Origin of the sequence: Sphingopyxis sp. Root1497, from assembly GCF_001427085.1 — a bacterium.
GTDB lineage: Bacteria > Pseudomonadota > Alphaproteobacteria > Sphingomonadales > Sphingomonadaceae > Sphingopyxis.
In genome coordinates, this window is record NZ_LMGF01000003.1 from 1,126,881 (window position 1) to 1,301,546 (window position 174,666).

At 66.3% G+C, this 174,666-nt stretch carries 181 protein-coding genes and 1 pseudogene; 101 read left to right on the forward strand and 81 right to left on the reverse strand.

The window, feature by feature from the left end:
* Nucleotides 1–2,248: 2,248 nt before the first annotated feature.
* Both ASD67_RS08825 and ASD67_RS08830 read right to left on the reverse strand, forming a co-directional pair.
* The gene (locus tag ASD67_RS08825) at nt 2,249–3,157 is read right to left on the reverse strand and encodes a hypothetical protein (protein ID WP_056346046.1); all 909 of its coding nucleotides are present in this window, start codon (nt 3,155–3,157) and stop codon (nt 2,249–2,251) included.
* A gap of 44 nt (nt 3,158–3,201) precedes the next feature.
* Nucleotides 3,202–3,867 carry a TetR/AcrR family transcriptional regulator gene (locus tag ASD67_RS08830; RefSeq protein ID WP_056346048.1) on the reverse strand — a complete coding sequence of 222 codons (666 nt, stop codon included), beginning with the start codon at nt 3,865–3,867 and terminating at the stop codon, nt 3,202–3,204.
* Between the two features lie 136 nt (nt 3,868–4,003).
* Here ASD67_RS08830 and ASD67_RS08835 point away from each other — a divergent pair, with 136 nt between their 5' ends.
* The 6 genes from ASD67_RS08835 (at nt 4,004) to ASD67_RS23855 (ending at nt 8,496) form a co-directional block, all read left to right on the forward strand.
* Complete coding sequence (locus tag ASD67_RS08835) at nt 4,004–4,726, forward strand: sterol desaturase family protein (protein WP_056346050.1); 723 nt, start codon at nt 4,004–4,006, stop codon at nt 4,724–4,726.
* Between the two features lie 23 nt (nt 4,727–4,749).
* Nucleotides 4,750–5,172 carry a hypothetical protein gene (locus tag ASD67_RS08840; RefSeq protein WP_056346052.1) on the forward strand — a complete coding sequence of 141 codons (423 nt, stop codon included), beginning with the start codon at nt 4,750–4,752 and terminating at the stop codon, nt 5,170–5,172.
* A gap of 34 nt (nt 5,173–5,206) precedes the next feature.
* On the forward strand, nt 5,207–5,542 hold the full coding sequence (locus ASD67_RS08845) for a hypothetical protein (RefSeq protein WP_056346054.1): 336 nt from the start codon (nt 5,207–5,209) through the stop codon (nt 5,540–5,542).
* Between the two features lie 509 nt (nt 5,543–6,051).
* Nucleotides 6,052–6,615, forward strand: a complete 564-nt coding sequence (gene ahpC, locus ASD67_RS08855) for an alkyl hydroperoxide reductase subunit C (protein WP_056346058.1) — start codon at nt 6,052–6,054, stop codon at nt 6,613–6,615.
* An 80-nt stretch (nt 6,616–6,695) separates the two neighbouring features.
* Nucleotides 6,696–8,279 carry an alkyl hydroperoxide reductase subunit F gene (gene ahpF, locus ASD67_RS08860; RefSeq protein ID WP_056346060.1) on the forward strand — a complete coding sequence of 528 codons (1,584 nt, stop codon included), beginning with the start codon at nt 6,696–6,698 and terminating at the stop codon, nt 8,277–8,279.
* Nucleotides 8,280–8,367: 88 nt separating this feature from the next.
* Complete coding sequence (locus tag ASD67_RS23855) at nt 8,368–8,496, forward strand: hypothetical protein (protein WP_268798364.1); 129 nt, start codon at nt 8,368–8,370, stop codon at nt 8,494–8,496.
* On the opposite strand, the gene ASD67_RS08865 is transcribed toward ASD67_RS23855, so the two are convergent.
* On the reverse strand, nt 8,493–9,392 hold the full coding sequence (locus ASD67_RS08865; protein ID WP_056346062.1) for an AraC family transcriptional regulator: 900 nt from the start codon (nt 9,390–9,392) through the stop codon (nt 8,493–8,495). The two genes, ASD67_RS23855 and ASD67_RS08865, sit on opposite strands and share 4 nt — an antisense overlap.
* Before the next feature lie 99 nt (nt 9,393–9,491).
* On the opposite strand from ASD67_RS08865, the gene ASD67_RS08870 reads away from it, so the two are divergent.
* Nucleotides 9,492–10,235: an SDR family oxidoreductase gene (locus tag ASD67_RS08870; RefSeq protein ID WP_056346064.1), complete on the forward strand. Its 744-nt coding sequence runs from the start codon at nt 9,492–9,494 to the stop codon at nt 10,233–10,235.
* On the opposite strand, the gene glpD is transcribed toward ASD67_RS08870, so the two are convergent.
* Nucleotides 10,232–11,734, reverse strand: coding sequence for a glycerol-3-phosphate dehydrogenase (gene glpD, locus ASD67_RS08875; protein WP_056346066.1), 1,503 nt, complete (start codon nt 11,732–11,734; stop codon nt 10,232–10,234). The two genes, ASD67_RS08870 and glpD, sit on opposite strands and share 4 nt — an antisense overlap.
* A 197-nt stretch (nt 11,735–11,931) precedes the next feature.
* Between glpD and zwf the strand changes: the two genes are divergently transcribed.
* The 11 genes from zwf (at nt 11,932) to ASD67_RS08930 (ending at nt 26,522) form a co-directional block, all read left to right on the forward strand.
* On the forward strand, nt 11,932–13,335 hold the full coding sequence (gene zwf, locus ASD67_RS08880) for a glucose-6-phosphate dehydrogenase (RefSeq protein WP_056347213.1): 1,404 nt from the start codon (nt 11,932–11,934) through the stop codon (nt 13,333–13,335).
* Between the two features lie 207 nt (nt 13,336–13,542).
* A complete protein-coding gene (edd, locus tag ASD67_RS08885) occupies nt 13,543–15,384 on the forward strand; it encodes a phosphogluconate dehydratase (protein ID WP_056346068.1) in 1,842 nt (613 codons plus the stop codon).
* A gap of 99 nt (nt 15,385–15,483) precedes the next feature.
* The gene (gene eda, locus ASD67_RS08890; RefSeq protein ID WP_056346069.1) at nt 15,484–16,107 is read left to right on the forward strand and encodes a bifunctional 4-hydroxy-2-oxoglutarate aldolase/2-dehydro-3-deoxy-phosphogluconate aldolase; all 624 of its coding nucleotides are present in this window, start codon (nt 15,484–15,486) and stop codon (nt 16,105–16,107) included.
* A gap of 67 nt (nt 16,108–16,174) precedes the next feature.
* Nucleotides 16,175–17,746: an HAD-IB family hydrolase gene (locus tag ASD67_RS08895; RefSeq protein WP_056346071.1), complete on the forward strand. Its 1,572-nt coding sequence runs from the start codon at nt 16,175–16,177 to the stop codon at nt 17,744–17,746.
* A 3-nt stretch (nt 17,747–17,749) separates the two neighbouring features.
* The gene (locus tag ASD67_RS08900; protein WP_056346073.1) at nt 17,750–20,098 is read left to right on the forward strand and encodes a glycerol-3-phosphate 1-O-acyltransferase; all 2,349 of its coding nucleotides are present in this window, start codon (nt 17,750–17,752) and stop codon (nt 20,096–20,098) included.
* Nucleotides 20,091–21,680, forward strand: coding sequence for a wax ester/triacylglycerol synthase family O-acyltransferase (locus ASD67_RS08905; protein ID WP_056346075.1), 1,590 nt, complete (start codon nt 20,091–20,093; stop codon nt 21,678–21,680). Before ASD67_RS08900 ends, ASD67_RS08905 begins: the two co-directional genes overlap by 8 nt.
* Before the next feature lie 23 nt (nt 21,681–21,703).
* The gene (locus ASD67_RS08910) at nt 21,704–23,152 is read left to right on the forward strand and encodes a DUF3336 domain-containing protein (protein ID WP_056346077.1); all 1,449 of its coding nucleotides are present in this window, start codon (nt 21,704–21,706) and stop codon (nt 23,150–23,152) included.
* A gap of 2 nt (nt 23,153–23,154) precedes the next feature.
* A complete protein-coding gene (locus ASD67_RS08915) occupies nt 23,155–24,006 on the forward strand; it encodes an alpha/beta hydrolase (RefSeq protein WP_056346078.1) in 852 nt (283 codons plus the stop codon).
* Nucleotides 24,007–24,100: 94 nt separating this feature from the next.
* Complete coding sequence (locus ASD67_RS08920) at nt 24,101–25,033, forward strand: alpha/beta fold hydrolase (RefSeq protein ID WP_056346080.1); 933 nt, start codon at nt 24,101–24,103, stop codon at nt 25,031–25,033.
* 37 nt (nt 25,034–25,070) lie between these two features.
* Entirely contained in the window at nt 25,071–26,072 is a 1,002-nt protein-coding gene (locus ASD67_RS08925; RefSeq protein WP_056346082.1) for an NAD(P)H-dependent glycerol-3-phosphate dehydrogenase, read from the forward strand.
* A 114-nt stretch (nt 26,073–26,186) separates the two neighbouring features.
* Complete coding sequence (locus tag ASD67_RS08930) at nt 26,187–26,522, forward strand: hypothetical protein (protein ID WP_056346084.1); 336 nt, start codon at nt 26,187–26,189, stop codon at nt 26,520–26,522.
* A gap of 90 nt (nt 26,523–26,612) precedes the next feature.
* Here ASD67_RS08930 and ASD67_RS08935 read toward each other — a convergent pair whose 3' ends face one another.
* From ASD67_RS08935 to ASD67_RS08965, 7 genes are all read right to left on the reverse strand, one after another.
* Complete coding sequence (locus ASD67_RS08935) at nt 26,613–27,764, reverse strand: acyl-CoA dehydrogenase family protein (protein ID WP_200937995.1); 1,152 nt, start codon at nt 27,762–27,764, stop codon at nt 26,613–26,615.
* On the reverse strand, nt 27,764–28,975 hold the full coding sequence (locus tag ASD67_RS08940) for an acetyl-CoA C-acetyltransferase (RefSeq protein ID WP_056346088.1): 1,212 nt from the start codon (nt 28,973–28,975) through the stop codon (nt 27,764–27,766). Before ASD67_RS08940 ends, ASD67_RS08935 begins: the two co-directional genes overlap by 1 nt.
* A 164-nt stretch (nt 28,976–29,139) precedes the next feature.
* Nucleotides 29,140–30,336: a CoA transferase gene (locus ASD67_RS08945; RefSeq protein ID WP_056346091.1), complete on the reverse strand. Its 1,197-nt coding sequence runs from the start codon at nt 30,334–30,336 to the stop codon at nt 29,140–29,142.
* Nucleotides 30,337–30,437: 101 nt separating this feature from the next.
* Nucleotides 30,438–31,643 carry an acetyl-CoA acetyltransferase gene (locus ASD67_RS08950; protein ID WP_056346092.1) on the reverse strand — a complete coding sequence of 402 codons (1,206 nt, stop codon included), beginning with the start codon at nt 31,641–31,643 and terminating at the stop codon, nt 30,438–30,440.
* A 171-nt stretch (nt 31,644–31,814) separates the two neighbouring features.
* Nucleotides 31,815–33,254, reverse strand: coding sequence for a 3-oxoacyl-[acyl-carrier-protein] synthase III C-terminal domain-containing protein (locus ASD67_RS08955; protein WP_056346095.1), 1,440 nt, complete (start codon nt 33,252–33,254; stop codon nt 31,815–31,817).
* Nucleotides 33,251–34,087, reverse strand: a complete 837-nt coding sequence (locus ASD67_RS08960) for a MaoC family dehydratase (RefSeq protein WP_056346097.1) — start codon at nt 34,085–34,087, stop codon at nt 33,251–33,253. The genes ASD67_RS08955 and ASD67_RS08960 overlap by 4 nt, the downstream gene beginning before the upstream one ends.
* The gene (locus tag ASD67_RS08965) at nt 34,087–35,001 is read right to left on the reverse strand and encodes an SDR family NAD(P)-dependent oxidoreductase (RefSeq protein ID WP_056346099.1); all 915 of its coding nucleotides are present in this window, start codon (nt 34,999–35,001) and stop codon (nt 34,087–34,089) included. The genes ASD67_RS08960 and ASD67_RS08965 overlap by 1 nt, the downstream gene beginning before the upstream one ends.
* Nucleotides 35,002–35,119: 118 nt before the next feature.
* Here ASD67_RS08965 and ASD67_RS08970 point away from each other — a divergent pair, with 118 nt between their 5' ends.
* Nucleotides 35,120–35,830 (forward strand): IclR family transcriptional regulator, encoded by a 711-nt coding sequence (locus ASD67_RS08970; protein ID WP_056346101.1) that lies wholly within the window; start codon nt 35,120–35,122, stop codon nt 35,828–35,830.
* Here ASD67_RS08970 and ASD67_RS08975 read toward each other — a convergent pair.
* The gene (locus ASD67_RS08975) at nt 35,827–36,258 is read right to left on the reverse strand and encodes a TlpA family protein disulfide reductase (protein WP_235535657.1); all 432 of its coding nucleotides are present in this window, start codon (nt 36,256–36,258) and stop codon (nt 35,827–35,829) included. The genes ASD67_RS08970 and ASD67_RS08975 overlap by 4 nt on opposite strands.
* 196 nt (nt 36,259–36,454) lie before the next feature.
* On the opposite strand from ASD67_RS08975, the gene argH reads away from it, so the two are divergent.
* From argH to ASD67_RS08995, 4 genes are read left to right on the forward strand one after another with little or no spacing between them, the layout of a single operon-like run.
* Nucleotides 36,455–37,825, forward strand: coding sequence for an argininosuccinate lyase (gene argH / locus ASD67_RS08980; protein ID WP_056346105.1), 1,371 nt, complete (start codon nt 36,455–36,457; stop codon nt 37,823–37,825).
* 3 nt (nt 37,826–37,828) lie between these two features.
* On the forward strand, nt 37,829–38,089 hold the full coding sequence (locus ASD67_RS08985) for a hypothetical protein (protein ID WP_187140638.1): 261 nt from the start codon (nt 37,829–37,831) through the stop codon (nt 38,087–38,089).
* 18 nt (nt 38,090–38,107) lie between these two features.
* Nucleotides 38,108–39,367: a diaminopimelate decarboxylase gene (gene lysA / locus ASD67_RS08990; RefSeq protein ID WP_056346107.1), complete on the forward strand. Its 1,260-nt coding sequence runs from the start codon at nt 38,108–38,110 to the stop codon at nt 39,365–39,367.
* A gap of 4 nt (nt 39,368–39,371) precedes the next feature.
* Entirely contained in the window at nt 39,372–40,178 is an 807-nt protein-coding gene (locus ASD67_RS08995; protein ID WP_056346109.1) for a precorrin-2 dehydrogenase/sirohydrochlorin ferrochelatase family protein, read from the forward strand.
* 184 nt (nt 40,179–40,362) lie between these two features.
* Here the strand turns inward: ASD67_RS08995 and ASD67_RS09000 are convergent, their stop codons facing one another.
* Nucleotides 40,363–41,313, reverse strand: a complete 951-nt coding sequence (locus ASD67_RS09000) for a YVTN family beta-propeller repeat protein (RefSeq protein ID WP_056346110.1) — start codon at nt 41,311–41,313, stop codon at nt 40,363–40,365.
* A gap of 175 nt (nt 41,314–41,488) precedes the next feature.
* Here ASD67_RS09000 and ASD67_RS22995 point away from each other — a divergent pair, with 175 nt between their 5' ends.
* The 4 genes from ASD67_RS22995 to lepA are packed head-to-tail and all read left to right on the forward strand — an operon-like array spanning nt 41,489 to nt 45,406.
* Nucleotides 41,489–41,635: a hypothetical protein gene (locus ASD67_RS22995; protein ID WP_156377623.1), complete on the forward strand. Its 147-nt coding sequence runs from the start codon at nt 41,489–41,491 to the stop codon at nt 41,633–41,635.
* A 50-nt stretch (nt 41,636–41,685) separates the two neighbouring features.
* Entirely contained in the window at nt 41,686–42,666 is a 981-nt protein-coding gene (locus ASD67_RS09005) for a HEAT repeat domain-containing protein (RefSeq protein WP_156377624.1), read from the forward strand.
* The gene (locus ASD67_RS09010; protein ID WP_200937996.1) at nt 42,654–43,538 is read left to right on the forward strand and encodes a transposase; all 885 of its coding nucleotides are present in this window, start codon (nt 42,654–42,656) and stop codon (nt 43,536–43,538) included. The genes ASD67_RS09005 and ASD67_RS09010 overlap by 13 nt, the downstream gene beginning before the upstream one ends.
* A gap of 44 nt (nt 43,539–43,582) precedes the next feature.
* Nucleotides 43,583–45,406, forward strand: coding sequence for a translation elongation factor 4 (gene lepA / locus ASD67_RS09015; protein WP_056346115.1), 1,824 nt, complete (start codon nt 43,583–43,585; stop codon nt 45,404–45,406).
* 216 nt (nt 45,407–45,622) lie between these two features.
* Here the strand turns inward: lepA and ASD67_RS23000 are convergent, their stop codons facing one another.
* The 5 genes from ASD67_RS23000 to ASD67_RS09030 form a co-directional block, all read right to left on the reverse strand.
* Nucleotides 45,623–45,943, reverse strand: coding sequence for a hypothetical protein (locus tag ASD67_RS23000; RefSeq protein ID WP_156377625.1), 321 nt, complete (start codon nt 45,941–45,943; stop codon nt 45,623–45,625).
* A 38-nt stretch (nt 45,944–45,981) separates the two neighbouring features.
* Entirely contained in the window at nt 45,982–46,659 is a 678-nt protein-coding gene (locus ASD67_RS23005) for a nucleotidyltransferase domain-containing protein (RefSeq protein WP_156377626.1), read from the reverse strand.
* Nucleotides 46,659–47,570 carry a pentapeptide repeat-containing protein gene (locus ASD67_RS22600; protein WP_082544927.1) on the reverse strand — a complete coding sequence of 304 codons (912 nt, stop codon included), beginning with the start codon at nt 47,568–47,570 and terminating at the stop codon, nt 46,659–46,661. Before ASD67_RS22600 ends, ASD67_RS23005 begins: the two co-directional genes overlap by 1 nt.
* 406 nt (nt 47,571–47,976) lie before the next feature.
* Entirely contained in the window at nt 47,977–48,291 is a 315-nt protein-coding gene (locus tag ASD67_RS09025) for a hypothetical protein (protein ID WP_056346118.1), read from the reverse strand.
* Complete coding sequence (locus tag ASD67_RS09030; RefSeq protein WP_056346120.1) at nt 48,288–49,541, reverse strand: hypothetical protein; 1,254 nt, start codon at nt 49,539–49,541, stop codon at nt 48,288–48,290. The genes ASD67_RS09025 and ASD67_RS09030 overlap by 4 nt, the downstream gene beginning before the upstream one ends.
* A 163-nt stretch (nt 49,542–49,704) precedes the next feature.
* On the opposite strand from ASD67_RS09030, the gene ASD67_RS09035 reads away from it, so the two are divergent.
* The 3 genes from ASD67_RS09035 to ASD67_RS09045 are packed head-to-tail and all read left to right on the forward strand — an operon-like array spanning nt 49,705 to nt 52,461.
* A complete protein-coding gene (locus ASD67_RS09035; protein ID WP_056346121.1) occupies nt 49,705–50,316 on the forward strand; it encodes a GNAT family N-acetyltransferase in 612 nt (203 codons plus the stop codon).
* 10 nt (nt 50,317–50,326) lie between these two features.
* On the forward strand, nt 50,327–51,235 hold the full coding sequence (locus tag ASD67_RS09040; protein WP_235535615.1) for an alpha/beta hydrolase family protein: 909 nt from the start codon (nt 50,327–50,329) through the stop codon (nt 51,233–51,235).
* Complete coding sequence (locus tag ASD67_RS09045; protein WP_056346122.1) at nt 51,232–52,461, forward strand: kynureninase; 1,230 nt, start codon at nt 51,232–51,234, stop codon at nt 52,459–52,461. The genes ASD67_RS09040 and ASD67_RS09045 overlap by 4 nt, the downstream gene beginning before the upstream one ends.
* Before the next feature lie 231 nt (nt 52,462–52,692).
* On the opposite strand, the gene ASD67_RS09050 is transcribed toward ASD67_RS09045, so the two are convergent.
* Both ASD67_RS09050 and ASD67_RS09055 read right to left on the reverse strand, forming a co-directional pair.
* The gene (locus ASD67_RS09050; RefSeq protein WP_056346123.1) at nt 52,693–52,968 is read right to left on the reverse strand and encodes a hypothetical protein; all 276 of its coding nucleotides are present in this window, start codon (nt 52,966–52,968) and stop codon (nt 52,693–52,695) included.
* Nucleotides 52,969–53,392: 424 nt separating this feature from the next.
* Nucleotides 53,393–53,860, reverse strand: a complete 468-nt coding sequence (locus tag ASD67_RS09055; RefSeq protein WP_056346124.1) for a MarR family winged helix-turn-helix transcriptional regulator — start codon at nt 53,858–53,860, stop codon at nt 53,393–53,395.
* Nucleotides 53,861–54,016: 156 nt separating this feature from the next.
* Here ASD67_RS09055 and ASD67_RS09060 point away from each other — a divergent pair, with 156 nt between their 5' ends.
* Nucleotides 54,017–54,412: an Ohr family peroxiredoxin gene (locus ASD67_RS09060; protein WP_056346125.1), complete on the forward strand. Its 396-nt coding sequence runs from the start codon at nt 54,017–54,019 to the stop codon at nt 54,410–54,412.
* Between the two features lie 76 nt (nt 54,413–54,488).
* Here ASD67_RS09060 and sciP read toward each other — a convergent pair whose 3' ends face one another.
* Together sciP and ASD67_RS09070 are read right to left on the reverse strand one after the other, a co-directional pair.
* The gene (gene sciP / locus ASD67_RS09065; RefSeq protein WP_056346126.1) at nt 54,489–54,788 is read right to left on the reverse strand and encodes a CtrA inhibitor SciP; all 300 of its coding nucleotides are present in this window, start codon (nt 54,786–54,788) and stop codon (nt 54,489–54,491) included.
* A gap of 2 nt (nt 54,789–54,790) precedes the next feature.
* Nucleotides 54,791–55,171 (reverse strand): hypothetical protein, encoded by a 381-nt coding sequence (locus ASD67_RS09070; RefSeq protein ID WP_056346127.1) that lies wholly within the window; start codon nt 55,169–55,171, stop codon nt 54,791–54,793.
* A 144-nt stretch (nt 55,172–55,315) separates the two neighbouring features.
* Between ASD67_RS09070 and mnmA the strand changes: the two genes are divergently transcribed.
* The 6 genes from mnmA (at nt 55,316) to ASD67_RS22605 (ending at nt 58,937) form a co-directional block, all read left to right on the forward strand.
* Complete coding sequence (gene mnmA / locus ASD67_RS09075; RefSeq protein ID WP_056347220.1) at nt 55,316–56,452, forward strand: tRNA 2-thiouridine(34) synthase MnmA; 1,137 nt, start codon at nt 55,316–55,318, stop codon at nt 56,450–56,452.
* 54 nt (nt 56,453–56,506) lie between these two features.
* The gene (locus ASD67_RS09080) at nt 56,507–56,917 is read left to right on the forward strand and encodes a hypothetical protein (protein ID WP_056346128.1); all 411 of its coding nucleotides are present in this window, start codon (nt 56,507–56,509) and stop codon (nt 56,915–56,917) included.
* 73 nt (nt 56,918–56,990) lie between these two features.
* The gene (locus ASD67_RS23435) at nt 56,991–57,134 is read left to right on the forward strand and encodes a hypothetical protein (protein WP_200937997.1); all 144 of its coding nucleotides are present in this window, start codon (nt 56,991–56,993) and stop codon (nt 57,132–57,134) included.
* A 67-nt stretch (nt 57,135–57,201) separates the two neighbouring features.
* Nucleotides 57,202–57,894 carry a DsbA family oxidoreductase gene (locus tag ASD67_RS09085; RefSeq protein ID WP_056346130.1) on the forward strand — a complete coding sequence of 231 codons (693 nt, stop codon included), beginning with the start codon at nt 57,202–57,204 and terminating at the stop codon, nt 57,892–57,894.
* A 55-nt stretch (nt 57,895–57,949) separates the two neighbouring features.
* On the forward strand, nt 57,950–58,255 hold the full coding sequence (locus tag ASD67_RS09090; protein ID WP_056346131.1) for a hypothetical protein: 306 nt from the start codon (nt 57,950–57,952) through the stop codon (nt 58,253–58,255).
* 217 nt (nt 58,256–58,472) lie between these two features.
* Nucleotides 58,473–58,937 carry a thermonuclease family protein gene (locus ASD67_RS22605; RefSeq protein WP_443028032.1) on the forward strand — a complete coding sequence of 155 codons (465 nt, stop codon included), beginning with the start codon at nt 58,473–58,475 and terminating at the stop codon, nt 58,935–58,937.
* A gap of 4 nt (nt 58,938–58,941) precedes the next feature.
* Here the strand turns inward: ASD67_RS22605 and ASD67_RS09100 are convergent, their stop codons facing one another.
* Complete coding sequence (locus tag ASD67_RS09100) at nt 58,942–59,604, reverse strand: hypothetical protein (protein WP_056346132.1); 663 nt, start codon at nt 59,602–59,604, stop codon at nt 58,942–58,944.
* Between the two features lie 149 nt (nt 59,605–59,753).
* Here ASD67_RS09100 and ASD67_RS09105 point away from each other — a divergent pair, with 149 nt between their 5' ends.
* Nucleotides 59,754–60,011 carry a DUF2171 domain-containing protein gene (locus ASD67_RS09105; protein WP_056346133.1) on the forward strand — a complete coding sequence of 86 codons (258 nt, stop codon included), beginning with the start codon at nt 59,754–59,756 and terminating at the stop codon, nt 60,009–60,011.
* Nucleotides 60,012–60,101: 90 nt separating this feature from the next.
* Here the strand turns inward: ASD67_RS09105 and ASD67_RS09110 are convergent, their stop codons facing one another.
* Nucleotides 60,102–60,455, reverse strand: a complete 354-nt coding sequence (locus ASD67_RS09110) for a hypothetical protein (protein WP_056346134.1) — start codon at nt 60,453–60,455, stop codon at nt 60,102–60,104.
* Nucleotides 60,455–60,787, reverse strand: coding sequence for a hypothetical protein (locus tag ASD67_RS09115; RefSeq protein WP_056346135.1), 333 nt, complete (start codon nt 60,785–60,787; stop codon nt 60,455–60,457). The genes ASD67_RS09110 and ASD67_RS09115 overlap by 1 nt, the downstream gene beginning before the upstream one ends.
* 237 nt (nt 60,788–61,024) lie before the next feature.
* Here ASD67_RS09115 and ASD67_RS09120 point away from each other — a divergent pair, with 237 nt between their 5' ends.
* Nucleotides 61,025–62,521 carry a sulfatase-like hydrolase/transferase gene (locus ASD67_RS09120; protein ID WP_156377627.1) on the forward strand — a complete coding sequence of 499 codons (1,497 nt, stop codon included), beginning with the start codon at nt 61,025–61,027 and terminating at the stop codon, nt 62,519–62,521.
* A gap of 224 nt (nt 62,522–62,745) precedes the next feature.
* On the forward strand, nt 62,746–63,195 hold the full coding sequence (locus tag ASD67_RS24010; protein WP_443028033.1) for a DUF2272 domain-containing protein: 450 nt from the start codon (nt 62,746–62,748) through the stop codon (nt 63,193–63,195).
* A gap of 114 nt (nt 63,196–63,309) precedes the next feature.
* On the opposite strand, the gene ASD67_RS09130 is transcribed toward ASD67_RS24010, so the two are convergent.
* Nucleotides 63,310–63,771, reverse strand: a complete 462-nt coding sequence (locus ASD67_RS09130; protein WP_056346139.1) for a hypothetical protein — start codon at nt 63,769–63,771, stop codon at nt 63,310–63,312.
* A gap of 293 nt (nt 63,772–64,064) precedes the next feature.
* Between ASD67_RS09130 and ASD67_RS09135 the strand changes: the two genes are divergently transcribed.
* Nucleotides 64,065–64,568: a translation initiation factor 2 gene (locus tag ASD67_RS09135; RefSeq protein WP_156377628.1), complete on the forward strand. Its 504-nt coding sequence runs from the start codon at nt 64,065–64,067 to the stop codon at nt 64,566–64,568.
* Nucleotides 64,569–64,668: 100 nt separating this feature from the next.
* Here ASD67_RS09135 and ASD67_RS23440 read toward each other — a convergent pair whose 3' ends face one another.
* Complete coding sequence (locus tag ASD67_RS23440) at nt 64,669–64,818, reverse strand: hypothetical protein (RefSeq protein WP_200937998.1); 150 nt, start codon at nt 64,816–64,818, stop codon at nt 64,669–64,671.
* 75 nt (nt 64,819–64,893) lie between these two features.
* Nucleotides 64,894–65,502, reverse strand: coding sequence for a hypothetical protein (locus tag ASD67_RS09140; RefSeq protein ID WP_056346141.1), 609 nt, complete (start codon nt 65,500–65,502; stop codon nt 64,894–64,896).
* 149 nt (nt 65,503–65,651) lie between these two features.
* Here ASD67_RS09140 and ASD67_RS09145 point away from each other — a divergent pair, with 149 nt between their 5' ends.
* Nucleotides 65,652–65,942 carry a TM2 domain-containing protein gene (locus ASD67_RS09145; RefSeq protein ID WP_056347223.1) on the forward strand — a complete coding sequence of 97 codons (291 nt, stop codon included), beginning with the start codon at nt 65,652–65,654 and terminating at the stop codon, nt 65,940–65,942.
* Between the two features lie 62 nt (nt 65,943–66,004).
* Complete coding sequence (locus ASD67_RS09150; RefSeq protein WP_056346142.1) at nt 66,005–66,391, forward strand: hypothetical protein; 387 nt, start codon at nt 66,005–66,007, stop codon at nt 66,389–66,391.
* Between the two features lie 61 nt (nt 66,392–66,452).
* Here ASD67_RS09150 and ASD67_RS09155 read toward each other — a convergent pair whose 3' ends face one another.
* Entirely contained in the window at nt 66,453–67,214 is a 762-nt protein-coding gene (locus ASD67_RS09155) for a hypothetical protein (RefSeq protein WP_056346144.1), read from the reverse strand.
* Between the two features lie 243 nt (nt 67,215–67,457).
* Between ASD67_RS09155 and ASD67_RS09160 the strand changes: the two genes are divergently transcribed.
* Nucleotides 67,458–67,955 carry a hypothetical protein gene (locus ASD67_RS09160; protein ID WP_235535616.1) on the forward strand — a complete coding sequence of 166 codons (498 nt, stop codon included), beginning with the start codon at nt 67,458–67,460 and terminating at the stop codon, nt 67,953–67,955.
* Nucleotides 67,956–68,382: 427 nt separating this feature from the next.
* Here ASD67_RS09160 and ASD67_RS24015 read toward each other — a convergent pair.
* From ASD67_RS24015 to ASD67_RS09185, 6 genes and pseudogenes are all read right to left on the reverse strand, one after another.
* A pseudogene (locus ASD67_RS24015) lies at nt 68,383–68,780 on the reverse strand (helix-turn-helix domain-containing protein); the annotation flags it as partial.
* Complete coding sequence (locus tag ASD67_RS09165; protein WP_056346146.1) at nt 68,752–69,159, reverse strand: hypothetical protein; 408 nt, start codon at nt 69,157–69,159, stop codon at nt 68,752–68,754. The pseudogene ASD67_RS24015 and the gene ASD67_RS09165, both read right to left, overlap by 29 nt.
* A 92-nt stretch (nt 69,160–69,251) precedes the next feature.
* Nucleotides 69,252–69,479 carry a hypothetical protein gene (locus ASD67_RS09170; protein WP_056346149.1) on the reverse strand — a complete coding sequence of 76 codons (228 nt, stop codon included), beginning with the start codon at nt 69,477–69,479 and terminating at the stop codon, nt 69,252–69,254.
* A 126-nt stretch (nt 69,480–69,605) separates the two neighbouring features.
* A complete protein-coding gene (locus ASD67_RS09175; protein WP_056347227.1) occupies nt 69,606–70,670 on the reverse strand; it encodes a ribonucleotide-diphosphate reductase subunit beta in 1,065 nt (354 codons plus the stop codon).
* Nucleotides 70,671–70,735: 65 nt separating this feature from the next.
* Nucleotides 70,736–71,131 carry an endonuclease domain-containing protein gene (locus ASD67_RS09180; protein WP_235535617.1) on the reverse strand — a complete coding sequence of 132 codons (396 nt, stop codon included), beginning with the start codon at nt 71,129–71,131 and terminating at the stop codon, nt 70,736–70,738.
* A 49-nt stretch (nt 71,132–71,180) separates the two neighbouring features.
* Complete coding sequence (locus ASD67_RS09185; protein WP_056346153.1) at nt 71,181–73,121, reverse strand: ribonucleoside-diphosphate reductase subunit alpha; 1,941 nt, start codon at nt 73,119–73,121, stop codon at nt 71,181–71,183.
* A gap of 485 nt (nt 73,122–73,606) precedes the next feature.
* Between ASD67_RS09185 and ASD67_RS09190 the strand changes: the two genes are divergently transcribed.
* Nucleotides 73,607–75,313: an Hsp70 family protein gene (locus ASD67_RS09190; protein WP_056346155.1), complete on the forward strand. Its 1,707-nt coding sequence runs from the start codon at nt 73,607–73,609 to the stop codon at nt 75,311–75,313.
* Nucleotides 75,310–77,010 (forward strand): hypothetical protein, encoded by a 1,701-nt coding sequence (locus ASD67_RS09195; RefSeq protein WP_056346157.1) that lies wholly within the window; start codon nt 75,310–75,312, stop codon nt 77,008–77,010. The genes ASD67_RS09190 and ASD67_RS09195 overlap by 4 nt, the downstream gene beginning before the upstream one ends.
* Before the next feature lie 579 nt (nt 77,011–77,589).
* On the opposite strand, the gene ASD67_RS09200 is transcribed toward ASD67_RS09195, so the two are convergent.
* Nucleotides 77,590–79,881 carry an EAL domain-containing protein gene (locus tag ASD67_RS09200; protein WP_056346159.1) on the reverse strand — a complete coding sequence of 764 codons (2,292 nt, stop codon included), beginning with the start codon at nt 79,879–79,881 and terminating at the stop codon, nt 77,590–77,592.
* Between the two features lie 91 nt (nt 79,882–79,972).
* Entirely contained in the window at nt 79,973–81,706 is a 1,734-nt protein-coding gene (locus ASD67_RS09205; protein ID WP_056346160.1) for an acyl-CoA dehydrogenase, read from the reverse strand.
* Nucleotides 81,707–81,759: 53 nt separating this feature from the next.
* On the opposite strand from ASD67_RS09205, the gene ASD67_RS09210 reads away from it, so the two are divergent.
* Entirely contained in the window at nt 81,760–82,719 is a 960-nt protein-coding gene (locus ASD67_RS09210) for an L-threonylcarbamoyladenylate synthase (RefSeq protein ID WP_056346162.1), read from the forward strand.
* Between the two features lie 26 nt (nt 82,720–82,745).
* On the opposite strand, the gene ASD67_RS09215 is transcribed toward ASD67_RS09210, so the two are convergent.
* From ASD67_RS09215 to ASD67_RS09225, 3 genes are all read right to left on the reverse strand, one after another.
* Entirely contained in the window at nt 82,746–83,648 is a 903-nt protein-coding gene (locus tag ASD67_RS09215) for a DMT family transporter (protein ID WP_056346164.1), read from the reverse strand.
* A gap of 174 nt (nt 83,649–83,822) precedes the next feature.
* Nucleotides 83,823–84,602, reverse strand: a complete 780-nt coding sequence (locus ASD67_RS09220; protein ID WP_056346165.1) for an SDR family NAD(P)-dependent oxidoreductase — start codon at nt 84,600–84,602, stop codon at nt 83,823–83,825.
* 12 nt (nt 84,603–84,614) lie between these two features.
* Complete coding sequence (locus tag ASD67_RS09225; protein ID WP_056346168.1) at nt 84,615–85,121, reverse strand: thioredoxin family protein; 507 nt, start codon at nt 85,119–85,121, stop codon at nt 84,615–84,617.
* 56 nt (nt 85,122–85,177) lie between these two features.
* On the opposite strand from ASD67_RS09225, the gene ASD67_RS09230 reads away from it, so the two are divergent.
* The 5 genes from ASD67_RS09230 (at nt 85,178) to ASD67_RS09250 (ending at nt 90,282) form a co-directional block, all read left to right on the forward strand.
* Nucleotides 85,178–86,695 (forward strand): acyl-CoA carboxylase subunit beta, encoded by a 1,518-nt coding sequence (locus ASD67_RS09230; protein ID WP_056346171.1) that lies wholly within the window; start codon nt 85,178–85,180, stop codon nt 86,693–86,695.
* A 93-nt stretch (nt 86,696–86,788) separates the two neighbouring features.
* Nucleotides 86,789–87,922 carry an acyltransferase family protein gene (locus tag ASD67_RS09235; RefSeq protein ID WP_056346173.1) on the forward strand — a complete coding sequence of 378 codons (1,134 nt, stop codon included), beginning with the start codon at nt 86,789–86,791 and terminating at the stop codon, nt 87,920–87,922.
* Between the two features lie 12 nt (nt 87,923–87,934).
* Nucleotides 87,935–88,135 carry a hypothetical protein gene (locus ASD67_RS09240; protein ID WP_056346175.1) on the forward strand — a complete coding sequence of 67 codons (201 nt, stop codon included), beginning with the start codon at nt 87,935–87,937 and terminating at the stop codon, nt 88,133–88,135.
* A 128-nt stretch (nt 88,136–88,263) separates the two neighbouring features.
* Complete coding sequence (locus ASD67_RS09245; protein WP_162248560.1) at nt 88,264–89,331, forward strand: S41 family peptidase; 1,068 nt, start codon at nt 88,264–88,266, stop codon at nt 89,329–89,331.
* Nucleotides 89,332–89,529: 198 nt separating this feature from the next.
* Entirely contained in the window at nt 89,530–90,282 is a 753-nt protein-coding gene (locus ASD67_RS09250) for a class I SAM-dependent methyltransferase (protein WP_056346180.1), read from the forward strand.
* A gap of 96 nt (nt 90,283–90,378) precedes the next feature.
* Here ASD67_RS09250 and ASD67_RS09255 read toward each other — a convergent pair whose 3' ends face one another.
* The 9 genes from ASD67_RS09255 to ispG are packed head-to-tail and all read right to left on the reverse strand — an operon-like array spanning nt 90,379 to nt 97,823.
* On the reverse strand, nt 90,379–90,858 hold the full coding sequence (locus ASD67_RS09255) for a GNAT family N-acetyltransferase (RefSeq protein ID WP_056346182.1): 480 nt from the start codon (nt 90,856–90,858) through the stop codon (nt 90,379–90,381).
* A 40-nt stretch (nt 90,859–90,898) separates the two neighbouring features.
* Complete coding sequence (locus ASD67_RS24020) at nt 90,899–90,985, reverse strand: H-X9-DG-CTERM domain-containing protein (protein ID WP_443028034.1); 87 nt, start codon at nt 90,983–90,985, stop codon at nt 90,899–90,901.
* Nucleotides 90,986–91,015: 30 nt separating this feature from the next.
* Nucleotides 91,016–92,842: a hypothetical protein gene (locus ASD67_RS09260; RefSeq protein WP_056346184.1), complete on the reverse strand. Its 1,827-nt coding sequence runs from the start codon at nt 92,840–92,842 to the stop codon at nt 91,016–91,018.
* A gap of 7 nt (nt 92,843–92,849) precedes the next feature.
* Nucleotides 92,850–93,281, reverse strand: a complete 432-nt coding sequence (locus ASD67_RS09265) for a hypothetical protein (RefSeq protein WP_200938000.1) — start codon at nt 93,279–93,281, stop codon at nt 92,850–92,852.
* Complete coding sequence (locus tag ASD67_RS09270) at nt 93,278–93,463, reverse strand: hypothetical protein (protein ID WP_056346186.1); 186 nt, start codon at nt 93,461–93,463, stop codon at nt 93,278–93,280. The genes ASD67_RS09265 and ASD67_RS09270 overlap by 4 nt, the downstream gene beginning before the upstream one ends.
* Complete coding sequence (locus tag ASD67_RS09275) at nt 93,463–94,221, reverse strand: hypothetical protein (RefSeq protein WP_056346188.1); 759 nt, start codon at nt 94,219–94,221, stop codon at nt 93,463–93,465. Before ASD67_RS09275 ends, ASD67_RS09270 begins: the two co-directional genes overlap by 1 nt.
* Nucleotides 94,218–94,934, reverse strand: a complete 717-nt coding sequence (locus tag ASD67_RS09280; RefSeq protein WP_235535618.1) for a polysaccharide deacetylase family protein — start codon at nt 94,932–94,934, stop codon at nt 94,218–94,220. The genes ASD67_RS09275 and ASD67_RS09280 overlap by 4 nt, the downstream gene beginning before the upstream one ends.
* A gap of 19 nt (nt 94,935–94,953) precedes the next feature.
* Nucleotides 94,954–96,630 carry a hypothetical protein gene (locus ASD67_RS09285; protein ID WP_156377631.1) on the reverse strand — a complete coding sequence of 559 codons (1,677 nt, stop codon included), beginning with the start codon at nt 96,628–96,630 and terminating at the stop codon, nt 94,954–94,956.
* Between the two features lie 41 nt (nt 96,631–96,671).
* Entirely contained in the window at nt 96,672–97,823 is a 1,152-nt protein-coding gene (ispG, locus tag ASD67_RS09290) for a flavodoxin-dependent (E)-4-hydroxy-3-methylbut-2-enyl-diphosphate synthase (protein WP_056346194.1), read from the reverse strand.
* Between the two features lie 215 nt (nt 97,824–98,038).
* On the opposite strand from ispG, the gene ASD67_RS09295 reads away from it, so the two are divergent.
* Together ASD67_RS09295 and ASD67_RS09300 are read left to right on the forward strand one after the other, a co-directional pair.
* Entirely contained in the window at nt 98,039–98,767 is a 729-nt protein-coding gene (locus ASD67_RS09295) for a TorF family putative porin (RefSeq protein WP_056346196.1), read from the forward strand.
* Nucleotides 98,768–98,997: 230 nt separating this feature from the next.
* The gene (locus tag ASD67_RS09300; RefSeq protein WP_056346198.1) at nt 98,998–99,732 is read left to right on the forward strand and encodes a TorF family putative porin; all 735 of its coding nucleotides are present in this window, start codon (nt 98,998–99,000) and stop codon (nt 99,730–99,732) included.
* 200 nt (nt 99,733–99,932) lie between these two features.
* Here the strand turns inward: ASD67_RS09300 and ASD67_RS09305 are convergent, their stop codons facing one another.
* Nucleotides 99,933–101,495 carry a toll/interleukin-1 receptor domain-containing protein gene (locus tag ASD67_RS09305; RefSeq protein WP_162248561.1) on the reverse strand — a complete coding sequence of 521 codons (1,563 nt, stop codon included), beginning with the start codon at nt 101,493–101,495 and terminating at the stop codon, nt 99,933–99,935.
* 138 nt (nt 101,496–101,633) lie between these two features.
* Here ASD67_RS09305 and creD point away from each other — a divergent pair, with 138 nt between their 5' ends.
* Entirely contained in the window at nt 101,634–103,121 is a 1,488-nt protein-coding gene (creD, locus tag ASD67_RS09310; protein ID WP_056346204.1) for a cell envelope integrity protein CreD, read from the forward strand.
* A 21-nt stretch (nt 103,122–103,142) separates the two neighbouring features.
* Complete coding sequence (locus tag ASD67_RS09315) at nt 103,143–103,481, forward strand: hypothetical protein (protein ID WP_056346206.1); 339 nt, start codon at nt 103,143–103,145, stop codon at nt 103,479–103,481.
* Nucleotide 103,482: 1 nt separating this feature from the next.
* Here ASD67_RS09315 and ASD67_RS09320 read toward each other — a convergent pair whose 3' ends face one another.
* The 5 genes from ASD67_RS09320 to ASD67_RS09340 form a co-directional block, all read right to left on the reverse strand.
* Entirely contained in the window at nt 103,483–104,631 is a 1,149-nt protein-coding gene (locus ASD67_RS09320; protein ID WP_056346208.1) for an alpha-hydroxy acid oxidase, read from the reverse strand.
* 106 nt (nt 104,632–104,737) lie between these two features.
* Nucleotides 104,738–105,994 carry an FAD-dependent oxidoreductase gene (locus tag ASD67_RS09325; RefSeq protein WP_056346209.1) on the reverse strand — a complete coding sequence of 419 codons (1,257 nt, stop codon included), beginning with the start codon at nt 105,992–105,994 and terminating at the stop codon, nt 104,738–104,740.
* The gene (locus ASD67_RS09330; protein ID WP_056346212.1) at nt 105,991–106,809 is read right to left on the reverse strand and encodes a class I mannose-6-phosphate isomerase; all 819 of its coding nucleotides are present in this window, start codon (nt 106,807–106,809) and stop codon (nt 105,991–105,993) included. The genes ASD67_RS09325 and ASD67_RS09330 overlap by 4 nt, the downstream gene beginning before the upstream one ends.
* A 4-nt stretch (nt 106,810–106,813) precedes the next feature.
* Nucleotides 106,814–108,460 (reverse strand): amidohydrolase, encoded by a 1,647-nt coding sequence (locus ASD67_RS09335; RefSeq protein WP_056346214.1) that lies wholly within the window; start codon nt 108,458–108,460, stop codon nt 106,814–106,816.
* A complete protein-coding gene (locus ASD67_RS09340; protein WP_056346216.1) occupies nt 108,457–109,335 on the reverse strand; it encodes an NAD(P)-dependent oxidoreductase in 879 nt (292 codons plus the stop codon). Before ASD67_RS09340 ends, ASD67_RS09335 begins: the two co-directional genes overlap by 4 nt.
* A gap of 60 nt (nt 109,336–109,395) precedes the next feature.
* Between ASD67_RS09340 and ASD67_RS09345 the strand changes: the two genes are divergently transcribed.
* From ASD67_RS09345 to ASD67_RS09355, 3 genes are all read left to right on the forward strand, one after another.
* Nucleotides 109,396–110,646 (forward strand): threonine ammonia-lyase, encoded by a 1,251-nt coding sequence (locus ASD67_RS09345; protein ID WP_056346218.1) that lies wholly within the window; start codon nt 109,396–109,398, stop codon nt 110,644–110,646.
* Between the two features lie 146 nt (nt 110,647–110,792).
* A complete protein-coding gene (locus ASD67_RS09350; RefSeq protein WP_056346220.1) occupies nt 110,793–111,194 on the forward strand; it encodes an acyl-CoA thioesterase in 402 nt (133 codons plus the stop codon).
* On the forward strand, nt 111,191–111,679 hold the full coding sequence (locus tag ASD67_RS09355; RefSeq protein WP_056346222.1) for a GNAT family N-acetyltransferase: 489 nt from the start codon (nt 111,191–111,193) through the stop codon (nt 111,677–111,679). Before ASD67_RS09350 ends, ASD67_RS09355 begins: the two co-directional genes overlap by 4 nt.
* On the opposite strand, the gene ASD67_RS09360 is transcribed toward ASD67_RS09355, so the two are convergent.
* Complete coding sequence (locus tag ASD67_RS09360) at nt 111,680–112,159, reverse strand: MarR family winged helix-turn-helix transcriptional regulator (RefSeq protein WP_056346224.1); 480 nt, start codon at nt 112,157–112,159, stop codon at nt 111,680–111,682. It lies immediately after the preceding gene.
* Nucleotides 112,143–113,462 (reverse strand): S41 family peptidase, encoded by a 1,320-nt coding sequence (locus tag ASD67_RS09365; protein WP_056346225.1) that lies wholly within the window; start codon nt 113,460–113,462, stop codon nt 112,143–112,145. Before ASD67_RS09365 ends, ASD67_RS09360 begins: the two co-directional genes overlap by 17 nt.
* 165 nt (nt 113,463–113,627) lie before the next feature.
* Between ASD67_RS09365 and ASD67_RS09370 the strand changes: the two genes are divergently transcribed.
* A complete protein-coding gene (locus tag ASD67_RS09370; protein ID WP_056346228.1) occupies nt 113,628–114,056 on the forward strand; it encodes a VOC family protein in 429 nt (142 codons plus the stop codon).
* 6 nt (nt 114,057–114,062) lie between these two features.
* Here the strand turns inward: ASD67_RS09370 and ASD67_RS09375 are convergent, their stop codons facing one another.
* Entirely contained in the window at nt 114,063–114,758 is a 696-nt protein-coding gene (locus ASD67_RS09375) for a class I SAM-dependent methyltransferase (RefSeq protein WP_056346230.1), read from the reverse strand.
* Nucleotides 114,751–115,209, reverse strand: coding sequence for an RrF2 family transcriptional regulator (locus tag ASD67_RS09380; RefSeq protein ID WP_056346232.1), 459 nt, complete (start codon nt 115,207–115,209; stop codon nt 114,751–114,753). The genes ASD67_RS09375 and ASD67_RS09380 overlap by 8 nt, the downstream gene beginning before the upstream one ends.
* 131 nt (nt 115,210–115,340) lie before the next feature.
* Here ASD67_RS09380 and ASD67_RS09385 point away from each other — a divergent pair, with 131 nt between their 5' ends.
* Both ASD67_RS09385 and ASD67_RS09390 read left to right on the forward strand, forming a co-directional pair.
* A complete protein-coding gene (locus ASD67_RS09385) occupies nt 115,341–116,690 on the forward strand; it encodes a hypothetical protein (RefSeq protein WP_156377632.1) in 1,350 nt (449 codons plus the stop codon).
* A 195-nt stretch (nt 116,691–116,885) separates the two neighbouring features.
* A complete protein-coding gene (locus ASD67_RS09390; protein ID WP_056346236.1) occupies nt 116,886–117,398 on the forward strand; it encodes a GNAT family N-acetyltransferase in 513 nt (170 codons plus the stop codon).
* On the opposite strand, the gene ASD67_RS09395 is transcribed toward ASD67_RS09390, so the two are convergent.
* The 4 genes from ASD67_RS09395 to ASD67_RS09410 all read right to left on the reverse strand — a co-directional run bounded on the left by ASD67_RS09395 (nt 117,399) and on the right by ASD67_RS09410 (nt 120,345).
* On the reverse strand, nt 117,399–118,148 hold the full coding sequence (locus ASD67_RS09395) for an esterase/lipase family protein (protein WP_056346238.1): 750 nt from the start codon (nt 118,146–118,148) through the stop codon (nt 117,399–117,401). It abuts the gene before it with no gap.
* 118 nt (nt 118,149–118,266) lie between these two features.
* Nucleotides 118,267–119,448 (reverse strand): PQQ-dependent sugar dehydrogenase, encoded by a 1,182-nt coding sequence (locus ASD67_RS09400; protein WP_056346239.1) that lies wholly within the window; start codon nt 119,446–119,448, stop codon nt 118,267–118,269.
* A gap of 67 nt (nt 119,449–119,515) precedes the next feature.
* Complete coding sequence (locus ASD67_RS09405) at nt 119,516–120,148, reverse strand: sigma-70 family RNA polymerase sigma factor (RefSeq protein WP_056346241.1); 633 nt, start codon at nt 120,146–120,148, stop codon at nt 119,516–119,518.
* Nucleotides 120,145–120,345: a NepR family anti-sigma factor gene (locus ASD67_RS09410; RefSeq protein WP_056346243.1), complete on the reverse strand. Its 201-nt coding sequence runs from the start codon at nt 120,343–120,345 to the stop codon at nt 120,145–120,147. Before ASD67_RS09410 ends, ASD67_RS09405 begins: the two co-directional genes overlap by 4 nt.
* 242 nt (nt 120,346–120,587) lie before the next feature.
* On the opposite strand from ASD67_RS09410, the gene ASD67_RS09415 reads away from it, so the two are divergent.
* The gene (locus tag ASD67_RS09415) at nt 120,588–120,983 is read left to right on the forward strand and encodes a BLUF domain-containing protein (protein WP_268798548.1); all 396 of its coding nucleotides are present in this window, start codon (nt 120,588–120,590) and stop codon (nt 120,981–120,983) included.
* A 136-nt stretch (nt 120,984–121,119) separates the two neighbouring features.
* Nucleotides 121,120–121,734, forward strand: coding sequence for a sigma-70 family RNA polymerase sigma factor (locus tag ASD67_RS09420; protein WP_056346247.1), 615 nt, complete (start codon nt 121,120–121,122; stop codon nt 121,732–121,734).
* A 40-nt stretch (nt 121,735–121,774) separates the two neighbouring features.
* Here ASD67_RS09420 and ASD67_RS09425 read toward each other — a convergent pair whose 3' ends face one another.
* Complete coding sequence (locus tag ASD67_RS09425; RefSeq protein WP_056346249.1) at nt 121,775–122,569, reverse strand: response regulator; 795 nt, start codon at nt 122,567–122,569, stop codon at nt 121,775–121,777.
* Nucleotides 122,570–122,823: 254 nt separating this feature from the next.
* Here ASD67_RS09425 and ASD67_RS09430 point away from each other — a divergent pair, with 254 nt between their 5' ends.
* Nucleotides 122,824–124,299, forward strand: coding sequence for a GAF domain-containing protein (locus ASD67_RS09430; RefSeq protein WP_056346251.1), 1,476 nt, complete (start codon nt 122,824–122,826; stop codon nt 124,297–124,299).
* A gap of 19 nt (nt 124,300–124,318) precedes the next feature.
* Complete coding sequence (locus ASD67_RS09435; RefSeq protein ID WP_056346253.1) at nt 124,319–125,056, forward strand: Crp/Fnr family transcriptional regulator; 738 nt, start codon at nt 124,319–124,321, stop codon at nt 125,054–125,056.
* A 7-nt stretch (nt 125,057–125,063) separates the two neighbouring features.
* On the opposite strand, the gene ASD67_RS09440 is transcribed toward ASD67_RS09435, so the two are convergent.
* Nucleotides 125,064–125,483 (reverse strand): hypothetical protein, encoded by a 420-nt coding sequence (locus tag ASD67_RS09440; RefSeq protein WP_056346255.1) that lies wholly within the window; start codon nt 125,481–125,483, stop codon nt 125,064–125,066.
* Between the two features lie 178 nt (nt 125,484–125,661).
* On the opposite strand from ASD67_RS09440, the gene ASD67_RS09445 reads away from it, so the two are divergent.
* From ASD67_RS09445 to ASD67_RS09500, 13 genes are all read left to right on the forward strand, one after another.
* Nucleotides 125,662–126,912, forward strand: coding sequence for a putative DNA modification/repair radical SAM protein (locus ASD67_RS09445; protein WP_056347231.1), 1,251 nt, complete (start codon nt 125,662–125,664; stop codon nt 126,910–126,912).
* A gap of 8 nt (nt 126,913–126,920) precedes the next feature.
* Nucleotides 126,921–128,336, forward strand: a complete 1,416-nt coding sequence (locus ASD67_RS09450) for a UdgX family uracil-DNA binding protein (RefSeq protein ID WP_235535620.1) — start codon at nt 126,921–126,923, stop codon at nt 128,334–128,336.
* Nucleotides 128,336–129,349, forward strand: coding sequence for a ligase-associated DNA damage response exonuclease (locus tag ASD67_RS09455; RefSeq protein WP_056346258.1), 1,014 nt, complete (start codon nt 128,336–128,338; stop codon nt 129,347–129,349). Before ASD67_RS09450 ends, ASD67_RS09455 begins: the two co-directional genes overlap by 1 nt.
* Nucleotides 129,346–130,914, forward strand: coding sequence for a cisplatin damage response ATP-dependent DNA ligase (locus tag ASD67_RS09460; protein ID WP_056346260.1), 1,569 nt, complete (start codon nt 129,346–129,348; stop codon nt 130,912–130,914). Before ASD67_RS09455 ends, ASD67_RS09460 begins: the two co-directional genes overlap by 4 nt.
* 201 nt (nt 130,915–131,115) lie before the next feature.
* On the forward strand, nt 131,116–131,727 hold the full coding sequence (locus tag ASD67_RS09465; RefSeq protein WP_056346262.1) for a superoxide dismutase: 612 nt from the start codon (nt 131,116–131,118) through the stop codon (nt 131,725–131,727).
* Nucleotides 131,728–131,843: 116 nt separating this feature from the next.
* Nucleotides 131,844–133,712, forward strand: coding sequence for an acyltransferase family protein (locus ASD67_RS09470; RefSeq protein ID WP_056346265.1), 1,869 nt, complete (start codon nt 131,844–131,846; stop codon nt 133,710–133,712).
* Nucleotides 133,709–135,088 (forward strand): L-serine ammonia-lyase, encoded by a 1,380-nt coding sequence (locus ASD67_RS09475; protein ID WP_056346267.1) that lies wholly within the window; start codon nt 133,709–133,711, stop codon nt 135,086–135,088. The genes ASD67_RS09470 and ASD67_RS09475 overlap by 4 nt, the downstream gene beginning before the upstream one ends.
* A gap of 47 nt (nt 135,089–135,135) precedes the next feature.
* Nucleotides 135,136–135,441: a toxin-antitoxin system YwqK family antitoxin gene (locus ASD67_RS22615; protein WP_082544934.1), complete on the forward strand. Its 306-nt coding sequence runs from the start codon at nt 135,136–135,138 to the stop codon at nt 135,439–135,441.
* Between the two features lie 381 nt (nt 135,442–135,822).
* Nucleotides 135,823–136,935 (forward strand): S-(hydroxymethyl)glutathione dehydrogenase/class III alcohol dehydrogenase, encoded by a 1,113-nt coding sequence (locus tag ASD67_RS09480; protein WP_056346269.1) that lies wholly within the window; start codon nt 135,823–135,825, stop codon nt 136,933–136,935.
* A 7-nt stretch (nt 136,936–136,942) separates the two neighbouring features.
* Nucleotides 136,943–137,803, forward strand: a complete 861-nt coding sequence (purU, locus tag ASD67_RS09485; protein ID WP_056346271.1) for a formyltetrahydrofolate deformylase — start codon at nt 136,943–136,945, stop codon at nt 137,801–137,803.
* Nucleotides 137,804–137,857: 54 nt separating this feature from the next.
* On the forward strand, nt 137,858–138,334 hold the full coding sequence (locus ASD67_RS09490) for a hypothetical protein (protein WP_056346273.1): 477 nt from the start codon (nt 137,858–137,860) through the stop codon (nt 138,332–138,334).
* Between the two features lie 32 nt (nt 138,335–138,366).
* Entirely contained in the window at nt 138,367–138,747 is a 381-nt protein-coding gene (locus tag ASD67_RS09495; RefSeq protein ID WP_056346275.1) for a VOC family protein, read from the forward strand.
* 9 nt (nt 138,748–138,756) lie between these two features.
* Nucleotides 138,757–139,260, forward strand: a complete 504-nt coding sequence (locus ASD67_RS09500; RefSeq protein WP_056346277.1) for a prolyl-tRNA synthetase associated domain-containing protein — start codon at nt 138,757–138,759, stop codon at nt 139,258–139,260.
* A gap of 61 nt (nt 139,261–139,321) precedes the next feature.
* Here ASD67_RS09500 and ASD67_RS09505 read toward each other — a convergent pair whose 3' ends face one another.
* Together ASD67_RS09505 and ASD67_RS09510 are read right to left on the reverse strand one after the other, a co-directional pair.
* Complete coding sequence (locus ASD67_RS09505) at nt 139,322–139,558, reverse strand: hypothetical protein (RefSeq protein WP_156377634.1); 237 nt, start codon at nt 139,556–139,558, stop codon at nt 139,322–139,324.
* 214 nt (nt 139,559–139,772) lie between these two features.
* Nucleotides 139,773–140,846, reverse strand: a complete 1,074-nt coding sequence (locus tag ASD67_RS09510) for a serine hydrolase domain-containing protein (protein WP_056346281.1) — start codon at nt 140,844–140,846, stop codon at nt 139,773–139,775.
* 131 nt (nt 140,847–140,977) lie between these two features.
* Between ASD67_RS09510 and fghA the strand changes: the two genes are divergently transcribed.
* The gene (gene fghA, locus ASD67_RS09515; RefSeq protein WP_056346283.1) at nt 140,978–141,841 is read left to right on the forward strand and encodes an S-formylglutathione hydrolase; all 864 of its coding nucleotides are present in this window, start codon (nt 140,978–140,980) and stop codon (nt 141,839–141,841) included.
* Between the two features lie 91 nt (nt 141,842–141,932).
* Here the strand turns inward: fghA and ASD67_RS09520 are convergent, their stop codons facing one another.
* The 5 genes from ASD67_RS09520 to ASD67_RS09540 all read right to left on the reverse strand — a co-directional run bounded on the left by ASD67_RS09520 (nt 141,933) and on the right by ASD67_RS09540 (nt 146,903).
* Nucleotides 141,933–142,910, reverse strand: a complete 978-nt coding sequence (locus ASD67_RS09520) for a quinone oxidoreductase family protein (RefSeq protein ID WP_056346284.1) — start codon at nt 142,908–142,910, stop codon at nt 141,933–141,935.
* 182 nt (nt 142,911–143,092) lie between these two features.
* Complete coding sequence (locus ASD67_RS09525; protein WP_056346286.1) at nt 143,093–144,937, reverse strand: DEAD/DEAH box helicase; 1,845 nt, start codon at nt 144,935–144,937, stop codon at nt 143,093–143,095.
* A gap of 128 nt (nt 144,938–145,065) precedes the next feature.
* Nucleotides 145,066–146,244: an NAD(P)/FAD-dependent oxidoreductase gene (locus ASD67_RS09530; RefSeq protein WP_056346289.1), complete on the reverse strand. Its 1,179-nt coding sequence runs from the start codon at nt 146,242–146,244 to the stop codon at nt 145,066–145,068.
* 6 nt (nt 146,245–146,250) lie between these two features.
* Nucleotides 146,251–146,430 (reverse strand): hypothetical protein, encoded by a 180-nt coding sequence (locus ASD67_RS09535; protein ID WP_082545001.1) that lies wholly within the window; start codon nt 146,428–146,430, stop codon nt 146,251–146,253.
* On the reverse strand, nt 146,427–146,903 hold the full coding sequence (locus ASD67_RS09540) for a GreA/GreB family elongation factor (protein WP_056346293.1): 477 nt from the start codon (nt 146,901–146,903) through the stop codon (nt 146,427–146,429). Before ASD67_RS09540 ends, ASD67_RS09535 begins: the two co-directional genes overlap by 4 nt.
* A 159-nt stretch (nt 146,904–147,062) precedes the next feature.
* Here ASD67_RS09540 and ASD67_RS09545 point away from each other — a divergent pair, with 159 nt between their 5' ends.
* The 8 genes from ASD67_RS09545 to ASD67_RS09580 are packed head-to-tail and all read left to right on the forward strand — an operon-like array spanning nt 147,063 to nt 152,154.
* Complete coding sequence (locus tag ASD67_RS09545; protein ID WP_056346295.1) at nt 147,063–147,359, forward strand: BufA1 family periplasmic bufferin-type metallophore; 297 nt, start codon at nt 147,063–147,065, stop codon at nt 147,357–147,359.
* A gap of 11 nt (nt 147,360–147,370) precedes the next feature.
* A complete protein-coding gene (gene bufB, locus ASD67_RS09550) occupies nt 147,371–148,240 on the forward strand; it encodes an MNIO family bufferin maturase (protein WP_056346297.1) in 870 nt (289 codons plus the stop codon).
* A complete protein-coding gene (locus ASD67_RS09555) occupies nt 148,233–148,946 on the forward strand; it encodes an HvfC/BufC family peptide modification chaperone (RefSeq protein ID WP_056346300.1) in 714 nt (237 codons plus the stop codon). The genes bufB and ASD67_RS09555 overlap by 8 nt, the downstream gene beginning before the upstream one ends.
* Nucleotides 148,943–149,401 carry a DoxX family protein gene (locus ASD67_RS09560; protein ID WP_056346302.1) on the forward strand — a complete coding sequence of 153 codons (459 nt, stop codon included), beginning with the start codon at nt 148,943–148,945 and terminating at the stop codon, nt 149,399–149,401. Before ASD67_RS09555 ends, ASD67_RS09560 begins: the two co-directional genes overlap by 4 nt.
* Nucleotides 149,398–149,919, forward strand: coding sequence for a sigma-70 family RNA polymerase sigma factor (locus ASD67_RS09565; RefSeq protein ID WP_082544935.1), 522 nt, complete (start codon nt 149,398–149,400; stop codon nt 149,917–149,919). The genes ASD67_RS09560 and ASD67_RS09565 overlap by 4 nt, the downstream gene beginning before the upstream one ends.
* Before the next feature lies 1 nt (nt 149,920).
* Entirely contained in the window at nt 149,921–150,571 is a 651-nt protein-coding gene (locus ASD67_RS09570; RefSeq protein WP_056346305.1) for an NrsF family protein, read from the forward strand.
* A 58-nt stretch (nt 150,572–150,629) separates the two neighbouring features.
* Nucleotides 150,630–151,400, forward strand: a complete 771-nt coding sequence (locus tag ASD67_RS09575) for a head GIN domain-containing protein (RefSeq protein ID WP_056346307.1) — start codon at nt 150,630–150,632, stop codon at nt 151,398–151,400.
* A gap of 43 nt (nt 151,401–151,443) precedes the next feature.
* The gene (locus ASD67_RS09580; protein WP_056346309.1) at nt 151,444–152,154 is read left to right on the forward strand and encodes a head GIN domain-containing protein; all 711 of its coding nucleotides are present in this window, start codon (nt 151,444–151,446) and stop codon (nt 152,152–152,154) included.
* Between the two features lie 33 nt (nt 152,155–152,187).
* On the opposite strand, the gene ASD67_RS09585 is transcribed toward ASD67_RS09580, so the two are convergent.
* Nucleotides 152,188–152,991 carry an SDR family oxidoreductase gene (locus ASD67_RS09585; RefSeq protein ID WP_056346311.1) on the reverse strand — a complete coding sequence of 268 codons (804 nt, stop codon included), beginning with the start codon at nt 152,989–152,991 and terminating at the stop codon, nt 152,188–152,190.
* Nucleotides 152,992–153,149: 158 nt separating this feature from the next.
* On the opposite strand from ASD67_RS09585, the gene ASD67_RS09590 reads away from it, so the two are divergent.
* The 4 genes from ASD67_RS09590 to ASD67_RS09605 all read left to right on the forward strand — a co-directional run bounded on the left by ASD67_RS09590 (nt 153,150) and on the right by ASD67_RS09605 (nt 157,748).
* A complete protein-coding gene (locus ASD67_RS09590) occupies nt 153,150–154,190 on the forward strand; it encodes a TonB family protein (protein WP_156377635.1) in 1,041 nt (346 codons plus the stop codon).
* Between the two features lie 117 nt (nt 154,191–154,307).
* Nucleotides 154,308–154,553: a hypothetical protein gene (locus ASD67_RS09595; protein ID WP_235535621.1), complete on the forward strand. Its 246-nt coding sequence runs from the start codon at nt 154,308–154,310 to the stop codon at nt 154,551–154,553.
* A gap of 115 nt (nt 154,554–154,668) precedes the next feature.
* Nucleotides 154,669–157,404, forward strand: a complete 2,736-nt coding sequence (secA, locus tag ASD67_RS09600; RefSeq protein ID WP_056346314.1) for a preprotein translocase subunit SecA — start codon at nt 154,669–154,671, stop codon at nt 157,402–157,404.
* Nucleotides 157,404–157,748, forward strand: coding sequence for a winged helix-turn-helix domain-containing protein (locus ASD67_RS09605; RefSeq protein WP_056346316.1), 345 nt, complete (start codon nt 157,404–157,406; stop codon nt 157,746–157,748). Before secA ends, ASD67_RS09605 begins: the two co-directional genes overlap by 1 nt.
* Nucleotides 157,749–157,931: 183 nt before the next feature.
* Here ASD67_RS09605 and ASD67_RS09610 read toward each other — a convergent pair whose 3' ends face one another.
* Nucleotides 157,932–158,360 (reverse strand): hypothetical protein, encoded by a 429-nt coding sequence (locus ASD67_RS09610; RefSeq protein WP_056346318.1) that lies wholly within the window; start codon nt 158,358–158,360, stop codon nt 157,932–157,934.
* Nucleotides 158,361–158,435: 75 nt separating this feature from the next.
* Between ASD67_RS09610 and ASD67_RS09615 the strand changes: the two genes are divergently transcribed.
* The 5 genes from ASD67_RS09615 to ASD67_RS09635 all read left to right on the forward strand — a co-directional run bounded on the left by ASD67_RS09615 (nt 158,436) and on the right by ASD67_RS09635 (nt 163,264).
* Nucleotides 158,436–159,170, forward strand: a complete 735-nt coding sequence (locus tag ASD67_RS09615) for a sulfite exporter TauE/SafE family protein (protein ID WP_056346320.1) — start codon at nt 158,436–158,438, stop codon at nt 159,168–159,170.
* A 174-nt stretch (nt 159,171–159,344) separates the two neighbouring features.
* On the forward strand, nt 159,345–160,742 hold the full coding sequence (locus ASD67_RS09620) for a circularly permuted type 2 ATP-grasp protein (protein WP_200938001.1): 1,398 nt from the start codon (nt 159,345–159,347) through the stop codon (nt 160,740–160,742).
* Nucleotides 160,742–161,683 (forward strand): alpha-E domain-containing protein, encoded by a 942-nt coding sequence (locus tag ASD67_RS09625; protein WP_056346321.1) that lies wholly within the window; start codon nt 160,742–160,744, stop codon nt 161,681–161,683. The genes ASD67_RS09620 and ASD67_RS09625 overlap by 1 nt, the downstream gene beginning before the upstream one ends.
* Before the next feature lie 8 nt (nt 161,684–161,691).
* Nucleotides 161,692–162,495 carry a transglutaminase family protein gene (locus ASD67_RS09630; RefSeq protein WP_056346324.1) on the forward strand — a complete coding sequence of 268 codons (804 nt, stop codon included), beginning with the start codon at nt 161,692–161,694 and terminating at the stop codon, nt 162,493–162,495.
* Between the two features lie 37 nt (nt 162,496–162,532).
* The gene (locus ASD67_RS09635) at nt 162,533–163,264 is read left to right on the forward strand and encodes a peptidase (protein WP_056346325.1); all 732 of its coding nucleotides are present in this window, start codon (nt 162,533–162,535) and stop codon (nt 163,262–163,264) included.
* A gap of 177 nt (nt 163,265–163,441) precedes the next feature.
* Here the strand turns inward: ASD67_RS09635 and ASD67_RS09640 are convergent, their stop codons facing one another.
* The 4 genes from ASD67_RS09640 to ASD67_RS09655 form a co-directional block, all read right to left on the reverse strand.
* On the reverse strand, nt 163,442–164,368 hold the full coding sequence (locus ASD67_RS09640; RefSeq protein ID WP_056346327.1) for a class II glutamine amidotransferase: 927 nt from the start codon (nt 164,366–164,368) through the stop codon (nt 163,442–163,444).
* A 68-nt stretch (nt 164,369–164,436) separates the two neighbouring features.
* Entirely contained in the window at nt 164,437–165,555 is a 1,119-nt protein-coding gene (locus ASD67_RS09645; RefSeq protein WP_056346328.1) for a DUF1501 domain-containing protein, read from the reverse strand.
* A gap of 3 nt (nt 165,556–165,558) precedes the next feature.
* Complete coding sequence (locus ASD67_RS09650) at nt 165,559–166,989, reverse strand: DUF1800 domain-containing protein (RefSeq protein ID WP_056346330.1); 1,431 nt, start codon at nt 166,987–166,989, stop codon at nt 165,559–165,561.
* Nucleotides 166,990–167,079: 90 nt separating this feature from the next.
* Nucleotides 167,080–168,249 (reverse strand): hypothetical protein, encoded by a 1,170-nt coding sequence (locus tag ASD67_RS09655; RefSeq protein ID WP_056346333.1) that lies wholly within the window; start codon nt 168,247–168,249, stop codon nt 167,080–167,082.
* A 118-nt stretch (nt 168,250–168,367) separates the two neighbouring features.
* Here ASD67_RS09655 and ASD67_RS09660 point away from each other — a divergent pair, with 118 nt between their 5' ends.
* Nucleotides 168,368–169,504 carry a fatty acid desaturase family protein gene (locus ASD67_RS09660; protein WP_056346334.1) on the forward strand — a complete coding sequence of 379 codons (1,137 nt, stop codon included), beginning with the start codon at nt 168,368–168,370 and terminating at the stop codon, nt 169,502–169,504.
* A 10-nt stretch (nt 169,505–169,514) separates the two neighbouring features.
* Here the strand turns inward: ASD67_RS09660 and ASD67_RS09665 are convergent, their stop codons facing one another.
* From ASD67_RS09665 to lptF, 3 genes are read right to left on the reverse strand one after another with little or no spacing between them, the layout of a single operon-like run.
* Nucleotides 169,515–169,817 (reverse strand): hypothetical protein, encoded by a 303-nt coding sequence (locus ASD67_RS09665; protein WP_056346336.1) that lies wholly within the window; start codon nt 169,815–169,817, stop codon nt 169,515–169,517.
* Between the two features lies 1 nt (nt 169,818).
* Nucleotides 169,819–170,916, reverse strand: a complete 1,098-nt coding sequence (lptG, locus tag ASD67_RS09670; RefSeq protein ID WP_056346338.1) for an LPS export ABC transporter permease LptG — start codon at nt 170,914–170,916, stop codon at nt 169,819–169,821.
* The gene (gene lptF, locus ASD67_RS09675; RefSeq protein WP_082544936.1) at nt 170,916–172,136 is read right to left on the reverse strand and encodes an LPS export ABC transporter permease LptF; all 1,221 of its coding nucleotides are present in this window, start codon (nt 172,134–172,136) and stop codon (nt 170,916–170,918) included. Before lptF ends, lptG begins: the two co-directional genes overlap by 1 nt.
* 121 nt (nt 172,137–172,257) lie before the next feature.
* On the opposite strand from lptF, the gene ASD67_RS09680 reads away from it, so the two are divergent.
* Genes ASD67_RS09680 through ASD67_RS09690 form a run of 3 tightly spaced genes read left to right on the forward strand, consistent with a single transcriptional unit; the run spans nt 172,258 to nt 174,584 of the window.
* Nucleotides 172,258–172,731: a DUF2141 domain-containing protein gene (locus tag ASD67_RS09680; protein WP_056346341.1), complete on the forward strand. Its 474-nt coding sequence runs from the start codon at nt 172,258–172,260 to the stop codon at nt 172,729–172,731.
* A gap of 6 nt (nt 172,732–172,737) precedes the next feature.
* Entirely contained in the window at nt 172,738–173,712 is a 975-nt protein-coding gene (locus ASD67_RS09685; RefSeq protein ID WP_056346343.1) for a diacylglycerol/lipid kinase family protein, read from the forward strand.
* 8 nt (nt 173,713–173,720) lie between these two features.
* Nucleotides 173,721–174,584, forward strand: a complete 864-nt coding sequence (locus ASD67_RS09690) for a hypothetical protein (protein ID WP_056346345.1) — start codon at nt 173,721–173,723, stop codon at nt 174,582–174,584.
* Nucleotides 174,585–174,666: the final 82 nt, after the last annotated feature.

The window sequence follows — 174,666 nt, forward strand, 5'->3', positions numbered from 1 at the left end:
GCCGCGTCCAAAGGACGTCGAAGGCGATATAGAGAAGCGCGAAGATAAAGAGGATCAGCGCATAGGCCATGACCGTCTCGGTCGCGTGCATGATCTGCGGTCCCGTCAGCTCGACGCCGGGCAGCCCCAGATAGTCGAGCGTGACGGGTTTCGAATCGGCGGTGGCGCTGGTGCCGCCGACGGCGGTGTCGCCGATCCAGTAGATCATCTGCCCGGCGCCGAAGATCCCGGTGCCGCCGAGCAGGATGTTGAACTGGGTCTCGCGCCGGGCCGCCGCGCGGTCGGCATCGGCCTGATGGCGCCGCTGCAGATCGCTGGCATGATCCTCGAGGCTCGCTACCGCGAGCGCCAGCGCGTCCTTCTTGCGCTTGGTGCCGCGCAGTTCCTCCAGCTTGGTGAAGACGTCGCGCTCGGTGTCGTAGCGAAAGGGGTTGGCATAACGGAAGCGCTCATACTCCCTGTACTCGGCGAGCTTGGCCTGGTTGATCGCGGTTTCGGCCTTGTCGAAATCGTCGTGACCGGTCAGCTGCTCCCGCAGGTTCAGCCGTTCGACCGCCGCGCTCGGCGGCGCGGGCGCTTGTTGCCGACGCTTGTCGGCCTGCCATTCGCCATTGGCGACATGCCATTCGATGCGCTCGATCCGCGCCATGCTCTTCGCTTCATGCTCGCGCGCGAGGAACTCGTTGTGCAGCGACATGGCGTGGATCAGGAACGCATAGGGGCAGGTGCCGATATAGTCGTTGCCGGTTTCGAGACTGCGGCTGCGCGGCACATAGCTGATCATCGCGCGGTGGTTGGCATAGCGGACGAAGAAGCGCTCGTCGGACTGTTCGCTGCTGTCGGGATAGATGGGGTCGATGCTGTCGAGGATCTCCGACGTGTCCTGGTTCATGAAATCGATGATATTCTGGTTGAATCCGGCGAGGAACAGATAGTCGAGGCAATCGGTCCGGCCGGCTTCGAAGGCCGGGATCCTGGGCATTGGGGTGACCGATGCGACCTGACCGCTCGCATCATATTCCGCCCATTCGGCGCCGTCGGCGCGGATCGCCTCAGCCAGCGCGCCGACGCTCGCGAAGCCGCCGCCGCCGACGGCCCGCAAATTCGGGCGGGCGCCGTCGATCCAGTCCGCATAGTCGGGCCGCGCCTTCACCCAATCCCAGAATGTCGTGTCGAGCTGGACGACGCCCTTGCCCTTCGACGCCTTGTCGACGCGCTCGGCGAGCTCGTCCTGATAGGGCTGGTAACAGGGTTCCTGCACCATCGCCTTGCGCGCCGCGCTCTCCCCCGACGCGGGATCGAGCGGCATCAGCCGTTTGAAGAAGCGCTCGTCGTGGATCAGGAACATGAAGCGCGATTTGGGGACCTTCAGCCCCGGCACCTCGATGAACGGCACCTTGTCGATCAGGACATCGCTCAGGTCGGCCATCGGCGTCGTGCCGGTGACCTTGGCAAGGCGTTGGAACAGCCGTTCGCCGTCGCGCAGCAATTGTTCGCGGACAAAGGGCCAGAACCGCTCGGCCTTGCCGCGCGCGCCGCGGACCGTGATATCGTCGAGCGGCGCGATCCCCAGCTTGTCGTCGAACACCGACGCCTCGCCGCCGTGGCGCGCGTCGAGTTCGAATTCCTTCGGCGCCGCAAGCTTTTGCAGCAGCGACAGGAAATAATAGGTTGCGGGATCATAGCCGCCTTCGTCGCCGGGCGCGGCGAGCGAGGCATAATGGTGGCTGAAGCTCAGATGATAGCTCAGCCCGCCATTGTTGTGCGCCAGCCAGAAGCGGCGAAAGCGCACCGCCCGATCGTCCTTCAGCCCCGGCGGCGCGGCGCGATAGGTCAGCCCTTCGGTCGACCATTCGATCGTGGGCGGCAGCTTGAAGATCAGCCGTTCGTGACGGCGGATCGCCCTGTCGGCCGCCTTGCGCCGCGCGCGCTCGCCCGCCGGGGTGGCGGGATAGTCGCCCGCGGGCGCATCGATCGCGGCGATCAGATGCTCCTGCACCTCGCCCTGCACCTCGCGGTCGGCGATGTCGTTGAACAGCGGGTCGATCGCATTGCGCAGCATCACCGAGGGCAGGTGGGCGCGCTGGACCGCGCCGAACTGGCCGTGCGCGACGGGCTTGCCCTTTTGCCCGACCGCCTCGGCGACGCGGTCGGGATCGATATAGAGCGACAGCGTCCAATAGAGCGTGCCCGACTTCGCGCTTTCAAAGCCCTGCGCATCGTCCCAGTCGCCCCGCAGCGCCATCGGCTAGTCCTCCCTCTCGTCCGCCGCCGCCGCGAGCGCGCGGAAGCCGTCATGGCCCGCGGTCCGCCGCCCGGCGCGCAGCCAGGCGATCGCCGGTTCCATCGGCAACAGCGCGACCGGGGCGGCCCGCGATGCCAGCGCCGCGAGCTGCGCCGCCGCCACTCCGCCCGGCGCCTCGTCTTCGCCCTTGCGCACCGAAATGCCGAAAAAGCTTTCGAGATGGTCGTGGAGCAGCCCCGCATCGACCGCATCGCCGGGATAGTCGACCGCCGCGTAAATCAGCCCGTCGTCGGCCTGCTGCTCCGTCGACAGCGCCGGCTGGATATAGGGAAAGTCGACGATGCGCGTGCCGACCCGCGCCCAGATCGCGAGGCGGTCGACCTGGTCGGTGCCCGAATGCGCGGTGTCGGCGGCATATTCCTCGGCGGTCAGCCGCAACGGGTCATTCTGTTCGATGAAGACCGCCGGCGCGGGTCCGGCAGGATCGAGCCCGAGCGCGAGGACCGCGAGCCGCCGCACCGCGCCGAGGATGACGCGCAGCATCCCGCGCCCGCGCGCCGCCTCCTCGACATAGACATAGTTGAGCGCGACCGCCGCCGGGGGCAGCGCGGCCCCGCGGTCGATCGCGGTCGCAAGGAAGTTCGCGCCGCCGAGCAACGTCCCGCCTTCATCCTCGAAGATCGCGACTAGCTCGCTATGGGTGCGGCCATAGGCGTGGCGATGGCTTGCGTTGAGCGCTAGGCACGCTGCGAACCCGCCCAGTTCCTCGCGCTCGTCGGGCAGCACGAAGGCGCGGTCGTAGCCCGAAAAGAAGCGCGCCAGCACCGGCGATGCCGGGTCGTCCGACGCGGTGACGCGTACCCCGCCCGGCAAATCCAGCCTTATCAATCGATTGTCCGCCCCGCCCATCATGCGCAAATCTTGCCATGCGGCCGGTCGCGCCGCAAGGCGCCGCTTCAGGTCACCCCATAGGCCGCCTGCACCATCGACCGGAACAGCCGCAGCTGGCGTCCCATCAGCCGGTGGTCGCCGAGTGCACGGGTGAGCACGATCGATCCTTCGATCACCGCGCTGAAACTGTCGGCGATCGTGTCGAGGTCGATCGGTGCGACGGGGCGATGGCGTTCGCCGATCGCGATGAACCAGATGCGGAACCGCGCACGCCAGCGCATCGCCGCCTCGAACAACAAGGCGCGCACCTCGCGGTCGAACGCCTGCTCCTGATAGATGATCGCGGCGACAAGGCAGCCCGGATGCACGTCCTCCATCTCGTCCATCATGTCGGCATAGAGGTCGAGGAAGATCAGGAAGCGCTGCATCGGGTCTTCGGCCAGGTCGTGCGCGCGGTCGGTCAGCACGTCCATCGCGGCGTCGTCCTCCTCCAGGAAACGCTGCAGCAATTGCCGGGCAAGGTCGCCTTTGTCGCGGAAATGATAGAAGAAACCGCCCTTGGTGATGCCCGCGGCCTCGACCAGTTCGTCGATCGAGGTCGCGGCAAAGCCTTTGGTCAATATCGCGTCATTGGCGGCGTCGAGCAGCCGCTCGCGCGTCCGCTTGCCCTTCGCCAGCGGCGCCGGGGACGCATCCGCCGCGGCGGACGCTCCACTATCCAATCCCTCCATCGCCGACGCCCCTTCGTCCTTGCTGGAATTTCCAGCATTTCTGCGGGAAAATAAAAGCGACCGCAAGTATACTATCGTCGTCCCGGACGATGCCATAGCAAGGCCGGACCAAAGCCAGCAGCCAGGGGGCACCGCGATGTTCGGCATCTATCATGTAATCGCGCTGTCGATGTTCGGGGTCTTCGCCGCGCTCGACCTGTTGTTTCGCGCGCGGAATTTTCCCGACGTGCCGCTGTGGCGCGCAAAGGGCCTCGTCTTCACCGCGCTCTATTTCGGCGTCACCACCTGGTCGCCTTTGCTCTGGGATACGACGCTCGGGCAATATCAGCTGGTCGACGGGTCGCGCTGGCCCTTCTGGGCGCAGGTCGCGATCGGTTTCTTTGTCTATGAATTCCTGATCTATGCCTGGCACCGGACGATGCACAAGGTCCAGCCGCTGTGGCGCTGGCTGCATCAGATGCACCACAGCGCCGAACGCGTCGACATCTGGGGCACCTTCTATTTCCACCCGTTCGACATGATCGGCTGGGCGCTCGTCGGCAGCTGCGCGCTGGTGCTCGGCATCGGCCTGACGGCGGAGGCGGCGCTGGTGGTGTCGGTCGTCGCGACCTTCTGCACCATCTTCCAGCACGCCAATGTCCGCACCCCGCACTGGCTCGGCTATCTGGTCACACGCCCCGAAAGCCATTCGGTGCATCACGAACGCGGGCTGCACGCCTATAATTATGGCGACATCCCGATCTTCGACATCCTGCTCGGCACCTTTCGCAACCCGCGCGAATGGCATGGCGAGGCGGGCTTTTTCGACGGCTCGTCGCGGCAGATGGGCAAGATGCTGGTCGGCAAGGAAATCGCGTGAGGAACAACAGGGGAGACGGGGGCATGAAAACAGGGATGATGATCGCGCTGCTCGCGATCGGGCTGGCCGGTTGCGGCGAATCGGCCGAGCAGAAGGCGGAAAAGGCCAAGGCGGCGTCGGCCGAGATCGACACCGCGGGTTATGACATCGCGGTCCGCTGCCAGGCCAGTTTCGACGCGGTGGCGCGGCTCTACAAAGTGTTGTCCGAGCAGGGCGGCGACGCGGAGATGGCGGCCACCGCGACCCAGCGCGCAGCGGCGGCCGAGGCCTATCGCGGCATCGCCCGCAATGTCGGGGGGAATATCGGTCACAAGCCCGAACAGGTCGACGCTGCGATCAAGGCGGCCGCCGACGCGGTCGACGCCGAGTTCCAGAAACGGCCGTTCGAGGATTTCGCGGTCTGGGCCGGGCAGGAGGCCGATCGCTGCCCGCCGCCCTCGGCCTAGGCGAGCGCGCTTCGACGACACGAAAGGAAGGATCATGGCCCACGACCTGCGCCCCGGTGAACAGGCGATCGACAACTGGACGCTCTTCTATCACCCGCCCGGCGGCGGCAAATATAATGGCAAGCTGACGGTGACGAACCAGCGCCTACTTTACGATGCGAAGCTGGAGGCGAGCCTGATCGGCGTGCTGACGAACCATGTCGTCGCGGGTCAGCTGGCGATCGAAAAGGACACGATCACCGACATCGAGGTCCAGCGCAAATTGTTCAGCAAGAAAGCGACGGTGACCCTCACCGACGGTAGCCGGCACATCTTCGACTATGGCGCGCTCAATATCGACAAATGCGTCGCGGCGATGGAGGCACGTTGAATGGTCCGCGGCGTGGCGGTGGCGGCCAAGACGGCCGTCGTCCTGACCGGCTGGCTCGTCGTCATCGACATCGTCGGGGNGATCTGGTTCGTCCTCGGGCTTTTCTGCGGCATGTTCGCCTATCAGAGTGCGGGGGCATGGGCCTTCGCCGACCGCGACGGCGAATGGAGCGACCAGCCCGGGGCGTTTCGCGCCGGCAACGTCATCGTCGCGACGGGCGCGGTGCTGGTCGGCCTGTCGCTGTTGTTTTTCCGGCATATTTACTGGAGCAGGGGCGTCGCGGGCGAATATTATGTACCCGACAGCGCACCGCATTCGATCCTGTTCGGGCTGTGTGTGTTGGTGGCGATGGCGGGCACGCATTTCCTGTTGCTGCCGACGCCGGGACAGGAATCCTGATGTTGCGCCATTGATCGATATTTTCGATCAAAGCGCCGGACTTTTTCACTTTCCGCACTGCAACAAACATGGCTAGGGGAGGGCTCCAACAACAAAAGGAAGCTCTCCCAATGTCCGTTCTGAACACGACCATCAAACCCTTCAACGCGACCGCTTACAAGGACGGCAAGTTCGTCGACGTCAGCGACGAGAGCGTCAAGGGCAAGTGGGCGGTCTTCTTCTTCTACCCGGCCGACTTCACCTTCGTCTGCCCGACCGAACTCGAAGACCTCGCCGACATCTACCCGACGCTGCAGAAGATGGACGTCGAGGTTTATGCCGTGTCGACCGACACGCATTTCAGCCACAAGGCCTGGCACGACACCTCGCCGGCGATCGGCAAGATCAATTACTACATGGTCGGCGACCAGAACCACGTGATTTCGAACAATTTCGAAGTCTTGCGTCCGGGCGTCGGCCTCGCCGACCGCGGCACCTTCGTGCTCGACCCCAATGGCGAAATCCAGTTGCTCGAAATCACCCCCGAGGGTGTGGGCCGCAACGCCGCCGAACTGCTCCGCAAGATCAAGGCGCTGCAGTATTGGGTCAGCCACCCGGGCGAAGTCTGCCCCGCGAAGTGGGAAGAAGGCGCCGAAACCCTCGCGCCCTCGCTCGACCTCGTCGGCAAGATCTAAGCCGACCGCATAATGCCGGAGGGGCGGCGGCATGATCGCCGCCCCACGGTTTCTCTCCCCCTCTCGCAGGAACGCTCCCCATGCTCGACGCCAATCTGAAGCAGCAGCTTCAAGGCCTCCTCACGAATCTTCGTGAACCGATCGAACTGATCTCGTCGCTCGGCGACGATGCCAAATCGGCCGAGCTGGCGACCCTGCTCGACGACATCGCCGCGCTCTCGGACAAGGTCAGCGTGACCCGGGCCGACGACGACGCGCGCCGGCCCAGCTTCCTCATCCGCCGCGCCAGCGATGCCGCGGTCGCCGTGCGCTTTGCCGGCATCCCGATGGGGCATGAATTCACCTCGCTCGTCCTCGCTTTGCTCCAGGTCGGCGGCCATCCGCCGAAGGTCGCGCCCGAGGTGATCGAACAGGTCGCCGCGCTCGACGGCGACTATCATTTCGAAACCTATTTCTCGCTGTCGTGCCAGAATTGCCCCGACATCGTGCAGGCGCTCAACCTGATGTCGGTCGTCAATCCGCGCATCACCCACACCGCGATCGACGGCGGGCTGTTCCAGGCCGAGGTCGAGGAGCGCAAGATCATGGCGGTGCCGACGATCTTCCTCAATGGCGAGATATTCGGTCAGGGCCGCATGGAGCTCGAACAGATCATCGCCAAGCTCGACAGCGGCGCCGAAGCCAAGGCCGCCGAAAAGATCGCGGCCAAGGACGCGTTCGACGTGCTCGTCGTCGGCGGTGGCCCCGCTGGCGCCGCGGCGGCGATCTATGCCGCGCGCAAGGGCATCCGCACCGGCATCGCCGCCGAACGCTTCGGCGGGCAGGTGCTCGACACGATGGCGATCGAGAATTTCATCTCCGTCCAGCACACCGAAGGGCCCAAGCTCGTCGCGCAGCTCGAGCAGCACGTCAAAGACTATGACGTCGACATCATGAACCTCCAGCGCGCCGAGAAACTGATCCCCGCGAAGGTCGAAGGCGGCCTCCATGAGGTGAAGCTCGCGAGTGGCGCGTCGCTCAGGGCGCGCACGGTGATCCTGTCGACCGGCGCGCGCTGGCGCCAGATCGGCGTGCCGGGCGAGGAGCAATATCGCAACAAGGGCGTGGCCTACTGCCCGCACTGCGACGGCCCGCTCTACAAGGGCAAGCGCGTCGCGGTGATCGGTGGCGGCAACAGCGGCGTCGAGGCGGCGATCGATCTTGCGGGCCTCGTCGCGCATGTCACGCTGATCGAATATGACAGCCAGCTGCGCGCCGACGCGGTGCTGCAGCGGAAACTGGCGAGCCTGCCCAACGTCCGGATCATCACCTCGGCGCTGACCACCGAAGTGCTCGGCGACGGCGAGAAGGTGACGGGCCTCAGCTATAAGGACCGCAACAAGGACACGGCACACCAGATCGAACTCGAAGGCATCTTCGTCCAGATCGGCCTCGTCCCCAACACCGAATGGCTCGGCGGCGACGTTGCGTTGTCGCGCCATGGCGGGATCGAGGTCGACCATCGCGGCGAAACCAGCCAGGCGGGCATCTTTGCCGCGGGCGACTGCACGACGGTGCCGTACAAGCAGATCGTCATCGCGATGGGCGAAGGCTCGAAGGCGGCGCTGTCGGCGTTCGACTATATGATCCGCCTGCCCGCCGAGGAAGAAGCCGACGCGGCCTGATTTTTCGTCACCCCGGACTTGATCCGGGGTTCCGCTTTCGACCAAGATGAGCGGGACCCCGGGTCAGCCCGGGGTGACGAGGTTGTATATGGTTAAAGAAAAGAAACCGCCCGCACCGATCCCGCTCTGCCGCTTCGAGGAACTGGCACAGCGTGAGAACCGGCTGCGCGACGAGGCGTCGCGCAAGCGCAAAAAGCCGGATGCCAAGCCCGCCTAGCCCGCCGCCATCGCAAACCGCTTCGGCGGCACCCCGACGTGCCGCGCGAACGCCGTGCTGAACGCGCTCGCCGATCCGTAACCGACCCGCTCGGCAATCTCCTCGATCCGCCCGGTGCCGCGGCGGAGCAGATCCTTCGCCAGGCTCATCCGCCAGCCGAGCAGATATTCCATCGGCGGCACCCCGACGATGCGCGCGAAGCGGTCGAAGAAGGCCGAGCGCGACAGCGCCGCCTCTTTCGCAAGGTCTGCGGTCGTCCATGACCGTGCGGGTTCGGCGTGCATCCGCCGGATCGCCGCCGCGAGCCGTGGATCGCTCAAGCCCCGCAACAGCCCCGGCGGGGTGTCCTCGCCGCCGACCGCGCGCAGCGCCTCGACCAGCAGGATCTCGACCAGCCGCGCGAGCAGCAGGTCGCGGCCCGGCCGCTCTGCGCCCGTCTCCTCGCGGACCATCGCGACCAGCGCGGACAGCCGCTCGGCGCCGCGGAGGTGGATCATCGCGGGCAATTGCGACACCAGCAGCCCCGCCTCGGGCGAGGCGAAGGCGAAATGGCCGCCCATCATCCGCACATCGGGTTCGCCATCCTGCCTCCCGTGCCGCACCTCGCCGCTGATCCCCGCCGTCGCATGCGGATCGAGCGCTATCGGTTCGGCCGCCTCGAAGCCCGACAGGGTGAAGCCCGGCGTCGCCGGCAACAGCACGAAATCGCCCGCCGCCAGCGTCACCGGCGCCTGCCCGTCGACCGCGAGCCGGCACGACCCGTCGAGGATGGTGCAGAAACCCGGATGGCCGAAATCCGAATAGCGCACCGCCCAGCGCCCCGCGCCGCTGATCCCCTTCGAAAAGACGGTGCTGGGCCGCAGCAAGGCGATGAGGTCGGACAGCGGGTCGAGCATATGGAGACGATCTATAATGAAATATGGACTTGAGATTGTAGATAGTCCTGATCTTCGCGTCCATAGGTCTTTCACCGCCAACCGAAAGGAACGACCTCCATGAAAACCATCCTGATCACCGGCTGCTCGTCGGGCTACGGCCTTGAAACCGCCCGCCATTTCCACGCCCGCGGCTGGAAAGTCATCGCCACCATGCGCACACCCTCCGCGGCACCTTTGCAGGCTTCCGAAAATCTCCGCCTCCTCCCCCTCGACGTCACCGACGACGCCAGCATCGCCGCCGCGATCGATGCCGCGGGTCCGATCGACGTGCTCGTCAACAACGCCGGCATCGGCCTGTTCGGCGCGCTCGAAGCCTCGCCGATGGCGAAGATCCGCGACGTCTATGCGACCAACACCCTCGGCACGATCGCGATGACGCGGGCGGTGATCCCCGGGATGCGCGCGCGCGGGTCGGGCACGATCGTCAACGTCACGTCCTCGGCGACGCTCGCACCCTTTCCGCTGGCGGCCGCCTATACCGGCAGCAAGTCGGCGATCCAGGGCTTCACCGGCAGCCTCGTGCATGAACTCGCGCCGCTCGGCATCGCGGTGAAGCTGGTCGAGCCCGGCTATGGCCCGACCACCGCCTTCGCGCAGAATACCGCCATCAGGCTCGAGGACGTGCTGCCCGAGCCCTATTGGACCTACGCCCAGCCGATTCTCGCGGGCATGGCCGAACCGGCGCTGTTCACCACCGAAGCCGATGTCGCCGAAGCGGTTTGGCAGGCTGTGCACGACGAGGGCGGACGCCTGCATTTCCCGGCGGGCGCCGATGCGCTCGCGATCATGGCAGGGGCTTAGCGCGGATATTCCGCGAGATGGGCCGTGAGCTTCGCCACCTCATCGGCGTTGAAATGCAGCCCCAGCTTGCTCCGCCGCCACAATATGTCGTCGGTCGTCCGCGCCCATTCGTGCGTCACCAGCCAGCCGACTTCGGCGGCGGACAGGCCGTGTGCGATTTCGCCGCCGAGTTCGTCCCAGCCCTCGGCCTTGCCCAGCCACGCCCGCGCCTCGGTGCCATAGGCCTTGACGATGCGATCGACCGTCGCGGCGGGCAGGAAGGGGTGGGCGAGCTTGATATCGGCCTTGAGCGCGGCGGCGCCGTTGGTCGGAAAATCACCGCCGGGCAGCGGTTTGGTCGCCGTCCAGCGCCGGACCGACACCGCCTCCAGATGATCGGACAGTTCGTCGACCGCATGTTCGGCGACATGGCGATAACTGGTGATCTTGCCGCCATAGATAGTGAGCAGCGGCGCGCCTTCGTCCATGTCGACGTCGATGCGGTAACCACGGGTCGCGGCCTCGGGGCGCCCCGACCCGTCCTCGATCAGCGGACGCACCCCCGAATAGGTCCACACGACATCGGCGGGAGTGATCGGCTCGCGGAAATATTGGCTCGCGCCTTCGCAGAGATAAGCGATCTCTTCGTCGCTCGCCTTCACCTCGTCGAGCGGTCCGTCGTGGTCGAGGTCGGTGGTGCCGATCAGCGTGAAGTCGCGCTCATAGGGAATGGCGAAAAAGATGCGTCCGTCGGGCAGCTGGAAAAAATAGGCATAGGCGTGCGCGAACAAGCGCCGCACGACGATATGCGACCCGCGCACCAGCCGCATCCTGTGGTCGGGTTCGGCATCGGCGCGCTTCAAGAGGTCGAGCACCGCCGGCCCTGCCGCATTGACGACGCTCTTGCCGGTGAAGCGATAGCTGCGGTCGTTGTCGCCACGCGCCTCGACGATCCACAGCCCGTCTTCGCAGCGCAGCATCTCGGCGCGCATATGCGTGCGGACCTTCGCGCCGCGTTTCGCGGCGTCGCGGGCGTTGAGCACCACCAGCCGGGCATCGTCGACCCAGCCGTCCGAATATTCGAACCCGTGCCTATATTGGCTTTGCAGCGGCTCGCCGGCTTCGTGGCGCCGCAGGTCGATCGAGCGCGTCGCGGGCAGTTTCTTGCGCCCGCCGATATGGTCGTAAAGGAACAGCCCGAGCCGCAGCAGCCAGCGCGGACGCAGCCCCGGCCGGTGCGGCAACACGAAACGCAGCGGCCAGATGATATGCGGCGCGATACTCCACAGCACTTCGCGTTCCTTCAGCGCCTCGCGCACCAGGCCGAATTCATAATGTTCGAGATAGCGCAGCCCGCCATGGATCAGCTTGGTCGAGGCCGAGGAGGTGCCCTGCGCGAGGTCGCCCTGCTCGATCAGCAGCACCCGCGCCCCGCGTCCGGCGGCATCGCGCGCTACCCCCGCGCCATTGACCCCGCCGCCGATCACGATGACATCATAGGGCTGGGCGCTGTCGGGCATGACGTTTCCCTATGCCAGCGCCGCCTGATTTGCCAAGGGGCGACGTCGCCAGCACCTTCGTATCCGGCCTACGTATGCGCGTTGCATTCACGCGGTCCCTCCGCCATTTCTGCCGACGGATATTCAAGGGGACGATTGTGAGCGTCAAAGTCGAGACATTGATCCTGTTCGGGGCAACGGGCGACCTTGCTCAGCGCATGCTCTTTCCCTCGCTCTATAATCTCCACCTCGACGGGCTGCTCGCCGATGGGCTGACGATCATCGCGTCGGGTCGCTCGCAAATGGACCGTGCGACGTGCCATCAAATGGTCCGCACAGCGCTCGGCGAGCACTTGCCCGAAGACCGGCTCGACAATGCGGCGATTGCAGCCTTTCTCGACCGGATCGATTATTGCCCGGTCGATGCGGGGGCGGGCACCGGCTATGACGCGCTCGCGGCGCTGCTCGGCGACCGGCTCGGCCGCCCCATCGGGGCCTATCTGTCGACCCCGCCATCGATGTTCGGGCCGATCGCGCAGGGACTGAAAAGCGCGGGCATCGCCTGCACCGAATGCCGCATCGCGATGGAAAAGCCGATCGGCCACGACCTCGCCTCGTCGCATGCGGTGAATGCCGAGGTCGGCGACGCCTTTGCCGAAGACCATGTGTTCCGCATTGACCATTATCTCGGCAAGGAAACCGTCCAGAACCTCCTCGCGCTGCGCTTTGCCAACATGTTGTTCGAACCGCTGTGGAACGCGCAGGCGATCGACCATGTTCAGATCACGGTGGCCGAAACAGTCGGTCTCGAAGGCCGCGTGTCTTATTACGACGGCGTCGGCGCGCTCAAGGACATGGTCCAGAACCATATGCTGCAACTGCTCGCGATCATCGCGATGGAGCCGCCGGCCAGCGTCACCTCGACCGCCGTGCGCGATGAAAAGGTCAAATTGCTCCGCAGTTTGCGCAAGATGAAGCCCGAGGATGCGAAGACGCACAGCGTCAAGGGCCAGTACGTCAGCGGCGCTGTCGGAGGCGCGGCGGTGACCGGATATGCCGACGAGCTGGGCCAGCCGTCGAACACCGAGACTTTCGTCGCGATCAAGGCGTTCATCGACAATTGGCGCTGGAAGGGGGTGCCCTTTTACCTCCGCACCGGCAAGCGAATGCCCGAGCGCAAGTCGGAGGTGCTGATCCAGTTCAAACCCGTGCCGCATAATATCTTCGCACGCGTCGGCGCGCCGAAGCTCGACGCCAACAGCATGATCATCAATCTCCAGCCCGAAGAGAATATCCGGGTCAAGGTGATGGCCAAGCAGCCGGGGCTGGATCGCGACGGCGTGAAGCTGAAAGAGGTGACGATGGACGTCTCGCTCTCGCACAGCTTTGCCGGCGAGCGGCGGCGCATTGCCTATGAGCGGCTGCTGCTCGACTTCATCGAGGGCGACCAGACCCTGTTCGTGCGCCGCGACGAGGTCGAAGCGCAATGGCAGTGGATCGATTCGATCCGCGACGCCTGGGCGGCGGTCGACCTGGCGCCGCAAAATTACACCGCGGGCAGCTGGGGACCGAGCGCGGCGATCGCGTTGATCGAACGCGATGGGGCGAGCTGGCATGATTGATCGGGCTTCTTCCCTTCTCCCCTTGAGGGAGAAGGATACGGAGCCTTGCGCCGCAGGCGCTAGGCGCAGTTGGATGACGGGTTGCGAGCCCCTGGCTCGCGCGGTCGCAGGGCGACCGCAACCCCTCACCCAGCTTCGACTAAGCGGCTACGCCGCCAAGTCTTCGCAACCCTCTCCCTCAAGGGGAGAGGGGATCAGGAAATACCCATGACCACCCTCCACCCCACCATCGCCGCGGTCACCGACCGCATCGTCGCCCGCAGCGCCACGCGCCGCGCGGCCTATCTTGACTTGATGGACCGTCAGCGCGAGGCGGGAACGAACCGCGGCAATCTGTCGTGCGGCAACCTCGCGCACGGCTTTGCCGCCTCGGGCGAGGACAAGCCCGCGATCCGGTCCGGCGCCGAAATGAACATCGGCATCGTCACCAGCTACAACGACATGCTCTCGGCGCATCAGCCCTATGGCCGCTATCCCGAGCAGATCAAATTGTTCGCACGCGAAGTGGGCGCGACGGCGCAGGTCGCGGGCGGCGTTCCCGCGATGTGCGACGGCGTGACGCAGGGGCAGGCGGGCATGGACCTGTCCTTGTTCAGCCGCGACAATATCGCGCAGGGCACCGTGATCGCGCTCAGCCATGCGATGTTCGAGAGCGCGCTGCTACTCGGCATCTGCGACAAGATCGTTCCGGGGCTGCTCATCGGCGCGCTGCGTTTCGGGCATCTGCCGCAGATTTTGATCCCCGCCGGGCCGATGCCCTCGGGCCTCGCGAACAAGGAAAAGCAGCGCGTCCGCCAGCTTTATGCTGAAGGGAAAGCCACTCGCGACGAACTGCTCGAAGCCGAGGCGGCGAGCTATCATGGCGCGGGTACCTGCACTTTCTACGGCACCGCGAACAGCAATCAGATGATGATGGAGCTGATGGGGCTGCATATTCCCGGCAGCGCCTTCACCAATCCCGGTACCAAGCTGCGGCAGGAACTGACGCGCGCCGCGACGCATCGCATCGCGCAGATCGGCTGGGACGGTGAGGATTATCGCCCGCTGTCGCGCTGCGTCGATGAGAAAGCGATCGTCAACGCGGTGATCGGCCTGCTCGCCACAGGCGGATCGACCAACCATGCGATCCATCTGCCCGCGATCGCGCGCGCGGCGGGGATTATCATCGACTGGCGGGATTTTGACGAACTCAGCCACGCGGTGCCGCTGCTGGCGCGCGTCTATCCGAACGGCGCGGGCGACGTGAACAATTTCCATGCGGCGGGCGGCATCGGCTTTGTGGTGCGCGAACTGCTCGATGCGGGTCTGCTGCATGACGACGTGTTGACCGTCGGTGGGACGATGGCCGACTATTCGGCCGAGCCCATGCTGGTCGAGGACGAACTTCACTGGCAGGCGGCGCCCGCGAAAAGCCGCGACGACGCCATCCTCCGCCCCGTCGCGACGCCTTTTTCGCCCGATGGCGGGATGCGCCTGCTCGCGGGCAATCTCGGCCGCGCGATCATCAAGACCAGCGCGGTCGCCGAGGATCGCTGGACGATCGAGGCGCCGTGCCGGATCTTCGACACCCAGGACGCGGTGCTCGCGGCGTTCAAGGCGGGCGAACTCGAACGCGATGTGATCGTCGTCGTGCGCTTTCAAGGACCGCGCGCCAACGGCATGCCCGAACTGCATAAGCTGACCCCGGCATTGGGCGTGTTGCAGGATCGCGGCTTCCGCGTTGCTCTCCTCACTGACGGCCGCATGTCCGGCGCCAGCGGCAAGGTGCCGGCGGTGATCCATTTGTCGCCCGAGGCCCTGCCGGGTCCTGACGGCATCGGTGGCCCGCTCGCTCTCCTCGCCGACGGCGACATCGTCCGCGTCTGCGCGCGCAAGGGGGAGGTGCTGGCGCTGGTCGATCCTGCCATCTGGGTCGCCCGCAGTCCTGCCGCGTCGCCACCACCAGCCGTGGGCGTCGGCCGCGAACTCTTCGCGCTGTTCCGCTTCCACGCCGACGAAGCCGAAAAGGGCGGGTCGGCCGTGTTGGCGGCGATGGAGCAGGTCCTTTAATTTCCCGTCATCCCGGCGAAGGCGGGAATCTCGACGGTGTAATATGACTCAACACAAAGATCCCGGCCTTCGCCGGGACGACGAGAAAGAGAAGCGAGTATGACCGACAAGTCCATCGACCAGATCATGCGCCTCGCCCCCGTCATCCCGGTGATCGTCATCGACCGGGTCGAGGACGCGGTGCCGATGGCGGAAGCGCTCGTCGCGGGCGGGCTGCCGGTGCTCGAAGTCACGCTGCGCACCGCCGCCGCGCTCGATGCGCTGATCGCGATGAAGGCGGTCAAGGGCGCGATCGTCGGCGCGGGCACCGTGCTCGACCCCGCGATGCTCGCCAGTGCGATCCATGCCGGCGCCGAATTCATTGTGTCGCCAGGGCTCACCGACAATCTCGGCAAGGCGGCGGTGGCGAGCGGCATTCCTTTCCTGCCCGGCACCGCGAACGCCGGCGATATCATGCGCGGGATGGACCTCGGCCTCGACCGCTTCAAATTCTTTCCCGCTGCGACCAGCGGGGGCATCCCGGCCTTGAAAGCGCTCGCGGGTCCCTTCGGCCAGGCGCGTTTCTGCCCGACCGGCGGCATCACCGCCGCGACGGCGCTCGACTGGCTCGCCCTCGACGCCGTGCTGTGCGTCGGCGGCAGCTGGGTGGTTCCGTCGGGGCCGCTCGATCCGGCGCGGATCGAGGGGCTGGCACGGGAGGCGTCGGCGCTTTCGCGCCATTGATTAACCCCATTTTACCTGTCATCGTGCAGGGATAAGCGGCAATATAGCCGTTCGTGGGGAGACAGGCGTGCCGAGACCGCAGCCGCATCTGGAAGAAGTTCTCGCGTCCGAGCCCGGGCCGCATATCGCCGCGCTGTTCGATTTCGACGGCACGATCATCTCGGGCTACTCGGCGACCGCGATGCTGCGCGAGAAATTCCAGCGCCGCGAAATGTCGGTCGAGGAAATCGCCGAAACCGCACAGATCATCGCGCAGCACAGCCTCGGCACGATCGGCTTTTCGGGGCTGATGTCGGGCGCTGCAAAGTTCATGAAGGGTGTCGACGAAGAAAGCTTCATCGAGTTCGGCGAGGAACTCTACAAGAAGCATATCGCGCGCAAAATCTATCCCGAAGCGCGCGCGATCATCGAGGCGCATCAGGCGAAGGGCCACCGCGTCGCGATCATTTCGTCGGCGACGATCTACCAGATCGAACCGACCGCGCGCGACCTTGGCATCGAACATATCAAATGCTCGGCCTATGAGATCGAGGATGGCGTGTTCACCGGCGACATCATCCGGCCTTTGTGCTTTGGCGAGGGCAAGGTGCTCGCCGCCGAGGAACTGGCCACCGAGTTCGGCCTCGATCTCGATCAGAGCTTTTTCTATTCGGACAGCGACGACGATATCGAACTGCTCGAGCGCGTCGGCAAACCGCGCCCGCTCAACCCGAACCTCAAGCTGAAAGCCATCGCCGAAGAAAAGGGCTGGCCGGTGCAGCGCTTCGGCAGCCGCGGTACCCCGTCGTGGGTCGACTATACCCGCACCATCTATGCCACCGGCTCGCTCGTCGGCGCCTTCGCCGCGGGCCTGCCGATCTGGGCGCTGACCCGTTCGCAGCGCGAGGCGGCGAATTTCTCGATCGGGCTGTTCGGCGATTTCGCGACCGCGATCACCGGCGTCGAGCTCGAGGTCGAGGACGAGAAAAATCTCTGGTCGTCGCGCCCTTGCGTTTTCATCTTCAACCACCAGAGCAAGGCGGACGTGATGATCCTCGCCAAGCTCATCCGCCGCGACATGGGCGGGGTGGGCAAGAAGGAGATCAAGGACATCCCCATCCTCGGCAAGCTGATGGAATGGGGCGGCACCGTCTTCGTCGACCGCGCCGACGGTAAGAGCGCGATCAAGGCGATGGAGCCGCTGGTCGATGCGATCCGGGTCGAGGGCAAGTCGATCTGCATCTCGCCCGAGGGTACGCGCAGCCTGACCCCGAAACTCGAACCGTTCAAGAAGGGCGCCTTCCATCTGGCGATGCAGGCGGGGGTGCCGATCGTCCCGATCGTGATCCACAATGCCACCGACGTCGCGCCCAAGAACGAGTTCGTGATGCGCCCCGCGACGGTACGCGTCACCGTGCTGCCGCCGGTCGACACGTCGGAATGGACGCCGCGGACGATAAATGGTCATGTTCGCGATGTGCGGAACATGTTCCTGCGCACGCTCGGCCAGCCCGAAGAGACGGTGGCGGAATCGGTCGCCACCGAACCCGCACCCGAGGCGCACGCGAAAAAGGCGCCGAAGAAGCCCGCCGCGAAACCCGCAGCCAAGAAAAAGCCGCCCGCGAAAAAGCCGGCGGCCCGCAAGGGAAAGACCGGCTAAGCGGTGGCCGACGGCACGCCCCGCATTCCGATCGTGGCGGAAGAGGCGGCCGACCGGCTCTATATCATCGACGCGCGCAATGGCGTCGAGCGCCGGTTGCTGCTTGACTGGATCCACGCGACCGCGGGGGACAGCGAGCCCGCCTGGACCAGCCTCGACATCGAGGATGACGATCATGCACTGCCGCTCGACATGCTGCGGGCGCGGCTCGACGGATCGCCGTCGCGCCAGGTCGTGCCGCTGCGCGTCGCCTGGCGCATCCCGGGGTTCGAGCGCGACCGTGCGCTCAAATTCCGCCACCTGATCTTCGGCGATCCGCGCCATCCCGGGCCGCTCCGCTCGCGCCTGATCCTGCTCCGCGACCGGCGGCGCGCGCAGATCCTGGTCGGCGAGGCGGCGTCGCTCGACACGCTGCGGACCCGCTATTGCGCGCAGACCGGCGGCGGCGATGGCGAGGGGACCGACAGCCCCGAATTCGCGGGCTTTGTCGCGCGGCAGGCCGCGCTCGCGCTCGATGTCGCCGAACGCGGGGTACGCGGCACGCGCTACAAGGTGCCGCGCTTCGTCGCCGACTCCTTACGCACCAATCCCAAGTTTCGCGCCGCACTTGCCGAGCTGGCCGTGACGCTTGGGCGCCCCGTCGGCGACCTCTACCGCGAGGCGCGACCGCTGATGAAGGAGGTCATCGCGCGGCCTTCGGCGCTGTTCCTCGACCTGCGCGCGCGCGTCGACCGCATGATGTTCGGCGGCTACGCGCCCGAGATGGAGGTCGACGCCGCCGAACTCGCCAAGCTGCGCTCGATCCTGCGCGAACATCCCACCGCGATCCTGTTCACCCACAAGACCTATATCGACGGCGCGACGCCCAGCCGGCTCGCCTATGAGAATGACCTGCCGATGCTGCACCTGTTCGGGGGTGCGAACCTCGACATCGCGGTGATGGGCGAATTCTACCGCCGCTCGGGCATGATCTTCGTGCGCCGCAGCTTTCAGGACCAGCCGGTCTACAAGCTGGTGCTGCGCCATTACATTGCCTGGCTGCTCGCCAAGCGCTTCCCGCTCAGCTGGGCGTTCGAGGGAACGCGTTCGCGCCTCGGCAAGCTGATGCCGCCGAAGTACGGCCTGATGAAATATGTCCTCGACGCCGCGCATGCGACGGGGACCAAGGGGGTGCATTTCGTGCCCTTCGTCACCAGCTTCGACCTGATCCTCGACGTCGAGGAATATGCCGCCGAGCAGACGGGGCGGGTGAAGAAGGCCGAAAGCCTCGGCTGGTTCGTCGGCTATATGCGCAACCTCAAGAAACCGTCGGGACGCATCCGGCTCGACATCGGTAAGCCGATCGTGATCGAGGATGCCCCGGGTCCCGAGGACAAGCGCGCGCTCGAAAAAATCGCTTTCTCGGTCGCGGTCGAGGCCAATCGCGTCACCCCGTTGACCGTGTCGTCGGTGATGTGCCTGATCCTGCTCGGTACCGCACCGCGCGGCGTCACCGCCGCGGAACTGCTCGCAACGATCGGAGCGCTCAAGGAATGGGCGCGCGCGCGCGGCATCCGGCTGAGCAAGGAACTCGAAAGCGCCGACGACCGGGCGCTGTCGAGCACCGTCGACACGCTGGTCGAGAGCGGGCTGCTGACCCGTTACGAGGCGGGCAGCGAAAATGTCTATTCGATCGACCCGGCCAAGCATCCGATGGCGAGCTATTACCGCAATATCATCGTCCATCATTTCCTCGACCGTGCGATGATCGAGATCGCGCTGTTTCAGCTCCGCGATGCCGACAGCGGCGATGCGACCGCCGCTTTCTGGGCGCATGTCGATCGCCTGCGCGACCTGTTCAAATTCGAATTCTTCTATCCGCCGCGCGACGAACATCATGCCGCGATCGCGGCCGAACTTGCACGCATCGACCCGACCTGGGCGAAGCGGCTCGCGAGCGGCGACCGCGGCGTGGCGCAGCTCATCCGCCGCTGCCAGCCGCTCGTCGGCCATGCGGTGCTGCTTTCCTTTGCCGAGGCCTATTCGGTGGTTGCCGACATATTGTCGCGCGCGCGGCCGGGCGAGGCGGTCGATGACAAGGCTATCGAGGCGGCCGCGCTGGTCGAGGGCAAGCAGGCCTGGCTGCTCCGCCGAATCAGCAGCGAGGCGGCGATCGGCAAATTGCTTTTTGCCAACGGCTTGTCGCTGATGCGCCATATGGGGCTCGCCGAACCCGCGACCCCCGGCATCCTCGCCGCGCGTCGCGCGCTGCTGATGGAACTGCGCGGGCTCGCCAACGTCATGGAATCGATGCGCCTCGCCACTCTGGCGCTCGCCGACCGATTGCCGACCACAGGAGGACAGGATGCTTAAACAGCTCAGCGCGCAGGACGCCCAGTTCCTCTACACTCAGACCGCGAACAATCTGACCCACATCATGGGCGTCTATATCTACGATCCCTCGACCGCGCCGGGCGGCTTCGTGCGCTTCAAGGACATCATTCGTCACGTCGAAAGCCGCGTCCACACCTCGCCCCTGTTCAAGCGGCGGCTGCACCGGCTGCCCTTCGACATGGACCATCCCTATTGGGTCGAGGACGAGCATTTCGACATCGAGGCGCATATGAGTCATGCGCGCCTGCCCGAGCCCGGCGACTGGCGGCAGTTCTGCATCGCGGTCGCGCGCTATTTCTCGAAGCCGATGGATATGAACCGCCCGCTGTGGGACATTTATATCATCGAGGGGCTCGACCGGATTCCGGGGATTCCCAAGGGCAGCTTCGCGATGCTCCACCGCGTCCACCATGCTGCGGTCGACGGCGCCTCGGGCGCGCACGCCTTCATCGCGATGAGCGACATCGACGCACAGGGTACGCCAGCGATTCCCGAGCCGCCGCCGTCGGAGGATCTTGGCCGGGCACCGTCGAGCGCCGAGACGCTGACCCGCGCCTGGTCGGCATCGATGCAGTCGCCGGTGAAGTTCGTGAACGCGCTGCTCAAGGTTTCGCCCGCGATCGTCGCCTCGGCGCGCAAGTCGATGGCCGAGCGCGGGATGACCGCCGGCGTTCCTGAAACGCGCTTCAATGCGCCCGTCGGCCCGCACAAGATGTTCGACGCGACCACCGTCGCGCTCGCCGATGTCGCGGCGATCCGCAAGAAGGTGCCGGGCGCGACGGTCAATGACGTCGTGCTCACCACCGTCGGCGGCGCGCTGCGCAAATATCTCGCGAAGCACAAGGAACTGCCGAAGGAGAGCCTCGTCGCCGTCGCGCCGATCAATCTGCGCGGCAAGGAAAAGGGAGCAGGGAAAGCATCGACCCCCGGCAACCAGGTGTCGGCGATGAGCGTGCCGATCCGCACCGACATCGCCGATCCGCTCGACCGGCTCGCCGCAGTGCGCGACTATACGGTCGAGGCCAAGGAGGCGAAGGCGGGGGTCAGCGCGCGGATCATGACCGACCTGTCGCAGCATATTCCGGGCGCGACGATGGCCGCAGTCGCGCGCATCCTGACCAGCGAACGCTTCGCGGTGCGCGGCACCAACCTCTTCATCTCGAACGTGCCTGGCGCGCAGGTGCCGCTCTATCTCGCGGGTGCGCAACTGGTGCAGCAGCATGGCATGGCGCCGCTCGCGAACAATATGGGGCTGTTCATCGCGACGCCGAGCTATAACGGCCGCATTGCCTTTTCGATCATCGGCGAGCGCGCGATTATGCCCGACATCGCCTTTTTCCGTGCGTGCATCGACGAAAGTTTCGCCGACCTGATGGCGGCGGAACCCAAGCCCGAAAAGCCCGCACCAACACCCAAAGCCGCTACGGCAAAGCCGAAAGTGGCGGCCAAACCCAAGGCTGCAGTGAAGCCCTCGGCCAAAAGAGGGACGAAACCCACCGCCAAGCCCGCACGGAAACCGGTTGCCAAAGGCAACGCAACCCGCAAGACTCCGAAAAAATAAACCATGTCTCGCAGGATCACTGAATGCTTTTCACCCCGACGCTCAGCGCCGACCGCGATCTCGTGACCGCGTCCGATTATATCGCCTGGACCAAGGCGGCGCGCGAGCATGACAAGAAATCGGGGATGCAGGTCTGGCGCGATGCCGACGAAAGCAAGCATTTCGATTATAAGGCGATCCGCGCGCGGCTCGAACGGCTGCGCAGCCTGTCGGCGGCGGGTGACGTCAAGGGGCTGCTCTTCGTTCTCAACGAGGGCATCCACGGCAATATCGACGGCATGGGGCACGAGCGCCTCTATTCGAAGGCGCGGTTTGGTACGAAGCGGCTGATCGAGGAGTATGTCGCAGAGGTTGTAGCGGCGCTCGACAGGATCGCGGCGTCGCGCAGCATCGGACGCGAAGAAAAACGCGACTTTTTCCGCCGCGCCCAGCATTGCTACGGCCGCTCGGCACTGTTGCTCTCAGGATCGGGAAGCTTTCTTTTCTTCCATATCGGTGTCGTGAAAGCGCTTTGGGAAGAGGGCGTGCTGCCCGCGATCATGTCCGGCGCCAGCGGCGGGTCGATCGTCGCGGCGGTCGTCTGCACCCGCAAGGATGCCGATATCGGCGCCTTCCTCGAAAGCGACCGCCTCGCCAACCCGGCGCGCGGCCCCGACACGAGGCGCCTGGCGCCCGACGAGGTCCGCGCCCGGCTCGCCGACCTGATCCCCGACCTGACCTTTCAGGAGGCCTATGAGGTCAGCGGCCGCCACCTCAACGTCTCGGTCGCGCCCGCCGAGAAGCATCAGAACGGGCGGCTGCTCAATGCGATCACCGCGCCGAACGTCCTGATCCGCGAAGCCGTACTCGCGTCCTGCGCGGTGCCCGGTGTCTTCCCGCCGGTGATGCTGATGGCGCGCGACGACAAGGGCGCGCGCGTGCCGTACCAGCCCGACCGGCGCTGGGTCGACGGGTCGGTGACGCACGACATCCCGACCAAAAGGCTCGAACGCCTGTATGGCGTCAATCATCATATCGTCAGCCAGGCGAACCCGATCGCGCTGCCCTTCGCCAGCGACACCCGCAAGCAGATGGCGCCGATCGAGGCCATCCAGCATGCGTCGATGGCGACCTTCAAGGCGTGGCTCAACGCCAATATGGTGATCTTCCAGAAACCGCTCGAGATGATCCCGCCGCTCAACAGCATCGCGAACATGGCGCGCTCGGTGATCAATCAGGAATATACCGGTGACATCAACATCATCCGCCCGCCCAAATTCTGGTCGCCGACCAAGATTTTGAGCGACCTTGCGCAGGACGATATCGACGAACTGATCGACACCGGCCAGCGCACCGCCTGGCCCAAGGTCGAAATGGTGCGCACCCAGACCGCGATCAGCCGCGCGCTCGAAGGGATTTTGGCGAAGCTCGACAAGGCGGGCGACGATGGTCCCGGCCACCGCAGCACGGCGCTGAAAAAGGCGGTGCGCTGACGATGGCCTCGGGCGCGCTCGTTCTGCCTCAAGGGTCAGCGGGCGCGGGGGCCGCGCTCTACGTTACCCACTGGCTGCCCGCCGGATTGCCCAAGGCGGTCGTGCTGCTCGCGCATGGCTACGCCGAACATGCCGGGCGCTATGAGCATGTCGCGAAGCGACTCACCGATGCGGGATATGCCGTCTATGCGGTCGACCATTGGGGCCATGGCCGGTCCGACGGGACGCCGGGCTTCGTGCCGCGCTTTACCGCGTTCACCGATGGCATGGCCGAACTGCTGACCCTCGTCGAGGTCAACCACGGCGATATGCAGCGGCTGCTGCTCGGGCACAGCATGGGCGGGCTGATCTCGACGCTGTTCCTGATCGAGCGGCAGTCGGCGTTCGTCGCCGCCGCTTTGTCGGGACCCGCGATCGTCCCCGGCGCGCCGCCGTCGCGCTTCACCGTCTGGATCAGCCGGTTCCTGTCGCGCTTTTTTCCACGGCTCGGGGTGCTGGCTTTGGATGCCAATGGCGTCAGCCGCGATCCCGCCGTTGTCGCGGCCTATCTCGCCGACCCGCTGGTCTATACCGGCAAGATCGGCGCGCGGCTGGGCAAGGAGTTCATGGACGCGATGGCTGCGGCGCAGGCCGGCGCGCCGAAAATCACGCTGCCGATCCTGCTCCAGCACGGCGAGAAGGACAGCCTGGCGTCGGTCGCGGGGTCGCAATATCTGTTCGACCATGTCGGATCGGCGGACAAGATTCTCAAAATCTATCCCGGCCTGTTCCACGAAATCTACAACGAGCCGGAACAGGGTGCGGTGCTGGACGATCTGGTGGGCTGGTTCGACGCGCATGTTCCGCCGCGTTGAGCTCACCGCAAATCGCGTTTGTGTCGAGCGTAGTCGAGACACGCGNTCTCGACTACGCTCGACACGAACGGATTGAGAGGACAGTCTTAAAGTCATGCGTATCCTCCTCATCCTGATCTTCGCGCCGCTGATCAGCCTCGCTTTGCTCTATTTCCTATTCCCCGGTCGCCTTGTCGCCTTCGCTCGCTGGGCGCTGCGCAAGCGCGGCGGCACGGTGCAGAAGAGCGTCGCGGTCGACGGCCGCGACTGGCCCTATCTCGAGGGCGGTGACCCCGCCAAACCCTTGCTGCTGCTCGTCCACGGCTTTGCTGGCGACAAGGATAATTGGTCGATGATCGCGCCTTACCTGACGCGCGACTATCATATCATCGCGCCCGACCTGCCGGGCTTCGGGCAGAACGAGCGCAACCCGCAGCTCGCCTATGACATCGCGGCGCAGACCGCGCGGCTCAAGCAATTCGCCGATGCGCTCGGCCTCGACCGTCCGCATGTCGCAGGCAACAGCATGGGCGGCTGGATCGCGCTACGCTATGCGATCGATTATCCGGACGCGCTCGCGACGCTGACCCTGCTCGACAACGCCGGGGTCAATGGCGCGAACGAAAGCGACCTCCAGAAACAGGCGGCGAACGAGGATTATAACCCGCTGATCATCGCCAATCTGGAGGATGCCGACCGGCTGGTCGCGATGGTAGTCCATAAACCGCCCTATCTACCGCCGCGGCTCAAGCCCGTCTTCTACGCCGACGCGCTCAAATATCGCGACCAGCTCGACGCCATCTTCTGGGTCATCGCGACCGAGGGCCGCGACCATCCGCTCAACGACCGGCTCGGCGAGGTCAAGGTGCCGACGCAGATCATCTGGGGCCGCCATGACCGGCTGCTCGACGTCAGCTGCGTGCCGGTGCTCGAAGCCGGGATCGCGGGGAGCGAGAGCCATATCTTCGAGCATGTCGGCCATGTCCCGATGATCGAGGACCCCAAGGCGACCGCTGCAGTGATGAAGGGCTTTCTTGCCAAGCACTGATTGAGCCGCCACTCTCCCGAAAAACAGGGAGAGGTTCATGCGGTTGAAGGTGGGGCTGCTCGGCGGGGGGAGCTGGGGCACGACGGTGGCGTCGGTGGTGTCGCGCAATGCGCCGATCACTTTATGGGCCCGCGACGCCGAAACGGTCGAGAGCATCAACAGCGCGCGCGAGAACCGCAAATATCTCCCCGGCATCACCCTGCCGTCGGCGCTCCGCGCGACGAACGACATGGCCGAGGTCGTCGCGGGTGCCGACGTCCTCATCATGGGCGTCCCCTCGCACAGCTTCCGCGGCGTGCTCGAAGAAGCCAAGGCGCATCTTCGTCCGTGGGTTCCGGTGATCAGCCTGACCAAGGGCCTCGAACTGTCGTCGGGCAAGCGCATGACCCAGCTGATCGAGGAAATTCTCCCCGGCCATCCCGTCGGCGTCCTCACCGGCCCGAACCTCGCGCGCGAGATCATGAGCGGGCAGGCGGCGGCGAGCGTCTTGTCGATGGAGGACGAGATCGTCGTGCGCGCGCTGCAGCCGGTGTTCCACTCGGGCCTGTTCCGCGTCTACACCAACACCGATCTGCTCGGCTGCGAGCTGGGCGGGGTGCTCAAGAATATCATCGCGATCGCGGTCGGCATGGGCGACGGGCTGGGGGCAGGCGACAACACCCGCTCGGCGTTGATGACGCGCGGGCTCGCCGAGATCACGCGGCTGGGCGTCGCGATGGGCGGGCGCGCCGAGACCTTCGCCGGGCTCACCGGCATGGGCGACCTGATCGCGACCTGCACCAGTCCCTTGAGCCGCAACCGCCATGTCGGGGTCGAACTCGGTAAGGGGCGCAAGATCGACGAGATCATCGCGGGCATGAACATGGTCGCCGAGGGGGTGAAGAGCGCGCCGACGGTGATCGCGCTCGCCGAAAAACACGGGCTCGCGATGCCGATCGCGCAGGATGTCTATGACGTGACGCAGGGCAAACGCGACGCGCAGGAGGTGTTTCGCGGGCTGCTGCGCTCGTCGGTCGGCGACGAAGCGCATCCCGGTTGAGGCGATTCCACCGCGAGCCGTTCCGAATCCCCGTCAAGCTGCGAAGAAAATCGCGGTCTGGCTCGTTCCTGTTCCGACCCCCGGCAACGGGGCGTGTCAATCAGGAGATGGACGATGAAAAAGTGGACCACCCTCGCCATTCTTGTGGCTCTCCCGGCCACCACCCTCGCCGCCGTGCCCTATGGGTCAAAGCCGCCGGGGTTCGAGACGCCGCACATCCGCACCGCGCCGATCGCGGGCGTCGTCAACCAATATTGGTATAATTACAAAGCCGACATCCTGGAGGCCGAAAAGGAACTGGTCAGCGACCTGCGCCATTCGACCGACCGCGAGGACCGCTGGGACGCGTGGGACGAATGGGAAACTGAAGTCGTCGATGCCGACAAGGATTATGTCAAGGAAATGCGCAAGAAGGGCTATCGCAGCGGCCGCGTGACGGTCGGCGGATAAGCTTTCGCAAGACTTCCCCAAGGGCTCGCTCTTGGGTCGCAAGGGAAGGGCGGGTGTCACATGGGGCGCCCGCCCTTTCTCATCTGGCCCTCAATAACTGCGCGGCAGCCCCAACACATGCTCGGCCACGTACGACAGGATCATGTTCGTGCTGATCGGCGCCACCTGATACAGCCGCGTTTCGCGGAATTTGCGTTCGATGTCATATTCGGCCGCGAAGCCGAAGCCGCCGTGCGTCTGGATGCAGGCCTCGCCCGCCGCCCAACTGGCCTCGGCGGCGAGCATCTTGGCCATATTCGCCTCGGCGCCGGCATTGTCGCCCGCCTCATATTTGGCGATGCCGTCATGGACGAGCAATTCGGCCGCGCGCATCTGCGCATAGGCACGCGCGATCGGGAATTGCACGCCCTGGTTCTGGCCGATCGGCCGCCCGAACAGCACGCGCTCCTTGGCGTAGCTCGATGCCTTGTCGATGAACCACTTCGCATCGCCGATGCATTCGGCGGCGATCAACAGGCGCTCGGCGTTCATGCCCGAGAGGATGTAGCGGAAGCCCTTGCCCTCCTCGCCGATCAGATTGGCGGCGGGGATGCGCATATTGTCGAAGAAGATTTCGGTCGTCGCATGGTTCATCATCGTGTCGATCGGACGGATCGACAGCGTGCCGGCGGCAAGCGCTTCCTTCATATCGACGAGGAAGACCGACAGGCCCTCGGTGCGGCTCGCGGCCTCTTCGCGCGGGGTGGTGCGCGCGAGCAGGATCATCAGGTCGCTATGCTCGGCGCGGCTGGTCCAGAGTTTCTGGCCGTTGACGACATATTCATCGCCCTCACGCTTTGCGACGGTCTTGAGGCTCAGCGTATCGGTGCCGCTCGTCGGTTCGGTGACGCCGAACGCCTGTAGCCGCAGCTCGCCCGTCGCGACGCGCGGCAAATAGCGCGCCTTCTGCTCCTCCGACCCGTGGCGCAGCACGGTGCCCATCACATACATTTGCGCGTGCACTGCGCCGCCGTTGCAACCCTGGCGCTGAATCTCCTCGAGGATCGCCGCGGCGGCCGACAGCGGCAGGCCGGCGCCGCCATATTGCTCGGGGATCAAGGCGGCGAGATAGCCCGCCTCGCCGAGCGCGGCGACGAACTCGCTCGGATAGGCGCGGACCTTGTCCTTCGCCTGCCAATAGGGGCCGGGAAACTGCGCGCAGAGCTTGGCGACCTCTTCGCGGATATCCGAATAATCCTGCATCATGCCGCCTCGAAGATCGCGGCGATGCCCTGACCGCCGCCGATGCACATCGTCTCCAGCCCATAGCGGCCGCCGCGCCGATGCAGTTCGCGCGTGAGGTTGGCGAGGATACGCCCGCCCGTGGCGCCGATCGGATGGCCGAGCGAGATGCCCGAACCATTGACGTTGAGCATCGCCATGCGGCTGTCGTCGTCGGACCAGCCCCAGCCCTTGAGCACGGCGAGCACTTGCGGCGCAAAGGCCTCGTTGAGTTCGACGAGATCGATGTCGTTCCAGCCGAGGCCATTGCGTGCGAACAGCCGCTCGACCGCCGGCACCGGGCCGATGCCCATGCGGCTGGGGTCGCAGCCCGCCGCTGCCGAGCTGTGATACCAGGCGATGGGTTCGAGCCCGAGTTCTTCGAGCTTGTCCTCGGCGACGACGAGGCAGGCGGCCGCAGCGTCATTCTGCTGGCTGGCATTGCCGGCGGTGACGACGCCGCCTTCGAGCGGGCGCAGCTTGCCGAGACTTTCGAGCGTGGCGTCGGCGCGATAGCCTTCGTCATGGGCAAAGACGACCGGATCGCCCTTCTTCTGCGGCACCGAGACGGGCACGAGTTCGTCGTCGAACAACCCCTTTTCCCATGCCGCCGCCGCGTTCTGGTGGCTGCGCACCGCATAGGCGTCGCACGCCTCGCGGCTGATGCCATAATCCTTGGCGAGGTTCTCGGCGGTCTCGATCATGCCGCTGATGACGCCGAAGCGCTCGACTGGCTGCGACATCACCCGGCCGCGCGTCAGCCGGTCGTGGAGCGTCAGATTGCCCGCGCGAACGCCCTTGCGGATGTCGGTGCTGTAATGCTCGACGTTCGACATCGATTCGACGCCGCCCGCGACGACGACGTCGGACATGCCCGTCTGCACCATCATCGCGGCATTGACGATCGCCTGCAGTCCCGATCCGCAGCGGCGGTCGAGCTGATAGCCCGGCACCTCGATCGGCAGGCCCGCGGCGAGCCACGACCAGTGACCGATGCACGGTGCCTCGCCATTACCATAGCCTTGCGAAAAGACGACGTCGTCGACGCGCGCCGGATCGATCTTGGTGCGTTCGACCAGCGCCTTCAGGATGACGGCGCCGAGGTCGCCCGCGGTCAGGCTCGACAGCGCGCCGCCGAATTTGCCGACGGGGGTACGGATGGGGGCGACGATGGCGGCGCGGCGAAGGGTCATGTCTTGGCTCCGGTTGGGATGATGTCGGTCGAAGTCTATCGGGCAAAAATTTCATCGTCACCCCGGACTTGATCCGGGGTCCCGCTATCCGATGGACGATTTGGCCTCACAAAAAAGCGAGACCCCGGGTCAAGCCCGGGGTGACGGAAAAGGGGCACCGCATATCAGGTGACACCCACGATACCGGCGTCGATCAGGCGTGCAATCTCGCCTGAGGGCAGCGACAGGCGCTCGGCCAGCACTTCTTCACTATGCGCGCCGTTGCGCGGGGCGGGGGCGGGCGGCAGGCGGTCGGCCTGCGGGATGGTCGCAAAGGCGCCCGCGGCGGGGTAGGTGAAGCCGCTGGGGTTCTCGACCGCGCCGAAGATCGGATTGTCCGCGACCAGCGCCGGGTCGTTCGCGGCGTCGAGCATCGTGCGATAGGGCGAATGGACGATCCCGCCCGCGTCGAACGCGCCGGCGAGGTCGGCATGATCGCGCGCTGCGATCGCCTTTTCGAACAAGGGATAAAGCGCATCACGATGGTCGAAGCGCAGCCCGTCGTCCTTCGCAAAGGAGACGCCACGCGCTGCCTCGATCGCGGCGACCGCGTCGCCGACATCGAGCGCGATGATCAGGTTCGCCCATTGGCGCGGGGTGACGACGACGATCATCGTCCGCTCGCCGTCGCGCGTCACGAAGTCGCGCCCGAACAGGCCATAGACGGCGTTGCCGAGCCGCGGGCGGTTCGCGCCGCCGTACATCACCTCGGCGATGCCGCCGAGATTGGCGACGGTGCCGATCGCGATGTCGGATAGCGGCAGCCGCACTTCGCCGCCTTCGCCGGTCGCGCTGCGCCGCTGGATCGCCGCCATCAGCGCGAAGGCGGCATAGGCGCCGGTCAGCAGGTCCCAGGCGGGCAAAACATGGTTGACCGGCTCGGGGCCATTGCCCGTGAGCATCGGATAGCCGACCGCATTGTTCACCGTATAGTCGAGTGCGGGCGAGCCGTCGGCCCAGCCCATCACGCGGACGGTGATCAGGTCGGGGCGGCCCTCGGCGAGCAGCTCGTGCGACAGGAAGCCGCCGACCGGGAAGTTGGTGACGAACTGGCCGGTCGCGCGGACCAGCGCCTGAAGCAACTCGCGCCCTTCGGGCCGGCCGAGGTCGAGCGCGACCGACTTTTTCGCGCGGTTGAGATTTTCCCAATAGAGGGAGTCATTATTCTCCGTCACCGGCCAGCGCCGGAAATCGGGACCGCCGCCGATCTGGTCGACACGGATCACCTCCGCCCCCATCTGCGCGAGATAGAGGCCTGCGGTCGGCGACGCGACGAAGGAGGAGGCTTCGATGACCGAGAGATTGGGGAGGAGGTTATACATGCATCACCGCTCCCCGGCGAAAGCCGGGGCCCAGAGCGTCATGGAGCCACGGCTGCCCGGTGCCGCATGGGTCCCCGCTTTCGCCGGGGAGCGGCATTAGCTCAGGCATCGGCTCGCCCGATGATCGCGATCGACGACACATTCTGGTTCGGCATGCCGCCCAGATTATGGCTGAGCGCAAACACCGGACTATCCTGCCGCTGCCGCTCGCCCGCGCGCCCCAAAATCTGCAGGTAATTTTCGTAAATCATCCGCAGCCCCGACGCGCCGATCGGGTGGCCGAAACATTTGAGCCCGCCGTCGATCTGGCACGGGATCGCGCCGTCGCTATCGTAGAAGCCGTCGAGCACGTCGCGCCAGCCCTGGCCTTCCTTCGAGATGTGCAAATCCTCCATCGTCACCAGCTCGGTGACCGAAAAACAATCGTGGACCTCGATCAGGCTCAACTGCGCGCGCGGATCGGTGATCCCCGCCTCGTCATAGGCCTTGGTCGCGGCGACGCGGGTGGTGTGGAAATAGCTGCCGTTCCAGCCCTGCGCCTGCATCTCCCACCCGTTCGAGGTCGCGAGCTGCAGCGCCTTCACCGTCACGATGTCGGTCTTGCCGAGTGCGCGGGCGATCTCGGGCGTGGTCACGATCGCGCAGGCGGCGCCGTCGCTGACCCCGCAGCAGTCGAACAGGCCGAGCGGTTCGGCGATCATCGGTGCGTTGAGCACCTGCTCCATCGTCACCGCTTTCTGCAGATGCGCCTTGGGGTTCTTTGCGCCATTGGCGTGGCTCTTGACCGACACATGCGCCATCGCGCGCTTGAGGTCGTCCTTGCCGACGCCGTGGACGCCGCGATAGGCGCTGGCGAGCTGGGCGAAATTGCCCGGTGCCGACCCGGTGATCCCGACCATGTCGTGCGTCGTGCCGCGGGTGCGGACGGGCAGCCCGCCATAGCCGGTGTCCTTCAATTTTTCGGCGCCCATCGCGAGCGCGATGTCGCACGCGCCCGACGCGACCGCATAGACCGCGCCGCGAAAGCTTTCGGTGCCGCTGGCGCAATAATTTTCGACCTTGGTCACGCCTATGTCGGGCAGGCGCAGCGCGACCGCGAGCGGGATGCCGCTCGGCCCGATATTCTGCGCGTCGAACGCGGCGCCGAGCCAGGCGGCGTCGATCTGGCTCGCCTCGATCCCGGCGTCGGCCATCGCCTCCTCATAGGCCTCGAGCATCAGCTGGTCCTCGTCCTTGTCCCAGCGCTCGCCGAACTTGGCGCAGCCCATGCCCAAAATGGCGACCTTGTCGCGAATACCCTTGGCCATTTGTCGTCTCCTATTCCCTCTCCCTCCGGGAGAGGGATGCAAAGACTTGGCAGCTTGCTGCCTAGTCGGCGCTGGATGAGGGTATTGCGACGTCGCTGCCCTCATCCAACTGCGCCTAGCCGCTTCGCGACAAGGCTGCGTATCCTTCTCCCGGCGGGAGAAGGAGCAAAATCAAAACGCCGGCGCGGCCTTCCAGAAATACCGCCGGAACCCGCGATTCTCATCAAACGCTTTGATACGGAACATCATCCGCAGGTCGGCGCCGACGTCGAGCGCATCGCTCGCAAAATCGGTGAACTCGGTCATCATGCGCCCGCCGCCGACGAAATCGATATTGCCATAATAGCTCGGCGGGTCGGGCGAGTAGGTGAGCGCGTCCGCGGTCCAGGTCATCACCTTGGCCGGCACTTCGGCGAGCGGATAATCTTCCTGCGTGCCGACCGCATGGTCGTTCGCGTTGACGCTGACCTCGCTCTTCGGGAACTGCACCGTCCCGGTCTTGGTGCAGCGCCCGCCGACGAGGCCGAGCACCGCCTTGCGGTTGCGCCACAGCGCGGTCAGCGCGGTCTTGCTGTCATGCTCGGCGCGCGCGCCGCGGTCGAGCTGGAGCAGCCCGCGATGGAAGAGATATTTGGCATAATTGGTCGATTCGATCCGCCGGGCAAGCCAGCCCGACAGGCCGAGCCGCGGCTTCACCGATCCGATCGCGCCGGTGACCTCAAACAGGATAAGGTCGCAGCCCTGGCCGAAGCTCGCGAGCAGGATGCGTTCGCCCGGCTTCGCCGTTTCGAGCGCGGCGGCGAGCATCACCAGCGCATGCGCCGCGCCGGCATGGCCGAGGCTGGCCCCGAGCGTGTCGGCGACCGCGCCCTCGCCGATGCCCGCCTTCTTCGCGAGCATCTCGGGCACGCCCTTGACCGCGACGGGGACGAGGAAATGGTCGATCGCCGCGCCGTCGCTGCCCGCCTTTTTGAGCAGCGCCGCGATCGCGGGTTGCATGATCCGCGCGAACCCTTCGTCGCGCACCCAGCGCGCTTCCCAGTCATAGTCGTGCGCTTCGCCCGCTTCGCGGAAATGGTCGACGAAATCCATCGTGACGCTGTGGCTCGCGATCAGCGTCGCGATCGGGGTGCCGGTGCCGACGAGCACCGCCGCAGCCGCGTCACCGCTCGTCATCTCGCGTTCGGACGCGGGCTTGGGCGTCGTGATTTCCGCCGCCGTGACCAGCGTGGTTTCATTTCCGCCAAGCGCGGCGAGCAGCGCCGAGGTCGCGGCACGCTGCGATCCCGCCACATCAAGCGCGCCGACCGCATCGGGCAGATTCAGTGCCTCCTTGACGATCCCCGCATTCTGCCGGTCGGCGAAGGGTAGGGTGGTCGAGGCGATGACAACGCGCTCGACCTTGGTCCGATCGATGCCGTCCAGCGCATCGCGCGCGGCCTCGAGCGCCATGGTGACGCTGTCCTCGTCCCAGTTGGCGACCGCCTTCTCACCCTTGGCGAGCCCGCGCAGGCCGCCGGCGAACCAGGAGTTGGTCGCGTGGATCGCGCTGCGCTGCAGCCGGGTGATCGGCACATAGGCGCCGAAGGACAGGATTCCGAACTCGCTCATGCCGTCTCCGCATAGCCGTTGGTGAAAACAATCTTGTCGCGCTCGACGACGCGGGCGCGGAAGGCGAGCTTGCCACCTTCCTCGTCCCAGATCGAGGTCTCGATCGTTTCGCCGGGATAGACCGGCGACGAAAAGCGGCCGTCGATGCGCTTGAGGCGCGCCGGATCATTGCCGCAGCGCGCCGCGAGCAGCGCGCGGCCAATTACGCCATAGGTGGCAAGGCCATGCAGGATCGGTCCGTCGAACCCCGCACCCGTCGCGACGTCGCTATCGATGTGCAGCGGGTTGAGGTCGCCCGACAGCCGATATATTTGCGCCTGGTTCGCCGCGGTTGTCAGCGTCACGACGCTGTCGGGCGCACGGTCGGGCACCGGGTGCGGCACCGGCGCGCCCTCGCTCGATCCGCCGAAACCGCCGTCGCCGCGCAGGAAGGTCACCGCGCGCGACGTCGCGAGATGCGTGCCCGCGCCATCGTGGATCTCGCGCGCCACCAGCGCCAGCGCGCCCTTGTCGGCGCCCTTGTCGAACAGCGCCTCGATCCGCGTCGATCCGGTAATTTCGCCCTCGACCGGCAGGGCTGCGTGCAGGATCGTCGACTGTTCGCCGTGCAGCACCTTTTGCCAGTTCGCCCCGAGCGCGGGATCGCGCCAGATGAAGCCCGGATAGCCGAGCGTCACCGCCATCGTCGGCAGCGCCTTCAGCCGTTCCTCGAACAGGAAGTCGAGTTCGCTCGCCCCGACGCCGAGCGCGTAGAGGATCGTGTCGCGCTTGGTCAGCGTCTGCCGCGTGACGATCGGCGGCATCGACAGCAGCTTGTCGGGGTCGATCGCCATCAGATCGGGTCGTAGCCGAACACATCCCCCGAGCGTTCGGCCGGATCGGCGAAGCTGCCGCGGAACGCCGGCAGCATTTCGTCGGCGATCGCCTGCGGCGTCCAGCCCTCATTCTTCTGCATCGAGCGGATCGGACGCGGTTTCGAGAAGAGGAAAATCTCGTTCTTGCGCACCCCGAACACTTGGTTCGACACCTCCTGCGACGCGTCGCTCGCGAGGAAGGCGACGAGCGGCGCGATCTTGTCGGCGGTCATCGTCTTCATCCGCTCGATACGCAGCGCCTCGGCCTCGTTGGTCGCGGGGATCGTCGCGATCAGCCGGCTCCACGCGAAGGGCGCGATGCAGTTCGAGCGCACCCCGGCGCGCGCCATGTCGAGCGCGATCGATTGCGACAGCCCGACGATGCCCAGCTTCGCCGCCGAATAATTGGCCTGGCCGAAATTGCCGATCAGCCCGCTGGTCGAGGTGAAGTGGATGAAACTGCCCGACCCCTGGTCGCGAAAATAGGGCGTCGCCGCCTTCGACACGTTGAAACAGCCGTTGAGGTGGACGTCGATGACGGCGTTCCAATCCTCGTGGCTCATCTTGTGCCAGATGCGGTCGCGCAGGATGCCGGCGTTGTTGACCACCGCGTCGATGCGGCCGAACGCCTGCACCGCATCCTCGATGATGCTCGCGGCGCCCTTGGGGTCCGAGACGCTGGCGCCGTTGGCCAGCGCCTTGCCGCCGGCGGCCTTGATGTCGTTGACGGTTTCCTGCGCGGGGCTCAGGTCGGCGCCTTCGCCCTCGGCGCTGCCGCCGAGGTCGTTGACGACGACCGATGCGCCTTCCTTGGCGCAGAGCAGCGCGATTTCGCGCCCGACGCCGCGTCCCGCGCCCGTCACCGCGACCACCTTGCCGTCCAGCATACCCATGCGACTCTCCCTTGATTGGCTGAGGATCGGCTAGTTGAGCTTTCCGGAATATTCAATATAAAGAATAGTGATTTCATATTTGTGAAAAGAGGCGCGTGTGGCAGGTGAAGTTCGGTCGGTGTCTCAGGCGTTCGCGGTGCTGCGGCTGCTCGCCGACAGCGATCCGCTCACGCTGTCGGACATCGGCCGCTCGCTCGGACTCGGCGCCTCCTCCTGTTTCAACCTGCTCGGGACATTGGTCGCCGAAGGTGCTGTGGTGCGCGACCAGCCGGGCAAGCGTTATCGCCTGTCCGACGGCTGGGCGCGTGCGGGACTGCTCCGCGACGGCGACGCGCGGCGGATGATCGACCGGCTGCGCCCGCTGATGGCGCGCTTCGCGCAGGCGCATGAAGTGACCACCGGCCTGTGGCAGGTCGCGTCGCGCGACCGGCTGCAGCTCGTCGCGCATGCCGAGAGCAGGGCGGTGCTGCGCATCCACCTCGCGCAGGGCCAGCGCCAGCCGCTCGGCGGCGGCGCCGTCGGGCGCGCGATCGCGGCGGCGCAGGCGCCGGGCGACGAGGAGGTCGCACGGCGCTTTGCCGCGGTGCGCTGGGAAAAGGCGATCGCCTTCGCCGACTATGCCGAACAGGTGCGGATCGCCGGGCGCGCCGGCTTCGCGGTCGACGACGGCTATACCCATATCGGCATCTGCACGCTCGCGGCGGTCATCCCGCAGCGCGGCGCCGAATATTGCCTGTCGGCGAGCTGCTTCGCGGGGGTCCGAAAATCGGCCGACCTGACCGCGCTGGGTAGGGCGCTGGTCGATCTGGCGGACTCGGCGGTCGCCTAGACCCCGGCCTCGGCGAGCAGCGCCTTCGCCTCGGCACCCTGCCAGTCGATGGCGCCGATGATGCGCCAGACCTCGCGCCCCTCGGCATCGTAAAGGATCGTCGTCGGCAGCGCGCTGTTATAGGCGAGGAGCAGGCCGTTTTCGGGATCGATATAGGGCTGGAGCGTCGTCAGTCCCGCGGTCTGGAACCACGGATCGACCACCTTGGCGCCCTGCAGATCCTGTGCGACCGCGATCACCGAGAGCTTGTCGGCCTGCGCGGCGGCGAGCTTGTCGAGCGTCGGCATTTCGGCGACGCACGGCGCGCACCAGGTCGCCCACAGATTGACGAGCAACGGCTTGCCGCGGAACGCCGCGAGCGTCGTCGGCGCATCGTCCGGGCCGGCGAAGGTCGCGGCGGGGGCGGCCTTGCCCTTGTTCTCGCGCATCACCTGGTGGACGAAGCGTTCGACGCCCGCACCCTTCGCTTGCGCGCCCGAAACATTTGCTTGGCCCGCTCCCGCTTGCTCCCCCGCAGCCTTTTCCCTATCGCAGCCCGCGATCGATCCGGCCAGAAACACGGCGAGGATTGCAGGGACAAGGCTTGGGACGCGGCGGATGGCGGAATCTCCGAACAGCAACAGCATGTGGGGCGGCCGCTTCGGTGCCGGTCCCGCGGCGATCATGCAAGAGATAAACGCGTCGATCCCCGTCGATAAGCGCCTGTGGGAAGAAGATATCGCCGCGAGCCGCGCGCATGCGGCGATGATCGGCGCGGCCGGGATCATCGCGGCCGACGATGCGGCGAAGATCGACGCCGGCCTCGCGCAGATCGCGGAGGAGTTCGCGGTGAACGGCGTGCCCGTCGACCTCGCGCTCGAAGATATTCACATGACCGTCGAATCGCGGCTGAAGGAGATCGTCGGCGAGGCCGCCGGGCGGCTCCATACCGCGCGTTCGCGCAACGATCAGGTCGCGACCGACTTCCGCCTTTGGACGCGCACCGCCTGCGCGCGCATCGACGACGGGTTGAAGGCGATCCAGACCGCGCTCCTCGCACGCGCCGACGAACATGCCGCCAGCATCATGCCGGGCTTCACCCACCTGCAGGTCGCGCAGCCGGTGACGCTCGGCCATCATCTGCTCGCCTATGTCGAGATGTTCGGTCGCGACCGTTCGCGCTTCGCCGATGCGGCGAAGCGGCTCAACGAATCGCCGCTTGGCGCCGCCGCGCTTGCGGGCACCAGCTTCCCGCTCGATCGCGCTGCGACCGCCGCTGCGCTCGGTTTCGACCGCCCGATGGCGAACAGCATCGACGCGGTGTCCGACCGTGACTTCGCACTGGAGTTTTGCGCCTCGGCCTCGATCGCCGCGATCCACCTGTCGCGGCTCGCCGAGGAAATCGTCATCTGGGCGAGCCAACCCTTCGGATTCATCAGCCTGCCCGACGCTTGGTCGACCGGCAGCTCGATCATGCCGCAAAAGCGCAACCCCGATGCCGCCGAACTGGTGCGCGGGCGGGCCGGCTTGCTGCTCGGGGCGTTCCAGCGCCTCGCCGTGATCGTGAAGGGCCTGCCGCTCACCTATTCGAAGGATCTGCAGGACGACAAGGAAACCGTCTTCGGCGCCTTCGACGCGCTCGCGCTGTCGCTCGCGGCGATGACCGGCATGGTCGAGACCCTGACCTTCCGCACCGACCGCATGCGCGCGCTCGCGGCGTCGGGCTTCTCGACCGCGACCGACCTCGCCGACTGGCTGGTGCGCGAGGCGGGGGTGCCGTTCCGCGAGGCGCATCATATCGTCGGCGCCTGCGTGAAACGATCCGAGGAACTCGGCGTTGAGCTGTCGGCGCTGCCCGCCGAAGACGCCGCCGCCATCCATGCCGCGGTGACGCCCGCGGCGCTGGCGGCGCTGACCGTCGAGGCATCGGTCGCCAGCCGCACCAGCTATGGCGGCACGGCGCCCGAACGGGTAAGGCAGGCCATCGCAGCGGCGCGCGCCGCGCTGGAGGATTAGGATATGGCAACGGCGAAAGCCCTCGCTCTGCTCGCGGCCGGTGCCGTTTGCGTCGCGGCGCTCGGCGCCTGCGGCAAGCAGGCGGACCTGAAGCCCGTCGCTGGCCAAGCCCCGCCGCCGCTGCCCGTCGGTGCCAAGAAACAACCAACCACGGAGGAACTCACGACGCCTGACGCGCAGGCCCGGCCCGCGCGCAGCGACGAACTTCTCAAACGGTCGGAACAGCGCGAACCCGACGATTTTGATTTGCCCCCTCCGGGCTGAGTTTCAGGACTTTCTCCAATGAACCATTTTGACCTTCGTGACGGCGTGATGCACGCCGAAGATATTCCGCTGCCGCGCATTGCCGAGGAAATCGGCACCCCCGTCTATGTCTATTCGCGCGCCACGCTGGAGCGCCATGCGCAGGCGTTTCGTGACGGGCTGAAGGATGTGCCCAGGAAGCACCTCGCCTTCGCGATCAAGTGCAATCCCAACCTCGGTGTGCTGCGCGTGCTCGCACGGCAGGGCTATGGCGCCGACGTCGTGTCGGGCGGCGAACTCGAACGCGCGCTCGCGGCGGGCATGGCGGCGGAGGACATCGTCTTCTCGGGCGTCGGCAAGACGCGCGCCGAGCTGGCGCAGGGACTCGATCGCGGCATCGGCCAGTTCAACATCGAACATGAGCCCGAGGGCGTCGCGCTCGCCGAAATCGCGCTCGCCAAGGAAATGACCGCGCCGGCGGTGCTGCGCGTCAATCCGGATGTCGATGCGGGCACCCATGCCAAGATTTCGACCGGCAAGGCCGAGAACAAGTTCGGCGTCGGCATCGACGTCGCCCCCGAAATCTTCGCGCGGCTGTCGGCGCTGCCGGGGCTCAACATGCGCGGGATCGCCGTCCATATCGGTAGCCAGCTGACCAGCCTCGACCCGCTCGAAGCCGCCTTCGAACGCGTCGGCCAGCTCGTCGCCGAACTGCGCGCCGCCGGCCACAGCATCACCCATGTCGACCTCGGCGGCGGTCTCGGCGTGCCGTACAAGGCCGACGACAACCCGCCGAGCCCCGCCGAATATGGCGCGATGGTCGCGCGCGTGACCCGCGACTGGGACGTCACGCTGATGTTCGAACCCGGCCGGGTGATCGCGGGCAACACCGGGGTGCTGCTGACCGAGGTGCTGTGGGTCAAGCCCGGCGCGGCCCATCCCTTCGTGATCGTCGATGCCGCGATGAACGATCTCGCGCGCCCCGCGCTCTATGATGCTTACCATGACTTCGTCGCGGTGAAGCCGTCGGGCGAAAGGATGACCGCGTCGATCGTCGGACCGGTGTGCGAGACCGGCGACACCTTCGCACGCGACCGCGAGACCGACAAGGTCGAGCCGGGCGACCTCGCGGTCTTCCGTACCGCGGGTGCCTATGGCGCGACGATGGCGTCGACGTACAACAGCCGCAGCCTCGTTCCCGAAGTGCTCGTCGACGGCGACCGCTACGCCGTCGTCGCCGACCGTATCACCGCGGGCACGATCATGGCCGCCGAACGCGTGCCCGACTGGATCGACTGAGGCCGTGAAGCAGCTTCCCATCTTCCTAAACCTGTCCGGCCGCACGGTCGTGCTGGTCGGGGAAGGGGAGGCTGCCGATGCCAAGGCGCGGTTGATTGTCCGCGCGGGCGGGCGGATCGTGCCGGTGTGGGAGGCCGGCGCGACGATCGCTTTCGTCGCGCTCGCCGACGATGCCGAAGCCCGCGTCGCCGCCGAAACGCTGCGCGCGCGCGGCCTGCTCGTCAATGTCGTCGACCGCCCCGATCTGTGTGATTTCACCACCCCCGCGATCGTCGATCGCGCGCCCGTGACGATCGCGATCGGGACGGGCGGCGCGTCGGCGGGGCTCGCGAAGGCGGTACGCCAGCGGATCGAGGCCCTGTTGCCTGCCAGGCTCGGTGCGCTCGCATCGGCACTTTTCGCTGCCCGCGACGCGATGAAGGCCCGCTGGCCCGCCGCCGCCGACCGCCGCCGCGCGATCGACGCGGCGCTGGCGCAGGGCGGTGTGCTCGATCCGCTCGCGGCCGATGCGGTGGACGGGGTCGAAACCTGGCTCGCCAGTGACGTCGCGTCCACGCCAAGCCGCTTCGAAACCATCCACCTGACCGGCTCCGACCCCGACGACCTCACGCTGCGCGCGGCGCGGCTGCTGGGCGAGGCGGATCATATCTTCCATCCGGCGGACGCACCCGTCGCAATCCTCGCCCGCGCCCGTGCCGATGCGGTGCGGCATATTGCCGATACGCCGCCCACCGAGCCGCCATCGGGGCTGTCGCTTTGGATTGAAAGCCAGGCAACCTGGACGGTTACAAGCGACCCGCAGACGGCGTGATATCCTCCCTGCGGCGAAGCCGTGGGGAGGGGGGCCGCCGCGAAGCGGTGGTGGAGGGGCCGCGGCTTGGCACCGCCGCCTGCCGGCGTCGGCCTCTCCGTCAGCGCTTCGCGCTGCCACCTCCCCATCGCTGCGCGACAGGGAGGATCGGCAGGGTCCTCGCCAAACCCGAAACAGCCGTTCGCTAAGGCGCGATCGCCAGCCCGTCGCCATTTTTGCCCGCCGCGATCCGGCGCAGCACTTCGCCGCTCGCGACGTCGATTTCCGCGATCATGTCGTGCCCCGTCTCGGCAGCGTAAAGCCGCTTCGAATCGGCGCTGAACAACAGGGTCACCTGTCCCTTTTCCTGCTCGCCAGATACCTTGATCGTCCTGACCGGCGCGCGCGTTTCGGCGTCGAACAGGCTGATCGTTCCCGCGCCGATATTGCTCGTCGCGATCAGCCTGCCGTCGGGGCTGGCGAGCACGCGGATCGCGACCGGATCCACGGGTAATTCGACGATCTTCTCGCCCGTAGCGACATCCCACACCGACACTCGCGGCGCTTCAAGGTCGCCGATCCACAATTCGCGCCCGCCCTTCGTCAGCGCCAGCCCCTCGGGTTTGCCGCCGACGGCCAGGTCGCGCAGCTTTTTCGCGTTCTTCAAATCGAGCACGCTCACCGTGCCCGACGCGATATTGGCAGTGTAAGCCGTGCGATTGTCGGGTGCGACGACGATCATGTGCGTGCCCTGTTGCCCTGTGGCAATCGACGTCACCGCGCCGCCGGGCGCGACCACCGCGACCGACTGGCTCGCCTCCGCCGTCGCGACCAGCCGTCCGTCGGACAGCCACACCAGCCCGTGTGGTCGCTGGTTCGGGCTGAGGTCGATCGTCCGCAACTTCTTGCGCCCCGCGACATCGAACACGTCGATCGTCTTCGCGCCATACGCGACCACCGCCGCCTGCTTGCCGTCGGGAGAGATGGCGATCTCGTGCGGCATCTTGCCGGTCGGCAGGCGCGCCACTTCGGTCCCCGTGTCGAGCGCGACGAGGCTCAGCGTGTCCTCCCCCTTGTTGCCGATCAGCAAGGTTTCGGCCGCGACCGGCGCCGCGGCGAGCAGCAGGGTGGAAAGGACGGTGATGGCGTGGCGCATGGAGCGTCTCCCGGTGACTGTCGCCGCCATCCTAGGCGCCGTGCCGGTGGCGGCAACCGCGCTTCGACGAACGGCCTTGCTCCATATTACGATAAGTTAACTGGCGTCGGCCCCGCCTGCTTCGCACCGTCTGTCGGCGGCCGATCCGCGCCGCCATTGACTGGGGAGCGAAGCTATGAACCTGCCATCCATCGACATCGACGCCATACCGTTGCTCGACACCGCGGTCGGGCTGTTCGGCTCGCTCGCGGCGCCGACCGCGTCTTCGGGGCCATCGGTCTTCGAGGTGTCGGTCACCGTCGTGCTGATCATCTACGACTGACCGGGTTGCGGGCGCGCTTCGATGCCGCGCCCGCATTCGGTGACCGCGCTATGCCCGTCCCGTCCCGTCACGATCATTATCCGCGCGCCGATGCCCTGCGCACCGCCGCGATCCGTGCCACCGCGAACGACCTCGCCGCGGCATGGCGGATCGGTGATACGGCGCCCGCCGGCCTGCTCACGGCGCTCGCCGCCGCGAGCGATGCCGAACCCGACCAGGCCATCGCGCGCCTCCGCCCATGGCTCGCCGACCCGCGCTGGCTCGGGGTACGGCTGGCCGAGGCGCTTGCCCTGCTCGCCGCCGATCCGTTTGCTCGGCCGCCGCTGCGCATCGTCGGCGGGGGCGGCGGACCGGGCGGTCTGATCCTTGCCGAATGCGGCGCGATCCGCCTGTCGCTGCAATTGCTGCCATTCGAGGCGATGGCAACGCCGACGACTGCGCTCTTCGTGCCCGGCCGCGCCGCGATCCGCGTGCTGGCCGCGGGCGGCGCGCGGCTGACGCTCCACCATGTCGCGCTCTCGGCCGCCGAGGAGGTCGGCGCCTTCACCGCCGCCGCTGCGTCGCCCTGTCGCAGCGACCCGCCGTACCCGCTCGTCGCCGGCGACATGCTCGATCTCGACACCGCGCGCACCAGCTTCACCATCGCCGGCGCGACCGGCGACGTCCTGCTCCTCGAACTCGCGGTGCAGCCGCCGTCGCCGCTGCCGATGCGTACATACGAACTGGTCAGCGGCCGCCTAACCCACCTCTCCGCCTCCCGCCGCGACACCAGCTTCCGCGCCATGGCGCTCGCCCTGCTCCGCGCAATGGACCGCCGCGACGCCGCCCCGTTGTTCGTCGAAGCCACGCTCGCCGACGATTTCGCCGCCCGCTGGAGCGCGATGCGTGATTTCGTCGCGCTCGACCCGGAGCCTGCGCGGCCGTGGCTCGCTGACATGGCGACCAGCGACCCGCACCCCGAAGTTCGCCGTGCCGCCGCCGCGACGCTGGCGCTCTTCATGCCAAAGGTTTCCGACCCATGCCCCGCCTGATCGACCCACCCACTGGCGGAGCGCTCGACCTTGAAGAGGTCACCGCCCGGCTCGACGAAACGGGCGTCGATCTCGGCGACGAAGCGAGTCTCGCCCACGCCGCGCACCTCCTCGCCGGCCTCGCGCGCAACCGCGACTTTCTCCCCGACCGGGTGATAGCCGAACTCAAGGCGAGCTTTGCCGGCCAGCTCGAACTCAGCCGCTATTCGGCGCAAGTATTCCTGCTCCACCGCAGCCCGCGCGGCCATTTCCTCCGCGCCAATCTCTGGCCCGCCGCGACCGACGCCGTCTACGCCGCCAGCGGCGCGGCGGCCTTCGCCTATGGCCTGCCGCACGACCATAATTTCAGCTTCCTCACCACCGGCTATTGGGGCCCCGGCTACATCAGCGATTATTATGACTATGACGCCGAGGCGGTCGACGGCCGTATCGGCGAGCCGCTGAACCTCCGTTTCGTCGAGCGCAGCAGCTTAAGCGAAGGCAGGATGATGCTGTACCACGCTCACCGCGACATCCACAGCCAGCTCCCGCCCGAGCGGCTGTCGGTCAGCCTCAACATCATGGAGGAAGGCGAGCATATCCCCTGGCGCGACCAATATATTGTCGACCTCAAGCATGGCACGATCGCCCGACGCCCGACGCTGACCCAGGCCGAAATGCTGCTGCGCTGCGCGGTGCACTTGACCGACGACGGCAAGGACGTGGCGGAGCAGTTCGCGAAGGTGCACCCGGTGCCGCGCGTCCGCGCCAACGCCATCGCCGCGTTGGCGGCGGTTGAAGAAGGCAACGTCCGCGCGGCGGTGCTCGAACGCGGATTGCACGATCGCGACGCACGGGTGCGCGACGATTGCACGCGCTGGTTGGGGTTGTAGCTTCGGCTGCTGACAGCGCGGCTTTCCGCTGCTAACGGCGCGGCATGACAACTTCTCTTTCGCATATCCGTAATTTCTCGATCATCGCGCACATCGACCATGGCAAGTCGACGCTCGCCGACCGGTTGATCCAGTTCACCGGCGGGCTGACCGCGCGCGAGATGTCGGCGCAAGTCCTTGATAACATGGACATCGAGAAGGAGCGCGGGATCACGATCAAGGCGCAGACGGTGCGCCTGTCGTACAAGGCGCACGACGGCGAGACCTATGAGCTCAACCTGATGGACACGCCCGGCCATGTCGACTTCGCCTATGAAGTGTCGCGCAGCCTGGCGGCGTGCGAGGGCGCGTTGCTCGTCGTCGACGCGGCGCAGGGGGTCGAGGCGCAGACGCTGGCGAACGTCTATCAGTCGATCGAGCACGATCATGAAATCATCCCCGTTATCAACAAGATCGATCTGCCCGCGGCCGACGTCGACAAGGTCAAGGCCGAGATCGAGGATATCATCGGGCTGCCCGCCGACGACGCGGTGCTCGCCAGCGCGAAGGCCGGCATCGGCATCGAGGAAGCGCTCGAGGCGATCGTCACGCGCATCCCGCCGCCGAAGGGCGACGCCAATGCGCCGCTCGTCGCGATGCTCGTCGACAGCTGGTACGACCCCTATCTCGGCGTCGTCATCCTGATCCGCGTGATCGATGGCGTGCTGAAAAAAGGCCAGCAGATCAAGTTCATGCAGGCGGGCACCACCCATCTGATCGACCGCGTCGGTTGCTTCACGCCCAAGATCGAGCAACTGACCGAACTCGGCCCCGGCGAGATCGGCTTCATCACCGCGCAGATCAAGGACGTCGCGCAGGCGCGCGTCGGCGACACCGTGACCGACGCCAAGAAGCCCGCGGCACAGGCGCTGCCGGGGTTCAAGGAAGTCCAGCCGGTCGTGTTCTGCGGCATGTTCCCGACCGACGCCAACGACTTCGAGAAATTGCGCGAATCGATCCAGAAGCTCCGCCTCAACGACGCGAGCTTCAGTTTCGAGATGGAGAGCAGCGCGGCGCTCGGCTTCGGCTTCCGCTGCGGTTTCCTCGGCCTGCTCCACCTCGAGATCATCCAGGAGCGGCTGACCCGCGAATATGACCTCGACCTGATCACCACCGCGCCGTCGGTGGTGTACAAGCTCAAGCTGGGCCATACCAAGAATGAGGCGGCGAAGGAGATCGAGCTCCACAACCCCGCCGACATGCCCGACCCGAACCGCATCGACGAGATCGAGGAACCGTGGATCGAGGCGGTGATTTACGTGCCCGACGACTATCTCGGCCCGATCCTGAAGCTGTGCCAGGACCGCCGCGGAGTGCAGAAGAATTTGACCTATGTCGGCGGCCGCGCCCAGATCACCTATGAACTGCCGCTCAACGAGGTGGTGTTCGATTTCTATGACCGGCTGAAGAGCATCAGCCGCGGTTACGCCAGCTTCGACTATCACCAGATCGGCCACCGCCCCGGCGACCTCGTCAAGATGAGCATCCTCGTCAACAACGAGCCGGTCGACGCGCTGAGCATGATCGTCCACCGCGGCACCGCCGAGACGCGCGGCCGCGGCATGTGCGAGCGGCTGAAGGACCTGATCCCGCGCCACATGTTCAAGATCCCGATCCAGGCCGCGATCGGCGGCAAGGTGATCGCCCGCGAAACCATCGCCGCGCTGCGCAAGGACGTGACCGCCAAATGCTATGGCGGCGACGCGACCCGCAAGAAGAAGCTGCTGGAAAAGCAGAAAGAGGGTAAAAAGCGGATGCGGGAATATGGGAATGTGAACATCCCGCAGGAGGCGTTTATTGCGGCGCTGCGGATGGGGGATGATGCTTAACTGCCAGTTTGCGCCCGTTCTAAGCCCTAGTCGGCCGTGCGGCGGCCGCCTGAAAGCCGCCGTTCGCGCATGTCGGAGCAAGGTGAGCGAATGATCGCACGGTGGGAAATCGACGTCGCGAGATTGGCGCTGCCACTTTAGTTCTCACCGACAGCCTGCGCGTGTTCATCCCGAACCGAAGCTCGCACTTGCCTCCGCGGTAAGAAGTCCAACCGCCTAAAACTCTTGAGTAGGTGCCAGTTTAGGTCCGGCTGAAGGATTAAGAAGGCTTTCTAAGACGAGTTTCATTTCGTTCAGTCCGTCTGGTGAAATACGTCGATCCGACTCGAACACATCGCGCGAATTGTCCGCGAGAAGTTCAGCTCGGGCGGCCGCCTCACGCAACACCGCTGCAATCTGCTCTATGTTCACTCCCAAATCTTTATCGACAGCTCGTTGTCGCCACGATTCGATAGCTGCTGCAGTCATGCCGGCAAGCGGAACAACCGGACCAACGTGGCCATTGACCGGCACGAGGAAGTCGCGTTCGACCCTCACTCTTTCTTCGAATCTCGTCCTACGCGTAGATCCGTCCATCACTTACTCTCCAGTTTTTCGCGTATCTCTGCGATCCATGGCGCAAGCCTAGCATAAATATTTCCTACCAGCGATGGACCAAACGGCGCCGGAGGGGCGAACCCGCGTTGCCCGGCCATTCTGCACGACATGGCTAAATCATATTCGTCGTGAGAAAGCGGAACCGGAGGAATACCGGTCAGTCGAAACGGTGAGTACCTCGAAAAGTCAGGTCTATCGCACAGCTTCGATGACGCAGCCATACAGATGTTGCGAAGACAGACGTACACCAGCCCTAGCTCATAGAAAGAGTTCTCCGGCGATGCGTCAAGTTGATCTGGTATGCGCGAAAGGACCTTCTCAAATGACGCCACGTCGGCGACGGCATCTTCATAAGGCGACGGTTTTCCCAACATCGCAATTATAGGCCGTCGTTCGAAAAGAGGTACCGCCTCCTGATACAGGTGCCATCCAAATAGCTCGCCGTTGGCGAACATTTCTCCCAGCCGCCGAGCGCCATACCATGATATTGAAGGCTCCAGTTCCGACAGTTCAGATGGTACGTGAGCGTACACCTGCTGCTCCTCAACCTTGCCATGCCCATCCGCCACGACGGCTAAAAGATCCAAATCGCTGCGAAGATCTCGGTCACCTCGAGCAACTGATCCAAACACATATACGCCGTGCAGTACCCCCATCAGCGGTGCGATATCGACTTATATACAACCGAGATAAATAGCCCGATGTACAGATACCGCATTCCGATCAGGGCGTAGTCGACGATCAAAAACCCTCTGAAATTTTTGTCTGGGTTATAATCCCAAAACAGATCGAAACAGTACCTTAGTATCTCTAGACCGGCGCGGCTCTCCTCCCACCCTACCTTTGGCACCACGGCCCAAAGATTGATGAGACTCAGACCAAGAACGAGGAAAGCGGCGCTTCCGATCATTCGTAGTGGTCGCTCTCCATGCCCCCATAGCAACCCGCCGATATATAAGCCGACGTAAACCAATCCCGCTCTAGCCTTATCCAGAAATCCTGGATACTTTCTACGGTAGTAGTCCCCGGAGCCTTCCCACGCACGTGCCTGATGATCAACCGCCGCAGCGATCTCGGCTAGCACGAAGTCCCGCTGACTCGAAAAATCACCGATCTCAGCTGCGTTGGCCCGCAGGTTTTGAAGAGTATCTCGCCGGAGGTTTGGCTCATGCGGAAGCAGAGCTAACATCTCTTTGGGTTCGATGAGAGAGCGATGAAACGTGGCATATTTGAAGTCGGAAGCCGGAAAAGAAGCTCCACGAAGGTTGCAGTCGTAAAAACGGCAACCGACGAATTTACAGTTGCTGAATACTGCCGACCGAAAATAAGCCCTCTCGAAAATCGAGTAGGAAAAATCACAATCGACGAATCTAGCGTTATGAGCGTTAATATCGTCGAAACGGCGATGACGCAGGTCCAGCTTCTCGTAAGGATCTTTTGAAACGGGTGCCCGCACGATCGGCACCCCCAAAATGTGATTAGTCTCGGCAGGGAGAACCGATACATTTGCCAAGGGCTTGCAGTGCTCATTCGAGCTAGCCAGCCGCCTCAGAAAATCAATGATCATGTGTCGCTGTAACTCGTTCTGCTTGAGGTCGCTAGTAACGAAGAATTCTAAAAGCTTCGTTGAAACCGTCACCTCCCAAGCGACGGTGTTGTCGCAACTGATCTGTGATGCAATGCATCATGTCTGATGATGCCGAATATCTCGCCAACTATCGTATCGACGAGTTCTATGTTCACCCCTCACGCGACGGAGCATTCGCCAGGATAGTGGCAGAAGGCGGAGACGTTCCCGTTGGCGAGATAGGCGTTACCTGAAGGTGCAGGCTCGGTGATGCGTTGGCCCCGGCGGAAGGCGTCGAAGTTTAACCAGCAAATCTCGATATCCTAGAGACAGAGCGGTCTAGCTTGTGGAGGAACGTCCGCTCTGTCTATTTGACACCTAACAGCGGCAAGTCTCCAACCTGCCATTAATCGCCGGTTTCCTCCAACCGCACGATCCGCACCACGCACCGCGCCGGAATCTCGATCACCCCGCTGAGCATCACGCGCTGCTCGGCGCCGACGATCATCGCCGATCCGGCGATGATCTTGACGCAATCATCGTCGTGGACGAGGCGGCCGACCGAGTAGCAGGTCTGGACCGGCCGGGACTCAAGGCCCGCATAGTCGGTCCAGCCGCCCGCGGGTTCGGGCGGCTGGATCCATTCGATGGCGACATTGCGGCCGAAGCGCGCGGGGCGGTCGGGGTGGTGCCCTTCGTGCAGCTCCTGTTCGAGGCTCATGCGCCGTCGCCTTCGGCCGGGGTGCCGCCGCCGACCTCGCCCGCCTGCCACGCGGCCCAGCTTTCGTCGCTGTAGGCGGCGGCATATTCGCGTTCGAGTTGCCGGATGTCGCGCTCGACGCGGCGGCGGGTGGCGTCGCGATCCTTGAGGGTGGTGCCGCCCCGCATATGGTCCGCTTTCGGAATGCCATAGGGGCGGTCGAGGACGGGAGGGCGCGCGGCCTGCCAGGCCTCGGCGCGGTCGCGGACCGTGTGGGCGACGGCGCGCATGTCGCCGCGGGTGATCGTGCCGTCGAGGAGGTTGCTTTCGCCATAGGCGCCCTCGACGATATGGTCGCCATAGTGGCCGAACCAGATCTCGTCGGTCTGGCCCTTGCTGCCGTCGGGGTCTTCGGCGGGCGCGTGCCATTCGACGTGCGACAGGTCGCCGCCTTCCTCCGCCTCCCAGTCGATATTGCCCGCGCCGGCGGCGAGCGGGACGATCATGTCGGGGTGGTGCATGTGCCACTCATGCTTTTGCGGGTGGAGGAAGGCGTCGGCCTTTTGCACCGCGTCCCAATCGGTGCCGGGGCCGGTGAGCATGTCCCACGCGGCGCGCTTGACCGGGTCGTGCGAAATCTTGCGCTGATAGGCGGTGCGGATGATGCGCAGGCGATCGTCGAGGTCGGTCTCCTGCCGGTTCTGGTTGCCGTTGTTTTCCTGGATGCGCGCCTGACGCTCGGCCTCCCACTCGGCGCGCCACTTGTCGCGCAGGCGGCGGATGCTGTGCGGAACCGCGGTGTCGGGGCCGTCGACGGGGTTGATGCCGGCGCCGAACCCCTCGGGAAAACGGCTCGCGGCGATATGCTGCATCGCGCGGATGTTGGGGCGGCGGCGTTCGAGGATGACGCGGCCCTCCTTCGACAGCGTTTCGGGGACGCCATAGATCGCATATTCCATGAGCAGGTCGGCGACGCGGCGCGCGCCCGTCTCGACCGCGCGGTCCCACGCCGCGGCGAAGCTGTCGGCGCCGGCGCGCTTGCGCAGCTGGTAGAGCGCCGAGCTGCTGTGGCCGATCGCCTGCGCCGCCATGCTGACCGCGCCGGTCGCGGCGAGCCGGGCGATGAAGATGCGCTGTTTCTGGGCGTTGATGCCGGTCCAGGGCTTGCCGTGCTGCGCGACGGGGGTGAAGGCGAGCTCTTCGGGCAGGTCTTCGTCGTCGAACATGGCGGCGGGATCGGCGGGGAGCGGCGGGAGGATTTCCTGTGTCATCGGTGAGACTCGCTTTCGGTTCGTGTGATTCGCATAACGAACCATATAGGAATAAAATAGGAAAGCGTTTTTTCCATCGGGGTGCGGGCGCGCGCGGGGTGGCGATTGCCAGAGGGGGCGGCGCGGCCTAGGTTGGCGGACAGGCGCGGCAGCGGAGGCGGCGATGGCACAGGGACAGCGGCAGGCACTGACCGACATCGTCGTGCACAGCCGGCTGAACGACGGCACCGCGGTGTGCCTGCGCACGATCACCCCCGACGACGCGCCGTTGCTGCGCGCCGGGATCGCGACGCTGTCGGCGGAGTCGCGCTATCTGCGGTTTTTCTCGCCGGCGGCGGTGTTGCCCGAGCCGGTGATCGAGCGGCTGGTCGATGTCGACGGGCACGACCATATCGGCTGGGGCGCGATCTGTACCGAATGCGCGGGCGAGCCGGCGATCGGCGCGGTGCATGCGGTGCGCGACCGCCACGACGGGCCGGTGGGCGAATATTCGGTCGCGGTGGCCGACGCGTTCCAGGGGCAGGGGCTGGGGCGGATGCTGACCGCGGCGCTGCTGATCGACTGCCGTGCCGAAGGGCTGGAGGCACTCGACCTGCATGTCCTGTCGGAGAATGGCGCGGCGCGGCATCTGGTCAAATCGCTGGGCGCGACGTGGAAGGGCGAGAGCGCCGGGGTCGCCGACTATCGGCTCGACGTCGCGGCGGCGCTGGCGGCGCTGCGCTCCGACGGCGCGGCGCAGGGGGTGCAGGATGTGTTCGCGCAGCTCGCGGGTTAAGGGGGTGACGATGCGGATGACCGCGATGGCGATGCTGACGGCGGCGCTGGTCGGCTGCTCGGCGCCCGCGGCGACGGAAGAGGGCGCGGCGATGCAGAAACCGATCATGGGGTGGGGCGATTTGCTGAACCGGCCGCAGCCGAAGCCCGACGCGAGCTTGTCCTATGGCAAGGACGCGTTGCAGGTCGTCGATGTCTGGGTGCCGACGGGGGAGGGGCCGTTTCCGGCGGTGATCATGCTCCATGGCGGGTGCTGGCAGACCGCGGTCGCGGAGCGCGACATCATGAACTGGATCGCCGACGACCTGCGGTCGCATGGCATCGGGGTATGGAATATCGAATATCGCGGGGTCGATCGCGGCGGCGGCTATCCGGGGACCTATGACGACGTCGGCGCGGCGGCGGATCTGTTCGCGCGCGCGGGGGCGAAATATCGGCTGAAGACCGACGCGCCGCGGATCGCGATCGGGCATAGCGCGGGCGGGCATCTCGCGCTGTGGCTGGCGCGGCGGCCGGGGCTGGCGGCGGACGATGCGCTGCGCGGGGCCGACCCGATCCGGATCGACGTCGCGATCAGCCAGGGTGGACTGCCCGACCTGCGCGCGGGCGCGGCGAGCCGCGGCCATGGGTGCGGGGCCGAGGCGCCGGCCGCGATGGCACGCGGCGAATATACGCGGACCTCGCCGCCCGAAATGCCGGTGGGGGCGGCGGTCGAGATGCAGTTCAACAACGACCGCGACCCGATCACCCCGCCCGCGACCGGGGCGGCCTATATCGCGGCGATGGCGAAGCGCGGGCGGACGGTGACGATGGCGGTGACCCCGGGCGAAGGGCATGTCGAACTGATCGCGCCCGACAGCGTCAGCTGGGGCAAGCAGCGCGCGGCGATCCTGCAGGCGCTGGGGATGGCGGCGCCATGACGACGCTGGACGAGGCGCGGGCGATGGACGCGGGCGATGCGCTGGCGCCGCTGCGCGCGCGCTTCGCGGCGCCCGAAGGGCTGATCTATCTCGACGGCAATTCGCTGGGCATGCTGCCGGCGGACAGCGTCGCGGCGAGCGCCGACATGGTGACGCGGCAATGGGGCGAGCGGCTGATCCGCAGCTGGAACGAGGGGTGGATCGACGCGCCGGCGCGGATCGGCGGGCTGATCGCGCCGCTGATCGGCGCCGCGACCGACGAGGTGATCGCGTGCGATTCGACAAGCGTGAACCTGTTCAAGCTGATCGTCGCGGGCCTGCGCGAAGCGGGGCGCCGCGATCCGAAACGGCGGGTGGTGGTGAGCGAGGCGGGCAATTTCCCGACCGACCTGCATATCGCGGCGGGCGCGGTCGGCTGCGTCGCGGGCGCCGAATTGCGCGTCGTGCCGCGCGACGGGCTGGCCGAGGCGCTGGGCGACGACACCGCGCTGCTGCTGCTCACCCACGTCCATTACAAGAGCGGCGCGCGCTTCGACATGGCGGCGTGGACCGCGCGGGCGCAGGCGGCGGGGGCGCTGATGTTGTGGGATCTCAGCCACAGCGCCGGGGCGGTGGCGGTCGACCTGAACGGCGCGGGTGCCGATCTGGCGGTCGGTTGCGGCTATAAATATCTGAACGGCGGGCCGGGGGCGCCGGCGTTCCTGTTCGTCACGGCGCGCTGGCAGGCGGAACTGGCCAATCCGCTGTCGGGATGGATGGGGCATGCCGCGCCCTTTGGTTTCGCCGACGGCTATGTGCCCGCCGACGGGATCGAGCGCTGGCTGACCGGAACGCCGCCGATGCTGGCGATGGGCGCGCTCGAGGCCGGGCTGCGGCTGTGGCAGGGCGCCGATCTGACGGCGGTCGAGGCGAAGTCGGCGGCGCTGTTCGATATTCTGCTCGCGGCGGGGACGCGGGCGGGGCTCGAATGCGTCACGCCGCGCGACCCCGCAGCGCGCGGCAGCCATATCAGTTTCCGCCATCCCGAGGCCCATGCCATCGTCCAGGCGCTGATCGCGCGCGATATAGTCGGCGATTTCCGTGCGCCCGACGTCGCGCGATTCGGGCTGACGCCGCTGACGCTGAGCCATGAGGCGGTGTGGCGCGCCGGCGAGGCGCTGGTCGATGTCATCGCGACGGGCGCGTGGGACCGGGCGGAATATCGGGCGCGGGCGGCGGTGACGTGATGGAGGCTAGTCCCTCCCGCCGCCGCGGGTCGCAAGACGGCGGCGGGAGGGTGTAGCGGTGGCCGGTCGGGCAGTGCCCCCGTCCACATCACCCGATTAGCCGGCGCGGAGGCACGGCGCGGTGACGCGCGTCACAGGTCCGGACATTGTCCGAAAAAATCGCGCGCACGACAAAGGGCGCCGGAATCGATCCGGCGCCCTTCACCCTGCCCTTTAGGGGAGGCAGCCCTGTTATTTCTTTTCGGGCGTCGCGCCGGGCACTTCCGACGGGGCGATTTCGCCGTTGTCGTCCATAGCGTTCGCCTTTTCTTCGCCCGCTGCTTCGACCGCGTCGGCCTTGGCTTCGGTCGCTTCCTTCGCGGCGCCTTCGGGCATCGCGTCGGCCTGGGCGTCGATCGCGTCGGCCTTGGCTTCGGCCTGGTCTTCGACCTTGTCGGCGGCCGGGCTCTGGCAGGCGCCGAGCGCGAGGGCCGAGGTGGCGGCGAGGGTAATGAGGATCTTACGCATAGTCGGTGACTCCCGTGGTTGACTTGGGGGGTTAACGCCGGATGAATGATTGGGTTGCAAAGAAAATGTCAAATAGCGGGAATTGCGTGGATTTCCGTCGCAACTTGAGGAAGGACCCCGCCAGCATGGGACGGACCAGGCGTGGGATTGGCGATACGGATCGTCCCTGCGCCGGCCAAAAGGCGCGATGGTGCGATCTCACCTTCGGGTGGACGGAGCGCCGCGCGCGCAACCCAGCGACGAGGCCTGCGTAGTGTCGGCAACCCCGTCTTCTGAACCCGCTCGTCTCACGGCGATTCAGGAGACGGGGCCACCGTGCGGCGTCGGCGGCGTCTGTCGTTTCCCCGATACCGCGCGTTGTGGGGGCTTTATCCACACCGGTCGCGCGACGTCCCGGATCACATGCGTCGATCTGCCCGCTCGTTCACTCCTTTGCCTCCGCGCGGGTCGCGCGGACCAGATTGTCGCGGAGCCTGATCACCGATTGCTGCACGGCGCGGAAATCGTCGCCGAGGCCCGTGGCGTCGAACAGCGCGGCGGAGCCGGGGTCCTGGTCGACCAGCGTGCGGCCGGCGGGCGTCAGGCTCAGCCGGACCTGGCGTTCGTCGGCGGGGTCGCGGCGGCGGCGGATATAGCCCGCCGACTCGAGCTTTTTGAGCAGCGGCGTCAGCGTGTTCGATTCGAGAAATAATTTCTCGCCGAGCGCGCCGACGGTCTGCTCGTCGCCGTCGCCGAGTGCGACCAGCGCGATATATTGGGTGTAGGTCAGCCCCAGTTCGTCGAGGATCGGCTTATAGGCGCGGCCAAAGGCGAGGTTCGCCGAATAGACGGCGAAGCACAGGAAGTCGGCGAGTCCCGGCGCTTTGGCGGGGAATTTTTCGGGGGCGGTCATGGCGGTCTCCACGGCGGATTCGGATGCCGTATATAGATCGTATACGATTAAATCGGAAGAGGGTTGACATCGGATATCGGGATATGTATTTAAATCGTATCCGATCTAATCGGGCACGATTTAAATACATATCCCCCTCTTCGAAAGGAAACGACCATGACCGATAAAATCCTGTTCAGCGGCTCCACCCACACTGTAGGCGGCGCCGAAGGCTATGCGCGCAGCACCGATGGCGCGTTCGAAATCGAGCTGCCCGAACCGCATCCGGCCGCCGAGCGGCTGTTCGCCGCCGCCTGGTCGGCGTGCTTCCTCGGCGCGGTCGGGCTCGTCGCCGGCCAGCGCAAGATCGCGCTGCCCGAAACCCCCTCGATCGATGCGACGATCGACCTGCTCCACCGTGGTGGCGGTTTTGAACTGCGTGCGCGGCTGGACGTCGCCGTTCCCGGGATCGACCGCGACGTGGCGCGCGAACTGATCGAAGCCGCGCACAAGGTCTGCCCCTATTCGAAGGCGATCGCGGGCAATATCGAGGTCGAGCTCAACCTCGCCTGAGATCATTCGCCCGTCATCGACGGACAAAAAAAGGGCGCCCCGCGGGCGCCCTTTTCCTTTTTTTTTGCTCGCGCGATCAGAAGCGCTGCTGGCGCTCGTAGAGGTCGCGATAGTGCTGGATGCGCGTGACGCGCAGGCCGGGCATGCCGCTGCGATCGATCGAGCGCTGCCAGCTCGCGAATTCCTCGAGCGTCAGCGAATAGCGTTCGCACACCTCGTCGACGGTCAGCAGGCCGCCGTTAACGGCCGCGACGACCTCGGCCTTGCGACGCACGACCCAGCGAGTCGTGTTCGGCGGCGGCAGCGAATCGATCGTCAGGGGCTCCCCGAGGGGGCCAATGACTTGAGCCGGACGGATTTTCTGATTTTCGATCATTGTCATTCCATTTTTTCGCCGTCGGACAGGGGGGCATCCGACGCGAGCATGTCTACTGTGGAGGAGTTCAACATCGGCTGAAATCCTCTGGTAAACAGGCTGTTCACAGTTTCCGGCAGAACGGTCACTTCTTCCGACAGGTCGAAAAAGCGTGCCGGCCGCGGCCCGAACGCCCATGATCCCGCCATCGTTCCACACAGCATCGCGCGCCGCGCCGACGAGAGGTCGGCGCGACCGTCGCGTGCTGTCCGCTCATGCAGCAGACCGGCGGTCGGCAGCATCGCCTGACGCGCGGCGGAGACGGCCAGGATGATATCGAAGCCGGGCTTCGACAGGCTGGCCGCACCGGCAAGGCGCGGAAGGTCGGACGGGGCGAGGTTCATGAGGCCGGTCTACCCCCGACCGCCTAAGGTCCCGTAAATGCCCGTTTCATCCCTCGTTAGCGAAGCTTAACCCGCGTCAATATCTTGACAGGTGGCGCGGAAAAGCTGGTATTTTCGGCGCATCGTCCCTAGATGGCGGCGATCATGGCCACGCTGATTTCTTCCCCCGCCGGGCTCGCCCGGGCCGACTTCCAGCTCGCCGAGCCGCTGAAGAATCGGCGAATCGTCGTCGCGATGTCGGGCGGAGTCGATTCGAGCGTCGTCGCGGCGCTCGCGGCGCGATCGGGCGCCGAGGTGATCGGGGTGACGCTGCAGCTTTACGACCATGGCGCCAAGGCGAAGCGCGTCGGCGCCTGCTGCGCCGGGCAGGATATTCGCGACGCGCGCGCGGTCGCCGACCGGCTGGGTTTCGCGCATCATGTCTATGACCATGAAAGCCGCTTTCGCGACACGGTGATCGACCAGTTCGCCGATGAATATCTGGCGGGGCGGACGCCGATCCCGTGCGTGCGGTGCAACATGGGGGTGAAGTTCACCGACCTGTTCGCGCTGGCGAAGGAGTTGGGCGCCGACTGCCTCGCGACAGGCCATTATGTGCGGCGGGTGATGGGCCCCGCCGGCGCCGAGCTGCACCGCGCGGTCGATCCGGCGCGCGACCAGAGCTATTTCCTGTTCGCGACGACGCAGGACCAGCTCGACTTCCTGCGCTTTCCGCTCGGCGGACTCGAGAAGAGCGTCGTGCGCGAGATCGCGCGCGAGCTGGGCCTCGGCGTCGCGGGCAAGCCCGACAGCCAGGACATCTGCTTCGTCCCCGACGGCGACTATGCGACGCTGGTCCGCAAGCTGCGGCCCGAGGCCGACGACCAGGGCGAGATCGTCCATGTCGATGGTACGGTGCTCGGCGCACACAAGGGCCTTATTCATTATACGGTCGGGCAGCGGCGCGGGATCGAGATCGGCGGGCAGGCCGAGCCGCTGTACGTCGTACGCCTCGATGCGCCGGCGAAGCGGGTGATCGTCGGACCGCGACGCGCGCTGGCGGTGGCGGGCGCGCGGCTCGGCGAGGCGAACTGGCTCGGCTCCGTCGACGGGCGCGACGTGCTGGCCAAGGTCCGCAGCATGGCGCGGCCGGTGGCGGCGCGGGTCGAAAGCGAGCGGCTGATCTTCGCCGAACCCGAATATGGCGTCGCGCCGGGGCAGGCGGCGGTGCTTTACGATGCCGGAGACGCGTCGCGGGTGCTGGGCGGCGGCTGGATCGAAGAGACATTTGCCGCGGAATAGATTGCACATTCGCTCCTGATGCCGCAGCCTGCGGGCCGGACAGGGGAGAAGAAAATGGTCAACTGGGTCTTGCGCGGCGCCGTCCTGTTGTGGGCGGTGTTTTTCTTCATGATCGGCGCGCGCGGGGTGATCGATCCGGCGAGCTATTCGGAAACCTTCGGCTTCACGATCAGCGGCGTCGCGATCAACACATTGCGCGCCGACCTGTCGTCCTTCTTCCTCGTGTCGGCAGGATCGGCGGCGCTTGGTGTGCTGATGCCGGGGTGGGTGCGGGCGTTGCTGGTGCCGGCGGCGCTATATGGTACCGCGCTCACTGGCAGGCTGATCGGAGTCGCTTTGGGCGATCCGACCAATTTCGGAATCGTGCAGGGGATGATCATCGAGGCGCTGTCGGTGCTGTTGATGGTCGGCAGCTGGTGGGTGCTGTCGCGCCCGGCGCCGGCGCCGGCCGATCCCCTCGGCTGAACCGGATTAACCATTTTTCATCGCCCTTCTGCGATGGTCCTCTTCTTGCCGTGGGCGGTAAAGGAGGGACCAGATGGAAACCCAACAGAACAAGCGTGGCGGCCCGGGGCGCCGTGCCGAGGATCGGCGCCAGGCGCACGACCCCGATTATCGCGGACCCGAACGTCGTTCGGGCGTCGATCGCCGGTCGGGAACCGATCGCCGCATCGTCCTTTAGACGGTTCCGATCGGGGGTGGCGTCCGGAAATTCGGGGGGCTAGGCTGGGCCAGTGAAAGGCCCCGTCATGACCCAAGCCCCGCTTCCGCGTCTCAGCGTCGATATCGTGTCGGACGTGATGTGCCCCTGGTGCATCATCGGCTGGCTGAAGTTCGAACAGGTGATGGCGCATTTTTCCGGGCGGCTGGAGTTTCGGGTGCAATGGCATCCCTTCGAGCTCAACCCCGACATGCCGCCCGAGGGCGAGGATGCCGCCGCCCATGTGATGCGCAAATATGGCGTCAGCGCCGAACAGAGCCGCGCCAACAGCGGCAAGATGGCGGGGGTCGCGGCCGACCTCGGTTTCGCCTTCAACCGCGGTCCGGGTTTCCGGATGCGCAACAGTTTCGACGCCCACCGGTTGCTGACCTGGGCGGGGTCGCGCGAGGACCCCGAGCAGTCCGAGCCGACGGGGGTGCAGACCGCGCTCAAGCTCGCGCTGTTCAAGGCGCATTTCACCGACAACCGCGATGTGAGCGATCATGCGGTGCTTGCCGATGTTGCGGCGTCGGTCGGGCTCGATCGCGCGCGCGCCGCGGCGATCCTCGGCGGCGACGAGTTCGGCGAGATGGTGCGCACCGAAGAGGCCTATTGGGCCGACCAGAATATCACCGGCGTGCCCGCCTTCATCCTCGGCGGACGGATGCTGGTGCCCGGCGCGCAGGACCCCGAGGTCTTTATCCGGGTGATCGAGCGCAAGGTGCTGGCCGACGCCGCCTGAGGAACGGAGGGCGCGCGCGGTGCGTTGATCGGTCATCCCCATCAAGGAGCCGGCCATGATCGACGAACCCCGCGAAGACCAAGCCCCCGAAGCGGTCAACCGCGAGCAGGAGGATGAGGAAGCGCAGGCGCAGACCGTCGCCGAGGCGGCGCGCCGCGCGCGGCCGCTGGGCGACAGCGTCAAGGCGAAGGGGCCGGGCGACAGCGACGACATGCAGGATCTGGTCGATCATATGCGCCAGATGGAACGCTCGGGCCGTATCGACATGGGCGCCTATCGCGGCGAACGCAGCGACGACGACGAGGATGGCGAGCTCGGCGAAGGCGGCATCGAGGACGATGAACCGCGCGGCGCGCCCTGACGCCCGTTTTCGTCCTATCCGGCACCGCTGCGGCGCAATCTGACGGCGGTCGCCGCCATAGCGGAGCGGGCCTGTCGGGATTTTGGTAAGCGGGTGATGGCAGGGTCGCGGCATGGCCGGACCCGATTTTCTTTCCACCCATCGCCGCCAGCGGCGGTATCGCAAAACGGCACGCTCCAGCGGTGGAGTCGGAGCGATCCGGTGGATCACGCCGATCATGGCGTTGGGCTTTCTGGGAACGCTGGCGGCGCTGCAATTCTCCCCCGCTCTCGCCGATGGCGCCAAGGCCGACGGCCTTGTAGTTCGGGCCGCGCCGGTGATGCCGGGTGACCGCCATGCCGCGCGCTTCGGTTTCTGTCATAGCGGGGGCGGGCGCGACTGTGTCGTCGACGGCGACACCTTCTGGTTCGCGGGCGAGAAATACCGCATCGCCGACATCGATACGCCTGAGACCCACCCGGCGCGCTGCGCGGAAGAGGCGGCACTGGGCGGGGCGGCGACCCGGCGGCTGCAGGCGTGGTTGAACGCCGGGTCCTTCAGCCTCGAAAGTGCCGGGCGTGACGGCGATCATTACGGGCGCAAGCTGCGCATCGTGACGCGCGGCGGCGCGAGTGTCGGCGATGTGCTTGTCGGCGAGGGGCTGGCGAGGCGGTGGGAAGGGGCACGGCGGCCGTGGTGCTGACGGTTCAGTCTTCGGGCGCCGGCGGCAGTTCTCCGCGCAGCGGCGGGTTCGGACCCGCGAGCTGGCGGCCGATGTCCTGCGCCATCAATTGCGCGACCGGATCGTCGCCCAGCGCACCCCAAAAAGCGCGGCGTTCGGTGAGCGCCGCGTCGCGCTCGGCCTCGGGCAGCGCCTGAACCTCGAGATAGAAGCGCACGAGCCGCAGCCAGGGCGCATCGTCGATGAGTACGTCCTCGGCCCAGCGGCTGAACGCGCCGCCGGCTTCGCGCCAATGGCCGTCTTCTTTGGTCAGAAAGAAGAGGACGCGCGATCCGCTGGGGAAGGCGTAGCGGGTGCATGATCCGGTGTAGCTTTGCGGATGCGCCTCGTTCAACTCATAGGGGTTGCTGAGCATCGCCTCGGCATCGGTCGCGATCATCGCCGACAGCGCCAGCGGGCCGTCGGGGATCGTCCCCTTGAGCGCTGCGACGGGTTCCAGCAGGATTTGCTGGGTCGGCGGGCCGTCGGGTTCGAAATCGCCGGGACTCACCGTCGCGAGCAGGATCAGGTCGGCCTGTCCGACGAGCTCCATATTGGTCGGCACGCGGTAGCCGGGGGCGGGGGAGCAGGCGGCGGCGGGGGGCGCGGCGAAGAGCGCGAGGGCGATGAAGAGGGCCGGGAAACGCATGCGCCGAGCTTAGCCGCTTCGCGCCCGAATGAAAGGCGAACGCGGCTTTGGGGCGGATCGTCGAAGCTGGTGGATCGAATGCCAGGATCGGGCGTATCATGCGCAGGACTCGCCCGGAACAGCCCCCGCGAGCGGCAAGGAGACTCCCCATGGCAGAGCATGACCATAGCGCGATCAAGGAAAATATGAATGTCGTCGGCGCCGACGGTGTCCATGTCGGCACCGTCGACCATCTCGACGGCGAGCGCATCAAGCTGACCAAGGCCGACAGCCCGCAGGCCGAAGACGGCGAGGGCGGCAAGCATCATTATCTGCCCGCCGGGCTCGTCGCGTCGGTCGAAGGCGACACGATCCGCCTGTCGGCGACCGCCGCCAATGCGGTCGACCTGTTCGAGGAGGCCGAATAAGCAAGAGCGGATTGGCGGCGCGGACCGCGCGCCGCCACGGCATCGAAACCGGCCCATCCCGCCGACGCGCGGGGTGGGCCGTTTTCGTTGCTAGCCGACCGCGTGGACCACGAGCGCGACGACGCCGAGACCGTAGGCGAGCAGCTGGAGTCCGTAGAACCGGCGGAGTCCGGGGGCATAGCTGTTGGGGGTATCGACCTTGTCGCTGCCCAGTTGTCCGGCGATCGCGCCGAGCGCCATCAGCCCGCCCAGCACACTGAACGCCAGCAGCATCAGCCCGATTCGGACCCAGAGGTCGGCGGGGCCGAAGTCGATGCCCGCTTTGGCGCCGTCGTCGAACAAGGCGATCGCGCCGCCGATCGACGCCGTCGCGAGAGCCAGCAATTGCTTCACCGTGTCGCTCGCCGCGCCGAAGGCGGCGCCGATGCGCTCGTCGAAGGCCATCAGCAGAAAGGCCAGATCGGGCAGAGGCGTGCGAGGGCCTCGCCGAGGGTGACTTCGCCGATGATGTTCGATGCGAGCCGGTCGGGATCGTCGGCATAGGCCGCAGGGCGCGCGGCGATCATCGCATCGATCAGCGCGCGCGCGTTGGCGATGGCGAGGTCGAAGCCTTCGTCGTTCGCCGCGCCCGCCAATTGCCGCGCGGCGTCGTCGGATCGTTCGCGAAAATGCTGGTCGGCGCCGTCGCCGAGGCGGAAGCCGCGGCTTTGGGCGTGGGCGATCGTGGCGGCGTACAGCCGCTCGCCCGCGTCTTCGCTGTCGGCTGCACCGTTCATCGCGTCGGCCTCCTCATCGTCGCGCCGGCCTATCCTATCGCAACGGGGGCGGGCAGGCCAGCTTGCGGACGCGGCACATCTTTTTGCTATTTTTCAACGAGTTTGCCCTAATTCGGCGCGCGTATGGCGAATTGGGCGAAACAGCGACGACCGCAGGGCGCAGCAAGCGGGGCATGGCGGGCCGCCGCCGGGCTACTGTTGTTTGCGGCCGGCTATGCCGTCGCCAACCGGTATCAATTGACCCACGACGTCGTCTATCGGCTCGCGGCGGGCGACCCGCGCAATGCCGTCGGCGCCTTTGCCGTCCTCGCGGCGCAGGCGACCGGTTTGCTCGCGGCGCTGGTCTGGTTGCCGCGGCGCTGGGCGATGCTGCTGCTCGGGCTCGCGGGGGTCTCGATCCTCGTCAACCATGGTTATAGCGGGCTGGTCAGCGAACTGATGGGCGCGGGCACGCTGGCGTGGATGGCGGCCGAGGCACGGCAGGCGGGCAATGCGGCGGGTGCATTCGGCGGGGCGTTTATGCTGGCGGGCGTGCAAGCGGCGGCGGCGGTCGCGCTGTTCGCTGGGGCGCGGCATTTGCTGCTGCGATCCGGACGACTGCCTGCCGGGCGGACATTCGCCTGGGCCGGCGCCGCGTTGTTCCTGTTGCCTGGATTGCTGATCCGCCCGCTCGACCGCTGGCCCGAAGGCGCCGAGCGCAATCTGTACGGGCTGACGTGGGAGCTGGCGAGCGCGGCGCCGCCACCGGCGCGCGAAGCGGTGACCCTGGTGCCCGATACCGGCGATGCGCCGCGGCATATCGTCTGGCTGGTCGACGAAAGCGTCGCGGCGGCACCCTTCGCTCGGCTGATCGCCCCTTCGCTACGCGGTGTGGCGCATCGGGATTTCGGGGTGGCGGCGGCGCTGGGGCATTGCAGCGCACCGGCGCAGGTCGCGCTGCGGTCGGGGGTCGACGTGCGGCATGTCGGAAGGGACAGCGACCTGCGGGCGACGCCGTCGATCTGGGGCTATGCGAAGCGCGCCGGGTATCGCACGATCCTGATCGACGGGCAGACCGCGGGGGCGCCGCAGAATTTGCTGCTGCCGCCCGAACGCGCGCTGATCGACGATTTCCGGTCGATGGCGGGGGGCATCGACACCGACCGGCGGATCGCCCGGACGCTGAACGCGCAGATGAAATCGCCGGGAAAAAGCTTTGCCCTGGTGGTGCTGCGCGGCGTCCATTTCCAGTATCGCGATCATTATCCCGAGGGCACGATCCCCGCCGACGCGCCGGTCGCGCGCCAATATGACACGGCGCTGGCCTGGTCGAAACGGAGTTTCTTCGATACGCTGCTCGCCGGGGTCGACCGCGAGGCGGTGGCGATCGTCTATACGTCGGACCATGGCCAGAACCTGGCCCCCGGGGCGTTGCCGCATTGCAGCCAGGCGCCGGTCGCCGACGAGTTTCGCGTGCCGCTGGTGGTCTTCGTGCCCGACCGGCTGGCGGCGCGCTATGCCGCGGCGCCCGGGGGCGGGCGGTCGGCGAGCCAGATCTTTCCGGCGACCCTGGGGTGGATGGGGTATGACCGCGCGGCGGTGGCGGCGCGCTACGACCGCGACCTCGACGCACCGACGGCGCGCTATGTGTGGTTCGGACGCAGCGTGATCCCGGTGCGCGAAGGCGGCGAGATCGCGGTCAGCGCGGGCCGTGCCTTTCCGGGAACGGCCGCGGATGTGCCGCCGGTCGATTGAACAATATTGATTTGGCTTTCTAACCTTTTTCGCTCATTCTTCCGATCGGTGAAAAAATACTGAGTCGCGACGCCATAGATTTTTAGGGGAGCGTTGCCATGACTATATTTACCGAAAAACTTGCTCAGATTTGTCTCGCAGAATATGCCCGTTGGGACAACGGTGCGGGACGCGAAACCCAGGGNAACATCAACAATCTGACGGGCCGGACGGTCCAAGGCGGCATCCGGCCGGCCTGGTCGTCGGCCTTTGTTTCTTTCTGCATCCGCAAGGCGGGGGCGGGCACGAAGTTCAAATATAGCCAGGCCCATTGTCACTATATCGACGCCGCGATGAAGGCGAGCGCGGGGACCAACGCCGGTTATGGATATCGAGCGATGAAACCCGCGGCCTATACGCCGAAGGTCGGCGACATCATCTGTGGCGGGCGGGAATATGCCAAAACCTATGATTACGACCAAGCCAAGATGATCTATCAGGCCGACAGCTTCTATCCGTCGCACGGTGATATCGTCATCGAGGTGACGACGACCCATGCCATTACCATCGGCGGTAACATCATCCACAATGTGGACCGCAAGAAGCTATCGCTCGATGGCAATGGACGACTGCTTCCGCGCAAGGACGGGAGCAAAAGCTATCCGTGGATAGCGGTGCTCGCCTGCGAAATCTGACTCAGGCGACGACCCAAGCCTCGGTAACATCGCGAAAGCCAAAAGGGAGCCGGGTGCGCACCCGGCTCCCGATGCGTGGCGACGTCCCGGCACGCGAGGGGTCGCTGTCGCCGGTCAGTTGCCCTTGACCTCGGCGCCCGCGACCGCGCGCGCCTTGATCTCGCCGGGCGACAGCTTGGTCACAAGGCCGTTCGCCGTGCCGCTCGCGTCGTGGTAAATGTCGGACAGCGGGATATTGTAGAGCTTGCCGCCGCGCACGACGACCGCGGTGTCGCCCTCGACGCTCTGCACCGTGCCGATGCTGTTGCCGCGGCCATCGCGGATGTCGGCGCCCGCGCGCACCTGTTCGCGCGTCGCGACGCGAAGGTTGGTGCTGTCGACGGTGCGGTTCACGGTGCCGTCGACGCGATCGACGGTTCCCGACAGACGGTCGCTGACGGTGCCGAGCGTCGCGCCGGTATCGACGCCGACCTGGCCGCCGACCCCGACTTGCCCGCCGACGCCCGCGACCTGCGCGAGGGCGGGGGCGGCGAACAGCGCCGTGCCGGCGGACAAGGTGATGAGGACCTTACGCATGATATAACTCCCGAAATGGATTTGCCGTGCCGTCGAAACGGCGGTGCCGGCGGCGCGTTGCGCGCGCTGCGGGCGAATCGGACGGGGCGCCGCGAAGGTACGACGAAGGGTCTGGTGGGGGCCGCAATTGCCGGTGCGATGGCCCGTCGTACCGGTTAATCACGCGTTCACTACACGCTTTTCCGCGCTTTTCGCGGGCGCCTCCGCCCCTCGGTTCGTCGCACGAGGAAAACGCTTTACCGTTGCATTTTTTGCATCCATCACGACGTTGGTTTCAACAAGGGGGAATACCAGTGAAAGCGAAAATTTCTGTGGCGGTCGCAGCAGCCCTGTCCTTCGGACTCGGGGGTTGCGCCACGGTAGTGAACGGCACCAAGACCGATTATTCGACCGAGACGAACCCGGGCGGGGCGCTCGTCAAATTCACCAGCGGCGACAGCTGCACGACGCCGTGCAAGCTCGAGTTCAAGCGCAAGAATGATCAGCGCGCGGACATCACGCTGCCGGGTTACAAGCCGACCTATGTGCTGATCCAGTCGAAGCTCGGCGGTTCGGCGTTCGGCAACATCCTGCTCGGCGGCATCGTCGGCGGTGTGGTCGACGGCAGCAACGGGGCGAGCAACCGCCTCTATCCGCGCCCGCTGATCGTCAAGCTCGCGCCCGAAGGCTCGAACGAGGAAGCGGTGCTGCTCGACAAGGACGGCAAGGTCGTGATGACCGTCGCCGAACATAATGCCTCGGTGCGCGTCGACGTCGCCAAGACGATCGGCCCGAAGCTCGCCGGGCTCGAAGAATAAGCCAGCGACGCGCCGGCGACGCCGGCGCGCCTTTGTAACAGGATCGGCGGGGTGCGCGGTTTCGGCCGCCGCCCCGCCTTTCTTTTGCCCGTCGCGCGGGTCAGTGTCGCTTCGTCGGGACCGTGACGAGCTTGCTCAGCGTCGCGAGACGGCGGCGCGCGGCGCTCCAGTCGCGTTCGGGATGCGCCTCGATCTGGTGCAGCAGCACCCGGATTTCCTTGCGGCGGTCGTCTTCGGTTACGGCCTGCATGGGCTGTCTCCTTCCGCCACCGGCATAGCAGGATTTCGCGGCGCGCGGCGGCGGCTTGTCGCGCCGGTGAGGCGGTCAGTCGCTGTGAGGGGCCGAGACCGGAATCGGGGCTTCGGGGTCGATCGCGCCGCGGCAGTCGATCGCGCCATCGCCGCGGCCGATCGCCCAGAGTTCGGCCGCCTCGCGCAGCGTGGCGACCTGGTTGCCGCGAAAGGTGACGAGCCAGGCGTTGCGGCTTGTTTCATAATGCGGATCGGGTTCGTAGACGGGCATCAGCAGACCGTCATCGCCCATATAGCGGGTGAGTTCCCAGCGATCGCGTTCGACCGTCGCGACATAGAGCGCGCGTGTCTTGTCGCCGCCGTCGTCGAGGCGGCGCAGCGAGAGCAGGCGGAGCGGCACGCGGTCGGGCTGGCCCGCGTGGCTGCCGAGTTCGGCGGCGAGCGCGGCATTGTCCTCCCACGTCGCCGTGCCGAGCGCATCGGTGGTGACGCTGACGCCGAGCAACGCGTTGGGGCGCGGGCTGGCGTTTGCGACGAGCCCGGCAAGCACGTCGGCGGCGATCGCGCAGGCGCGGTCGATCCGGTGCGACGGGGTCGCGACGACAGAGGTGGCGACGGCGGGCGGTGCGAGGAGGAGCAGCGCGGGCAGCAAGGCGGTGGCGGTGCGGTGGCGGACGGTCATCGGTTGGTCTCCCTCCGGCGAGCGGTGCGGCTGCCCGTATCCGGGGTGCGCCCGTCGCCGTCCCGCTGTCAAGCGCGCGCCGTTTACCGATCGATCAGCAATTTGTGCGAGGAGGAGGACGGGGCGTTTGGACCGGCAGGGGGATGGCGATGGCGGAATATAATGGCGACCTTTACGCCTTTTCGGACGTGCGTTTCGAACGGCGCGACCAGAAATCGATCCTGGTGGCGTATCTGCTGTGGTTCTTCCTCGGCGGGGTCGCGGCGCACCGTTTCTACCTCGGTTACAACAACAGCGGCATCGCGATGGTGCTGCTGCTCGCGGGCACGCTGGTCGTCGGCATCGCGGCCTTCCTGTCGCCGATCCTCTATATCGGGCTGATCCTCTGGTCGCTGTGGGTGCTCGCCGACGCGGTGATGATCCCGTTCATGGCGCGCTGAGCGCGGCTCGACTTCGCGGCGACGCCCGGCTAGCCTGCGCGACCTGTGGCGGGGAGAAGGCGATGAAAAGCGGCGCGATTCTGGGGGCGATGGGCGCGCTGGCGTTGGCCGCGGCGCCGGCGGCGGCGCAGTCGCTGGCGAAACCGCCCATCCCGAAGAGCAATCAGGCCCAATGGGTAGATATCATGGGCGCGTCGCAGGAGATGCAGGACCGGCTGGTCGGCCAGCGGCTGGTCATCGCCTTCACACTGGCGGTGGGGCCGCATGGCCGCCCGACCGAATGCACGCATGAGGGCGAGGGTGCGCTGGGCGCCGAATTCGGCGCGCTGACCTGCACGCAGGTGATGCGCCGCGCGCGCTTTACCCCCGCCACCGATGACGTGGGCAATCCCGTTGACGGCAGATGGTCGGGCCGCGCGGTGTGGTGCTATGGCGACAGTTGTTTTTAGGACGGGTTAGCCGGGGCTGGCCGGCGCCGATGGCACGGGCGCGGCGATGGCAAGCGCGCGCTCAGTCGGCGGTATCGCGCAGCGTCGCACCGCCATAGACGCGGTCGATCAGCGCGAAGAGCAGGGGGTCGTAGGCGCGCAGCTCGGTGCGGGTGTTGCGGTCGTTGTGGACGCCGTCGCCGCCCGGCGGGCCTTCGCGATTGACGTCGAAATAGGCCTGCACCCCCTCGGCCCAATATTCGTCGCGGCTGCTGCCCGCGTAAGTGTTTGCCCACAGCCGCGCCTTGCGGGCGTGGTCCCAGGCGGCGGTCAGGCCTTTCGCAAAGGCGGGGTCGGCGGCGAGCGCCATTTCGGCGACGCTGTGCGCGAATTCATGGACGAAGACATTTTCGTCATTCTGGCCGTCGATCAAATTCGCCTCCGTCCCCGCGACGATCGGCAGCGTCGGCGTCGCGCCGAAGCCGCCCCAGAAGCGCTTGTCGAGCGAGCGGTCGGGAAAGGCGGCGCGATATTCGGGGATGGCGCCGACACTCTCGCCGCGCGCGAGGATGACGACGCGGACGCGCTGCGAGCGCAGCCGCGCCGCGACCCCGGGGCGCGTCGCGAGCAGGGTGAGGACATTGGCGCGCGCCTTGCGCAGCGCGGCGTCGCCGACCGCGGCCGAGCCGAGGACGGGGATGCCGCCGGCGTCGAGATATTTGGCATAGGCACGCGGGGGGAGGTCGAATTCGGCGCGAATCGCCGCGGGAACAGGGGTGACGGTCTGTGCGGCGGCGGGCGCGGCGAGGAGGAAAAGAAGGGCGGCGATGGCGCTTAAGGGCACAAAGTTCCCCGGCGCGCGCAGCGAAATTGTGCCCTTTGTGCCCTTAAGCGGCCCGGCGTCGGACCGGGGGGTGGCGAGAGGGCGTGCGGGCGCGTGCGTCATCGCACCGGGTGAAGCATGGCGGAATAAATTAGGAAAGCCGCGAATGGCCGGAGCCGATCCTATTTCGTCACGCGGCTCTTTATCGGCTTCGTGCGGCCGCCGTCTGGCGCTGCCGCATGGGCGTGCCTATCTAGGCGCGCGATGAGAACTGGGGACCGGATGACGATCGTGATCGCGCGGCTGAGGCCGAAACCGCTGGCGGCGGGGCAATTGCTGTGCGCGCTGGCGCTCGCCGCGCTGGTCGCCATGCAGGCGCGCGGCGACACGGTCGGCGAGGCCGTGCGGCACATAGTGTTCGGCGATGTGGTGATGACCGCGCTGATGGCGGTTGCGCTATTGGGCTTCGTCTATTTCCGGCGGCTGTGGCGGTGGCGGAACGCCTATGTCCGCCACGACGGGGTGACGCTGTACCGCGGCGGCAGCGCGCGCTGGCCGCTGGCGCTGGTCCGCGACGTGGTGCTGGCGAAGGACGGGGTCGGGGTGGAATCGCTGCGGCTGGTGGTCGACGACGACAGCGAAGTGACGCGCGAACTGGTGAAGCTCGCGCTGCTGGAAGACACGCCCGAGGCGGTGCGCGGCGGGGTGATGTTCGCGGCGGCCGGGATGCGCGGGGTGCCGAGCGGGGTTACGGTGAATTGAGCTTTGGTTGGACCTAACGCTGAATTCTATTCTTCTATATACTCACAGAATTCTATCGAATATATTTCAACTACGTCATTGTAGCTCAGTTTCGCTTCAATTCTTGTCCCATCTTCAACGTCTATATTGTGAAGAGGCAGACTTATAACTAGCAAATTTTCTTCATCGCTATTTGTATTCAACATTTCATCAGAGAATCTTCTACTATAATTTCTTGATTTTTCTTTGTTTGTTGGGCTGGATCCCGAAACCTTAATATCGAGATTTACCACGACATCAATATCTCGCAGAGATGCATAAAATAGCGAAACAAAGTTTAGAGATCTAATTTTCGAGGGGAGACCAGAAATTTCAAATTTTGGAGACATAAGCCCGATGAGCATGGGTTGCCCAGACTCTTCCATGCGAAGGTCTTCACAAAAAAAANACACCCAATGCGGATTGAAGCTTTATCAGTTTGTCAAAGGATGGGCGCTCGCAGCCGGATTCTAGGCGCGCTATAGCTGGTTGAGAGCTTCCAATTTTCGCCGCAAGTTGAGCTTGGCTCATGCCCTTGCTCATTCTAAGCATTGCCGGAGTAAGTATCTGCCCTGCTTCAAGCGCCTCTTTTGATCGGCGGACTCGGATATCCTTTAGGGTCTGACGATCTGGATCTTGAAAGTGGTCGCCGATGAACTGACGAAGTGACACAAATCCTGGCGGCAGTGCTTCAAATTCGGCGAATGAAACCCTCCGATTTAAAAGATGTTCTTTCGCTATCGGGGAAGGCTTTCCAGCCCAGTTTCCAAAGCCGCGACTAGATCGCCGTAAAGCCGAGCGTGTCATAGCTTCTCCGTAGCCTCTCAGAAAATTCTTTGTCAGATTGATAGTCTTGATCACGTTTCATAATTGCAAGTATTGCGACGAGCCTCTTTTGATGATCGGCGGCGGTAATAATTCTCCAGCCCTGCACATCATAAAATTTGACGCGATATATATTCTTTTTTTCATCTTGAAGGAACCAGATGGGTTCTACGCTTTCGATTTGGTTGTCTGAGTAGTGAGGGTCCACGATCGACTGGCACCAAGATACATCGCCTTCCAAGTCTTCGAAGAACACTTGAAGTTCATCATAAGCTTGTTTGTCCTCACGCTCGACACGAATCAAATCGGCCGCAACCTCCTCGTCAACAATGAGGCGGAAGCGGCGATTGACTTCACTCATATACAGATTCCGGTATATCCGGCAAGTGGCTTGACTCATTCAGCTGTGGACGGTGCATTTGCAATTTAGCCCGCGCTCGCGGCTGCGTCACCTCAAACTGAAAACCCGCCCGAATTGCGCCGGTTCGAGCTCGCCGCCAGCACCTTCTTGCCCTGCGGGGTCAGCGCCCATTTGGCGCCCTGTGCGACCACCAGTCCCAGCGTGACGAGTTCGTCGCGGATCGGGTCGGTGGGGAGTTGGGGGCGGCGGTTCGACAGGCCTTCGAGCGTCGCGCGCTGCGGCTGGCTGAGGATGAGGAGCTTGGGTTTCTTGTCGGTCATTGTCTTTGCCTTGTTCTGTTTATTGGGCGGGGGCCTGTGCCCTGAGGTTCCTGGCCCACCCCGCTGCGCTAAGCCAGCAAGCTGGCAAGCTTCGCTGCCCCTCCCCTGAAGGGGAGGGGTTCGTTATCACTCTGCGGCGATCCCGGCCTTGGCGAACATGTCTTCGCCCTCGTCGCCGGCGTCGTTCACCGCGGGGGCGTCGTCGCTGGTCTTGGCCTTTTTGCGGTTGTCGAAGCTCGACCACACGCTGTTCCATTCGCCGCGGGTCGCGCCCTTGCTGTATTCGGTCGCGCGCGTCTCGAAGAAGTTGGCATGCTCGACGCCGTTGAGCAGCGGGGCGAGCCAGGGGAGGGGGTGTTCGTCGATCATGTAGATCGGCTGGAAGCCGAGCTGCCCCAGGCGCCAGTCGGCGATGTAGCGGATGTAGCGCTTGATCTCCTTGGGCGTCATGCCGGGGACCTGGCCCTGTTCGAAGGCGAGGTCGATGAACGCATCCTCGAGCCGCACGGTCTTCTGGCAGGTGTCGATGATGTCTTCCTTCACCGCCTTGGTCAGGCAGCCGCGTTCCTTGGTGAAGGTGTGGAACAGCTTGATGATGCCTTCGCAGTGGAGGCTTTCGTCGCGGATCGACCAGCTGACGATCTGGCCCATGCCCTTCATCTTGTTGAAGCGCGGGAAGTTCATCAGCATCGCGAAGCTGGCGAAGAGCTGAAGCCCCTCGGTAAAGCCGCCGAACATCGCGAGGGTGCGCGCGATATCCTCGTCATTCTCGACCCCGAACTGCTGCATATAATCATGCTTGGCGCGCATCTCGTCATATTCGAGGAACATGCCATATTCGCTCTCGGGCATGCCGATCGTGTCGAGCAGGTGGCTGTAGGCGGCGATGTGCACGGTTTCCATGTTGCTGAACGCGGTCAGCATCATCTTGATCTCGGTCGGCTTGAACACGCGGCCATATTTGTCGTGGTAGCAATCCTGCACCTCGATATCGGCCTGGGTGAAGAAGCGGAAAATCTGGGTGAGCAGATTGCGTTCATGGTCGCTGATCTTCTGCGCCCAGTCGCGGCAATCCTCGCCCAGCGGCACTTCCTCGGGAACCCAGTGGATCTGCTGCTGGCGCTTCCAGAAATCGAACGCCCACGGATATTCGAAGGGCTTGTAGGTCTTGCGGGCTTCTAGAAGGGGCATCAGTCTATCCTTGCGTTCGAACTTCATTCCCTCTCCCCTTGTGGGAGAGGGAGGGGCCCAAGGCGTCAGCCTTGGGAGGGTGAGGGGGCCAGGGCGGCGTCGATTTGTGCCAGCACTCCCTCGATATTCGTCATCACATCGTCATTCCAAAACCGGATCACCCGATAGCCTTCGCCTTCGATAAAGCGCGTGCGCGCTTCGTCATAGGCGACGGCTTCGCCATGTTGTCCCCCGTCGATTTCGATCACCAGCCGTTCGGCGTGCGATGTGAAATCGGCGAAATAGGGCCCGAGAGCTTGCTGGCGGCGGAACTTTGCGTGAGGGAAGGCCTCCCGCAAGGCGCGCCACATGCGCTTCTCGGCGTCGGTGGCTTCGCGGCGGAGCTTACGCGCTCTTTCGGTTGTCCACCAAGGGAGGTCGGCACGCTTGCCTCGCCCCCTCACCCTCCCATCGCCGCTCACGCGGCGAAGGGCCCCTCCCTCTCCCACAAGGGGAGAGGGGTTTTATGCCTTATTGGCAGGCCAGACACTCGTCGTAGTCGGTGCTCTCCAGCTGATACACCGGCGCTTCGGCGGTGTTGTCGGCCTCGACCCCGCCCGCGAAACCGGCGCGCTGGACCGACTTCGAGCGCAGGTAATAGAGCGATTTGATGCCGAGTTCCCACGCGCGATAGTGGAGCATCAGCAGGTCCCATTTCTCGACGTCGGCCGGGATGAACAGGTTCAGCGACGCGGCCTGGTCGATATAGGGGGTGCGGTCGGCGGCGAGTTCGAGCAGCCAGCGCTGGTCGATCTCGAAGCTGGTCTTGTAGCAGTCCTTCTCGTCCTGGGTCAGGAAGTCGAGGTGCTGGACGCTGCCGCCTTTTTCGAGGATCGAGTTCCACACATTGTCGCTGTTCTTCGCCTTGTCGACGAGCAGGCTTTCGAGGTGGGGGTTGCGGATCGAGAAGCTGCCCGAGAGCGTCTTGTGGGTGTAGATGTTCGCGGGGATCGGCTCGATGCACGCGCTGGTGCCGCCGCAGATGATGCTGATCGACGCGGTCGGCGCGATCGCCATCTTGCAGCTGAAACGCTCCATCACGCCCTGATCGGCGGCGTCGGGGCAGGGGCCGCGCTCGTTGGCGAGCAGCATCGACGCCTGATCGACCTGGGCGCGGATATGCTTGAAGACGCGCAGGTTCGACGATTTCGCCATCGCACCCTCGAACGGCAGGCCGCGTGCCTGAAGGAAGCTGTGGAAGCCCATGACGCCGAGGCCGACCGAACGTTCGCGGCTGGCGCTATATTTGGCGCGCGCCATTTCGGGCGGGGCGCGGTCGATATAGTCCTGGAGGACGTTGTCGAGCATGCGCATGACATCCTCGATGAACATCTTGTCGCCGTTCCACTCGTCCCAGGTTTCGAGGTTGAGCGACGAGAGGCAGCAGACCGCGGTGCGATCGTTGCCGAGATGGTCGCGGCCCGTCGGCAGCGTGATTTCGCTGCACAGGTTCGAGGTGGTGACCTTGAGCCCGAGATCGCGGTGATGCTTGGGCATCATGCGGTTCACCTGGTCGATGAAGATGATGTAGGGTTCGCCGGTCGCGAGGCGCGTTTCGACGAGCTTCTGGAACAGGCTGCGCGCGTCGACGGCGCCGCGGACGCTCTGGTCCTTGGGGCTGCGCAGGTTGAATTCGGTGCCGTCGCGGACGGCCTCCATGAACTCGTCGGTGATCAGCACGCCGTGGTGGAGGTTGAGCGCCTTGCGGTTGAAGTCGCCCGAGGGTTTGCGGATTTCGAGGAACTCCTCGATCTCGGGGTGGCTGATGTCGAGATAGCAGGCGGCCGAACCGCGGCGCAGGCTGCCCTGCGAGATGGCGAGGGTGAGCGAGTCCATCACGCGGACGAAGGGAATGATGCCGCTGGTCTTGCCGTTGAGGCCGACGGGTTCGCCGATGCCGCGCACGCTGCCCCAATAGGTGCCGATGCCGCCGCCGCGCGAGGCGAGCCAGACATTTTCGTTCCACGTCTCGACAATGCCTTCGAGGCTGTCGGGGACCGAGTTCAGATAGCAGCTGATCGGCAGGCCGCGGCCGGTGCCGCCGTTCGACAGCACGGGGGTCGCGGGCATGAACCACAGCTTCGAAATATAGTCGTAGAGGCGCTGGGCGTGGTCCTGATCGTCGGCATAGGCCGAGGCGACGCGCGCGAAGAGATCCTGATAGGATTCGCCGGGGAGCAGATACCGGTCTTCGAGCGTTTCCTTGCCGAAGTCGGTGAGCAGCGCGTCGCGGCTGCGGTCGGTGACGACCTCGAACCGGCGCGCGTGGACTTTCGCCTCGCCGCTGTCGTTGAGCTTTGCCGTTGCGGGCGAATCGCCCTTTGATTCGGGGGCCGCCTGCGTGTCGTTTTTCGTCAATTCCATCGTCGCCACGTCGCTCGTCTCCACCCGGTCCGTTTCCCGAAAATCCATGTATCACGCCCTCGATTACACCGGCGCGCATCGCGCGCCTGTTCCTGTCTTGTTCGACTCGGGACGAAACCCCAGCCTAGCATCTAAACGGTCCTCGGGGGCACATATTTTTGGGCGCAAAACGCTCTTTCCCGTGCCCATGTCTCATGAGCGACGGAAAACCGCCATTTCCAGCCAAACACTATTTCTTGGGGTGCCCCCGTGGTCTACCCACCATCCATAGTGCCACGTCGGCGCTGAGACGCAAGAGAGTAAATGACAGATTAGGGACTCGACTCGTCGCCATTTTGATTCGTTTCGTCGATGGCAAAGCACGCTTCGCGGAGTCGGGCCGCGGCTTTCCGCGGGTCCGGCGCGGGCGTGACAAAAGTGCCGCACCGGCAAAAATTATTTCGGGTGACACAAGATATGGGGGAGCGGCTTTTCATCGCGGCACGCAGCCTTTAGGCGGTGTGCCCTGGAAGCGCGTTGGGGGACAGGCACTTATGCTGGTGGGGATCGATCTGGGGACGACGAACAGCGCGGTCGCGGTGTGGCGCGACGGCGGGCCCGAACTGATTCCCAACGCGCTCGGCGACCTGCTCACCCCCTCGGCGGTCAGCGTCGGCGACGACGGCGCGCTGCTCGTCGGCCTCGCGGCGCGTGAGCGGCAGGCGACGCATCCCGAGGCGACCGCGACGATCTTCAAGCGGCGGATGGGCACGACCGAGGAAGCGCGATTGGGCAAGCGCCGCTATCGCCCCGAAGAGCTGTCGGCGATGGTGCTCGGCGCGCTCAAGGCCGATGCCGAGGCGTTTCTGGGCGACCCGGTCACCGGCGCGATCATCACCGTTCCTGCTTATTTCAACGACCGCCAGCGCAAGGCGACGCGGCGCGCGGGCGAACTCGCCGGGCTGAAGGTCGAGCGGCTGATCAACGAGCCGACCGCGGCGGCGCTGGCCTATGGCATCCACGAGCTCGAGGAGGAACGGCCCTTCCTCGTCTTCGACCTTGGCGGCGGCACCTTCGACGTGTCGCTGGTCGAGATTTTCGACGGGGTGATCGAGGTGCGCGCCTCGGCGGGCGACAACCGGCTGGGCGGCGAGGATTTCAACGCGGCGATCGTCGCGCTGGCGCGCGATGCGCTGGGCGAGGGGCTGAAGGCGAAGCCGGGCGACAGCGCGATGCTCGACGAGGTGATGCGTGCCGCCGCCGAACGCACCCGCCGCGCGCTGAGCGACGCCGACCGCGCGCCGTTCCAGATCGTGTGGAGGGGCGAGGCGTTCGCATGCGAGATTACCGGCGAGGCGTTCGAGGAACGCGCGCAGCCGCTGATCGACCGATTGCGCGACCCGGTGCTGCGCGCGCTGCGCGACGGCAATGTGCGGGCGGAAGGATTGTCGGAGATCGTGATGGTCGGCGGCGCGACGCGGATGCCGCTGGTGCGCCGCGCGGTGACGCGGATGTTCGGGCGCTTTCCCAATGCGCAGATCAACCCCGACCATGCGATCGCGCTGGGCGCGGCGGTGCAGGCGGGGCTCAAGAGCCGCGACGCGGCGCTCAAGGAGATCCGCCTGACCGACGTATGCCCCTTCACTTTGGGGGTCGACACCGGCCACCGCGATGCGGGCGGCAAGGTGACCACCGGGCTGTTCTCGCCGATCATCGAGCGCAACACGGTGATCCCGGCGAGCCGCAGCGAGGTCTATTCGCCGATGGAGGCGCACCAGCAGAGCGTGACCTTTGGCATCTATCAGGGCGAATCGCGCTTCGTGGCGCAGAACGTCAAGCTGGGACAACTCGACGTGCCGTTGCCGCAGGGGCATGGCGGACAGATCGGCATCGCGGTGCGCTTCACCTATGACGTGTCGGGGCTGCTCGAGATCGACGTCGAGGTGCCGGGCACCGGAACGCGGCGCCAGTTGGTGATCCGCGACGAGGAGGATCGCGAGAGCGAGGCCGATTTCGCCAAGCGCCGCAAGGCGCTGGAGGCACTGAAGATCCATCCGCGCGAGGAAGCCGCGAACGCCGCGACGCTGGCGCGTGCCAACCAGCTGTTCGAAAACCGGCTGGGCTATGAGCGGCAACTGGTCGGCGAATGGATTGCGCAATTCGAAGCGGTGCTGGCGCGGCAGGAACCGCGCGAGATCGAGGCGGCACGGACCGAACTCGACAAGGCGGTCGACGGCATGGACGGAGAGCAGTTCCTGTGAGCCGCCGCCGGCCGCCGTGGAGCAGCCTGGGGATCGATCCGACGAGCGACGAGCGGGCGATCAAGCGCGCCTATGCCGGGAAGCTGAAAGAGATCGACGTCGAGGCCGAGCCGGCGAAATTCATCGCGCTGCGCGGACGTCTGGAAGACGCGCTGCGACAAGCGCGGTGGATATATGACGGCGACGCGATCGAAGACGCAGGCGACGACGGACCCGAGGATGCGCCGGACGACCCGGCGATGTCGGAGGACAGGCTGGCGGAGAGCGGCTGGTCGATCCTGTCCGGCGATCCGGTAGATGAGGCGGCGCTATCGATCCGGTCGCCCGAACGGATCAATCCGTGGACGGCGCCCGCGGTGGATCCGGTCGCGGCGCGCTTCGCGGCGATCGAGGCGGCACTGGTGGCGGGCGGCGAGGCGCGCGAGCGGACCCTCGACCGCGAGATGCGTGCGCTGTGGGCCGAACCCGCGCTGGAGACGGTCGATGCGGCGGAGGATACCGAGCATCGCCTCGCCCATCTCGCGCTCGACCATGGCGCCGACGCCTCTTATCTCTTGCGGCTGGCGAGCTGGCATTATGGCTGGGTGCGGCGTTCGCAGCGGGTCGGGACCGACTGGGCGATCCGTGAAGTCGGGCAGCGCGCCGCGGCCGAGCATTGGTTCCATCAGATCGGCGAGGGCGTCATCGCCGGCCATGCGAAGCAGGTGATCGACGATATCGAACAGGCGCCGAGCGGCCGCTGGTGGCGCGACTTTTTCCCGAAGCGGCGGATCACCGCTTTCCTCGACGAACTGCGACGGCGGCATCCCGAGGGCGAATACCGGTTCGATGCCGACATCGTCGCCGCGTGGGAGCGGATGCGCAATCCCGGCCTTTCGCTGGGATCGTTGTTCGGACTCGTCGTGCTCGGCGCCATCTCGGCGATCGCGGCGAGTTGGATCGACCTCGATGCCGCCGCCGGCAATGCCGCCTTCTGGGGTTTTTTCCTGGCCGGACTGGTCGGGCTTGCCGCGTATCGCTGGGGATTGCGGCGCATCCGCCCTACGCGCCCGTCGCGCTATGGCGGTCCGCTGGCGGCGCGGCAGGCGGGCGCGCTCGCGCTGATGCTGGTCGTGTTCGCGCTTGCCGTGCTGCTGCCGCCGCACTGGGCGATCGGCATCGCGCTCGCGCTGGCGAATGTCGCGCTGTTGCCGCTCAGCGGGGCGGCGCTGCCGTCCGAGGACGAGCGCGATCCGGCGCTGTGGGGCCTGTACAACGGGCGCTATCCGATCATGGCGGCGGGGCTGTTCGGCGCCTTTGCGGTGGTCCATGCGCCGGGATGGGTGCAGGCGATCGCGCCCGGGCTGCTGGTCGTGGCGGCGGCGCAGTTGCTGCGCGAACGGCTGGTGGCGACATGGGAGGTCTTGCCCGCGACGATGCTCGGTGCGGTGCGGGTGGGCCTGTTGATCGCGGCGGTGATCGTGGTCGTTGCGGGGGTCAAGGCCATGCCCGACCTGCCGGCCGCGCCGGTGGTGCTGGCGGGGATATTGCTGCTGCTGGTGCAGGACGCGGCGGTGAACGCCTGGCGTCCGCCGTTCTCCACCGCCTTCTACTTCGCCTATATCGTGCTGATCGTGCTGTTGATGGCGTTCCCTTTGCTCGTCCCGATGGCGCTCGTCGTGCGGCGGCTTGCCGACCGGCTGTTCATCAAGGGGTGAGGGAAGGGAGGATTGTATTGGGAAAGACGCGGACGGTTGTAACCTCGTCATCCCGGACTTGATCCGGGACCCGCCGTTCTTCCTCAGAGCGGTAAAGGCTCGAACCCGAAATCCTCGGCGAGCTTGCGCCAGGTCATATTCGAGGATCGCAGTCCTCGCTTGATCCGCTTGTCGCGCAGGATCGCCGCGTCATCCTCGCGGGAAAAGGCAAGGCAGGCCCCGGGTCAAGCCCGGGGTGACGATGGTGGCCAATGTCCGCAGCCCGTCGCTTGAAGAAGAAGCAGGGCCGCAATCGGTCGAGCGCTGCCAAGCCTCGTTCCGCCCGCCCGGTCGATTTCCACCACCCCAAACGAAAAAAGGCCCCGGCGATGCCGAGGCCCTTTCTCTATTTCGTTTGGATTAGGCTTGGCCGCCACCGCTACCGGTGCCGCCGCCGCCCATGAACCGCCAGAACCAACCCATGTGCTGTCTCCTAGATGCATCGCGTGCACTGCCCAAGCAGAGCAGTTAACAGGGCGTATACCCTAAGAGACGTGGTAAATCGAGTCTTAACTAGTTTTGGTACCATTTTGGTAACGATTAGGCGGAGCGGCTGTGCGGGGTGGTCGCGAGCGAGGTCGTGAGTTCGGTAAATAGTTGCGGCTTGCCAAGGTGATAGCCCTGACCAACGTCGCAGCCGAGTTCTTCGAGCAGCGCCATGGTGGGGGCATCCTCGATGCCTTCGGCGACCGCGACGGCGCCGAGGCGGTGCGCGAGGTCGATCGTGGACTTAACCACTTCGAAGTTGCGCTGCGAATCGCGCATCGTCATCACGAAGCGCTTGTCGATCTTGATTTCGTCGGCTTCGATTTCGGTCAGATATTCGAGGTTCGACTGGCCGGTGCCATAGTCGTCGATCGACAGGCGGATGCCCGCGCGGCGCAGTTGCGCAAGGGTCTGGCGCGCCTGGCGGCTGTTTTCGATCTGCGCGGTTTCGGTGATCTCGATCGTCAGCATTTCGGGCGGCAAATGATGCGCGGTCAGCATGACGCGGATCGTGCCGACGAGGTCGGCGTGGTCGAGGAGGGTGGCCGAGAGATTGACCGACATGTTGATCCGAAGCCCGCGGTCGCGCAGTTGCGCCGCCGAGCGGATCGCCTGGTCCATCACGAACAGGGTGAGGCGATAAATGTCCTGGCTCTTTTCGGCCTGGACGATGAATTCGTCGGGCGGGATCGGCCCGCGCGTCGGGTGGGTCCAGCGCGCGAGCGCCTCGACCCCGACAAGCTCGCGGGTGCGAATCTCATATTGCGGCTGGAAGGCGACCCAGATGTCGCCGCCGGTGAGCGCGTCCTCGAGCTGCGAGTGGAAGCTGAGCTGCCAGCCGGCGTCTTCCTTCTGGCGCGGCGAATATTTGGTCCACAGCGCGCGGGTGCGGATCGCGCGTTCGGCGGCGACGAGCGCGGCGGCGAGGCGCTGCGCGTTCGATCCCTCGAACTCGTCGTTGACCCCGAAGGCGATCGCGACGTCGACGCGCAGCTCGCCGATCGTCAGCGGCGCGTTGAACAGCGCGGCGAGGCCGGCGAGATGCCCCTCGATCTGGCTGTGCTGATAATAGGGGACGAGCCAGGCGAAGGTGCCGTCGAGGTCGTGATGGAGCTGGGTGCCGTGGCACGCGAGCGTCAGGCGGCGTGCGACCTGGTCGACGAGCTGCTGGCTGCCCTCGCCGGGGAGGAAGGCGGCGAGGTCCTCGAAATTGACGAGCTTGGCGGCGATAACCGTCGCGCTGCCGAAGGCGAGCTGCGTGCGCAGCGCTTCGAAATTGGGCAGGCCCGACACCGGGTTTTCGCGCTGGGCGGAGAAGCGGCGGCGCTTGCGGCTGACATTGGCGCTGACCGCCGCGATCAGGAACAGCGAGGCGCCGATCGAGGTGGTGATGAGCAGCGTCGTGAGCAGGACCTTGCCGACGATCGCGATCCCCACCGCGGCGAGCGCGACCGGGGCGTACCAGCGTTGAAAGCGCGGCAGCAGCGCGGCGAGCAGGAGCAAGGCGACGAACGCCAGCGGCGGCGCCCAGCCGATGTCGACCGGATTGCCGCGCTTCAGCGTCTCGCCCGCGATCAGATGGATATAGGCACCGGGGACAAGGTCGTGGCCGGGCAGATAATGGGCGTCTTGGAAGGTCGAAGCGGTCGGCGCGAAAATGACGTCCTTGCCGCGGAGCTGCGCCGCGCCGACGCGGCCGGCGAGCAGGTCGGCGGCGCCATATTGCGGGATGCTGTTCGTGTTGTAGGAGAAATCGAGGCGGAAGCTTTTCGGTTCGGCCGACGTTTTGCCGCCGAGCAGCGACGCGAAGCTGGGCAGCTTGCGGCCGTCGGCGACATAGGTGATCGGCACGTTCCACACCTGCCAATATTCGAAATCCCACGCGATGCTGGCGAGCTGCGCCTTGTCGCCGAACGCCGGGTTGGGAAAGATCGAGCGGCTGCGGTCGGTGCCGGGCATCGACTTGGTCGCGACCGCGAGCACGGCGCGGTCGCCCATCTTGCGCACCGCGGCGGTCAGCCGCGAGAAGTCGGGGTCCGATTCGCGGCGGTCGAAATAGAAATCGAGGAACATGCGCTTCGCGCCGGCCTTGTCGATCGCGCTGATCACCTCGCCATATTGGGTCATCGAAAAACTGCCGCCGGGGGTCTGGCCCAGCGTGCGATCGTCGAGCGCGACGATGACGATATCGCCCGAAACCGGCCGGTCGCCGACCCGGCTGGTCACCATCGCGATCAATCGGTCGGGAAGTTCGCCGATGCCCGACACGCCGACCGCGATGCTGAGCAGCAGCGCGAGCCCGAGGGTGCGCCAGCTGACGATCATCCTGTTGACACCAATCGGCACGCGCGCACGTCTCCCAGCGACTACCCCACGTGCCTAGGCCGCGATGGTTATCATCGCGTTAATCATGGGAAGGGTGGCTGGTTTGGGCGTGTTATCCCAGCGCAGGAAGCGCCGCGTCGCCGGCGAGAGCCGACGGGGCGAGGCCGACGGCGGCGGGGACGATCTGTTGCAGGTAGAAACGCGTCGAGGCGATTTTCGCTGCGAGGAAGGCGGCGTCGCCCTGGCCCTCTTCGAGCGCGGTTTTCGCCGCCTTGTGCTGCAGCGCCATCAGCCAGCCGCAGGTCGCGGTCGACAGCATGGTGAGATAGGGATAGCTGCCCGCGAGCCGGTCGCCGGTGGGGGCGCTGACCATCCAGTCGGTGACTGCGCGGCACGCGTCGACGAGCTGCTGCAATTCGGGGAAATCGGCCGCGCCATGGGCGATGTCGTCGATCAGTCCGCGGACGAGGTCGCCGCCCGCCATGCCGAGCTTGCGCCCGACCAGATCCGCAGCCTGAATGCCGTTGGTGCCTTCGTAGATCGGGGCGATGCGCGCGTCGCGATAATGCTGCGCGGCGCCGGTTTCCTCGATGAAGCCCATGCCGCCATGGACCTGGATGCCGAGGCTGGCGACCTCGCAGCCGATGTCGGTAGCATGCGCCTTGACCAGCGGGATCAGGATTTCGGCGCGCATCGCGGCGCCCTCGTCGCCCAATTTGCCGAAGTCGATCTGGGCGGCGGCATAATAGGTCAGCGCGCGCGCGGCTTCGGTCTGGGCGCGCATCCGCCACAGCATGCGGCGGACGTCGGGGTGCTGGTCGATGGTGACCGGATTGCGGTCGGTGCCGCCTGCGAGCGCCGACTGGACGCGCTCTGCGGCGAAAGTCTGCGCCTGCTGGGTTGCGCGCTCGGCGATCTGGACCCCCTGGCAACCGACCATCAGGCGCGCGTTGTTCATCATCACGAACATCGCCCGCATGCCGCCCATTTCGGCGCCGACGATCTCGCCAAGGCAATCCTCGTCCTCGCCGTAAACCATCACTGCGGTCGGCGACCCGTGGATGCCGAGCTTGTGCTCGATCGACGCGCAATGGACGCCGTTCGAAATCGTCGAATTGCCGGCGGCGTCGAGGCGATATTTGGGGACGAGGAACAGCGAAATGCCGCGCGTTCCCTCGGGCGCGCCGGGGGTGCGGGCGAGGACGAGGTGGACGATATTGTCGGTGAGGTCATGCTCGCCGAAAGTGATGAAGATTTTTTGCCCGCGGATCTTGTAGAGGCCGGCGTCGGGGCCTTCGGTGATCGCTTCGGCGGTCGAACGCAGCGCGCCGACATCGCTGCCGGCGCTGGGTTCGGTCAGGTTCATCGTGCCGTTCCATGCGCCCGACACGAGGTTCGGGAGCCAGGCCCGGCGCTGTTCTTCGGTGCCATAGGCCATCAGCGCGTGGATCGCGCCGGGGGTCAGGATGTTGCAGAGGGTAAAGCCCATGTCGGCGCTACCGAGCGCCTCGATCACTACCGTGGCGAGGGTGAAGGGCAGGCCCTGCCCGCCATATTCGGTCGGGCCGTCGATGCTGCCCCAGCCGGCGTCGACGAACGCCCGATAGGCCTCCTTGAACCCCGGGGGCATAGTAACCTTGCCATTGTCCCATTTGGGATTCTGGACGTCGCCGACGCGGTTGAGCGGCGCATAGACCTCTGCCGCGAATTCGCCGATCCCGGTGACGATCGCCTCGACCATGTCGGGGGTCGCGTCGGCGAAACGTTCATGCTGCGCCATCGCGTCGATGCGCGCGATATGGTCGAGGACGAAAAGTTGCTCGGTGGTCGGCGGCGTATAGGTCATGTCAGGCTCCCCTTTTAGGGATGATTCCACAGGTGGCGGCGCTATAGCGCGGCATGGCCGAGGGTCAAACAACACCGCTTACCACCACCGATACCCGCGCTTTCTCCGCGGATGCAATCGCGCGCGCCGGGGGGCTGATCGGGGAGGGGCAGCCGGTCGCGGTGCCCACCGAGACGGTTTACGGGCTCGCCGCCGACGCGCGCAACGCGGCGGCGGTGGCGCGGATTTACGCGGCGAAGGGGCGACCCGACTTCAACCCGCTGATCGTGCATGTACAGGACCTCTCGGCGGCGGAAAAGCTGGGGGTGTTCGGCAAAGTCGAGCGGGCGCTCGCGGATCGCTTCTGGCCGGGGCCTTTGACTTTGGTGGTGCCGCGCACGGCGGGCTGCCCGGTCGCGAGCATCGCGACGGCGGGGCTCGATACGATTGCGCTGCGGGTGCCGGGGCACCGCGCGATGCAGGCGCTGCTGGCGGCAAGCGGTGCCCCGCTCGCGGCGCCGAGCGCCAATGCGAGCGGCGGAGTGAGTCCGACAAAGGCAAGCCATGTGCTCGCGACGCTCGACGGGCGGATCGCGATGGTGATCGACGACGGGCCGACGACGGCGGGCGTCGAATCGACGATCGCGCGGGTGCGCGACGGCGCGGTCGAAATCCTGCGGCCGGGGCCGGTGACGGCGGCGATGCTGGCCGAGGCGTCGGGGCTGGCGGTGACCGGCGTCGAGGGATCGGAGATCGTCGCGCCGGGGATGCTCGCGAGCCATTATGCGCCGGGCAAGCCGGTGCGGCTGGGCGCGACGGGTTTTGCGCCGGACGAATATGGGATCGGGTTCGGCGCGGTTTTGGGCGATTACCAGCTGAGCGCGGGCGGCGATTTGACCGAGGCGGCGGCGCGCCTGTTCGATGCGCTGCACGCGGGGGCGGCGAGCGCGAAGACGAAGATCGCGGTGGCGACGATCCCGCAGGACGGGCTGGGCGCGGCGATCAACGACCGGCTTTCGCGCGCGGCGTCTTAGTCCCCCTCCCGCAAGCGGGAGGGGGACTAAGACGCCGCCGGCTCGACGGGATCGTCGTGCGGGACCTTGCGCGCCACGATCAAACACGCTGCGACGATCAGCAGCGCGCCGGCGATCGTCGGCCAGGTCACGCGTTCGTCGAAGAAGAACCAGCCGAACATCATCGCCCACAGGAAGCCGGTATATTCGGTGGTCGCGAGGATCTGCGCCTCGGCGCGGGCATAGGCCCAGCTCAGCAGCAGCAGCGACAGGGTCGCGAGGATCGCGGCGCCGAGGATATGCGGCGCATGGTCGCCGCCCGGCACCGCGAGGAACCAGGGCGCGCCGAGCGCAATGATCAGCGCGACGAAGAAATTCTGGAAAAAGGCGATTTCGAGCGGCTCGGCCATCTTCGCCTGCCGCCGCGCCAGGATGAGGTTATAGGCGTAGAGCATCGCCGAGAAAAACACCGCGCCGACCGCCCATAGTGCCTCGGGCGCATAGTCGCCGCGGCCCAATTTTCCCGCGACGATGACGAGCACCCCGGCGATGCCGAGCAGCGACGCGGCGATCGAGCGCGGGCCGATCTTCTCGCCGAGGAACAGCGCCGCCATGTAGAGCGTGAGCAAGGGCGCGACGAAGGCGATCGCGATCGCCTCGGCCATCGGCAGCCGCGCGAGGCCCCAGAAGAAGCTCAATGCCATACCCGCGACGAACAGCGAGCGGACCGCGTGGATTTTCATCGTGGCGCGGTCGGGCATCGTCGGGCGGCTGACGGCATAGATCGCGCCGCTGACCAGCGCGCCGGTGCCGGTGCGCCACAGCACCGCGTTATACGCGCCGATGTCGATCGACAGCCCCTTCATAAGCACGTCCATCGCCGAGAAGGTCGCAATGCCGGCGCACGCGATCAGGAAGGGGATGGTAGGGGAGGGCGAATCGGGGCGCATGGCGGGGGCTGTAGCCGACCTTCTCCCTTGAGGGGAGAAGGATAGGAAGCCTTATCGCCGCAGGCGATTAGGCGGACTTGGATGAGGGTGAGCGGAGCTTTGCTCCGCGCGAGCCAAGGGCTCGCAACCCCTCACCCNTTCGCAACCCTCTCCCCCAAGGGGAGAGGGAAAGCCTTACCGGAACGTCGCCATCCCGGCCCCGTCGATATTGAGCTTCTGCCCCGAGCAATAGGGGTTGGCGTCCGACACGAACCATAGCACCGCCGCGGCGACATCTTCGGGCAGCGAGACGCGGCCGAAGGGGAATTTGGCGTCGAGGTGATGGATGTCGTCCTGCCCGGTGATCGCGCGCGCGAGCTTGTCGCCCATGTCGCTGACAGTCAGCGAGGGCGAGACGATGTTGACGCGGATGCCGTTCGCCATCTCTTCCTTGGCGAGCGTCAGCGCGAGCGCCTCGCCCGCGGCCTTGCCCATATTATAGGGCGCGCCATTGGCGCTGTGGCTGAGCGTCGCGACGCTGGAGATGACGATGATGTCGCTGCGCTTGTGGGTTCGCAACTGCGGCAGCGCGAGGCGGCTGACGCGGTGCGGGCCAAGCGCGTGGGTCGCGATGACGCGTTCGAGTTCGGCGGGATCGGTGTCGGCGACGGTCCGGCCGCGGCTGGCGATGCCGGCATTGTTGATCAGGATCGACAGCGGACCGAGGTCGGTTTCGATGTCCGCGACCATCGCGGCGCAGGCATCCTCGTCGGTGACCGATGCCTGATACGCCTTGGCCTTGCGCCCGAGCGCCTCGATCTCCGCGACGGTTGCGGCGGCGGCGTCGGCGTCGCGGGTGTAGTTGACCGCGATGTCGGCACCCGCCCTGGCCAGTGCCAGCGCGATGCCGCGGCCGATGCCGCGCGACGCGCCGGTGACGAGCGCGGTGCGCCCCGCAAGGTTGATCTCGGCCATGTCTCTCTCTCCCTATTGCATCAATTCGGTCTGGATTTCGGTCACATTGCGGCTCGCGGCGTTGCGCCATTTGGGCGCCGCCTTGCGGTTGAGGACATGGCCGCGCGCGTCGAGGATCGCGACCGTGGGCGTGCCCTTGATTTTCCTGAAGCCGAAGCGTGTCGGGATTTCCGGGTTCCGGCCGCGCCCGACCTGCGGCATGCCGATATCGACGAAGACGATATGGTAGCGGGTGGCGAGGGCGGCGGCGAGGTCGGCGCTGGTCACCGCATTGGCGAGCCAGGCGCTGTCGTGGCAGTCGTTCGCCCCCATCACGAGCAACACGCGCTTGCCCGACCGGCGTGCCGCATCGAGCGCCGCGTCGACCGCCGCCATCGCGTCGGCATCGGGATCGAAGGCCGTGGTTTCATAGGGGGTGGCGACGCCGGGGATGCTGCGGAGCGGTGCGTCCTCGCTCGCCGAAACGGGCGTCAGCGGGAGCAGCAGGGCGGCGAAAGCGAGGGCGATTTTGCGCGTCATGGACCGACGATAGGTTTCGCATGACGTTTCCGTCAACGTAAGATAGCCTTCCTCCCATGAGCTGGAAAAAAGAAGTCGACGAACTCGCCGCGCGCCGCGCCATGGCCGAGAAGATGGGCGGGGATGAAAAGGTCGCGCGCCAGCACGGGCGCGGCAAGATGGACGCGCGGGCGCGGCTCGATGCGATCGTCGATCCCGGCAGCTTTCGCGAGATCGGCAAGATTGCGGGGCGTGGGGAATATGGTCCGGACGGCGAACTCGAAGATCTGGCGGCGTCGAACTTCATTTTCGGGCGCGCCAATATCGACGGGCGGCCGGTGGTCGCCAGCGCCGACGATTTCACCGTGCGCGGCGGCGCGGCGGATGCGGCGCTGCACCGCAAATTCGTCCAGTGCGAGGCGATGGCGCATGAATATCGCCTGCCGCTGATCCGCATGATCGACGGCACCGGCGGCGGTGGGTCGGTGAAGACGCTCGAGGATATGGGCTACACCTATATCCCGCATGTTCCGGGGTGGCATGAGATCATCGCCAATCTGGATACCGTGCCGGTGGTGGCGCTGGCGCTGGGACCGACCGCTGGGCTGGGCGCGGCGCGGGTGGTGGCGAGCCATTACAGCATCATGGTGCGTGGGCTGTCGCAGCTGTTCGCGGCGGGGCCGGCGGTCGCGGCGGCGATCGGCGATACGCTCGACCGCGAGGAACTGGGTGGGGTCGACGTGCATACGCGCAACGGCGTGGTCGACGACGAGGTCGCGAGCGAGGCCGAGGCGTTCGCGGCGGCGCGGCGCTTTTTGTCGTATTTGCCCTCGTCGATCCACGAGCGCGCGGCGCGGACCGAATGCCGCGATCCGGTCGACCGGCGCGAGGAAAGCCTGCTCTCGATCGTCCCGCGCGAGGCGAAGCAGGTCTATTCGATGCGGCGCATCGCGGGTGCGGTGTTCGATCAGGGCAGCTTTTTCGAGATGGGCGCGCGCTGGGGGCGGGCGGCGATCACCGCCTTTGCGCGGCTCGATGGCTATCCCGTGGCGGTGCTGGCGAGCGATCCGTCGTTCCTTGGCGGGTCGTGGGACGCGAAGACGAGCGAGAAGGCCGAGCGCTTCGTCAAGATGGCCGACCAGTTCCGGCTGCCGATCGTGCATCTGGTCGACAATCCGGGCTTCATGATCGGCGGCGAGGCCGAGCGCACGGGGACGATCCGTTACGGCGTGCAGGCGATGAACGCCATTTACCGCGCGACGGTGCCGCTGGCGTCGGTGGTGGTGCGCCGCGCTTACGGGATCGCGGGCAGCGCGATGTCGAACGCCGAACGCTTCCAGTACCGTTTCGCCTGGCCGTCGGGCGACTGGGGCAGCCTGCCGATCGAGGGCGGGGTCGAGGTCGCGTACAAGAGCGAGCTCGAGGCGGCGGCGGACCCCGCGGCGCATCTGGAAGCGATCCGCGAACGATTGAACCGCGTGCGATCGCCGTTCCGCACGGCGGAGAAATATGGGGTGGAGGATATCATCGACCCGCGCGATACGCGGCCGCTCTTGTGCGAGTTTGCCGAACTGGCGTGGCGGGTTCTCCGGTAAATTCGTCATTGCGAGCGCAGCGAAGCAATCCAGGGTTGCGTAACCCGCTCTGGATTGCTTCGCTGCGCTCGCAATGACGGGGTGAGGGGGCCGATGAGCACGCAACGCCATTACGGGATGGACTGGCTTCGCATCGGGGCGTTCGCGCTGCTGATCCTCTATCATATCGGCATGTATTTCGTGCCCTGGGGCTGGCATGTGAAGATCGCCCAGCCGCTCGATTGGGTGGCGATCCCGATGCTCGCGACGAACAGCTGGCGGCTTGCGCTGCTGTTCCTCGTGTCGGGTTATGCGAGCGCGGCGCTATTCGCGAAACTTGGCGGGGCGGGCGGTTTCGCGCGGTCGCGCAGCGCGCGGCTGTTGATCCCGCTAGTGTTCGGCATGGCGGTGATCGTCCCGCCGCAGCCGTGGATCGACCTCAAGGGCCAGCACGGCTATCCGCACGGCTTCCTGTATTTCTGGCTGCACGATTATTTCGGCTTCCGGTTCATCGATGGCATCGCGCTGCCGACCTGGCAGCATCTGTGGTTCGTCGTGTACCTGTGGGTCTATACGATGCTCGCGGCACTGTTGCTGGCGCTGATCCCCGCCGCAGCGCGGGCGCGGATCGCCGACGGTGCGGCGCACCTTCTCGGCGGGTGGCGGTTGCTGGTTCTGCCCGCCTTGTGGTGGATAGCGCTCTACCTCGCCTTTCCCAACCATGACGAGACGCACGCGCTGTTCGACGACGGGCCGTCGCACCTTCATTATCTCGCCGCCTTCGGCATCGGCTGGCTGCTGCGCGTGCGGCCGATATTGTTCGAGGCGGTCGCGCGCTGGTGGAAGGTGGCGCTGGCCGTCGGGCTGCTCGCCTTCGTTCCCATCGCGTGGATCGAAGGGACATGGCCGGGCGACACGGTCGCGCCCGATTGGGTGTTCCTGCCCTATCATGTCGCGCGCCACATCAACGGCTGGCTGGTGATCGTCGCACTGGTCGGGATTGCCGATCGCTTCTGGAACCGCGACCATCCGAGCCGCGCGACGCTCGCCGAGGCGGTGTTCCCATTCTACATCATTCACCAGACGATCATCGTTGTGGTCGGCTGGAGGCTGTTGCAGGCGGGGGTCGGTGCGTTGCCGTCGTTCGTGGTGTTGCTCGCGGCGACCGTCACGGGATGCTGGCTTTTCTACCGGATCGGGCGCAGCATCACCTGGCTGCGGCCGCTGATCGGACTGCAGCGCCGATAGGGGAGAGCGGGCATGGGTGCAGCGAAGGGCATTATCGCGGTCATAGGGATCGCGGCGATCATGATGGGCGGGCTGTGGATCCTGCAGGGGCTCGACATCGTGCGCTGGCCGGCGAGCAGTTTCATGCTCGGCGACACGACCTGGACGCGCAACGGCACGGTGCTCGCGGTGGTCGGCGTGTTCCTGATCTGGTTTGCGCGCAAGAAGCCGTGAATCGCGTTCGACTACAAATGTAGTTGATCTGTATTGATGATGTGATACACCTTCGTCCGACCGGGGTTGGATTGGAGACCAAGATGATTCGTTCGCCGCGCCTTTTTCCTGCCCTTTTGCTTGCGGGGATGGCGGCGTTACCGCTTGCCGCGTCATCCCCGGCGCTCGCCGCCGACGAGGCCGCGCCGGTGAGCGGCAATGCCGTCGCCGAAGCCTATGCCGCGCTGCTGGCGCGCGACTATGTCTATCCCGAGACCGGCGAGCGTTATGCTGCCGCGATCCGCGCCGCGATCAAGGCGGGCCGCTATGCGCCGCTGACCGGCGAGGCGCTCGGCCGCGCGATCGACGCCGATATCAATGCGGTGTCGCCCGACGGGCATCTGCGGTTGCGCACGCCGCTCGCCGCCCCGCCGGCGGGAGCAGTGCCCGGCGCGCCCGCGCCGATGCCGCGCCCGAAAAAGGTCCCGGTCGAGCAGCCGGGCTGGATCGCCCCCGGCATCGCCTTCGTCCGCTTCAACGTCTTTCCCGACGATGCCGCGGTGACCGCCGAAGCCGCCAAGTTCATGGCCGACCATGCCGATGCGAAGGCGATCATTTTCGACATCCGGACGCATAATGGCGGCGGGCTCGCGCAGATGGACGTCATCTTTCCCTGGCTGTTCGGCCAGGAGACGCGGCTGGTGACGATGGCGACGCGCGCCTCGGTCGATGCGCGCGGCGGATCGCCGATCGACGGAGTGCCGTCGATGCGGCCGGTCACGGGCGATGCGGCGATGGTGACGCGCGAACATTGGGCGACCCCGAATAGCGACACGCGGCTGCGCGATGCGAAGGTCTATGTGCTGACCTCGGGCGCGAGCGCGTCGGCGGCCGAGCATTTTGCGCTTGCGATGAAGCATACCGGGCGCGGCGTGCTGGTCGGCGATCCGACCGCGGGTGCCAATCATTTCGGGTTCGGCGAGGATCTGGGCGGCGGCTATGGCGCCTTCATCCCGGTCGGGCGCACCTATGATCCCACGACCGGCAAGGATTGGGAAGGCAGCGGCGTGCTGCCCGACATCCAGGTCGCCCCCGCAGAGGCGCTCGAACGCGCGCTGACCGAGCTGGGGGTCGATGCCGCCGAGGCGAAGCGCCTGTCCGACGCGCACAAGCCGGGCTGGCCGATGGAGCGGCGGCGGCCCAAGCCCGCGGGCTGACCGCACCCCGATTTGACGGATTGATCCGCGTCGTTGGTGCGGTCCGCCGCGCCGTTCGTCCGTTCGTCGGCACCGCAGGTGTGTTGGCAGAATAATACACGCTTGACTTGTGCAAATTCTCTATGCCGCGCGTGCATCCGATCATCGGGTTGCTGGCGTCTAGCTGCTGTCATCTGTCGCCACAAAGGGAGGAATATCATGTCGCGTCCGGCACTGCTTCGCAGCACCAGCTATTTTTTCGCCGCCTTCGGGCTTGCCGTCGCCGGGGTAGCGGTCGCGCTGCCGGTCGAACCCGCGCACGCGCAGGTCGCGGCGGTCGAGCCCGGCCGCCCCGCCGCCGACAAGGCGCAGGATGTGAATCGCAAGCCCGGGATGATGGTCAAGTTCGCGCGGATCAAGCGCGGCGACACCGTCGTCGAAATCCTGCCCGGCGAGGGCTATTTCACCCGCATCTTTTCGAACGCGGTCGGGCCGAAGGGCAAGGTCTATGCGACCGAGCTGCGCGACCCGGCGAAGGCGCAGGCGATCGCCGCCGAACCGGGGCGCGGCAATATCGAGGTGTTCACCGGCAAGCTCGACGACATTGCCCCGGCGGGTGTCGCCGACGTCGTCTGGACGTCGCGCAACTATCACGACCTGAAAGGGCCGAAGGTCCCCGCCGATGGCGCCGCGCGGATCAACAAGGCGGCGTTCGCGGCGCTCAAGCCTGGCGGCTATTATGTCGTGCTCGACCATAGCGCCGCGGCCGGATCGGGGCTGCGTGACGTCGACACGCTGCACCGCATCGACGCCGAGGCGGTGAAGGCCGAGGTACTCGCGGCGGGCTTCGTGCTTGAGGGTGAAAGCCCGATGCTGATCAACAAGGCCGATACACGCACGCTGCCGGTGTTCGACGATGCGATCAAGGGCAGGACTGACCAGTTCGTGCTGCGGTTCAAGAAGCCGGGGTGAGATTTCCCCTCCCTGCAAGGGGTGGGTAGGGCGGACAGCGCGGACGCTCGCTTTGCTCGCGACCCACCCCCAACCCCTCCCTCGCAGGGAGGGGAGTTAGCTGCCTGCCAGCCTGGTCAGCGCGTCGCCGTCGACGCGCATCACGGTCCATTCGTCCATCAGCTTCGCATCGAGGCTCCGGTAGAAACCGATCGCGGGGGCGTTCCAGTCGAGCACCGACCATTCGAGCCGCGCACAATCGCGCTGGGTGCAGAGCTTCGCGAGATGCGTGAGCAGCGCCTTGCCGAGCCCCGATCCGCGCGCGGCGGGGCGGACGAACAGATCCTCGAGATAAATCCCCGGCTTGCCCTCGAAGGTCGAAAAATTGTGGAAGAACAGCGCGAAGCCCTGCGGCGCTCCGTCGATCTCGCCGATCACCACCTCGGCATAGGACCGCGCGCCGAACAGGCGGTCGCCGAGCGTGGCTTCGTCGAAGCGGACTTCATGGGCGAGCTTCTCATAATCGGCGAGGTCGCGGATGAACTGCGCGATCAGCGGCAGGTCGGCGGGCGTGGCGGGGCGGATGGCGAGGGTCATCGCCCCCCTGTGTCGGGCAGGCCTGCGCCTGTCAAACCCTTCAGCCACCGTTGCCGCTCTTCGCGGGCGCGTTGGCCGACCCGACCGATCCGTCGGCGAACACGGCATTGATGCCGCCGGTGCACAGGCGCGATGTTTCGGCGACGCAAGCCCGGGGTCAGTCGCGCTGTCCCTTCGGCCGGCGCGGATAGGTGTTTTCGGCTTTCGCTCTGGCGATGATCGCCGCGGCGGCGTCGCGTGCGGCGATGCTGAGTTCGGAGCCGTCGTCGAGAAAAGATCGGCGTTCGGGAATCACGTCGGCGTCGTCGATCGCCTTTTCTACCGCTGCGCTCATCCCCTTGGCGGCTTCCGATGTACCGTCCGCGTTTTCGAGATCAAGCGCCTCGATCGGCGCATAGATACCGGCACTCGCCGTGAATTCTTCGGAGTGGCTGCGGCGATAGCGCGCCTGGTCGCAAACGACTTCGAGCTCATCGGCGGCGTCGGTGAACAGGTCGCGCGGCTTGTCGCCGAAGCGCGCGCATTCGTGCTGGTAGGCGGCGTCGTCGGTCGCGAGCTTTTGGATATGTGTTGCCAAACGTTCGCTATGGAACCGAACGCAGGCCATTTCGAGCGTGCCGTAAGAGGCGCCGTCGCCGAGCGATTTACAGCGTGGTTCGAGGGCGACAGGGTCTTCGAGCAATGCCTTGATGGCGCGCTCATCGCGTAGCGCCTGCGCTTGCCCGCAGGCCGGAAAGACGCGACGATCACGGTCGGCTATGTCGTAAGCGACCTCCTCGCCGCAGATCACCGTAAAGCCCGCGGAATCATCGACGAGCATTTCGCCAAGCTGCGACTCCACAAGAATATCGTAGGCGACGCAAGCATGGAAAAGCGCGCCCTTGCGCTCGGTTTCGGGCGTCGCTTCGCACGTCGCGGCGGTGGCGCGGCCCTGCATCGCGAGCGCGTCGCCTGCGGCTCGGTCGCGCTCGGCCTGGGCGCCGTCGCAGGCCTGCGCGAGGCCGGCGCTGCGTTCGCCCGCTGGGGTGGCGGCGCACAGCCGGTCGCGGTTTTCGGGATCGTCGCCTAGCGCCATGGCTTCGTCGAACGCCGCCTCCTGTCTGTCGGCGGCGGCCTTGCGGCGCGCACAGGCGGCCTTGGTCTTGGGGGTGTTCTGATCATAGGGCGGATACGGGATCGCGCCCGTGCAAATATCGTTCGCGATGCGCTGATCGAGCAGGTCGACCGGGAAGCGATCGTCGTCGCGCTCGGCGATGGCGGTGCGCAGCGGATCGACGAAGCTTTCAATCCGTATCGTTAGCTCCGTGCCGGGCGGGGAGTCGGGTAACGGATAGGCGCTGTCATTGGCGTCGAGGCGCGCGAGCGCTTCGTCGAAGCGGCCGAGTTCGCGCAGCGCGTTGACGATATAAGTGCTGTAAAGGCGCCGGGCGTCGGCGGATTCGTCGAGCGCGTCGATCAGCGCCGGGCCATCGGCGGCGAATTGCTCGACACGGCGTTTGCGCAGCATCGGGTCGATCGTCGCCCACGTCGAACGCTGGAGCAGATGGAAGCGCGTCGAGGCAGGGCGGCCGAGCTTCGTCGCGAGCCAATAGGCCTGAGCGTGGCGATTGTCGGATTTGAGCGCAAGATAGGCGGGGTCGGCGATCAGCCCGGGAAGTCGCGCGCGTTCGGCGACGCTGTAATCGCCATAGGTCATGCGCTGCTCGTCGCTCGCTTCCATAGCCGCATAGTCGGGCAGGATGACGAGGCCATTGTCGGGACAGACTGGAATCTGCACATCCATCAGCGCATCGCCGAGCCAGCTGCCATCGGGCAGGGTGATCAGCGGAAAGGCCGAATAACCGACCTCGTGCGTGAACGTCTTGCCGCCGAGCGGGCAGGTGAAGCTGCGCTTGTCGAGGTTCTCGTCGCCCTGTGCTGCAGCGACGGGAGCGAGCGTCGCCGACAATAGAAAGAGAAGGATGAGGCGAAGGACGTTCGTCATGCGCTTGTCAAACGCCGCGCTTGATCCGCCCGCGTGCGCCAAGGATCGCGAGCGCAGCGATGACGAGCGCGGGCTGGCCGATCACCGCCGGGGCGTCGGCCCAGAAGGTCGCGGGGCCGCAGATGCCCGCCGCGACCTCATAGATGTGGAGCGCGCCGTGGAGCGCGAGCCACAGCCCGCCGACGATCGCGGCGCGCCAGCGGCGGATCGGGTTGGCGGTCGCGTAGAGCAGGATCAGGCCCGAGCCGATATAAGCGAGGCCGATGTCGCGGATGAAATGCTGGTTCGGCGGGCCGGTGGTGACGACGGTGGGCACGAACACATACCAGTCGAGCGGCCTAGCCAGCATGAAGAGGCCGTTGGCGATGGTGGTGACCGCCGCGACCAGCAGGAGCAGCTGGACAAGGCGGTCTAGCGCGTCAAATCTTGTTTCGGTCATTCCAAAAATCCTCCTCGACCGGACCCCTGCTTCGATAGCGACAACAGTCCCAAAGCCATCGCGCCGGGACCTATGAACAGGGCAGCCAAGGCGAGCATTGCCATACCCATCTCGCGGCCTTGGTTCGGATGATCGATGAGGATGAGGAGCGCGCCCCCCAAGCCCCATATCCGGCGTTTCATCAGGCGCTCCCCGGCGATCCGACGCCCTTGTAGAAGCGATCATAGGCGACGAACAGCGCCGCGCCGACCGACGACGCCATCAGCCCGACGACGAGCGAGTCGAAAATCATCAGCGCCCAGACCATGGCATCGGGAGCGCCGAGCGCCCATTTGTGGTTCATCCCGTGCAGCCACGATAGCGGCGCGAAGAGGAGCGGCAGGAGCAAGGCGAGCAGGAGCAGCCACGGCCAGCTTTTGGCGATCAGCGCCTTCATCGGGGTGACACGGTCGCCGAACAGCCCCGCGAGCATCACGAACAGGAAGGGCAGCGAGAGCAGGCTGAAGACGATCGAGACCGCGACCCGCGCTTTCCGGTCGGCGATCAGCGCAAAAAGCTCGCCGATCGATCCGATCGCCATGAACAGCACAAAACCGATCACCAACCGTACCCATGCGAGCCGGCGAATATCGTACCAGCGCCCGCCGTGCGCGCGGCACCACCAGAAGCGCGCCGAGGCGATGAAGGTCAGGACGAGCCCGGCGATCTTCGCATAGCCGAAGGCCCAGCGCAGCGGATCGTTGCCGGCGAGCTTCGCGGCGGCGACGCTGTCGAACATGCCGAGGTGAATTTCGGCGACATGCTGCGCGAATTCGGGAACGACGACGAGTGCGACAACGATCGGGCCGACCCAGAACAGGCTGACGCTGAGCGTGAGATATTGGGCGACGGCCGAGAGGATCGTGCGAAGGATCGTCATGGCCTTGGATGCGGTGGTCATTCGGGCTGTTCCCCCTTCAGCAATTCGCCGACCGTGACGATGCGATAGCCTTTGGCGGCGAGTCCGTCGAGGACCAGCGGCACCGCCGCACGCTCGACCCTGTTGCCGCGGTACATCGGATGGATCAGGATGATCGACCCCGGCCGTGCGCGCGACACGATGTCGCGGGCATAGGTTTCGGGCGTGATGTTGTGCACCGCGTCGTCGGCGACGTCCCAGGTGATGCTGCGATAGCCTTCCTGCTCGACCGCGAGCGGCAGGCCGGCGAGGCGGCGGCCGAAGGGCGGGCGGAACAGCGTCGGATGCGCCACTCCGGCTGCGCGCAGCAGCGCATCGGTGCGCGCGATCTCGTCGCGATAAAACGCCTGCGACCGCCCGATCATGCGCTTGTGCGACCAGCTGTGGTTGCCGAGTTCGTGCCCCGCGGCGAGCAGGCGCTTCGCCTGTTCGGGATAGCGCGCCATCTTGCTGCCGATGAGGAAGAAGGTCGCATGGACGCGGCGCTTCGCCAGTTCATCGATGACCGCATCGACCCCCTCGGGCGTCGGGCCGTCGTCGAAGGACAGGGCGACGATCTTTTCGCCGGTCTCGACGCGGCAGGTGACCTCGCCGACCATCTGCCAGCAGGGCAGCTTGGTGATGCGCCAGAGCGCGATCGTGATGACGAGGAGGAGCAGGAGCGCGAGGAGGGCGAACCGGAACGGTTGCCGCACGGCCGCGCTCCGGGGCATGTCAGCGCACCATGTCTTTCGGGAGCATGGGCGATCGCTGTGCTTTCGACGCGGCGACGATGCGTTCGGCATCGGTGCGTACGAAGGACGTCAGCGGCCGCAGGTCCTGGCCCGCGGATTCGTCGAAATTTGCCGCGACGGCCGCAGCGGAAGAGCAGGGGAAATGGGTCCCTGCGCCCGGCAGCACGATATAGAGTTCGACGCATTTCGCCTTTTGGGCAGGCACGGCATTGGCGCTCAGCCCCTGCATGTTCGAGCGGATTTCGGTCGCGACCGAGCAGCGTGTTTCATAAGGATGGCCGTCGAGCGGCACCGTGTCGCCGAGGAAGGGCGCGTAATAGCCGCACTGCGCGTCATAGGCGGCGGGGTTCGACACCAGGTCGATCAAAAGCGCGCGATCCTTTCTGACGCGGTGGTTGAAGCAGGCCATGACCAGCCAGATGTCCGCATCGGGACCTTTCGCCGCGCAGCGACCTTCGAGCGTCGAGGGATCTTCGAGCATTTGGCGAATGGTCCGGTCCTGCCGAAATTCGAGGGCGAGGCGGCATCCGCGGCCGAGGCTGTCATCGTCGGGACCGCCGCTTTCGGGTCCGCACAAGATCGCGCGAGCGGGCTCGTCGTTGGCGAGCAATACCCCGATCCGGTCCTCGAGCGCCCAATAATAGTCGGTGCAGAACGCCGACAGGGCGGCGTCGCGGTCGTCGTCGATCGTCGCGTTGCATCGGGCGATCTCGGGTCCCGGGTTCGCGGAGAATTTCGCCTTGGCGTTGCTGATGTCCGGACGGTCGCGCGTCACGCACGCCGTGATCAGCGAGACGTCGGCGTTCATCGGATCGAGGTCGGCGCACAAGGTCGACAGGTTCGCCTTCTGGATTTCTGCCGCCGCGACGCGCTGGCGGTGTCGGGTGCAGGCAGCGGGCGAAGTCGCCGCTTGCCAGGCGCCGAGCACATTATCGAGCCGCGCGCCGCCGCAAATGGCGTCGGCCCATTCGGCCGGCATGATCTGAAGCGGCCAGCGATCGCGATCGCCCGCTTCGATCAGTTTTTGGAGGTCGAAAAAGGGGCCGATGGTCGAATGGCCATCGTCCGCTTTCAGCATGTCGAAGGTTTGGGGAGTGAGGCGGTCATGGTCCTGCTGCGCCTCCGCCATGCGACCGATTTCGCGCTGCGCGTTGATGACGGTCCGGCGGGCGATGAACTCGTCCGCGCCGGTCAGCCGCGCGGCGGCGATCAGCGCCGGCCCTTCGTCGGCGATGCGCGTCATCAGCGCGGCGCGCTCGGCGGGGTTGCGGGCGGCCCAGCTCGCCTGGATCAGGAGGATATATTGTTCGCCTGCGGGGCGGCCGACGCGCGGCGCGAGCCACAGCAGGCGGACGAGCCGGGTTTCGCCGGCGAGCGCGCGATAGTCGGCGCTGGCGATGAGGGTTTCGGCGAGGCCCAGCTGCGCGGGCGTGTAGGCGAAGCGGGGATGGAAGACGAAGCCGTTGCCCGGACATTCGGCGACGATGGTATCGACCTTTTCGTCGCCCGGGCGGCTGCCGTCGGGCCAGCTTTCGGTCAGGTCCGAGATATAGCCGGTTTCCTGCGCGAAGCGTTCGCCGCCGATCGGGCACACAAAGTCGGTGACCGCGATGGGGCCGGGTGCGGCGTGCGCCGCCGTCGCACTGCCGAACGCCAAGGCGGTGAGAAAAATCGAAAAGATTCTGCGAAAAATCTTGCTCACGCGGCCTTGCCGTGGAGGGTGTCCATGCTCACCGCGCTGCCCGCGTCGATCTCGGCGGCCTTGGCTTCGACGAGCTTCACGACATGCGCGATCATGTCGGCATCCTGGACATGATGGTCGGTGACGCCCGAGAGATAGACCATATGCTTGCCGTTGCCGCCGCCGGTGATGCCGATATCGGTCTCGCGCGCCTCGCCGGGGCCGTTGACGACGCAGCCGAGGACCGAGAGTGACATCGGGGTCTTGATGTGGCCGAGGGCCTCTTCGAGCGCCTGGACGGTGCGGATGACGTCGAAGCCCTGCCGCGCGCAGCTGGGGCACGACACCACGCGGACGCCGCGGGTGCGCAGGCCCAAGGATTTGAGGATTTCGTAGCCGACGCGCACTTCCTCCTCGGGTTCGGCCGAGAGGCTGACGCGGATCGTGTCGCCGATGCCGGCCCAGAGCAGATTGCCGATGCCGAGCGCCGACTTGACGGTGCCGCCGATGAGGCCGCCCGCCTCGGTGATGCCGAGGTGCAGCGGGCAGTCGACCGCATCGGCGAGCTGCATGTAGGCGGCGACGGCGAGGAAGACGTCGCTCGCCTTCACCGCGACCTTGTATTCGTGAAAATCATGGTCCTGGAGCAGCTTGATATGGTCGAGCGCGCTTTCGGTCAGCGCCTCGGGGCAGGGCTCGCCATATTTTTCGAGCAGATCCTTTTCGAGGCTGCCGGCGTTGACCCCGATGCGGATCGCGCAGCCATTGGCCTTGGCGGCGCGGACGACCTCGCCGACGCGTTCGCTGCTGCCGATGTTGCCGGGGTTGATGCGCAGGCACGCGGCGCCGGCGTCGGCGGCTTCCAAGGCGCGCTTATAGTGGAAATGAATGTCGGCGATGATCGGCACGCGCGCGGCGCGGACGATCTTGCCGAGCGCGGCGGTCGAATCGGTGTCGGGGCACGAGACGCGGATCAGGTCGGCGCCTGCCTCTTCGCAGCGGCGGATCTGGTCGATCGTCGCGACCGCATCGCTGGTCAGCGTGTTGGTCATCGTCTGCACCGTGATCGGCGCGCCGCCGCCGACGGGGACGGTGCCGACCATGATCTGGCGGCTGGTGCGCCGCGCGATGTCGCGCCAGGGGCGCAGGCCGGGGTTGTGATCGCTCATTCTTCGGTCCTCGGGAGGGGGTGGGAGGTCTTTAGAGCAGGATTGTGGCGGGATGAAGCTTTCTATTCATCGTCGCCCCCGCGCAGGCGGGGGCCGCTGGAAGAGTAGCACAAGGCAGATTGCGGCCCCGCCTGCGCGGGGGCGACGGATTAGGTTGCGTCGGCCATCGCACGCCGCCAAGGTCGCGCTCCCCCCAAACACCCCAAGGATTTTCCATGCTTCGCCTGCTTGCCGTCCCGGCGCTCCTGTTCGCCGTTCCCGCCGCCGGGCAGGAGATCGCCGACCCGCCGTCGAGCGCGCTGTCGGTGTCGGGCGGGGTCGATCTGGTGTCGGACTATCGCTTCCGCGGCCTCTCGCTGTCGGACAAGGACGTCGCGGTGCAGCCGACGATCACGGTCACCCACGATAGCGGCTTCTACCTCGGTGCCTGGGGATCGAATATCGATGCCGGGCCGGCGCGGGGCGATGTCGAGGCGCAGCTTTATGGCGGCTATGAGACCCAGATCGCGTCGGGCACGCGGCTCGACCTGGGGGCCACCTATTATTGGCATCCCGACCGCGACAAGGCTTTTGGACCGAGCGATTTCGGCGAAGCGAGTGCGCGCCTGTCCTATATGCTGGGGCCGGTCGAGGCGACGGGAACGGTGGCTTATGCCTGGGACCAGGCGGCGCTCGGCGATGCGGACAATCTCTATCTGAGGCTCGGCCTGTCGTCGGGCATTCCGAACACGCCGGTGACGCTGAAGGCCAGCGTCGGTCATAGCGACGGTGCGCTGGCACCGGGGGGCGATTATCGCGACTGGTCGCTCGGCGCGAGCGCAACCTTCGACCGCTTCACCCTCGGGCTGAAATATGTCGACACCGATGTGCGCAAGACCGGGGTGAAGGCGATCGACCGGCGCTATGACGCGACGGTCGTCGCCTCGCTCGGTTTCTCCTTCTAGCTCTTTCTGGCCGACGTAATATTGTTTCGGGTGAAACCGGTCCGACGCAAGGTAATTGTTGCATAATTGTCACATCGGCCCTTTTTAAGACAGGGGCGGTAACTTTTTCGATTGTGCGGCGCAGCAACTTGCCCAAAAGAGACGCACGCATGACCGGACCGGCCCGATACAGAGGCTGGCTGTCACGCAGCAGGCAGGGACGATCCGTTTTTCCATTTGGGGATCTGTCCATGAAGAAACTCTCCCGCGCATGCCTCGGCATGCTTCTCGCCGCCGTTGCCGTTCCGCAGGCCGCCTACGCCCAGGACGCAGAAGAAGACACCGACGGCATCACCATCACCGGTGGTGCAACGGTGGTCAGCGACTATCGTTTCCGCGGTTTCAGCCAGTCGAACGAAGAAGCGGCGATCCAGGGCACTTTCACGATCACGCATGAAAGCGGCCTCTATGTCGGCACCTGGGGTTCGAGCATCGGCTTTAACAACGGCACCGAAATCGACGTCTATGGCGGCTATTCGACCGAACTGACCTCGGGCCTCGTCGGCGACATCGGCGCGACGCTCTATCTCTATCCCGGCGTCGGCAACACCACCGTGATCGAACCCTATGCGTCGCTGACCGGCACCGTCGGCCCGGCGTCGATCAAGGGCGGCGTCGCCTGGGCGCCCGGCGGCCAGGATTCGCTCGGCGACGCCAGCGGCATCTATCTGTACAGCGATGTCGGCGTCGCGATCCCCGATACCCCGATCAAGCTGAAGGGCCATCTCGGCTATGCCAAGAGCGACAGCTTCCTCGGCGGTCTCGACGGCGAAGTGTTCGACTATTCGGTCGGGGTCGACTTCACCTGGAAGATGCTGACGCTCGGCATTTCCTACGTCAACACCGACGCTCCCAAGACCCTTGGCTACAAGGAAGCCGTGGGTGCCGACGGTGCGGTCCTCTTCTCGCTCGGCGCCTCTTTCTGACGCCGGGCCCGGAGGCGGCCTCTGGGGGGAGGCCGCCTCCCTTTTCTCTCTCGACGGAAAGGGCCGGCGTTCGCCGGCCTTTTTCTGTTTAGGAGTGACAATGGGCGGAAATGGGCAAGCCGCCATATAAACTTCGCTCGACACGAACGGAAGAGGGGGCGGTCTGGGGAAGCCACCCCGGACCGGTCGGTGCTTCCAGGCTAAGGCTTCTTCGCCGCCAGCGCGTCGCGCGCGCCGCGCAGGCCGAGGAATTGTTCGGCGAGCATCCAGTCCTGGCGTGCGAGCTTGGGGTCGGAGAGGCTGACCGCCTTCGCCTGATCGAGCAGGCCGGCCGCCTTGGTCGCGGCCTCGCCGCTCAACAGCGGATAGCTTTTCCCCAGCGCATAGACTTCCCAGCCGAAGGGGACGTGGCGATATGTGTCGACATAGGTGTCGCCGCCGGCGCGGATGACGTTGACATCGTTCGAGATATTCTGGTCGACCGGCGACAGCTTGTCGATCCCCGCGACATAGGTTTCGGCGATCTCCTTCGCCTCGCCCGCGCCAACCTCGGGCAGCAGCGCGAGCGTCGCCATCGCCGACACCGACGGCGCCTCGGTGCGCAGGCTGTTGTCGGGATAGTCGGACCAGTTGACCCCGGCACGCGGGCGGCGTTTCTTGAGCCATTCGACCGCGCGGGCGCGCGCCGCCCTGACCTTCGCCTGCAATGCCGGATCGGCCTTCAGCACCGGGTCGATGTCGCGCAGCGCGATGACCGACAGCGCGGTGATATAAGTGGCGGCATTGTCGGGGCGGTCGGCGGCGTCCATCGTGCTCGACCACCAGCCTTCGCGATTTTGCGCGGCGAGCAACGCGTCGACCACGGGCGCCGGGGGCGCGCGGTCCATCACGCCATAAGCGGTCAGCGTCCAGGTCGAGACGATGGTGAAGGGCGCACCCTCGACCATCACGCAATGGCAGGGGCCGCCGAGGAATTTGGTCACCGCCGCCTCGAAGCGCGCGAGTTCCTCGGCGCTCGGCGATTTTTCGACCGCGATGAGCTGGGCGAGCGCCCAGAAGACCTTGCCGTTGTTGGTGGTCTCGACGTCGTTCAGCGCGCTGACAAGGGCGTTGGCCATGACGGGTTCGGTGGTCTTGACCGTCTTGTCGAAGCTCGCGGCAATGGCGGTCTGGTCGAAGGACGGGCCACTCCCGGCAAAATACCAGCCGCCGCCACCGACCGCGGCGATCGCGAGCGCGGCTGCGCCGCCGAGCGCGAGCGGGGAGAAGCGGCGCTTCTGCGGGCCTGCGGGGCGAATGTCGTCGGTTGGCGGCGCGGCGCCGGTCTTCTTCAGCCGCCGGTCGATCGCGGTCAGCACGCGCTGCCACGCCGGATGCGCCTCGCTGCCGTCGAAGCCCGACATGTCGAGGACGTTGACGTTATAGAATTCGGCGGGCAGCGCCTCGGGATCGATCTTGTCGAGCGCGATCGCGACGAGCGAACCGCGGTCGAGCCCGATGCGGCTTTCGATGCGCACCCAGCGGCGCTGAATCGCGGCGGGAGTCCAGCAACCGAGCACGACCCCGGCGCCCTTGACCGCGCGGTCGATGACGTCGGGAAATTCGGCGCCGGCGTCGATCCCCTCGGCATCGAAAAACACATGATGGCCGCGCGCGAGCAGCAGGTCGCGCAGTTGCATCGCCTTGTCCGCATCGGCGCGGCTGTAGCTGACGAAGATGTCGTAGGGGCGCTCGTTCGACGCGTCCCCCTCTTGCGCAGTCATGGTCGTCGCAACCTTCTGTCCCCCGTGCGTCGCGATACCCCGATGCAGCGATAGCATTCCCGCGACACATCGCAAGTCGCTTGACGATGTCGATGAACCGTTTATTTCCAGCGACGAGTTGAGCGAGAGGAGTCCCCCATGCCCCAAGCCGCGTCCGTTCCCCCCGTCCCATCATCCCCCAATCCGCCCCGCGAAAAGGGCGAACGCTCGCCGGGCGTGAAGCTGGTGATCGCGGTGCTCATCGCGGTCGCGCTGATGGTGCCGCTGCTGATGGTCTATGGGCTGCTGTGGGACCGACAGGAACAGGCGCAGACCGCGCAGGCGTCGATCGGGCAGGGCTGGGGCGGGCAACAGACGATCGCCGGGCCGGTGATCGTCATCCCCTATCGGGCGACCGAGACACAGACGGTGACCGAAAATGGCCGCGATGTGACGCGGTCGGTGACCGTTCTTCGAAACCTCTATCTCTCGCCGCAGGCGAACAAGGCCGATGTCGTCATCAAGCCCGAGAAGCGCAAGAAGGCGATTTACGAGACCGTCGTCTATGAAAGCCAGATTTCGGGGAGCGCCGATTTCGTGCTGCCCGCCGACATCGCGCGCTATGGCGTCGCGCGCGAGGCGCTGCTGCTCGACCGCGCCGAACTGCGGCTCGGCGTCAGCGACGCGCGCGGCCTCGTCGACGGCAACAGCCTGGCGGTGAACGGCACCGCGGTGCCGCTGCAGCCCGGCAAGGGGCTGCTCTCGACCGGCAATTCGGGAACCTTCGCCTTCGTCGACTGGACCGGCGGCGCGCCGATGAAGGTCGATTACAAGATCGGGGTGCGCGGCCTCGGCGATTTCCGGCTGGTCCCGCGCGGGGTCGATACGCGCTGGACGGTCAAGTCGAGTTGGCCGAACCCCAGCTTCGGCGGCGATTTCCTGCCTGCGACGCGCAGCGTGACGGAGAGCGGCTTCACCGCGACCTATGCGATTCCGAACCTCGCGCTGGGGCAGGCGCAGGTGCTGACCGGCGATCTGTCGGCGCCGCAGGTGAGTTATGGCGGCGGGCGCGAGCAATATGTCGAAACCGCCGCGGTCGAAGCCGTTGCGGCGGCGGCCGACGGCGCGAGCGAGGCGTCGGGCGGCTCCGCCAAGGCGATCGCGATCAGCCTGATCGAACCCGTCGACCTCTACAGCCAGGTCGATCGCAGCATCAAATATGGTTTCCTGTTCATCGGTTTCACCTTCGTGGCCTTCCTGATGTTCGACGTGATCGCGGGCGCGCGCGTCGCGGCGGCCGAATATCTGCTGACCGGTGTGGCGCTCGTGTTGTTCTTCGTGCTGCTGCTGGCCTTCGCCGAGGTGATCGGTTTCCTGTTCGCCTATCTGCTGGCGGCGGGCGCGATCATCGGGTTGCTCGCGGCGTATAGCGCGGCGGTGCTCAAGAGCTGGAAACGCGCGCGGTTCCTCGCGGCGATGCTGCTCGGGCTTTATGCGCTGCTGTATGTGCTGCTCAACCTCGAGGCTTATTCGTTGCTGATCGGGTCGGTGCTGATGTTCTTCGCGCTCGCGGGCGTGATGTACATGACGCGGAATATCGACTGGGGCGGGGTCGGGAAGAAGACGGAAGAGGTGGCGTCTACCTAGGAAATCGATACGCTATCCGCGATGATCCGAACCATGTTGTCTTTCGCTCTTGGTGCACTGATCGCCAGCATTGGCTGGGGGCTATATGTCGGCAATCTGCGCCAAGAGTTGGAAGGCAAAATCATCTCGAACGTCTATTACGAAAGTCCGTTCGAAACAGAGGCGCTGAAGCTTTGGAGCCTCGAAAATCATCTGAGTGTCGATCAGTCACGGGAGCGCCGCCTCCCCGTCGCCTTTCAGCTTGGCGACGATGAGTGCGTGACGCTTGAACCAAAAAAAGGCGTTATAGGCAGCACCGAGATTTTCTGTTTCAGCAAAGACGACAAAAAGTTGGTAAAAAGAGAGTCGCACGGCGAATAGCCTACCGCCAGCGCAGGTTGTCGCGTGACAGGTCGGCGAGGCTTTTCGCCCCCATCAGCTTCATCCCGCGTTCCATCTCGGCGCGAAGCAGGGCGATCGCGCGGCTCACCCCGTCCTCACCCGCCGCCGCCAGCGCGTAGAGATAAAGCCGCCCGCCCGAGCAGGCCTTGGCACCGACCGACAGCGCTTTCAGCACATGCGTCCCGCGCGTGATGCCGCCGTCGCAGATCACCTCGATCCTGTCGCCGACCGCGTCGACGATCTCGGCGAGCGCGTCGAAGGGCGCGCGGCTGCCGTCGAGCTGGCGCCCGCCATGGTTCGACACCATGATCGCACTCGCGCCGATGTCGACCGCGCGGCGCGCATCCTCTACCGCGACGATGCCCTTCAAACAGAAGGGACCGTCCCATTGTTTGCGGATCGCCTCGGCGCGCTTCCAGTCGAGACTCTGGTCGAGCATCGAGGTGAAATATTCGGCGACCGATTTGGGGACGCTCGACCCTTCGGAGACATGCGTCGCGAGATTGGGAAGGCTGAATTTCTCGCGCAGCACATAGTTGAGGCCCCAGCCGGGCTTGATCGCATAGCTGAGCATGTTGCGCGCGGTGAAGCGCGGCGGCGAGGTGAAGCCCGAGCGCAGGCAGCGTTCGCGGTTGCCGCCGACGATCGTGTCGACGGTGAGCGCGACAGCGTCGAATTTCGCGGCGCGCGCCGCGTCGAGCATTGCCGTGTTGAGCCCCTCGTCATGATGGACATAGAGCTGGAATAGTTTCGGACCGTCGGTGAGCGCGCCCGCTTCGGCGAGGCTGATCGTCGCGAGGCTCGAGATGCCGGCAACGGTGCCGGCGTTCGCCGCGGCGCGCAGCACCGCGCGCTCGCCCTGCCAATGGAACAGCCGCTGAAGCGCGGTGGGTGAAAGGAAGAGCGGCATTGCCATCTCGCGCCCGAACAGGGTGGTGCGCATGTCGATGCTCTCCACCCCTGCGAGCACGCGGGGGATAAGGTCGCAATCGTCGAAGGCGGCGCGATTGCGGCGGCGGGTGACCTCGTCGTCGGCGGCGCCGTCGATATAGTCGAACACCGGCCAGGGCAGGCGCCGCTTCGCGAGGGCGCGGAAATCGTCGATATTGTGGCAGTCGGTGAGTTTCATTTCGGTCCCGCTTTTACCCCGTCATTGCGAGCGTAGCGAAGCAATTCAGGGCGGTTTTACGCAGGCTCTGGATTGCCGCGTCGCTTCGCTCCTCGCAATGACGAAATTAAAAGACCGTTCTTGCCGCGACCGTGCCCTTGGTGGCGAAGCTAAAGCGCGGTTCGATGGGCAGGTTTTCGTCGAGGATATGCGCGGCGACGCGCTTGCCCACCGCGGGGCCGTTCTTGAAGCCGTGACCCGAGCCGCCGCCGACAAGCCAGACATGCGGCTGGCCGGGGAAGCGGTCGATCAGATAGTCGCCGTTCGAACTGTTCTCATATTGGCAGACGCGCCCGCCGATCAGCGGCGCGGTCGCGAGGCCGGGGAAGCGGCGCGCGACATAGGCACGCGCCTCGGCGATGCCCGCGGGGGTGAGGGCGCGCTCCTGCGTGTCGGGGTCGACCACGGGACCATTCACGTCGATCGCGATCTTGAACCCCGCGCCTTCGAGGTCGGGGATGCCATAAACGATACGGCCGTTGTTGAAATCGGCCCACACCGGCAGGTTCGGCGGGGCGAAGCGGGTGTCGCCCTGCGGCGCGCCGAAATGATAGACCTCCTGCCGCGTTGCGACGATCTTGCCCATCAGATGCTGGGGGAAGATTTCGGCGAGCCAGGGTCCGCAGGCATAGACGAGATGGTCGGCGGTGCCGCCGTCGGGCAGCGTGTGGCGCTGGATCTTCTTCGACAAGAGCGGCGCGGGCATGACGACGGGTTCGACCGTAATCTGTGCGTCGGCGATCACTTCCTGCACGCCGCGTCCGGCGATCAGCGCGCCGGTTTCGGTTTCGAGGATGCCGTTTTCGCCCTGGTAGAACTGGATCTGGCGATATTTATTTTGGAGCCAGCTCACGTCGCCCTGTTCGTGGCCGATGCGGTTCGCCTGGAGCCAGGCGAGCGACTGCGCGGTATAGGCGTCGCCCTGCGGCGCGAACCAGAGCACGCCGGTGTTGTGGAAGATCGGCGCGCTCGCGCTGTCGGACAGCTCCTTCCAATAGGGCAGGGATTCGCGCGCCATCTCGGAATAGATGGTGTCGGCGCCATAGCCCATGCGGATGACGCGGCTTTCGCCCGCCGACGAGGCGCGCGCATTGGCGGCGCCATAGGCGTCGAACAGACGCACCGATTTGCCCGCGCGCAGCAGGTGCCAGGCGGTCCAGGCGCCGAACACCCCGGCACCGATCACCGCGACATCGACATGCTGGACGGTCGGTTTGGCGTCCTTTCGCTTTTTCGAACGGCGCTCCTTGCGCTCGGCCGCCGCGACGGCCGTCGCCACGGGGAGCGCGGCGAGACCGGTGAGGAGGGCGCGGCGCGTCGTCATCGCGTCGCCCAGGCGATCAGCGCGCGGCCGGCGCCGCCGAGTGTCGCCAGATCGGCGATGTCGTCGAGCAACCAGCATTCGCCGGGCTGCCATCGACCGGCGCCGACCGTGCCGCCGCCGTCGATGGGGATGAACCAGATAGGGCCATGGGCGCCGAGTTGGGGCAGCGCGCCGAAATCCTCGCTATGCGCATCGATCAGCACGAACTTTGGGCCGTCGACGAGGCGGTCGATGCCGACAGCGATCGGCGTGCGCAGGTTCGCGGCGAGATAGGGACCGGCGTTGGCACAGGTCATCGCTTCGTCGAGATGCAGATCGCGCGGGCGGCCATAGTCGTAGAGGCGATAGGTGATGTCGGCATATTGCTGGACCTCGATCAGCGTCAGCCCGCCGCCGATCGCGTGGATCGTGCCGGGGGTGACGTGGAAATGATCGCCCGGCGCGATCGCTTTCCAGTCGATGAGGTCTTCGATGCTGCCGTCGAGCGCGGCAGCGCGGAGCCGATCGGGTGACACACGCTGTTCGAGGCCGAGCCCGATCACCGCGTCATCCTCGGCGTCGAGGATCACCCACGCCTCCTCCTTGCCCTGCCGCGCGCCGGCGGCGCGCGCTTGCGCGTCGTCGGGGTGGACCTGCACCGACAGCGCTTCGGAGGTGAAGAGATATTTGACGAGCAGCGCGGGTTCGGGCGAGCCCGCAGGCAGTTCGAACCAGATTTCGCCGATCCGCTCGCCACCTGCATCGAAAAGCGGGCCGATGTCGTCGCGGCCCCATGGCTTGGCGACGCGGCGCGGGATCAGACGGGTCGCTGGCACGCCGTCAGTTGCCTTTCTTGTAATAACGATAGCCGCCGATCCAGGTTTCGAGCGGCAGCATGCGGCGGATCTCGTCGGGGCTGGCGAGCATCGGGTCGCTGTCGACGATCAGGAAGTCGGCGCGCATGCCGGGCATCAGCGTGCCGATGCGGTCCTCGGCGAACCCCGCATAGGCGGCGGTGCGGGTGAAGCCGTCGAGCGCGGTTTCGCGGTTGACCGCCTCCTCGGGGCGCCAGCCGCCGAAGGGCTGGCCGCTCGCGTCGGTGCGCGAGATCGCAGCGGCGATGCCGGGGAAGGGGTTGGCGCTTTCGACCGGCACGTCCGACCCGAAAGCGAGGCGGGCGCCTGCGGTTTGCAAGCTGCGCCAGGCATAGGCGCCCTTCAGCCGGTCGGGACCGAGCCGCGCCTCGGCCATCAGGCGGTCGCTGGTCTGGTGAACCGGTTGCATCGAGGCGATGACCTTCAATTGCGCGAAACGCGGGATGTCGACCGGGTCGATGATCTGCGCATGCTCGATGCGCCAGCGGCGCTCGCCGGGCAGGTCGGCGTTGAGGTCGGCGATCGCGTCGAGCGCTTCGGCATTGGCGGCATCGCCGATCGCGTGGATCGCGACCTGGAACTTGTCCATCGAGGCACGCACCATCTTGTTGCGCAGCTGCGCCGGGGTGAGCAGGGGCAGGCCCTTCTGCCCCGGGGCGTCGCTATAGGGCGCCTTGAGCCAGGCACCGCGCGAGCCGAGCGCACCGTCGAGATAGAGCTTCACCCCGACCATGCGCAGGCGGTCGTCATAGAGCCAGGGCGTCGGTTCGCCGCCGGCGATCAGCGTCATATTGTCGATGTCGCCGCCATAGCTCATGATCCGCACCGCGAGCTGCTTCTTGTCGCCGGCGCGGCGATACGCCTGCCATTCCTCGATCGTCGTGCCCATGTCGGCGATCGCGGTGATCCCCTGTTCAAGCAATTTCTGCTGCGCGAGATAGAGCGCGCGGTCGACGTCGCGGGCCAGCGGTTTCGGCTTGGCATTGTCGACCAGCGCCATCGCGGCATCGACGAAGACCCCGCTCGGCTTGCCGCCTTCCATCTCGATCCGGCCGCCCGCGGGCGATTTGCTGGTGGCGGTGACCTTCGCGGCGGCCATCGCCGCGCTATTGGCCCAGCCGGCATGGCCGTCGACGCGCGATAGCCAGACCGCGCGGTCTGGCACCGCGGCGTCGAGGTCGGCGGCGGTGGGGAAGCGGCCGAGGCCCCATTTTTCCTGGTTCCACCCCGATCCGATGATCCAGGGCATTTCGGGATTGTCGGCGGCATATTTGCGGATCGCCGCCTGTGCTTCCGCAAGCGATTTCGTTTCGCTGAGGTCGAGCAGCATCAGCTGGAAGCCCATCGAGATGACATGGCCGTGCGCGTCGATCAGCCCGGGGATCAGCGTCCTGCCCTTGCCGTCTTCCTTGAAATCGGGGCGCTCGGGGCGCTTGTCCTTGCGGTCGAGCAGCTGCTTGACCTTGCCGTCGGTGCCGATGACCATGCCGGTAAAGCGGACGAGCTTGCCGTCCTTGTCGAGCGTGATGCCGTTGACATTGTCGACCAGCGTGTCGGCGTGCGCCGGGGTGGCGAGGAGCAGGGCCAACGATGCGAGGAGGAGACGCTTCACTTCGGCAGCCTCGTCACGAGCGAGCTGGTATCGCGGCGGCCATTGCCCAGTTTCTGCACATCGGCATAGAATTGGTCGACGAGGCTGGCGACCGGGATCGTCGCGCCGTTCGAGCGTGCTTCCTCGAGCGCCAGCCCCAGATCCTTGCGCATCCAGTCGACCGCGAAGCCGAAGTCGAACTCGTCCTTGGCCATCGTGCCCCAGCGGTTGAGCATCTGCCAGCTTGCCGCGGCGCCGCCCGACACCGCCTCGAACACCTTGTCGGTGTCCAGCCGCGAGGCTTGCGCGAAACGCAGCGCTTCGGACACGCCCTGCAGCGCGCCGGCGATCGCGATCTGGTTGACCATCTTGGTCGTCTGCCCCGCGCCGGGGCCGCCGATATGGACCATGCGCGCGGCATAAGCCTGCATGATCGGCGCCGCGGCCTCGAACGCCGCCTTCCTGCCGCCGCACATGATCGACAGCGTGCCGTTTTGCGCGCCGGCTTCACCGCCCGACACCGGCGCGTCGACGACGAGCAGACCGGGTTCCTCGGCCTCGACCGACAATTGCCGCGCGATGCGGGCGGAGACGGTGGTGTGGTCGATGAACAGCGCCCCGCGCCGCATCGCGCGGAAGGCGCCATCGCGGCCGAGCGTCACCTGCGCCAGATCGTCGTCGTTGCCGACGCAGGTCAGCACGACGTCGGCGCCTTCGGCGGCTTCGGCGGGGGTCGCCGCCGCCGCTCCGCCATATAGCGCGACCCAGGCGTCGGCCTTGGCGCGGGTGCGGTTGTAGACGGTGAGGGCGTGGCCGGCTTTCGCCAGATGGCCCGCCATCGGTCCGCCCATGACGCCGGTCCCGATGAAGCTGATGCGCAATGTTTCTTCGCTCATGGCGAGGGGTCATAACGGCGGTTTGCGCGGCGCGCCAGATAGGCTAGGGCCAGCCGCGTTATGACAGAGCAACTCACCCTGACCTCCGCCGCCGATTATCCGGCGATCACATTGGACGATGTGCGCGCGGCGGCGGAGCGAATTAACGGCGCGGTCGTGCGCACCCCGACGCTTCATTCGCAGACGCTGTCCGAAATGGTCGGCGCCGAGGTGTGGCTGAAGTTCGAAAATCTGCAATTCACCGCGGCCTACAAGGAGCGCGGGGCGTTAAACGCGTTGCTGTTGCTCGATGACGAGCAGCGCGCGCGCGGCGTGATCGCGGCGTCGGCGGGCAATCATGCGCAGGGTCTGGCCTATCATGGCAAGCGCCTCGGTGTGCCGGTGACGATCGTGATGCCGAGCACCACGCCGCAGGTGAAAGTGTCGCAGACCGCGAGCCATGGCGCGACGATCGTCCTCCACGGCGAAAAGTTCGACGACGCCTATGCCCATGCGCGCGTACTCGAAAAGGAACGCGGGCTGACCTTCGTCCATCCCTTCGACCATCCGCATGTCGCGGCGGGGCAGGGGACGGTGGCGCTCGAAATGCTCGAGGATGTCCCCGAACTCGACACGCTGATCGTGCCGATCGGCGGCGGCGGGCTGCTCGCGGGCATGGGCACCGCGGCGCGCGGGATCAAGAACGACATGCGCCTGGTGGGCGTGCAGGCGGAACTTTATCCGTCGATGTACGCCGAGTTGAACGGCGTCGACATGGCGTGCGAGGGCGACACGCTGGCCGAGGGTATCGCGGTGAAGGAGCCGGGGTCGTACACGCGCAAGCTCGTCGCCGAACTCAACGACGATATCGTGCTGGTGGCGGAACGCCATCTGGAGCGCGCGGTGAGCTTGCTGCTCCAGATCGAAAAGACAGTGGTCGAGGGCGCGGGCGCGGCGGGGCTCGCGGCGATGCTCGCGCATCCCGAGGAGTTCAAGGGCCGCAAGGTTGGCCTCGTGCTGACCGGCGGCAATATCGACACGCGGCTGCTCGCCAATGTGCTGCTGCGCGATCTCGCGCGCTCGGGGCGGATCGCGCGGCTGCGCATTCGCTTGCAGGACCGTCCGGGCGCGCTGTTCAAGGTGATGAAGCTGTTCGACGAGAAGCAGGTCAACATCATCGAAATCTATCACCAGCGCATCTTCACGACGCTGCCCGCCAAGGGGCTGATCACCGACATCGAATGCGAGGCGCGCGACCGCGAGCATCTCGACAGCCTGGTGACCGCGCTCCGCGATGCGGGTTATATGGTGACGACGGTCGAGCTGGCTTAACCGCCAGTCCCATCGTCATTGCGACCCCGGCGAAAGCCGGGGGAAGCAATCCAGAGCGGTTTACGCAGGCTCTGGATTGCCGCGTCGCTTCGCTCCTCGCAATGACGAGGCTTTTTGTCGCCAGGCGCCGAGGCTAAGCACGTCCAATGAAATCCTTCACCCTCTCCCTCACCGCCACCCCCGACAGCATCGACGAGCTCGGCCATGTCAACAATGCCGTCTGGGTCCAATGGATCCAGCAGGTCGCGACCGGCCATTGGGACGCCGCGGCGCCGCCATCGCACAAGGACGCCTATATCTGGGTCGTGGTGCGCCACGAGATCGATTACCTCCGCGCGCTCGGCCCCGGCGAGACGGTGACCGCGCGGACGTGGGTCGCCGACAAGCCGCAGGGCGCGAAGTTCGACCGTCATATGGAGTTCACCGGCGCCGACGGCAAAGTGCATGTCCGCGCGCGCACCGTGTGGGCGCTGCTCGACAAGGCGAGCGGCCGGCCGTTGCGCGTGACGGCGGAGGTGGTGGCGCCGTTCCTCGGTCCGGAAGCGTGACGCTTTCGATCCGCCCCGCCACGTCCGACGATGCCGCGGCGATCTGGGCGATTATCGAACCGGTGATCCGCGCGGGCGAGACCTATACGCTCGACCGCGACATGCCTGAGGCCGAAGCGCTCGCTTATTGGTTCGCGGCGGACAAGGCGGTGTTCGTCGCCGAGGCGGATGGCGTCATCCTCGGCACCTATTATCTCCGTGCCAACCAGGCCGGCGGCGGGGCGCATGTCTGCAATTGCGGCTATATGACCGGCGCCGCCGCGACCGGGCGCGGGGTGGCGCGGGCGATGGCGCTGCATTCGTTCGAGCAGGCAAAGGCGCGCGGCTTTCGCGCGATGCAGTTCAACTTCGTTGTCGCGAGCAACACCCGCGCGGTCGGGCTGTGGCAATCTTTGGGGTTCGACATCGTCGGGCGGCTGCCGGGGGCGTTCGACCATCCGGCGCTGGGCTTTGTCGATGCGCTGGTGATGTTTCGGGCGCTGTGATCATTCCCTGGCGCGTTCGCTGAGCGGCCTTGCTTCGAGCGCGTTCAGCGCTCTCAATATTGCGCCATGAACATCGCCAACCTCTTCGAAGAGCGTGCGGTAAACGTCGCTGATCCGCTCGCTATAGGCGTCGATGCGCGCAAGCTGGTCGCGGCCCGCGTGGGTCAGCCGAAACATCTTGCGCCGCGCGTCGCCGGGGTCGGGGTGCTGGGTGATCAGCCCGAGGCGTAGCAGCGCCGGGCATTTCTGCATCACCAGCTGGTGCGACTGCCCAAGCGTGCGTGCGAGTTCGGCGGCAGACGCCTCGCCCGCCTCGCCGAGCGCGGTGAGCAGCGAGCAGGAGCGCACCGGGACGGTGATGCCGGCGGCGTCGAACAGCGGACGCGTCTGTTCCTCGATTCGCGTGCTCAGCGCTTCGCTGAGGCGGCCGAGGAACGAGATGTCGTCGAGATCGGACGCGGTATCAGGGGAGGCGGGCATAGTCGGTCGTCGTTCCGTCGCGGTCGATGCGGGTGAGCGCGACGATCTTGCCGCCTTTGCGCGCGATGCGAAAGCGGAAGTCGCGCACCCCCTCGATCGCCAGCAGGTCGCCGCCCAGCGGTTCGAGCGTGAGGCGGAGCCGTTCGCGCCAGGTATAGAGCAATTTGCCATCGACCAGGTCGATGCGCCGGCCTTCATAACGGCCGGCGATCGCTTTCAGCGCTGCCGCGGTCGGCGCGGGGCGCGGGGCGAGCATCGGCGCGAGCCAGTCGGCGTCGGCCTGTTTCGCCGGATCGGCTTTGGCGAGGTCGGCGAGCGCGAGACGGTGCGCGACGGCGAGCGCGTCGGCAGAGGGTACGAGATGGTCGGGCGCGACCCCCTGCCCCTCGAAATCGCCACGATCGATGGGGTCGCGGATCTGGCCGATCGGGACCTGCAGGAAGAAGTCGGTGCCGACGGGCTTGCGGTCGACCGGATGCGCGCCGCCTGCGGTGCGCTCGCCGACCAGCGTCGCGCGGCCGAGCTTCTTGAGCGTATAGGCGAACCATTCGGCGGCGGAGAAGCTGGTCGAACCGGTGAGGACATAGACGGGCTTGCCGGTCAGCCGCTTGGCGGGCAGCGCGGGGAGCACCCATTGGCCGCGCGCGACGCGGCGACCGTCGAGGTTGTAATCATAATCGAACAGTTCCTGGTCCTTGTCGCCGGGGAAGAGCTGGCTCGCGAGCAACTGCGCCATCTCCAGATAACCGCCATTGTTGTAGCGCAGGTCATAGATCACGGCGTCGCCATTCTCGACGAAACGCATTGCCGCCGCGGCGGCGTCGTAGCCGAGTTCCGGGTCGGCGAAATGCGACAGGTCGACATAGGCGATATTGCCGTCGAGGTAGCGCAGTCCGGTGAAGCCGAAATTGGTTCGCGCTTCGTCGCGGCGGTCCTGTTCGCGCAGCGCGGCGGCGCGCGCCGGGTCCTGCTTTGCGGCATAGTCGGCGACCCATTCGGGATCGACCCCGACCGAAAAATGCAGGTCGTTGCTCGCGGCGATCAGGTCGTCGGTGAGCTCGCTCGCGAGCTTGCGCCGGTCGGTCGCCGCGTCATAGGCGCCGGCGTCGAGATTGCGGCGCAGCGTCGCGGCGATGGTTTTCGCCTTGTCGGGAAAGGCATAATTCGCCTCGAGCGTCGCGCCCAGCTGTTCGACGACGGCGCGTTTGTCGGCGGCGGTCAGCGGGGCTTCGTCGGCCATGGCTGGCGTGACGAGCCATGCGGTCGTGGCAGCAAGGAGGATGATCCAACGCTTGGTCTTCATGGCGATTTCACCTGCGATTCGATTTATACAATATGTTGCGCAATATATTGTATAAATGTGCAACGCAAGCGACCTTATGGTCCGGGCAGCGGGTAGGCGCGGGAACCATCACACCGCCGAACGGGTTTTTGCCGACAGCAGGCGGGCGTGTGAGAGGATTTTTCCATGGAAACGCAATTGCTGCACCGCGGCCGGCTGATCGACCATATCCAGCTGGTGGTCGCCGACCTCAAGGCGAGCCGGACTTTTTACGACGCGATCTTCGACGCGCTCGGGGTGCCGATCGGCGGCGCGGGCGAGGATTATTTCTGGATCGACGAATTGTTCGTCTCGACCGCCGACAGCGACGCCGCGCAGGGCAAGCTGACAGGGCGGCACCATCTGGCTTTCCAGGCCATCGACCGCGCGATGGTCGACGCTTTCCACAAGGCCGGGATGGCAGCCGGCGGCACCGACCATGGCGGGCCGGGCGAGCGCCCCTATCACCCCGGCTATTACGCGGCCTTCCTGCTCGACCCTGACGGCAACAATATCGAAGCGGTCTATCATGGGGACCATGAGCGAAGCGCGCTGTCGGTGGAGATTCGTTTCTAGCTCGCCTCAGACATAGCCCACCCAGCCGCGCCAGGTGAAGGCGGCGTAGAATTGCTCGACCCTGGTGAAGCCCGCCGCGCGCAGCACGGCTTCGTCGGCCTCGGGGCTGAGCATCGCGACATGGGTGGCGACCGCCTCGCGGCCCTTTGCGACCTGATCGGGATCGCCGCCCGACGCGATGGCGAAGGCGGCATAGCGGTCGAGCCAGCGGTCGCGCTCGCCCGCGCCTTGCGGGAAGCTGCCATGCGCGGCGACAAACGGCGCGCCGGGTTTCAGGCGGCGGCGGATTTCCGACAGGGTGCGGGTGCGTTCATCGGTTGCGAGGAAGTGGAGGGTGAGCAGGCACACCGCGCCGTCGAAGGGGCCGGCGGGGGCGTCGTCGATCACGCCCTCGACCAGCTCTGCGCGATCGGCGTTCGCGCCAAGCGTCTGCGCGGCCAGGCGCAGCATCGCCCCGGCGGGATCGACGCCCGTGAAGGTCCAGCCGGGATAGGCGTCGGCCAGCGCCTTCAGCTCAAGTCCGCCGCCCGCGCCGAGCACGAGGATATGCGCATCAGCGGGCACGCGCTCGGCGAGCAGCAGGCCGGTCATGCGGTGCAGCGCGTCGAGGCCGGGGACGAAGCGCCGCGGCCCTTCGGTGTAGCGCGCGACCGCGGCCGGATCCTTGAAGCTGTCGAGGAAATGTTGCGCGCCTTCAGCCATGACTATGCTCCTGTGCAAGGTGGGATCGCTCCGCCATGCGCGCGTGGAAATCGGCGCTGAGCTGCGCGAGCGTGACGTCGGCGAAACGATCGAGCAGCAGCGCCTCTGCCTCGCGGAAGCCGCTGTCGAGCGCGGCGTTGACCGCTTGTTCGACGAGGCAGCCGGGCGCCTCGCTGCGATTGCCCATTGCCATCAGCCTGGGGCGGCCGATCGCATCATAGACGTCGCGCATCGTGATGGCTGACAGGTCGCGCGCGATCGTCCAGCCGCCGCCATGGCCTTTTTCGCTATGCACGAACCCCGCGTCGCGCAGCCCGCCGAGGATGCGGCGGATGACGACCGGATTTGTCTGCATCGCTCTGGCGAGCTGTTCCGACGTCATCGGCGTTTGATGCTCCGCCATGTGGAGCAGGACGTGCAGGACGCCCGAGAGTCGGCTGTCTCGTTTCATGTAACTTTAAATAGTGCGTGATTGAACAATGTCAACCAAGCTGAGTTGTTAGAATAATACAGTTGTTGACCGGCACGTGCCGAATCGCATAGATGCTCCCGCCCGGGGATTTTCATTGGGGCGATGATGCGATGAAGATTCCAGCGATATTGGCGATGCTCGCCGCGCTGTCGGCTTGCGCCGCAAATCCCGCCGTTCCGGCTTCTGTTTCGGTCGCGGCGCCCGCCGCCACCGATGTCGAGATCGTGCGCGACGACACGGGCTGGCAGGCCCGCTTCCATTTCGCCGAAGATGCCCCGATCTGGGCGTTCGAGCGGTCGGCGCTGCTCCGCCGCGAAGAAACGCCCTGGCGCCCGAAAAGCTGGGAGGTGGCGACGCCGGGGGTGTCGCTGGTCCGGATCGGCGACTTTGACGCGCTGGTCGCCGACACGGGGACCGTCCCGCGCGAGGTTGTGATCCGCTTCCGCCCGCTCGCCGAGGATATCATCGCCGATTATGATCCGGCGATCATCCTGTCGGACGGTTCGCTCGCCATCTACGGCGGGCATTTCAACGCTTTCCCGATGGACAGCCGCGAGGCGGTCGCGGCGCTGCGCGAGCCGAAGGAATATCCGACGCGGATCGCGCTGACCGCTGCGGGCGCGCCCCTGCTGTTCGACGGCCAGCGCGTCACGCGCGCCGAGGCGGTGGGCGATCGTTATGTCTATGTCGGCGACGTCGCGCTGGCGCCGGGCGACCCGGTCGCGACGATCCTCGATCCGGGCCTGCCGGGCTGGATTTCGGGACAGCTGCGCGATTTCACCCCGTCGGTGTTCCGTGATTTCGAGGCGATGCTGGGCGCACACAAGAGCAGCCGGCCGATGGTGATCGCGAGCTGGGCGGGCTCGGAGTTTCGCGGGGCCAGCACCGGTGGCAGCGTGTCGCCCGGGCTGATCACGATGCGGCTCGAAGGCACGCAGCTTTTGAAGGAGACGCCGGGCGCGCTCCACCGGATGCGCTGGTTCATTGCGCATGAGGCGGCGCATTTCTGGCTGGGGCAGACGGTCGGCTACGCGACCCCCGACGAGGCGTGGATCACCGAGGGCGGTGCCGATTATCTGGCGATGGGCGCCGCGTTGCGCGCCGATGCCGGGTTCGATGTGATCGACTTCCTGGCCAAGGCGCGCAGCGACTGTGCGGCCGCGTTGGCCAAGGGGCCGCTCGCTGATGCAAGGCGTCGCAATGATCAGCGCGCCTATTATGCCTGCGGGTCGCTGTTCGCGGCGGCGGTCGAGGCCGCGGGGCGGCCGCGCGGCAAGGGCTTCGCCGATTTCGTGCGCACCCTGATCGCCACCGACAAGGACGGCAAGCTGACCGCACAGGAGTGGCTGACCGCCGCGCGCAAATTCGGGGTGTCGTCCGAACAGATCGCGCGGATCGAAACGCTGCGCGCAGGGATGCCCGATGCGGTGCCGGTGATCGCGGACCTGCTTGGCGATTGACCGGGGCGGGCAAAGCGGTTAGCCACGCCCGCGATGACCGACGCCCTGCAACCCCGATTCAAGGCATATTGGCGCTCCTTTACATAGGAGCGGCATGGCATCACCTTTGACCATCGCCGCCGTGTTCGGACAGGCGAATGGTTATCCATCTTTTCCCCCATCCGGTCACGGCGCGCGCATTCTGGAAGACGCGACATGACCGATACATTGCTTGCCCTCTCGACCGACCGGTGCCGTATCGCACCGCTCCACGCCGACGATGCCGCCGCGCTCGCCGCGATCACCGATGCGTCGGTGACGGCGCAGGTACATTTCCTGCCCGCCCCCTTCACCGAGGCCGACGCCCGCGCGCTGATCGCCGGGTCGGGCGGCGGCGATGTGTTCCATGCGGTGCGCGACCGCGGCGAGGGACGGCTGCAGGGCGTGATCGGGGTCCACCGCCGCGACGCGCGCGAGGTCGAGGTCGGTTACTGGTTCGCGGCCTCGGCGCGCGGTCGGGGTTTGGCAACCGAGGCGGTCAATGCGGTGGTGCGCGAAATCGCCGGCTCGCGTCCGGGGGCGGCGATCGTGGCCGAATGCCATCCGGACAATGAACGGTCGCGCGCGCTGCTGCGGCGCGTCGGCTTTCTCGCGACGGGGCAGATCGGACGGCGGCCGGGTCGAGTGCTGATGAAATGGCGTCCGGGATCGGGGATCGACGTGTGCTGATCAGGCGGCGGGTGCCACCTCTTCCATCAGCGCCTTGACGATCGCCGCGACCGAGGTCGGCGCATAGGCGAAGCCCATATGGCCGCAGTCGACCTCGACCTGGCGGTCGCTTTCATGCGGGGCGCCGCGCGCGCTGTTGACCGCGACGACGCCGTCGTGCGCCGACCACAGGGCGAAGGTCGGCATTTCGGGGCGCGGCGCGGGGTGGAAGTCGATCGGCGGATTGTCGACCGGGTGGCGCGCGATCAGATGATAGAGCCGCCAGGCGCGGTTGGCGCGGCGGCTGCCCGAAAAGGGCGAGCCGAGGGTGACGACGCGCGCGACCCGCGCCGGGTGATGCTTGGCATATTCGCGCGCGTAAATGCCGCCGAGGCTCCAGCCCACGAGCGCGGGGGCGTGGCCGGTGCGGTCGATGATCCATTGCACGCGGGTGTCGATGCGCTCGATGATGTCGGCGGTGGCGCCGCGGTTGAAGCCGAGACCCCAGCCATAGCAGCGAAAGCCCGCACGGCGGAGATCGCCGCGCAGCGCCTTGGTCGCCCAGTCGCCCGACAGGAAACCCGGCAGTACCATCACCGGCGGATGCTCGCTGTCGGGGTTGGGTTCGGGCGGCATCGCGCGGACGCGGCCCCACAGCGCGCGCAGCAGCGACGTCGCCTCGCGCCAGAGCAGCCCGAGCGACGGCGGCGCGTCGGGATCGGCGATGCGCGCCGGCCATTCGGCGCGCCGGGCGAGGAGGTCGCGGAGCATGTGGGCGATATAGTCATTACTGTTACCCGGTGAAAGGCGTCCGGAGGCACGGGACTCCGGGCGCGGTCCAGCAGGATTGCGCAAACTTTCCTGGGCCCCGGCGTTCGCCGGGGCCCATTCAACCCTTGGGGACGAGCTTCACCAGCTTGCCGTCGCTGCCGTCGGTGAGTAGCCAGACCGATCCGTCGCTGCGTATCTCGACCTCGCGAATGCGCTTGCCGAAGTCCCAGCGGTCCGATTTGTGGAGTTTGTCGCCGTCTACGCCCATGCGAATCAACCCTTCGCCCGACAGCGCGCCCATCAGCAGGCTGTTCTTCCAGCCCGGATAGACGTCGCCGTGGTACCAGGCGAGCCCGGCGGGCGAGACCGAGGGGTTCCACCACAGTTTCGGCGCGGCGAATTCGGGACGCGTCGGGTGATCGGGGATATCCTTGCCGTCATAATGGTCGCCGTTCGAGACGATCGGATAGCCGTAATTGGATTTCGCCGCGACGAGATTGACCTCGTCGCCGCCCTTTGGCCCCATTTCCTGGTTCCACAGTTTACCCGACCCGTCGAAGGCGAGGCCGAGGATGTTGCGGTGGCCGAGCGACCAGATTTGCGCCGTGACGCCGCCTTCGGACGCGAAGGGATTGTCGGCGGGGACGCTGCCGTCGGGATTGAGGCGCAGGATTTTGCCGAGATTGGCCTTCATGTCCTGCGCGGGGTCGAATTTCTGGCGCTCGCCCGACCCGATGAACAGATATTGGCCGTCGGGCGAGAAAGCGAGGCGGTGCGAGAAATGGCCGCGGCCGCTGACCTTCGGATCCTGTTTCCAGATGATCTGCAGGTCCTTCAGGGCAGGGGCGCCGCTCTGGTCGAACCGGGCCTTGCCGACAACCGCGCCATAGGTGCCGCCGCTGCCTTCCTCGACCCAACTGAGGTAGATGGTGCCGCTGGTCGCGAAATCGGGCGCGGCGATCACATCGCCGAAGCCGCCCTGGCCGCCATAGGCCACGGTCGGTACGCCCGCGACGTCGATGGGCGCGCCGCGCTCGCTCCATAATTTCAGCTTGCCTGACTTTTCGGTGACGAGCGCGAAGGGGGTGCCAGGCAGGAAGGTCATCGCCCAGGGTTCGTTGAAGCTCGCGACCTCCTGCACCGTGAAGGGGGCATCGGCGAGCGGTGTCGCGGGCTGCGCGCCATTGGCGTCGATCGTGGCCGTGTCGGTCGCAGCGGCGGCGTCGCTAGGCGTTGCGCCCGAGGTGCAAGCACCGACCAGCATTGCGGCGGCAAGGACGAAATGAGAGGCGGTTTTCATGGCTGAGCTCGCTTGGCTGGGGGGAGGGGCGGACAATCTGGCGCGCCCGGCCCGCAAAGTCGAGGGGTCAGCGGCCCAGCGCTTCGTGGCGCGCGGCGATCGTTTCGACGCTGTCCATGATCGCGTCGATCGCCTCGCTCGCGGGGGCCGCTTCGGCGCGCTTTTGCGAGAAATGGCCGCTGTTCATGATTTCCTCGAGCGCGTGGCGCGCGCGCGACACGCGGCTCTTCATCGTGCCGAGCGCGCAGCCGCAGATGCTCGCCGCCTCCTCGTACGACATGCCGCCGGCGCCGACGAGGATCAGCGCCTCGCGCTGGTCCTGCGGCAATTCCATCAGCCCGCGCTGGAGATCGGCCATCTCGCCCGATTCTTCCTGGCTGGCCGGGGTCGACAGCGTACGTTCGACCGCGGTCTCGTCATAGTCGCCGACGAATTTGTTGCGGCGCATCTGCGACAGGAAAGTGTTGCGCAGGATGACGAAGGTCCAGGCCTTGATCGAGGTTCCCGCCTCGAACCGTTCGCGCGACGCCCAGGCCTTGACCATCGTGTCCTGCGTCAGGTCGTCGGCGAGGTCAGGATTGCCCGACAGGCTGCGGCCATAGGCGCGCAAATGGGGGATGACCCCGGCGAGCAGAGTCTTGAACTCGCGGTCGGACAGACTTCCCCCCTCCCGCGATGAAACGGCACTGGCCTGGGTCATTCCTGATCGGGCGCTTTCTGATCGATCTGCGAGAGAAGGTCGAGCATGCCGTCGGGCAGGGGTTCGGCGACGATATTGCCGTAGATGATGCGCAATTTGTTGCTGACCGGTTCGGGCGCCTGCCGCCCGGTGAGCGCGCGATACCATTGTTCGCTGCCGGTTCCGGGAAAACTGCCCGGACCCGACCGGCGCTCCATCGGAACACGCTGCGGGGCGCCGTCGCTTTTTGTCCTATGTTCGCCGTGCGTTGCCATGCCCGAGGAACGAAGAAGAAGGCCCCAAGTTCCCGGGTAAGGTCGTTTTTTGCGACGGATCGCGGCAGCGACAAAAGATTCGCGCGATTAACGCAAGTTAGCATAAGCCAACCGGCGGGCGTGTAGGGGTCGGCGATGCAGCGGGGCATCGCCCCGGCACGTGGGAGGGTCGTTTCTTGCTTTCTGTGATTTACGTCAGCGTGGCTGACCCCGGACTGGCGCCCGGCGATATCGCCGCGATGGTGGGCGGCGCGCAGGCGAACAATGCCCGCGACGCGCTGACCGGCGCGCTGATCTACAACGGCCAGAACTTCATGCAGCTGCTCGAAGGACCGGTACCGAAGGTCGAGGCCTGCCTCGCGCGGATTCGCGCCGACCTGCGCCACAACGGCATGATCGAGATCCGCCGCCGCCGGATCGAGGAGCGCGAGTTCGCCGACTTTTCGATGCTGTACAGTCCCTTGTTCCGCGACCACGACCAGGATCTGGCACGGCTGGCGGCGCGCGGCGTGCTCGACCCGCAGGATGAGCGGCTGATGGCGAACTTCCTTGCGCTCGGCCGGCGCAGCGGGGCGGGGTGATCGCACCCGGTTGGGAAACGCCGCCCGCGCCGCCCGCGCGCCATATGGGTTTGCATCGGTCACCGAACGGGGTAAGCCGGGACAAGATGATGTTATTCTTCAAGGCAATGCCCAAGCGTCGGGAACGACGCGCCGGATGACCAGCGACACCGCCCAGCCGCTCGACGACGCGACCTTCAAGCGTGAACTCGCCGCGATGCTCCCGCATCTTCGCGCCTTCGGCCGCAGTCTGTGCGGCAACGCCGACCTCGCCGACGACCTGGTGCAGGAAACGATGCTGAAGGCGTGGAAGGCGCGCGCGCAATATATTCCCGGGCCGTCGAGCATGAAGAGCTGGGCCTTCGTCATCCTGCGCAACTGTTTCCTGTCGCAGATGCGGCGCAAGAAATTCACCGCCGACTATGACGAGCTCGCCGCCGAGCGGCTGCTCGTCGCGCCCGACGACCAGGACGACAGCCTGCATCTCGCCGACGTCCAGCGCGGGCTGCTGATGCTGCCGGTCGACCAGCGCGAGGCGCTGGTGCTGATCGGCGCGGGACAATTATCCTATGAGGAAGCGGCAGCGATCTGCGAGTGCGCGGTGGGGACGATGAAGAGCCGCGTGTCGCGCGCCCGCACCGCGCTGCAGGAGATATTGGAGGGCGGGCAGATGCCGCTGCGCAGCGCCGACACCACGGCGGCGAGCGACGCCTTTCGCGATATCATGGACGGCGTCGACAAACTGACCAGCGAGGGACCGAGCGCGGGGTAAGGAGGTCCCCCTCGCGGGAGGGGAGAAGCGGCGTCCGTGTTTAAATCGCCAGCTGCGGGGTGAACAACAGGCTCTGGCTGATCGCGGCGCGCACCGTATTCTCGCGAAACGGCTTCGAGATCAGGAAGGTCGGCTCGACGCGGTTGCCGGTGAGCAGCCGTTCGGGGAAGGCGGTGATGAAGATCACCGGCACCGGTGCCAGGGCCAATATGTCCTGCACCGCGTCGATTCCCGACGATCCGTCGGCGAGCTGGATATCGGCGAGCACCAGCCCGGCGTCGGTCGCCTCGAACGCCGCGACGGCGTCGTCGTGGGTGGTCGCGATGCCGGCGACCTCGTGACCGAGGGCACGGACGATCGCTTCGAGCTCCATCGCGATCAGCGGTTCGTCCTCGATGATCAGCACCGAGGTGCGCGATTCGCGGTCGAGGTCGCCGACCGCTTCGGCGAGCAGGCTTTCGACGGTCGGTCCGTCGGTGCCGGTGATGATCGCCGCTTCCTCGGTCGAAAAGCCTTCGAGCGCGGTGAGCAGCAATATCTGGCGGCCGAGGGGGGTGATGCGCGCGAGACGGCGGTTGGCGGCGCGGACGATGGGGTCTTCCGCATCGTCGCTCCCCTCGCCATCGTCGATGAAGGCGCTTTCCCAGATGCGGTGAAAGGTGCGGTAAAGGTCGATGCGGATGCCGTTTTCGGACCGGAACTCGTCGGGAGCGGCGACGATGACTTCGAGCATCGTGTGGACAAAATTGTCGCCGTGCTGCTGGGTACCGGTCAGCGCGCGCGCGTAGCGGCGCAGAAACGGCAAATGGCCGCGAATTTCATCACCCAGGCTCATGCAAAGACCTCCCACTCAATGACGTCATACGCCGCGCCGCGCGATCGGGTTCCGATTGCTGTGCTAAATCTGCGCAACTTGTTGGCGCGCAATGCGTAAGACACCGCGGGACGCTATCAGGCTGCGGCGCGAAGGGGCGGATTTCCGCCTTTCTTCGATCCGGGTGGCCACCATGCTTTTTTGAGGACCGGTTTCATGGCACAGCGACCCCAGGGCACGGCGCGATGACGCCAGGGGACGACAGGGGGGCAAATTTGGCGGACGGTGAGGACAGGGACCTCGCGCACGATGAAAGTCGGCGGCTGCGGACGCTGCGCGAATATCGCATCCTGGACACGGCGCCCGAACCGGCATTCGACCGGGTGACCAAACTCGTCGCCGACCTGTTCGACGCGCCGATCGTGCTCGTGTCGCTGATCGACGACTGCCGCCAATGGTTCAAATCGGCCTTCGGCCTCGACGTGCCTGAAACGCCGCGCGACATCAGCTTCTGTCAGTTCGTCGTCGCCGAGGGCCGGCCGGTGGTGGTCACCGACGCCTCGACCGATCCGCGCTTTCGCGACAATCCGCTGGTCACCGGGGCGCCTGACATCCGATTCTATGCCGGGGTGCCGCTCTACGCCTATAACGGGGCCATACTCGGAACGCTGTGCATCATCGACCGCAAGCCGCGCTCGGCGCTGACGCCCAAGGAGCTCGAACGGCTCGCGGATTTCGCCTCGATCATCATGGCCGAGGCCGATCTGCGGCGGATCGGCATGGAGCGCGACGCCGCGCGCCACATGCTTGAGCGTGCGCTCGATTTTTCGGGGGTCGCGACCTGGCAGCTCGACCCGCGCACCGATGTTTTGCAATGGCACGGTGCGGTCGCGGAATTGTGGGGCGCCGATCATGACACGGCGCTCGCCAGCGCCGCGCTGGCCTTCGAGCGCATCCACCCCGAAGATCATGCGCTGGTGCACGCGGTGCTCGACGATTCGATCGCGAACGGCACCCCCTATTCGGTCGAGCATCGCATCCTGCACCCCGAACACGGCATTCGCTGGCTGTCGATCCGCGGCGACTGGGACGTGCGGTCGAACGACGCGATGCTGACGGGGGTCAGCATCGATATCACCGAACAGCGCAACCGGCGCGACAACGACACGATTTTGATGCGCGAGTTGCACCACCGGATGCGCAACCTGTTCGCGACCGTCGGCGCGATCATTTCGCTGACCCGCCATGCCGCCGTCGATGTCGACGATTATGTCGAGCGGATCAGCAGCCGGCTCGATGCGCTCAACCGTGCGCAGAATGTCCTGCTCGGCGCCAATTTCCTGACCGGGTCGATGCACGCGCTGCTGCGTGAGGTCGAGGCGGCCTTTCCGCGCATCACCTGGTCGGGTCCCGACCTTGAGCTGCCCGAAAATGCGGTGGTCGCGATGGCGCTGTTGTTCAACGAACTCGCGACCAATGCGGTCAAGCACGGGGCGCTCGCCAGCGAGACCGGGAGTGTCGATGTCGCCTGGTCGCAGGATGCCGAGGGCGACGCCGACCGGCAGTTCCGCCTGATCTGGACCGAGAGCGGCGGCACGCCGATCGCCGGTCCGCCGCAGCGTACCAGCTTTGGCACCTTGTTGATGGAGCGCAGTGTGCGTAATAACCTTGGCGGGACGATCGAGCGACGCTGGGAACCCGGCGGCCTGGTCTGTACCATCACATTGCCCGCGCGGTGGCGCGAAGCTTAACGATCGAGGCGGGGGCTTTATGACGTTGGAAGCGCTGGTAGCGCGCTTGCAGTTTTACAGTGACCTCGGCGCGCACGACCGCGAGCAGATGCTCGCGCTCGGCGGCAAGGTGCGCAGCTTTGCCGCGAACAGCGAGATCGTGACCGCCGGCCAGCCGATGGACGCGGTGCTGGTGATGCGCGAAGGCTGGGCAGCGCGCTACAAGGAGCTCGAGGACGGTCGGCGCCAGATCCTCAACATCCTGCTCCCCGGCGACATCTTCGACCTGCAGGTGCTGGTGGCGGCCGAGGCCGACCACAGCGTGCTCGCGATCACCCAGGGATCGGCCTATGCGATCGCGCCGCAAGCGGTGCGTGACCTGATGTCGGGGTCGGGCGCTCTGACCATGGCCTTCTGGTGGACGCAGGTGCAGGAGGAAGCGTTCCTGCGCGAACAGATCGTCCGCAACGGGCGCCAGAGCGCGCAGGAGCGGATCGGCCATCTGCTGCTCGAACTCCATCGCCGCGCGCAAATCGTCAAGCTGGCGGGCGACGATACGCTGCGCCTGCCGATGACCCAGACGCAGATCGCCGACACATTGGGGCTGACCCCGATCCACACCAACCGCGTGCTGCGGCGGCTGGTACGCGAGGGCTATATCGAGATGAGCCGGCAGTGGATCCGCTTCCTCGATCCCGATGCGCTGGCGGCGATGTGCGATTTCGACCCGAGCTATTTTCACCTCGACGCGTTCCGGATGCGGCTGGGGCGGGGGTGACCTGCGCCTAGCGGCGATCCGTCGCGACGCGGCGCTCGTCGATCCAATCACGGATGGTGAACCAGGAATAACAGAGCACCGCGAGCATCAGCGCCGCGAAGACCAGATACATGGCGATGTTGAAGGCAAAGCCGAAGGGATAGTCGGCCCACGATACGGTCCAGTTCCGCGCCACGAGCAATATGCCTTTGTCGAGGCCGATCGCCAGCTGGTAGCCCCAAAAACCGAGTCCCAGGATCGCAAATGGCGCGCATGCCACAGCCCAGACGAGATCCTTTCGCGTCGGCGGCGCGTCCATATCGTCCATATCGGCCGCACTGCGGCCCGAAAAATAGGCGGAAGCCCAGCAGGCCGCCAATGTCGAGACCATCAGCGACAGACCGGGCGTTCGCCCGGTGATCAGGCTCCAGAAAGCGATGAGCGTCATCGCGACCAGCGGAGCCCAAATGTATCGCCGCGTCCTTGATCCCAAAGCTCTCGCTCCAAACGAAAAACCCCGCGGCCGCATCATGCCGCACGCCGCGCCCGCCAACAAGGTCGGACACCGCCGAAGCGCCTTAACCTAAGTTTGTTCTTTATTTGTTCCGGATGCTATGGTGGCCGGCATGAGCAGCAAGACGATTCTCCAGAAGCTCGCGCTACTCGCCGACGCCGCCAAATATGACGCGTCCTGCGCGTCGTCGGGGACGGTGAAGCGCGACTCGACGGCTACCAAAGGCATCGGGTCGACCGAGGGCATGGGCATCTGTCACAGCTATGCCCCCGACGGGCGCTGCATCTCGCTGCTGAAAATCCTGCTCACCAATTTCTGCGTTTACGACTGCCGCTTCTGCATCAACCGCGCGTCGAGCAATGTCGAGCGCGCGCGGTTTTCGCCGCAAGAGGTCGTCACGCTGACCCTCGATTTCTACAAGCGCAATTATATCGAGGGGCTGTTCCTCTCCTCGGGCATCATCCGTTCCGAAGATTATACGATGGAGCAACTGGTCGAGGTCGCGCGCATCCTGCGCGAGGAGCATCGCTTTCAGGGCTATATCCATCTGAAGACGATCGCGGGCGCCGATCCGGCGCTGGTCGCGCTCGCGGGTCTCTATGCCGATCGCCTCTCGACCAATGTCGAGCTGCCGACCGAGGCGGGACTCGAGAGTTTCGCGCCCGAAAAGAAACCCGCGACGATCCGCAAGACGATGGCATCGGTGCGCGTCGGCGCCGACGATGCGATCGAGGCGGCGAAGAGCCGGCTGATCGGCAAGGCGACACCGCCGCGCTTCGCTCCGGCGGGACAATCGACCCAGATGATCGTCGGCGCCGACGCGGCGCGCGACGACGATATTCTCGCGGCGGCGGACAATCTCTACTCGGGCTATCACCTGCGCCGCGTCTATTATTCGGCGTACAGCCCGATCCCCGATGCGAGCAGCGCGCTGCCTCCGGTGCGCCCGCCCTTGATGCGCGAGCATCGCCTGTACCAGGCCGACTGGCTGCTGCGTTTCTATGGCTTTGCGCGCAGCGAGATCATGGAGGGGGCGAGCGAGGGCATGCTCGACCTTGCCATCGACCCCAAGCTCGCCTGGGCCTTGATGCGGCGCGAGATTTTTCCGGTCGATATCAACCGCGCGCCGCGCGAATTGCTGCTGCGGGTGCCGGGGTTGGGGACGCGCGCGGTCGACCGCATCGTCGCGGTGCGGCGCACCGGCGCGCTGCGGCTCGGCGATCTGGCGAAGCTGACGGCGTCGGTGAAGAAGCTCTTGCCTTTCATCGTCACGCTCGACTGGCGACCGGGCAAGCTCACCGACAGCGCCGACCTGCGCGCGCGCTTCGCGCCGCCAGCCGAGCAACTGGCGCTCGCGCTGTGAGGGAGGCGGTGCTGCGGACGCCCGGCGATTTCGCCGAGTGGCGCGCGGTGGCGCGCGGGTTGCTGGCGGGCGGGGTGGCGCCCGAAGATGTGAACTGGCGGGGATCGGAGGAGGGCGCGTCGCTGTTCGGCGCCGAAGCAGTGCCCGCCTCGGCGGGCGTGGTGTCGTTACCGCGCGAATTGCTCGAGATGGCCGACCGGGTGATCTGCCACCGCGACCCGCAAGTGCCAGCGCGGCTCTATCGCCTCGTCTGGCGCGCGGCGCGTGAGCGGCAGTTGCTGGCGCGAACGACCGACGCCGACGTCGACTGGCTGCGCAGGACGGACAAGGCGATCCGCCGCGACATTCACAAGATGCACGCCTTTGTGCGCTTTCGCCGGCTGGGTCAGGAGACGGAGCGCGAAAGTTTCGCGGCCTGGTTCGAGCCCGATCATCGCATCTTGCGGCTGACCGCGCCTTTTTTTCAGCGGCGTTTCTATGGCATGGATTGGGCGATCGTGACGCCCGATGCGCGGGCGATCTGGCAGGGCGAGGTGCTGAGCTATGGTGCCGGCGGCACGCGCGGCGAAGTGCCCGACAGCGACGTCGTCGAGGATCAGTGGCGCACCTATTATGGCGCGATCTTCAACCCGGCGCGGGTCAAGATCGACGCGATGCGCGCCGAGATGCCGAAGAAATATTGGCACAATCTGCCCGAGGCGCAGGATATCGCGTCCTTGCTTGCCGGGGCCGGGGCGCGGGTGGAACGGATGCGCGAGACCGCCGTTTCGCTAGCGAACCCGCAAACCGACAAATGGCGAACCCGCGTGATCGACGACCTGGCCCAGACCGACGATATCGGCACGCTCGCCGACCTCGCGCGCGGGGTCGGCGGCTGCACACGCTGCCCGCTTCATTGCGACGCGACGCAGGCGGTGACGGGCGAGGGTCCCGGCGCGGCGCGGATCATGCTCGTCGGTGAACAGCCGGGCGATCGCGAAGACCTCGAAGGGCGGCCTTTCGTCGGCCCGGCGGGGCAATTGCTGAACGAGGTACTCGAAGAGGCGGGGCTCGACCGCACGTCGGTTTTCCTCACCAACGCGGTCAAGCATTTCAAGTTCGAACCGCGCGGCAAACGCCGGCTGCACCAGAATCCGACGACGGGCGAGATCGACATCTGCCGCTGGTGGCTCGACAAGGAGCGCGCGCTGGTGCAGCCCGACCTGATCGTCACCCTGGGCGGCAGCGCGCTGCGCGGGGTGACGGGGAAGAGTGCGAGCATCACATCGATGCGCGGCACGGTGCACGAACTGGCAGGGGGCACGAAATTGATCGCGACGATCCACCCCTCCTTCTTGCTGCGCCTGCCCGACCACGATCGCGCGGCCGAGGAGCGGACGGCGTTCGTGGCCGATCTGGCCCGGGCGCGAAAGCTCGCCGCCTGATGGCGAAGGCCAGGACCTGGATCGAGCCGCACCCGAGCGGCATCTACGTCAAGCCCGCCGATGTGTGGATCGACCCGTCGCGCCCCGTCGAACGCGCGGCGGTGACCCACGGCCACGCCGACCATGCGCGCAGCGGCCACGCTTCGGTCTATGCGACCCCCGAGACGCTGGCGATCATGGCGCTGCGCTATGGCGTCGATGTCGAGGCGAGCCACAATGCGGCTTTTCCCTACGGCGACGGATTCGAGCGCGGCGGGGTGCGCTTCAGCTTTCATCCGGCGGGGCATGTGCTGGGCAGTGCGCAAATCCTGATGGAATATGCCGGCGAGCGCATCGTCGTCACCGGTGACTACAAGCGCCGCGCCGATCCAACCTGCGCGCCGTTCGAGGTGGTGCCGTGCGACATCTTCGTCACCGAGGCGACCTTCGGCCTGCCGGTGTTCCGCCATCCGCCGACGACCGACGAGATCGCCAAGCTGATCGGCGCGGTGCGTGCCGAGCCTGATCGCTCGGTACTCGTCGGTGCTTATGCCCTCGGCAAGGCGCAGCGGGTGATTGCCGAACTGCGCGGCGCGGGCTGGGACGCGCCGATCTATATCCACGGCGCGCTCGAAAAGATCTGCCAGCTTTATGCGATGCACGGTGTCGATCTTGGGGAACTGCGGCTGGTCAGCGAAACCGACAAGACCGAAATGGCGGGACAGATCATCGTCGCGCCGCCGTCGGCGCTCAACGACCGCTGGTCGCGGCGATTGCCCGATCCGGTCACCGCGATGGCGTCGGGCTGGATGCGGGTGCGCCAGCGCGCGCGGCAGCGGATGGTCGAACTGCCGCTGGTGATTTCGGACCATGCCGACTGGGACGAACTGACGACGACGATCGCGGAGGTAAACCCCCGCGAGACGTGGATCACCCATGGCAGCGAGGACGGGCTGCTGCGCTGGTGCGAGCTGCATCAGCGGAAAGCGCGCGCGCTGCATCTGGTGGGCCGTGATCTGGAGGAGGAGGGGTGAAGCGCTTCGCGGCGCTGATCGACCGGTTGATCTACACCCGCTCGCGCAACAGCAAGCTGGCGCTGATCGCCGATTATCTGAAACACACCGCCGACCCCGATCGCGGCTGGGCAATCGCCGCGCTGACCGAGAGCCTTGATTTTCCGGCGGTGAAGTCGGCGATGGTGCGGACATTGCTGGCGACGCGGGTCGACGAGGAATTGTTCCGGTTGTCGCGGCATTTCGTCGGCGATACCGCGGAGACGGCGGCGTTGCTGTGGCCCGATGCGCCGGGGGTGGAGGGTGATCTCAGCGTGTCGCAAGTGGTCGATGCGCTCGCGGGCGCCAGCCGCAGCGATGCGCCCGCCGTCGTCGCATCGCTGCTCGACCGGCTCGACGCTGACGGACGCTATGCGCTGCTCAAGCTGGCGCTCGGCGGCATGCGCGTCGGGGTGTCGGCGCGGCTCGCGAAACAGGCGTTCGCTTTGGCGTTCGATGTGCCGGTCGATGACGTCGAGGAACTGTGGCACGCGATCCCGCCACCCTATGCACCGCTCTTCGCCTGGGGCGAAGGCCGCGCCGAGCGGCCCGATCTCGCCGACGTCGCCTTTTTCCGCCCCTTCATGCTCGCGCATCCGCTAGAGGAAGAAAGTGTCGATCTCGCCGACTATGCCGCCGAGTGGAAATGGGACGGCATTCGCGTCCAGATCGTCCATGGCGGCGGCGAGACGCGCATCTACAGCCGCGGCGGCGAGGAGATCAGCGCCGCCTTTCCCGAACTGGTCGCGGCGTTCGACCAGGATGCGGTGATCGACGGCGAATTGCTCGTGCGGGGTGATGCGCAGGGGGGCGAGGCGGCAAGCTTCAATGCGTTGCAGCAACGGCTCGGACGCAAGACGGTGTCGAAAAAGATGCTCGCCGATTATCCGGCCTTCGTGCGCGTCTACGACCTGCTCGCGGTCGATGGCACCGATTTGCGCGCCCTGCCGTGGACCGAGCGGCGGCGGCAACTCGAGGCCTTTGTGCCGCGACTCGCCGACAGCCATTTCGACCTGTCGCAGGTCATTGACGCTGCCGACTTCGACGACCTTGCCGAGCGCCGCGCCGGCGCGCGCGATGCGGCGATCGAGGGGGTGATGCTCAAGCGCCGCGACGCGCCCTATGTCGCGGGGCGCCGCGCCGGGCTGTGGTACAAATGGAAACGCGACCCGCTCACCGCCGATTGCGTGATGATGTACGCGCAGCGCGGCAACGGCCGCCGCGCGAGCTTCTATTCGGATTACACCTTCGGCTGCTGGTCCGACGCGGGCGAATTGCTGCCGGTCGGCAAGGCCTATTCGGGCTTCACCGACGAGGAGCTGAAATGGCTCGACAAGTTCGTGCGCGACCACACGCTGAACCGCTTCGGCCCGGTGCGCGAGGTCGAAAAGTCGCTGGTGCTCGAGGTGGCGTTCGATTCGATCCACGTGTCGAAGCGCCACAAGTCGGGGCTGGCGATGCGTTTCCCGCGGATATCGCGGATCCGGCGCGACAAGCCGGCGGAGGAGGCGGACCGGGTGGCGACATTGCTGGCGATGGCGACCTGATTCACATCGTCATTGCGAGGAGCCGGAGGCGACGCGGCAATCCAGAGCGTGCGTAAACCCGCTCTGGATTGCTTCGCTTCGCTCGCAATGACGAGGTTTTGGGCGCCAAGGTTCTGAAAATTTGCCCCTCAAACCTTGCAACCTCGGCGCGCTATCCCGAGTTAAGGGGCCCATACTCCCCGATAAAAAAGGAAGACTGCCATGACGATCGCTCTCACCGTCCTGCCCTATGCCGAGGACGCGCTCGCGCCGCATATTTCGGCCGAAACGCTGCAGACGCACCATGGCAAGCATCACAAGACCTATGTCGACAAGCTCAACGCCGCGATCGAGGGCACCGAACTCGCCGACAAGAGCCTCGAGGAAATCATCCACCATGCCGAAGGGTCGGGCAACAAGGGCATGTTCAACAACGCCGCCCAGTCGTGGAACCACGGTTTCTACTGGAACAGCCTGACCCCGAATGCGACCGCGCCCGAGGGCGACCTCGCCGCCGCGATCGACCGCGATTTCGGGTCGCTCGACGATCTGAAGAAGAAGCTCAAGGAAACCGCGATCAACCATTTCGCGTCGGGCTGGGCGTGGCTCGTCTCGCGCGACGGCACGCTGTCGGTCACCGACACCCACGACGCGGGCACCGAACTGACCGCGGGCATCAAGCCGCTGCTCGTCGTCGATGTGTGGGAACATGCCTATTATATCGATCGCAAGAATGTCCGCCCCGACTATGTCAATGCGACCGTCGACAATCTGCTGAACTGGGATTTCGCGGCGGAGAATTTCGCACGCGAAGGCACTTGGACCTATCCCTGATCCGATCGGGCGGGCGGCGCATGCCGTCCGCCCATCCCCCCTTTCCCAAATGACGCCAAGCGGCTAGGTCCGGGCCGCCGCGCGGCGCGCGCGCCGGCCAGCCTATTTGGGGGATCATGCAGTATCGCAACGACATCGCCGGACTGCGCGCCCTGGCCGTCCTGCCGATCCTGCTCGTCCACGCCGGGCTCACCGCGATCCCCGGCGGGTTCGTCGGCGTCGACATCTTTTTCGTCATCTCGGGCTATCTGATCAGCCGCATCATCCTGAAGGAGATGGACGCCGATCGCTTCACCCTGACCGGTTTCTATCGCCGCCGTGCGCTGCGCATCCTGCCCGCGCTGCTCGTCATGCTGGCGGTCGTGCTCGCGGTCGGCTGGTGGCGCCTGTTCCCGCAGGATATGCGCGACCTGTCGTGGAGCGCCGCGGCCACCGCGCTGTCGGGGTCGAACATCTGGTTCTGGCGCACGGTCAATTATTTCGGGGACGCCGAACTCACCCCCTTGCTCCACACCTGGTCGCTGGGGGTCGAGGAGCAATTCTATATCTTCTACCCGCTGCTGCTGATCGCGCTGCGCCGCTGGCTGCCGCGTCATATCGTCGCGGCACTATGGGTAATCGCCGCGGTGTCGCTGGCGATCGGCTATGGGCTGATCCACATCAACAAGGCGCAGGCGAGTTTCTATCTCCTGCCGTCGCGCGCCTGGGAACTGGCGCTCGGCGGGCTGGTCGCCACCGGCGGCTTCCCCACGCTTGGCCCGCGGCTGCGCGCCGTCGCGACCTGGACGGGCCTTGCGATGGTCGTCGCGGCGCTGTTCGTGATCGAGGAAGAGATGGCGTTCCCGGTGCCCTGGGCGTTGCTGCCGTGCATCGGCACTGCGCTGCTCATCGCCTATGGCGAGACCGGCGGCACCGCGAAGCTGCTGTCGCTCGCGCCGATGCGCTTCGTCGGCGATATCAGCTATTCGCTTTACCTGTGGCACTGGCCGGTGATGGCCTTCTGGCGCTTCGAGCGCGGGCTGACGCTCGACGCGGGCGAAATGGCCGCGACGATCGCGATTTCCTTTGCGCTCGCCATCCTCAGCTATCGCCTGATCGAACAGCCCTTCCTTCGGCGCGGCAGGGCGTGGGCGACGCCGCGCGTGTTGTGGGCCGCGCTCGCCGCGATGCTGCTCGTCGCGGGCGCCGCGGCACTGCTCGCGGTGCAGGCGGCGAAGGAGCGGATCGCCGATCCGCGCATCGCGCGCGTGCTGACCTATCTCGACTATGACTATGCGCCCGAAGGAATTTTGCAGTTCCGCAACGGCATCTGCATGGCGAACAGCGACACGCCGCATTTCGACGTTGCGCGGTGTGCGACGCTGCGTCCCGACCGGCCGAACATCATGATCCTCGGCGACAGTCACGCCGGGCATCTGGCGCGCGCGCTGGGCGAGCGCCTCGCGGATATGAATGTGATGCAGGTGACCGCTTCGGGGTGCCGCCCGGTCTGGCCGACGGCGGGCGACAAGCGCTGCACCGAAGTGATGGAGATCGGCTTCGGCACGCTTCCGGGTACGGGCCGGCTCGACCGGGTGATCCTCTCGGGCCGCTGGCGCGCCGATGAGATGGACGGCCTGCTTCGCGCCATCGCGCATGTTCGCGCCAAGGGCGTGCCGGTCACCGTCATCGGTCCGACGGTCGAATATGACGAGCCGATGCCGCGCCTGCTCGCGCGCGCGATCGCCCGCGACGATTTCGCGCTGGTCCGCAGCGGCCGCGACCCCGAACGGATGGCGCTCGATCGCGAGATGGCGCGGCGCGTCGGGGCGGCGGGTGCGACCTACGTGTCCTTGCAGGATCTGGAATGTCCGAAAACCGTCTGCCCGCTGTTCGCGTCGGACGGTTCGCCTTTCCATTTCGACTACGGCCATTATACGCTGCAGGCCTCGCGCGAGATCGTCGCGAAATTCCCCCTCGAAGCGATTGCCCCGGCAAAACCATGACCATCAGCCTGTTCGAATTGTTCAAGATCGGCGTCGGCCCGTCGAGTTCGCATACCGTCGGCCCGATGGTCGCGGCGCGGCGCTTTACCGTGTGGCTCGACGAGCAGGGGCTGCTGACGAAGACCGCGCATGTCGAAGCCGACCTTTATGGCTCGCTCGCGCTGACCGGAAAGGGGCATGCCGCCGACACCGCGATCGTCGCGGGATTGGCGGGCGAAATCCCGGCCTCGACCAGCCTCGCCGCGATCAAGGCGCATTGGGACCGCGCCGAGGGCGAGGGTTTCCTCTATCTGCTCGGCCGCCAGCGCGTGCGGTTCCAGCCGGCGCGCGACCTGCATTTCCAGATGCGCCAGCGCCAGCCGTTCCACAGCAATGCGCTGAGCTTCACCGCGCGCGACGCGGGCGGAGAGATTTTGGCGAAGCGCATGTATTTCTCGATCGGCGGCGGTTTCGTCGTCGACGAGGACGAAGCGGGGCGCAACAGCCGCGGCGCCGAGGACGAGGTGAGCCTGCCCTTCGCTTTCACCTCGGGCGCCGATTTGCTGAGCATGGGCGCCGCGGCGGGCAAGAGCTTCGCCGAAATGATGCTCGAGAATGAGCTGGTGCACCGCAGCCTCGACGAGGTGAACGCCGGGCTCGACGCGATCGCCGGCGCGATGGACGCCTCGATCGACGCGGGCTGCTGCAGCACCGGAATCCTGCCCGGCGGGCTCAAGGTCAAGCGCCGCGCGCCGCAGATCGCCGCCGACATCCGCAACCGCCACGAACAGAATCTGACCGATCCGCTCGCGATGATGGACTGGATCAACCTGTGGGCGATGGCGGTGAATGAGGAAAATGCCGCGGGCGGCAAGGTCGTCACCGCGCCGACCAACGGCGCGGCGGGGATCATTCCCGCGGTGATCCGCTTCTATCGACGCGGTTATCGCGGCGATGATGCGGGGGTGCGGACCTTCCTGCTCGCCGCGGGCGCGGTCGGCGCGCTCTATAAGCGCAACGCCAGCATCTCGGGCGCCGAGGTCGGCTGCCAGGGCGAGGTCGGCGTCGCCTGCTCGATGGCGGCGGCGGGGCTGACCGCGGCGCTCGGCGGGACGAACGCGCAGGTCGAAAATGCCGCCGAGATCGGCATGGAACATAATCTCGGCCTCACTTGTGATCCGATCGGCGGTCTGGTGCAGATCCCGTGCATCGAACGCAACGCGATGGGGTCGATCAAGGCGATCGACGCCAGCCGCATCGCGATGATTGGCGACGGCACGCATGTGGTGAGTTTGGACACGGTGATCGCGACGATGCTGCAGACCGGCCGCGACATGCGGGATAAGTATAAGGAAACGTCTAAGGGCGGGCTGGCGGTCAGTGTGGTGGAGTGTTGAGTCTTTTGCCGAATTGAACCCTTGGTAGCACAGGATAGATAGGTGCGATGACCACGCTAAATATTGCAGAGATTCCATATGAGGGCGGCGGGATACGATTTCGCTATTCTCGAAAGATGTCAGTCGACGGCTCTCGTTGGATAAGGGACGGCCTCTTCCAAGCATTCCATGAAAATGGAGCGTTGGCATCGGAAGGTCACTACATTGACGGTGCCGAGAATGGCCTTTGGCGGGATTTTCATAGCAATGGGCAAATAGCGGCGCTGGGGACATATAATCTTGGCGCCGAGTCTGATGATTGGCGCTACTGGTCAGCCGATGGCGCCGAAGATCAAGCTCCTCGCGAACGATAGGCAATTTCTGCTGGCTTTGAAAACTCAGGCCAGCCCGCTCCGCTGCAGCGCCCCCGGCAATTCCTCGCGGAGCTTGTCGATCAGCACCGCACCTTCGGCAACAGGCGCCGGCGCTGCGGATAGAGGACCCAGATCGGTTCTTCCTGCTGGCGAAGCGGGTCGAGGAGCGAGACGAGCGCAGCCTTCATTTCATCGTCACCCCGGACTTGATCCGAGGTCCCGCTGGCGACGGTGAAAAGCGGGACCCCGGGTCAAGACCCGGGTGACGGTTATGCGAGTTTCGCGCGCTCATTTCGGGTAATCTCCGCCGCCGAAGCTTCCTCGCATCTTGCATTGCCGCCCCATTTGCCTGATTGGAGCCGCCGAGAAGGAGACCCGCCCATGAAGACCCGCGCCGCCGTTGCGTTCGAAGCGAAGAAGCCGCTCGAAATCGTCGAACTCGACCTCGAAGGCCCGAAGGCGGGCGAGGTGCTGATCGAGATCATGGCGACGGGCATCTGCCACACCGACGCCTATACGCTCGACGGCTTCGACAGCGAGGGCATCTTCCCGAGCGTCCTCGGTCATGAGGGCGCAGGCATCGTGCGCGAAGTCGGCGCGGGGGTGACCAGCGTCGTTCCCGGCGACCATGTCATCCCGCTCTACACCCCCGAATGCCGCCAGTGCAAAAGCTGCCTGTCGGGCAAGACCAACCTCTGCACCGCGATCCGCGCGACGCAGGGCAAGGGGCTGATGCCCGACGGCACGACGCGCTTTTCGTACAAGGGCCAGCCGATCTTCCATTATATGGGCTGCTCGACCTTCTCGAATTTCACCGTGCTGCCTGAGATTGCGGTCGCGAAAATCCGCGAGGACGCGCCTTTCCAGTCGAGCTGCTATATCGGCTGCGGCGTCACCACCGGCGTCGGCGCGGTGATCAATACCGCCAAGGTCCAGGTCGGCGACAATGTCGTCGTCTTCGGCCTCGGCGGCATCGGGCTGAACGTGATCCAGGGCGCGCGCCTCGCCGGCGCCGACAAGATCATCGGCGTCGACATCAACCCCGACCGCGAGGAATGGGGCCGCAAGTTCGGCATGACCGACTTCCTCAACACCCGGGGTATGAGCCGCGAAGACACGGTCGCCGCGATCGTCCAACTGACCGACGGCGGCGCCGACTATACCTTCGACGCGACGGGCAACACCGAAGTGATGCGCACCGCGCTTGAGGCCTGCCATCGCGGCTGGGGCACCTCGATCATCATCGGCGTCGCCGAGGCGGGCAAGGAGATCGCGACGCGGCCGTTCCAGCTCGTCACCGGGCGCAACTGGCGCGGCACCGCCTTCGGCGGCGCCAAGGGCCGCACCGACGTGCCCAAGATCGTCGACATGTATATGACCGGCAAGATCGAGATCGACCCGATGATCACCCATGTCATGGGGCTGGAAGAGATCAACAAGGGCTTCGACCTGATGCACGCGGGCGAGAGCATTCGCAGCGTCGTGGTGTTCTGATCCGGGCATGACCGGACCCTATTTCCTGACCTTCAGCTGCGGCGACGCGGTCGGCATCGTCGCGGCGGTGACGGGGCTGCTCGCGGAGCGCGACGGCTTCATCCTCGACAGCCAGCAATATGCCGACCTCGACACCGGACGCTTTTTCATGCGCGTCGCGTTTCGCGGTGCGGGGCCGCGCTTTCCCGATGGGCTTGCCGAGGTGCAGGCGGCGTTCGCTTCGGTCGTCTCGCGCTTTGCGATGGATGCGCGGATCAGCGACAGCGCGGTCAAGCCGCGCTTCGTCATCGCGGTGTCGCAGGGCAGCCATTGCCTCAACGATCTGCTCCACCGCTGGTCGACCGGCAATCTGGCGATCGATATCGCGGCGGTGGTGTCGAACCACGAGCATCAGCGGCGGCTGACCGAATGGCACGGGGTGCCGTTCCACCACCTGCCGGTGAGCGATGCGAACCGCGCAAGCCAGGAGGCCGCGATCCTGCAGGTGATGGCCGATGCGCGCGCCGAATATCTGGTGCTCGCGCGCTATATGCAGGTCCTGTCGGGCGACCTGTCGACAAAGCTCGCGGGGCGCTGCATCAACATCCACCACAGCTTTCTGCCGGGCTTCAAGGGCGCCAAACCCTATCACCGCGCGCACGAGCGCGGGGTCAAGCTGATCGGCGCGACCGCGCATTTTGTCACCGGCGACCTCGACGAGGGGCCGATCATCGAACAGGCGGTCGAGCGCGTCGACCACCGCGACGGGATCGACGACCTGATCCGCATCGGCCGCGACGTTGAGGCACAGGTGCTGGCACGCGCGGTACGCTGGGTCGCCGAGCAGCGGGTGCTGATCGACGGCCGCAAGACGGTGGTATTTCGCTGACAAAGCGGGCAGCATGTCCGTCTGGATTCGCAACGCTTAACGGGACTTCACGCGATGACCGAGAGATTGCTGGGCACCGCCCTCGCGCTGTTGCTCGCCGGGCCGGCGTTCGCCGCCGAAAAGCTCGACGCCGGCCCGGCACCCGACACCAGCTATGTGACGACCAAGCACAGTGCCGCGCGCTTCGAATCGAAGGACGGGCGCGTCGCGGTGCAGCAGGACAATATCGCCACGCTGATCTGCCCCGAGTGCGTGACGCCGGCGCAACTGCCGGGCCTGCTCTATCACGCGCGCAACCTGAGCAAAAAACCGGTGTGCTTCATGCTCGACATGCGGATGGACGAGACGCGCCCCGGCCAGCTGATCGAATGGGGCGCGAACAAGGCGCATTATCTGAAACCCGGCGAATGGTATTTCAAGATCATCGGGGTCACCCACTCGATGGCGAACCGCGAGAGCGCCGATCTCGGCTGGAGCGGCGGTATCCGCGTCTGGGACCCGGTGCGCGCCGGCGGCTGTAGCACGCCGTAGCGCCCCACAAAATCAACGAAGAGGAGAGAGACATGTACAGTCACAACATGGTCGGGTCGAACGACCTTGAGGCCGCCCGGAAATTCTATGACGCGACCTTTCAGGCGATCGGCGGCAAGCCGGCGATCCAGGACGACAAGGGCCGCCTGATCTATATGCACAATGGCGGGCTGTTCCTCGTCGGGGCGCCGATCGACGGCGAAGCGGCGACGGTCGGCAACGGCTGCACCATCGGTTTCGCGATGGAAGGCCCCGAACAGGCAAAGGCGTGGCACGATGCCGGCGTCGCCAACGGCGGCACCTCGATCGAAGACCCGCCGGGCGTTCGCGAAGGCGGCTTCGGCCAGCTCTACCTCGCTTATCTGCGCGATCCGTCGGGCAACAAGCTCTGCGCGCTGCATCGCGTCGTCTGAGAAGGAGTCATGCGGGGCGAAGCGGGATTGCTGGCGGATCTGGATGCGCTTGCCATTCCCTTCGCCTCGTTCGAGCATGTCGCGGTGTTCACCGTCGCCGAGAGCGACGAGGTCAACGCCGCGATTCCGGGTGCGCATACCAAGAATCTATTCCTGAAGGACAATGGCGGGGCGTATTGGCTCGTCACCGTGCCGGGCGAGGCGCGCGTCGATCTGAAGGCGCTGCCCGCCGCGATCGGCAGCAAGCGCGTCAGCTTCGGCAAAGCCGAGGATATGGGACGGCTGCTCGGAATCAAGCCGGGGTCGGTCACGCCGCTCGCGGCGATCAACGCGTCGCCGGGCAGCATAACCGTCGTGATCGACGCCGGGCTGGCGGCGGCGGAAACAGTCAACGTCCATCCCCTGCGCAACACCGGGACGCTGGGGCTGTCGGGCGCCGCGATCCTGGACCTGCTGCATCATTGGGGGCACCCGCCGCTGGTCGCCGCCATCCCCCTGCAAAACGGACAGTGAAAAGCCGCCGAAGCGCTTGGGCTTCGACGGCTTCTTCATCCGGGAAGTCCCGGCGGCGTTGTTAAGCCTGGGGTTCGGGCGCCGGCTCTTCGCTGGGGGCCGGTTCGTCGCCCGGCGCGGGTTCGTCGGTCGGGGCCGGGGCCGGGTCGGCGGTCGGCTCTTCGCTGGGTGCGGGGGCCGGTGCCGGTGCCGGTGCCGGTTCTTCCTTCGGTGCCGGCGCGTCGGGTTCCTGGGCACTCGCCAGCGGCGCGATGAACAGGCTTGCCGCCGCAGCGGTCACAATCGAAATCTTACGCATAAATTCCCCTATCGTGGAATGATGGAAGGGACCGAACGACCGGCCCGCAATGACCATGCCCGCCGTTTCCCGCAGACTGTGGCATAGGGCAAAGCCTTGGCATCATTCGAAAGTTGCTCGCTTCGCCGCAAAATGTCCGTTCGCAGGACGAACGCACTCGAACGCGGGGCGAGCCGAGCCGTCCCGCAACGGTTCGGCCGGTGGTCCGCGGAGCTCAGCCCGCCGCCATCGCCATCCACATCGCACCGATCAGCGCGAAGGAGCGCGGGTCGCCGGTCAGTCCCACCTCCATCCTGTTCATCACGTAACTGAAGGTCGCGCGGGCATCCATGTCGATGATGATCAGCGAGCCGCCATAACCGCCCCAGAAGATCGTGTTCGGATTGGGCAGCGGCACCAGTTCGCTCGGCAGGCCGAAACCCATGCCATAGCGGATCGGGACGCCGAGGATCATGTCGGTGCCCGCGATCTGGAGCTCGAGCGCCTTGCGGCACCCCGCTTCGGACAGCAGACGCTTGCCCTTGGCGACGCCGCCGTTGGCAAGCAGCGCGTGGATTTCGGCGACGCTGCGCGCGTTGCCTGTGCCGCCCGCCGCCGGAATTTCGGCGCCGCGCCAGGCGCGGGTGCCGGTTGCCGACACGTCGATGCCGGGATTGACGAGAGTCTTGCGATGGACGTCGCCGGTGAAATCGATGGTCATTTCGGGCGGCGGGATCAGGTCGGCGACGCGGTGATCCTCCGACGCGGGCAGGCCGATGTGGAAGTCGGCGCCAAGCGGCTCGGCGATCTCCTCGCGGAAGACGGTTCCGAGCGACTTGCCGGTGGTGCGGCGAACGACTTCGCCGACCAGATAGCCTTGGGTGATCGCATGATAGCCGGGCGCGCTGCCGGGCTGCCACCACGGCGCCTGCGCCGCGAGCAGCGAGGTAACCTTGTCCCAGTCGTAGAAATCCTCCGTCGTGATGGGGGCTTCCCAGCCCGACAGGCCGGCACTGTGGCTCATCAGATGCGCGACGGTGACGCCGTCCTTGCCGTTGGCGGCGAATTCGGGCCAGTAGCGCGCGACCGGCGCCGCGAAATCGAGGTCGCCGCGATCGGCAAGCAGCAGAGCGGTCAGCGCGGTCATCGTCTTGGTGGTCGAATAGACGTTGACGATCGTGTCGGCTTGCCACGGCCGCGTCTTCGCCGCGTCGGCGTGGCCGCCCCACAGATCGACCACCGTTTCGCCCTCGATCGTCGCGCAAAAGGACAGGCCGACGTCGCTTCCCGCCGCAAGGCTGGCGGCCATGCCGAGGCGGACGGCAGCAAAGCGGTCCTGACACGTTCCGTGAATGCTATTATCGAACACTCGGCGCTCTCCCCCTTTTGATTTCGGGCCAGCATGAACTAGGCTCGCGAAAAGACAAGCAGGACAAAGATATGACCATCGAAACCCTCTCCTCTGTCCGCAGCCATGGCGGCACGCAGGGTGTGTACAAACATGCCAGCACCACGACGGGCACCGACATGGCCTTCGCGGTCTTCATTCCCGATCATGCCGAGGGCGCGAAGCTGCCGGTGCTCTGGTATCTGTCGGGGCTGACCTGCACCCACGCCAATGTGATGGAAAAGGGCGAATATCGCGCCGCCTGTGCCGAGCATGGCGTGATCTTCATCGCCCCCGATACCAGCCCGCGCGGCCCCGATTCGAACGGAAACGCCGTGCCCGACGATCCCGAGGGAGCGTGGGACTTCGGCCTCGGTGCGGGCTTCTATGTCGATGCGACCGAGGAGCCCTGGGCGCAACATTATCGGATGCGCTCGTACATCGAGGACGAACTGCCTTCGCTGGTGCTGCGCAATTTTCCGGCCGCCGACCTGTCGCGGCAGGCGATCACCGGCCATTCGATGGGCGGGCATGGCGCGCTGACCATCGGGCTGCGCAATCAGGACCGGTTCCGCTCGGTCTCGGCCTTCTCGCCGATCGTCGCGCCGCTGCAATGCCCGTGGGGCGAAAAGGCGCTGTCGAACTATCTCGGCGACGCGCGCGAGGATTGGCACGCCTATGATGCCTGTGCGCTGCTCGATCAGGGGCTGCGCGTCCCCGACCTGCTGGTGGATCAGGGCGACGCCGACAATTTTCTCGTCGAACAGCTCAAGACCGAATTGCTGGTCGATGCCTGCGAGCGCAACGGGCAAAAGGCCGAGATCCGCATGCAGCCGGGGTATGACCACAGCTATTATTTCATCTCGACTTTTCTGGCCGAGCATGTCGCCTGGCATGCGGAGCGGTTGAAGGCGTAACCGTCGCCCCTGCGAAGGCGGGGGCCGCTAGCCATTTACGCCGCCGCGCTGGGCAAGGCCGCCAGCGGCCCCTGCCTTCGCGGGGGCGACGTCACGGAATCAGCACCGTCGACCCCGTCGTTCGCCCGGCCTGCAAGTCCGCATGCGCGCGCGCCGCGTCCTGCAACCCGTAGCGCTGGCCCACGGTGATCTTCACCGCGCCGCATTCGATCATCTCGAACACCCGAGCGGCACCCGCGGCGCGTTCGCCGGGGTGGAGGTAATAGTCGAACAGGGTCGGCCGGGTCACGAATTGCGAGCCATGCTGCGCGAGGATGCCAAGGTTGACGCCGGTCACCGGACCGCCGGCATTGCCATAGCTGACGATCAGCCCGCGCCGCGCGGTGGCCTTGAGCGATACCTCCCACGTCGCCATGCCGATGCCGTCGAAGGTCACCGGCACGCCCTGACCATCGGTCAGTTCGCGGACATGCGCCGCGACATCGTAGGATTTGTACAGCAGGACATGGTCGGCGCCCGCCTCGCGTGCCGCCTGCGCCTTGGCTTCGGTGCTGACGGTGCCGATCACCGTCGCGCCGACCGCCTTCAACCATTGGACGAGGATTAGCCCGACCCCGCCCGCAGCGGCATGGACGAGCACCGGCCAGCCCGCCTCGACCTTGGCGCACCGCTCGACGAGCATCTCGACGGTGCAGGCCTTGAGCAGGCCCGCGGCGGCGGTTTCGTCGTCGATGCCCGGCGGCAGCTTGAACAACGACGCAGCGGGGAGGAGACGGGCGCTGGAATAGGCGTTGCGATCGGGGCCGAAGGTCGCGACGCGGTCGCCGGGCTGGAGGCCGAGCACGCCTTCGCCGACGGCGATGATTTCACCGGCCGATTCGACGCCGAGACCGCTGGGTAGCGCGATCGGATAGGTGCCGTCGCGGTGATAGGTGTCGAGATAGTTGAGACCGACCGCGGTCTGGCGCAGCAGCACCTGGCCCGGCCCGGGTGCGCCGAGCGTCACCTCGCGCCAGTCGATGACTTCGGGGCCGCCCTGCGTTTCGATGAAGGCCTGGACTGCTTGCATGATCGCGCTCCTGCTGTCCCGCCCATCTGGTGGGGCGGGCGCGGGAGCGCAAGGGCAGTCGTTCATTGCCATCGTCATTGCGAGGAGCCGCAGGCGACGCGGCAATCCAGAGCGGTACAGGGCCACCCCTGGATTGCTTCGCTACGCTCGCAATGACGATGTTTTAGATCATAGCCTGCCGCTTACTTCGACGGGCGGCGCGGGCTGCGCTGGCCGAAGGGCTTGGGCTTGTAGCGTTCGGTGTTGCCGCCGGGGCCGCCCGGACCACGCGGTCCGCGGGGACCCGATCGATCGCCGCCGGGGGCACGACCAAGCGTCGCGCGCGGTGCCCGGTCGCCCGATCCCTTGTCGCGGCGCGGCGGGTAGGTCGGGCCGTCGGGCGCGGGGGTGATCGCGACGCCGCTGTCGTCCTCGCCATCCTCGTTGGCGCTGCGCACCACCGCTTCTGCGAAGCGGTCGGCGATCGCGCGGGGGATGTTGAACATCGTTTCCTTCGGCCCGATACGGATCGCGCCGATCTCGCCCTTGGTCACATGACCGCGGCGGCATAGCAACGGCAGGATCCAGCGCGGGTCGGCGTTCTGGTGGCGGCCGATGTTGAGGCGGAACCAGACGCTATCCTCGAACCCTTCGCGGCGGTCGCCGCCGCCTTCGCCGCGATCGGGACGCTCGAACCGCTCGCCGCGTTCGGGGCGGCCGGCGCTGTCGCGGCCGCGCGCGCTGTTGTCGATCAGATCCTCGGGCGCCGGCATCAGCGCGCGGTGGGCGCGGACGAGCGACGCGGCGATGTCCTCGGGCGAGCGTTCGGCCATCAGGCGCTGCGCGAGTTCGATATCCTCGGGCTCATGCTCGACCGGGGCGAGCAATTTCTCGATCAGCCGTTCCTGATCCTTCAGACGGACATCGGCGGCGGTCGGCGCTTCCATCCACTCGGCGTTGATCCGCGCGCCGCGCAGCATGCCGTCGACGCGGCGACGACGCGGATAGGGAACGATGATGACTGCGGTGCCCTTTTTGCCCGCGCGGCCGGTGCGGCCGGAGCGGTGCTGGAGGGTTTCGGCGTCGCGCGGGATTTCGACGTGGATCACCAGCGACAGGCTGGGCAAGTCGATCCCGCGTGCGGCGACGTCGGTCGCGACGCAGACCTTGGCGCGGCGATCGCGCAGCGCCTGCAGCGCGGCGTTGCGTTCGTTCTGGCTATGCTCGCCCGACAGCGCGACGGCGGCGAAACCGCGATCGGTCAGGCTGGCGTGGAGGCGGCGGACATTGTCGCGCGTGGCGCAGAACAGCATCGCGGTTTCGGCGTCGTGGAGGCGCAGCAGGTTGATCACCGCGCCCTCGATATCGGCGGGGGCTACGGTCACCGCCTGATAGCTGATGTCGCCGTGACCGCGATCTTCGCCGACGGTCGAGATACGCAGCGCGTCGCGTTGGTAACGCTTCGCCATGTTCGCGATCGGCTTGGGGATGGTCGCCGAGAACATCAGGGTGCGGCGCGTCTCGGGGGTCGCGTCGAGGATTTCTTCCAGGTCTTCGCGAAAGCCCATATCGAGCATTTCGTCGGCCTCATCGAGCACCGCGACGCGCAGCGCGGTGAGGTCGAGCGCGCCGCGTTCGAGATGGTCGCGCAGGCGACCGGGGGTCCCGACGACGATCTGCACACCCTGGTTCAGCGTGCGGCGTTCCTTGCTGGCGTCCATGCCGCCGACGCAGGTCGCGATGCGCGCGCCGGCCTTGGCATAGAGCCAGCTGAGTTCACGGCTGACCTGCATCGCGAGTTCGCGGGTCGGGGCGATGATCAGCGCAAGCGGCGAGGTCGCGAAGGGCAGGCGGCCGTCCTCGATCAGCTGGTCGGCCATCGCGAGGCCGAAGGCGACGGTCTTGCCCGAGCCGGTCTGCGCCGAGACCAGCAGGTCGCGGCCAACCGCTTCGAGTTCGACGACGTGGGTCTGGACGGGGGTGAGATTTTCGTAACCGCGCGCGGTCAGAGCGTCCGCAAGGACGGGAGACATCGTTTCGAAAGGCATTATTGTTCTTCTTATCCTGTGCGGCGATATGCCGTTTTCCTGGGTATCCTCGCCGCCATCAGGCAATTGATGCAAAGCGGCCGGGCCATCGCCCAGCCAGCATCCCGAGGAATATTCTTGGTTTTTTCCTAAAGCGCCTGTCCGGCAGCGTGTCCGCTGGCCCAGGCCCATTGAAAATTATAGCCGCCCAGCCACCCGGTGACGTCAACGGCTTCGCCGATCGCATAGAGGTTTTGGGTGCTTTTGGCCATCATTGTTTGCGACGACAGCCCGGCGGTTGCGATTCCGCCGATCGTGACCTCCGCTTTGGCCAAGCCTTCGGTGCCGTTCGGGCGGAATGCCCAGCTTGCCAGACGCGTCTCGGCGTCGGCCAATTTGCGATCGGTCAAGGCGCCGAGTTCGCCGGGCAGCGCCAGCCGGTCGGCGAGGGTTTCGGCGAGACGGTCAGGAAGGTGGGCGCCGAGCGCTGCGCGTAAGGTGGCGCGCGGGCGGCTGCGTTTGGCGTCGGTGAGCCAGCCTTGTGGGGCGCCCGGCAGGAAGTCGATCGTCACCGGCTCGCCGTGCCGCCAATAGCTGCTGACCTGCAGGATCGCGGGACCCGACAGGCCCTTGTGGGTGAACAGCGCCGCCTCGCGGAACGCCCCTTTGCCCGCGCGCGCCTCGACCGGGGCGGCGATGCCCGAGAGGGTGCGGAACAGCACATCGTCGCCGCCGAGCGTCAGCGGGACGAGCGCGGGGCGGGGTTCGACGACTTTCAGGCCGAACTGGCGCGCGAGGTCGTAGGCGAAGCCGGTGGCGCCCATCTTGGGGATCGAGGGGCCGCCGGTGGCGATGACGAGGGCGGGCGCGGAGAAATGGAAGTTGCCGAAAGTGCCGCGGAAAATGCCGTCGCTATGCTCGACCTGTCTTATAGGTTCGCCGCAGCGGACGTCGACGCCGCCCTTGGTGCACTCCGCCAGCAGCATCGCGACGATCTGTTTCGCCGAGCCGTCGCAGAACAGCTGGCCGAGGGTTTTTTCATGATAAGCAATGCCATAGGCATCGACGAGCGCGATGAAATCGGCGGGGGTGTAGCGCGCGAGCGCCGATTTGGCGAAATGCGGGTTCGCCGAGATATAGCGGTCCGCGCTGGTGTGGATGTTGGTGAAGTTGCACCGGCCGCCGCCCGAAATGAGGATTTTCTTGCCGACCGCATCGGCATGGTCGAGCAGCAGCACGCGCTTGCCGCGCTGCCCCGCGACCGCGGCGCACATCAGCCCGGCCGCGCCGGCGCCCAGCACGACGGCATCATAGTTGGCGGCGGACATGGCGGATCAGTGCAGCTTGGCGATCGGCAGGCCGTCGGCCTTGGCGCGGGTCTTCACCGATTCCTCGCTGCGCGTCAGCGCCTTGGCGATGGCTTTGAGCGCTATGCCCTTCTTCGCCAGCGTGTGCAGCTTGTCGATCTCGGCCGCGGTCCACGGCTGTTTGTGGCGTTCGAACTTGTCTTTCATGCCCATGTCTCCGGATCGGTCGCGGCGGCGAGGATCGTCAATGCGTCCTCGCGGCCCTGATATTCGAGCGTCTCGCCAACTTCGGCGCCCATCAGCGCGCGCGCGATGGGCGCCGAAAAGGCGATGGTGCCCTGCGCCGGATCGGCCTCGTCATGGCCGACGATGGTCAGCGTGCGTTCGTTGCCGTTCAGCGCGAAAATCACCTTGCTGCCGATGCCGACGACATCGTCGGCGGGCGCGGGCTGCACCTCGGCGGTCGACTGGCGGGTGTGGACATAGCGTTGCCGACGCAGCAATTTCTTGCGCGCTTCCTCTTCGGTCGCGCCCGCGATCGCATCCGCGAGCCGCGCCGCTTCCTCGCCGAGCAGCCGCAAGCCGCGCGGCGTGACCAGGTTCGGGCCGACCGGGATCGGCCATTCGAACGCTGGTTCCATATGCTCGTCGTCGCTTTCGCGACGGAATGCGACGCTCATCGTCAGTCTCTCTGGTCCAGGGGGAAGGGCGCCTTTGCCCCACGAAGGTGGCGACAAGATGGCGCGAAATTCCGGCGCGGGCGTAACCCGGCGCCCGAGTCCTGCGAACAGCACCCTGATGCCATCCCCCGCATCAAGGGTTCAAACGGAGTATCCACCATGTCGAACAGCCTCAAACTCTCGCTCGCCGCCTCGGCCGTCCTTGCTATGGCCGCCGGTGCCTCGCTTTCCGGCCCCGCCTTCGCCGCCGATGGCGCCAAGGAAAAATGCTATGGCGTCGCGCTGAAGGGCAAGAACGACTGCGCCGCGGGCCCGGGCACCAGCTGCGCCGGCACTTCGACCGTCGATTATCAGGGCAATGCCTGGAAGAATGTCCCCAAGGGCAGTTGCGTGAAGATGGGCGGCACGCTGACCGCGCACAAGGGCAACGCCAAACCGGTCGCCAGCAAGGGCTGACCGGTCCGATCATGACACCCCCCCGCTCGTTCCGCGACCTGCCGCGACGCGCCGGCTTCGGGCTCAAGCCCGAGCATTATGCCGATGTGTTGGCGGCGGCGGAGCGGGCGACCCTGCCCGCCTGGGCCGAAATCCACCCCCAAAATTATTTCGGCGCAGGCGGGCCTCCGCATCGCTGGCTGACCGCGATTGCCGCGCATCTGCCGCTGAGTTTCCATTCGGTCGAGCTGTCGCTCGGCTCGGCGGCGGGCGTCGATGCGGAAGAGCTCGAAGTGCTCGCCCGGCTCTGTGACCGCTATCGCCCCGCGATGGTGTCGGACCATCTGAGCTGGAGCAACGGCGGCGATGACAAATTCCCCGACCTTTTGCCAGTTCCTTACAGCCACGCCGCGCTCGACCATTTTGTGACGCAGGTCGTCCGGGTGCAGAACCGGCTCGGGCGCCCCATGCTGATCGAAAATCCGTCGCGCTATGTGGCTTTTGCCGGGGATGATTGGGCGGAGGTCGATTTCCTTCACGAACTCTGCCGCCGCAGCGGTTGCGCGCTGATCCTCGACATCAACAATGTCGAGGTGTCGGCCCACAATCTCGAACTCGATCCCGACGCATGGCTCGCCGCCGTCGATCCCGCGCTGGTCGGCGAAATCCATGTCGCGGGCCATGCGGTCCAAGATGACGGGATGGGCGGGACGATCGCGATCGACGATCATGGTTCGCCGGTGCGGGCCAGCTGCTGGGACCGGCTCGCCAGCTTCCTGCGCCGCGCCGGGCCGAAACCGGTGCTCGTCGAATGGGACAGCAACGTCCCCGATTTCGCGACGCTGATGGCCGAGGTCGGGATCGCGGATGCGTTGCTCGACGCGGCGTGCGTTGATGCTTGAGCGCGACCAAGCGGCGATCGCGGCGGCGCTGGTTGCAGGACCCGCGCATTTGCCGCCCGACCTGTTCGCGGGCGAATGGGCGCACGTGCTGCGCGCGATGACGGTGCACGCCAACACGATTTCGCACGCGCGACTCGTCGCGCTCGAAAACACATTCCCGCGTACCCGCGCCTGGCTGGGCGAGACCGAATTCAACCGGCTGTCGCGCGATTTCGTCGAGCGTGGCGGAGCGAAGGGAAGGGCGCCTGCGCAGATCGGGGCGGGCTTTCCCGATTTCCTGACGCGCGAAAGCGGCGCGCTCGCGGCGGATATGGCGCGCGTCGAATGGGCTTGGCTTACCGCCTATCACGCCGCCGACGCCCCAGCGCTGACGCTCGTCGACCTCGCCGGGCAGGACGACGCGAGCCTGCTGGCGCTGCCGGTGCGGCTTCATCCCGCTGTCATGACAGTGGCGCTGACGAGCGATGCCGCGCCGATCCTCGATCCCGATCTGCTTGCCGGCACCGCCGCGCTGCTGATCACCCGGCCAGAGGCAGAGGTGCGGCTGTTGCCCACCACGCTCGCGACCCTCGCCACGCTTGTGGTTGCACAAAAGATCACACCTCTCGGTAACCTGATCGAACGCCTTGCCGAACATCAGGACGGAGACGGCGCTGCCGTCGTGCCGCTGATCGCGGCGGGTGCATTCGAGAGGGTCCGACGATGACGAAAGTGATGACGCTGTACGACCGCGCGGTGAGCATCGCCGGCGCGCGCGTCCCGGAGGGCCTGGCGCTGTTGCTGTTGCGCGTCGCGCTGGCCGGGGTGTTCTGGCGTTCGGGCCGGACCAAGGTGGTCGAGGGCAGCTGGTTTCGGATCAACCCCGACACCTATGACCTTTTCCGCACCGAATTTTCCGGCCTGCCGCTCGACCCGTCGATCGCGGTGCCGTTGACCGGCTTTGCCGAACATGTCTTTCCGATGCTGTTGCTGCTAGGGCTGGCGACGCGCTTATCCGCGGGCGCGCTGTTGGTGATGACGCTGGTGATCCAGATTTTCGTCTTTCCCGATGCCTGGTGGCCGGTCCACAGCCTGTGGGCGGCTATGGCGGCGGTGCTGATCGTGCGCGGCGGTGGGCTGTTCTCGCTCGACGCGCTGGCGCTGAAACTGCGCGGCCGGTGAGCATCGACGAACCGTCGCTGGCGCGGTTGATGGCGGCGTCGCAGCGCGGCGACCGTGCCGCCTATCGCGCGCTGCTGACCGATTGCCGGCGCTGGCTGGCACGCTATTTCGCCCGCCGCATCGCGCCGCACCAGATCGACGACCTGGTGCAGGAAACGCTCGTGTCGATGCACCGCAAGCTCGCGACCTGGGACAGCCGCCGCGCCTTCCTGCCCTGGCTCGCGGCGATCGCGCGCTATCGCTGGATCGATGCGCTGCGCCGCCAGCGCGATGCCGCCGAACTCCACGACGACGACGCCTTTGTCGACGCCGAGGACGAAGCGGTCCACGCGCGGCTCAGCCTCGACCGCATGCTGACGCAGCTGCCCGCGGGGCAGGCGCAGGCGATCACTTTGGTCAAGATCGAAGGCGCCTCGATCGCCGAGGCTGCGCAGATTTGCGGCCAGAGCGAATCGCTGGTCAAAGTGAATATCCATCGCGGGCTCAAGAAGCTGGCGCTCCTGATTGAAAGTGAATGAGATGACCGACGCATCGATCGACGAGCTGATCGACGGCCTGGCCGGCGACCTGCGGCCGGTGAAACCGCGCCGGATCGTGCGCGGCTCGCTCTGGGTTGCCGCGGGCTGGCTGGTCGGGGCCGCCGCGTTGTTGTGGCTGACCGGGATGCGCCACGACCTTGCGGCGGGCACGATGATGCCCGCGTTGCCGCTGCTCGCCTTTTGGACGATCGTCGCGCTCGGCGTCGCGGCGGCGTGGAGCGCGCTGCGCATGGGATTGCCCGGGGTCGGCCGCGATTACAGCGGCTGGCACTGGGCCGGGCTCGCCGCGCTGGCGCTGCCGGTCACCGCGATCGTTATCGGTTTCGGCGACCATCACGCCGCGATGGAGGCGGCGCGGCCCGAAAACGGCATGCGCTGCATGATCGAGGGCGTGGTGTCGGGGCTGGGCGTCGGCGTGGCGCTGTTCGCCTGGCTGAAGCGCGCCGCGCCGACCTCGCCGACGCGCGCGGGCTGGGCGATCGGCATCGCCGCCGGGGCCGCCGGGGCGACGATCGTCGCGCTCCACTGCGCGTCGAACGACATGATGCATATCGCGCTGTGGCACGGCCTTGCGGTCGCGCTGTCGGGGGTCGCCGGGCGCATCCTGCTGGCGCCGCTGCTGCGCTGGTAGCATCTGGACAGGTCCGAACCTGTGTGTTATTCATGCAATACACAAAGGAGATTGGACGATGCGGAACTGGACGATGGCGGCGCTGCCGCTGGGCTTGGCTCTAACCCTGTCGGTGACGGTGACCGCATGCAGCGGCACGGTGACGACCGAGAACAGCGACAAGGTCGAGACGCGTTCGGGCGACGCCGGTCCGCCGACGACGCAAAGCTATGCGCTCACCGGTTTCACCGAGGTCGAGGTGACCGGTCCCGACGATGTCACCATCCGCCAGGGCGACAGCTTTTCGATCATCGCCAAGGGGCCGAAGGCCGAGGTCGAGGAGCTCGAGATCAAGCTCGACGGCCCGACGCTGTCGGTCGGGCGCAAGCGCGAGGGGTTCAGTTTCCGCCGCGGCGACCATGACGGGGTCCAGATCGCGATCACCATGCCCCGGCTGAACAAGGTGCGGCTGACCGGATCGGGTTCGGTCGATGCCGATGCCGTGGACGGCGACAAGGTCGAGGCGGCGCTGACCGGATCGGGTGACCTCAAGATCGCGAAGCTCACCGGAAAGAGCGCCGACCTGACCGTATCGGGGTCGGGCGACATCGGGATCGCGGGCGGCGCCATCACCTCGGGTGAGATCGGCGTCACCGGATCGGGCGACGTCGACGCGGGCGGGCTGGTCGCGCAGACGCTCGATATTTCGGTCACCGGATCGGGCAATGTCGGGGCGCAGGCGACCGGCAAGGCCGATATCCGCATCCTCGGTTCGGGCGACGTCGACCTGACGGGTGGCGCGACCTGTTCGACCAAGACCATGGGATCGGGCACCGCGACCTGCAAATGATCGGCCGCTGGCGCCGCCCGCCCGGACGGGGTAGGACGGCGCCATGGCTTCGATGATCCGATGCGCCGCGCTCGCGGCCTCCGCCCTGCTCGCCGTCGCCTCCGCATCGGCGGCGGAGAAGCGTTTCGGCCTGACCAGTTTCGAGGCGATCGAGGTCAATGCCGACGTCGTCGTCGAGGTGGTGACGCGCGCGCCGGTGGGCGCGGTGGCGAGCGGATCGCCCGACGCGCTCGACCGGCTGACCGTCGAGGCGCGCGACGGCAGGCTGGTGGTCGGGCAGAAAATCTATGCCGGCGACGAGAATCGGCGCCAGCCGCTCGGCCCGCTGACGCTGCGCATCAACGCCGCGAACCTGCGGTCGGCGACGCTCGTCGGCGCGGGATCGCTGCAGATCGACAAGCTCAAGGGGACAAGGGTGACGATCGGGCTGCGCGGGCCGGGGCGGCTCATCGTCGGCGCGGTGACCAGCGACCGGCTGGCGGTCGCGATGGTCGGCAACGGCACGATGACGCTGGGCGGCGCTGCCAAAACGGCGCAGATGTCGCTGTCGGGGGCGGGTGTGGTCGACGCGGGCGGCCTGACGGTCGACGAACTGATCACCGACAGCGAAGGCACCGGCGACCATGTCTTCAGCGCCGTGAAGAGCGCCGCGATCACGACGCGCGGGGTCGGCAGCACGGTGGTCCTCGGCAAGCCGGTGTGCACTGTGCGCAATGCCGGGACCGGGACGGTGCGGTGCGGGGTCAAGAAATAAACGGTTCCCCTCCCGCTTGCGGGAGGAGAGACGCTATTGCCCCGCCGTCCCCAGCCCGTCGATCTTCTTCGACTGCTTCGCGATCAGCCCGGGGAACCAGCGCGCGAGGCGCGACAGGCGCTTGGCCATCTTGCCGACGGTGACATGGACCTTGTCGCCATGCACGGCTTCCCACGCCGCTTCGCCGACGCGTTCGACGGGGACGATCTCGAACCCGCTCGACGACAGGCGGTCGCGTGCGGGTTCGTTGCTGTCGGCGCTGACCTGGTCGAGCAGGGGCGTGTCGATGAAGCCGGGCATCAGCGAACGCACCTTGATGCCATATTTGGCGAACTCGATCTCGAGCGCCTCGGTCAATCCGCGCACCGCGAATTTGGTCGCCGAATAGATGGCGAGCCCCGCGACGCCATAGAAGCCAGAGGCCGAGCCGGTGTTGAGGATTGTCGATCCCGGCGTCGCGCGGAGCAGCGGCAAGGCGCTGTAGATGCCGTTGACGACGCCGCCGAAGTTGATCGCGATCAGCCGGTCGGCCTCGGCCGGCGGCATGTCGGCGAACTGGCCGCCGGTGCCGATGCCGGCATTGTTGAACAGCACGTCGAGGCGATCGCCGCTGGCCCTGGCGAAGTCGGCGAGCGCCGCCGCCCATTGGTCGCGGTCGCGCACGTCCATGATATGGCGCGACGAGGCGCCTTCGGGAAGCAGTGCGGCGGTCTCGTCGATCCCTTGCGCATTGAGGTCGGCGATCCCGACGAACCAGCCCTGCGCGGCGAAATGGCGCGCGGTCGCGCGGCCGATGCCCGATCCGCCGCCGGTGATGAAAATTGCCTTCCTGCTCATCCGCGCCCTCTCCTTACATTCTTGTCAGCGGCAGATGATGCGATGCCGGCGGCGAGGTCAAGCGGCAATCGTGGCTTGGCAAGGCGGAGAGAGACTGGCAATCCGATGCCCAGGGCAAATGGGGGTATGGCGTGCGAATTTTCCTGGGGGTTTTGACCATGTTGGCCGGCGCCGCCGCCGCGATCGCGGCACCGGGCGATGCGCCGCCGCTCGCGCGGATCACCGACCTGTCGGAGCCGCTGGCTCCTGCGGGCAACCCCGGAAGCTGGGCCACCAACGACGATTATCCGACCGGCGCGATGCTGGAGGGGCGCGAAGGGACGAGCGGGTTCCGCCTGACGATCGACAGCAGCGGCAAGCCGACGGCCTGCGAGATCGTCAGCCCGAGCGGTCATGCCGACCTCGATGCGGCGACGTGCCGGCTCGTCCTCGAACGGGCACGCTTCAAGCCGGGTGCCGACGCGCGCGGCAAGCCGGTGGGCGGTACCTATAGCAACCGCATCCGCTGGCAGATTCCCGCCGGGCATCGCCATTTTCCCGACGGCGGCGGGGTCGGGCTGAACGCGATGCTCGAGGGCTGGCCGCGACCGGCGTTGCCGACGCCCGAGACGACGACGATCAGGCCCGCCGACCATTATCCGGCAGCCGCGCTCGCCGCGGGTGAAGAGGGCGAGGTGCGCATGATGCTGTCGGTCGATGCGGGCGGGGCGGTCACCGATTGCATGGTCACCGGCGGCAGCGGGTCGGACGATCTCGACAATGCGGCCTGCGCGCTGATGCGGCGCGAGGCGAAGTTCGTGCCGGCGCTGGACGGCAATGGAAAGCCGACGGCCGGCCGCTTCGTCATGGATTACCAGTGGAAGCTGCCTGTCGTCGCGACGCCGGACGAGGCCGAACTGGCCGACGCGCTGGGTGAACTGCCCAGGAAGCGGGTCCCGCAATTCCCGATGAGCGAACCCGCCACGGGCTCATTCTCGATCGTGATCAACGCCGACGGCAGCGTCGGCGCCTGCGATTTTGCGGTGAAGGGCGCCAATGCGGCGATGCCGCAGGGCGCCAATCTTTGCGACCTGCTGGGAGGCAAGAATCGCTATGCGCCGTTCCTCGACGCTGCGGGCAAGCCGGTCGCGCGGCGCATCGTCCTGACCACCGACCTTAGTATCGGCGACGTGCCGACGGTCGAGGCGACGACGAAGTGACACCGGCTAACCCCTAGACGTCGCGGGCCTTTCACCCTATGTTCAGCATCCAGCGTGCTATAAACCGCGCACTGGACGAAAAAGGGGCTTATTTCTTTGCGTTTGTTGCTGACCCTGTTGGCTTTGCTTACCGGACTCGCCGGCGCCGATCGCGCCATGGCGGCGCCCGCGACGCCGGCTGCGATGGGGTCGATGCTGTTGCTTGCCGAAAGCGGGCAACAGAGCGAAACGACCGACAATGACCGCCGCCCCGTCACCACGACGCCGCCCCGGCGGACCGTCACCTCGGGACGCAAGCCGCGCAAGACCGCGCCGCCGCACCTTCCCGGCCTGCTCATCGGCAGCGACCGCGCGCTCGAATAGCGTCTGACCTCCGGGCGCTTCGGCGCCCGACGCCTATTGCGGCCGAGCGTTTGACGCGCGGCCGGACGACCGCAGCTGCGGTCCGCCTCTTCATCATATCCCAAGGAAATCCGCTATGTTCGGCAGCATTGCCAAGAGCCTGTTCGGCTCGTCCAACGACCGTTATGTCAATTCGATCCGCAAGATCGTCGACAAGGTCAATGCCTTCGAACCGACGATGCAGTCGTTCGACGATGCCACGCTGCAGGCACAGACCCAGAAATTCCGCGACCGGCTCGAAGCCGGCGAGACGCTCGACGACATCCTGCCCGAAGCCTTTGCCACGGTGCGCGAGGCGGCGGTCCGTACGCTCGGCATGCGCCACTTCGACGTCCAGTTGGTCGGCGGCGTCGTCCTCCACCGCGGCGAGATTGCCGAAATGGCGACCGGCGAAGGCAAGACGCTGATGGCGACGCTGCCCTGCTATCTCAACGCGCTCGAGGGCAAGGGCGTCCACGTCGTGACCGTCAACGACTATCTGGCGACGCGCGATGCCGAATGGATGGGCACCGTCTACAGCTTCCTCGGCCTGACCACCGGGATCATCGTCCCCAACCTCAACGAGATGCAGCGCCGCGACGCCTATAACAGCGACATCACCTATGCGACGAACAACGAACTCGGTTTCGATTATCTGCGCGACAATATGAAGTTCGACCGTCAGCAGATGGTCCACCGCACCTTCAACTTCGGCATCGTCGACGAGGTCGATTCGATCCTGATCGACGAAGCGCGCACGCCGCTGATCATCTCGGGCCCGACCGACGACAAGTCCGAACTCTATATCCGCGTCAATGAGGTGGTCCACCAGCTCGTCGAGGACGACTATGAAAAGGACGAAAAGTCCAAGTCGATCAGCCTGACCGAGGACGGCACCGAGCATGTCGAGCGCCTGCTCGAGGCCGCGGGCCTGCTCCAGGGCAGCAACCTCTACGACATCGAAAACACCCAGGTCGTCCATCACGTCAATCAGGCGCTGAAGGCGATCATCATGTTCCGCATCGACACCGACTATATCGTCAAGGACGGCAAGGTCGTGATCATCGACGAATTCACCGGCCGCATGATGGACGGACGCCGCTGGTCCGACGGCCTGCACCAGGCGGTCGAGGCGAAGGAAGGGGTGCAGATCGAGCCCGAGAACCAGACGCTCGCGTCGATCACCTTCCAGAATTATTTCCGCATGTATCCCAAGCTTTCGGGGATGACCGGCACCGCATCGACCGAAGCCGCCGAATTCTTCGACATCTACAAGATGAACTGCGTCACCATCCCGACCAACCGCCCGATCGCGCGGCAGGACGACGAGGACGAATTCTACAAGAATATCACCGACAAGTTCGGCGCCATCGCTAAGACGATCCGCGAAGCGAACGAGCGCGGCCAGCCGGTTCTGGTCGGCACCGTGTCGATCGAAAAGTCGGAACTTTTGTCCTCCTATCTCGAAAAGGAAGGCGTGCCGCACAGCGTCCTCAACGCGCGTTTCCATGAGAGCGAGGCGCATATCGTGGCGCAGGCGGGCCGCACCGGCGCGGTGACCATCGCGACCAACATGGCGGGCCGCGGCACCGACATCAAACTGGGCGGTAACGAAGAATTCCGCATCGACGACGAACTCAAGGACCTGCCCGAAGGTCCCGAGCGCGACGCCGGCATCGCGCGCATCCAGGCCGAGGTTGCCGCCGAACGCGAGGCGGTGAAGGCCGCGGGCGGGCTGTTCGTGCTCGCGACCGAACGCCATGAAAGCCGTCGCATCGACAACCAGCTGCGCGGCCGTTCGGGGCGTCAGGGCGACCCGGGCCTGTCGAAATTCTACCTCTGCCTCGACGACGATCTGCTGCGCATCTTCGGCCCCGACACGCTCTTTTCCAAGATGATGAACAAGAATCTCGAGGATGGCGAAGCGATCGGGTCGAAATGGCTGTCGAAGGCGATCGAGACCGCGCAGAAGAAGGTCGAGGCGCGCAACTACGACATCCGCAAACAGGTCGTCGAATATGACAACGTCATGAACGACCAGCGCAAGGTCATCTACGAGCAGCGCGGCGAGATCATCGACAGCGAGACCGTTGACGAAGTGATGTACGCGATGCGCGCCGAGACGGTGAACGCGATCGTCGCCGACGCGTGCCCGCCGGGCAGCTATCCCGAACAGTGGAATGTCGAGGGCATGAAGGAGCGCGCGCTCAACGTGCTCGACCTCGACCTGCCGATCGAGGCGTGGATGGAGGAAGATGCGGTCGACCCCGAGGTGTTCGAGGAACGCATCCAGGAACGCGCCGACGCCACCGCGGCCGAAAAGGCGGCGCTGGTCGATGCCGACACCTGGAAGAGCATCGAGAAATCGGTGCTGCTGCAGACGCTCGACCATCAATGGAAAGAGCATCTGGCAACCCTCGACGCGCTGCGCCAGGTTGTCTTCCTGCGCGCCTATGCGCAGAAACAGCCGATCAACGAATATAAGCAGGAGGCGTTCGCATTGTTCGAACGCATGCTGTCGACGATCCGCGAGGATGTGACGCGTACGATCGCGCGGATCGACCTGCGCTTCGAAGAACCCGAACCGATGCCGCTGCCCGACCTGCCCGATTTCCTGACGACGCACATCGATCCGTTCACCGGCGACGACAACAGCGCCGATATCGACGGCGGGTCGTTCGGGGCGATCGCCAATACGCTGCCGCCGATGCAGATCCCGCGCCCCGACCTGCCGCAGGGGGAAAACCCCTATGCGGAACTGGAAATCAGCCGCAATTCGCCATGTCCTTGCGGATCGGGCCGCAAGTACAAGCACTGCCACGGCGCACTGTGATGGCGGACGCCGGCCGGATCGAGCTTCGGCTGCGCATCCGGCTCGGCGACGCCATCGCGATGGGGCCGGGCAAGGCCGACCTGCTGGGCGCGATCGATGCGCACGGATCGATCTCGGCCGCGGCGCGCGCGATCGGCATGAGCTATCGCCGCGCCTGGCTGCTCGTCGAGGAAATGAACGGCTGCTTCGCGGCGCCATTGGTCGAAACCCGGCCGGGCGCGGGCGCGCAGCTCAGCGAGGGCGCGCGGGCTGTCCTGGCTGCGTTCCGGCGGGCCGAGGTGGTGGCGGTCGAGGCGGCTGAGCGCGAGCTGGCGGCGGTCGGCGAGTTGCTCAAGCCGGAGTGACGACGGGATTGGGGGTAGGAGGCGAAAAAATCGCAGCATCTCCCGTTCGTGTCGAGCGAAGTCGAGACACCCATCAAAAGCACTTGCCTTCGGGGTGTCTCGACTTCGCTCAACACGAATGGAAAGAGAGGGCGGTCTCGTTTCCACCCCCGACCGGTCAACCGGCCCGGGCCTGCAAAGCCGCTACGGCGCCCTCACCACCAGCACGCGCACGCTGGCGGCTTCGCCCTTCGACAGCGCCAGCTCATAGGTCCCGGGCTTGAGGTCGAACCACACCACCTTGCGGATGCCCGAACAGGCGGGGCCGTGGCCATGCTCGACCGATGTCTGCGCGGTGCCGCCCGCGACGAGGTCGATCCACACCTTGCTGCCCGCCGCGAGGCCGTAACGCCCGGCGGTCGTGATCGTCAGCGGCCGCGACGCGGCGCCGTCGGCGAGCGGCAGGGTCACCGGCGTCCCGATCGCGAGCGCCGCCGCATCGCCGTCGGCAGTCGCCCAGGCGGCGTAGGGCGTCTCGCCGAGGTCGGCGGGGGCGGCGCAGGACGCGGGGTCCGCTGCGAGCGCGGGCGCGGCGGTGGATAGCAACAGGGCGAGAAGCGCGGCGCGGTACATGAGGGCGGAGTCCTTCGGTCTGGCAAATCTATATTTCGATGTATATGGCTTGGCGCTACAGGCAAGGGGGATTTCATGGGCTGGCTGGCATTTGCATTCGGGGTGACCGCGCTGCTCTATGCCGCGGTCGGGTTTGGCGGCGGGTCGACCTATACCGCACTGCTGCTGCTCGGCGGGGTCGCGGTGGGGCTCGTCCCCGCGATCAGCCTCGCGTGTAATGTCATCGTCGTCACCGGCGGCACGATCCGCTTCGCGCGATCGGGGGCGATGCCGTGGGTGAAGGCGCTTCCCCTCATCGCCGTGGCGGCGCCGCTGGCGTTCCTCGGCGGGCTGACCCCGGTCAAGCAGGGCGTGCTGGTGATCCTGCTCGGCGTCTCGTTGCTGGCCTCGGCGATCGCGCTGCTCGTCCAGCCGCAGACGGCAAAGCCGGTCAAGCTCTCGCCGAAACTGCTGCTGCCGATCGCGGCGGGGCTCGGCTATCTCGCTGGCGTCGTCGGCATCGGCGGCGGCATCTTCCTCGCGCCCATCCTCCACCTCGTCCGCTGGGCCGAAGCGCGCAGCGTTGCCGCGACCGCGAGCCTGTTCATCCTCGTCAACAGCCTGTTCGGGCTGACCGGCCAGCTGATCAAGGGCAAGGGCGGCGAAATGGTCCACGCGGTCGCCGACCATTGGCCGCTGCTGGTCGCGGTGTTGATCGGCGGCGCGATCGGCACCCAGATCGCGGTGAAGACCGGGCCTGCGGCTCTGATCCGCCGACTGACGGCGCTGCTGGTGGGCTTCGTCGCCGTGCGGCTGCTCTTTGGTTTCTGACGCCTTTTACCCATCTTGCCTTCCCGCGCCGGAGTGCTAGCATCGCGCCTACAAGCTTGGCGGCCATGTAGCCGACAGGCGCGCAGCAGCTGGAACTCGAGGGCGCCGCACCCGTTGCGGTGAGCGAAGGCGTGTTGCGTGGAAAGGGCCGGCTCCATTAATTTCTTTGACGAGATGCAGGGCCAGGGGGGCGACGTCCGGACGCCCTACAGCGAATTTTGCGAGTGGTTCGATGCCGAGGAACCCGCGCGCATCCACCGCAAGGCGCAGCAGGCCGAGGCCTTTTTCCGAACCACCGGAATCACCTTCAACGTCTATGGCCAGGACGACGCCGACGAGCGTCTCATCCCCTTCGACGTCGTGCCGCGGATCATTTCGGCGAGCGAATGGCGCCGGCTGTCGCGCGGCATCGAGCAGCGCGTGCGCGCGCTCAACGCCTTCCTTCACGACATCTATCACCGGCAGGAGATTCTGCGGGCCGGCCGCGTCCCGATCGAGCTGATCTCGCGCAACGAGGCCTTTCTGCCGATGATGATGGGCATGGACCCGCCGGGCGGCGTCTATACCCATATCAGCGGCACCGACATCGTCCGTACCGGGGCGAACGAATTCTATGTGCTCGAGGACAATGCCCGCACCCCGTCGGGCGTGTCCTACATGCTCGAAAATCGCGAGACGATGCTCCAGATGTTCCCCGAGCTGTTCGCGAAAGTGCCGGTGCGCGAGGTCAGCGATTATCCGATCAACCTGCTGCGTTCGCTCGCCGCCTGTGCGCCGCCGATGTGCGGCGGCACACCGACGGTCGCGGTGCTGACCCCGGGCATCCACAACAGCGCCTATTTCGAACACAGCTTCCTTGCCGACCAGATGGGCGCCGAGCTGGTCGAGGGGCATGATCTGCGCGTCGTCGGCGGCCGCGTCGCGATGCGAACGACGCAGGGCTATAAGGCGATCGACGTCCTCTATCGCCGCGTCGACGACGACTTCCTCGACCCGCTGAATTTCCGGCCCGACTCGGTGCTCGGGGTGCCGGGGATCTGGGACGTCTATCGCGCCGGCGGCATCACCATCGCCAATGCGCCGGGCACCGGCATCGCCGACGATAAGGCGCTCTATTCCTACATGCCCGACATCATCGAATTCTACACCGGCGAGCGCGCGCTGCTGCCCAATGTGCCGACCTGGCGCTGCAGCGAGCCCGAGCATCTGCGCGAGGTGCTCGACAAATTGCCCGAGCTGGTCGTCAAGGAAGTCCATGGATCGGGCGGTTACGGCATGCTCGTCGGCCCCGCCGCGAGCAAGAAAGAGATCGCCGCCTTTCGTACCAAGCTGGAGGCGAACCCGCGCAACTATATCGCGCAGCCGACGCTGTCGCTGTCGACGGTCCCGATCTTCACCAAGAGCGGGCTCGCGCCGCGCCACGTCGACCTGCGCCCCTTCGTCCTGATGTCGCCGCAAGGCATCACCATCACCCCCGGCGGGCTGACCCGCGTCGCGATGACCAAGGGATCGCTGGTGGTGAATTCGAGCCAGGGCGGCGGGACCAAGGACACCTGGGTGCTGGAAGACTGATGCTGGGAAAAACCGCAGGCAGCCTCTTCTGGATGGCACGCTACCTCGAACGCAGCGAGAATAATGCGCGGCTGATCGACGCGGGGTTCCGCATCGCGCTGACCCGGTCGAGCACCGCCAAGGCCGAATGGAAATCGATCCTGATCACTGCGGGGTCGAACCAGGCCTATGCCGCAACGGGGCAGGAATATAGTTCGGCGAAGGTCGTCGATTTCATGCTCCGCGATCCGCACAATCCGTCGAGCATCATTTCGGTCGTCAAACAGGCGCGCGACAATGCGCGAACCGCGCGTACCTATCTCACCCGCGAGGTATGGGAGGCGGTCAACACCAGCTGGATGACGTTGGGCAGCCTGCTCAAGCGGCAGGTGCGCGACGACGATTTGCCCGATGTCCTCTCGGCGATCCGCCAGCAGAGCGCGCAGGTGCGCGGCGCCTGGACCGGCACGATGCTGCGCAACGACGGCTATAATTTCGCGCGCCTCGGCACCTTCCTCGAACGCGCCGACAACACCGCGCGCATCCTCGACGTCAAATATTACCTCCTGCTGCCCTCGGTCGCGCACATCGGCAGCTCGATCGACAATGTGCAGTGGGAAACGATCCTGCGCTCGGTGTCGGCGCACCGCGCCTATCACTGGCTGTATGGCGCGGAGATCAGCGCGCTCAAGATCGCCGAATTCCTGATCCTCTATAAACAGATGCCGCGCAGCCTCGCCTTCTGTGCGCAGAAGATGCAGGACAATATCGGCTGGTTGCAACGCGGCTATGGCGAGGAGGCCGAGGCGGGACGGATGGCCGACGCGCTGCTCCACAAAAAACTCGCGGGTCCGATCCAGGCGATCTTCGACGGCGGCCTCCACGAATATATCACCGACTTCCTCCGCGCCAATGCCGCGCTCGCGCAGCAGATCGAGCGCGACTATCGCTTTGTGGTTTAGGGTTTTTTATGCGCCTGCGCGTCGAACACACCACCCGTTATGAATATGATGGCCCCGTCAGCTATGCCTTGCAGCAGCTGAAACTGACGCCGAAGGAGCGGCCGGGGCAGCAGTTGATCCACCATTGGGCGATCGAGATCGCGGGCGGCACCAACCAGCTTCATTACACCGACCATCACGGCAACGGCGTCGATCTGGTCGCGGTCGATGCCGGCGCGCGCGAGCTTGTCATCCACTGCGTCGGCGAGGTCGAGCTGATCACCTGGGACGGGGTGATCGGGGTCCATCGCGGTGCGATGCCGCTGTGGACCTTCCTGCGCCCGACCCCGCTGACCCGCGCCGGGCGCCATGTCCGCGCGCTGACGGCCGAACTGCGGCGCGATTTCGGATCGGACATCGAGCGCGCGCACGCCTTGTCGGCGCTGATCCTGGAAAAATTGCCGTACAGCATCGGGGTTACCGGCGCCGACACCACCGCCGAACAGGCGCTCGGCGGGGCGGGCGGGGTGTGCCAGGACCATGCCCATATCTTCATCGCGGCGATGCGCCACCTCGGCCATCCGGCGCGTTATGTGTCGGGCTATCTGATGATGAACGACCGCACGCACCAGGATGCGACCCACGGATGGGCCGAGGCGCATTTCGACGCGATCGGCTGGGTCGGCTTCGACGTGTCGAACGGCCATTCGCCTGATCAGCGCTATATCCGCGTCGCCACCGGTCTCGATTATCACGACGCCGCCCCGGTTCGCGGCATGCGCTATGGTGCAGCGCAAGAAAATATGGTTGTCCAATTGCAGGTGCAGCAATAAGCGATAGCCTGAGCAGGATTGGGGGACCGAAAATTATATGACCTATTGCGTCGGCATGCGTTTGAACAAGGGGCTGGTGTTCATGTCGGACACCCGCACGAACGCGGGCGTCGACGACATCGCGCAGGTCCGCAAGATGCGCAGCTGGCACCTGCCCGGCGAGCGCGTCATCACCTTGATGTCGGCGGGGAATCTCGCGACGACGCAGGCGGTGGTCAGCCTGCTCGACGAACGCACCAAGGCGCCCGAGGAACGGCATCCGTCGATCCTCGCCGCGCCGTCGATGTTCGCGGTCGCGACGATCGTCGGCGAAACGCTGCGCCAGATCGTCACCCGCCACAATCCCGCCGGGCCCGCCGCCGAATCGCTGTTCCGCGCCTCGCTCATCGTCGGCGGCCAGATCAAGGGGTCCGAACCGCGGCTGTTCCTGATCTATCCCGAGGGCAATTTCATCGAGGCGGGCGAGGACAATCCCTTCTTCCAGATCGGCGAGACGAAATATGGCCGCCCGATCATCGTGCGCTCCTATGACCCCGCGATGTCGTTCGAGGATGCGGTGAAGCTGCTGTGCGTCTCGTTCGATTCGACGATCCGCGCCAATGCCGGGGTCGACCTGCCGATCGACCTCAAGATCCACGAACGCGACGATTATGTCGGGGTCCACGAGCGCCGCTTCGAGCGCAACGACGCCTATTTCCAGAGCGTCGCCGACGGCTGGGCCGAGGCGCTGGGCATCGCGCTGGCGGAATTGCCGGATTTTCACTTTTAGGCATAGGCTACCGGCCGTCTGATGACGGATGTTGGTTTCCGTTCCCCGGCGAAGGCCGGGGTCCAGAGCTTGACAACGCAACGGTTGCTTTCGGCCGCTCTGGGGCCCGGCCTTCGCCGGGGAACTGCTTGGGAGGAGCGCCCGCTCCCCAGCGCCAAAGCTGCCTTTCGCTATGTCCTACCGCGCCAGCGGCACCACCCGGAATTTCGGCCGGTCGCCGTGCATTTCGGCGTGGAGCATCGCATATTCGGGCACCGGCATCCATGTCGCGCTGTTCGACGACAGCGGCTCCGACGCGACGATAATCGCGCGCGGCTCCTCCTCGCCGCCGACCATCTGCCACTCGCCATCGTGCAGGCCGTAATCGCGGCCGGTGGTGAACCACATCGACAGGAAATTCATGTTCGCCTCATGCACTTGGTCGGGCGACCCGGTGCGGTAATGGCCGAAGTCGAAACAGTGACGCAGCCCGAGGATCTGGCGCCCGGTGGTCAGGAACAGGTTGCAGCTCGACGAGATGGCGATGCCATGGTGGCGCCGCGCGCGTTCCAATATGTCGACGGTTGCCTGCACGGCAGCGATCAGCGTGTCGCCGTCGGGCTCGACGCGCCAGTCGGGAAGCTGCGAGAGCAATAGCGCATAGACCCATTCGCTGTCGGTCGATCCCGAAATCTGCGCGAGCAGTTCGGGGGCGATGTCGGCCATCAGCACCCCCTTCATCTCGCCGATGCGATAGATGTCGCCATTATGCGCCATCGCGACCGCGGCGCCGGGGAAGTGGAAGGGGTGGGTGTTCTGCTCGCTGACCTTGACCGTCGTCGAGTAAGCGACGCCGCGGACATGCGCGATCACGCATTCGGCGCGGGTCTTGATCGCCAGCGATTTGAGGTTGCCGTCGAACACCGGCAGCGACGGCGAGCGATATCGGTGCGGCTCGTGCGGGGCGTGCGACGCGGCGTCCCACGCCATCATCCCGAACCCCGCGAGGTTCAGCATGTGCAGCATCTTGGGCATATAGGCCTGATTGACGAGGCTGGAGTCGGGTTTGAACAGCAGGTCGTCGAGCGTGACCCGCTCGCCCAGATACATCATCGCCCGGCACATCGGCTATCCCCTTGCCCCACCGGGAGGGATGCTACACGAGGGCAGAGGACCTGGCGAGAGGGCCTCGTTCAGGCCAGCACCCCAGGATAGAGCGTCCGCTTCACCTCGACCGGGTCGAGCGCATAATGATGCGCGACGGCGTCGGCGATCATGCTTTCGAGGCCGCGCGTCGGTTTGAGGTCGCGCCCGTCGAGCAGCGCCGCCGTGCCCAGCCCGGGCCAGTCGGCCGCGACCGTACCGCCCTTCGCCAGCCGGCCGCCGAAGAGCAAAGCCGCCGATCCGGTGCCATGGTCGGTGCCGCCGCTGCCGTTAATCGCGACGGTGCGGCCGAATTCGGTGGCGACGATGACCAGCGTGTCCTTCCACGCCGGCCCCAGCCCCGCCTTCAGCGCGCCGACCAGCTGATCGAGCCCGCGCAACTGCGCCGTGATGCGGCTGCGCTGGGCGCTGTGCGTGTCCCAGGCGCCGGTTTCGACCATCATCACCCGCGCGCCGTCGGCGGGCAGCATCAGCGAGGCGGCGAGCCGGCCGAGGTCGGCGCCGTTGCGGCCGTTGTTGCCGCCGATCTCGCCCGCCAGCTCCTGCGTGCGGATCGCGCTTTCCCACAAGGGGTGCAGCAGCGCGTCCTTTTCGTAGAGCGCCGACAGCCGCGCGATCAGGTCGGCATTGGCCTGCGGCAGGCGGCTGGGGACGTAGGTGGCGACGGGCAGGGCGCCGCGCAGGGCGAGCGGGACGGACGGGGCCACCGCGAGCGCGCTGCGCCCGTCCGCCGGCAGCAGCGACAGCATCCGGTTCATCCAGCCGTCCGCGCGGCCATAGGGGCGCGTGCCGCCGCTTTCGAGCATATTCTGTCCGTCGAAATGCGACCGGTCGCGATAGACGGTCGCGACCGCATGCGCGACATGCGCCTCGCGCGCCGCGAACAGCGCGGCGGCGCTTTCGAGCGCGGGATGCAGCGTGAACAGGCCGTCGAGTCGCGCGCCGGTCGCGGCTTCCTCGACCAGCGCGGCGCGGACCCCGGCGAAGGCCGGGTCGCCGGTCGGAGCCGCGATCGCCAGCCCGTCGGCGGCGCCGCGCTGGATGACGAAGATCAGCCGCCGGTCGGTGGGCGCGGCGGCGAACGCCATTGCCGGGAAGACGGCGGCGCCGATGCCGGCGGCGATGACGGTGCGGCGGGTCAGGATCATCGTCTATCTCCGCAAGAAGGCAGGGCTGCCGAAGAGCATCGCGAGACCCTGTGCCGGGCTGTCGGCGCCTGCGATCGCTTCGGCCAGATCGGCGGTGAGCGCGTCGCCGAGGATTTGCGGCGCGAGCGCGCGCGCGTCGACTCGATCGCCGATCCGGGCCGTGATGCGGCTGGCGAGATCGACGCGCTGCATCAGCCCGCCCGATCCGGCCCATGTCGCGACGGTATCGCCAAAGCCGGCGGGCGATTCGGGCCGCCATATCTGCTGGCCGAGCTGGCCGAGGAGGTCCGGGACATTCTGGCGCTCGCCGAACATCGGCACGGGCAGTCCGCGGGCCATCGACACCGCCCAGTCCCACGGCGACTTGAACATCACCGGGCCGCCCTGCCAGGGTTCGGGCGAGGCGATGAGGGTGCGGTAGAGCGACGGGAGATCGCCGCCGCTGCGCAGGAAGTCGGCGGCGAGGCGGTCGACCAAAGGCGGTGGCGGGTCGTCGGCGGTGAAATGGCGCGCGAGCCTGGTCGCGATGTGGCGCGCGGTCGCGGGATGCGCCGCGAGGTCGCGCAGCACCGCTTCGGCCTGTTGCGGGCCGGTGTCGGGGTAGCGCCTGCCGAGGATCACCTGCTCGCCGGGCTGGTGCCGTTCGGCGATATAGATGCTGTCGCCGGGCTGCGAGCCGTCGGGGACCAGCTGGCGCAGCGCACCGCGACCGAGGCCGGCGACCGACAGGCCGGTGAGCGCGCGGGCGAAAGCGGTGACGTCGGCCTGCGTATAGCCGCTGCGCACGCCGAGCGTGTGGAGTTCGAGGATTTCGCGTGCGAGATTTTCGTTGAGCCCCGGCCGGCCGCGCGGACGGCTCTGGCGGACGGCGAAGGGGCTGTCGGGCCCGACGCTGAGCACCTGGTCCAGGTAGAGCTGCATCGCGGGATGGCGGATCGCGGCGATCAGCAGGTCCGAAAAGCGGCCCATGATGTGCGGGCGGATCGCGCTGAACTCATAGTTACCCGCCAGGCCTGACACGAACTGCTTTTCGGTCGAGACGGCGAAATGATTGGCCCAGAAATGGACGAGGCGTTCGGCGAAGGGGGTCGGTGAGGCGACCGCGGCGGCGAAGCGCGCGGCTGCGGCGTCGATGTAGAAGAGGCGGATCGCCTCGCGCGCCTCGCGCCGGGCGGCGGGCTCCCTGCCGCGCTCGTCGGCGGTGGTCGCCGCGCCGGTCTTGCCGGCCATCGCGTCGCCCTGCTCGCGAAAGAGGATGTAGGTCTCGGCGATCTCGCGGGGGCCGGGGAGTGCCGCGATGGCTTGCGGCGACGGCTCGAAGGCGCCCAGTTGCCGCTCCAGCGCCGCCTGTGCCGCGCGCGCCGAGGTCGACGCCGCGTCATCGGGATGGTGGCCGAGCCCGAAGCGGTTGGCGGCAAGATAGTCGATCGCCATGCGGCACCTTTCCAGCCCCTCTTGCCCCGCCTATAATCGCGGCAAGATGTCGCAAAGCTGTACCGGCCGTGCGGCGCGGCACGGTTCGTCTCAGGCCAGGGGCTTGTCGTAGATCTGGTACACGCGGTTGACCTTGGCCTCGATCGCCCCGGCGACCGCATTCATGCCCTGATTGTCGTCGAGCACCCAGCCGATGTCGCCGAACTGCGTACCATAGTCGCGCACCGCGTCGCGGCGGATGAATTCGATCATCATGAAGGCGAGGGTGCTCGCCATGCGGCTGTTCTGCAATTTCGTGGCGACGCCCATCAGCGGCACGCGCAGCGTGCGGCTCTTGGGCTTGCGCAGCCACCAGAGCAGCCGCGCCCAGTTGAAGGGCCATAGCGAACCCTCCATGTCGATCAGCAACTCGTTGATATTGGGCAGCACGATCATGAAGGCGACGGGTTCGCCGTCGAGTTCGGCGACGCGGATCAGGTCCTCGAAGACGATGTCCTTCAATTTCTTGCCGATGAAGGCGATCTCGCTGTCGGTGAGCGGGACGAAGCCCCAATTGTCCGACCAGGCGTCGTTGAGCAGCCCCATGATGAGCTTCGCCTCGGCGTCGAACCTTTTCTTGTTCACCTTGCGGATGCGGATGCGTTCGTTCTTTTCGCCCGCCGCGACGATGCGGTTGACCAGCGACGGGAAGCCGTCGTCGACGCGCACGCCATAGTTGAGCAATTGCTTGACCGGGTTGTAGCCCGCGCCCTCGATCCAGCCGCGATAGAGCGGGCTGTTGTGGCCCATCATGATAGTGGGGATGTCGTCGAAGCCCTCGATCAGCAGTCCGGGTTCGTCCCAGATCGAAATCGACAGCGGGCCGAGCGACCGCGTCATGCCCTGGCCGCGCAGCCAGTCCTCGGCGGTGACGAGCAGCGCGCGCGCCACCTCTTCATCCTCGGCTTCGAGCAGGCCCCAGTTGCCGGTGCCCGGACCCATGCCCTGTTCGGCGGGCTGTTCGAGCGCGAGCGTATCGATATGCGCCGATATGCGCCCCACCGTCCGGCCGTCGCGGCGCGCGGTGAAGAATTGCGCTTTGCCATGTTCGTACCAGGGGTTCTTGCCCGGGGTCAGCAGGTCGAAAACCTCGCCCTTCAGCGGCGGCACCCACGCCGGATCGCCGCGATTGAGCCGATAGGCGAGCTCGACGAATTCGCGCGTGTCGGCCTTGGTCTTGACGGGGTGGATGGTGACGGGGCCCTGATGATGTGCGGCCATGGCTGGTTTCCTGAACGATGTGTCCTATATCTGTGGCGAGGCATTAGGGCATAGCTGTGGCGCTGGCGACCCGCATTCGGCCATTTTGCTGCCACGAAATTCTGGTGTGTGAACGCTTATGACGACGATCAATCCCCCCGCCGATCGGCTCGCGACTCCCTTCGTGTCCGGTGCGGCCAAGACGCCCCCGTCGGCGGACGCCGACAAGAATCGGAAGTCGGCGATTGCCGACGACAAGGCGATGCTGCGCGCGGCGTCCGAACTGACGCGCGATCTGTTGAATCCCAGCGCGCGCATCTATTGGACCGACTTCCTCGCCTCGACCCTGCTCGGCTATGGCGGCGTCGCCGCGGCGATCCTCGCGCCGTCGACGGGCTGGATGCTCGCCGCCGCGCTGGTCGCGGTGCTGGCGCTCTATCGCGCGGGTAGCTTCATCCACGAACTCACCCATATCCGCAAACAGGCGCTGCCGGGCTTTCGCCTCGCATGGAATGCGCTTGTCGGCGTGCCGATGCTGATCCCCTCCTTCCTGTATGAAGGCATCCACAGCCTGCATCACAACCGCACCAAATATGGCACGGTCGAGGACCCCGAATATCTGCCGCTCGCGCTGATGAAGCCGTGGACGGTGCCCTTGTTCGTGATCGTCGCGGCGTTCGCGCCGATCGCGCTGCTGTTCCGTTTCGCGGTGCTGACTCCGCTGTCCTTCCTGATCCCGCCGCTGCGCAAGCCGGTGATGGAACGCTATTCGGGCCTCATCATCAACCCGCTGTTCCGTCGCCGTCCGCCCGAGGGCGAGTTCCGCCGCCAATGGGCGTGGCAGGAGGGCGGCGCCTGGGCCTGGTCGACCTTGCTGATCGCCGCGGGTGTGCTCGGCTGGATCCCGCTGCGTGCGCTGCTGATCTTCGGCGCGATCGCGTCCACGACCCTGGTGTTCAACCAGATCCGTACTTTGGTCGCGCATCTGTGGGAGAATGACGGCGGCGAACTGACCGTCACCGCGCAGTTCCTCGACAGCGTCAACGTGCCGCCGCCGGGGCTGCTGCCCGAACTCTGGGCGCCGGTGGGACTGCGTTACCATGCGCTGCACCATCTGCTGCCGGGCGTGCCCTATCATGCGCTGGCCGAGGCGCACCGCCGCCTGAAGGACGCGCTGCCCGCGGATTCGCAATATCATGGCGCCAATTACGACGGCCTGCCGGGGTTGGTGGCGCGGCTCGTGCAGGGGTCGGCGCGGGGCGGGGCTGCGGTCTGAATCCCTGCGGCTAATCGTGGCGGCGGTCGCCGTCCGCAATCGGGCGTATTAGCACGCGACTTCCGGACCGCGCCGCGATACGAACCGCTTCGACGAAGCCGACGCCTTGGCCTTCATATATTTGTTCGAGATGGCGCCAGTCGTCGTCGATCAATGTGGCGCGATAGATTCCGGTGAGCGCCGGTGCGACGGCCATGAAACTTGTTGTCGGCCCCTGCCGGCAAGTCGTGCAGGCGCTAATATAGCTGCCGTAATGAACGATCGTCTCGAACTTCGACGACCCGCAGTCGTCGCAGCGGAAATCGTCGTCCATGCTATTCTTCGGTGCGTATGAGGATCATCTCGCCGATCAGGGCGAACAATATGAACGGTCCCCACGCCGCGAGGAAGGGCGTGTAGGCGCCGAGGTCGCCCATCGCGAGGGCGAAATTGTCGGCGACGAAATAGGCGAAGCCCAATGCCATGCCGAGGATGGCGCGGACGAACAATTTGCCCGAGCGCGCGAGGCCGAACGCCGCGACGGCGCCGAGCAGCGGCATCAGGATCGCCGACAGCGGTCCCGAAATCTTGTGCCACAGCACGCCTTTCAGCGCGTCGACCGGGCGGCCTGCGGCCTCGAGGTCGGCGATCGCGCTCTTGAGCTGGAGGAAGGGCATCTGGTCGCCCTTGACCTGCGCCAGCGTGAACTGGTCGGGGGCGACGCCCTTGGCCGCGACGATCGTGCCGAGCGGCTGGATCGTTCCCGAGCGGCGCACGAAGCGCTTGGCGTTGGTGAGTTCCCAGCCGCCATCGACCGCGCGCGCGCTGTCCGCCGACAGGATCGACGACAGCACCCCGCCGGTGCGTTCATAGATGGTGACCTTGTTCAATATGACCACCGGACCGCCGGTCTGCACCGTGCCCGCGTTGATCAGGTCGTTGCCGGCGCGCACCCATATGTTGCTGCGCACGCCATTGTCGATCGGCACCTTTGCATATTGGACCTTTTGCCAGGCGGCGAGCGCCCCGGTCGAACGCGCGACGATGCGTTCGTTGAAGGCGAAGCTGATGCCCGCGACGAGGAAGGCGGCGAGGAACAGCGGTGCGAGCACCTGATGCGCCGACATGCCGGCACCCTTCATCGCGATGACCTCGCTGTTCTGGTTCAGCGTCGCGAGGGTCAGGATCGTGCCGAGCAGCACCGAAAAGGGCAGGAAGGTCTCGATGATCTGCGGAATACGCATGCCGACATAGCGCCAGACCTCGGCATCGCCATTGCCCGCGACCGCCAGGATCTTGCCGCTTTCGCCGAGCAGGTCGAGCGTCTGCAGGATTAGCACCAGCGCGAACAGGATCGCGAAGGTGCGGACGAGGAACAGGCGCCCGACGTAAAGCGCCATGGTGCGCGAGGGGAAGAAGGAGAGCTGGTGCATCAGTCGGCCGCCTGAACCGCGCGCGGCTTGCGCTGGAACAGCGTGATCAGCCCGCGGATGCGCTGGCCGGCCTTGGCGGCGACGCGTTCGAGCGCGCCGATCGGCTGGCCGCCGGGCACATGCGCGACGGTATAATACATCCAGATCGCGAGGCCCGCGAAGAGCAGGAAGGGCACCCATAGCGCGATCAGCGGATCGACGGTGCCGCGCGCGCCCATATCCTCGGCATATTCGTTGATCTTGTGCTGGGTCACCAGCAGCACGATCGACAAGAAGATGCCGAGCGACGACGTCGATCGTTTCGGCGGAATGGCGAGCGCGATCGCGATCAGCGGAATCAGGAACATCGACACCACCTCGACGATGCGAAAATGGAAATTCGCGCGCGATTCGAGGCGGGTTTTCAACGGTTCACGCTGGTCCTTGCCGGCGACGAACAGTTCGGGGATCGTCTTTTCGCGGTCGGCGCCGCCGCGGGTGCGGAAGGCGTCGATCTTGGGCAGCGGGATCGGCAAATCATGATTGTCGAAGGTCAGGACGCGCGGCACCGCGAATTTGGGCGATTCATGGATCAGCACGCCCCGGGTCAGCCGCAGGATGATCGTGTCGGGATCGTCGGTGGCGAGGAACTGGCCCTGCGCCGCGGTCGCCGACACGCTTTGCCCGTCCTTCTGCTCGCCGCGCACGAAGATGCCGCGCAGGCTGCGGCCTTCGTTCGAGCTTTCCTCGATCCGCAGCGTCATGCGTTCGCCCAGCTTATTGAACTCGCCGACCTTGATCGACGCGCCGAGCGCTCCCGAACGCAGTTCGAACTGCAGTCCTTCATAGGCATAACGGGCGAGCGGCTGGATGAAGCCGACGATCGCGAGGTTGAGCAGCGCCAGCGCCAGCGCAAAGGCATAGGGCACGCGCATCAGCCGCCCGAAACTCATGCCGACGCCCTTCAGCACATCGAGTTCGCTCGACGTCGCGAGGCGCCGAAAAGCCAGCAAAATGCCGAGCATCAGCCCAATCGGAATGCCGAGCGAGAGATATTCGGGGATGAGATTGGCGAGCATGCGCCAGACGACGCTGACCGGGCCGCCTTCGTTCGCGACGAAGTCGAACAGCCGCAGCATCTTTTCCAGCACGAGCAGCATCGCGGACAAAACCAGCGTGCCGAGCATGGGGAAGAAGATGAGCCGCGCGATGTAGCGGTCGATGGCGGGCAATCTATTCAAGCTTTCGTCGCCCCATCACCATGATTTGGCCGCAAATGATTCCGATATGCCGATTCAAGGGCGACAGGGACCCGTGCCGGCTTTGGCTGGCATGGCTATAGCCACTGGGAGCTAATGCGTCATGTCGAAATTTGTATCGACGTCACTCTGCATCATTCTGCTGGCGGTCACGGGACCGGCACATGCAGAGGGGCAGGTTCTGTCGAACGACCTGTCGAAATGCCGGAGCGGTCCGTCCACCCTTGTCCAGATCAGCGGCCTCAAGGCCGGAACGGGCCGGGTACGCGTCCAGGCCTATCGCGCCACATCGGCCGACTGGCTGGCCAAGGGCCGCTGGATCAACCGGATTGAGGTGCCCGTGCGCGCCGCGTCGATGACCGTGTGCGTGCCGCTGCCGGCCGCCGGCAGCTATGGCATCGCGGTGCGCCACGACGTCAATGGCAACGGCAAGACCGACCTGTCATCGGACGGCGGCGGCATGTCGAACAACCCGAGCATCAACATCTTCAACCTCGGCAAGCCGAGCTACAAGAAGACGGCGTTCGCGGTGGGCGATGCGCCAAAGACGATCTCGATCACCATGAAATATATGTAAGGAACTATGGCCAGCGTCGCGCTCCTTTCCAATCCACGCTCGACCGGCAACCGTGCCCTGTTGCCGCGGGTGCGGGAAATCTGCGCGGCGCATCCCGACATCTTTCACTATGAGGTCGAGGACGTCGACCAGATCGGCGAGGCGATCCGCACCATCGCGATGGTGTCCCCGCGCATCATCGTCGTCAACGGCGGCGACGGCACCGTTCAGGCGGCGCTGACCGAACTCTATTCGGGCGATTATTTCGGCGGTTCGCCGCCGCCGGTCGCGGTGCTGCCCAACGGCAAGACCAATTTGATCGCGCTCGACCTGGGCGCCGAGGGCGATCCGCTGAAGGCGCTCGAACGCGTGATCGAACTGGTCGAGACCGGCCGGATCGAGGATCATGTGATCCAGCGCCAGCTGATCTCGCTCGACAGCGGCGGCGAAGCGCGGCCGGTGCTCGGCATGTTCCTCGGCGGCGCCTATCTCGCCGATGTGATGCTCTATTGCCGCAACCGCATCTATCCGCTCGGCCTGCCCAACGGGCTGTCGCACGTGCTGGCGGCTGTCCTCGGCCTGTTCGCGATGCTGCTGGGAATCGGCGGCGGGCGGTTGCCGCCCAAGCCGCAGCCGATGATCGTGTCGTTGATCCGCCAGGGCGAACTGCACGGCAAATTCTCGCTGTTGATCGTCACCACGCTCGAAAAGCTGCTGCTCAGCATCCGCACCAACGACAGTCCCGGCCCGCGCGGCCAGATGAAGCTGCTCGCGGTCGAGCGCGGCGCCGGCGCGCTGTTCCGCATGCTCGGCGCCACCTTGCGCGGAACGCTCGGGCAAAATCCGCTCGAAGGCGTGCATTTCCAGCAGGGCGACGAAATCCGGATCGAGGGCGAGCGGTCGAACGTCATCCTCGACGGCGAGATTTTTATCGCCAAGTCGGGGCGCCCGATCGTCCTGACCTCGACCCAGCCGGTTCCCTTCCTGCGGCTCGCCGCCTGAGCCTCGTCATGCACGACAGCCTGACCGATCTGGTCCGCGCCGAACTCGCCACCCCCGTCGATCCGCGCGCGCGCATGATGGCCGCGGCGATCGCGGCGCAATATCCCGGCTCGGCGCGCGCGGTGCTGTTTTACGGCAGCTGCCTGCGCGAAACCCAGCTCGACGGGCTGATGCTCGATTTCTACCTGATCGTGTCCGACTATGGCGACGCCTATGGCCGGCGCTGGATGGCGGCGGCGAACCGACTGATCCCGCCGAACGTCTTTCCGTTCCAGCACGACGGGCTGATCGCCAAATATGCGGTGCTGAGCGAAGCCGACTTCCACCGCCTGAACGGGTCCGAGACGCGCAACGTGTCGGTCTGGGCGCGCTTCGCCCAGCCGTCGCGGCTGGTGTGGGCGGTCGACGACACCGCGCGCGATCGCGCGATCGCCGCGGTTGCGCGCGCCGCGCCGACGTTGCTTGCCGCCGCCGGCGCGGTCGATGGCGAGCAACCGCTCGACTGGTGGCGCCGCGCCTTCGCGCTCACTTACTCGGCCGAGCTGCGCGCCGAACGCACCAGCCGGGCGCAGTCGGTGGTCGACGCGACCCCCGAACGCTATGCGCGCTTCAGCGCCGCGGCGATGGCCGCGATCCCGGCGAATGCACGCGCCGGCGGCTGGATGCGCCGCCGCGCCGAAGGCAAGGCGCTGAGCATCGTCCGCCTCGCCAAGGCGAGCCTGACCTATGCCGGCGGCATCGATTATCTGGCGTGGAAGATCAACCGCCACGCGGGGACCAAGATCGAGATCAAGCCCTGGCAGCGGCGATGGCCGCTGGTCGCGGCGCTGACGCTGGTGCCGCGATTGATGCGGAGCGGGGCGATACGGTAACGGCCGCTAGCGGGCGTAGATCCTCCCTGCGGCGAAGCCGTGGGGAGGGGGACCGCCGCGAAGCGGTGGTGGAGGGGCCGCG

Bases quoted from the DNA above. Each gene is read 5' to 3' on its own strand.
- ASD67_RS09025 (WP_056346118.1), bottom strand. From the start codon at position 48,291: ATGAGCCTCGAACAGGAGCTGCACGAAGGGCACCACCCCGACCGCCCC.
- ASD67_RS09615 (WP_056346320.1), top strand. From the start codon at position 158,436: ATGGGCTGGCTGGCATTTGCATTCGGGGTGACCGCGCTGCTCTATGCC.
- ASD67_RS09100 (WP_056346132.1), bottom strand. From the start codon at position 59,604: ATGCGTTTCCCGGCCCTCTTCATCGCCCTCGCGCTCTTCGCCGCGCCC.
- ispG (WP_056346194.1), bottom strand. From the start codon at position 97,823: ATGAGCGATCACAACCCCGGCCTGCGCCCCTGGCGCGACATCGCGCGG.
- ASD67_RS09510 (WP_056346281.1), bottom strand. From the start codon at position 140,846: ATGGCCGCCAGCCTTGCGGCGGGAAGCGACGTCGGCCTGTCCTTTTGC.
- ASD67_RS08865 (WP_056346062.1), bottom strand. From the start codon at position 9,392: ATGCTCGACCCGCTGTCCGACCTCATCGCCTTGCTGCGGCCCAGCACC.
- ASD67_RS09325 (WP_056346209.1), bottom strand. From the start codon at position 105,994: ATGACGACGCGCCGCGCCCTCCTCACCGGTCTCGCCGCGCTCCCCGTG.
- ASD67_RS09060 (WP_056346125.1), top strand. From the start codon at position 54,017: ATGACCGATAAAATCCTGTTCAGCGGCTCCACCCACACTGTAGGCGGC.
- ASD67_RS09165 (WP_056346146.1), bottom strand. From the start codon at position 69,159: ATGAGTGAAGTCAATCGCCGCTTCCGCCTCATTGTTGACGAGGAGGTT.
- ASD67_RS08910 (WP_056346077.1), top strand. From the start codon at position 21,704: ATGCTTTTCACCCCGACGCTCAGCGCCGACCGCGATCTCGTGACCGCG.
- ASD67_RS09205 (WP_056346160.1), bottom strand. From the start codon at position 81,706: ATGACCTATACGCCGCCGACCACCGAGCAACTTTTCGTCCTCGACCAT.
- ASD67_RS09085 (WP_056346130.1), top strand. From the start codon at position 57,202: ATGACCCAAGCCCCGCTTCCGCGTCTCAGCGTCGATATCGTGTCGGAC.
- argH (WP_056346105.1), top strand. From the start codon at position 36,455: ATGTGGGGCGGCCGCTTCGGTGCCGGTCCCGCGGCGATCATGCAAGAG.
- ASD67_RS09275 (WP_056346188.1), bottom strand. From the start codon at position 94,221: ATGACCACCGCATCCAAGGCCATGACGATCCTTCGCACGATCCTCTCG.
- ASD67_RS09080 (WP_056346128.1), top strand. From the start codon at position 56,507: ATGGTCAACTGGGTCTTGCGCGGCGCCGTCCTGTTGTGGGCGGTGTTT.
- ASD67_RS09605 (WP_056346316.1), top strand. From the start codon at position 157,404: ATGGCGGACGCCGGCCGGATCGAGCTTCGGCTGCGCATCCGGCTCGGC.
- ASD67_RS09300 (WP_056346198.1), top strand. From the start codon at position 98,998: ATGAAGAAACTCTCCCGCGCATGCCTCGGCATGCTTCTCGCCGCCGTT.
- ASD67_RS09690 (WP_056346345.1), top strand. From the start codon at position 173,721: ATGCACGACAGCCTGACCGATCTGGTCCGCGCCGAACTCGCCACCCCC.
- ASD67_RS09110 (WP_056346134.1), bottom strand. From the start codon at position 60,455: ATGGCCTTCGACGAGCGCATCGGCGCCGCCTTCGGCGCGGCGAGCGAC.
- ASD67_RS09560 (WP_056346302.1), top strand. From the start codon at position 148,943: ATGACGAAAGTGATGACGCTGTACGACCGCGCGGTGAGCATCGCCGGC.
- ASD67_RS09645 (WP_056346328.1), bottom strand. From the start codon at position 165,555: ATGATCCTGACCCGCCGCACCGTCATCGCCGCCGGCATCGGCGCCGCC.
- ASD67_RS08975 (WP_235535657.1), bottom strand. From the start codon at position 36,258: ATGCGCGAGAACAAGGGCAAGGCCGCCCCCGCCGCGACCTTCGCCGGC.
- purU (WP_056346271.1), top strand. From the start codon at position 136,943: ATGACCGGACCCTATTTCCTGACCTTCAGCTGCGGCGACGCGGTCGGC.
- ASD67_RS09490 (WP_056346273.1), top strand. From the start codon at position 137,858: ATGACCGAGAGATTGCTGGGCACCGCCCTCGCGCTGTTGCTCGCCGGG.
- ASD67_RS08835 (WP_056346050.1), top strand. From the start codon at position 4,004: ATGTTCGGCATCTATCATGTAATCGCGCTGTCGATGTTCGGGGTCTTC.
- ASD67_RS09475 (WP_056346267.1), top strand. From the start codon at position 133,709: ATGACCATCAGCCTGTTCGAATTGTTCAAGATCGGCGTCGGCCCGTCG.
- ASD67_RS09665 (WP_056346336.1), bottom strand. From the start codon at position 169,817: ATGGACGACGATTTCCGCTGCGACGACTGCGGGTCGTCGAAGTTCGAG.
- ASD67_RS09590 (WP_156377635.1), top strand. From the start codon at position 153,150: ATGTTGGCCGGCGCCGCCGCCGCGATCGCGGCACCGGGCGATGCGCCG.
- ASD67_RS08985 (WP_187140638.1), top strand. From the start codon at position 37,829: ATGGCAACGGCGAAAGCCCTCGCTCTGCTCGCGGCCGGTGCCGTTTGC.
- creD (WP_056346204.1), top strand. From the start codon at position 101,634: ATGCCCCAAGCCGCGTCCGTTCCCCCCGTCCCATCATCCCCCAATCCG.
- ASD67_RS09190 (WP_056346155.1), top strand. From the start codon at position 73,607: ATGCTGGTGGGGATCGATCTGGGGACGACGAACAGCGCGGTCGCGGTG.
- secA (WP_056346314.1), top strand. From the start codon at position 154,669: ATGTTCGGCAGCATTGCCAAGAGCCTGTTCGGCTCGTCCAACGACCGT.
- ASD67_RS09225 (WP_056346168.1), bottom strand. From the start codon at position 85,121: ATGACGCGCAAAATCGCCCTCGCTTTCGCCGCCCTGCTGCTCCCGCTG.
- ASD67_RS09050 (WP_056346123.1), bottom strand. From the start codon at position 52,968: ATGCGTAAGATCCTCATTACCCTCGCCGCCACCTCGGCCCTCGCGCTC.
- ahpC (WP_056346058.1), top strand. From the start codon at position 6,052: ATGTCCGTTCTGAACACGACCATCAAACCCTTCAACGCGACCGCTTAC.
- ASD67_RS09680 (WP_056346341.1), top strand. From the start codon at position 172,258: ATGTCGAAATTTGTATCGACGTCACTCTGCATCATTCTGCTGGCGGTC.
- ASD67_RS08825 (WP_056346046.1), bottom strand. From the start codon at position 3,157: ATGATGGGCGGGGCGGACAATCGATTGATAAGGCTGGATTTGCCGGGC.
- ASD67_RS09245 (WP_162248560.1), top strand. From the start codon at position 88,264: ATGGCGGCGTTACCGCTTGCCGCGTCATCCCCGGCGCTCGCCGCCGAC.
- ASD67_RS08925 (WP_056346082.1), top strand. From the start codon at position 25,071: ATGCGGTTGAAGGTGGGGCTGCTCGGCGGGGGGAGCTGGGGCACGACG.
- ASD67_RS09170 (WP_056346149.1), bottom strand. From the start codon at position 69,479: ATGACCGACAAGAAACCCAAGCTCCTCATCCTCAGCCAGCCGCAGCGC.
- ASD67_RS08915 (WP_056346078.1), top strand. From the start codon at position 23,155: ATGGCCTCGGGCGCGCTCGTTCTGCCTCAAGGGTCAGCGGGCGCGGGG.
- ASD67_RS09240 (WP_056346175.1), top strand. From the start codon at position 87,935: ATGGGTGCAGCGAAGGGCATTATCGCGGTCATAGGGATCGCGGCGATC.
- edd (WP_056346068.1), top strand. From the start codon at position 13,543: ATGACCACCCTCCACCCCACCATCGCCGCGGTCACCGACCGCATCGTC.
- ASD67_RS09410 (WP_056346243.1), bottom strand. From the start codon at position 120,345: ATGGAGCGCCGGTCGGGTCCGGGCAGTTTTCCCGGAACCGGCAGCGAA.
- ASD67_RS08930 (WP_056346084.1), top strand. From the start codon at position 26,187: ATGAAAAAGTGGACCACCCTCGCCATTCTTGTGGCTCTCCCGGCCACC.
- ASD67_RS09360 (WP_056346224.1), bottom strand. From the start codon at position 112,159: ATGCCCGCCTCCCCTGATACCGCGTCCGATCTCGACGACATCTCGTTC.
- ASD67_RS09440 (WP_056346255.1), bottom strand. From the start codon at position 125,483: ATGACGCTCATCGCTTTCTGGAGCCTGATCACCGGGCGAACGCCCGGT.
- ASD67_RS09130 (WP_056346139.1), bottom strand. From the start codon at position 63,771: ATGCGTAAGGTCCTCATCACCTTGTCCGCCGGCACGGCGCTGTTCGCC.
- ASD67_RS09425 (WP_056346249.1), bottom strand. From the start codon at position 122,569: ATGAGCCTGGGTGATGAAATTCGCGGCCATTTGCCGTTTCTGCGCCGC.
- ASD67_RS09115 (WP_056346135.1), bottom strand. From the start codon at position 60,787: ATGAACGGTGCAGCCGACAGCGAAGACGCGGGCGAGCGGCTGTACGCC.
- ASD67_RS09455 (WP_056346258.1), top strand. From the start codon at position 128,336: ATGGCGAAGGCCAGGACCTGGATCGAGCCGCACCCGAGCGGCATCTAC.
- ASD67_RS09555 (WP_056346300.1), top strand. From the start codon at position 148,233: ATGCTTGAGCGCGACCAAGCGGCGATCGCGGCGGCGCTGGTTGCAGGA.
- ASD67_RS09350 (WP_056346220.1), top strand. From the start codon at position 110,793: ATGAAATCCTTCACCCTCTCCCTCACCGCCACCCCCGACAGCATCGAC.
- ASD67_RS23440 (WP_200937998.1), bottom strand. From the start codon at position 64,818: ATGCAGGCCGTAACCGAAGACGACCGCCGCAAGGAAATCCGGGTGCTG.
- ASD67_RS09610 (WP_056346318.1), bottom strand. From the start codon at position 158,360: ATGTACCGCGCCGCGCTTCTCGCCCTGTTGCTATCCACCGCCGCGCCC.
- ASD67_RS23435 (WP_200937997.1), top strand. From the start codon at position 56,991: ATGGAAACCCAACAGAACAAGCGTGGCGGCCCGGGGCGCCGTGCCGAG.
- ASD67_RS09375 (WP_056346230.1), bottom strand. From the start codon at position 114,758: ATGGCTGAAGGCGCGCAACATTTCCTCGACAGCTTCAAGGATCCGGCC.
- ASD67_RS09295 (WP_056346196.1), top strand. From the start codon at position 98,039: ATGCTTCGCCTGCTTGCCGTCCCGGCGCTCCTGTTCGCCGTTCCCGCC.
- ASD67_RS08830 (WP_056346048.1), bottom strand. From the start codon at position 3,867: ATGGAGGGATTGGATAGTGGAGCGTCCGCCGCGGCGGATGCGTCCCCG.
- ASD67_RS09385 (WP_156377632.1), top strand. From the start codon at position 115,341: ATGAAGATTCCAGCGATATTGGCGATGCTCGCCGCGCTGTCGGCTTGC.
- ASD67_RS09585 (WP_056346311.1), bottom strand. From the start codon at position 152,991: ATGAGCAGGAAGGCAATTTTCATCACCGGCGGCGGATCGGGCATCGGC.
- ASD67_RS09035 (WP_056346121.1), top strand. From the start codon at position 49,705: ATGGCACAGGGACAGCGGCAGGCACTGACCGACATCGTCGTGCACAGC.
- mnmA (WP_056347220.1), top strand. From the start codon at position 55,316: ATGGCCACGCTGATTTCTTCCCCCGCCGGGCTCGCCCGGGCCGACTTC.
- ASD67_RS08840 (WP_056346052.1), top strand. From the start codon at position 4,750: ATGAAAACAGGGATGATGATCGCGCTGCTCGCGATCGGGCTGGCCGGT.
- ASD67_RS09500 (WP_056346277.1), top strand. From the start codon at position 138,757: ATGCGGGGCGAAGCGGGATTGCTGGCGGATCTGGATGCGCTTGCCATT.
- ASD67_RS09420 (WP_056346247.1), top strand. From the start codon at position 121,120: ATGACCAGCGACACCGCCCAGCCGCTCGACGACGCGACCTTCAAGCGT.
- sciP (WP_056346126.1), bottom strand. From the start codon at position 54,788: ATGATCGAAAATCAGAAAATCCGTCCGGCTCAAGTCATTGGCCCCCTC.
- ASD67_RS08905 (WP_056346075.1), top strand. From the start codon at position 20,091: ATGCTTAAACAGCTCAGCGCGCAGGACGCCCAGTTCCTCTACACTCAG.
- ASD67_RS09150 (WP_056346142.1), top strand. From the start codon at position 66,005: ATGAAAAGCGGCGCGATTCTGGGGGCGATGGGCGCGCTGGCGTTGGCC.
- ASD67_RS09540 (WP_056346293.1), bottom strand. From the start codon at position 146,903: ATGAGCGTCGCATTCCGTCGCGAAAGCGACGACGAGCATATGGAACCA.
- fghA (WP_056346283.1), top strand. From the start codon at position 140,978: ATGACCATCGAAACCCTCTCCTCTGTCCGCAGCCATGGCGGCACGCAG.
- ASD67_RS09305 (WP_162248561.1), bottom strand. From the start codon at position 101,495: ATGACTGCGCAAGAGGGGGACGCGTCGAACGAGCGCCCCTACGACATC.
- ASD67_RS09530 (WP_056346289.1), bottom strand. From the start codon at position 146,244: ATGTCCGCCGCCAACTATGATGCCGTCGTGCTGGGCGCCGGCGCGGCC.
- ASD67_RS09380 (WP_056346232.1), bottom strand. From the start codon at position 115,209: ATGAAACGAGACAGCCGACTCTCGGGCGTCCTGCACGTCCTGCTCCAC.
- ASD67_RS09685 (WP_056346343.1), top strand. From the start codon at position 172,738: ATGGCCAGCGTCGCGCTCCTTTCCAATCCACGCTCGACCGGCAACCGT.
- ASD67_RS08845 (WP_056346054.1), top strand. From the start codon at position 5,207: ATGGCCCACGACCTGCGCCCCGGTGAACAGGCGATCGACAACTGGACG.
- ASD67_RS09055 (WP_056346124.1), bottom strand. From the start codon at position 53,860: ATGACCGCCCCCGAAAAATTCCCCGCCAAAGCGCCGGGACTCGCCGAC.
- ASD67_RS09390 (WP_056346236.1), top strand. From the start codon at position 116,886: ATGACCGATACATTGCTTGCCCTCTCGACCGACCGGTGCCGTATCGCA.
- ASD67_RS09405 (WP_056346241.1), bottom strand. From the start codon at position 120,148: ATGACCCAGGCCAGTGCCGTTTCATCGCGGGAGGGGGGAAGTCTGTCC.
- ASD67_RS09000 (WP_056346110.1), bottom strand. From the start codon at position 41,313: ATGCGCCACGCCATCACCGTCCTTTCCACCCTGCTGCTCGCCGCGGCG.
- ASD67_RS08965 (WP_056346099.1), bottom strand. From the start codon at position 35,001: ATGGGTATGCTGGACGGCAAGGTGGTCGCGGTGACGGGCGCGGGACGC.
- ASD67_RS09525 (WP_056346286.1), bottom strand. From the start codon at position 144,937: ATGCCTTTCGAAACGATGTCTCCCGTCCTTGCGGACGCTCTGACCGCG.
- ASD67_RS09230 (WP_056346171.1), top strand. From the start codon at position 85,178: ATGAGCTGGAAAAAAGAAGTCGACGAACTCGCCGCGCGCCGCGCCATG.
- ASD67_RS09185 (WP_056346153.1), bottom strand. From the start codon at position 73,121: ATGGATTTTCGGGAAACGGACCGGGTGGAGACGAGCGACGTGGCGACG.
- ASD67_RS09270 (WP_056346186.1), bottom strand. From the start codon at position 93,463: ATGAAACGCCGGATATGGGGCTTGGGGGGCGCGCTCCTCATCCTCATC.
- zwf (WP_056347213.1), top strand. From the start codon at position 11,932: ATGCTCTTTCCCTCGCTCTATAATCTCCACCTCGACGGGCTGCTCGCC.
- ASD67_RS09345 (WP_056346218.1), top strand. From the start codon at position 109,396: ATGACAGAGCAACTCACCCTGACCTCCGCCGCCGATTATCCGGCGATC.
- ASD67_RS09045 (WP_056346122.1), top strand. From the start codon at position 51,232: ATGACGACGCTGGACGAGGCGCGGGCGATGGACGCGGGCGATGCGCTG.
- eda (WP_056346069.1), top strand. From the start codon at position 15,484: ATGACCGACAAGTCCATCGACCAGATCATGCGCCTCGCCCCCGTCATC.
- ASD67_RS09365 (WP_056346225.1), bottom strand. From the start codon at position 113,462: ATGAAGACCAAGCGTTGGATCATCCTCCTTGCTGCCACGACCGCATGG.
- ASD67_RS09625 (WP_056346321.1), top strand. From the start codon at position 160,742: ATGCTGGGAAAAACCGCAGGCAGCCTCTTCTGGATGGCACGCTACCTC.
- ASD67_RS09655 (WP_056346333.1), bottom strand. From the start codon at position 168,249: ATGGCCGCACATCATCAGGGCCCCGTCACCATCCACCCCGTCAAGACC.
- ASD67_RS08935 (WP_200937995.1), bottom strand. From the start codon at position 27,764: ATGCAGGATTATTCGGATATCCGCGAAGAGGTCGCCAAGCTCTGCGCG.
- ASD67_RS22605 (WP_443028032.1), top strand. From the start codon at position 58,473: ATGGCGTTGGGCTTTCTGGGAACGCTGGCGGCGCTGCAATTCTCCCCC.
- ASD67_RS09435 (WP_056346253.1), top strand. From the start codon at position 124,319: ATGACGTTGGAAGCGCTGGTAGCGCGCTTGCAGTTTTACAGTGACCTC.
- ASD67_RS09495 (WP_056346275.1), top strand. From the start codon at position 138,367: ATGTACAGTCACAACATGGTCGGGTCGAACGACCTTGAGGCCGCCCGG.
- ASD67_RS09570 (WP_056346305.1), top strand. From the start codon at position 149,921: ATGACCGACGCATCGATCGACGAGCTGATCGACGGCCTGGCCGGCGAC.
- ASD67_RS08955 (WP_056346095.1), bottom strand. From the start codon at position 33,254: ATGAGCGAGTTCGGAATCCTGTCCTTCGGCGCCTATGTGCCGATCACC.
- ASD67_RS09620 (WP_200938001.1), top strand. From the start codon at position 159,345: ATGCAGGGCCAGGGGGGCGACGTCCGGACGCCCTACAGCGAATTTTGC.
- ASD67_RS09545 (WP_056346295.1), top strand. From the start codon at position 147,063: ATGTCGAACAGCCTCAAACTCTCGCTCGCCGCCTCGGCCGTCCTTGCT.
- ahpF (WP_056346060.1), top strand. From the start codon at position 6,696: ATGCTCGACGCCAATCTGAAGCAGCAGCTTCAAGGCCTCCTCACGAAT.
- ASD67_RS09215 (WP_056346164.1), bottom strand. From the start codon at position 83,648: ATGCGCCCCGATTCGCCCTCCCCTACCATCCCCTTCCTGATCGCGTGC.
- ASD67_RS09575 (WP_056346307.1), top strand. From the start codon at position 150,630: ATGCGGAACTGGACGATGGCGGCGCTGCCGCTGGGCTTGGCTCTAACC.
- ASD67_RS09480 (WP_056346269.1), top strand. From the start codon at position 135,823: ATGAAGACCCGCGCCGCCGTTGCGTTCGAAGCGAAGAAGCCGCTCGAA.
- ASD67_RS09235 (WP_056346173.1), top strand. From the start codon at position 86,789: ATGAGCACGCAACGCCATTACGGGATGGACTGGCTTCGCATCGGGGCG.
- ASD67_RS09260 (WP_056346184.1), bottom strand. From the start codon at position 92,842: ATGACGAACGTCCTTCGCCTCATCCTTCTCTTTCTATTGTCGGCGACG.
- ASD67_RS09320 (WP_056346208.1), bottom strand. From the start codon at position 104,631: ATGAAACTCACCGACTGCCACAATATCGACGATTTCCGCGCCCTCGCG.
- ASD67_RS08960 (WP_056346097.1), bottom strand. From the start codon at position 34,087: ATGGCGATCGACCCCGACAAGCTGCTGTCGATGCCGCCGATCGTCACG.
- ASD67_RS09145 (WP_056347223.1), top strand. From the start codon at position 65,652: ATGGCGGAATATAATGGCGACCTTTACGCCTTTTCGGACGTGCGTTTC.
- ASD67_RS09005 (WP_156377624.1), top strand. From the start codon at position 41,686: ATGCCCGTCCCGTCCCGTCACGATCATTATCCGCGCGCCGATGCCCTG.
- ASD67_RS09635 (WP_056346325.1), top strand. From the start codon at position 162,533: ATGACCTATTGCGTCGGCATGCGTTTGAACAAGGGGCTGGTGTTCATG.
- ASD67_RS09255 (WP_056346182.1), bottom strand. From the start codon at position 90,858: ATGACCCTCGCCATCCGCCCCGCCACGCCCGCCGACCTGCCGCTGATC.
- ASD67_RS09370 (WP_056346228.1), top strand. From the start codon at position 113,628: ATGGAAACGCAATTGCTGCACCGCGGCCGGCTGATCGACCATATCCAG.
- ASD67_RS09105 (WP_056346133.1), top strand. From the start codon at position 59,754: ATGGCAGAGCATGACCATAGCGCGATCAAGGAAAATATGAATGTCGTC.
- ASD67_RS09630 (WP_056346324.1), top strand. From the start codon at position 161,692: ATGCGCCTGCGCGTCGAACACACCACCCGTTATGAATATGATGGCCCC.
- ASD67_RS22995 (WP_156377623.1), top strand. From the start codon at position 41,489: ATGAACCTGCCATCCATCGACATCGACGCCATACCGTTGCTCGACACC.
- ASD67_RS09400 (WP_056346239.1), bottom strand. From the start codon at position 119,448: ATGAAAACCGCCTCTCATTTCGTCCTTGCCGCCGCAATGCTGGTCGGT.
- ASD67_RS09640 (WP_056346327.1), bottom strand. From the start codon at position 164,368: ATGTGCCGGGCGATGATGTATCTGGGCGAGCGGGTCACGCTCGACGAC.
- ASD67_RS09470 (WP_056346265.1), top strand. From the start codon at position 131,844: ATGCAGTATCGCAACGACATCGCCGGACTGCGCGCCCTGGCCGTCCTG.
- ASD67_RS09070 (WP_056346127.1), bottom strand. From the start codon at position 55,171: ATGAACCTCGCCCCGTCCGACCTTCCGCGCCTTGCCGGTGCGGCCAGC.
- ASD67_RS08950 (WP_056346092.1), bottom strand. From the start codon at position 31,643: ATGGCCAAGGGTATTCGCGACAAGGTCGCCATTTTGGGCATGGGCTGC.
- ASD67_RS09395 (WP_056346238.1), bottom strand. From the start codon at position 118,148: ATGCTCCGCGACCTCCTCGCCCGGCGCGCCGAATGGCCGGCGCGCATC.
- ASD67_RS09210 (WP_056346162.1), top strand. From the start codon at position 81,760: ATGGCCGAGGGTCAAACAACACCGCTTACCACCACCGATACCCGCGCT.
- ASD67_RS09505 (WP_156377634.1), bottom strand. From the start codon at position 139,558: ATGCGTAAGATTTCGATTGTGACCGCTGCGGCGGCAAGCCTGTTCATC.
- ASD67_RS23005 (WP_156377626.1), bottom strand. From the start codon at position 46,659: ATGGGGGTACTGCACGGCGTATATGTGTTTGGATCAGTTGCTCGAGGT.
- ASD67_RS22600 (WP_082544927.1), bottom strand. From the start codon at position 47,570: ATGATCATTGATTTTCTGAGGCGGCTGGCTAGCTCGAATGAGCACTGC.
- glpD (WP_056346066.1), bottom strand. From the start codon at position 11,734: ATGCCCGACAGCGCCCAGCCCTATGATGTCATCGTGATCGGCGGCGGG.
- ASD67_RS09535 (WP_082545001.1), bottom strand. From the start codon at position 146,430: ATGAAAGACAAGTTCGAACGCCACAAACAGCCGTGGACCGCGGCCGAG.
- ASD67_RS23855 (WP_268798364.1), top strand. From the start codon at position 8,368: ATGGTTAAAGAAAAGAAACCGCCCGCACCGATCCCGCTCTGCCGCTTC.
- lysA (WP_056346107.1), top strand. From the start codon at position 38,108: ATGAACCATTTTGACCTTCGTGACGGCGTGATGCACGCCGAAGATATT.
- ASD67_RS22615 (WP_082544934.1), top strand. From the start codon at position 135,136: ATGACCACGCTAAATATTGCAGAGATTCCATATGAGGGCGGCGGGATA.
- ASD67_RS09220 (WP_056346165.1), bottom strand. From the start codon at position 84,602: ATGGCCGAGATCAACCTTGCGGGGCGCACCGCGCTCGTCACCGGCGCG.
- ASD67_RS09250 (WP_056346180.1), top strand. From the start codon at position 89,530: ATGTCGCGTCCGGCACTGCTTCGCAGCACCAGCTATTTTTTCGCCGCC.
- ASD67_RS09580 (WP_056346309.1), top strand. From the start codon at position 151,444: ATGGCTTCGATGATCCGATGCGCCGCGCTCGCGGCCTCCGCCCTGCTC.
- ASD67_RS09160 (WP_235535616.1), top strand. From the start codon at position 67,458: ATGAGAACTGGGGACCGGATGACGATCGTGATCGCGCGGCTGAGGCCG.
- ASD67_RS08920 (WP_056346080.1), top strand. From the start codon at position 24,101: ATGCGTATCCTCCTCATCCTGATCTTCGCGCCGCTGATCAGCCTCGCT.
- bufB (WP_056346297.1), top strand. From the start codon at position 147,371: ATGACACCCCCCCGCTCGTTCCGCGACCTGCCGCGACGCGCCGGCTTC.
- ASD67_RS09660 (WP_056346334.1), top strand. From the start codon at position 168,368: ATGACGACGATCAATCCCCCCGCCGATCGGCTCGCGACTCCCTTCGTG.
- ASD67_RS09040 (WP_235535615.1), top strand. From the start codon at position 50,327: ATGCGGATGACCGCGATGGCGATGCTGACGGCGGCGCTGGTCGGCTGC.
- ASD67_RS09340 (WP_056346216.1), bottom strand. From the start codon at position 109,335: ATGAGCGAAGAAACATTGCGCATCAGCTTCATCGGGACCGGCGTCATG.
- ASD67_RS08870 (WP_056346064.1), top strand. From the start codon at position 9,492: ATGAAAACCATCCTGATCACCGGCTGCTCGTCGGGCTACGGCCTTGAA.
- ASD67_RS09520 (WP_056346284.1), bottom strand. From the start codon at position 142,910: ATGCAAGCAGTCCAGGCCTTCATCGAAACGCAGGGCGGCCCCGAAGTC.
- ASD67_RS09090 (WP_056346131.1), top strand. From the start codon at position 57,950: ATGATCGACGAACCCCGCGAAGACCAAGCCCCCGAAGCGGTCAACCGC.
- ASD67_RS09315 (WP_056346206.1), top strand. From the start codon at position 103,143: ATGATCCGAACCATGTTGTCTTTCGCTCTTGGTGCACTGATCGCCAGC.
- lptG (WP_056346338.1), bottom strand. From the start codon at position 170,916: ATGCACCAGCTCTCCTTCTTCCCCTCGCGCACCATGGCGCTTTACGTC.
- ASD67_RS09465 (WP_056346262.1), top strand. From the start codon at position 131,116: ATGACGATCGCTCTCACCGTCCTGCCCTATGCCGAGGACGCGCTCGCG.
- ASD67_RS09030 (WP_056346120.1), bottom strand. From the start codon at position 49,541: ATGACACAGGAAATCCTCCCGCCGCTCCCCGCCGATCCCGCCGCCATG.
- ASD67_RS09445 (WP_056347231.1), top strand. From the start codon at position 125,662: ATGAGCAGCAAGACGATTCTCCAGAAGCTCGCGCTACTCGCCGACGCC.
- ASD67_RS08945 (WP_056346091.1), bottom strand. From the start codon at position 30,336: ATGTATAACCTCCTCCCCAATCTCTCGGTCATCGAAGCCTCCTCCTTC.
- lepA (WP_056346115.1), top strand. From the start codon at position 43,583: ATGACAACTTCTCTTTCGCATATCCGTAATTTCTCGATCATCGCGCAC.
- ASD67_RS08940 (WP_056346088.1), bottom strand. From the start codon at position 28,975: ATGACCCTTCGCCGCGCCGCCATCGTCGCCCCCATCCGTACCCCCGTC.
- ASD67_RS09175 (WP_056347227.1), bottom strand. From the start codon at position 70,670: ATGCCCCTTCTAGAAGCCCGCAAGACCTACAAGCCCTTCGAATATCCG.
- ASD67_RS09140 (WP_056346141.1), bottom strand. From the start codon at position 65,502: ATGACCGTCCGCCACCGCACCGCCACCGCCTTGCTGCCCGCGCTGCTC.
- ASD67_RS09010 (WP_200937996.1), top strand. From the start codon at position 42,654: ATGCCCCGCCTGATCGACCCACCCACTGGCGGAGCGCTCGACCTTGAA.
- ASD67_RS09265 (WP_200938000.1), bottom strand. From the start codon at position 93,281: ATGACCGAAACAAGATTTGACGCGCTAGACCGCCTTGTCCAGCTGCTC.
- ASD67_RS09650 (WP_056346330.1), bottom strand. From the start codon at position 166,989: ATGGCGATCGACTATCTTGCCGCCAACCGCTTCGGGCTCGGCCACCAT.